We start from the raw sequence: 225,360 nt of genomic DNA on the forward strand, positions 1-225,360 counted from the left end.
CCGGATTTGCGTCAGAATAACCGCTCACGCCAGCTCGCGATGCTCGCGGCTCCGCGTGGGCGGCCTCCGGCCGGCGCGCACTTGCGCGCTGGCTGAGCAAATCCAGGAAAAGTGGGAACCGGTCTTCCGTCCGGATTTGCGTCAGAATAACCGCTCACGCCAGCTCGCGATGCTCGCGGCTCCGCGTGGGCGGCCTCCGGCCGGCGCGCACTTGCGCGCTGGCTGCGCAAATCTAGGAAGATCGGGTACCGGTTTTCCGTCCGGATTTGCGTCAGGACAACCGCTCACGACAGTCGCGCGACGCGCGGCGTCTCCGCGGGGGCGGCCTCCGGCCGGCGCGCACTTGCGCGCTGGCTGCGCAAATCCGGGAGGACAAGGCATTCTGTCCCCCTTAACTCCGCGCCCGGTCGCTTCGTCGGCCGGGCGCTTTGCGTTTCGGGGCCCGCCCTCAGAGCTTCATAAGCACGACGCCGGCGGCGATCAGGCCGACCGAGGCCCACCGGCTGCGTGAGACGGGCTCGCGCAACACGAACGCCGCGATCAGGGTCGCGAACAGGATGCTCGATTCCCGAAGCCCCGCGACCAGCGCGATCGGCACCTGTGTGAACGCCCAGACGATGATCCAGTAGGAGGCAACCGACATCGCCCCTGCGCCGAGACCGGGTTTCCAGGATGCGCGCAGGCCGGAGAAGGCCGCATCTCCGCGCGTTACCAGCGCATAGAGCACCATCAGCGCGGCATCGCCGACGAACATCCACAGAATGTAGCCCGAGGCGGTCTCCGCGACCCGGGCGCCGACACCGTCGACCAGGGTGTAGGCGGCGGTGAAGCAGGCCGTCCCCAGCGCGTAGGCGAGCGCCCTGCCCTGCATTCGGCCGAGCCCGGAGCGGTTGAGCGCAAGGGTCAGAATGCCGGCCGAGATCGCCAGCACAGCGGCAAGCGCCAGCGCATCGAACCGGGCCCCGAGAAAGAGCGCCGATACCACCGTGACAATCAACGGCGCGGTGCCTCTCGCCATCGGATAGGCCTGGCTCAGGTCGGCGTGGGTGTAGGCGCGCACGAGAAAGAGCTTGTAGCCGACATGGAGGACGGCAGAGGCAACGATCCAGGGCCAGGCGGCCAGGTCCGGCTGATCCACGAAGGGAAGAAGCGGCAGCGCGATCGCTGCCTGCCCGACCGTCAGGAGCAGCATCGTCGTTGCCCGGTCGAGCCCGACCTTGACCAGCGAATTCCAGCCCGCGTGCAAGAAGGCGGCAAGGAGCACCGCTGCGAAGACGTGGTTCTCCATCCCTCAGCCCCCGCCTCGCCGCTCGATGTCATGTGCCATGACGCCTTATCGCGGATGAAGGACCGTTGGAAAAACAACGATATTTCCGGAAATATGTGATAAAAAATCACATGAAGCGCGGCACCCTTCCCCTCACCGCCCTCAGGGCCTTCGAGGCGACCATGCGGCACGGCCAGATGCGGCTGGCCGCCGACGAGCTCGGCGTCACCCATGGCGCGATCAGTCGCCAGGTGCGCGGCCTGGAGGACATGCTCGGCGTCGTGTTGTTCGAAGGTCCGCGCAACAGGCTCGCCCCAAGCGAGGCGGCACTTGCGCTGCAACCGGCGCTCACCGAGGCCTTCGACGGGATCGAGACCGCGATCGAGCGGATCGTCGCCCGGGAACGCCGAGTGATCGACGTGTCCTGCACCAGCACGCTGGCGATGCGCTGGCTGATCCCACAGCTCGTCCATTTCCAGGCCGAGCATCCGGAGATCGAGATCCGCCTGACGGCCGACCACGGACCGGTCGACTTTTCCCGCCACAGCTTCGATGTCGCAATCCGGGTGGGCGCCGGCCCCTGGCCCGACGGCGCCGTGCTGGAGCTTTTTCCCGACCGGGTCGGCCCGGTGCTCAGCCCGAAACTGCTGCCCCTCGTCGAGGCCGGAACGGTGCTCGATGTCCCGCTGCTGCACACCAGCACCCGGCCGGACGCCTGGCCCGACTGGTGTCGGCAAACCGGCCTGCCCGACCCCGACGGCGGCCGCGTGTTCGAGCATTTCTATTTCATGCTGGAGGCCGCGACCGCCGGTCTGGGGGCAGCGATCGCCCCGGACGTGCTGATCCGCGACGACCTGGCCGCCGGCCGCCTCGTCGCCCCGTTCGGGTTCCACCCGTCCGGCCTTTCCTATGTCGCCCTATCACCGCCACGGGCGTGCCGCGACGCGGAGACGTTCGTCGCCTGGCTCGCCGTCCGCGCCGAGCTCCTCCCGCAGGCGTAACGCTCTCCGGGACAAGCAGGACTTGGGATCCGTGCTCCCTGGTAGCACCGGCGATGTCGTCGCTGGCGGCAGCTTCATCCGCATGCGCTCTTCCGCATTTCGCGCCGGGATCAAACCAAACGAGGTCCGGCGGCGGCGGGACGACCTAGCCTCCCTTTTCGCCGAGGGTGCGCATCGTCTCGAGCCACTTGGCGCGCCGCTCCGGCGAGGCTGCCTCGACCATGCCGAACAGGGTCTCGCGGATCGGACGGACGCCGACGACGGCGAGGATGCTGCGCTCGAACGACTTCGTGCCGTGGCCGCCGAACCAGATCCGGAACACCGGAGCCGGCATGCCCATGGTCGCCACGATGCGCGCCGACTTGCCCTTCAGCCGCCCCTTCGGCCACCCCGAGCCGTTGCCCGTGTCGAACCAGTCCTTGCGGTGAAGCGCCTGCTCGAAGAAGCCCTTGGTCAGCGCCGGCAGCGTGCCCAGCCACAGCGGAAACACGACGACGAGATGGTCGGCCGCCAGGATCGCCTTCTGCGCCGCAACCAGGCCGGGCGGCACCGGCGCTTCGTCGAACTCCGCCGGAGAGCGCAGCATCGGGAAGTCCAGTTGCGCCACGTCGATCACGGTGACGGCGTGGCCGGCGTCCCGCGCCGCTCCTTCATAGGCATCGGCCAGTCCCCGGCAGAGATGGCCTGGATCGGGGTCCGGGTGGCCCTGGATCAGGGCGATGGACTTCGGCTGGGCGGACACCATGGAGCGCCTCGCAAAACGGGCTGCGGGAAGCGCCAAGCTTCGCTCTTTTGACGACCCGTGTCCTTGCGCCAGATCACCCGGAGCGCACGCAAAACCGACACGAGCGGCCCCGGATGTCGTCGCAGACCGACATGGCTGTCGCATCCATGGGATCGGCGCCCGCGCGAGTTCCCCATAGTGGCAATCGGACAGCCTCGGATCGGGCCCTCCCAAGCAACCGACGGCGCTGCACAGCTTCGAACTGATCGAGACGGACGGGGATTATCCGCCGCCTAGCGGCGCGGGCCACGAGAGGAGTCGTTATCATGAGAACCCACGCGCGCGCAGTGGTCGTCGGTGGAGGCGTGGTCGGGGTCTCGACCCTCTACCATCTGGCCAAGAAAGGCTGGAGCGATTCCGTCCTCATCGAGCGCAAGGAGCTGACCTCCGGCTCGACCTGGCACGCGGCCGGGCTTCTGCCGCTGTTCAACGTCTCCTACTCGGTCGGCCAGATCCACAAATACTCCGTCGACTTCTACGAGAAGCTCCAGGAGGAGACCGGCCAGGACGTCGGCCTTCGCCGCGTTTCCAACATCCGCATCGCCCGCACCCGCGACCGCTGGGACGAGTTCATGTACTACGCCGGCATCGCGGAGACGATCGGCGTGGACGTGAAGATCCTGACGCCGGACCAGATCAAGGAGATCTGGCCGCTCTGCGAGACCGACGGCCTGCTCGGCGGCATCCAGCATCCCGACGACGGCTACGTGCAGCCAGCCGACCTGACCCAGGCGCTGGCCAAGGGCGCCCGCGCCTACGGCGCGGAGATCAATCGCTACACGACCGTGCTGGGCATCGAGCAGACCCGCACCGGCGAATGGCTGGTCAAGACCGACAAGGGCGACATCACCTGCGAGCACGTGATCTCGGCCACCGGCAACTTCGCCCGCAAGACCGGCGAGATGGTCGGTCTCGACATTCCCGTCATCCCGGTGGAGCACCAGTACATCGTCACCGAGGCGCATCCGGCCATCAAGGCGCGCAAGGCACAGGGCCTGCCGGAGATGGGCGTGCTGCGCGAGGCGGATTCCTCCTGGTACATGCGCGAGGAAGCAGGCGGCCTGCTGCTTGGGCCGTACGAGGTCGGCGCGCCGGTCTGCTATGTCGACGCTCCCTCCGACCAGTCCGAGTACGAGCTCTTCCAGGAGGATCTCGACCGGCTGATGCCCTATATCGAGACCGCGATCGCCCGGGTTCCCGCCTTCGGCGAGGTCGGCATCAAGAAGGTCTACAACGGCGCCATCGCCTACACCCCGGACGGCTCGCCGATCGTCGGCCCGGCCTGGGATCTGAAGAACTTCTGGCTGAACGAGGGCCACTCCTTCGGCGTGACCGCCGCCGGCGGCGCCGGCTGGCAGCTGGCCGAGTGGATCGTGGAAGGCGAGCCGACCATCGACATGATGGGCGTCGACCCGCGCCGGTTCGGCCCGCACGCGACCCGCGGCTATCTGCGCGAGAAGAACGAGGAAGCCTACGCCAACGTCTTCACCGTCCACTATCCGGACGAGGAACGCATGGCCGGCCGGCCGCTGAAGCGCGCGCCCTGCTACGACCGGATGAAGGAACTCGGTGCCGTGTTCGGCTCCGTCTACGGGTGGGAGCGGCCGAACTGGTTCGCGCCGGAAGGCTTCGGGATCGCCCCCGACGCCCTCGACAAGCCCGACGTGATCCTCAACCACAACCATCCCGAGCCCGCCGCCGACGGCAAGATCAAGGAGCTGTGGTCGTTCCGCCGGTCCAACTATTTCGAGCAGGTCGGCGCGGAAGCCCGCCACGTGCACGAGCAGGCCGGCCTCCTCGACATGTCCGCCTTCTCCAAGTTCGAGGTGTGGGGGCCGGGCGCGGAAGCGTGGCTCGACAGCCTCGTCGCCAACCGGCTGCCGAAGAAGATCGGCCGCATCGGCCTCGCCCATCTTCTGACGCCGTCCGGCGGCGTGCGCTCGGAGTTCACCATTTACCGGGAAGGGCCCCAGCGCTTCTATCTGGTCTCCGCCGGCGCCTATGAGCGGCACGACTTCGACACCCTGCAGAAGCTGCTGCCGGCCGACGGCTCGGTGATGCTGCAGAAGGTGACGACCCAGTACGGCGTGCTGGTCCTGGCCGGGCCGGAATCCCGCAATATCCTGCAGGCGCTCACCGACACCGACCTGTCGACGGCGGCGTTCCCCTGGCTCACCGGCAAGACCATCAATGTCGGCCATGCCACCGCCAAGGCGCTGCGCGTCAACTTCGTCGGCGAGCTGGGCTGGGAGCTGCATCATCCGATCGAGATGCAGAACACCATCTTCGATCTGATCATGGATGTGGGCAAGGCCCACGGCGTACGCCCGTTCGGCATCCGCGCCATGGACGCGCTGCGGATCGAGAAGTCCTACCGGCTGATCCCCCGGGAGCTGTCGGTGGAGTACGCGGCGCTGGAATCCGGGCTCGACCGGTTCGTGCACCTCAACAAGGCGAGCTTCATCGGCCGGGAAGCCCTGGTGGAGCGCCAGCAGCGCGGCTTCGACTGGGCCTTCGCCACCATGCAGGTCCACGACGTGTCCGAGGCCGACGCCCGCGGCAACGAGCCGATCTACGTAAACGGCGACCTGGTCGGCCGGGCGACCTCCGGCGGCTTCGGCTGGCGCACCGACCAGAGCCTCGCGCTGGGCATGGTCCGGCCGGATTACGCGGAGGTCGGCACCGAGCTGGAGATCTCCATCCTCGGCAAGCGCCACATGGCGACGGTCGTCGGCGAATCCCCGTTCGACCCGGACAATCAGCGCCTGCGCGCCTGAGACCTCCTCCGGGCAGACTGAAAAAGCGGCGGCCGGCTCCTATCCGGCCGCCGTTTCGCGTTGACGGCTCACTGAAGTCCCTTGCTCATGAAGTCCTCCACCACGTTCGACATGTCGAAGGACGTGCCGCCCTGGACCGGCGGATACTCCGCCAGCGACTGGAGATGCTGGGCCATGAGCGTCGACATCGGCTGGATCAGCCACGAGACCTTCTGCATCAGGTGCCCGTAGGCGTCGGTGCTGTCGTAGCTTTCGAATGGATCGGAGCGGATGTTGAAGACCAGCGGTGCGGTCCTGGGCTCCAGGTTCGCGTAGTAGTCTTCCTTGGTCGAGAAGTGGAACTTCCACGGCCCCATCCGGACGGCGGTCAGGATGCTCTCATAGTAGTGGAAGATGTGGTTGCGCTCCGACCGGTCACTCTGGCCGAGCCAGTAGGCGAGATTGTTGACGCCGTCGATGAACTGACCCTTCTCGGTCTCGACCCGCTCGGCGGGATCCTCGATGCCGGCGGCGGCTGCCAGGGTCGTGAACATGTCCTGGTGGGCCTGGATCCCCGTCCGAACCTCGCCGGCCGGCAGAGCGGCGGGCCACCGGATCACCGACGGGACGCGGACGCCGCCCTCGAAGGTCGTCATCTTCTCGCCGCGGAACGGCGTCGTTCCACCGTGGGGCCAGGAGGAGTGCTCGGGTCCGTTGTCGGTGGAGTACCAGACGATGGTGTTGTCGGTCAGACCGTTGTCGTCGAGCCACGCCAGAACCATACCGATATCGGTATCGTGCTCGATCATGCCGCTGCCGTAGTAGTCGTCCTCGAAGGTGTAGGTCTCGGCGAGATAGCGCGATTCCTCCCGAAGCCGGGTGTAGAGGTGCATCCGGCTGGTGTTGAGCCAGACGAAGAACGGCTCGTCCGCCTCCAGTGAGGCCTCCATGAACGCGATGGCTCTCGGAACGACTTCCTCGGTGTCGAAGGTCTTCATCCGCTCCTGGGTCAGCGGACCGGTGTCTTCGATGGTCTGGTTGCCGACCACGCCGAACCGCGGATCTTCGGTGTCGTCGAATTCCTCGGTGGCGAAGGTATGGAGCACGCCCCGGGTGCCGTAGCGGGCCTCGTAGGCTTCCAGCGATCCGGCGAACTCTTCGGCGAAGCGCTGGTAGTCGCGCTGTTCGGCCTCTTCCTGCGTGTTGAGGTGGTACAGGTTGCCGAAGAACTCGTCGAAGCCGTGATTGGTGGGCAGGTGGACGTTGCGGTCCCCGAGATGGTTCTTTCCGAACTGCCCGGTCCGGTAGCCTTCGGCCTTCAGGAGTTCGGCGAGCGAGGGGCTTTCCGGTTGCAGACCCAGCGGCGAGCCCGGCTGACCCACCGTCGTCATGCCCGAGCGGATCGGATACTGCCCGGTGATGAAGGCGGCCCGTCCGGCCGTGCACGAGGGCTGCGCGTAATGATCGGTGAAGAGGATGCCTTCCTCGGCGATCCGATCGATGTTCGGCGTCGCATAGCCCATGATCGGATGGCCGTACGCGGACACGTTGGACCAGCCGATGTCGTCTCCCCAGATCACCAGGATGTTGGGCGGCTGGCGCTCCGGGTCCTCCTGTGCGACGGCCGGCACCGCCAGCATGAGGACAAACGGCAATGCCGCCAGTTTCGGCATGATACCTTTCATGATCGCTCCTCCCTCGACCGATCTGCTGCTCCTGCATGAGAAAAGCTAGCACGGCGGCCCGCGGAAAACACGCAACACGGCGTGATCACAATGCCGGATTGTATGTCTCCCGCCCAAACCTGCGCCCCGACTGCACGCCCTTTCACCTCGCCATCGCCGTTCCCCCGCCCTACTCTTCTCGGGAGCCGGAGCGCATGGAGCGGACCGGCCTATGGTTCGGGGGTGGGATCGAGCGGAAGGAGCGTGCCGGTGCGAGCATTCGGACGGGCCATGGCCTTGCTTGCGGCGCTTGCCCCCGCCGCGCCGGCTGTGGCGCAGGTGGAGGACGTGGTCGATATCGAGCTGGTGCTTGCCGTCGATGTGTCCTGGTCCATGGACCACGACGAGCAGCTTCTCCAGCGCCAGGGCTATGTCGGCGCCTTCCTCCATCCCGACGTGCTCGCCGCCATCGAGGCCGGCGACTGGGGCCGGATCGCGGTGACCTATGTGGAATGGGCCGGCGCCGGACTGCAGCAGGTCGTGGTGCCGTGGACGCTGGTGGACGGTCCCGACAGCGCCGAAGCGTTTGCCGCCCGGCTGGCCGCCGCCCCGCTCGGGCGGCTCAGGCGGACCTCCATCTCCGGCGCGCTCGCGTTCACCGGCACACTGTTCGACGACAACGGCTACGAAGGCTTCCGCCGCGTCATCGACATGTCCGGCGACGGCCCGAACAACATGGGCCCCCCGGTCACCGAGGAGCGCGACAAGCTGATCGAGGCCGGCATCACCGTGAACGGCCTGCCGATCATGATCCGGCGGTCGTCCTACGATCCGTTCTTCCAGATCACCAATCTCGACGTCTACTACGAGGACTGCGTGATCGGCGGGTTCGGCGCGTTCATGGTCGTCGTTAAGAGCGCGGACGAGTTCGCCGACGCCATCCGGCGCAAGCTGATCCTGGAGATCGCGGGGGCAAAGCCACAGACGATTCCGGCCCAGCAGATCCTGGAGCAAGGACCGCGGATCGACTGCCTGATCGGCGAGAAGCTCTGGCAGCGCTGGCGCGGCGGGCCGTAAATCAACGCCAGCAGGCGGCACCTACGGCACGCCGCCGTTGACCGCCAGGTGATCGGAAAAGGCCTGCATCAGGCCCGGCAGGTCCTCCATCGAGGGGAACCTCTCGTAGCTGTGCCGCGCCGGCGTGCGCGCCCACGACAGCCGCTCGGCCGTCATCGTTTCCATGAAAGGCACGCACCAGGCGGGATCATCGATCATGGCCGGGCGCACGTTGACGAACTCCGGCACGCCGTCGATGCGCGTGAACATCCAGGACTTGCAGTGCGGACAGCAGAAATGGGCGAGCCCGTTGCCCTGCACGCCGGCCGGAACCGGTTCGCCCTCCAGCACCCGGAAGGTGGTCGCGGCCACCATCGCGGTCAGCGAGAAGGCGCTTGCGCTCATCCGCTGGCACCCGCGGCAGTGGCATGCGGCGGTGATCAGCGGCGGCGCGCTCACCTGAAAGCGCGTGCGCCCGCAGCGGCAGATGCCGACGAGAGGATCGAATTCGCGGGCCATCAGGCGCTTCCGTCTACTGGCGCGGAGGGGCTCGGTGCCTGGCTCTCAAAATCCGCCGGCTTCGGGCGAGATCCGGACTAATTCCGCGTCCGCGTCCAGTCCGGCTCGCAGATGACCCGGGAGCCGCCGGTCTCGTAACAGTTGGGGGCCTTCTTGGCCGGCTCCGGCGGCGCGCCGCAGGCCACACGCCTGAGCGTATAGTGGGCCTGTTCGACCACCTCGCGCGTCTCCACGTAGACGGCGGGCTGTGTCACAAGCTCCCATTGCTCGACGGCGCCGACCTTGCGCACCACCCACTGCTTCTTGGCGGGGCGGACCAGCCGACCCTCCGTGTTCACGCGCACCTTGGCGGGCACGAACGCCTTGACGTAGCACTTCTTTTCGACGCCGGGCGCGCTGTCCTCGACATAGAATTCCTTGGCACCCGCCTGGGTCGACGCCAGCCCGAGCCCGACGACGGCCGCAGCCGCCAGCATCCATCCGCGCCTCATCCCGTGCCTCCCTCGCAGCGACCCCGAAGCCATTGGTTAACATCATCTTAACGGGGAAAGGCCGGGAAAGGCGAGTCGGAGGTTGGTCGTAGTTACTCGGCCGCCATCTGGGCGGTGTCACGCTCCAGCCGGGTCTGGGCCGGCGACTGGCCGTACATCTCCCGGAAGCACTTGGAGAAGTGGGAGGCGGACACGAACCCGCAGGCTATCGCCACGTCCACGATCGGCATGTTGGACTGCAGGAGCAGGTGCCGCGCCCGGTCCAGCCGGACCTCCAGATAGTAGCGCGCCGGCGACATGCCGAGCCCGGTGCGGAAAAGCCGCTCGATCTGCCGGCGCGACAGGCCGACATAGCCGGCGATGTCGACGAGCGAGAGCGGCTCGTCGATGTTGGCTTCCATCAGCTCGATGATGAAGAGAAGCTTGGTGTTGTGAACGCCGAGACGGGCGCGCAGCGGCAGGCGCTGGCGGTCGTGCGGATTGCGCACCCGGTCCGCCAGGCACTGTTCGCAGATCCGGTTGACCACCCCCTCGCCGTGATCGGTGTTGATCAGCGAGAACATCATGTCCAGCGCGGCCGTCCCGCCGGCGCAGGTGTACATGTTGTCGGCGACCTCGAAGAGATCGGCGAACACGTTGGCTTCCGGGAACCGCTCGGAGAAGGCCGGCAGCGTCTCCCAGTGGATCGCGCAGCGCTTGCCGTCCAGAAGCCCCGCCTCGGCCAGCACCCAGGCGCCGGTGCACAGGCCGCCGACCGTCACGCCGGCGGTGCGCAGCTGCCGGAGCCAGGGCCGCACGTTGCGGGTGTCCAGCGTCTCCACGCCGATGCCGGAACAGACGAACACCATGTCCGGCCGCTCGGAGCCTGTGTGCTTGCGCTCCTCGGCGAGCGAGCTTTCCACGGCGATCGTGCAGCCGTTGCTGGCGGTCTCGGTGCCGCCGTGTTCGGAGATGATGCGCCAGCGATAGAAGGGATAGCCCAGATGCCGATTGGCCAGACGCAAGGGCTCGATCGCGGTCGCGAACGCGATCATCGAGAAGTTCGGCAGCAGTAAGAAGACAATCGTCCGTGACTGGCGCGCTCGGGTATCCATGGCCCACCGGCTCTCTGCTTCCGATGTCGCCCCACGAAAGCTGGCCAGAATCGCTAAATCTTATCAAATGTAGTTTGCGCGTATCGCCACTGCAACGCGAGAATCGACCATGCCGCGCTGGTCCGACCATCCCGGGCCCGGCGCAACCGGTGCGCTTCCGGGTGCCCGCGGGGTTGTGGCGGATTGCAGCCTCGTTCTAGACAGGTCCACCCGCCCCAGCGACCAGGCCAGTGATGACAGCGAAATCCGACCTCGAGATTGCCCGCGCCGCCGATTGCCGCCCGATCGCGGAGATCGCCGCCAAGCTCGATATCCCATTCGAGAACCTGGTCCCGTTCGGTCACGACAAGGCGAAGGTGTCGCTCGACTACGCGGCGTCGCTGAAGGATCGGCCGGACGGCAAGCTGGTGCTGGTGACCGCCATCAACCCGACGCCTGCCGGCGAGGGCAAGACGACGACCACGGTGGGGCTCGGCGATGCCCTCAACCGGATCGGCAAGCGGACGACGATCTGCCTGCGCGAACCGTCTCTCGGCCCCTGCTTCGGCATGAAGGGCGGGGCTGCGGGCGGCGGCTATGCCCAGGTCGTGCCGATGGAGGACATCAACCTCCACTTCACCGGCGACTTCCACGCCATCACCACGGCCCATAACCTGCTCGCCGCAATGGTCGACAATCATCTCCACTGGGGCAACGCGCTGGGCATCGATCCGCGCCGGATCGTCTGGCGCCGGGTAATGGACATGAACGACCGCGCGCTGCGCGACATCGCCATCGGTCTCGGCGGCACGGCCAACGGCGTCGTCCGCGAGAGCGGCTTCGACATCACCGTGGCGTCCGAGATCATGGCGATCTTCTGCCTTGCCGAGGATCTGGCCGATCTGGAGCGCCGGCTCGGCGAGATCGTGGTCGCCTACCGCACCGACGACACGCCCGTCACGGCGCGCGACCTCAAGGCCGATGGCGCCATGGCCGTGCTCCTGCGCCAGGCGCTGGCGCCCAATCTGGTGCAGACGCTGGAGAACAACCCGGCCCTCGTCCATGGCGGCCCGTTCGCCAACATCGCCCATGGCTGCAATTCCATGGTCGCCACCAAGACCGCCCTTAAGCTCGCCGATTACGTGGTGACCGAGGCCGGTTTCGGCGCCGATCTGGGCGCGGAAAAGTTCTTCGACATCAAGTGCCGCAAGGGCGGTCTGAAGCCGGACGCGGCCGTCGTGGTGGCCACCATCCGCGCCCTCAAGATGCACGGCGGCGTCGGCCGGGAGGCGCTTGGCCAGGAGGACGCGGAGGCCGTGTCGCGCGGCTGCGCCAACCTCGCCCGCCACGTGGAGAACGTGAAGAAGGGGTTCGGCGTCCCCGTCGTGGTCGCGGTGAACCGGTTTTCCGCCGACACCCAGGCGGAATTCGAGGCGGTGAAGACAGCCTGTGCCACGATGGAGGTGGAAGCCGTCCTGTGCGAGCACTGGGCGAAGGGGTCCGCCGGCACCGAGGCGCTGGCCCATGCCGTGGTCGGGCTGGTGGAGGCCGGAACCGCCGACTTTCAGCCGATCTATCCCGATGCCATGCCGCTATTGGACAAGATCCGGGCGGTCGCCCAGAAGGTCTACCGTGCCGACGACGTGGTCGCGGACAAGCGCGTGCGCGATCAGCTTGCCGCCTTCGAGGCGGCCGGCTACGGCGACCTGCCGGTGTGCATGGCCAAGACCCAGTATTCGTTCTCGACCGATCCGGCCGCCCGCGGGGCGCCGACGGGCTTCCGGATCCCGGTGCGCGAGGTCCGGCTTTCCGCCGGCGCCGGGTTCGTGGTCGCGCTCACCGGCGAGATCATGACGATGCCGGGCCTGCCCAGCCATCCGGCGGCGGAGAAGATCGGGATCAGCCGGGAAGGCTGGATCGACGGGCTGTTCTAGTCGGTCCGCCCGCGGAGGCAGCAGGTCAGGGCTTCCCGCGGGCCTGAACGGCCGGCACCACGTACTCTTCGATGATCTTCACCGGGAGCTGCCAGTCGCCGGGCTGGTTGTAGTTTCCCGCAAGGACGGCGACGACAACGCCCATGTCCGGCTGGACGGTCAGGCGCTGGCCGCCATTGCCGAAACCGGCGGCCCATGCCGGCGGGTTTCCGTAGGGAGCGAGCCACCAGAAATAGCCGTACCGGAGCCCGCTCGGCACCTCCGCGTGGGGCGTCATCGAAGCCTTCAGCCACACCGCGGGCACCACCTGGCGCCCGTCATAACGCCCCTCCTGAAGGATCATCTCGCCGAGCTTGGCAAGATCGGGCAGCGTCAGCCGCAGGCCTGAGGCTGCCGAGGGAATGCCATCGTCACCCCGCACCCATTCGAAGCTCGAAATCCCGAGGGGCGCGAACAGAACGCGCTCGGCATAAGTGTCGATCGGCTCGCCGACGCCATCGGAAATCAGCTTGCCCACGATCGCCGTCGCCCCGCCACTGTAGGTCCAGGCCTCGCCCGGCTTCGACACCATCGGGCGGTCGAGCACGAACCGGTAGCGATCGTCGGCCATTTCCATGGCGACCTCGCTGTTGCGCGGGTCGCTGTAGGGAAGGTCCTCGTTCCACTCCGTCCCCATCGTCATGGACAGCGCATCTTCAATCCGGATCGACGCGCGCTGCGGATCGTCGAGAAGATCGGCGTACTCGGGAAACTGGGCGATCAGGGGCGCATCGACCGGCGGCACTTTCCCTTCCGACAGGGCAATGCCGTACAGAATGCCCACGACCGATTTCGTCACGGACCGCAGATCGTGGAGTTCATCCGGCCCGAACGTGCGCATGCCGATCGGCTCGCCCCAGCGCTGGTCCTCACCCGAGAAATAGGCCTCGGCCAGAACCTCGCCGTCGTGCGCCACGAACGCGGCATGCAACCCCGACAATTCGCCTGCCTCGACCGCTCCTGTCAGAGCCCGGTCCAGATCCCGGACCTCCTGCGCCGCGGCCGGCAGGCTGGCGACGAGCAACACCGTGGTCGCCGCAGCGACCCTTGAAACCAAAGACGACATCTGAACAGACCCTGTACTCTTCCCCGTCAGCCGGGAGTCCGGTTGCTCATAGCCGAGTCGGACCGTGCTGTCGGCAAAGATCAGTGATCGGGGACCAGATCGGCCGGAATAAGGAGCCCCTTCTCCCGGTAGTAGCGGGCGGCTCCGGGATGCAGGGGCACGTTCATCCCGATCAGGGCGTTTTCGAGCTTCACCTGGTCGCGAAACGGGTTCTGGATGACCGTGCCGCCGAGATTTTCCCATTCTTCGCGTTCATAGAACTCGTCGATATTCTCCCAGAACGCCTTCGTCGCCGCATAGACGACATCGTCGGGCATCTCCTCGTGGGTCGCGATCCCGAGCCCGATCTGATGATAGCACTGCGGCTCGTCGTTGATCTGGTTCGGCCCGTAGAAATGCGTTGGGATGCAGCCCACCCTGAATCCGGGCCCTGAGAGTTTCCGAACCAGTTCGGGGTTGGAACGAAGATCCGATTGCGTAAAGCCGACAACGCGAACCTTGCGGGCGATCGAGGCGATCTTGACCTGATCTCGCGGAGCGGATCCGAAATAGAAGACCCCATCCAGCGACCCGTCCAGAAACTGATCGTACGCTTGCGTGAAGGTGAGTTCCGCAAGCTCGTAGTCGGTGCCGGCCTGCAGTCCCGCATATTCGAGGATCAGGTCTGTGAAGAACCGTGTGCCCGTCCCGTTGGCCGGTCCGACGAAGATCCGCTTGCCTCGAAGGTCCCTGAAGGACCGGATACCTTCGTCCTCCAAGGTCAGCAGATGCGGCACCCCGGTCGGAAAATAGAAAATGCCCCGGAGATTGGTCGACTTTTCCGCTGCATCCGGAAAGCGGTCGAACGGGTGGCTTCCTTTCGACATCGCATCGACCAGCGTCCACACCACTGCCGAATAATCGAGCTTCCCATCGGCCAGCCGGACCATCGCTTCGGGAAGCGCCTCGGTCGCTTCCAGGTCCACCTCAATACCGGGTGCATATTTGCTGACCAGACGGGCGAAGGCGTCTGTCACTTCGTAGTTGGTGCTGCCGGGCTCGAAGGTGCTCATCGTATGAACGGACTCGGCGCGCCCGGTCCCGCCCGCTTTGGCGGAGGTCAGCACCATCGCCACCGCCAGGGCGGCAGCAAGGAGAGCAATGAACTTCGCGGCTGTTCCAGTCACGACACGTTCCAGTTCGAGCGTACCGTTGCCTGGTGACATCAACCAGACCGGTTCGAAAACACGGAGATTGCGTAGACCCCACGCCCGGCGCCAACGCGGATCCTGCGGCAAGGCGCCAGGGTCGTTGAGACGGACGAAAAACCATGTCTTTCCGCCGTCGGTCTTTCATATTTCACAATCGGACTAGGCCTTGGCACTTTGCGACATCGCAAGACGCGGATGGAAGGTCATCCGCAGCAGCGTCCGGCGATAGTGAGCGATCACGATGCCGATCCGCTCGCAGGCGGTCACCGGTGATATGGCCCCCTCCCGGGCAAGGATATTTGGGCGATGCAGCGCTACTCCCTTCTCCGTCTCGTTCGCGAAGGCCTCAGGGGCCACACCGGCTGGCAACCGGCCTGGCGCAAGGCAGCGCTCAAAGACTCGTATGACGCCGTGATCATAGGTGGCGGCGGTCACGGCCTTGCGACGGCTTATTATCTCGCCAAGGTTCACGGCGTGACCAACATTGCCGTTATCGAAAAGGGATGGATCGGCGGCGGCAACGCCGGTCGCAACACCACGATCATCCGGTCCAACTACCTCTACGACGAATCCGCGGCGATATACAACCACGCGCTGAACCTGTGGAAGACGCTCGGCCGCGAGCTGAACTTCAACATCATGATGAGCCACCGCGGCGTGCTGAACCTGGCCCACGACGAGGGCGAGGCGCGCACGATCAAGCGGCGCGTCGAGGCGAACCGGCTGAACGGCGTCGAGGCCGAATGGCTCGAGGCGAAGGAGGTGGCGGAGTTCTGCCCGATCCTCAACATGTCGGCCTCCGCCCGCTACCCGATCGTCGGCGGCAGCCTGCAGCGCTCCGGTGGCGTCAACCGCCACGACGCGGTGGTCTGGGGCTTCGCCCGGGCGGCCAGCGCCCTCGGCGTCGACATCATCGAGAAGACGGAAGTCACCGACATCCGGGTCGAGGCCGGCCAGGTCACGGCGGTGGAGACCACCCGCGGCACGGTGAAGACCCCGAAGGTCGCCTCCGTGGTCGCCGCCCATACCAGCGTCATCGCCGACATGGTCGGGGTGCGGCTGCCGATCCAGAGCCATCCGCTGCAGGCGCTGGTCTCCGAGCCGATCAAGCCGGTCATCGACTGCGTGGTCATGTCCAACGCCGTCCACGCCTACTGCAGCCAGTCCGACAAGGGCGAGTTGGTCATCGGCGCCGGCATCGACCACCACAATTCCTACACCCAGCGCGGCCAGATCGGCCTGATCGAGCACCAGATCGCGGCGATCAAGGAGGTCTTCCCGATCTTCTCGCGGCTGCGGATGCTGCGCCAGTGGGGCGGCATCGTCGATGTCTGCCCGGACGCCAGCCCGATCCTGTCGAAGACCCCGGTGAAGGGCTTCTACATCAACGGCGGATGGGGCACCGGCGGCTGGAAGGCGACGCCCGGCTCCGGCCACGCCTTCGCCGACCTCGTCGCCAACGACGAGCCGAACGCCATCGCCGCCCCGTTCGCCATCGGCCGCTTCGTGACCGGGGCGCTCGTCGCCGAGCACGGCGCGGCCGCCGTCGCCCACTAACCTCAGGACCTGCCGCCATGTTCGTCATCTCCTGCCCCTATTGCGGCGACCACGATCAGTCCGAGTTCGCCTATGGCGGCCAGGCCCACATCGCGCGTCCGGCCGACCCGGCCGCGCTGAGCGACGCCGAATGGGCCGAGTTCGTGTTCTTCCGCGACAATCCCAAGGGGCTCTTCGCCGAGCGCTGGAACCATGCGACGGGTTGCCGGCGCTGGTTCAACGTGCTCCGCTCGACGGCCTCCGACCGTATCTACGCCGTCTACGAGATGGGCGCGCCGCGTCCGGACGTGGAAGGCGACCGGCCTGCCACGCCATCGGGCGAAGTGGTCGGGTCCGGAAACGACGCCGTGAAACTGGTGCCGGCCGAGGGTGCCGGCATGGCCGAGGCCGCCGTCGACGGCGGCAGGGGAGCGCGCTGATGAGCACGACCGAAGGCACAGCCCCGGGCTCCGCACTGGACTTCCGCACCGACGCCGCCACCGGCGCCGCCTCCGACCGCACGGCGATGCGCGCGGCCGCCCGCCAGCCGTTCCGGCGTGACGAGGGCGGCCGGATCGACCGGTCCAAGCCGATCCACTTCACCTTCGACGGCAAGCCGGTGTCCGGCTACGCCGGCGACACGGTGGCCTCCGCGCTGATGGCGAACGGCATCCACATGATCGCCCGCGGCTTCAAGTATCATCGGCCGCGCGGGGTGATGACGGCGGGCGCGGACGATCCGGCCGGCCTCGTCCAGATCGGCAGCGATCCGGCGATCACCGATCCCAACACCCGCGCCACCGAGCAGGAGATCTATTCCGGCCTGGAGGTGAAGAGCCAGAACGCCTGGCCCTCGCTTTCCTTCGATGTCGGCGCGATCAATGACATCTTCCATCGCTTCTTGCCGTCGGGCTTCTACTACAAGACCTTCATGGGCCCGCCCGGCTCGTGGATGGGCTTCGAGAAGATCATCCGGGCGGCGGCCGGTCTCGGAAAGGCGCCGTCCGCGCCCGATCCGGATCGCTACGAACACATCAACCATCACTGCGAGGTGCTGGTGGTCGGTGGCGGCCCCGCCGGCCTCGCCGCGGCGCTTGCCGCGGCGCGCTCCGGTGCGCGGGTGGTGCTGGCCGAGGAGACCGCCGAACTGGGCGGCTGGCTGCTTTCGGCCGACCGGGACACGCTGATCGACGGCATGGCGCCGGCGGAATGGATCGCCGCGGTCGAAGCCGAGCTCAGGACCTATCCCGACGTCCGCGTCCTCACCCGCACCTGCGCCTTCGGCTACTACGCCGAGAACCAGGTGAACCTCTGGGAAAAGATCGCCGACCACCAGATGCCGGCCGACCGGGATCCGCGCCTGCCGCGCCAGCGCAACTGGCGGATCCGTGCGCGCGAGGTGGTGCTGGCGACCGGGTCCACCGAGCGGCCGCTGCTGTTTCCCGGCAACGACCGGCCCGGCATCGTGCTCGCTTCCGCCGCCCTCACCTTCGCCGAGCGGTACGGCGTCCTTGTCGGCAAGAAGATCGCGGTCGTGACCAACAACGACACCGGCTACGACGCCGCGTGCCGCCTGAAGCAGGCCGGCGCGGACATCGTCGCGGTGATCGATTCGCGCGCGGCCGCCGGCGTCGGTGTCGCCGAGCGGGCAAGCGCAGCCGGCATCCAGGTGCGCCGCGGCACTGCCGTGGTGGCGACGTCCGGACGCAAGCGGGTCTCCGGTATCACCGTCCAGGCACTCGCAGCCGACGGATCCCCCACCGGCTCCTCGGAAAAGCTCGCCTGCGACTCGCTGGCCATGGCCGGCGGCTTCTCGCCCAACGTCGCCCTGTTTTCCCAGTCCCGCGGCCAGCTCAGCTACGACGAGACGATCGGCGCGTTCGTGCCGGGCCGCTCCGTCCAGCGCGAGCGCTCGGCCGGCGCCTGCGCCGGACGCTTCGATCTGGCGGGCTGCCTGGAAACGGGATTCGCGGCCGGTGCGGCCGCCTCCACGGCCGCCGGGTTCGAAGCGGATGCGCCGTCCGTGCCGCAGGTCGCCGACGCGGCGCTTGCGCCCGGCGCGCTCGACCCGCGCGTCGTGCTCCCCCATGCCCGCGCCGGCCGCACCTTCGTCGACACCCAGAACGACACGACGGTGAAGGACCTGCGTCTCGCCGTGCAGGAAGGCTATTCCTCGGTCGAGCACGCCAAGCGCTACACCACCACCGGCATGGGCACCGACCAGGGCAAGACGGTCAACATCAACGCCTTCGCCATCCTGGCCGACAAGCAGGCGGCCAAACTGCCTGAAATCGGCACCACCACGTTCCGCCAGCCCTACAAGCCGGTGACGTTCGGCGTCATGGCCGGCGCCCATTCCGGCGGCCACTTCGCGCCGCGCCGAACCACCGCCATGCACGACTGGCACGTGGCCAACGGCGCGATGTTCGAGACGGTCGGCGACTGGCTGCGCGCGTGGATCTATCCGATGCCGGGCGAGACCCCGGAGGCAGCCCTCCAGCGCGAATGCCTCGCCGCACGCAACGCGATCGGCGTGCTCGACGCCTCCACGCTCGGCAAGATCGACATACGCGGCAAGGACGCCCGCACCCTGCTCAACCGGGTCTACACCAACGCCTGGTCGAAGCTCGAGCCCGGCCGCTGCCGCTACGGCCTCATGCTCAACGAGGACGGCATGGTGTTCGACGACGGCGTGACGTCCTGCATCGCCGACGATCATTTCCACATGACCACCACCACCGGCGGCGCCGCCCGGGTGATGGCGTGGCTGGAAGACTACCTCCAGACCGAGTGGACCGATCTCGACGTCCGGCTGACCAGCGTCACCGAACAGTGGGCCGTCGCTTCGCTGACCGGTCCGCGCACGCCGGAGCTGATGGCGGAGCTGCTGGACGACCTCGATCCGAACCCGGACACCTTCCCGTTCATGTCGTGGCAGAACGCCCACATCGACGGGGTTCCGGTCCGGGTGTTCCGGATCTCCTTCACCGGCGGCGTCTCCTACGAGATCAACGTCAACGCCAGCTACGGCCTGTGGCTGTGGCAGACGATCATGGAAAAGGGCCAGCGCTACGGCATCACGCCCTACGGCACGGAAGGCATGCATCTGCTGCGCGCCGAGGCGGGCTTCATCATCGCCGGCCAGGACACCGACGGCACCATGACGCCGATCGATCTCAGGATGGACAAGCTCATCTCGAGCAAGAAGGGGGACTTCATCGGCAAGCGCTCCCTCACCCGCTCCGATACGGCGCGCGAGGACCGGCGGCAGCTGGTCGGGCTCCTGACCCAGGATCCGCAGACGGTGCTCGCCGAAGGCGCCCACGTCATCGAAACCGCGTCCGAACCGGCGCCGCCGGTGCCGATGCTCGGCCATGTCACCTCGAGCTACTTCTCGCCCAATCTCGGCCGGTCGATCGCCTTCGCGGCGATCAAGGCCGGCGGCCGGCGCATGGGCGAGACCTTGTATGTCACCCGGCTCGACGGCGGCGCACCGATCGCCGCAACCGTGACCGAGCTCGATTTCCTCGCCCAGAAGGAGGCCGGGAATGTTTGATCCGCGACGCCGTTCACCGCTCGCCCACCGGGCGCCGATCCGCGCCGAGAACGGGGCGGTCAGCCTCGCCGAGTGGCCGTTCCTGACCAAGATCGGGCTGCGCTGCCAGCCCGGCCGTGACGCGGAGGCCGTCGCCTCCGCCACCGGTGTGGCGCTGCCCACCGCCGCCTGCTCCAGCGCGGTCACCGGCGAGCGGTCGCTGCTGTGGCTCGGGCCGGACGAGTGGCTGCTTCTCGCCCCTGACGGCGAAGGAACGGAGCTGGGGAAAGCGCTCGAAGGGGCGCTCGCCGGCCAGCCGCTCACCCAGACCGTGGACGTGTCGGACTACTACACGCTGATCACCCTGACGGGACCGCGCGGGCGGGACGTTCTATCCAAGTTGATCACCATCGACATGCATCCCCGCGCCTTCCAGGCCGGCCGCGTCGTCGGCACCCATGTCGGCACGAGCACGGCGGTCACGATCTGGCTGCGCGACGAAAGCGAGGCCGCGGGGCCGGTGTTCGACATCCTCGTCCGCGCGTCGCTTGCCGACTATCTGTGGTGCCTGCTCGCCGACGCCGGCCGCGAGTTCGGCTGCCCGGAACAGGAGCCGAAGGCCGGAGAATCGATGCGCGGGGCGCTTCCGAGCGCCGCCTGATCGGCCTAGCCCTTGGATCTGGTCAGGCGGCGGGAATTGCCCCGCACGCGCTTGGCGTAGGGAGCGGCCGCCTTTCCCGACAGCCGCTTCATGCCCGCTGCCGACAGGGTCGGCCGCCGTCCCAGCGTCATCCCCCACCAGGCCGCCGTGGCCTGGCGCGCGATTTCGGTCTGAACGGCGAGGCCCGCTTCGGCCGTCGCCATCAGCTTTTCTTGGATCATCCGGCCGAGTTCCGCCGAATCCTGCGGTTTGCCCGCCGCGAAGGCGAGCGCCATTGCGTGGGTGCGCATGGCGATGACGAACGGCGCCGCGCCTCGACCATGAGGCTGTAGGCGTCGCGGTCCGGTTTCGACATGAGACGGAGTTCCGATGCTGTGGCGCCCGTCGGCTCGCGGCGCGGGCCGCGCCGGCCGCCTCGACAACACCGTGCATCGGAAAAGGGTTCCGCAGGCCCGGTCTGAGCCTACTGCCCGGCTTCGGCCGCGACCGTGCCGTCCTCGACCGCGCCGAAAGTCCAGGTGCCCCGCGCCGTCAGCCACTCCGCCGTGCGGCGCAGCCCTCCGAAGGGATAGATGTGGGCCTGTGCGATCGCGGCACCGGGCTCGGCGGCGCAATGGGCGTCGATCGGGGCAAGCGTGGCTTCCGGACTGTAGCTCGTGGCCAGAACCGACAGGCTCATGCCGCGCTGCCGCAGCACCGACAGCGAGGCCCCGACGCCGCACATCCCGGCATATTTGACCAGGGTCGAAATCTTAGCCGGCCCGGCCACGCCGACATGGATCGGCAGCCGGTTGCCGGACCGCGCGATCCGCCGCGACCAGGCGATGACCCGGCGCGGATCAAAGCAGAACTGGGTGACGATCCGCATGTCCGTCCCGGAGCGGGCGGCAAACGCGTTCTTCCAGACGATGGCGCGCTCCAGCTCGTCCTCGGACGCGTGCGGATTGCCTTCCGGATGGCCGGCAACCGCGATCGTGGTGATGCCGTGATCGGCGAACATGCCCGACCCCAGCGCGTCCATCGTCGAGGCGAACGGGCCGGCCGGACGGTCCGCGTCGCCGGCGATCACCAGCGCCTCGCGCACGCCCGCATCCTGCGACAGCCGGGCAAGACGGGTGGCCATCGCGCCGCGGCTTTCGATGCGCCGGACGGGAATATGGGGAACGGCAACATAGCCCGCGGCCGTCACGCGGCGAGCCGCCTCCACCTGAGCGGCGAGCGGGACGTTGCCGGTATCCGGCAGATAGACGCGGGTCCCCTGCGGGAACAGGCTGCCCAGATCGGCCAGCTCCAGCACCTGCTTGGGCGCCGCCTCGATCGACGCGGCGACGGTGGCGGGCCGGATGGAGTTACGAAGGTCGACCATGATGCATCCCCGGCGATCACGAGCCCAGACAAGACCCGCAAGCCACTGCGGCGGGCAGACGAGCAACCGCGCCCGTCGTCCCGACACAAGCAGTTGGCGCTTGCGCGAACCGTGCAACCAGAGGCGGCACGCTGGGATCCATCATGCAGGGATTCGAACGCCTCGGCTGACGCTCCTGCGACGCCGGGATGGCGCATTCTGACGCTTTTGCGACACCGGTTGGGGGCGCAACCCATGTCGTCTCCGGATACGACGCGACCCGCACGGGCACGATTGCCCAAAGCGTTGAACCGAAGTCCCTTTCCCGGGCGGACAGGTCTCGACCCTGACCGCAGGAAGCGTTCGGAGAGGCGCGCCGCGCCTGGAGCCATTTCCGCTCGGACGGCACCATCCGAGCGACAAGAAAGGGCTCCAGATTCAACAGGCTGAGCAGTTCTCCCTCGTTCAGACCGATGCGGCCTGAACCGGGAATGCTCCAAAGGCGCGGCTGCCGTCTCGCCGGGGCCGGTCGACGCCCGGTCAGAAGTAGTAGCTGACGCCGCCGCGCACGACGTTGGTGCGGGCTTCGACCGCCAGGTCGCCCACCGTCGGACCGAGCGCGTAAAGCTCGTTGGCGTAGCTCGTGTAGAGATATTCCGCCCGAACGGTCAGATTCTGGGTGACCGCAGCCTCGACGCCGCCGCCCACGGTCCAGCCGGTGTGGGTGTTGGTGTCGGAATAGCCCGGCGTCGCGGCGCGGAACTTCGCCAGCGCAAGACCGCCGGTCGCATAGGCCTGGACGTCGGCCACGCCCGGCATGTTCACGAACTGGCCGAAAGCCAGGCCGAACCGGCCGCGTGCGGAGGCCGTCCAGTCCATCTGGGCGTTGACCGGGCTGGTCCCGTAGACGCGGGTCTCGTCATAGGTCGAGCCGTCGAAATCGCCCTCGATGCCGACGATGAACATCGGCGCCAGCTCGGCCGACACGCCGACATGGGCACCGCCGATGAAGGCGTTCTCGTAGATCGACTTCTGGCCGACGATGCCGGGATCCACCGAGCCGGCAACGACACCGGCGTGTCCGCCGGCATAGAAACCGCTCCAGTTGAACCGGGCCGGTTCCGGCAGCGGCACCGGCTCTTCGAACACGATGTCGGGAAGGTCGGCGGCGAAAGCGGGAGTGGTCAGCATCGCGGCGAGGACCGCTGCCGACGCAAGGCGTGAAGGACTCATACTGATACACCCTTGATCGTAGTTGCTCCCCTCCCGGCGAGAGACCCCGAAAACCAAGAAAACCACTTGATATCCGACTCGATACTCACCGCGAGGCCAAGGATGTTTTCCCATAAAGTCTTAAAGAATACGTTTAACGCTTGTTTACCTTAACGCAATTAACCTTAACGGGCGTAAACCATAAATATGGCAAAGAAAAAGGCGCCCGAGGGCGCCTTTTTCAAGTCTCGACCGGTCGGAAATTCCGACCGGAATGAGCGTCCGATCAGAACTTGTAGGAAATACCGGCGCGGACGACGTTGGAGGACACGTCGATGTTGCTGGTCGTTCCGCCGAAGTTGTAGTCCTGGCTGCCGTAGTCGGCATAGAGGTACTCGACGCGGGCGGTCACGTTCGGGGTGATCATGCCTTCGAGACCGGCACCGACGGTCCAGCCGGTGTGGGTGTTGGACTCCGAGAAGCCGGCGTTGCTCACGTCGACGTCGGCGAACGCCACACCACCCGTGCCGTAGGCCAGGAAGCGGTCGAACGCGAAACCGGCACGACCGCGGATGCTCGACGTCCAGTTGATGTTCGCGTTGCCGGTCGTGGAGCCCGGGGTGAACGTGCCGTCCTTGTCGAACGAGGTTCCGTCGACGTCACCTTCGATACCGACCAGGAACTGCGGCGTCACCATGTAGTTGGCGCCGGCGTGGAAACCGCCGGTGAAGGCGCTGCCGTCGGCACCGCTGACACCGCTGAAGTCGGGATCGAAATCGCCACCGAGCCAGCCGGCGTGGAGACCGAGATAGATGCCGGTCCAGTCGTAGATCTGGACGGGCGCGGCCTGAACGGGCGCGCTGTAGGTTTCCTGGGGAAGATCGGCTGCCAGGGCCGGTGCGGCTGCCAGGCAGAGACCGGCACCCGCGATCGCAAATCGACGCATAACCATCATGTTCGTCACCTTACTAATACAGGAACGGGGCGCGTTGATGCCAAACCCCGGCCGGACCCTTTCTCAAAACGGGCTGTCGGCTTGCGTGCTAACTCAACGCCGCATTCGGGCATTCGTTTCGCAATCTGGTGACGATTTCGCGGCGGAGAAGAAGCGGGGGTGAGGCAGAGTCAACAAAGGGTTAGCAATCCGACCCGGCCGGACCGGTCCGCCGGTCCGTCGACGTCGGCGCAAGGCCGGCACCGGGGAAGATTCGGCAACGACAAGCAGCGCTTCACAGCCGATCCGCCTCGATGTCACGGTCCGCCCGCGAGGAAACGGAATTTCGTCCGATGAACAGAGCGGGCCCTATTCGGCCCCGATGCTCAGTTCGACCCACATGCGCTCCAGGAGACCTGCTCCGCGTTGCACAGCTGAAGGAACTCTTCCTGTGGCAGCGGGCGGGAAAACAGAAAACCCTGGCCGAGGGGGCAGCCCATGTCCCGCAGAATCTCCACCTGCTCTTCCGTCTCGACGCCTTCGGCCACGACGGCGCAGCCGAGTTCTCCGGCAAGGTCGATGCACAGTTGCACGATCTTGGCGCTGTAGCGCTCGGAGCCGAGTTTCTGCACGAAGCTCTTGTCGATCTTCAGTTCGTGAACCGAATAGTTGTGCAGATAGCTGAGCGAGGAGTAGCCGGTGCCGAAATCGTCGATCGCGATGCGGAAGCCGGCATTGCGGATCTCGTCGAGCTGCCGGACCAGCTTGGCCTCGTCGGTAAGCACCGATTCGGTCAGTTCGACCAGGAGCTGGGACGGGCTGATGCCGTTGCGGTCCACGGCGGCCAGGAGCTGGCTCAGCACCGGCGTCGTCGCGAACTGGGCGCCCGACACGTTCACCGCCACCGGGATCGCCCGGCCGGTCTCCCGGGCGAGCTGCGCGGCGAACCGGGCAGTCGTTTCGATGCCCCACTCCCCCAACGCCCCGATCAGCCCCGATTCCTCGGCCAGCGGAATGAACACGGCCGGCGACTGGGGGCCGTAGGTCGGATGCGTCCAGCGGATCAGCGCCTCCACCTGAACGATCCGCCGGGTGTTGAGATCGACGAGCGGCTGAAAGGCGAAACTGAGTTCGTCGCGGGCGATCGCCTCGCGCATCCCCGCGACGAGACGCGCCCTCTGGTGGGTCGCCTGGGCGATCGCCGGCTCGAACCGGCAGACCGTTCCGCCATTGCTCCGGCGCGCCTCGGCCAGCGCGATCTCCGCGTTGCGCAGGAGAGTGGGCCCTTCCACGCCATGGACCGTCGAGGCCCAACCGATGGAGAAGGGTAGCGTCATCTGCCCGCCGGCCACGGAATAGGGTTCGCCCATCAGCGCCTTGAGCTGCGAGACTCCGCGCTCGCAGTCCGCGAGTGTCGGCGCGGCGAACGCCATCGCGAACTCGTTGCCGCCGGTACGGGCCGCAAATCCCGGGGGGTTCTCGCAGGAGTCCAGCCTGCGGGCGATCGCCATCAGCACATGATCGCCGACGTCCATGCCGTAGCTCTCGTTGAAGGCGCCCATGCCGCGCACGTTCAAAAGCGCGACGGCCACCACCTGCTCGCCCCGCTCCTGGACCAGCGGATCCAGCACGCGCTCGAAGCCGAGCCGATTGCGGATGCCCGTCAGTCCATCGTGACCGGCGGCCTCGCGCATGCGTTCGAGGCGCTCCACGGCCTCCGTGATGTCGTGCATGGTTCCGGCATAGTGCGTGACGCGCCCGGTCTCGCTGAAGATCGGCGAGAGGGAAACGTCGTTCCAGAACATCTCGCCGGACTTGCGATAGTTGCGGAGCGTCACGCTGACCGGACGGCCGGCCGCGACCGCTTCGCGGAGCTGATCGACCTCCGACTGGTCCACATCGTCCGCCTGAAGAAAACGGCAGTTCTGTCCGAGCACCTCCGACAGCGTATAGCCGGTCAGACGCAGAAAGCCGCCGTTGGCGTAGGCGATCGGCTGATCGTCGCCGAGCATGTCCACGATCACGACGCCCTCGCGCACGGAGTTGAGCGCCTGGTCGCGCAGGCTCAGGCGGAACCCGGCGCCCTCTCCGTCACCGGGCAAGGCAGTTCCGAAAGCCCGGCTCGTGATATCGGTATGGAGGCCGTGAATGAAACGCGCGCGGCCCGCCTCGTCCCGCTCGACGAAGCCGCGACATTCCACGAGCAGAGGCTCGTCGCCGTCGCTCCTGAGACGGTAGATATTCCGGCAATAGAGCTCGCCGCTGCCGCTCATGGCCCGGACCGCCGCCCGGACCCGGGGCAGGTCGTCGGGGTGAACCATCTCCGAAATCCCGAGCCAGCGCGCGGCGCCGCCGGGATGCGAACGCCCCGCCACCAGGTCGCGTTCGAAGTCTTCGACGTCGACGGTCTCGCGAGCGGTGTCGAGCGTCCACGACCAGACCCGCACCGCATCGCTTTTGGCCACCAGGTTCGTGCTGGCGCCGGACGCACCGGCGCGTCCCGCGACGAGAAACAGCGCGCCCGCCAGAAACACGTCGCAGACAAGGCAGAGCCCCAGCGCCAGACGCGCGGCCGACAGATCGTCAGCCGTCCCCGAAAGCGCCCAGACGAGACCGCCGGCTATGTTGAGTGCCACGAGGCTCGTGGCGATAAGGACGACCGCCTGCGCCCGGCCTGCCCTCCTCATCGCAATCGGTCCAGGCCATCGGCGTTCTCGCCCGATGCCACGTGGCCCGCCCCCTCCAGGAAACTCGTAAGGAAGGACCGCAGCGCGTCCCGGTCGACGAGATCCCCGATCAGCCAGAGCCTTCGGTCGCCGTCTGCAGCCAGCAGCGACGGCGTCGCGATCGCGCCGGCCGCCACCGCGGTCTTGGCGTCTTCGAACACGTCGACCACCCGCGTTTCGATCGCGATGTTCTGCTCCTGAAGCGTCTCGGCGAGCACCTCCCGCGCCCGGAGGCTGGTCGGATGACTGCCGGCCACGAACAGATAGAGGACGGCCGGGCTCTCGGCGGCAGGAGGGTTGATGCTCATGACGGACGCTCCGACCCGGGGACGGGACCAGCCGGGGCGCCCTCGTGGACCAGACCCTCGGGAAGATCGGCCAGGGACAGGCCGCCGTCCGAAAGGACGAGTTCCCTGAGCTGATGCGAGTGAGCCGTGCCACGGGATTTCACCACCCGCAGCGTACGTACGTTCCTGCTGCCATGGCGCGCGTAGCCGAGTTCAAGCCAGGTGTCGGCCATCGTCGATATGCCGCTGATCGTCTGACCGGCCTGAGGGGACGAGGGTTCGATCAGCGAGGTTGTCAGAAGCGTCGCACCCGTCGACCGGATCAGATTGAACAGCTGCTCGATGATGCGTTCGGCTTCCGGGTCGTCGCGGCGCTTGTTGAGCGCGGAGATCGGATCGATGACGATCCGATCCGGATTGATCCGCTCCAGCGCGTCGAGCACCGCCAGATAGGTTTCCTCCGGCTCGGTCAGCCGGGAGAAGAGGCTCAGCCCCCCGAATGCCGGATCTTCGGCATAGGGGCCGAAATCCATGCCGACGGAGCGGACGTTGTCGAGGGTCTGCTCCACGGTCTCCTCGAAGGAGATCAGAAGTCCGGCCTCCCCCCGACGGAGCCCGTCGAGGAGAAAGGAGGCACCCAGCGTCGTCTTCGCCGTGCCCGGCGCTCCGGACACAAGAATGGTCGTTCCGCGCCGGAACCCGTTTCCGAGCATTGCATCGAGATCTGCCACTCCCGACGACAGCCGCGCGTCGCCGCCGCGGGTGTCGGGCAGCGCCGGAAGCCGAGGGACGACCCCGATCCCACGGGGACCGATCACGAACGGGTGGCGCCCCGCCTTGGCGTTCGCGCCCCGGTATTTCGTGATACAAACCACCCGCCGCGATCCGGTCGGCCCGTGTCCCGCCTGAAGGTGAATGACGCACTGGGCCGCATACTGCATGAATTCGATGCGCCGCATGCCGGAGGCCGACGACGCCTTGGCGGTCACGAGACTGACCAGATGGCGCTCTTCCAGCCAGTCGAGGACATGCAGCATCTGGGCCTTGCGCTCGACGCCCGACGGCAGAAGTTCGAGAATCTGATCGATGCCGTCCAGCACGACGACGCTGATTGCGTGCTCTTCGATATGGGCCCCGATCATGGCCAGGAGCCCGTCGAGGCTGAATCCGCCCGTGGCCACGGCGCGGGTCGCCTGTCTCGTGTTCAGAAAATGGATCCCGGCGGCCGCAAAATCATCGGGAGCCCAGTCGAAGGACTGCAGGGTCTGGACGATGGACGGCGGCGTTTCCTCGAAGGCCACGAACAGGACATGCTCGTCCTGCAGGGCCCGGTGAACCGCGATCTGGCTGGCGAGGACGGTTTTCCCCGCGCCGGGACCGCCGACGAGCACCGTCGTACCGCCCCGCGGCAGACCGCCGGCGAGAACGGCGTCCAGCCCGGCGATCCCGGTGGAGAGCTTGTCCGCTGCGTGCTGCACGGTCGACATGGATTCCCTGTGGCAGACGCGATGCCAACACTCCGTTAATCGGAGCAACAAGAGACCTGGTCGGCACGTCGCTTTCAGGAGATTGGAAAACCCTCCGTCGCAAAGTCAATTGCGTATGATTACGCGACGGCGCCCGGCGGCGCACCCTTGAAAATTCAGAAAACGGGGCCCGGCCGCGTCGGCGCGGCCGGGCTTCCCCGATCAGGGTTTGGAGACGGTGGAGCCGGTCGCGGGATCGGTCGCGAGATAGGGCAGACCGGCACTCTTCCACGCCCCGAAGCCGCCTTCCATGTGGGCGAGCTGCGTGATGCCGGCGGCCGCGCAGGCTTCGGCGACCCGCTTGGAGCGCACGCCGGACCCGCAGTGGAACACGATGGCCTTCTCGGACTGCCCCGGCAGCTTCGACGCATCGAACGAGGACAGCGGGAACAGCATCGCGCCCTTGATGTGCTCGAACGCGAACTCCGCCGGCGTGCGCACGTCGATGACGACCACTTCGTTGCGGTCGAACTTCTCCTTCACCTCCTGCGGGGTCAGCACCTCAAGCGTCGCACCGGCAATCGATTCGGTCTTGCTCATGGTCATCCTTCAGGTTTGCAGGCGCCCGCGGGCGCGTTTCAGACGGCCCCCAACATATGTGAGGAATCTCTAATATTAACCCCCCGCAGGATGTCAGTGACGCGACGTCCCGACCCTGAGATAATGTCGCGCCCCGCCCTTTTCTAAGCCTCTTCCGGACGGACTTCGATGCCATCATGCCCATCGCTCCGGCGGAAGTGCCAGACCGGCAGCCGCGCACGCAACCTCGCTGCCGCAGCAGCCGCAGCCGCGCTGCTGGCGCTCGCCGGCTGCGTGGCGACGCCCGGCGGCCCGGCCGCAACCGCGTGCCTCGCGCCCGGAGAGGTCACCGACCGGGACGGCGACTTCTCCCGTCACCCGGAGCTGTTCGGTCCGGATCGCTGCGTCAGCCAGCAGACCTTCGAGGAGAACGGACGCGCCTGGACGATCCAGACGGTGCGCAACGTCACCCGGCGTGGACCGCTGTGGGTGCTGCCCCACGACGACGAGCAGGCCGCCGTCGCCACCGCCGCCTATGCGCTGGATCGCTACGGCGGCACGGCAGTCCTGGTCGAGACCGGCGGCCGCCGCGCCAATGCCGGCGTCGACCCCAACCGCAACTTCGGCAGCGGCCGCGCCCGCTGCACGAAAGCCTCCTCGCCCCGCTTCGTGAACGCGATCCTTGCGGAGCGGTCCTGGGGGATGCCGGTGATCGCGCTCCACACCAACGCCCCGGGCATCGCCGGCCGGGGCGGTTCCGGGTCCGTCTCGATCCTGGCCCCGGGCCCGGGAGACCAGGCTTTTCGTAGCGCCTCCGCGTCCGGCGGTCTGGCGAGCCCGGATTCGCTGGTGATCACGGCCGTGACGGGCGCCCTTGAGACGAACCGCCGGGTGCAGGACCTGGTGCAACGGCTCACCGAGGCCGGCCTCAACGTGCTGGTGGAGACGACGTCCGCGGGCCGATCCGACTGCTCGCTGTCCCACTACGCGGCGCTTGCCGGCATCTCTCCCTATCTCAACCTCGAAGTCCGCGACGGCGACGATGCCACCCAGAAGCGGATGCTCGACATCGTGATGACCATTCTCGGATACCGCCCGGCAAGCGGTGCGTCCTGACGAATTCTGTTCGCCTGCTTTCCTGCCTCGGGAAGAATCTTCTCAATACGCGTCAAAACCGCGATCACAGGCCTCGCAGCGCTTGTCATTGCCGATCAAATTGAGTAACCCGCGCCGATCGTTCGAGGTGCATCCGGTGCGGCAACCCGTTTTCGAACAAGCCCGGCTGGACACCGCACCACAACTCCGACACCCTCTCAACGGCCCGCTCTCAACGAGGTGAACCGCGTGATCCGTATCGAGGACGTCTCGCTTTCCTTTGGCGGCATACGCGCGGTGGATGGCTGCTCGTTCGAGGTCGCGGAAGGGTCGATCACCGGTCTGATAGGTCCGAACGGCGCCGGAAAGTCCACCCTCTTCAACATCGTCGCCGGTCTTCTGAAGCCGGATGCGGGCCGCATCGTTTTCGACGGCGAGGACATCACCGGCCTCCCGCCGCACACCCTGTTTCACCGCGGACTGGTGCGGACTTTCCAGATTCCACACGAATTCTACCGCATGACGGTGCGCGAGAACCTGATGCTGGTTCCCCCCGAGCAGGCCGGCGAGAACCTGTTCGCTTCCTGGTTCAGCTGGGGCCGCGTCAAGCGGCAGGACGCCGACGTCCTCGACAAGGTCGACGAGGTCCTCGCCTTCCTGAACCTCACCCACGTGGCCGACGAACTGGCCGGCAACCTCTCCGGCGGCCAGAAGAAGCTCCTCGATCTCGGCCGCACGATGATGACCGACGCCCGGATGGTCCTCCTCGACGAGCCCGGCGCCGGCGTGAACCGCACACTGCTCGGCGCGATCACCACGGCCATCCGGCGCCTCAACGAGGAGCGCGGCTACACGTTCTGCCTGATCGAGCACGACATGGACGTGATCGCCGAGCTCTGCGACCCGGTGATCGTGATGGCGCAGGGCACCGTCCTGACCCAGGGGCCGATGAGCGAGGTCCGCTCGAACCCGGACGTGCGCGAAGCCTATCTGGGCCACGCCGAAACCGAAGACGCCGGCTGAGGGAGATCGGGGCGTGGCACTCCTGGAAGCAACCGACGTAACCGGCGGCTATGGCGGCGCGGACATCCTGTCCGGCCTGAACCTCAGCCTGACCGAGAAGGAAATCGTCGTGATCGTCGGCCCGAACGGGGCCGGCAAGTCCACCTTCATGAAGGCCGTGTTCGGTCTTGTGACCATCCGGGCCGGGTCCATCGTGTTCGCCGGCACCGACATCACCAACAAGAAGCCGGAAGACATCGTCAGCCGCGGCATCTGCTACGTGCCCCAGGAGCGCAACGTCTTTCCGTCCATGACCGTCCAGGAAAACCTGGAGATGGGCGCCTTCATCCGCACCGACGACTGGCGGCCGCAGATGGAGACGATCTACGAGCTGTTTCCCCGGCTCGCCGAACGCAAGCGCCAGCCGGTCGGGCAGATGTCCGGCGGCGAGCGGCAGATGGTGGCCATGGGCCGCGCGCTGATGCTGGAGCCGAAGCTGCTGCTCCTCGACGAGCCCACCGCCGGGCTGTCGCCCAAGTTCATCGACGAGACCTTCCGTCAGGTGAAGCGGGTCAACGACTTCGGGGTCGGCATTCTCATGGTCGAACAGAACGCCAAGCAGGCGCTCGCCATCGCCGACCGCGGCTACGTGTTCGCCAGCGGCCAGAACCGGTTCGAGGACACGGGCCAGGGCCTCCTCAACAATAAAGAGATCGCGGAGATGTTCCTTGGTGGGTGAGCGCGCGACGTTGATGACCATCGGGAGGTTCCGCCCGTGACCGACCTTCTGCAGCTCGTCGTCTACGGCATCGTCACCGGCTCGATCCTCGCGCTCGGCGCGATCGGCGTGTCTCTCGTCTTCTCCATTCTCCGCTTCGCCCACTTCGCCCACGGCGACCTGATGACCATCGGCGCCTATGGCGGGCTGATCGGGGTGGCGCTGGCCGGCGTGTCGCCGATCGTCGCCCTTCCCATCGCGATCGCGCTGGCCGTCGCGGTGGCGCTCGCAGCCGAGTTCATCCTCTACCGGCCGCTGCGTTCCAGCCACCCGATCATTCTTCTGATCTCCTCGTTCGGTCTCGCGCTGATCCTCAGAAGCGCGGTGCAGCTCGTCGCCGGCCCCTCCCCGATGGTCTACCGCTCCGGCATCCAGATGCCGATGCGCTTCGGCGACATCATCATCCGGCCCGACCATTTCTGGATCATCGGCGGTACGCTGGTCATCATCCTGGCGCTGCACCTGTTCCTGTCGCGCTCGAAGTTCGGCAAGGCCATGCGGGCCATGTCCGACAACATGGACCTCGCCCGGATCTCCGGCATTCCGGCCTACAAGATGATCCTGCTGACCTGGGTCATCGCCGCCTCGCTCGCCGCCGTCGCCGGCGTCTTCCTGGGCATGGACACGCGGCTGCATCCGGTCATGGGCTGGCGCCTGCTGCTGCCGGTGTTCGCCGCCGCGATCCTCGGCGGCATCGGACGGCCCTACGGCGCGATCGCCGGCGGCTTCATCATCGGCATCTCGATGGAGGTCTCCACGATGTTCATCGACCCCGGCTACAAGCACGCCGTGGCCTTCGCCCTCCTGGTGCTGATGCTGATCGTCCGCCCGACCGGCATCTTCAAGGGGAAATCGCTATGAGCGCCGGGGCGACCGACACCGCATCTTCCTGGGGAGGCGCAGCATGGAACTGAGCGGCCTCATCGGCTACGCCGTCTTCTTCCTGTCCACGGTGTCGATCTACGCGATCCTGGCGCTCGGCCTGAACGTCCAGTGGGGCATGACCGGCCAGATCAATATCGGCATCGCCGGCTTCTTCGCCGTCGGCGCCTACACGGCCGCGATCCTGACCAGCGCGCCCAACGCCGCCCATGTCGGCGGCTTCGAGCTGCCGTTCCTGGTCGGCATTGTCGCCGCAGTGATCACCTCCAGCATCGTGGCCCTGATCATCGGCGCGATCACCGTCAACCTCAGATCCGACTATCTGGCGATCGCCACCATCGGCATCGCCGAGATCATCCGCTTCACCTTCCAGAACGAGGAATGGCTGTCCCACGGCGTGCGCGGCATCGCCGACATTCCCCGCCCCTTCTACGAGGGCAAGGAATCCGGTCTCGTCTTCCTCGCGGTCGCGCTCGTCTCCGTGGCCATCGCCTATTTCCTGGTGGAGCGCGCCCGGGTGGCGCCCTGGGGCCGGGTCCTGCGCGCCATCCGCGACAACGAGATCGCGACGGAAGCCGCTGGCAAGGACGTGCGCCGCTTCCGCCTGCAGGCCTTCGTGTTCGGCTCCGCCCTGATGGGCTTCGCCGGCGCGCTCTATGCCCACTTCATCGGCTTCATCTCGCCGGACGCCTTCGAGCCGGTGTTCGCCACCTTCATCGTGTGGGCGATGCTGATCGCCGGCGGCAGCGGCAACAACAAGGGCGCGCTCCTCGGCGCGATCGTGGTCTGGCTGGTCTGGTCGGGCACGGAGACCCTGGTCGCCCGCCTGCCCGCCGACATGGCGACCCAGGCCAGTGCTGCCCGCGTGCTGCTGGTCGGCGTGCTTCTGGAGATCGTGCTTCTGACCCGTCCCCAGGGCATCCTGCCGGAAGAGCGGCCGAAGCTGATCGCCCGCAGGAAGAAGTAGGCGGGCGGCCGCCCCGCCAGGCTGGACCGCGTCAAAGGTACGCTTGACGCAGTCGCCCGGATTGGACAGACGGGGGCACGCCGCGCGGTCCGGACCGATCGCGCGGACCGTCGTTCCCGCTGCCGTCCAGGAGTTCTCCCATGTACACGATGTTCAACGAAGCCCACACGGGCCTGGCGCAGCTCGCCCTTCTGTTCACGGTCGCCTGGGCGGTCGTCGCCGCCACCGTTCCCGCCGGCATTTCCGAGATCCGCGGCTGGCGCAAGTCGATCTACATCGCCGCCATGGCGGTCACCGGCGTGGTCGGGCTGTCCGGCCTTGTCATCATGGTGATGGGGTCCTGGTACGCGTTCGGCTTCGTCTGGCTCGGGCTTCTCGCCATCGTCCTGCACGGGCTCGCCGGGACGCGCTCGCGCAAGGCCGCCGTTGCGGGCGCCAAGGGCCGGGCGGTCGGCATGGCCGCAGCCCAGATCGTTTTCCTCGTCGTCGCCTACGGTCTGATGACCGTCCGCCCGTTCTGATCGGCGCCCTCCGGCCCGGCGCGATGCGGATCTCGCCATGACCTCAGCGGACACCGCGCCCCCGTCCAGCAGCCGCAGGGACCGCTTCGTGAAGGCGCTCGCCGTCTTCCTGAAGCCGCGCGTCCTGATCATCCTGTTTCTGGGCTTCGCCTCGGGCCTGCCGCTGGCGCTCTCCGGCTCCACCCTCGCCCTGCGCATGGCGGACCAGGGCGTCGACCTGTCGACCATCGGCCTGTTCTCGCTGGCGGGCCTGCCCTACACGATCAAGTTCCTCTGGGCGCCGATCGTCGACGCGACCCGAGTGCCGGTCCTCTCGCGCCTGCTCGGCCGACGGCGCGGCTGGCTGATCCTCTCCCAGCTCCTTCTGATGGCGGCGATCCTCTATCTCGGCTGGCTCGACCCCACCCTCGTGCCCTGGGCCGTCGCCCTCGGCGCGGTGCTCGTAGCGATCGCATCGGCCACCCAGGACATCGTCATCGACGCCTTCCGGGTGGAAAGCCTGCCGGACGAGGAACAGGCCGCCGGCATGGCCTGGTTCGTCTCCGCCTACCGGGTCGGCATGCTCGCCTCCACCGCCGGCGCGGCCCTGCTCGTCTCCGCCCTTCAGCTGCGCGGCTTCGACCTCGCCGATGCCTGGGGCTGGGCCTATGCCGGCATGGCGGGCCTTGTCCTGATCGGCATGGTCACGACGCTGCTCGCAACCGAGCCCGACCGCGACACGGCGACCGGCGCGGAGCACGTGGGCGAGGTGCACGACCGCCGCGCCAACCCGGTGATGCGCGTCGCCGTCACCGCCTACGCGGCGTTCCACGAGTTCCTGACCCGCAAGGACGCCGTCGCGATCCTGCTGTTCGTGGTGCTCTACAAGTTCTGCGATGCATTCGCCGGCGTGATGACCGCCCCCTTCGTCCTCGACATCGGCTTTTCCAAGGCCGCCTATGCCGGCATCGTCAAAGGCGTCGGCTTCGCGGCCGTGCTGGTGGGCGGGTTCGCCGGCGGCGCCATGGCCAAGGCCATGCCGATGGTTCGGGCGCTGTGGATCGCAGGTCTCCTGCAGATGGCCTCCAACGTCGTCTTTTCCTGGCAGGCGATGGTCGGGCCGGAACTCTGGGCGCTCTCGGTCACCATCGCGGTGGAGAACTTCACCGGCGGGCTCGGGACGGTCGTGTTCGTCGCCTATATCTCCAGCCTGTGCACCGATGCGCGCCACACCGCGACCCAGTACGCGCTGCTGGCGGCGCTGGCCGCCGTCGGGCGCACGGTGCTCGCCGCCACCGCCGGCTATGCGGCGGAAGCCATCGGCTGGGTGTTCTTCTTCGGCCTCACCGCGCTGGCCGCGATACCCGGCCTCGCGCTCCTGTGGTGGCTCGCCCGGCGCGGCCATTTCCGGCCCGTGCCCGACACCGCCGCCATCCGGGACTAAACACTATCGGCCAGCCCGGATAACGCCAACCAGCGGACGACCGTCCGCCGGCCGGTCAAGAGGCGCGGAGCGAAGCGACCGGGACGAAAGAGCAGGCCGCCCCCCGGAGCCGGTGAGCGAAGCGAACTCGGCGTGAGGGGATAGTTCCTAACACTGATCCGTCTGAGGCAGCGTGACGACCCCGGTCCGCCCTTGCGGGAAGTTCGACAGCACCGCCCGCACCATCGGCTGGGCGACCGGCGCGAACAGACCGCACGGCCCGCGGCTCACCGCGCGCGACTGAAACACCTTCTGGCCCGTCTTGGTGTCGATCATGTCCAGCGAGGCGGAGCGGGTGTAGATCGTCTCCGTGCGGACCGCAGGCGTGTAGCCGACGACGCCGAACTGCGGCCCCCAGGCGCCGTAGTAAGGCCCCGGCCCGTACCAGCCGCCGCCATAGAAGCCGCCGCCGTAGAAGCCCGGCCCGCCCCAGCCAGGTCCGTACCAGCCCGGCCCGACGCCGACATAGCCCCATTGAGGGATCAGATATTCGGTGGTGACGCGCTGGCCCTTGTCGACCGCGAACCCGAAGAACGCCACCAGCCGCGCCTGCTTGCGGCTGGCGACCCGCGTGAAACCCTTCTCCGCGAGCACGCCGGCGAGTGTGGCCGCGTTCGTCTGCCAGGCGAGCGACGACGCGTCCATGCCCTTGTAGGGCGCGATATAGACGGTCTTCGGCGTGATGTCGGCGGGAATGACGGAGTAGGCGTCGACCTGGGTCTGCACCTGCATGCAGCCAGCAAGGGCGACCAGCGCCGCCGCCGCCAGCAAAACTCTCAGAGATTTCATGGACCGTCTTTCCGGGTTCCGCTCCGCGCCCCCACCCAATTGATAGACCGGGCGGGCCGGCGCCGTCATCCCGCAAATCCGGCTGGCCGCCCACGAAAAAGGGCGCGGACCCTTTCGGATCCGCGCCCCGTGACAGTCCGCGCCCGATGAGATCAGGCGTCAGCAGACCGGATCAGTTGACCTCGATGATGCTGCCGTCGACGATCTTGCCGTCCTCGAAGGACCACTGGCCGATGGTGCCGGGAACGTCGCCGTTCTCGTCGAAGTCCTGGGAGCCGGCCGCACCCTCGTAGTTGATGTCGGTGCCGGCCTTCAGGAGTTCCACGGCCTTGGCGTATTCGCCCGGGCCGACCTTCTCGCCGGGAGGATTGGCAACCTCGACAAGCGCATCGCGGATCGCGGTGCGGTCGTTGGAGCCGGCCTTCACCGCGGCGAGCGCGATCAGCATGGTCGCGTCATAGGCGGTGTCGATGTAGGGCAGCGGCGGAACCTCGCCGTATTTCTGCTCATAGGCCTCCTGGAAGGCCTTGAGACCGGCGCTCTCCGGCGACTGCGGCACGGTGCCGTAGGAGCCGTTCATGTACTGGGCGCCGATCTGCTCAATCACTTCCGGCGCCTTCATGCCATCGGTGAAGATGAACTTGTCGAAGTGGCCGCCCTCGAGCGCCTGGCGGAGAATGACGGTGCCGTTCTCCGGATAGGCGATCAGCAGAAGCGCCTCGGCGTCGCCGCTGTCGGCACGCTGGACTTCACCGCGATAGGACGCCTGGCCCTGCTCGAACGGGATCTTCTCGGAGACGGTGCCGCCCTGCTCGCCGGTGTAGGCCTTCTCGAACGCGTCGGCGAGACCCTGCCCGTAGGCGTTGTTCACGTAGATGATCGAGACGTTCTTCACGCCCTTCTCGTTGACCAGCTTGGCCAGCGCGATGCCCTGGAAGGCGTCGGACGGCACGGTCCGGAACAGGTAGCCGTTGTCGTTCAGCGTGGTGATCGTCGGCGAGGTGGACGCGCCGGAGATCTGCACGACGCCTTCGCGGCTGGTCACCGAGGTCGCGACCGGAATGGTCACGCCCGACGACAGCGCGCCGACGATGGCGTGAACGCCCTCCACGTTCACCAGCTTCTGGGCGGCGTCGACGCCGGCCTGCGGGTTGGTCTGGGTGTCGGCCACGATCACCTCGACGTTGCCGCCGCCGTTGTTGATCTCTTCGGCCGCGAGCTGGATGCCGCTGAGATCGGCTTCGCCGTAGGCGGACAGGTCACCCGTCATCGGCATCAAGGCGCCGATCTTGAGATCCTGGGCAAAGGCCGGCGACGCGAGCGCTACCGCGGTTGCGGCAACCACCGAAGCGGCCGTCATCCAACGATTGATAGCCATCAAACACTCCCTCCTGATGTGGCCGGGGCGTTTCCCGCAGGCTCGAACCAGCCCGTTTTCGGACACCCTCCGGCCGAGTGTGCAACCATTACTATCCGATCCCGTAAGGCTCGGAAAGAGTGGGCGAATTGTGCCGCTCGACAGACACCCGGCACGGTTCGGGGACTGCGACGGGTCGCTCATTCCTCCCAAGCCTCAGCCGCTCAGCGTCCGCCGTACGGCATCCCGCCATCCTTCGACCCGGCGAAGCCGCTCCTCCTCCGCCATGGCCGGCTCGAACCGGCGTTCCCGCGCCCACATGCGGGCGAAATCGTCCTCGTCGGGCCAGGCGCCGACTGCCGCGCCTGCGAGCCACGCCGCGCCCAGAGCGGTGGTCTCGGCAATCGCCGGCCGGTCGACCGGATGGGCGAGCAGGTCGGCAAGGCGCTGCATGGTCCAGTCGCTGACCGCCATGCCGCCGTCGGCCCTCAGCACCGTCGCCTCGCCGCCGGCAAAATCCTCGTGCATGGCGGCGTAGAGGTCGCCGGTCTGGAAGCAGACGGATTCCAGGGCGGCCCGCGCCAGCTCCGCCGGCCCGGTTCCGCGCGTCAGGCCGAAGATCGCGCCGCGCGCCTCCGCGTCCCAGTGGGGCGCGCCGAGCCCGGTGAAGGCCGGCACCAGATAGACGTCCTGGGCGGGGTCGGCGCGCTCCGCCAGCGGCCCGCTTTCCGCCGCATGCCCGACCACGCCGAGCCCGTCGCGCAGCCACTGGACCGCAGCACCCGCGACGAAGATCGCCCCTTCCAGCGCGTAGCGGGTGCGCCCGCCGCGGCGGACCGCGATCGTGGTCAGGAGCCGGTTGGAGGAGGCCACCGGCTCGTCCCCGGTGACCAGGAGCACGAAGGCGCCGGTGCCGTAGGTCGCCTTCATCATGCCGGGCCGAAAACAGGCCTGCCCCAGTGTGGCGGCCTGCTGGTCGCCGGCCACGCCCCGGATCGGGATCGCCGCGCCGATGACCGCCGGATCCGTCGTGCCGAAATCGCCGTCGCTGTCCCTCACCTCCGGCAGCATCGCCATCGGCACGCCGAACAGCGCGCACAGCTCCGGATCCCAGGCGTTGGCGCGGATGTCGAACAGCAGCGTGCGCGAGGCATTGGTCGCGTCGGTGGCGTGGACCCGGCCGCCGGTCAGCCGCCAGATCAGCCAGCTGTCGACCGTGCCGAAGGCAAGCTCCCCGCGCTCGGCCGCCGCCCGCGCGCCGTCCACGCTGTCCAGCATCCAGGCGATCTTGGTCGCCGAGAAATAAGGATCGAGCAGCAGCCCTGTGCGCGCGCTCACCATCGGCTCCGCGCCCTCCGCCCTCAGCCGCTCGCAGGCGGCATGGGTGCGCCGGTCCTGCCAGACGATGGCCGGGGCGATCGGCCGCCCCGTCGTCCGGTCCCAGATGAGCGTCGTCTCGCGCTGATTGGTGATGCCGATCGCGGCGATCTCCCCCGCCTCGCGCCGCGCCCGGGCCAGCACATCGCGCACCGTCCTGAGCATCGTCTCAATCAGGACTTCCGGGTCGTGCTCGACCCAGCCGGAGCGGGGATAGGACTGGGCGAACTCCTCCTGCGCCACCGCGACGACCCGGGTCGGATCGGAAAACAGCATCGCGCGGGTGGACGTGGTGCCCTGGTCGATGGCGAGGATCAGATCCCCCATGACGGTCTCCCTTTCTTGGTTTGGCCGGGACAATAAGGGATCATCGATCCCCGGTGCACCCGGACCGGTCGCCCGCTCGCGCACTTTCCGGTTGCACGCCGGCCGAACGTCGCGTATCGGCTAGATCCATGAGCAGGATCGTTTCCCTCCCCGCGCGCTGGTGGCGCGTCGCTTCCACGGCGGCGCGATAGGGAGACTCACCCGATTTTGTGCCGCCCGGGACGACCGGCGGCGCGCATGCTCTTTCGTCCGTGTTCGTTCCGATAGCCTGGAGCTTGGAGAATGCGGACCACTTCCGAAACGACCTATGAGACCGAAGGCGGCGTGATCGTGCGCCGCAGGGCCGGCGATGTCGCCTATGGCGATGCGACGGCGTCCTGGATCGCGCGCCTCGACGGCGAGCGCGGCGCCGTGTTCTCGTCCACCTACGAATATCCCGGCCGCTACACCCGCTGGGACTTCGCCCTCCTCAATCCGCCGGTCGCGATCGAGGCCAAGGGCTACGAGGTCACGATCTCCGCGCTGAACGCGCGCGGACGCGTGCTCCTGCCCGCCTTCGCGGCCGCCGTCTCCGGGCTCGACTTCGTGACCGTGACGGCCAACGACGCGGACCGGATCGCGCTCTCCGTCACGCCCGGCACGACGCGCTTTCCCGAAGAGGAGCGCAGCCGCCAACCCTCGGTGTTCGGCGTGGTCCGCGCCCTGATCGCCCACTTCGCCAGCCACGAGGACGACAAGCTCGGCCTCGCCGGCGCCTTCGGCTACGATCTGGTGCTGCAGTTCGAGCCGATCGAGCGGCAGATCGTCCGGCCGGACGACCAGCGCGATCTCCTCCTCTATTTGCCTGACGAGGTTCTGGTCGTCGACCACGACGGTCGCGCGGCCACGGTCTATTCCTACGAGTTCGAAGTCGCGGGACAAAGCACCGAAGGCCTGCCGAGGGACGGCGAGGTCCGGCCCTACCGCGCCCCGGCCGCGGCCGAGGCGACCGGCGACCACGCGCCGGGCGAATACGCTCAGACGGTGGAGAAGGCGTTCGGGCCGTTCGCCCGCGGCGAACTGTTCGAGGTGGTGCCGAGCCAGCTCTTCCGAGAGCCCTGCACCGCCTCGCCGGCTGCCGTCAGCCGCCGCCTCACCGCCATCAACCCGAGCCCCTACGGCTTCTTCATCAATCTCGGCGACAACGAATACCTGGTCGGCGCCTCGCCGGAGATGTTCGTCCGCGTCACCGGCAAGCGGGTGGAGACCTGCCCGATCTCCGGCACCATCGCCCGCGGCCGGGACGCGATCGAGGACGAGGCCCAGATCCGCCGGCTCCTGAACTCCGCCAAGGACGAGACCGAGCTGACCATGTGCTCGGACGTCGACCGCAACGACAAGAGCCGGGTCTGCGAGCCGGGCAGCGTGCGGATGCTGGCCCGCCGCCAGATCGAGCTTTATTCGCGCCTGATCCACACGGTCGACCATATCGAGGGCACCCTGCTTCCCGAGCGCGATTCCCTCGATGCCTTCCTGTCCCATGCCTGGGCGGTGACGGTGACCGGCGCGCCGAAGCCGTCCGCCATGCGCTTCATCGAGGCCCACGAGCGCACGCCCCGGGCCTGGTACGGCGGCGCGGTGGGCATGGCGCTGTTCAACGGCGACATGAACACCGGCCTCACGCTGCGCACCGTGCGCATCAAGGACGGCGTCGCCGAGGTCCGCGCCGGCGCCACGGTGCTGGCCGATTCCGAGGCGGACGCGGAGGAGCGCGAAACCGAGCTCAAGGCCTCGGCCATGATCGCGGCGATCCGCACCGCCGGCTCCAATTTCGCCTCCGCCCCCGAACCGAGCGCGCCCGCCACGCCCAGGGGCCGACGGGTTCTGCTGGTCGATCACGAGGATTCCTTCGTCCACACGCTGGCGAACTATCTGCGCCAGGCCGGCGCCGAGGTCACCACCCTGCGCGGGCCGATCGATGCCGACACCCTGTCGGCGCTCGAAACCGAACTGGTGGTGCTGTCGCCCGGTCCCGGACGGCCGGCCGACTTCCGGTGCGCGGAGACGATCGCCGCGGCCAGGGGGCTGAGACTTCCGATCTTCGGGGTCTGTCTCGGCCTGCAGGCGATCGTGGAGGCCTTCGGCGGGAAACTCGCTCAGCTCGACGTGCCCTATCACGGCAAGAGTTCCGACATCAGGCTCGACCCGGATGCGCGCCTGTTCGCCTATCTGCCGGACCATGTCACCGTCGGCCGCTACCACTCGCTGATCGCCGACCCGGCCGCCATGCCGAACGGGCTGCGGGTGACGGCCCAGACCGCCGACGGCGTCATCATGGCGGTGGAACACCGCGACGAGCCGATCGCGGCCGTCCAGTTCCATCCGGAATCCATCATGACGCTCGCCGACAATGTGGGTCTGCGCATCGTCGCCAACGCCATGCAGCTGTAGCGCCTTTGCCGCGCGGCCGATCCGTCCGGTCGGCGCACGCCCATCCAGCCCCGTGCGGCCGTGCCGCACGGGCCCGGTCGCCCCACCACAGGTGCACGGATGACGGCACCGGAGGCCGAAAGTTTAAGCTTAAAGCGTTCCGATATCTCGGCTAGGTTGGCGCATCGATTGGAAAGGTGTGACCCATGGCGACTTCTTCCGGCCCCGAGATCGGCTACGCGGACTATCTCCGTCTCGACAAGATCCTCGACGCCCAGGATCTGCAGAGCACCAAGTTCGGCCGCGAGGCCCACGATGAGATGCTGTTCATCGTGATCCACCAGGCCTATGAGCTGTGGTTCAAGCAGATCCTCCACGAGCTCGACCGGGTCCAGGCCAACTTCGCCAACACGCCGCTGGACGATTCCCGCCTCGGCCAGATCCTGCACTCGCTGCTGCGCGTGCACGAGATCCTGAAGCTGCTGGTCCACCAGATCGACATTCTGGAGACCATGACGCCCCAGGACTTCCTGGAATTCCGGGACCTGCTCACCTCCGGGTCCGGCTTCCAGTCGCTCCAGTTCCGCCTCGTCGAGACGCGCCTGGGCCTCAGCCCCGAGCACCGCCTTCTCTACGACGGCACCGGCGTGCACAGCCGGCTGAAGTCCGACGAGCGCGACGCGCTGGTGGCGGCCGAGCAGACCCAGTCCCTGGTGGAGCAGCTCGACGCCTGGCTGTCGCGCACCCCGTTCGTGAAGGCCGGCAGCTTCGCCTTCTCCGAGGCCTATCGCACCGCCGTGCTCGACTTCCTGACCAAGGACATCAAAACGCTCAGCGCCCACGAGGGGCTCGATGCCGAACAGCGCGAGGCGGAAACGCGCGCGCTGGAGAAGGCGAAGGAATCCTTCAAGGCGCTGTTCGAGCCGGAAGCCTACGAAGGCGCCTGGCGGATGTCGCCGGAGGCGGTGCAGGCTGCGCTCTTCATCACCGTCTATCGCGACCGGCCGGTGCTGCACATGCCGAGCCGCCTTCTCGCCACCCTGATGGACATCGACGAGGCGATGACGCTGTGGCGCTATCGCCATGCGCTGATGGTGGAGCGGATGATCGGGGTGAAGATCGGCACCGGCGGCTCGTCCGGCCACGAATATCTGCGCAAGACGGCGGAGAAGCACCGCATCTTCACCGACCTCTTCCACCTGTCGACCTATCTCATTCCCCGCTCGGCGCTGCCGGAGCTTCCGGCCCATGTCGAGCGCATGATGAAGTTCGTCTACGCCGAGGAGCCGGCCGAGTGAGTCTCGACCTGACCCCCCATTTCCGCCGCTTCTTCGAGGCCGCCCCCGACCGGATCCATCTCGCCGCCCACAGCCACCACTACTGGCCGGACGCGAGCGAGTTGGGCCAGCGCCACGCCTGGCAGGACGCCGCCGTGCTCGCCGACCGGAAATGGTCGCGGGTGTTCGGGGAGATCTGGCCGATCGTGCAGAAGGGGATCGCGGCCCGGCTGAACCTGCCGGACCCGGACACCCTCGCCTTCGCGCCCAACACCCACGAGTTCCTGAAGCGGATCCTGTCCTGCTTCCCGGCCGACCGGCCGACGCGGATCCTGGCGAGCGATGCGGAGTTCCACTCCTTTTCGCGCCAGATCGCCCGGCTGGAGGAGGACGGACTGGTCGAGGTTCAGCGCATCGCCGCCGAGCCGTTCGACACCTTCTCCGAGCGCCTGAACGAGGCGGCGGCCGCCGGCGGCCACGATCTCGTTTTCGTCAGCCAGGTGTTCTTTTCCTCCGCCGCCCTCGGGCCGGACGTCCAGAGCCTGGTCGCTTCGGTGCCGGATCCGGAGACCTTCATCGTCATCGACGGCTATCACGGCTTCATGGCGGTGCCGACGGACCTTTCGGCGGTGGCCGAGCGGGTTTTCTACATCTCCGGCGGCTACAAATACGCCATGAGCGGCGAAGGCTGCTGCTTCATGCACTGCCCGCCGGGCTTCGGTCCCCGCCCTCGCGACACCGGCTGGTATTCGGCCTTCTCCGCGCTGGAAAGGGCCGACGGCGGGGTGCCCTATTCCACCGACGGGATGCGGTTCGTCGGCTCGACCTTCGATCCGAGCGGGCTCTACCGGATGGCGGCGGTGTTCACCTGGGCCGACCAGATCGGCCTGACCGTGCCGGCCATCCACGCCCATGTGCTGGAGCTGCAGGACCGCTTCGTGTCCGGCATCGCGAAGGCGGGCATCACCGCGCTCACCGACGCCCGTCTGGTCACGCCGATCGGGCCCGGCGTCGACCGCGGCCACTTCCTGACCTTCGAGACGCCCGAGGCGCCCGCCCTCTACGAGCGGCTTCTGGCCGAATCGATCATCACCGACGTGCGCGGCGACCGGCTCCGATTCGGGCTGGCCTGCTATCACACGGAAGCGTCGATCGATCATGCGGTGGAGCGGATCGCCGAAATCCTCGGCGCCTCGTCCGGCCAGACCGCATCGGTCTGATCTGACCGAAACGGCGGAATTCCGGGACCAGCCGCCGGTTCACGGGCGGCGGGTGGCTCTCTCGGATCGCGAAAGGCCGGGGCCGTTAACCATGCGTTAAGGTTTCCAATCTATCAACGATCCCATCCAGCCCGCTGGATCCGAGTGGTTCGTCCACTCCGTTTGACGCCTCCTTACTGATACTTTCGAGCCGCCAGTGTTCTGGCGGCTCTTTTTTTTGCGCGCATCAGAGCCTTTTCCGATCAGGTGGAAACACCTGATCGATAGGAATGGCTCCAGATTCAAATAGGGTGGGCAGTTCCCTTTCGTTCAGACCGGTTCAATATGAACGGGAAATTCCCGAGGACCGGCGCCGAGCGGAGCGCAAACGCCAAAAGGCGCGGCCGGTGCTCCGGTCGCGCCCCTGGAAAGGTCTGGAGGATCCGCCTGCCCCGAAAGCCGGGGCGGCAGGGATCAGCTGCCGAGAAGGCCCTTGTACTTGCTCTTGAAGCGCGACACGCGGCCGCCGCGGTCGAGCAGGCGGGTCTCGCCGCCGGTCCAGGCCGGGTGGGTCGTCGGATCGATGTCGAGGCGGATGGTCTCGCCTTCCTCGCCGAACGTCGACTTGGTCATGAACTCGGTGCCGTCGGTCATGATGACCTTGACCTGGTGATAGTCGGGATGAATGTCTTTTTTCATTGCTCGCTGCGCCTGATCGCGTGTGTGTCCGAGACCGGTGTGCCTGCCGGGAAACCCCTCCCGTACGCAGACGTCCGATCACAATCCAAGAGCCGGAGCGCTTCGACCACCGCCTTGCGGCAAGCCTTCGGTTTCGGCCGCGCCGGTCCGCCGTCCGACAGGTTGCGCCTCGCCCGGAAACGATACGGCGGGCGCGACCAGACACTGTCCTGATGGAGCTGTGGCGGTTCGTCGTCGGCCGGCGGTCCGAAAGGCCTCGTCCACGCCAGCACGTAAGGGCGCGGATATAGCTTGACAGCGCGGCGGGCGCAAGAGCCGCAGGCCTCTCCCGCCCTCTTGCGTTGACAAGCGTCCGACCGCCGGGGCAACACGATCGGACACCTGTGAGGCAGTTGACGGCGGACACGACGTGGCACGGACGAGATCGACGGGCGCAGACGAGACGGCCGAAGCCGTCCTTTCGAGCCGCAAGGCCCCGAAACTCGGTCCGCTCAAGCTGCTGGCTCCCTATGTCCTGCACTATCGCTGGCACGTGACCGCCGCCCTGGTGGCGCTGGTCGTGGCCTCCGCGGCCACGCTGGCGCTGCCGCTCGCCGTCCGCCGCATGATCGACCACGGGTTCGACGGCGCCGGCGCCGAGCTGATCAATCAGTATTTCGCCATGCTGGTCCTGATCGTCGGCGTCCTCGCCGCTGCCAGCGGCCTGCGCTACTATTTCGTCACCTGGCTCGGCGAGCGGGTCATGGCCGACGTGCGCACCGCCGTGTTCGGCCATGTCTGCCGGCTGTCTCCCGCCTTTTTCGACCGCACGCTGTCCGGCGAGATCGTCTCCCGGCTGACGGCCGACACCACCCAGATCAAGGCCGCCGTCGGCGCGAGCGCCTCCATCGCGCTGCGCAACCTCTTTCTGTTCGTCGGCGCCGCCGCAATGATGGTGTTCACCAGCCCCGGCCTGTCGGCGCTGGTGCTGGTGGCGATCCCGTTCATCGTGCTGCCCCTCGTCGCCTTCGGCCGCTCCGTGCGGCGCCGCTCCCGCCGCGCCCAGGACACGCTCGCCGATGCCTCCGCCTTCGCCACAGAGGCGATCGGTGCGGTCCGGACGCTTCAGGCCTTCACCGCCGAGGCCGCCGCCTCGAACCGGTTCGGCGCCGAGGTGGAGACCGCCTTCCGCAACGCCCGCGCCGCGACCGCTGCCCGCAGCCTGCTGACCTCGGTCGGAATGTTCATGGTGTCCGCGAGCGTCGTCGTGGTCCTGTGGGTCGGCGCCCAGGACGTGCTCACCGGCGACCTTACCCCCGGGACCCTCGGCCAGTTCGTGCTCTATGCGGTTCTGGCGGCCAGCGCGCTCGGCCAGCTCAGCCAGGTCTGGGGCGAGGTCGCCCAGGCGGCCGGTGCCGCCGAGCGGCTCGCCGACCTTCTGGGCGAGCACTCCGAGATCACCGCGCCGGCCGCACCGGTCGCCCTGCCCACCCCCCATCAGGGCCGCGTCGCCTTCGAGAGCGTGCGCTTCGCCTATCCGAGCGGGCACGACCAGCCCGTTCTCGACGGCGTGGATTTCACCGTCGAGCCCGGCACCACTGTCGCCGTGGTCGGCCCCTCCGGTGCCGGCAAGTCGACCATCTTCCATCTGCTGCTGCGCTTCTACGATCCGAGCGCGGGACATATCCGGATCGATGGCGTCGACGTGCGCGACGCCGACCCCGACGCCGTGCGCGAGCGTATCGCCATCGTGCCGCAGGAATCGACGATCTTCGCGACGACGGTCCTGGAGAACATCCGCTTCGGCCGGCCGGACGCCACCGACGCGGAGGTCAGGGCTGCCGCCGAAGCGGCCCGCGTCGCCCCGTTCGTCGCCGAGCTTCCCGACGGTTACGACACCCGGATCGGCGAGCGTGGCATTACGCTGTCGGGCGGCCAGCGCCAGCGCATCGCGATCGCCCGCGCGATCCTCAAGGACGCACCGATCCTGCTGCTGGACGAGGCGACCAGCTCGCTCGACGCGGAAAGCGAAACCATCGTGCAGGCGGCCCTGGAACGGCTGATGGTCGGCCGCACAACCCTGGTCATCGCCCACCGGCTCGCCACCGTGCTCGCCGCAGACCGTATTCTGGTGCTCGACCACGGCGAGATCGTCGAGGACGGCGACCATCAGAGCCTCGTCGCCCGGGACGGGCTCTATGCCCGCCTCGCCCGGCTGCAGTTCGCCGCCGCCCGCGAAGCCGACGATCAGGCCCCGGCCGCCCTCGGCCCGGCGGCCGAGTAGGCGCTTGCCCGCCAGTCGGAATAACACCATATAGTGTTAAATCGACTGGGAAGGAGCGCGACATGAACCTGGCGGATTATGCGGAAGACGGCTTCTTCGCGCCGCGGAAGGTGGCCGTCGAATTGCGCACCACTTCCGACGAGGTCGCCCGAACGCTCGGCCTGAGCAAGGATGCACTGCAGCGGACCAGCCGGCTCCAGGCGCCGCGCACCCAGCAGCGGCTGCGCCAGATGCTGGAAATCCTGAACCGGGTCGAGCCGCGTTTCGGCTCCCCGCTCGTCGCCTACGCCTGGTACCGGTCGGAACCCATTCCGGGCTTCGGGGGCCTGACGCCGATGCAGCTGGTGCGGGATGGTCGCGCCGACGAGGTTATGACCTTCATCGATGCGGTCGATGCCGGCGTCCACGCCTAGGCCGTCCCCCTATAGCGGCGTCGTCTATCGCTGCCTGAATCCGATCTATGCCCGACAGCCGTTGTCCGGACGCGGCGCGGCCCTGTTCGGCGGACGCTTCAATGCGAAGGGCACGGAGGCGCTCTACACGTCGCTCTCCATTGAAGGCGCAATCCGCGAAGCCAATCAGGTCGGCACGCTGCAACCGACAACCATCGTGGCCTACCGTGCCGAATTCGATCCCGTCTTCGATACCCGATCCGGGGACGCACTTGGCGAGTGGGGCCTGTCACCGGAGGATCTCGCCGATCCGGACTGGCGAGGGCGGATGGCTCGAAGCGAACGGGTGCCGACCCAGGAATTTGCAATTGCCCTGGAGACGGCAGGCTATGCCGGTCTGCTGGTCCGGAGCTTCGCCCGGGGCGCCACCGCCGACGACCTCAACCTGGTTCTCTGGCGCTGGAACACCGGCAATGCCGACGCGCTCGCACTGATCGACGACGAGGGACGGCTCTCCCGGGCCGAAAGTTAGCGCTGGGTCAGCTTCAGCTCGATGCGGCGGTTCTGGGCATAGGCTTCCGGTGTCTCGCCGTCCACCAGCGGCTGATATTCTCCGAAGCCGGCGGCCACGAGCCGATCCGGCGGCACGCCCTGATCGATCAGGTGCTGCACGACCGAGATCGCGCGCGCGGCCGACAGGTCCCAGTTGGAGCGGAAGCGCCCGCCCGAGATCGGCCGGGAATCGGTGTGGCCGTCGACCCGCAGCACCCAGTCGATGTCGTCGGGGATCTCGTTGCCGAGGTCGATCAGCTCCGCCGCCAGGGTGTCGAGCTCGCCCTCGCCTTGAGGATTGAGTTCGTCGGAGCCGGACGGAAACAGAACCTCCGACTGGAACACGAACCGGTCGCCGACGACCTGGATGTTGGACCGGTCGGACAGGAGCTGGCGCAGGCGGCCGAAGAAGTCGGAGCGATAGCGCGACAGCTCCTGAACCCGCTGGGCGAGCGCCACGTTGAGCCGGCGGCCGAGATCGGCGATCCGGGCCTGGCTTTCCTCGTCCCGGGACTCCGAAGCCGCAAGTGCCGATTCCAGCGCGGCGATCTGCCGGCGCAGCGCGGTGAGCTGCTGATTGAGAAGCTCCACCCGGGCGAGCGCCCGCTGGCTCAGCGCCTGCTCCTCGTCGAGCTGATCCTGCAGGACGCCGACATTTGGCCCCTCGCCTTCCGCCTGCAGCGCGGAGAGCTGGCCCTGGAGCGAATCGCGCTCGCCCTCGACGTCCTGGATGGACGCCTGCAGCACCGCGATCTGGTCTTCCAGGCTGCCCGACTGGGCCCGCTCGAGCGCGAGAAGCTGGGTCAGCTCGGCGATCTGGGCGTTCAGCCGGGTGAGCGCAGTGTCCTTGCCGGAGATCTCCTGGCTCAGAAAGAACTGGGCCAGCATGAACACCGACAGCAGGAAGATGATGACGAGCAGCAAGGTCGCCATCGCGTCGACGAAACCCGGCCAGTAGTCAGCCCGGGGCTGGCGGCGGCGTGATGCGCTCAACGGCATTGGTCGTCCTCGTTGTCGGCGCGCGGGCGCCGCGGCGGCGCGAAGTCAGGCCCCCTGATTGCGGTCGGGCGGCCCCGCTTCATCGCCGCTACCGGCTGTCGTCCTGCTCCAGCGCCGCGTTGAGGCGCTCCAGGAGCTTTTCGATGCGCGCGTTCTGCTGGGTCTGGGTGTCGGCCCAGTCCCGCATCAGTTTCTGCTCGCTGCGCAGATGGTTGACCAGCCCCTGTATCCCCTCCGCCAGATTCGCGAGCGCCTGGTTCGGCGGCGGCGATCCCGACGCTCCGCCGCCCTCCTTGAGGGTGCGGTTGAGCCGCTCGATCGCCTGCTGCAGCCCGGGCGAGGCGGTCGCGACGGCTTCCCCGCCGGTGGCAATGGCGCGCTCCGCGTCGATCTCCGTGAGCGTCGACAGCCAGTCCTCCAGGTCCGTGTAGAACCGGTTCTGGGCCTGGCCGGCCTGGAGATCGAGGAAGCCGAGGATCAGCGAGCCGGTGAGACCGAACAGGGACGAGGAGAACGCCGTGCCCATGCCCGACAGCGGCGCTTCGAGCCCGGCTTTCAGGTCCTCGAAGACCACGGCCGCGTCGCCCGCGCCCACGTCGAGATTCTGGATCGTCGCGCCGACCGAGCTGACCGTCTGCAACAGGCCCCAGAACGTGCCGAGCAGTCCGAGAAACACCAGCAGGCCCGTCAGGTAGCGGCTGATGTCGCGCGCCTCGTCGAGACGGGTTCCGATCGTGTCGAGGATCGACCGCAGGGCCGGTGCGCTCAGGAAGGTCTCTTCCGCGCGCCCGCCGAGCAGGCTCGCCATCGGGCCGAGCAGCACCGGCTGCCGGCGCTCCGGCGCGTTGCCCTCGCGGTAGCGGTTGACCCAGTTGATCTCGGGATAGAGCCGGACGACCTGCCGGAACGTCAGCGCCACGCCGATCAGCCCGACACACACGATCAGGCCGTTGAGACCCGGATTGCTCATGAATGCGGTGATGATCGGCCGGTAGAGGATGAGACCGACGAACAGGGTGATCACCAGAAAGATCACCATCCGCACGACATAGACGTGCGGGCTCGACAGTCGATACGGGTCTCGATCTCGGGCCATGAATCAGCTGCCTTGCACTGCAGCGCTCACAAATAGTCGGTTTTCTTGTGAAAACGAACCTGTGATTTTCGCACCTGCGGTCGTTATTGCGGCATGGTTACCGGAGTGGCACGCTTCAGGAGCGCCAGCAGACCGCGCTGGACGAGTTCCGTGCCCGCTGCGATCTCCCCGGTTTCGAACATGTTGTCGTGGCCGGCCAGGTCCGACACGAACCCGCCCGCCTCGCGCACCATCAGGATTCCGGCCGCCGTGTCCCACGGCGACAGGTCGTGCTCCCAGAAGGCGTCGTAGCGGCCGGCCGCCACCCAGGCGAGATCGATCGCTGCCGCGCCCGCCCGGCGGATGCCGGACACCTCGTTCATCACCGCGCGCAGCTCGCTCAGATAGCGCGCGTGGTCGCCGCGGCCGAGATGCGGGACGCCGGTGGCGATCACCGCGTCGGTCAGTTCCCGGCGAGCCGAGACCCGCAGGCGCCGGTCGTTGAGGAACGCGCCGCGTCCGCGCTCGGCCACGTAGAGCTCGTCCAGCACCGGATTGAGGATAACGCCCGCCATCAGCTGGCCCTGCCGCTCCAGCGCGATGGAGATGGCGAAGATCGGGATGCCGTGCAGGAAGTTGGTGGTGCCGTCCAGCGGATCGATGATCCAGCGATGCTGCGGATCGCTGCCCTCGATCACGCCGGATTCCTCCATCAGGAAGCCGTAGCCCGGCCGCGCCTTCTCCAGCTCGATGCGCAGGATGTCCTCCGCCCGCCGGTCGGCCGCCGACACGAAGTCGCCGGGCCCTTTGCGCGAGACCTGGAGGTTCTCCACCTCGCCGAAGTCGCGGGCCAGCGTCCGGCCTGCCTTCATGGCCGCCTGCACCATGACGTTGATGATCGCTGAGCGCGCCATATCGCGGTGTACCTGTCGCTTGTGAACTGAAACCTGGTGGGGAAGGACGGCCTAGTCGGCGCGGCGGACGTAGGTGATTTCCTCGGTGTCGACGACGATCTTCTCACCGGATTCGATGAACGGGGGCACCATGACCTTGACGCCGTTCTCCAGCACCGCCGGCTTGTAGGAGGACGACGCCGTCTGCCCCTTCACCACCGCGTCGGCCTCGGCGATCTCAAGCGTCACGTGCTGGGGCAGCGTGATGCCGATCGGCTTTTCCTCGTAGAGTTCCACCGTCACCGTCATGCCGTCCTGCAGAAAGGAGGAGCGCTCGCCAACGAAGTCCTGGGACAGCTCGAGCTGCTCGAAGGTGTCGGTGTCCATGAACACCAGATTGTCGCCCTCGGCGTAGAGATACTGGAAGTCCTTCTGCTCCAGGCGCACCCGCTCGATCGTGTCGGCGGAGCGGAACCGCTCGTTGAGCTTGCGGCCGTCGAGAAGGTTCTTCAGCTCCACCTGGGCGAATGCGCCGCCCTTGCCCGGCTTCACGTGCTGGACCTTCACCGCGGCCCACAGCGAGTTCTGATGTTCGATAACGTTACCGGGTCGGATTTCGTTTCCGTTGATTTTCATTGTCGCCGCCTTGCCGGAGAAGGGTTGTGGTCATGCACGGGCGTCGGGTCACGTTCGTGCGGGATGCGTGCGGACACCGGCACCGCCGGGTCCGCGCCCCGCTCCCGTGTCGCCGAAGCCGGAGCAAGCAGAATGCGCGGCTTCTGGACCACAAAGCCCGGAAGGTTTCAAGGGGGCGTTGCCGATCAGCCGCCCCACCAGCGCACCGCGCGGGCCTGGGCCTCGTCGACGACCTCCTTCGGCTGGCTCTCCAGATAGGAGTCCAGCCAGACGTCCGAGCGGCCCCGCGAGCGGGCGATCAGGTGCCATTTGGAGGCCTCGACCGGATCCGGCGCGACGCCGCGGCCGACGGCCAGGAGACGGGCGAGCCGGTTCATCGCGATCGGGTTGCCGGCCCGGGCGGCGCGGTCGAACCATGCGGCCGCCGCCTCCTCGTTCTTGTCGATGCCGACGCCCTTGAACACCCGGATCGCATATTCGACCTGGGCCGCCACGCTGCCGCCGGCCGCGGCCTCGCCCATAAGCTTCGTGGCGCGGACGTCGTCGGGAACGACGCCGGTGCCCGACGTGTAGAGCAGCGCCAGCGCATAGGCGGCATCGGCGTTGCCGGCCTCAGTCGCCGCCTCCAGATGCCGTGCGGCGGCCTCGGTGTCGCGCTCTTCCAGTTCGATCAGCCCGAGATTGTAGGCCGCTGACGCATTGCCGGCCTCGGCCGCTTCGGCGAACAGCTCCGCCGCCCGCTCCCGGTCCTGGTCCACGCCGGTGCCGTCCAGATAGAGCAGCCCGAGCCGATAGCTGGCGTTGGTGTCGCCGCCCTCGGAGGCGATCGCATACCAGTCCGCCGCCGCCTCGAGGTCCTTCTCCACGGCGTTTCCGTCTTCGTAGATCAGCCCGAGCAGCGTCTGGGCGGCCGCATCGCCCTTTTCCGCGCGCTCCAGCGCGACCCGCATGGCGGTCAGGAAATAGCCGCGCTGATAGGCGCCATAAGCGACGTCCCGCTCGCTGGCCGGCGAAGCTGCCGGTTCCGTGTCGTCAGCGGCGGCGTCGGCGGCCTCCGCATCAGCCGGATCGGTCCCGGCGGCCTCGTCCGCGGACGCCTCGTCGTCAGCCGCCCCGGCCGGGGCCGGATCCTGATCGCCGGCCTCCCCGGACGCGGTGCCCGCTTCGGCTTCGGACTCGTCGGGCTCCATGAGGGTGGACGGATCGATATTGACCACGCCCGGGCGCTGGAAGAAGGGCGTCGTCGGCGGAAAGGCGATGGCGCTCGGCAGGGCCGGCCGATCGGGTCGGTCGGTCTCCTGCAGGGTCAGGTCGCGTCCCTCGATGGCTTCCGACGGCGCGCCGGACGGCGAGACCGATCCCTCCATCAGGCTGCGGATCGGCACCCCGTCGTCGCCGGGGCCCAGCGTCCGCGCGTCCTGGGCCTGCCCCGGCATCGCGGTTGCAGCCACGAGAAGCGCGGCGGCACCGAGGCGCGCCCTCATGCCGGCACCCAGCCCGCTTCGATGGCGGCGTTCGCCTGGGAGACGGCGGCGGCGGGCCCTTCCGGATGGCGCCACACGCCGTCGCGCAGGGCGACGAACTCGACGCCCGCCGCGGCGAGATCCTCCGCCTCGGCCAGGTCGAGGCCGAGAAGCGCCACCGCCGGCACCTCGAACAGCTCCGCCCACCACGTGGCGAGCGATATCGCGGTCGGTTCGGCGGTATCGGTGTCGGGCCGATCCAGCCGGCCGAAGAAAACGTAGTCGGGATCGAGTTCGCCGAGTTCCATGGCCGCGTGGCGGGTCACCGCGCCGCCGGCGCCGACGATGCCGTTCGGACGCAGCCGCTTGAGCGCGGAGGCGACCTCGTCGACATCCGTATCGACGTGCACGCCGTCGGCCCGGATCCGGCCGGCCGCCCGGCTGTCGCCGCGCAGAAGCGCCGCGGCTCCGGCCGCCTGGGCGACCTCCACCAGCGGCGCGGCAAGCGGCTGAACCGCCTCCGGTTCGCCGTCTCCGGCATCGATGATCACCGCGGCGACATCCCCACCGGCGAGCGCGGACTCCAGCCGGGCCGGGCTGACCGGCTCAGCTCCGAAGATCGGGGCAACGAGGACAAGGCGGGTGCGATCCATCGGCCGTTGCTTTTTCCGAGCATCATGGCAAAGCGATGACAAGAGCCGCTTCCGGCGGGGCGGGATCGCCCGATCAACAGGAAACGTCTGCCGAAAAGGCGATCGGACAGGCCCGTCCCGCCCGGTTAGGCCCCGTCGGAACGGGACCTGCTCCGGCAGGCCGCCTGCCCGGTCCGCTTACGCCGCCTTGCGCTCTTCGTCCGCCGACCAGGTGCCGAGGGCTGCGAGCGAGTTCATGCGGGCGCGGTGGGTGAACGCGCGCTGGGCCGCCGCCACGTTCTCCGGCTTGCCGCCCCACGCCTTGATCGCAGCCGCCTGAAGGGCGCGACCGTAGGAGAAGGTCAGCTTCCAGGGCAGACCACCCATGGCATTCATCAGCGACAGGTGCTTGGTCGCGTCCTCGTCCGACTGGCCGCCCGACAGGAACGCGATGCCCGGAACGGCCGAGGGCACGCAGGCCTTCAGGCACTTCACGGTCTTCTCGGCGACCTCTTCGGCCGACGCCTGGGTCGGGCACTTCTGGCCGGCGATCACCATGTTCGGCTTCAGGATCATGCCCTCGAGGGAGACGTTGGCGACGTAAAGCTCCTCGAACACCGTCTTCAGCGCCCATTCGGTCACGTCGTAGCAGCGGTCGATGGTATGGTCGGCGTCCGGGCCGTCCATGATCACTTCGGGCTCGACGATCGGAACGATGCCGGCCTCCTGGCACAGCGCCGCATAGCGCGCCAGCGCATGGGCGTTGGCCTTGAGCGCGTTGTAGGTCGGGGTTGTCGCGGAAATGTCGATCACCGCCCGCCACTTCGCAAAGCGCGCGCCGAGGCCGTAGTACTCGTTGAGGCGCTCGCGGAGACCGTCGAGGCCCTCGGTCACCTTCTCGCCGGGAGCAAGCGCCATCGGCTTGGCGCCCATGTCGACCTTGATGCCCGGGACGGATCCGGTGGCCTTCAGCAGGTCGACCAGCGGCGTGCCGTCGGCGGCCTTCTGGCGGATCGTCTCGTCATAGAGGATCACGCCGGAGATGTAGTCGGTCATCGCCTCGGTCGAGCGGAACAGAAGCTCGCGATAGTCGCGCCGGGCATCCTCGGTGGAGGTCAGGCCGATCGTGTCGAACCGCTTCTTGATCGTGCCCGAGCTCTCGTCGGCGGCCAGGATTCCCTGTCCGTCGCGCATCATCGCCGCTGCAATATCTTCCAGACGTTCGCTCATCGTTCCACCCTCCATCGGTCGACTGTTTCCGGCGGAACCCCCGCCGCCCGCTTCGCCGGCCCGTCCGTGCGAAGCGGAGATGCGATCTGCAGCCCCGTCGGGGCCGCGGCTATTTCTTGAGCACGGCGACGCCCGGCAAAGACTTGCCCTCGAGCCATTCGAGGAACGCGCCACCCGCCATCGATACATAGGTCATTTTTTCCGCCACGCCCGCGTGATGCATGGCGGCCAGCGTGTCGCCGCCACCGGCGACCGAGGTCAGCTTGCCGGCGGCCGTCAGCTCGGCCGCGTGCCGGGCCACCTCGACCGTCGCGCGGTCGAACGGCGGCACCTCGAACGCGCCCAGCGGGCCGTTCCACAGAAGCGTCTTGGCCGTTCCGATCTCCGCCTTCACCGTGTCGATCGAATGCGGGCCGAGATCGAGGATCATCGCGTCGTCGGGCATGGCGTCGAGGCCGACGTCCCAGCTCTCCGCGCCTTCCTTGAACTCCCGCGCCACGGTGGCGTCCTTGGGAAGCACGATCGTGCAGCCGGTCTCCTCGCCGCGCGCCACGATGCGCCGGGCGAGATCGGCCTGATCCGGCTCGTAAAGCGACTTGCCGACGTCGCCGCCATGGGCCGCGACGAAGGTGTTGGCCATGGCGCCGCCGATGACGATCGCATCCATCTTCTCGCAGAGATTTTCCAGCAACGCGATCTTGGTGGAGACCTTCGCGCCACCGACGATGGCGACCACCGGCCGCTCCGGCTGCTCGCACGCCTTGGTCAGCGCCTCGATCTCCGCTTCCATCGCGCGGCCGGCATAGGCCGGCAGCTTGTGGGCAAGGCCCTCGGTGGACGCGTGCGCGCGGTGGGCGGCGGAGAAGGCGTCGTTGACGAACACGTCGCCGTTGGCCGCAAGCTCCGCCACGAAGGCGGTGTCGTTCTTTTCCTCGCCCGGATGGAACCGGGTGTTTTCCAGAAGCAGGATTTCGCCAGGCACCATGTTGCCGATGGCGGCGGCCGCGACGTCGCCGATGCAGTCGTCCGCGAAGCCGACCGGCCGGCCGACGACCCGCGCGACCGTCTCGACGATCGGCGCGAGGGACTCACTGTCGACGCGCTTGCCCTTGGGGCGGCCGAAATGGGCCAGGAGGATGACCTTCGCGCCCTTGTCGGCGAGTTCGCGGATCGTGGGGGCCGCGCCCTCGATGCGGCTTGCGTCCGAAACGGCGCCATCCCTCACCGGCACGTTGAAATCGACGCGGACCAGAACCCGCTTGCCGTCCACCGCTGCGTCGTCGAGCGTTCGAATGCTGCTCATCGCTTCCGCCTGTTCTTCTTTTCGCGCCGCGATCCGGAGCCGGTTGCGATCGGGTTTGCGCCCCGACCGGCGCACCGTGGCTCCGGTTTCAGGTCCCTGAACGAACCCGTTTCTTCCAGACCCGATCAAGCCGGGCCGGGACATGATCCAGGTCATATCCGGAGCCGAACGATCGGCTCCGGAGCACGGTTCCGCCGGTCAGATGTGCTTGGCCATCGCGACGGCGGTGTCGCTCATGCGGGAGGAGAAGCCCCACTCGTTGTCGTACCAGCTCAGGATGCGGCAGAAATTGCCGTCCATCACCTTCGTCTCCGGCGTGGCGAAGACCGACGAGTGCGGATCGTGGTTGAAGTCGGAGGAGACCAGCTTCTCGTCGGTGTAGCCGAGGATGTTCTTCAGCTCGCCGTCGGCGGCGGCCCGGATGGCGTCGTTGATCTCGTCCACCGAGACGTCCCGGCCGGCTTCGAAGGTCAGGTCGACGACCGACACGTTCGGGGTCGGCACGCGGATCGCCACACCGTCCAGCTTGCCGTTCAGCTCCGGCAGCACCAGACCGACGGCCTTGGCGGCACCGGTGGAGGTCGGGATCTGGTTCGCGGCCGCAGCGCGGGCCCGGTAGAGATCCTTGTGCATCGTGTCCAGCGTCGGCTGGTCGCCGGTGTAGGAGTGGATCGTCGTCATGAAGCCGCGCTTGATGCCGAACGACTTGGACAGCACGTAGGCGACCGGCGCCAGGCAGTTCGTGGTGCACGACGCGTTGGAGACGACGAGGTCGTCCTTGGTGAGCGTGTCGTGGTTGACGCCGTAGACGATCGTCTTGTCGGCGCCGGAGGCCGGCGCGGAGACCAGAACGCGCTTGGAGCCGTTCTCCAGATGCGCGGCCGCCTTGTCGCGGGCGGTGAAGATGCCGGTGCACTCCATCGCGATGTCGACGCCGAGGTCGCCCCAGGGCAGCGCCTTCGGATCGCGCTCGGCGGTCACCTTGATCGGGCCGGTGCCCACATCGATGGTGTCCCCGTCGATCTTGACGGTCGCCGGGAACCGGCCGTGCACGGAATCGTAGCGCAGCAGATGGGCGTTCGTCTCGACCGGTCCGAGATCGTTGATGGCGACGACCTGGATGTCGCTACGGCCCGATTCGACGATGGCCCGCAGGATGTTGCGGCCGATGCGGCCGAACCCGTTGATGGCGACGCGTACGGTCATGGCGTCCTCTCACCTCGTTGTTTTGATGGTCGTTGTGGATTTCATCGCGATCTGATGCATCGGATTGGGCGAGAGGAAAAGCCTTAAGTTCACCTGACCCGCGGCCTCAGGCATCCGCCATCCGTGCTTTCACCAGGGCAACGACGGCTTCCGGCGTAATGCCGAAGTGCTCGTAGAGTTCCTCATAGGGCGCACTGGCACCGAACCCGGTCATGCCGACGAAGATGCCGTCGGTCCCGATCAGCCGGTCCCAGCCCATGCGCACCGCCGCCTCGATGCCCACCTTGATGGAGGCATCGCCGATCACTTCGCCCCGATAGTCGGCCGACTGCCGCTCGAACAGCTCGAACGACGGCACCGACACCACGCGGGTCGGAATGCCCTCCATGTCCAGGAGGCCCTTCGCCTTCACGGCAAGGCCGACCTCGGACCCGGTCGCGAACAGGCTGACCACCGCCGGCTCACCGGAGGCCGCCACCTCGTAGGCGCCCCGCTTGGAGCGGTTGCCGTGGCTCTCTTCGCCGCGCACGGCCGGGCAGTTCTGCCGGGTCAGCGCCAGAAGGGTCGGCCCCTCCTTGCGCTCCAGCGCGATCTCCCAGGCTTCCGCGGTTTCCAGCGCATCGGCCGGCCGCAGCACCACGAGGTTCGGCATCGCGCGCAGCGCGGCAAGGTGTTCGACCGGCTGATGGGTCGGCCCGTCCTCGCCGAGACCGATGGAATCGTGGGTCATCACATAGACCACGCGCACGCCCATCAGCGCGGCGAGACGGATCGCGGGACGGCAATAATCGGTGAACACCAGGAAGGTGCCGCCATAGGGGATCAGGCCGCCGTGCAGCGCCATGCCGTTCATGGCCGCGGCCATGCCTTGCTCGCGCACGCCCCAGTGGATGTAGCGGCCGCCATAGTTGTCGGCGGTGAGGACCTCCAGGTCCTTGGTCTTGGTGTTGTTGGAGCCGGTCAGGTCGGCCGAGCCGCCGACGGTCTCCGGAATCTCGGCGTTGACCGCCGCCAGCACGTTCTCCGAGGCCTTGCGGGTGGCCAGCGTGGGCCGCTCGCGGCCGATCTCGCCGCGCAGCTTCTCCATGGCGGCGGAGAAGGACGGCGGCAGGTCGCCCCGGATCTGCCGGTCGAACTCGGCGCGCTCGTCCGGGTGCAGCGACTGGTACTTCTTCTCCCAGGCCTTGCGGGCATGGCCGGAGCGGAGGCCGGCGATCCGCCAGGCGTCGCGGACGTCGGCGGGGATCTCGAACGGCTCGGCGTGCCAGTCGAGAGCGTCACGGGCGGCGGCGGCCTCGGCGGCGCCGAGCGGCGAGCCGTGCGAGGCGGACGTGCCGGCCTTGTTCGGCGAGCCGTAGCCGATCGTCGTGCGGCAGGCGATCAGGGTCGGCTTGTCGCTGGTCTTCGCCGCCTCGAGAGCGGCCAAGATGTCGGAGGCGTTGTGGCCGTCGATGCGGCTGGCGTTCCAGCCGGCGGCCTCGAAGCGCTTCAGCGCGTCGCCGGATTCCGACAGGTCCAGCGGACCGTCGATGGAGATCTGGTTGTCGTCGTAGAGCACGATCAGCCGGTTCAGCCGCAGATGGCCGGCGAGCGAGATCGCCTCGTGGCTGATGCCCTCCATCAGGTCGCCGTCGGAGGCGATCACGTAGGTGCGGTGGTCGACCAGGTCGTCGCCGTAGCGCGCGTTCATCATGCGCTCGGCCAGCGCCATGCCGACGGCCGTCGAGATGCCCTGCCCGAGCGGACCCGTGGTGGTCTCGATGCCGGCGCCGTGGCCGTATTCGGGATGGCCCGCCGTGCGCGCGCCGAGCTGGCGGAAGCGCTTCAGCTCCTCGGTGGAGAAATCCTCGTAGCCGAGCAGGTGCAGCACCGAATAAAGCAGCATCGAGCCGTGGCCGGCCGACAGCACGAACCGGTCGCGATCGGGCCAGTCGGGCAGGCTCGGATCGACCTTGATGACGGACGAGAACAGGACCGTCGCGATGTCCGCCGTGCCCATCGGCATGCCCGGGTGGCCGGACTTCGCGGCCTCGACCGCGTCGATCGCCAGCACGCGGATCGCGTTGGCCATGGCCTTGTGTTTGTCGAGATCGATCATTGGGAACTCCGCCGCTCACCGGATTGCATCACTGCGCCGGGCGGCTCGCCTGCATTGTCTGGGAACTTTCGCGGCCTCGACCGCCCCGCTGTCGGGGCCGCTGCGACCGTGCCGATATCGGCGCCGTTCAATACCAACTCGCCGACCCGAGTCAACGGAGGACGCCGCATGACGGGGCTTCCGGGACCGCGGGTCGCGGCCCTCGGGCGCGGTGCGCCCACCGCCGGATCAGGATCGGCAGTGGACAATCGTTCCATATTGCTGTCTGGAACTGGATCTACGGCTTCAACCGGTACTGGATGCACGAAACCAAACCGGCTGATATGCAATTGGAATCAGGATCGGGCAGGAAACAGAAGTCGCCATGGCGGATCGGCCGACAGTTGATCAAGCCTTCGATGCCTTGGAAACGGCGCTCGAACGTCTTGAGGCCGCGGTGAACCGTCGGGTGGAAGCCGACCGGCGCCGCGCGAATCTCGAGGACGAGGTCCAGCGCCTGACCGAGGACCGGTCGGAGCTCGCCGGCTCTCTGGACCGTTCGGAGGCCCGGGCCGGCCGGCTGGAAGACGCCAACCGCGAGGTCTCGCGGCGCCTGGTCACCGCCATGGAAACGATCCGCACCGTGCTCGACAAGCACGGCGGCTGACCCGCCGGCCGCAGATCCCGACCGCCCGCGCGCCGGCCCTGCCCCTGAAACACCATCGGAAAGCTGAGCCCATGTCCCACATCACCGTTCTGATCAATGGCCGCACCTATCGCATGGCCTGCGATGACGGCGAGGAGGAGCGGCTGGCTTCGCTCGCCGAGCGGTTCGATGCCGCGATCTCGGAACTCAGGGACGCCTTCGGCGAGATCGGCGACCAGCGGCTCACCGTGATGGCGGGGATCAAGGTCAGCGACGCGCTGGCGGAGGCCGAACGCCGCATCGTCGCGCTCAACGCCGAGGTGGAAAGCCTCAAGGAATCCCGCGACGCGCTGCTGCAGCACCAGCACGAGCGCGAAGGCGCGATCGCCGACCGCGTCGGCGGCGTGGCGCAGCAGATCGACGCCTTCGCCAAGAGCCTCAACACCAGCGTGCGCACCGATCACGACGAGTGAGACGCCGGTCCGCACCCCGGATCCGCGGCGCAAAAAATCTCGCCGCGATTCCCCTTCGCGCGGACCCCGAAGCACCCTATATTGGGCCCAGGCGACACTGCGCGGTTCGACGGAGACACGCATCCCCGGGGCCTTATCGATCCAAAAGGGAGCTGTCCCTGTCCCGGCCCGTGGGCTGGGGCAAAACGGCGCCCACCTACGCTGTAGGTTTCCCGGGATCGATACCTCCGACGGCCGAGGCGGTTCGCCCACCCTTTCCTGTCCGGCCATCCCGGCCGGCAAGCGCCTCCGGTCCCCTCACCGGCCCGATTCGCGCGCTGGCCATCTGCCGGAGCCGCGGTCCCGATGTCCGGCCTGACGGCATCCACTGCGCGCCGGCCTTGATGGAACGGCTGCCGGCTTCGTAGATTGCCCCCCGGACCATCCTTCACACCGAGCCGGAAGCAATCGATTTGTCCGACGCACCGTCCTCCCCCGACATCGCCGAGCGCAAGGCGAAGGTCCGCGCAGAGGTTCTGGACCGCCGCGCCGCCCTGACGGCCGCCGAGCGGGAAGCGGCCGCCCAGACCCTGGTCGACCAGATCCCGGCGCTCGACTTTCCCGAAAAGCCCGGCCTCGTCGCCGGCTTCTGGCCGATTCGCGACGAGATCGACATCCGGCCGCTGATGACCGCGCTCGCCGAAACCGGCCATCGCCTGGCGCTGCCGGTGATCGCTCCGCAGACCCGGCTCGTCTTCCGCGAATGGTCGCCCGGCGACACCCTGCGGCCGGCGCGGTTCGGCACCTTCGAGCCCGGCGAGGAAGCCCCGGAATGCGATCCGATGATCCTGCTCGTCCCCCTGGTCGCCTTCGACCGCGAGGGCGCTCGGCTCGGCTACGGCAAGGGCCACTATGACGGCGCCATCGCGCGCCTGTCCGCAATCGGGCCGCTCACCACGGTCGGGGTTGCGTTCGCGACCCAGGAAGTGGACATCGTGCCCATGGAGCCCCACGACCGGCACCTGGACGCCGTTCTCACCGAGGCGGGGCTGCTGCGTTTCGACACCGAACCCGGAGAACCCGATGCGCCTTCTGTTCCTGGGTGACGTGGTCGGCCGCACCGGCCGGGCCGTCGTCGCCGAGTATCTGCCTGCGATCGTGGCCTCGGGACATCTCGATTTCGTCGTCATCAACGGAGAGAACGCCGCCGGCGGTTTCGGCATCACCGAAACCATCTGCCAGGAGCTGCTGGATGCGGGCGCCGACGTGGTGACGCTCGGCAACCACGCCTGGGACCAGCGCGAAGCCCTCGTCTTCATCGAGCGGCAGCCTCGCCTGATCCGGCCGGCCAACTATCCCGCTGGCACCCCCGGCCGCGGCGCCAACATCTTCACCGCCACCAACGGCGCGCGGGTGTTCGTCGCCAACGCCATGGGCCGCATCTTCATGGACCCGCTGGACGATCCGTTCGCCGTCATCGACCGGAGCCTGGAAGGCCTGGAACTCGGCCGCGACGTCGACGCGGTGATCGTCGACTTCCACGCCGAGGCCACGTCCGAGAAGCAGGGCTTCGCCAACTATCTCGACGGGCGGGCGAGCCTCGTCGTCGGCACCCACACCCATGTGCCGACCGCCGACCACCGCATCCTTCCCGGCGGCACCGCCTTCATGACCGACATCGGCATGTGCGGCTCCTACGATTCCATCATCGGCATGGAAAAGGAGGAGCCGATCGGGCGCTTCACCCGCAAGATCCCCCAGGGCCGGTTCGGCCCGGCGACCGGTCCCGCCACGCTCTCCGGCGTCGCCGTGGAGCTCGACGACACCAGCGGGCTCGCCACCGCCATCGAGCCGCTGCGGATCGGCGGCGAGCTGGCCGAGACCTGGCCCAGCTTTCTGGGCGAAAAGACCGTTTAGTCCCGCCCCTACGCCTCCAGCGCCCGCGCGACCCGCGCCCTCAGCTCCGGCAGGAGATCCGTCTCGAACCACGGGTTCTTCCGGATCCAGGCGTTGTTGCGCCAGGAGGGATGCGGCAGCGGCACCACCACCGGCGCCGTCTGCCCGATGATCTCCCGGTAGCGCCCGACCCGCTCGGTGAGCGACAGCTTCTTCAGGCCCGGCAGATGGTAGGCCTGGGCGTAGAGCCCCACCGCCAGGATCAGCTCCAGGTTCGGTAGCGACGCGAAGACCCGGTCGTGCCAAGTTCTGGCGCATTCGCGCCGCGGCGGAAGGTCGCCGCCCTTGGCGTCCTGGCCCGGGAAGCAGAACCCCATGGGCACCACGGCGACCCGCTCGAAATCGTAGAACGTGTCCACGTCGACGCCCATCCAGTCGCGCAGCCGGTCTCCCGACGGGTCGGTGAAGGGCTGACCGCTGGCGTGGACCCGCGTGCCCGGCGCCTGACCGCAGACGGCGATCCGGGCGCTTTCGGTGGCGCGGATCACCGGACGGGGTTCGTGGGGCAGCGGCGCCCCGATCGGCCGCTCGACGCAGATGCGGCAGGCACGGATCTTGCCGGTCAGGCCTCCCAGCGCGCTGTCGGGAGGACCGGTCAGTCCGGTCCAGTCGGAACGGCTCATCTCAGCTCGATCATCATCCGGAAAGCTACAGCACGACGCACGGGCGGCTTGAGACCCGGTCGTACCAGGACTTCAGACGGGTGAGATCCTCGGGAATGCGGATCTTGGACAGCTTGAGGGAATCGATGGCGACCAGCGCGGTGATGTCGGCAATCGAGAAGGCATCTCCGACGACGTAGCCGTCCGCCGACATCTCCCGGTCCAGAAAGCCCAGGAACGACATGATCTTCGGCTTGTTGGCCTCGCCCCATTCCGGGATCTGAGGAACCTCCAGCTCCCGCATCGCCGGATGGGTGTGCCGGAAGGCGAACTGGGAGGGAAACAGGAGCCCGAACTCGACCCGGCGCTGCCACATCTCCACCAGCGCCTTTTCCTTCGGATCCCGACCGAACAGCGGCGGATCGGGATGCACCTCCTCGAAATAGCGGCAGATGGCGATCGACTCCGTGATCACGGTTCCGTCGTCCAGAACCAGGACCGGCAGCCGGCGCAGCGGATTGAGCCGGGCGAACGGCTCCTCCAGATGCTGCTTCGACATGATGTCCACCGGCTCGGTGTCGATCACCACGTCCTTCTCGGCGAGGAAGATCCGCACACGCCGGGGGTTCGCCGCGCGCGGCGCATCGTAGAGCTTCATCGGTGGTCGCCTCCCGCCTTCGAACCCCGCCACAATGCCGGATGACGCGCAGGAGATCACCCTTTTCCGACATGCGGATCACAAAAGCCGGACCTTCAACCCTCAGTGTCATAATTTATTGAGGTTGAACGTACAGGGTGCGCAGCTTGCGTAAGAAGAGACAACAATCCGGAGGAACCCCATGCTGAACGAACTCATCCTCGGGCGAGCGCTCTATTGCCGGCGCGCACGGGAAGACAAGCCGGCCCGTCCCGTCGCCCCGACCGGCGTGACGCGGCTGTGGGCCTGGAACCGTTCGCCGGGGCGCTGACCCGCAAATCCCAGGAAAAGTGGGAACCGGTTTTCCGTCCGGGATTTGCGTGGAAAAAAGCAAATCCCAAGAAAAGTGGGCACCGGTTTTCTGTCCGGTCCCCCAGATTCCGCTCACTCCCGCGAAAGCGGGAGTCCAGGGGGGCGGCCAAGTATGGCCGGCCGACAGTCGTCGGCTGCTGGGTGCCGTCCGGACAGGCGGCGCGTGCGACTTCGCGTCGTCGACCCCCCGAACTCCGCTCACGCCCGCGAAAGTGGAAGTCCAGGGCGACACGACGGGGTTGAGCCCCTGTTTCCTTTGCGCTCACGCGAGCTCACTTCGTTCGCCGCTCCGCGGGGGCGGCCTGACGGCCGGCGCGCGGTCGCGCGCTGGCTGGAGTGATGCGGAAAGGGCGGTCGAGGGAGTGTTGGCGCCAGCCCCAATCTCCGCTCACTCCCGCGAAAGCGGGAGTCCAGGGCGACACGACGGGCCTGAGCCCCTGTTTTCTTTCGCTCACGCCGAGTGCGCTCCGCGAGGGCGGCCTACTCTGCGCCTCAGAACAACCCTTTCGAGCGACCGGCAAGACAAGTTTTCCCTGCCTCGGCCGAGCAGATATGCAACGCATTGGCCAACAATTCCGGCACTGGGCACCCCACGCCCGGCACTTGGTGTTTCGCCCTGTTTTGGCCACCTGAGACAATGTAAATAGTTGCCATCAGTTTTTAAATCCGTCCCGCTTCATGCGGAGTGCAACGAGGTGGCACCATGAACTTCTCGCTCGGAAAAAAGCTGGAGGAGTATGTGGCTGAGCAGATTGCGCACGGCCCTTACAACAACGCCAGCGAGGTCGTGCGCGATGCGCTGCGGCTGCACGAGGAACACCATGTGAAGCTCGAAAGCCTGCGCCGTGACGTCCAGGCAGGGGCTCAGTCGGTACGAGCCGGTCGCATCAGTCGGGTCACCCCGGAGGACGTGGTGTCAAAGGCCAAGGCGAAAAAGCAGGCGTAGGGCTTCTCCGCTCGATTGGACCTATCTGAGCGATTGAAAATCGTTCCGGATTAAATTTTTGAGCAAGTCCTTTTCGTTCAAACTGACTCTGTCAGAACGGGACATGCTTCGATGTCTGGATATTTTCTCTCGATCGAAGCAGACGAGGATATCCAGGATATCTACGTCTATTCGAATGCGAAATGGGGCGAAGATCAGGCTCGCGCCTATGTGTTCAGCCTTTTCGACACATTTGAAGCCATTGCTCGAAACCCGCGCATCGGACGTCTTCGCAGCGAGCTCGGCGACGGCATTCGCAGCCTCCCGCACGCCTCACACCTCGTGTTTTTCATGGAGTGGCAAGACGAAGTTGCCGTTCTTCGCGCAGCGCCGGACCGTTTCCGCGCACGCTGACAAGCAACGCCGGGAAAAGTGCTCTTCCGGTATTCGCCCGGCGTTGCGCCGATAAAATCGCGCTCGCGCGAGTTCGCTTCGCTCACCGCTGCGCGGCGGCCTGACGGCCGGCGCGCGGTCGCACGCTGGCTGGAGTGATGCGGAAAGGGCGGTCGAGGGACTGTTGGCGCCAGCCCCAATTTCCGCTCACGCTCGCGAAAGCGGGAGTCCAGGGCGACACGACGGGTCTGCCCGCGAGGGCGGCCTACTCGCCGCCCGGCCCCGCCACGCCGGCGTCGGAGAAGGTTGACATGCCGCGATGGGTCTGGATGGCGGCGCGGATGAGACCGGCGGCCAGCGCCGCGCCCGTCCCCTCGCCCAGACGCATGCCGAGATCGAGCAGCGGGTCCGCGCCCAGCCGCTCCAGCGCCGCCCGGTGGGCCTTTTCCGCCGACACGTGACCGAACAGGCAGTGGGCGATGGCATCCGGTTCGATGGCATGGACCACCGCGGCGGCCGCCGTCGTCACGAAGCCGTCCACCACGACGGGAATGCGCTGCTGGCGGGCGGCCAGGATCGCGCCCACCATCGCCGCGATCTCGCGCCCGCCGACGCGCTGCAGCACCACCAGCGGATCGCGTTCGCCGTCCAGCCGGGCAACCGCGCGGCCCACCACGTCCGCCTTGTGGGCGAGGCCCTCGTCGCTCACGCCGGTGCCCCGGCCGACCCATTCGTCGGCCGTGCCGCCGTAAAGCGCATGGAGCACGGCAGCCGCGATCGCGGTGTTGGCGATCCCCATCTCGCCCAGGCAGAGCAGATCGACCTCGCCGGCGATCGCCTCCATGCCGTAGGCGATGGTCGCCGCGCACTCGCGTTCGGAGTCGAAGGCATCGGTCAGCAGGATGTCGCCGGTCGGCCGTTCGAGCGCGAGTTCGAACACCCTGAGCGCCAGATCGTTGGTCAGGCAGATCTGGTTGATCGCCGCCCCGCCCTTGCGGAAATTCTCCACCATCTGCTTGGTCACGCTGGCCGGAAACGCCGACACGCCCTGGTCCGCCACGCCATGGTTGGCGGCGAACACGGCGACCGTCGGCGACGACACTTCCGGCGGCGCCTTGCCCTGCCAGCCGGCGACGAAGGCGGCGATCTCTTCCAGGCGCCCGAGGGAGCCCGCGGGCTTTGTCAGGTCCTGCTCGCGGGCGCGGGTGGCCGCAATCGCGTCGGCATCCGGCGCGGGCCGGCTCGTCACCAGGGCGCGAATGTCGTCGAAGGGGCGCGGGGCGGTCGGATCGGACATGATGCCTCTGATACTGATGGACTGTGGAGCGGCGCCCGGCCGAATCCCGGACCGGGCGCAGGTGCCAGCGTCATACAGCCTGACCGCTGCCGCGTAAAATTGGTGAGCTTTGCCGAAGCCGGTTGCCTGATCGCCCGGATCGGTGCAACCGTCTGGGCATGATCAACCAGCCCCCGCACTCAGCATGAGCGATCGTCGATCGGACGGCCCCGTTGCGGCCTATCTCGCCGACAGCGTCGTCTGCCTGCGCTTCTTTTCGCGGCTGACACCGGCGCTGCCGGCCTCCGTCTCCGCCCTGGCCGGCCGCCGGCGCATGGTCGGCGCCGTTCGGGCTCTGCCGGTGGCAAGCCTCGCCATCGCGCTCCCTGCCGCGATCGCGCTGGTCGTGGTGCTGCTCGTCGGCCTGCCGCCGCTGGCCGCCAGCGGCATTGCGCTTGCCGTGCTGGCGGTCACGACCGGAGCGCTGCACGAGGACGGTCTGGCCGATGTGTGCGACGGCTTCTTCGGCGGCCGCGATGCGCCCCAGCGCCTGGAGATCATGCGCGACAGCCGCACCGGCGCCTTCGGCGCGCTCGGTCTTGCGCTGACCGTCCTGGTCCGGGCGAGCCTTCTGGCCGCCGTCGCGGAGCAGGCCGGGGCCCTTTCCGCCGGGCTCGCGCTCCTTGCCGCCGCCGTGGCCAGCCGCACCGCCCTCCTGTGGCCCTGGATCAAGACCCCGCCGGCCCGGCCGGACGGCCTCGCCCGGCTCGTCGGACGCCCCGACCCCTCGGCGGCCGCGCTCGCCGCCGCGACCGCGCTGGTGCTCGTCCTGGTCATGACTCCCGGCTTCGCTCCCGTCGCCGTGGTCCCGGGCGCGATCGGCGCGCTCGCCGTGGCCTGGGGGATGAGCCGGGCGGCGGAATGGCGGATCGGCGGACATACCGGCGACGTGCTCGGCGCGACCCAGCAGCTGGCGGAGATCGTCATGCTCGCCGCCATCGTCGTCACCCTGACCTGACCGCTCCGAAACCCTATATCCGGCATTCCTGAGCGAACGCTGCCACCGGCCCAGGGCCGCGGGCCGAACCCCGGAGGACATTCAGGCCGTGCGCCGGTTCGCCATCCTCGTCATCGCCGTCGCCTGCGCGGCGGCCGTCGGCCTCTGGCTCATCCAGGGCGCGCCGTCGGACCCGGCCGAGCTGGCCGCAAGCCTCGACACGACCTGGCCGCGGACCGTGGCGCTGGTGCTGCTCGCCGCCGTGCTTCTGGTATCGGTGGCCGCCGGGGGGCCGCGCCTGAAGGAGGTGGCGCGCGCGGTGCTCCTGTGGGGCGCGCTGGCGCTGATCCTGGTGGCCACCTACGCCTACCGGAGCGATCTGGAGCGCATCGGCCGCACCACCCTCTCCGCGGTGATCCCCGGCCTTGCGGTCGAAACCGGCGGCGGCGTCACCGTCTCGCGCGGCGCCGACGGCCATTTCCGCATCAACGGCTCGGTCAACGGCGCGCCGGTCACGTTCCTGCTCGACACCGGCGCGACCATGGTGCTGCTGACCGCCGAAGACGCCCGGGCGGCCGGCATCGATCCGCCGCGCTCGGCCTATTCGCTGCCGGTATCCACCGCCAACGGCATCGCCCGGGTCGCGCCTGCCTCGCTCGACAGCGTCACGGTCGGATCGATCGAGGAGAGCGACGTGGGCGCGGCGGTCGCGCCGCCGGGCCAGGTCTCGTCCAGCCTTCTGGGCATGAGTTTCCTGTCCCGGCTCTACCGCTTCGAGATCACCGGCGACCGGCTGATTCTGGAAAAGTGAGCGGCGCCGATCACGCCGCGGTAGCGGGCACGCTGCCGGCGACCAGTTCCATCCCCTGCCTGGCGACCAGCGCGCCGGGATGGCGCGAGCGCGCCTTCTCCAGGATCCGGTCGAGGTCGTCGTCGGTGCGGCGCGGATCGTGGTGGAAGATCACCGGGTGGGCGACGCCGGCCTTGTCGGCGAGCGCCACGCCCTTCTGCCATGTCGAATGCCCCCACCCGACATAGTTCTCGTATTCCTCGTCGGTGTAGGTGGAATCGTAGATCATGATGTCGGCGCCCTCGACGAACTTGGCGACCGCCGCGTCGATGGCCGGATCGCCGTGCTCGTGGTCGGTGATGACGGCGAGCACCCCGCCGCCCCACTCGATCCGGTAGCCGGTCGCCCCGCCGGGATGGTTGAGCGCGATGGTCTTCACCGTCAGCCCGGCGCGCAGGCCCACGGACTCGCCGGCGAAGAAGCGGCGGAACTGGCAGCCCCTGAGCGCCGAGGTCGGAACCGGGAAAAGCGGCGGCGACATCAGCCGGCCCAGCATCTCCTCGAGCGACCCGTCCCGGGGCACGTGCCCGCCCCACACCCGCACGTCGAATTCCGCGCTGTAGGCCGGGCAGAAGAACGGCAGGCCGCAGATATGGTCCAGATGGGTGTGGGTGAACAACAGATCGCTCGGCGCCACCGGCCGCTTGGTCATGTCGATGCCGAGCTGGCGCGCGCCGGACCCGCAATCGATCAGCACCAGATGCGGCCCCGCCTGGACCTCCAGGCACGTCGTCTCGCCGCCATAGCGCAGGGTGTGGGCGCCCGGCGTCGGGATCGTCCCGCGTGCACCCCAGATTTTCACACGAAGCGCCGTGTTCGGGTCTGCCGTCGTCATTCCGCCGATCCAGTCGACCCGGCCCGCAGCCGGCCGACCTCGCGAGTGGTCCGTTCCAGCCGATGCGCCAGCACGCGCATCACCTCAATAGCCATATCTGGGAAATTCTTGAGCAGCTTCAAGAAATTGTCCTTGGCGACGGCGAGCGCGAGCACCTCGCTGGTGGCGACCACGCTGGCGGTGCGCGGCACGTCGATCAGGATGGCGATCTCGCCGACCACGTCGTTCTGCTTGACGGTCGCCACCGTCTCCCGGCCGCCGTTGGTGCCGATCTGGATGTCCGCCTCGCCGCCCAGGATGATGTAGGCGACGTCGCCCCGCTCGCCCTGCTCGCACAGCGTCTCGCCGGGCCGGAAGCTGACACGTTCGCTGATGAAGGCCAGGAGCCGCAGCTTCGCGTCGTCGACGCCGCGAAACAGGGGCACCTTCTTCAGAGCCTCAACCTCGTTGTCCAGGCTCACGACGTCTCCTCCTTGGCTTCCTCGGCTTCGGCAGCGGCTTCGTTTCCGGCATCGGGCTCGGTGTCGCCATCGTCGTCGTCATCGTCATCGTCCGACATCGAGCTTCGCACGCTAGCGTACTCCCCGTCCGCCACCAAGCGTCCGTCTTTGAGGACGAGGACCCGGTCGAACCGGCGCGCCACCTGCTGCGATCCCGTCCCGACAAGAAGCATCCCTTCGCCCACCACACTGCGAACTTCGTCGGCGAGCCGAGGTTCCTCGTCGATCGTGCCGTCGAGCATGAGGATCTTCGGACGCTTGATGAGGGCGCGGACGAGACCGACCCGCCGGCGCTGGACCGGAGAGAGCCGCGAGCCGCCGACGCCGACCTGATAGTTGAGGCCGGCCCGGGCGATCGGGTCGCGCGCCTGCAGCTCCGTCAGCGTGTCGCGGATGAAGCCCTCGATCCGCTCGCGCGCCCCGCGGCGGTCGACCCGCGGCTTGCCGAACAGGATGTTCTCCTCGACCGTCAGCGGATCGATGTAGCGCTCCTCGTCGAAGATCGTGTAGCGGCCGTCGAGCTTGGCCAGCCGTTCGCACACCGTTTGCCGGCCCTTCACGAACCGCGCGGCCTGATCCTCGCCGATCTCGGTCAGTCGGTGGCGGGCCGGTATCAGGCGGAACGCCAGCCCGACGAGTTCGGCGCTCTGGTCGGCCGACAGCGCCGACACCCCGCCGTTGTGGAACGCCCGCACATAGGGCTCGAACGCGGGCAGCTGGTCGCTCGACAGGAGGCTGAAATCCCCCATCAGGCTGTCGTCGACCGCCATCTCCGAAAACAGCTCGATCATCGTCTCGGCGACCTTGGCGCCGATCTCGACGAGATCGTCGTGGACGTCGGCCTCCGTCAGGGCGGCGATGACGTCGGGGTCGTGCGCCGCCGCCTCGATCGGTTCCGCCGGATCGGTCGGCAGGGCGAACATCACGTTCTCCGCCAGCGTCCCGCTGGGATTGAACGCATCGATCCGCCACAGCTCGACCAGATCCTGCAGCTTCTCGTCGGAGCGGATGCGCTCGCGCACCGCCTTGCGGGCTTCCAGGACCCGATCGGCCAGATCCGGGACCTCGTTCGGGTCGACATTCGACTGCAGCCCCATCCGGACCAGATCGTTGCCGAGACCGGTGCGCTCGAACAGATCCAGCACGTGCTGATCCAGATCGCCGACGTCCTCCACCCCGGCTTCGGTCAGGTCCACCCACGGCGCGTCGAAGTCGTACTTGCTGTTGCCGGTCAAGCCGGCTTCTGAGATGCGGAACTTGTGCTCGTCGTCGTCGACCTCGGCATCGCCGATCGGCCGGTGACGCAGCGAATAGATGACGTTGCCGCGGATGGTGTCGTTGAACATGTAGGGCGCGGCGCCGACATAGCCGATCTCGCGTCCGAGCACGGATTCCGGCAGATCCGAGAGGTCCCGGCCGCCGATCTCGACGCGGCCGCTCTGCGGGTCCATCAGCCCGGCCGCCAGCAGGAGCACTTCCGTCCGTCCGCTCGACCCGGTCCCGAACACGGCGACCTGGCCCTCGATGGTGGCATCGAAATCGGCCACCTCCTGACCGCTGCCGAACACCGCGGACACGTTGGAGAACGCGATGGCGCCGTCCAGCTTCACGTCCGGCTCGCCGTCCGCCTCCAGCCGTCCCGCCGGGTACATGTTCGGCGGATCGAAGTTCTCCACCACCGTCTCGTACTTCACGTTCATGTTCGACAGGTTCTGGTAGTAGGTGATCAGTTCCTTCCAGGGCCCGGCGAGATCCTTGTAAGCCGCAAGCACCGCGACCAGCGCGCCGAACGACAGATCGCCGATGATAACCAGATATCCGCCGACCGAGTAGAAGAAAAACGGCGGGAGCTGATTCATGAAGTTGTTGATGAACTTGATCATGTACTTCCGCTTGTAGATCTCCAAGCGGATGCGATAGTTCGTCAGCAACTTGTCGGTGATGTCGGCAAGGTGCCACTGGGCGGTGTCGTTGGCGTGGATCTCGGTGACGCCGGCGACGCTCTCGCCGACCTTGTCGGAGATCTTGCGAACGTTCTTCACCCGTTCGCGCACCAGAATGACGACCTTCTGCTGCAGCTTCGGGATGATGTAGCCCTGGACCGGGTAAAGCAGCACCGCGGCCGCACCGAGGAGCGGGTCCTGGGCGAAGATGAAGACGATGTAGACGATCAGCGTGCCGCCCTGGAAGGCGGGCGTGGCGATGGCGTCACCGATGAAGACGCCGAGATCCTCCACCTCCGCGATCATCATGGAGATCAGCTCGCCGGCGCTCACCCCGCGGAACTGGGGCAGCCGGAAGCGCAGGATCTGGTTGTAGAGCTTGTAGCGCAGCCGGCGCAGCATCCGCTCGCCGACGATGCCCTTGTAGACGTTGAGGACGAACTTGACGACGTTGTTGAGAACGACCAGCCCGAGGAAGATCCCGCACAGCGCCATCAGATAGGGGATCTGGTCGAGCTGGTAGCCGGCGATGGTGCGGGGAAAATCGGAGCCGTCGATCGCGTCGTTGACGATCCACTTGGGCAACTCCAGCGTCATGTACAGGATCGGGAACGAGACGACCGTGATCGCCAGGATCGTCAGCTGCTGACGCTTGCTGTACGCCCAAATGAAACCGAACAGGCTCTTCTGCATTCATCAGCCCCTGGCCGCCGGCATGCGCCCGGCGTGGAAAGTGTGCGCGGCCCGACGCGCACCCGCAACCCATATCGCGAAAGCCCCGCCAGCGCATATCCCGCCTTTGCCGGGCGCTCAAGCGCTCCGTGCCGCTGGACGCAGCATTCCATTCCGGATTAGGGTTCAGCGCGGAAGACCTTCGATTTCGGCGACACGCCCCTTATCAAACCCGACCGCTTTTCGAGCCGCAACCGCAATTGAGCCGCGTCGGCGCAGACCCCTCCTGTATCGAACCAGGCAGCACTGGATGCGCACCCAGCAACCGAAGATTTTGATCTACAGCCACGATTCCTTCGGGCTGGGGCATCTGCGCCGCTGCCGGACGATCGCGCATTCGCTCGTGGGCACGTTCGACGATCTGTCCGTGATCATCCTGTCTGGATCGCCGATCATCGGGTCGTTCGATTTTCGCAGCCGCGTCGACTTCGTCCGCGTGCCCGGCGTCATCAAGCTCCGAAACGGCGAATACAGCGCCCATTCGCTGCCGCTGGGCATCGAGGAGATGCTGGAGCTGCGCGCGTCCATCATCGAGCACACGGCCGACGTGTTCGATCCCCAGGTCTTCATCGTCGACAAGGAACCGCTCGGCCTGCGCGGCGAGGTCCGCTCGACCCTGGAGCGGCTCGGCAAGCGCGGAACGCGGCTGGTCCTCGGCCTGCGTGACGTGATGGACGACCCGGACGTCCTCAAGGAAGAATGGGAGCGCAAGGGCGCCCAGGAGGCGCTCGACCATCTCTATGACGACGTCTGGGTCTACGGACGTCAGGAGATCCACGACCCGCTGGCGGGGATCGGGGTGAGCGACCGGGTTCACGACAAGGCGCTGTTCACCGGCTATCTCCGCCGCGAGGCGCCCGCGCTCACCGCCCAGACGCCGCGCTCCCCGTTCGGCGAAGAGCCCTACATCCTGGTCACGCCGGGCGGCGGCGGCGACGGCGTCGAACTGGTGGACTGGGTGCTGCGGGCCTATGAAGCCCATTCCCGCCCGCTCTTTCCCGCGATCATCGTGCTCGGCCCGTTCATGGGCACCGATCATCAGGAAGACTTCGTGGAGCGCTCGCAGCACCTGCGCGACGTCCACGTCATCCGCTTCACGCCCACCATCGAGAACCTGATGGACGACGCGATCGCGATCGTCGGCATGGGCGGCTACAACACCTTCTGCGAGATCCTCTCCTTCGACAAGCCGACGCTTCTGGTGCCGCGCATCGAGCCGCGCCGCGAGCAGGCGATCCGGGCGAGCAAGGCGGAGGCGGCCGGACTGGTCAGCGTCCTGCCGATCGAGCACTATCCCAAGGTCGAGCCGATGGTCGAACAGCTCGCCCGCCTGCCGCTCCAGAACCGGCCGTCGGTAGCCAGGCTGGACGGCCTCCTCGGCGGGCTCGACGTCATCGGTAACCGCGTCTCGGAGTTTTTCGCGGAAAGCGAAGCGCTTCCGGCCCGCGCGGCGGCCGGCCAGTAGGAGCGTCATGGGACGGGTTGCCATCGTCGTCAAAGGGTATCCGCGGCTGTCGGAGACCTTCATCGCCCAGGAGATTCTCGGGCTGGAGCAGCGCGGCATCGAAGCCCTCATCGTGTCGCTGCGCCATCCGACGGATCCGGCTCGCCACGACCTGCACGACCAGATCGCCGCCGACATCCTCTACCTGCCGGAATATCTGAAGGACAATCCGGCCCGGGTCCGGGCCGGCCGGCGGCATGCGGAGACGCTTGAGGGCTATTCCGACGCCCGCCGCGCCTTCGAGGCGGACCTGGCCCGCGACCGGTCCAACAGCCGCTATCGCCGCTTCGGACAGGCCTGCGTGCTCGCCAACGAACTGCCGGCCGACGTCACCCACCTCCACGTCCACTACCTGCACACTCCGGCCTCCGTGGTGCGCTACACGGCGCTGATGACCGGGATGGACTGGTCCTTCTCCGCCCACGCCAAGGACATCTGGACCACCCCGGAATGGGAGCTGCGCGAAAAGCTGGCGGAGGCCGACTGGGGCGTCACCTGCACGGCCGTCAACACCGACTATCTCAAGCGTCTGTCCAGCCGGCCCGACAGCGTCGAGCTCGTCTATCACGGCCTGCAGCTCGACCGGTTCCCCGCCGTGCCGTCGCGCACGCCGAGGGATGGGCGCACCGGGGAGCCCGTCCGCATCCTCTCGGTCTGCCGGGCCGTGGAGAAGAAGGGCCTGGACCAGCTGATCCGGGCGCTTGCGAAACTGCCGCGCGACATGAACTGGCGCTTCGAGCACATCGGCGCCGGACCGCTCACCGGGAAGCTCCAGGCCCTCGCCGACCGGCTCGGAATCGGCGCGCGGGTCGCCTTCCTCGGCGCCAAGTCCCGCGACGACGTGATCGCTGCCTACAAGGCCGCCGATCTGTTCGTGCTGAACAGCCGGATCGCGAAGTCCGGCGATCGGGACGGCCTCCCGAACGTGCTGATGGAGGCCGCCTCCACCGGGCTCGCGCTCCTGGCGACCGACGTCTCCGCGATCCCGGAACTGGTGCGCGACGGCGAGACCGGCCTGCTGGTGCCGCCGGAGGACGAGGCCGCCCTCAATACCGCCCTTGATCGCCTGATCTCCGATCCTCAGCTGCGCAAGCGTCTGGGCACGGCCGCCGCCGCCGATGTCCGGAAGCGCTTCTCCAGCGAGCCCGGCTTCGATCATCTGGCCGCCCGGCTCGGCGGCCGCGATCGGAAGGCGGCATGACCCCGAAGCCGGGAGCCGCTGGCCCGACGGCCCGGGTTCGATGACGACCGCCCTCTACTGTCCGATGAAGCCGCCGGATCATCCCGTCGCGTCGGGCGACCGGGAGATCGGACGCCTCGTCCTGCGCCTGCTGGAGGACCTCGGCGAAGCGCCGGTCCTCGCCTCCCGCCTCTCCACCTGGCAGGGATCGCCGGACCCGGACCGGTTCGCCGAGCTGGAGCGGGCCTCGGCTGCGGAAGCGGACCGGCTGATCGACGCCTGGCACTCGTCGGAGGATCGGCCCGACGCCTGGGTCACCTACCATCTCTATCACAAGGCGCCGGACCATCTCGGTCCCCGGGTCGCCGACGCCCTCGGGCTCGCCTACGTCGTGATCGAGGCGAGCCGGGCAAAGAAGCGTGCCGAAGGCCCCTGGGCCGAGGGGTTCCGGGCCGCCGACCGCGCGCTGGCCGAAGCCGACGCGGTCTGCGCCATGCACGAGACCGACCGCGCGGGACTGGCCGAAATCGTGCCCGCCGACCGGCTCACCACGCTGGCGCCCTTCATCGACACCACCCCGTTCGCGGCGATCGAGCGTGGCCCAAGGCCTCCGGACGCCCCGGTGCGGCTGCTCGCGGTCGGCATGATGCGGCACGGCAACAAGGAGGCATGCTACCGGGTCCTGGCCGACGCCGTCCGGCAGCTCGATGGCGGGAACTGGCACCTTTTCATCGCCGGCGACGGCGAGGCCGCCGACGACCTCAGGCCGCTGTTCGATGCCGAGCGGACCACCTTCCTCGGCCGGCTTGACCGTCCGGAGCTCATCGCCGCCTACTGCGACGCCGACATCTTCGTCTGGCCCGCCGTGAACGAGCCGTTCGGCCTGGTTTTCCTGGAGGCTCAGGCCGCCGGACTGCCGGTGGTGGGCGGGCGAAGCCGCGGGGTTCCGGAGATCGTCCGGGACGGCGAAACCGGCCTGCTGACCGATTCGACCGACGCCACCGCCTTCGCCCGGGCGATCACGAGCCTGATGGCCGATCCGGACCGGCGCGCCCGCTTCGCCGATGCGGCCCGCACCCATGCCATCACCCGTCACGACATTGCCCGGGCCCGGGCGGACCTCGGGGCGGTCCTGAAGGCGGCCCGGGCACGACGGGCGGCGAAGGGGACCGGATGAGGGCGCTGATCCACGTCCAGCATCTGCTCGGGTCGGGCCACGCGGTCCGGGCGGTGGCGATCGCCCGGGCGCTGGCGGACCGGGGCGCCGATGTCCTTCTGGTCACCGGCAACACGCTGCCCGCGACCCTCGACACCGGCGGCCTGACCGTCGCCGAGCTGCCGCCGGTCCGGGCCGCCGATGCCAGCTTCCGGGATCTGGTGACGCCCGACGGGGCGGCCGCCGACGATGCGGTCTGGTCGGAGCGGCTCGACCGGCTTCTCGACCTCGTCTCGCAGCACACTCCGGACGTACTCCTGACGGAAACCTTCCCGTTCGGCCGGCGTCCGTTCGCCCGCGAACTCCTGCCCGCCATCGACCGGGTGCACGAACGCAATGCGCGCGCGATCGCGGCGGTGTCCTTGCGCGATATTCTCGTGCGCAAGACGGACATCGAGAAGGAGCGGCGGATGGCGGACCTCGCCCGCCGCAACTACGATCTGGTGCTGGTCCACGCCGATCCCGACCTGGTGCGGCTGGACGACTCCTTTCCCTTTGCGGCGGAGATTTCCGACCTGATCCGTTACACCGGCTACGTCTACACCCCCTCCGACCGGTCTCCTCCGCAGGGGGACGGTGACGGCGAGGTGATCGTCGCCTGCGGCGGCGGCGCGGTCGGTGCGCGCCTGCTTGACGCGGCGGTGCGTGCCCGCGCTTTATCCGCGCGCGCGCAGGGGCGATGGCGCGTCTTGGCCAGTGCCGGCCACGGGGCCAACAAGCTCACCGAGCTGCAGGCGGCCGCCTGCGCCGGCACGATCGTGGAGCCCAACCGGAACGACTACCCCGGCCTTCTGAAGCGGGCGGCTGCATCGGTCAGCCAGGCCGGCTACAACACCGTGCTCGACGTGCTGGCCGCGGGCTGCCCGGCCGTGCTGGTCCCGTTCGCCGACGGCAACGAGACCGAACAGACCCAGCGCGCCGACATACTGGCCGCGCGCGGCGTGGCGGAGGTTCTGCCGGAGACGGACGTCACGCCGGAGAGCCTGGCCGCAGCCGTGGACAGCGCCCTCGCCCGCCCCACGCGCGACACAACAATCGGTATCGATGGCGCCCGCCGGAGCGCCGAGATCCTCGCCGACGCGGTTCGGCACAAGAAAGGCCGTCCGACATGACCGGTCCCCGAGAGGGCTTCGCCGACCGACTGACCGCCCTGCTCGACGCGGCCGCGGACCGATCCGCTCCGCTGTCGTTCTGGTGGCGCGACGACGACGCCGTTAAGCCGACGCTCGCCCTCGATCGGCTCCTGGCGCTCGCCGAGGCGTCCGGCGCACCCCTTTGCCTCGCCGTGATCCCGGCCCGGGCGGACCGGGCGCTCACCGATCGCCTCGCCGCCACCGACGCCACCGTGCTCCAGCACGGCTGGGCCCACGCCAACCATGCGGCAGCGGATGCGAAGTCGGCCGAACTCGGCCTCGACCGGCCGATCGACACCATCCTGGGAGAGCTGAGCCGGGGCCATCAGCGCCTGCAGCGGCTATTCGGCGAACGCTTCCTGCCGGTCCTGGTGCCGCCGTGGAACCGGATCCATCCGGACGTGGCCGACCATCGCGAAGAGGTCGGGCTCGCCGGGCTGTCCTGCTTCAAGAGCCTGTCGACCGAGGCGCACCGGCTCGACACCCATGTCGATCCGGTTGCCTGGCGGTCCGGTGGCGGGTTCATCGGATGGGAGGCGGCGGCAGCCGCGCTGGAGACGGAAGCCGGCCGGCGTACGGACGCGCCCGTCCCGATAGGCATCCTGACCCACCACCTGGTCCAGGACGCCGAAACCTGGTCATTTCTGGAAACGCTGCTGGAGGTCACCTCCGACCATCCCGGCGCCCGGTGGCCCCGGCCGGAGGAGGCCTTCGACCTCCCCCGCCGCTGAGGCATTCCCCCGGGCGGAAACCCGGTTCCGACTTTCCCTGGGATTGTTTGTTCCTTCGCAATCCCAGACGGAAAACCGGTGCCCACTTTTCCTGGGATTGCTCTTCCCTCCCGCAATCCCGGACGGAAAACCGGTGCCCACTTTTCCTGGGATTGCTCTTCCCTCCCGCAATCCCGGACGGAAAACCGGTGCCCACTTTTCCTGGGATTGCTCTTACGCCTCGAACGGTACCATCGGCTCCGGGACCTTCACCCGGCCGCTGTTCTGGCCCATCTCGCGCAGGAAGCCGTCGGCGCTCTGATCGATGATCGGGAAGGTCTTGTAATGGCACGGAATCACGGTCTTGAACCCGAAATAGCGGGTGCAGGCCAGCGCCGCCGTGCGCGCGCCCATGGTGAACCGGTCGCCGATCGGCACGATGCCGATATCCGGCTGGTAGAGCTCGTTGATGAGCGCCATGTCGGAGAAGATGTCGGTGTCGCCCATGTGATAGAGCGTCGGCTGACCTTCCGCCGTCAGGATCACGCCGAGGGGATTGCCGAAATAGACCGAGGCCCCGTCCCGGCGCACGCCGGAGGAATGGTCGGCGCGCACGAAGGTGACGTTGAAGGCGCCGCAGTCGACGGTTCCGCCGGTGTTGCCGGGATTGATGTTTTCGATGCCGTGGACTTCCGACAGCCACATGCAGATCTCGAAATTGGCAACCACCTGGGCGCCGGTCGCCTTGGCGATGTCGACGGTGTCGCCGAGGTGGTCGTCGTGGCCGTGGGTGAGAACGATGTGGGTGCAGCGTTCCTGGGCTGCCTCCACGGTGCCCGTGAACACCGAGTTTCCGGTGAGGAACGGATCGATCAGAATGACCGCTTCGCCGAGTTCGACGCGAAACGCGGAGTGTCCGAGCCAGGTGATCTGCATGAAAGGTGCTCCCGTTGTGATCTCTGTTCCGGCCGCCGCATGCCGTGCGGGTGGCGAGGACGACCGCCCGAAGCTACAACATCGGTCCTTGTCGTGACGCGACAGAGACCTCTGCGCAAGGGCCCGGGCGCGGCAGACCCACCGAACGCCCCGGAACCGGAGACCAACGCAATGACCGCCCGCCCGGATCCGCTGCTGTCGATCGAAGATTTCGTGGAGAGGTCCCCGACCGGCAGCGCCCTGTTCGGCCTCGACCTCGGCACCAAGACGATCGGCATCGCCGTTTCGGACGGAGGACGCCGGATCGCCAGCCCTCTGGTGACGCTCCGGCGCAAGGCCTTCAAGACCGATTCCGCCGAGCTGCTGCGGCTCGCGCGCGAGCGGTCGATCGGCGGCATCGTGCTGGGCATGCCCTTCAACATGGACGGCAGTGCCGGCCCCAGAGTCCAGGCCACGCGGGCCTTCGCCCGGAACCTGTCCGAGCTGACCGACCTGCCGATGCTGGCCTGGGACGAGCGCCTGTCGACGGCCGCCGTGACCCGGACGCTGATCGAAGCCGACGCCTCCCGGGCACGGCGCGCGGAACTCGTCGACAAGGTGGCGGCCGCCTACATCCTTCAGGGGCTGCTCGACCGGCTCGCAGGGCTCCGCCCGCTCTGACGGCAAGTCTGGCGCGGCTGGTGACTTCGGAAAATCCGTCTTCCAGCCTCAGGCGTCGGGCACGATGAAATCGATCAGGGCGGTGGCGTTGTAGCGCCCGTCGAGCATGCCGTAAGACGCCCGCCAGGACGCGTTCAGCCGCGCCGACACGAAGGCGTCGGCCACCACGCGCGGCGCGTTGCGGCGCAGCGCGGAGGCAGCCGCCAGAAGGGCCAGGCGTTCGATCAGCGGGCGCACCAGCCCTTCGTCGGTGTCCTCGTCGGTCAGCGCGGAGCGGAGCGCGACCACGTCCTCCTCGACGAGATCGCCGAGTTCGGCGCGGAAGCTTTCCAGCAGCGTTCCGACCACATCCGGCATCCGCACCCCGAGCCGCCTGAGATCGCGGGCGAGCACGTTGCCGGGCCCCTCGGCGAGCATGGCGGCCGGCGCTTCGCGATAGAGCCGCGGCAGCACATGCTCCTCGACATAGGCGTTGCCGCCGACGCACTCCATGGCCTCGGCGATCAGACCCGGCGCCGACTTGCAGATCCAGTATTTGGCGGCCGGCGCGACAAGGCGGGCGAAGACCTGCTCCTCTTCGTCGTCGGCCGCCTTGTCGAAGGCTTCGGCAAGCCGCAGCGCAAGGGCGGTGGCGGCTGCGGAATCGAGCGCCATGTCCGCCAGCACGCGCTGCATGAGCGGGGCCTCGATCAGGGTCTCCTCACCCACCGTCCGGTGGCGCGCATGATGGACCGCCTCGACGAGCGCCGCCCGCATCAGGCCCGCCGACGTCACGGCCCCATCCAGCCGGGTGAGCGTCACCATCTCCAGCACGGTGCGGATGCCGCGCCCTTCCTCGCCGACGAGGAATCCGGTCGCGCCGTAGAACTCCGCCTCCGCCGTCGCGTTGGACGAGTTGCCGAGCTTGTTCTTGAGCCGGTGGAACTGGATCGTGTTGAGGCTTCCGTCCGGACAGAAGCGCGGCATCAGGAAACAGCTCAGCCCCTGCTCGGCCTGGGCCAGGACCAGAAACGCATCGGACATCGGCGCTGAAAGGAACCATTTGTGGCCGATCAGCCGGTGGGCGCCGTCCATGTCGCTCCATTCCGCGACGGTGCGGCAGGCCCGGATGTCGGTTCCCGCCTGCTTTTCGGCGAAGCCGGTGCCGAGCGTCGCGCCGACCTTCTGCTCGATGGGCTGGAACCGGTGGTCGTAGCGGCGGGAGACGACCGCCGGCAGCCACTCCTCGAAAAGGGCGGGGGTCGTGGCAAGGGCCGCAAGCGCGGCGTTGGTATTGGACAGGGGGCCGGTGTGGCCCGGCTCCGTCTGGGCGGTGAGATAGAGACGCGCGGCGCGCAGCCGGTGCTGCTGCCGATCCGCGTCCGACGGGCCGTCCCAGATGGAGGCATGCAGACCAGCGGCGACCGAGCGGTTCATCAGCGCATGATAAGCCGGATGATACTCGACCATGTCGAGCCGCCGGCCGAAGCGGTCGTGGGTGCGCAGCACCGGCAGATCGGTGTTGGCCAGCCGCGCCACGTCCCGGGCGTCCCCCGACCCCCAGTAGGCGCCGGCCCGATAGAGTTCGTCCTCCGTCTCCGGCTCCAGCACCTCTTCCAGCAGGGCGACCAGGACCGGATCGCCGTCGAAGAGGTTTCGACCGTCCGAAGGCGGCACCTGATTGGTCACGCGATGTGTTTCGAACGGACCGAGCCAGTCCGCTTCGGCTTCGCCGCTGTATTCGGACGTCGACATGACCGCCGGCTCCTTCATGCGATGAGGCTTACTGGCCTATCATGACAAAACCGAATCCCACGTTAAGTTTAGCGGCGTCACGAAATCTTCGCATGATGCAAAGCGCCAGGCCGCAGATTGGCGTGGACAGGCCGCCCGGCGCGGCGCAAACCTGCGCCCCGTCTCGCCTCGGCGCGGTGATTCCACGGGATCGGAAAAGGCGCTTGAGCACCTGGCGTTCAGGCTGAACCCGTCAGAGCGAAAAGGAAGTGCTCAAGCTATTGAATCTGTAGCCATTTCTTGTCGATCAGGTGTGTTCCACCTGACCGGAAAAGGCTCTAAAGTCTGATCCCGACCCGGGATCTCCATGACATCACACGGATCCGCGACAAAGGAGCCCCATGCCCGATCCGATCAGCTGGTCCTATGCCCTGCCCTATTTTCTCGGCGCTTTGCTCGGCGGCTACCTGCTTGGCTCGATCCCGTTCGGACTGCTTCTGACACGCCTGACCGGCGCGGGAGACCTGCGCAAGATCGGGTCCGGCAACATCGGCGCCACCAACGTGCTGCGCACCGGGCGCAAGGGGATCGCCGCCCTGACCCTGCTGGGCGACGCCGGCAAGGGCGCGGTCGCCGTCCTGATCGCGGCGCACTGGGGTCCGGATATGGTGGTGTTCGCTGCCCTGGGCGCGTTCCTCGGTCATCTCTTCCCGGTCTGGCTCAAGTTCCGGGGCGGCAAGGGGGTCGCGACCTATCTGGGCATCCTGATCGCGGTGGCCTGGCCGGGGGCGCTCGTCTTCGCGGTCGTGTGGCTCGCCGTCGCCTTCCTCACCCGCTACTCCTCGCTGGCCGCGCTGACGGCGACGGTCGCGGCCGTCATCTTCCTGTTCTTTTTCGCGCGGCTGCAGTGGGCGGAACTCTTCCTGGTGCTGACGGCGCTCTCCTGGGCCAAGCACTGGCGCAACATCGCCCGGCTCGCCAGCGGCACCGAGAGCAAGATCGGCGCGGCCTCATGACCGAGGCGGGCCGCGGCATTCGTCTCAACGATCAGCAGCGGCTCGCCTGGCTCCGTCTCATCCGCTCCGACCGGGTCGGCCCGGCCACCTTCCGGGATCTGCTCAACCATTACGGCACCGCCGCCGCCGCCCTGGAGGCGCTTCCGGAGCTGTCGCGGCGCGGCGGCGCCATCCGCGGCCTGCGGATTGCCGCGCGCGAGGACGCGGAGGCCGAAATCGCCGCGCTTTCAAGGCTCGGCGGCCGGCTGGTGGCGATCGGCGAGCCCGGCTACCCGGCCCATCTGCGCACCATCGACGCGCCGCCCCCGCTCCTGTCGGTGTTCGGCCCGGAGGAGATCGCGGCCCGGCCCGCCGTTGCCATCGTCGGCGCGCGCAACGCCTCGCTCGCCGGCCGCAAGATGGCCCGGAAGATCGCCGAAGGCCTCGGCGAGGCCGGCCTGGTGGTGGTCTCCGGACTGGCGCGCGGGATCGACGCGGCCGCCCACGAGGCAGCCACCGAAACCGGCACCATCGCCGTTCTGGCCGGCGGCCTCGACCATATCTATCCGCCCGAGAACGAACCGCTGCTGCAGGCGATCGTGGCCTCCGGCGGCGCGGCGGTCACCGAGATGCCGCTGGGCTGGTCGCCCCGGGCCCGGGACTTTCCACGCCGCAACCGCCTGATCTCCGGGATCAGCCTGGCGGTCGTCGTCGTCGAGGCGGCCAAGCGATCCGGCTCGCTGCACACCGCACGGTTCGCGGCCGAGCAGGGGCGCGACGTGTTCGCCGTTCCGGGCTCGCCCCTCGACCCGCGGGCGGAAGGATGCAACCATCTGATCCGCGAGGGCGCGACGCTGACGGTCGGGGCCGACGACGTGATCGAGGGCATCGCGCCGCTCCTGGGTCGACCGCCGGCGCCCCCGCCGCAGCTGGAGGATGCCGACACGCCGATGGCCACCCGCCCGGAGGAACCCGACGACACCGCCCGCGCCCGGATCATCGAGGCACTCGGACCGACTCCCACCTCCGTGGACGAGATCATCCGCGAGACGGGGGTGGCGCCGGCCGCGGTCCAGCTTGTCCTGCTGGAGCTCGATCTCGCCGGGCGGCTGGAGCGGCATGGCGGCGGGGCCGTCTCCCTGGCGTGATCCCGCCGGCCGGCGGTTTCGTAGACGGGAAGGGAACGAACACCGCCGGTCTGCGCTGGTTCAGCGAACCACGCAGCGCCGGACGAGCGAAGGAGGACGGACCATGGCCTGTCGACCCAACAGCACCTACCAGCGCGCGCTGATCACGGGGGCGTCGCGCGGTCTCGGCCGCGCCTATGCGGAAGGGCTTCCGGAGACGACGGAACTGCTTCTGACGGGAAGGGACGCGGAGGCGCTCGAGGAGACCGCGGCTGCGCTGCGCGATGCCGGCCGGACGGTGGAGACGGTGGTTGCCGATCTGGCGACGGCGGACGGCCGCGACGCCGTGATCGCGGCGGCCAAGTCGAAGGGCATCGACCTTCTGATCAACAATGCCGGCCTCGGAGCGTTCGGCGAGTTCGCCGATGTGCCGATGGAGCGCCACGAGGCCGTCGTGTCGGTCAACGTCACCGCGCTCCTGACCCTCACCCACGCGCTGATCCCGACCCTGGTCGAGCAGGCGGATTTCGGGGGCTCGAAGGCCGCGATCGTCAACCTGGCGTCCAGCATCGCCTTCGTACCGGTGCCCGGATTCGCGACCTATGCGGCCAGCAAGGCGTTCGTGCTGTCGTTCGGCGAAGCGCTGGCGGCGGAGCTCGCGGATGACCCGATCGACGTGCTGACGGTCTGCCCGGGCCCGACGAAGACGGAGTTCGGGACCAATGCCGGATACGAGCGCGCCCATCTGCCCGGCGCGATCGAGCCGGAGCGCGTGGTCGATGCGACCCTCGCCGCGATCGGGCGCCAGCGCACCCTGGTGATCGATCCGCTCTCCAAGGTGGCGTTCACGCCGGCTGCCTTCGCCCGCAACGCCATCAGCGAGGTGGTCCGCCGCACCAGCCGGTTCGCGGCGCAGCGCGGCGAAGCCGGGTGAGAGCCCGGCCGGATGCGAGCGGCGAGACGCCCGCCGGACCAGCCGCGGCTGCGGGAGGATGGCGCGAATGTCGGAAAAGGGTGGTACCGCCTCCCCGGTTTGAACGGGGGACCTCTGGATCCACAATCCAGCGCTCTAACCAACTGAGCTAAGGCGGCGAAAACCGGCCGGCACCGTAGTTTCAATGCTCGGCAATGGCAAGACGTCTCTGGGGCGTCCGCGCCCCATATGCGCTCGAAATTCACAAAAGAAAAGGGGGACCCCGACGCGCCGGTCTGCCCGGCCCGTCAGTCCGCCGCCGCGAAATGCGCCATCTGATCGGCGTAGGCCCTGGCGAAGGCGGGCCGGTCGGTGGCGCGGGCGACATAGGCCCGGCAGGCCGGATAGTCGATCAGCCCGTCGAACCGGTCGACCAGGCGCAGCACGTCGGACATGGCGATATCGGCGACCGAGAAGCCGCTGCCCAACCACACGCGATTCGCCAGCACCGCTTCCATGTGCCCGAGCCGCGCACTCAGGAAGCCGTCCAGCGCCTTTCGGCCGGGCGTCTGCTCCTCGTCGTCGGAGAACTTGAAGATCGCGAAGGGCAGCGCGGCCATCTCGACGGAATTGAGTGCCGCGAAAAGCCACTGGACGATTTCGCTGCGCGCCTGCGGAGACTCCGGCATCAGCGTCTTCGATTGCGAGGCGACATGCAGCAGGATCGCGCCGCTCTCGAAAATGGAAACATCGCCATCGGTGAGCCAGGGCACCTGACCGAAGGGCTGGTGCGCAAAATGCGCGTCGGCCCGATCCCGGAACGGGACGCTGGCGACGCGGTATTCCCGCCCAGCCTCCTCCAGCGCCCACCGGATGCGAAGGTCGCGCACGAACCCGCGCGGCAACGGAGGCACCCAGTCGAAGGTGGTCAGGACAATGTCGCTCATTCCGGAGCCCTATCACAGGGCGTCGTCATGATCGACCGACGGCTCGCCTGGAAGGCGATACCGGAGGCGCCGGCAGCGCATTCAGGGACCGCAAAAGAAAAAGGGCGCCCCCGCACAGGGAGCGCCCCATTCTCAAGTCCTGCGTGCGAGCCGTGGCGCCGGTCTCATCGACAGCGCCGCCAGCTCAAGCCGAGGGCTTCGTGTCAGCCGCTTACGCGACCTTCATCTTCTCCTGGGTCTTCTCCCAGGCGTCCTTCATCGGAGCGGAGCTCTCGGAAGCGAGCTTCGTGGTCAGCTCCTGCATCTCCTTCATCTGCGAGGAGAACGACTCGAACTGCTCACGGGCAAACTTGGTCTGCAGCTCGACGGCTTCCGACACCGACTTCGCCGCGACGAACTCCTTGGCGAAGGAGAAGGCACGGTCGGTGTTCGACTTGGCGTTGTCGAGCGCCTTGAGGTTCAGGTCGACAAAGCCCTGGCGGGTGTTCTCGTAAGCGTCTTCCATCATGTCAGTGGCCTCCTCAGCCGCATTCTTGAGAGTTTCGTAGCTTTTACGCGCCCGTTCGACGTGCTGTTCCGCCATCTCGCGGACAGTGTCCGGAATCTCGAGGTTCTGAGTGGCGAAACCCGGGAACGGGGTCACGTTCTCCGCAGAAGGAGCCGCCTCGATCGCCGCATCAGCGGCCTTGGCCGTCTTCTTCACCGGATCCTTGGTCGCGGTAGACTGAGTCTTCTTCTCGGTCATCTCGACTTATCCTTTCGATCTGCGCTGCGCGCCCGGTTCCGGGTCGCGCGCGATTTGATCCATTGGCCAAGCCGGATCGAAAAGTTCCCAGAACCGCAATCCTAGGTGGTCCCGCTTGGCAGCCCTCTCGGGCGACAGACTTGATATAGGGAGACCTCTTTCGCGTTGCAACAACTTTTTTGCACTGCAGCAATTTTTAGGGTCAGCAAGCCGGGTCGATGCGCGAATAACTCGGCACACCAATCACTTAGCCCGAAAAATTTTTCGAATGAACCACGCCGGCGGGCCGGCGAAGCCCCTCTCCAATCGGAAATAAGTCACTGACCGTGGCGGCCCGAAGGAGACCGTTCCCCGTCGGGCGGTACGGTCCAGGCGACCCTGAAGTCCCGCCTGTCCGGGCCGGCCGGATGGAAAGCGCCCGGTTCCGAGACGCTTCCGGTCGCCAGACGGCCCTGCGATGATCAGGTCATTCGGACAGACAGCCACTTCCCATCGCCCAGACAGCTCATCCGAGCGGAACAGGCCTCAGCTGTTGGCGGCCTTGCCCACGTCACTCGCTGCCTTGGCGGCGCTGTCGCCGATTTCGCGGGTCTGCTCCCCGAAAGCGGACATGCGCGCGGTCATGAAGTCGGACTGGAGCTTCATGATCTCTTCCATGTCCTTCGCCCGCGCCATCTTCTCGGCGAAGTCGAAAGCCGCGGAGATGTTCTCCTCGGCATAGGACAGCATCTTCTTGTTCATGTCCGTCGCGCCAGCCTGCATCTGCTGGGTGGATCCCTCCACCGAGCTCACGGTCGTCTGCGCCACTTTCATGAAGTCTTCGATCGCCTTGCGCGCCTGCGTGACGCTCTGCTCGGCATAGGTCCGGAGCTGCTCCGGCACCTCGAATTGATTGTCACTCATGGGGAACACCTCCCTCGTGCACCAACACCACCGTCTGACTGACGCCCACCAACCCACAGAACTATGAAACTATCAAGAATAGCAGGGAAGGCAGAGGATAACCTCACCCTTGCATGAACCCCTTTGTGCCGCAACAAGCGCATCGCGGGTCATTAACTCTTGGAGCAATCGGCCGCACCCCCGGCCGCCGCATTGGTGGACCCGCCGCAAGCGCCCATGTATTAACGCCAAATTAGCGGGATACTGCGCCTTCTAGGCCCCGTGGACGCAGATCAAGACGGTCAAGACCCGCCTAATTGGAATGGACGACGCGTTCGAAACCTTTCTCACCTTGTGTGCGCATCCTGAAATCGGGAATGCGGCGGGCGACGCGCGTCCGGTCATCGTAGTATCGACGGCCCGACAGGAAGTGGTGTGGGCCAACGCTGCCGGCGGCGCCGTGTGCGGTCTGGAGAGTGCGCACGAGCTGGCCGGACCGCCTTCGCGCCGCACGGCGAGGCTCGCCCGCGACCTGAGCCGGCAGGTCCGCTTCATCGAGGCCGCGTCCGCCCGGCCCGCGCTCGTGCGGCTGCGCATGGGGCTGGAGACCGTCGTCCTGTCGTGCAGCATCGAGCCGATCGCCGACGGAAACCTCCGGCCGCTCGCCCGCTGTCTGATTCTCGCTCCGCCGTTCCCATCCGCCTCGCAGCCGAACCCCTGGTCCGCCTTCGCGATGTTCGCCGGAGGCGCGAGCGCAAGCATCGTCAACGCATCGGGCGCCGCGGTCGCGCGAGCCGTGCGGACACCGGCACCCGACGAGGAGATGCGACCGGTCCCACTCGGGGCCACCGGCCTGATGCTGCGCCTTCCCGCCGAGGAGACGGAGGCCGGCAGCCCCACGGCCTGGAGCCTCCAGGGGGATCTCGAACCGCTCGCCGCATCTGATCTCGGGGCCAAGGCGGTGCGCGCGCCGGCCCGGGAGACGGACGACCCGCAGCCCGCGCCGTCCGAACCGCCCGCGACGCCGATGCGGCCGATCCGCTTCACCTGGCAAAGCGACGAAACCGACCGGCTGACCTACCTGTCTCCGGAATTTTCCGCGGCGCTCGGACCGACCGACCGGGTTGTGGGTCGCGGCTGGCGCGATCTGACCCGATCCCTCGGTCTCGATCCCGACGGGTCGTTCCAGGCAGCGCTGGCGGCCCGTACGGCCTGGAGCGGAACGACGCTCATGTGGCCCCAGCCATCGCTCGGGGCTCGGGTTCCGGTCGACATCGCCGGTCTCGCGATCCAGGATCCGAACCGTTCGTTCAAGGGCTTCCGCGGCTTCGGCCTGGTCCGCCCGGGCGACCTGATCGAAGACCCGGCCCTCGGCCCTGCGGCGCCTCCCGAAGCGCCCCATCCGGCCGACGCGGTCTTTTCCGCTGCCGAAGAGCCGGCCCTCGAGGCCGTGATCGCGTCCGAGGACGACCAGCCGGGGGAGCCGCCCCATCCCAGCAACGTGGTCCGCCTGCACGGCCACGCGGAGCCGGCCCCCGGCGAACTGCACCATCTCTCGCGCCCAGAGCAGGAAGCCTTCCGCATGATTGCCGCCGCGCTCGGCGCGCGCTTCGAAGGCGACGAGGCCTCTCCTCTGGACGTGGACACCGCCGATCTGTCTGCACCACTGGCCGATACGCCCACCATCGTCGAACCGCCGCGATATATGGATGCCGACGAGCCGATGCCGTCGGCCTTCGCCACCGTCAGCCGCGCGCCGGACATGCGGGTGCTCGACCGCCTGCCGCTCGCCCTGATCGTCTCCCAGCGCGAGCGGATCGTGCATGTGAACCCGGCCGCGCTGAAGCTTCTGGGCTATGCCGACCGCAGAGCGCTGGAGCGCTCCGGCGGCCTGTCGGGCGTCTTCGCCGAAGTGCCGGCGCCGCCCGAGGCCCAGGACAACGCGATCCTTCTGCGCAAGGCGGGCGGCGCTCTCATCCCGGCGGAAGTCCGCCTTCACACCGTTCCATGGGGAGAGGAGCGCGCTCTGCTCGTGATCCTGCGGGCCCTTCCCGCCGACGCCCGAGGCGAGGAGGCGCGCATGAGCGTGGACGACGACGACGATCGCAACGCAGCACAGTCCGGCATTGCCGCGGATACCGATGGCGACGCGACCGCCGAAGCTCAGATTTCGGATCTCCTGAATGCCGTCCCCGACGCCGTGTTCGTGCTGGAGCCCGACGGCACCATCGCGCTCGCCAACGCCGGCGCTGCCTCCATCTTCCGCCGACCCGCCGAGGCTTTCGCCGGCATGCGGCTCGACGACCTGCTCGACGAGGACGGCGGCGCGGTCGTTCACGACCTGATCGAGGAGATCGCCTCCGGCGAGGAGCCCGCCCGTCCCCGGGTGGCCGACGACGTCATGGGCCTCTGCCGGGATCGCGGAAACGTGCCGCTGGCGCTCTCCGTCGGGCTCGTCGGCACCGGCCCGCGGCTGTGCGCCGTGCTGCGCGACGTGGCGCGCTGGAAGACGGCGGAAGCCCGCTATTCGGAAGCCACCCGCGCGGCGGAAACGGCGAACGCCCAGAAGTCGGAGATGCTGGCCCGGATCAGCCACGAGATCCGCACCCCGCTGAACGCCATTCTCGGGTTCGCGGACGTGATGCTGGCGGAGAAACTCGGCCCGCTCGGGAACCAGCGCTACCGCGATTATCTCCGCGACATCTCCATATCCGGCCACCACATCCTCAGCCTGGTGAACGATCTGCTGGACCTGTCGAAGATCGAGGCCGGCAAGCTGGACCTGTCGTTCGAGCCGGTCTCCGTCAACGAGATCGCCCGCGACTGCAGCAATCTGATGGAGCCCCAGGCCGAGGCCGACAAGGTGGAGATCCGCACGCGCCTGCAGGCCGATCTTCCGCGCATCCTGGCGGACACGCGCTCGCTGAGGCAGATCACGCTCAACCTTCTGTCGAACGCCATCAAGTTCAACCGGACCGGCGGCGTGGTGTCCCTGTCGACCTTCCAGAGCGACACCGGCGCAGTGGTGCTGCGGGTCAGCGACAACGGTGTCGGCATGTCCGAAAGCGACCTGACGGCGGCGCTGGAGCCGTTCCGCCGGGTGGGCGGCTCCGACAAGGCCGGCACCGGGCTCGGCCTGCCGCTGACCAAGGCGCTGGCCGAAGCCAACCGGGCCGATTTCAAGATCCGCTCCGAGCCGAACCGCGGCACCGTCGTGGACATCACCTTCCCCGCCCCGCGCGTGCTGGCGGCCTGAAACAATTTCCGGGAAAGTGGGAACCGGCTTTCCGTCAGAAATTGCGTCCGGACACATGTGCGCCACGCGGCGGGTGCATTCGGCTGGTCAGATGAAAACTGCCGCCATCGACGCGACCAGCAGGCAGGCGAACACGATGTTGACGACCCGCCCCCAGCGCGGCGACGACAGAACGCGGGTGAAGGCGGAACCGAGCAGCAGCCAGGCCGGGTTCACCACGAACACCAGGGCGACGACCACCGCGACGCGCAGCACGACGAAGGCGCCGGATCCGTCGCCCAGCGTGGCGGTGGACCCCAGGATCGCGCTGAAGGCGGCATAGGCCTTCGGGTTCGCGATCGCCAGAAGATACCCCGGCAGGAAGGACGGCGCCTTGGTGCCGGCATCGCGGGCCACGGTGACCGGCGCGGTCGCGATCTTCCAGGCGAGATAGAGAATGTAGATGGCGGCGGCGATCGTCAGCACCGGCAACAGGCCCGGCACGGCGAAGACGATGCCGGTCACCCCGGAGGCGACCACGAGCACGACGGTGGAGGTGCCAAGACAGATGCCGGCCACGTAGGCAAGGCCGGCGCGCACCCCGAACGCCGAGCCGACGGCCGCCGACGACAGGGTCGACGGGCCCGGGCTTCCCATCAACGGCACGGCGACCGACAGCACCACCAGAACCACTTCGAGCATTGCAGACCTCCTGTTTCGAAGGCCAGACTAGAAGCGGCTGCCAGCATCGTATTGAACGATCCTGGCGCAGATCAGAGGCCGCAGGAATGAAGGATCAGGTCCGCTACGGCGGTGGCGCGGCGGGCATCGAGCGCGCCGAGATCGTGCTGGTGCGCGAGGCCTACTCGCCGCATCGTCACGACACCTACGCGCTCGGGATGACGCTCGGCGGCGTCCAGGCCTTCGACTATCGCGGCGCCGCGCGGGCCTCGGTCGAAGGCAACGTGTTCGTGCTCCACCCCGACGAGGTGCACGACGGCCATCCGGGAACCGAAGCCGGCCTCGCCTACCGCGCCCTCTACGTGGCGCCGCACCTGATCGCCGACGCCCTCGGCGGCGGTGCCCTTCCCTTTCTCGCCGAGCCGGTCAGCGCGGATCCGCGGCTCGTTCGAGCGATGCGGACGGCGATGGCCGGCTTCGACGACGCGATCGGCGAGATCCAGGCGACGGAGATCGTCACCACCCTCGCCGACGCCCTCGCCGCGATCGCCCGTCCGGGCGCGCCTTCCGCCCCGGTTCGGACCAACCGCCCGGCGATGGAGCGGGTTGCCGCCCTGATCGACGGCGAACCGGCGGAGAATGTCGGCATCGCGGAGATGGAGGGGGTGAGCGGCCACGACCGCTGGACGCTGTTCCGGCAGTTCCCGGCCGTCTACGGCGTCAGCCCCTATCGCTATGCGGTGATGCGCCGCCTCGACCGGGCCCGTGGCCTGATCCGTGCCGGATCGAGCCTCGCGGACGCGGCCGCCGCGGCCGGGTTCTCCGACCAGAGCCACCTGACGCGGCAGTTCCGCGCCACCTACGGCTTCTCGCCCGGCCGCTGGCGGCGGATGGTGACGGGACAGTAGACGCGGAACGACCTGGCGTGAGCGGAAAAGACCCATCCTCTCCGCAAATCCCGGACGGAAAACCGGTTCCCACTTTTCCGGAGCCTTTTCCGCTCGGACGAAAACGTCCGAGCGACGACAAATGGCTCCAGAGTCACTATGTTGAGCAAGTCCTTATCGTTCAGACCAGTTCGGTCTGAACGGGACATGCTCGGGATTTGCTCTCTTCCCCTGCAAATCCCGGACGGAAAACCGGTTCCCACTTTTCCTGGGATTTGCTTTAGCCCGCCATGTCCTTTTTCTCGGCGACCGAGCCGTCTTTGTTGAGGCGGTAGATGATCGGGACGCCGGTGGCGAGTTCGCGCTTGATGATCTCCTCGCCGGACAGACCCTCGATCTCCATGATCAGGGCGCGCAGCGAATTGCCGTGGGCGGCCACAAGCACCTTCTCGCCGGCGAGCACCTTCGGCTTGATCTCCGTCTCGTAGTAGGGAAGCACCCGCGCCGCCGTATCCTTCAGGCTCTCGCCGCCGGGCGGGGGAACGTCGAAGGAGCGGCGCCAGATGTGGACCTGATCCTCGCCGAACTTTTCGCGGGCATCGTCCTTGTTGAGGCCGGTCAGGTCGCCGTAGTCGCGCTCGTTCAGGGCCTGGTCCTTGATGACCGGCAGGTTGTCCGCGCCGAGCTCGCCGAGGATGATCTTCAGCGTGTCCTGGGCGCGCTTCAGATCGGAGGTGAAGGCGACGTCGAATTTGTAGCCGTCGGCCTTGAGGAGTTCGCCCGCCTTCTTCGCTTCCGCCCGGCCCGTGTCCGTCAGACCCACGTCGTGCCAGCCGGTGAAGAGGTTCTTCAGGTTCCATTCGCTCTGGCCGTGACGGACGAGCACGAGAAGACGGTCCATTTATTCTGCTCCTGAGACTGACTGTTCGGGCGAAAAGCGCGGGCTAGTCATTGAGGCCCAGCACGTCCGCCATGGAATAGAGGCCCGGCTCCCGGCCATGGGCCCACAGGGCTGCATGAACGGCGCCGCGCGCGAAGATCGAGCGGTCTTCCGCGACGTGGCCGAGGACGACCCGCTCGCCCTCGCCGGCGAAGATCACCTCGTGCTCGCCGACCACCGTGCCGCCGCGCAGGGTGGCGAAGCCGATCGCGCCTTCCGGCCGGGCGCCGGTGTGTCCCTCGCGGGCATAGACGGCTTCGTCTTCGAGCGAGGCATCCCGCCCTCGCGCGGCCGCCTCGCCCAGAAGCAGCGCCGTCCCGGACGGGGCGTCGATCTTCTTGCGGTGGTGCATTTCCAGGATCTCGATGTCGAAGGCCGGCCCCAGCGCGCGGGCGGCCTTCTCCACGAGGCCTGCGACGAGATTGACGCCGAGGCTCATGTTGCCGGACTTCACGATCGCCGTGCGGGCGGCTGCATCCGCAACGGCCTGCTCGCCGGACGCGGCAAGGCCCGTCGTTCCGATCACGTGGGCGATGCCCGCCTGGGCGGCGAGTTCGGCAAAGACGACCGTCGCGGCCGGAACGGTGAAATCGAGCACGCCGTCGGCCGCGGCGAAGGCCGCCTCCGGGTCGTCGGTGACGGCCACATCCAGCGGCGCGAGGCCGGCAAGGGTGCCGGCGTCCTGGCCGATCTCGGCCGCCCCCGGACGCTCCACCGCGCCGGCAAGCACGGCACCCTCGGCTTCTGTGACGGCGCGGATCAGCACGCGGCCCATCCGGCCGGCCGCGCCGACGACGACGAGACGCATGGCTTCCATGGCTTCCTCATTCGGTTGTCAAAGCCGGCCGCACGAGGCGCGACGGCGAAACGGGGTCGCCGCCTTCTATCCCATGGCCGGCGGTTCCGGCAACGCGGTGCCGGCCGCAAATTCCACCCCGGACCGGAAACCTCAGCTCTCTTCAGGCTGAGGGCCTTCGTAGCCTTCGATGACCACGAGATCGGCCGCGCCCGCGTTCAGGCGGAACGAGCGCGCGTGCTGATAGGCGTCGGAATGCCAGCAGTCGATGGCGGCCTGATAGGACGGGAACTCGATCACCACGTTGCGCTCGCGGCCCTCTCCTTCCGGCACCTCGTAGGCGCCGCCGCGCACAAGGAAGCGCGCGCCATAGGCTTTGAACGCTTCGGCGTTGGCCTCGACATATGTCTTGTAGGCGTCGGGGTCGGTCACCGTCACCCGCCCGATCCAGTAACCCTTGGCCATCACTTCTCCTTGTCTTTGTTGTTAGCCGCTGCCTTCAGCCGGTAGAGCGCGTCGAGCGCCTCGCGCGGGCTCATGTCGTCGGGATGCAGTCCGGCCAGCGTCTCGCGCAGCAGGTCGTGAGCCGGCGCCGGATCGTGGCGGGCGAGGGTCGCGGAGAACAGCGGCAGGTCGTCGACCAGCTCGGCCCGCTCCGACTTGCGGTCGCTGGCCTCCAGCTGGGCCAGCACGTCGCGCGCCCGGCCCACCACCGCCTTCGGCAACCCGGCGAGCTTGGCGACCTGGATGCCGTAGGACCGGTCCGCTGCGCCTGCGACCACCTCGTGCAGGAAGACGACGTCGCCCTTCCACTCCTTCACCCGCATGGTGACGTTGAAGCAGCGGTCGAGCCGGTCGGCGAGCGCGGTCAGCTCGTGATAGTGGGTCGCGAACAGGGAGCGCGACCGGTTGACCTCGTGCAGGTGCTCGATGGCCGCCCAGGCGATGGAGAGCCCGTCATAGGTGGCGGTGCCGCGCCCGATCTCGTCGAGGATGACCAGCGCCCGCGGCCCGGCCTGGTTCAGGATCGCGGCGGTCTCCACCATCTCCACCATGAAGGTGGAGCGGCCCCGGGCGAGATCGTCGGCCGCGCCCACCCGGCTGAACAGCCGGTCGACGACGCCGATCTCGGCCCTCACCGCCGGGACGTAGGCGCCGGCCTGGGCGAGGATCGCGATCAGCGCGTTCTGGCGCAGGAAGGTCGACTTGCCGCCCATGTTCGGACCGGTGACGAGCACGATCCGGCCGGCATCGCTGCCCTCCGGCGGCCCGAGATCGCAGTCGTTCGCCACGAACGGATCGGAGGCGGCGGCGGCAAGCGCCTGCTCCACGACCGGATGGCGGCCGCCCTCGATCGAAAAGGTGAGCGAGCGATCCACATGGGGCCGTGCGTAGCGCTGGTCGGCGGCGAGTTCGGCGAAGGCGGCGGCGACGTCGAGCCGGGCAAGCCCTGCCGCCGCCTGCTTGATCGCGGGACCGGCTTCGACCACCCGGTCGCGCAGCCGACGGAACATCGCCGTTTCCAGAGCCAGGGCACGATCGGCGGCGCTCGCGATCTTGGCCTCCAGTTCGGCAAGCTCGACCGTGGTGAAGCGCATCGCGCCGGCCATTGTCTGGCGGTGGCGGAAGCGGGACTCGCCGGTCTGGACTTCGGCCATGAGTTTCTCGGCGTGAAGCGCCGTCACCTCGACGAACCAGCCCAGCACGGCGTTGTGCTTGATCTTGAGCGACTTGATGCCGGTCTCTTCGGCGTAGGTCGCCTGGAGCGAGGCGATCACGCGGCGGCTCTCGTCGCGGAGCGTGCGGGCCTCGTCGAGATCCGGCTCGACGCCCGGCCGGACGAATCCGCCGTCGCGCCCGGTGACCGGCAGCTCGTCCTCCAGGACCCGCTCCAACTCGTCGGCCACGTCCTCCGGCAGATCCGACAGCGCAGCCGCCACCGTCGCCAGTTCCGCCGGCAGGGGCGCGTCGGCGCGCTTCAGGCGCTCCGCCAGCATACAAGCCGTGCCGAGCCCCTCGCGCAGCGCGCCCAGATCCCGCGGACCGCCGCGATCCAGCGCCAGCCGGGACAGGGCCCGCGGCATGTCCGGCAGGCCGGCGAGAAGGCCCCGCACCTCGGCCCGCAGCGCATCGTCGTCCAGGAAGGCCGCAACCGCGTCGTGGCGTTCGGAAATGGCGTCCGGATCGGTAAGCGGGCTGGCGATGCGCTCGCTCAGAAGCCGGCTGCCCGCTCCGGTGATGGTCCGGTCGATGGCGGCGACCAGGGAGCCCTTGCGCTCGCCGGAGAGCGTGCGGACGAGTTCCAGATTGGCGCGGGTGGCGGGATCGATCGCCATCGCCGCGCCGACCCCGTCGTGGGCCGGCGGGTCCAGCGGCGGGCGCACCCCGATCTGGGTCTTCTCCACATAGGCGAGTGCGGCGGCCGCGGCCGACAGCTCGGCACGGGAGAAGGACCCGAAGGCCTCGACGGCTGCGACCTGGAAATAGCGGGCGATCCGCTCGGCGGCGGTGGCGCCATCGAAGAGCGCGCGGGCCACCGGCGTCACCGCCGCGTCGACATAGGAGACAGCGGCCGCGATCTCCGGCTCGTCGGCGGCCTGCTCAGACAGCACGACCTCCCGCGGATCGATGCGGGCGATCTCGCCCGAGAGCGCCGTGGCCGTCGTCTCGGCAAGGCGGAAGGCGCCGGTGGAGATATCGATCCAGGCGAGGCCGTAGACCGCCTCCTCGCCGCCCGGGCCGGCTTTCAGCCGCGCGACCGCGAGCAGGTTGTTGGCGCGCCCGGCATCGAGCAGCGTTTCCTCGGTCAGCGTGCCCGGCGTGACGAGACGGATCACGTCGCGCTTCACCACCGACTTGGAGCCGCGCTTCTTGGCCTCGGCCGGATCCTCCGTCTGCTCGCAGACGGCCACCCGATGGCCGAGCGCGATCAGCTTCTGCAGGTAATCGTCGGCGGCATGGACCGGCACGCCGCACATGGGGATGTCGTCGCCGAGGTGCTTGCCCCGCTTGGTGAGCGTGATGCCGAGCGAGCGCGAGGCTTCGACCGCATCGTCGAAGAAGAGCTCGTAGAAATCCCCCATGCGATAGAACAGCAGGCAGTCCGGATTGGCCGCCTTGATCTCGATATACTGCTCCATCATCGGCGTCGCCTTGGCGCCGCCGGCGTTCGCACTCGCGTCCATCATCCCTGCCGTTTCATGACCCGTCCCGGTCATAGAGCATTTCCCGGCGACTCTCACCGAGTCGCGCGTCCCTCTCCAGCGATTTTCACAGTCCTTTCCGGCATCGCTCCTATTTTCCGTTCCCGCTTGTGAGGCCCGGACCGCGCAAGTAAGGTCCCGGCTCCTTGCGGAGACGGCCCCGCCGACAAGAGGCCGCTTCGCAGCTTTCGACGGTTTTCAGGGAAACGCGACCCCATGAGCAGCGACGGCAAGAAGAGCCGGACCCGGCCCGCCTTCACGGACCAAGAAGCGCTTCAGTTCCATCAGCGCGGCCGGCCCGGCAAGCTGGAGATCACGCCGACCAAGCCGATGGCGACCCAGCGCGATCTTTCGCTTGCCTACTCGCCCGGCGTCGCCGTTCCCGTGCGCTCGATCGCGGAAGATCCCGACCGCGCCTTCGACTACACCGCCCGCGGCAATCTCGTCGCCGTCATCTCCAACGGCACCGCCATCCTTGGCCTCGGCAATCTCGGCGCGCTGGCCTCCAAGCCGGTGATGGAAGGCAAGGCGGTGCTGTTCAAGCGCTTCGCCGATATCGACGGCATCGACCTGGAAGTCGACACTGCCGACGTCGACGCCTTCATCAACAGCGTGCGCTATCTCGGTCCCTCGTTCGGCGGCATCAACCTCGAAGACATCAAGGCGCCGGACTGCTTCCTGATCGAAAGCCAGCTGCGCGAACTCCTCGACATCCCCGTCTTCCACGACGACCAGCACGGCACCGCCATCATCGCCGCCGCCGGGCTGATCAACGCGCTGCACCTGACCGACCGCAAGCTCGAAGACCTGAAGATCGTCTGCAACGGCGCGGGGGCGGCGGGCATCGCCTGCATCGAGCTCGTCAAGGCGATGGGCGTACCCCACAACAACGTCATCCTCTGCGACACCAAGGGCGTGATCTATCAGGGCCGCACCGAGGGCATGAACCAGTGGAAATCGGCCCATGCCGTGCCCACCGACGCCCGCACCCTGGCCGAGGCGCTGGACGGCGCCGACGTGTTCTTCGGCGTCTCGGTGAAGGGCGCGCTGACCCGCGAGATGGTCCGCTCCATGGCACCCAACCCGATCATCTTCGCCATGGCCAACCCGGACCCGGAAATCCTGCCGGAGGAAGTGGCGGAGATCCGCGACGACGTCATCATCGCCACCGGCCGCTCGGACTATCCCAACCAGGTCAACAACGTCCTGGGCTTCCCCTACATCTTCCGCGGCGCGCTCGACGTCAGGGCGACCGCCATCAACGAGCCGATGAAGATCGCCGCGGCGGAAGCGCTGGCCAAGCTGGCGCGCGAGGACGTGCCGGACGAGGTCGCCGCGGCCTATCAGGGCAACCGGCCCCGCTTCGGCCCGGAATACATCATCCCGGTTCCGTTCGATCCGCGTCTGATCTCCGTGGTGCCGCCGGCGGTGGCCAAGGCGGCGATGGAATCCGGGGTCGCCCGGCACCCGATCGTCGACATGAAGGACTATGCCGAGCGGCTGTCGGCCCGCCGCGATCCGGTGGCCGGCTCGCTGCAGCGCATCTTCACCAAGGTGCGCCAGTCGCCGAAGCGGGTCGTCTTCGCCGAGGGCGAGGAGGAAGCCGTCATCCGTGCCGCCGCCAGCTTCGTGAACCAGGAGCTGGGGACCGCGATCCTGATCGGCCGCGAGGAGCGCATCCAGGAAGAGGCGTTCGCCGCCGGCATCGAGATCCGGCCGGGCCTGGAGATCCTGAACGCGGCCATGTCGCGCCGCAACCGGGACTATGCCGACTATCTCTACGCCAAGCTGCAGCGCAAGGGCATGCTGTGGCGCGACTGCCAGCGGATGGTGAACCAGGACCGCAACTTCTTCGGCGCGCTGATGGTCGCTCTCGGGGACGCCGACGCCATGGTGACGGGCGTCACCCGCAACTATTCCGTGGCGCTGGAGGCCGTGCGCCGGGTCATCGATCCGAAGCCCGGCCACACCATGATCGGCCTGTCGATGGTTCTGTCGCGCGGACGCACCGTGCTGGTGGCCGACACCGCCGTCCACGACGACCCGAGTGCTGCGAACCTCGCCGACATCGCCGAGGAGGCCGCCCATGTCGCCCGCCGGCTCGGCTACGAGCCCCGCGTCGCCATGCTCACCTATGCTTCGTTCGGCCATCCGCCGGGCGAGCGCGCGAGCCGGGTCCAGGAGGCCGTCCGCATCCTCGATTCCCGCCGGCTCGACTTCGAGTACGACGGCGAGATGTCGGCCGACGTGGCGCTGAACCAGGAGATCATGCGGTCGGCCTATCCGTTCTGCCGCCTGTCCGGACCGGCGAACGTCCTGATCATGCCGACCTTCGACGCCGCCTCCATCGCCACCAAGACGTTGCAGGAACTCGGCGGATCGATGGTGCTGGGTCCGCTCCTGGTCGGCCTCGACAAGCCGGTGCAGATCGTCCCGTTCGGGGCGAAAGATTCCGACATCGTCAACCTGGCGGCGGTCGCGGCCTACGGGATTACTTGAGATTTCTTTTGTGTCCTCACGCGAAGCGGCGTCGCCGCTTCGCTCCGGACGGGGCGGCCTGACCGGCCGGCGCGCAGTCGCGCGCTGGTTGCTGATTTCAGGCGCGGGAGGACCTCACACCCGCTCGAAGGTAAGGTACGCTGGCACGCGGCCGGCCTCGATCGCCTTGGCCTCGTAGCGGGTGCCGGGCCAGCCGGGATAGGGCTTGCGCCAGTCGTCGGCGGTCTGCGCGGTCCAGCGGAACGCCGGGTGCACCCACAGATGGTTGAGCGTCCACTCGATATAGGACGGGATGTCGCTCGCGAACCGGAACGTGCCGCCGGGCGTAATCACGCAAGCCAGCCGGTCGAGATTCTCCGGCCCGACGAAGCGGCGCTTCCAGTGGCGCTTCTTCGGCCAGGGATCGGGATAGAGCAGATCGACGCGCTCGATCGAGGCCTCCGGCAGGAGGTCGAGCACTTCGGCGGCATCGCCGAAATGAAGCCGCACGTTGGTGAGGCCGCCGGCATCGACCGCGGCCAGCGCCTTGGCCATGCCGTTGACGAACGGCTCGCAGCCGATGAAGCCGACGTTCGGAGCACCTTTGGCTTCATGGATCAGATGCTCGCCGCCGCCGAAGCCGATCTCCATGCGCACGGCCCGGACAGGGTCCGGGAACAGGCGCGCGGGATCGGCGATCGGACCGTCGAGCGGCACGGCGAGCGGCGGCAGCACGGTGTCGAACAGCGCCGCCCGCGTGGCGGTCAGCGGATGGCCCTTGCGGCGGCCGAACAGCGTACGCTGCGACCCCTCCGGCCCATCCGCGGACCCGGGACCGGAGCGGTCTCCTTGGTGCTGGTCGTCCTTATCGGACGGCGTCGCGCAGGGCATGGACGAGATCGATGTTCTCCCAGGAGAAGCCGCCATCGGCTTCGGCGGCCCGGCCGAAATGGCCATAGGCGGCGGTGCGCGCATAGATCGGCCGGTTGAGGCGGAGATGCTCGCGGATGCCCCGCGGCGTCAGGTTCATGACCTCGCGGCAGCCCTTCTCCACGGCCGCTTCCGTCACGTTGCCGGTTCCGTGCAGGTCCACATAGACGGCCAGAGGCTCCGAAACGCCGATCGCGTAGGCTAGCTGGATGGTGCACTTGTCGGCGAGATCCGCGGCGACGACGTTCTTGGCCAGATAGCGCGCGGCATAGGCCGCCGACCGGTCGACCTTGGTCGGGTCCTTGCCGGAAAAGGCACCACCCCCGTGGGGCGCCGCACCGCCATAGGTGTCGACGATGATCTTGCGCCCGGTCAGGCCGCAGTCGCCGTCCGGCCCGCCGATGACGAACTTCCCGGTCGGGTTGACGTGCCAGACGGTGTCGCCGTCGATCCAGTCGTCCGGCAGCGTCGCCTTGATGTAAGGCTCGACGATGCCGCGCACGTCGGCGGACGTCAGCGACGGATCGAGATGCTGGGTGGACAGCACCACCTGGGTGCAGCGCACCGGCTTGCCGTTCTCGTACTGGATCGTCACCTGGCTCTTGGCGTCCGGGCCGAGCGCCGGCTCGCGGCCGGACTTGCGGGCATCGGCGAGAGACTTGAGGATCCGGTGGGAATAGTAGATCGGCGCCGGCATCAGCTCCGGCGTGTCGCGGCAGGCGAAGCCGAACATGATGCCCTGGTCGCCCGCGCCCTCGTCCTTGTTGTCGGACGAATCGACGCCCTGGGCGATGTCCGCCGACTGGGCGTGAAGCAGTACGTCCACGTCCGCCGTCTCCCAGTGGAAGCCGTCCTGCTCGTAGCCGATGTCGCGGATCGCCATGCGCGCGAGGTGAGCGATGTAGTCCGGCGTCAGGGTGTCGGGTCCGCGCGTCTCGCCGGCAATCACGACCTGGTTGGTCGTCGCCAGGGTCTCGCAGGCGACACGGGCCTCGGGCATTTCCGCCAGGAAGGCGTCGACGATGGTGTCGGAGATGCGGTCGCAGACCTTGTCGGGGTGTCCTTCGGAGACGGACTCGCTCGTGAAGAGATAGTTCTCGTGCGGCATGGCCTGATCCTTGGAGCGACGCGCCGACGCAAGACGGCGCCACTGGATGGAGCCTGGAGAGCTGATTTCGGCCGCGACGGGACGCTGAGCGGGTGCTGAAACGCCGCGCCTGGACGCGGATCCCGCCACCAAGCCGCGCTATCTGACAAGGTTGCCGATGCCAGTCAAGCAGGAGGCACCGAGCGCGCCTATCGGGCGGGCTTCCCGTCCTTGTCGGCAAGCGCCTCGACCAGTTCGATCACACGCCGTCGCACGGTGGCATCGCCGATGCGGACGAACGCCCTGTTCAGCGACAGGCCCTCCGAGGAGGTGAGGAAATCGGTCACGAATCCGGACGACTGGCTCTCGCCGAAACCGGAAGCCGTGTTGGTGTCTCCGGGTGCATCTTCGAAGAAGAACGCGACCGGCACCTGGAGCACGCGCGCGATCTCCTGGAGCCGGCTCGCCCCGATCCGGTTCGAGCCCTTTTCGTATTTCTGGACCTGCTGGAAAGTGACCCCGAGTTGCTCGCCAAGCCGCTCCTGGCTCATGGACAGCATCATCCGGCGCATCCGAACCCGGCTGCCGACGTGTACATCGACCGGGTTTGGCGTCTTCTTCGGTGCCATTTACGGGTCCTTTCAAGGCCGCAGGTTCGTCGGCGCGACGGCCGATTTATTCGTCAATTGCCTGCGCGTGCGGGATAGTGTGCGTTGTGAGCACTACTCGTCAATCATGACCAAAACGGCGCAAATTGACGCTTACGAGACCGACCGCCGCCAGAACCAGCACAACAAGGGCCGGTCCGTCGCCCAGGCGCGCGTAGACGGTCGCGGCGGTGGATGCCGGCAGCCGCGTGTCGATCGTTCCGGTCGCGCCCAGATCGAGACGCTCGAGAATCCGCCCGAACGGATCCACGACCACCGAAATGCCCGTATTCGCGGCGCGCACCAGAGGCAGTCCTTCCTCGACGGCCCTGATCCGGGCCTGGCGAAGGTGCTGGTAGGGTCCGGGGGTGCGCCCGAACCAGGCGTCGTTTGTGAGGTTCAGCAGCCAGTGTGGCCGCTGGCCGGGATCGATGACGGCGCCCGGAAAGATGATCTCGTAGCAGATCTGGGCGGAGAACGGCGGCACGCCCGGCAACCCCACGGGACCTTGATCGCGGCCCGGCGAAAACCCGCCCGGGAGCTGGGTCAGCTGCTCGAGACCGAGGCTTTCGAAGGTTTCCTGGAACGGCAGATACTCGCCGAAGGGAACCAGATGGACCTTGTCGTAGACGACACTGACCTCGCCGTCGGGGACCACCTGCAGGATGCTGTTGTAGAAGTCCGTGCGCGTGGCATCGGGGCCGGTGCGTTCGTAGCGGGCCGCGCCGGTCAAGAGCCGCCCACCGGTCGGCAGGCCGGCGCCGATGGCCTCGGCCGCCGCGGAAGCATCGGTCAGGAAGAACGGGATCGCCGATTCCGGCCAGATCACCAGAAGGCCTTCCGGGAGCTCTCCGCCCCCTCCCCACGGCCGCCTCGACAGATCCAGATAGCTGTCGAACACCTGATCGCGGAAATCCGGGTTCCATTTCAGGGCCTGGTCGATCGACGGCTGCACCACGCGGATCGCCTGCTCCGGCTCCGCGTAGGCGACGGGCCCGGCCCGGTCGAGACGCACGGCCCCGAAGATCGCGATCCCCGCCAGAAGCACCAGCGCCGCTGCGCTCGCCATCATCCCGGACCGCGGCGTGATGCCGGCGCGGCCGAAGAATGCAGCCGGAGCGGCAAAGATCAGAACGGCGAGAAAGGCGAGGCCGTAGACGCCGACGATCGCGGCCGACTGCATGGTCCAGGCGTGGGCGGCCAGGGCATAGCCGAGCCCGTTCCAGGGAAAGCCGGTGAGCACGTGGCCGCGCAGCCACTCGCAGGCCGCAAGCCCGACGGCAAGAGCGAGGATACGTGCGGCCCCCGGACGCCAGAGGAGAATCGCAATCGTCGTCCCCAGAGCCGGAAACAGCGCCAGACCGGCCGGCAGTCCGGCGACGGCGAAGGGCAGCATCCAGGCGAAGGTGTCCGCATCGACCAGAAAGGCACTGCCGATCCACCACAGCCCGGCCAGAAAATAGCCGAAGCCGAACCACCAGCCGACGGCAGCCGCCATCTGGATCCGACGTGATCGGGTCGGGGCGGCCGCAGCCCCATCCAGGAGCAGAACAAGCGCCGGCAGCGTCGCGAACAGGACCGGCACGGCATCGACGGGTGGCATCGCGCCCGCCGAGGCGAGCCCTGCAATCCACGCGGCAAGCCAGCGGCGCCAGCCGGACAGCCTGGAAAGCGCGGTCACCCTCGCCGGCAGCGACCGTCCCCGTTCCGGCCCGGAGGCGGACGCCGCGTCGCCACCGCTCACGAGATGGCGGATTCTGCGGCCGTCTGCCCGGCTTCGATGCGGCGGCGCGGAACGCGCGCGCTGGCGCGCCTGCGGTAAAGCCGGAGCCGCCGGATCCGACGGGGGTCGGCGTCGAGAACCTCGAACTCGAAGCCGGGAAGCTCGACCGACGAGATCAGCTCGCCCCTGACGGGGATCCGCCCGGTCAGCGAGAAGACCAGACCGCCGAGCGTGTCCACATCCTCGCCGAGATCACCGAGCGCGAAATCCTCGCCGATCGCCTCTTCCGCATCGTCGAGAGCGACCCGCGCGTCGGCGACCCAGACGTCTTCGCTGATCTTGACGATCATCGGATCGTCGGTCTCGTCGTGTTCGTCCTCGATGTCGCCGACCACGGTCTCGACCAGATCCTCGAGCGAGGCCAGTCCGTCGGTTCCGCCGTATTCGTCGATGATGAGCGCCATCTGGATGCGCGTGGCCTGCATCTTGGCCATCAGATCAGCGACGGGCATCGACGGCGGCACGAACAGGGCGGGCCGGACGATATCCATGTCGGACAGCGTCATGTCCAGATCGACCTTGCGCAGGTCGAGCCCCGGACCCTCGCCGTTCATGGTGATGGCATGCTCGGAGATGAACGCCATCACGTCCTTGATGTGGACGATGCCGATCGGGTCGTCGAGGGTTTCGCGGTAGACCGGCATGCGGGAGTGACCGGCCTTGCGGAAGGTTCCCAGAAGGTCGCCCAGGCCGATATTTTCGTCGACGGACTCGATATCGGCGCGCGGCACCATCACGTCATCCACGCGGATCTCCCGCAGATGGAGGATGTTGCGCAGCAGATGGCGTTCTTCGGGGGTGAAGGCCTCGGGATCGTCAGTTTCCTCCGCGAGCGCGGAGGCGAGACTGTCGCGCAGCGAGCCGTTCGCCTTGAAGCCCACGGCGGTGCGGAGCCTGTCCAGCCACCCTTCCTGGGCGCGTTCCGGCTCCGCGGTCTCTTCGTTCCTGGGCGGAACGGATTGGTCGGTGTCTTCGGGGCGCGGCTCGGCCGCGCCGGTACTTTGAGGCTCGTCGTTCATTCCCGCTTCGTCCGTCACTCCTTCGTCGGCGCCTTGCGCATCGATACGATCTTCGGAATCCATCTGTTTCCAGGACATCGTCATGGGGCGTAAGGGTCCGCAATACCAAGACTGGCTAGAGCCGAGCTTTCCACCTGCTCCATCTCCTCCGCTTCAGCCTCCTCCATATGATCATAGCCCATAATATGGAGAAAGCCGTGCATAACGAGATGGGCAATATGATGGTCCAGCGGCTTGCCTTCCGCATTCGCTTCCGCGGTGACCGTCTCCAGGGCGAGCACCACGTCCCCCAGATGGGGAGCGCCATCGTCCATTGCATCAGGCGGCGCCGGAAAGGACAGCACGTTGGTGGGCCTGTCCTTGTCGCGGAACCCGGCGTTCAGCGACTGGACGCGGGCATCGTCGGCGAACAGGACCGCGATCCCCGCCCCTTCCGGGACATCGAGGTCGGCGACGGCGCAGGCGGCAGCGACGGCCGCCTCCGATATGCGGACCAGATCCGGCTCGTCGGGCCAGCCGTCGGCTTCGCGGATCACGTCGACGAGAAGACCGGCCTTACCGGACATCCCGGCCTGCGCAGTCACGACCCTTCGCGCTCCGCCGCATTGGTCGGCGCGGCCGGGGCCGCCGGCGACAGCGTCTCCGCCCGACGGGCGATGGAATCCCGGCTGGTGCTGTCGTAGGCGCGCACGATCCGCGCCACCAGTTCGTGCCGGACCACGTCGGCATCGGTGAACCGCACCGTGGAGATGCCGGGCACGTTGTCCAGCACCGACACCGCTTCCTTCAGCCCGGACACCTGGCCCGGCGGAAGGTCGACCTGGCTCGGATCGCCGGTCACCACCATCTTGGAGTTCTCGCCGAGCCGGGTCAGGAACATCTTCATCTGCATGGACGTGGTGTTCTGGGCCTCGTCCAGGATCACCACGGCGTTCGACAGCGTGCGGCCGCGCATGAAGGCGAGCGGCGCGACCTCGATCATGCCGGACTGCAGTCCGCGCTCGACCTTCTCCGGCGGCATCATCTCGTAGAGCGCGTCGTAGAGCGGCCGGAGATAGGGGTCGATCTTCTCGCGCATGTCGCCGGGCAGGAAGCCGAGCCGTTCGCCGGCCTCCACGGCCGGACGCGACAGGATCAGCCGGGCGACGTCGCCGCGTTCCAGAAGCGTCGCGGCATAGGCCACGGCCAGGAACGTCTTGCCGGTGCCGGCCGGGCCGAGCCCGAACACGAGATCGACCCGATCCATCGCCCGGATATAGGCATCCTGGGCGGGCGAGCGGGCCACGACGGTGCGCTTGCGGGTCGACACCTGGGCAAAGGCGAGCCGCCCGTCCTTCTCCAGCGTCGGCAGGCTGAGCTGGCCTTCCGCCGCCTGCGCCATGCGCAGCGCCCCCTCGATGTCGCCCGGGTGGAGCTCGTGCCCCTTCTTCAGACGCTGATAGAGCGCTTCCAGCGCGGTGCGGGCGGTTTCGCAGGCGTCATGGGCGCCCTTGATGGTCACCTGGTTGCCGCGCGCCACGGCATCGATGCCGAGGCGCTGCTCGATCAGCGCCAGGTTCTGGTCGAACTGGCCGAACAAGTCGCCGACCAGTCGGTTGTCGTCGAAGGCGAGGACGATGTGGGTCGTATCCGAAGCCGGCACGCTGGGTCGCCCCTCCTGCGGGCGCTTGCCCGCGGTCAAGCGGGACCTCCGAGAACGAGTTCCGGGGTCGCGGCCGCGCGCGGCGGCTCGAGCGCTTCCGCGACCAGGCTGTGGCCACCGGCGTCGCGGATCACCGCCTGGACCAGATCGCCGACGGCGCCGGCCGATACGTCCAGATGAACCGGCTGGAGATAGGGCGAGCGCCCGGTGATCTGGTCGGAGCGGCGGCCGGGCTTCTCCAGAAGCACCTCCATGGTCCGGCCCACCATGGCCTTGTTGAAGTCGGCGGACTGGCTGTTCAGGAGCGCCTGCAGCCGCTGCAGCCGCTCGCTCTTGACGTCTTCGGGAACCTGCTCGTCGCGACCCGCCGCCGGCGTCCCCGGACGCTGCGAGTACTTGAACGAATAGGCGGACGCGTAGCCCACATCCTCGACCAGACGCATCGTGTCCTCGAAATCGCTGTCGCTCTCGCCGGGGAAGCCGACGATGAAGTCGCCCGACAGCGCGATGTCCGGCCGGGCGGCGCGGATACGGTCGATTACACGACGATAGTCGTCGGCCGTATGACGCCGGTTCATGGCGGCGAGCGTCCGGTCGGAGCCGGCCTGCACGGGCAGGTGCAGATAGGGCATCAGCGCCGGCAGGTCGCGATGGGCGGCGATCAGCCCGTCGGTCATGTCGAGGGGATGGCTCGTCGTGTAGCGCAGCCGGGCGAGGCCGTCGATTTCCGCCAGCCGCATCAGGAGACGGCCGAGATCCCAGTCGCGGCCGTCCTCGCCCTCGCCGTGATAGGCGTTGACGTTCTGGCCGAGGAGCGTGATCTCGCGCACCCCGGAGGCGGCGAGCTGTTCGGCTTCCGCGATCACCGCGGCGACCGGGCGGGAGACTTCCGCGCCGCGGGTATAGGGGACCACGCAGAACGCGCAGAACTTGTCGCAGCCTTCCTGCACGGTCAGGAAGGCCGTCGGTCCGCGCGCGATCAGCCCCGGCTTGGCGCGGCTGGGTAGCGCGTCGAACTTGTCCTCGGCGGGAAAGTCGATGTCGACCACGCCGGGTTTGTCCACCGCCTCGCGAGTGAGCTGCGGCAGCCGGTGATAGGATTGGGGTCCGACGACGAAATCGACGCTGGGCGCCCGGCGCACGATCTCCGCGCCCTCCGCCTGGGCCACGCATCCCGCCACGCCGACGGACAGACGGCCACCGCTGCGCGCCCGATCCTCCTTGAGCTGCCGGATCCGGCCGAGCTCGGAATAGACCTTCTCCGCCGCCTTCTCGCGGATATGGCAGGTGTTGAGCAGGATCAGGTCGGCCTCCTCCATGGAGTCCGTCGCCCGATACCCGTCGGCCGCGAGCGCCTCGCCCATGCGCTCTGCGTCATAGACGTTCATCTGGCACCCGTAACTCTTGATGAAGACCCGTTTCGTACCTGTCATTGCCACCGCTTCTGCTGCTTCTTCCGGGGTGCCGCAGATCGCCCGCGAACGCAAGGACGAAGCGTTGCTCGGCCGATCCGGATCGGTTGCCGCGCGCTCAGATGATCGCTCCGCGCCGCGGCGTCTTCGCACCCTTCAGGAGATCCGGCACGTCGGCTGCCGGCACCGGCTCGGAAAATAGGTATCCCTGACCGAGATCGCAGCCCCTTTCCTTCAGCCAGAGCGCGTCGTCGAGGGTTTCGATCCCCTCCGCGGTGACCGTCAGCCCCAGGCTGTGCCCCAAGACGATGACGAGATCGACCACGGTGGCGGCCGCCTGTCCGGTGCGGCGCTGGACGACGAAGGAGCGGTCGATCTTGATCTTGTCGATGGGGATCTCGTGCAGATGCCGCAGGCTGGAATAGCCGGTGCCGAAATCGTCGAGCGAGATGCGGATCCCGACCTCCTTGAGGGCCGAGACGATCTCCAGGGCCAGCGGAAAGTCCTGAACGAGGGCGTCCTCGGTGATCTCGATCTCCAGCCGCGAGGCGGGGAGCCCGGTCCGCTCGAGCGACTCCAGCACGATGCCGATCATGGCCCGCTCGCCGAGCTGGGTCGGGGACGCGTTGACCGCGATCTGCACCGGATCCGGCCACTCCATCGCCACCGTGCTGGCCTCTTCGAGGATATGGGCGAACAGGCGCCCAATCAGCCCGGCATCGTCAGCCACGGCGACCAGTTCCTCGCCCGCGATCAGGCCGTGCTCAGGGTGGTTCCACCGCGCCAGAACCTCGAACCCGACGACCTCGCCGCTGGCGAGCTCCACGAAGGGCTGAAAATAGGGGACGATCTCGCCGTCGCTCAGAGCCCGGGGCAGCTCCGCTTCCAGGGTCAGCCGGTGGCGGGCTTCCGTGTCGACCACGGCATCGAAGGCGGCGTAGCTGTTGCGCCCGCGTTTCTTGGCCCGGTCGATCGACAGGTCCGCCCGCTGCATGAGCACTTCCCGCTGGGTGCCGTCCTGCGGGGCGAGCGCCACGCCGATGCTTCCCGTCACCCGGATGTCGCCATCGCCGAGATCGATCGGCGCGCGCACCTCGCTCAGGAGGCGCCGGATGAGCCGCAGGAGCTGGGATTCATCGCCTCCGGCGATCAGGATGCCGAACTCGTCGGCGCCAAGGCGGGCCACGAACTGGGGCGGACGGACGACCTTGGTCAGGCGCCTGGCAACCACCTGCAGGACACGGTCGCCGCCCGAGTGGCCATGGAGGTCGTTGACCACCCGAAACCGGTCGACGTCGAAGACGACAAGGGCCAGCCGCGACCGCTCCTTCATCGCCACGTCCAGCCACTGATCGAAGGTCTGCACGAAATTGCGCCGGTTCGGCAGCCCGGTCAGCGGGTCGTAGAGGGCGAGTTGGACGGCGGTGCCTTCCGCTTCCCGGCGGCGGACGATCTCCCGATTCAGATCGCGCGAGTAGACCGCGAGCACCGCCACCAGCGCGACGGTCGCCACGATGAACAGATTGACGAAATGGGCGAGCGGCCCTGCCGGCGTGATGTAGTCGTGAAGCGACCCGATGAAGTCGAGCCAGGTGAGGACGGCGAAGCCTGCGACGGCCAGCGCGCCGATCACGGCATAGAGGCGCCGCCGGGCGCGACGCCACGTCAATTCCGGATCCTGTTTGGGTGTGGCGCGCGTCCAAGCCATGCCAGCGACGGTCCCCGCAAACGCGGTCAAAAGCAAGACGTCCGCAGCGACGGCCGACCCGCCCGCAGCCGTGCCGTCAGCCGCCGGTTGCCGCCACCTCGTCGGCGCGCCCGGTGAGCGCGCGAACCGTCGAGCGGCGGACGATTTCCTCCGCCTTGCGTGCGATCTCCTTGCGATCGGTACCGGGGCCGAAGGCCACCGCCTCGCCCCAGGTGATCTCGACGTCGATCGGCCCCTTCTTGAGGATACGCCAGAGATGCGGCGCCATGTCCATGTCCCCGTACCAGGCGACGAGCGGACGGCGGTACCGGCCGAGGGGAATGCCGTAGAGGCGGGTGTAGGCGATGGCGAGCGGCTGCACCCAGATCCGTTCGCCCTCCTCCGCAACCGCCTCCTTCGCAGCCCCCAGCAGCGCCGTGCGGAAAGGCAGAACGAAGGTTCCGCTGGAGGACGTACCCTCGGCGAACAGGACCATCACGTCGCCGTGCTTGAGCCGCTCGGCGATCTTGCCGGCGACGGCGCCGGTGGCATGCCGCCGGGTGCGGTCGACGAACACCGTGCGCTGGAGCTTGGCGAAAAGGCCGAACACCGGCCAGCCGGCGACCTCCGCCTTGGCAATGAAGGACAACGGCATCAGCGATCCCAGGACCGTGATGTCGAGCCAGGACACGTGGTTGGCGGCAACGAGCAGCGGCCGGTCCGGGGTCGGTGCCCCCCGCTCCAGCACCCGGATCCCGAGAAGCCGGGTGGTGATCCGGTGCCACAGGAGCGGGATGGTGGCGACCTTTTCCGACTTGAGCCACATCGCAAAGTACTGGGCCGGAATGAGGACCAGCGTCACGCAGGTCAGCGAAATGATGATCAGGACCGCCCGGATTACGCCCATGGTTGCTCAGCGCGCCTTTTCGGTATCATCGAGGGGCACGCCGTAGAGTTCCAGCCGATGGTCGACCAGGCGGTAGCCCAACTCGCGCGCGATGCGCTCCTGCAACTGTTCGATCTCCTCGCGGCGGAACTCGACGACCTGACCGGTGCGCAGGTCGATCAGGTGGTCGTGATGCTCGTCCGGAACGGTCTCGTAGCGGGCGCGGCCATCGCGAAAGTCGTGCCGCTCGATGATACCGGCATCCTCGAACAGCTTCACGGTCCGGTAGACGGTGGAGATGGAGATGCGCGAATCGACGGCGGCCGCGCGACGGTGCAGTTCCTCCACATCGGGATGATCGCTCGCCGCCTCGATCACGCGGGTGATGACCCGGCGCTGCTCCGTCATCCGCATCCCCTTGGCGACGCACTGCTCTTCCAGAGTGAGCGCATCATGGTTGTCCTGTCCGGCCACCGGCCAACCTCCCGGTTCTTTCATCCCATGACGCCGTGCCGCCCCGGCCCTCGCCGCTGGGTGACACCGATACGTAGCCCTTTCCGGCGCGATTATCCAAGATCGCAGCGCATGACAAGCGCGAGGCCTTTCCGCTTGCCCTCCCGGGCATAGTAGGACGGCCGCTCGCCCACCACTTTGAAGCCAAGCTTAGTATAGATCGCCAGGGCGGGCGCATTCTCCGAATCCACCTCCAGAAAGACCTGGGTGACCCTGGCCTTGTAGAGATGCCTGAGGGCAGCGGACACCAGGCTGTGTCCGGTGCCGCTCCGCCGATGGGTGGGTCTGACCGCGATGGTCAGGATCTCGCCTTCGTCCGCGGCGCTGCGCAGGATGACGAAGCCGACCGGCCGCGAACTCGACCACAGGCTTCCGCGCCGGGCGACCAGCGCCTCCACGCCGGGCTTGGACAGAAGGGCGGCGATCTCGTCGCTGGTCCACTCCTGGGAAAAGCAGGCAGCGTGGATCGCGGCGATTTCGGCCACGTCATCCGACGTCGCCATGTCGACGATCCGCGGCGGAGGTCCGAAGAAAAAATCGATCACGGTGCAGGTCCGACCAGCGACCGGGCGGGTTTGGCGTCCGGCACCTTGAGATAGGCCGGACGCGGCGGCGACGTGTCGACATCCGCTGCCAGCGCCAGGGCGACAAGCGCGTCCGGCTCGGCCGCCGCCAGCGGCATCACCGGTCCTGCCCGGCGGCCGGCGGCGGCGAAGATCTCCGCCGCAAGGGGGGCGCCGGAACCGATCAGCACGGCATCGTCCGGCACATCCCCGGCGAGCTCCGCGAGACGGACATGGCGGGCGTCGGAGAGCGGCTGAAGCGCTTCGTCGAAGATCCGGGCGAAGACCGCCTCATGGCGGGCGTCCACCATCGCGACGCGCACCCGTGCCGCTGCCTCGTCGGACGGGCAACTGGCGGCGAGTGCTTCGAGGCTCGACAGCCCGACGACCGGGCAGCCGGTGACGAGACCGATCCCACGCGCCGCGGCGACGCCGATCCGCACGCCGGTGAAACTGCCCGGGCCCACGACGACGGCAATGCGCTCGATGTCGCGGAAGCCCGCTCCGGCCCTGGCAAGCGCGGCCTCGGCCATCCCGACGATGGCTTCGGCCTGGCCGCGGGCCGGCTCGCGCCGCTCGCACGCGAGCACCGTCCCCGGCGTTCCCACCACGGCCTGGCAGGCGTCGAGCGCCGTATCGACAACGAGAGAAAGCATGCGCAACGATCCGACAGACGCGGTGAGAGGTCCGGGTGCCGGACCTCTCATATCCCAGACGCGACCGAGGTCAAACGTCTGCAGAGACGCGCCGGAGCGCGGCGATCATCGCGCCCCGTGCGTCACGCCTCGACGGCGCGAACCTCCTGCACTTCCGGTACGAAATGCCGCATCAGGTTCTCGATCCCCATGCGCAGCGTCGCCGTGGACGACGGGCAGCCGGCACAGGCGCCGCGCATCGACAGGAACACGACGCCGTCGCGGAAGCCTTTGAACGTGATGTCGCCACCGTCGTTGGCCACGGCCGGGCGGACACGCTCATCGAGGAGTTCCTTGATCATGGCCACGGTGCCTTCGTCCTCGGAGTTGTAAAACTCCTCGGAGCTTTCCTCGCCGGAATTCTCCAGGAGGACCGGCGCGTCGGACAGGTAGTGCTCCATGATCGCGCCGAGAACGGCCGGCTTCAGGTGCTGCCAGTCGTCGTCGTCCTTGGTCACCGACACGAAATCGGAGCCGAGGAAGACGCCGGTCACGCCGGGAACGGCGAACAGGCGCTGGGCCAGCGGCGACACGGACGCGTCGTCGGGCGAGCGGAAATCCCGCGTACCCTCGCCGAGCACGGGCTCGCCGGGCAGGAACTTCAGGGTCTGCGGATTGGGGGTGGCTTCGGTCTGGATAAACATGGTGCCTCCGTTGCGGTTCAAGGCCGCACTGATGGACCGGGTACAGTCTGGATCTGTTATCGGGTGCGTGTCGGCCGCATTCAAGAGCGCGCGGACAGGTCGGGCTATTTCGCGGCCGTCTTCGCCCCCGGCCGGCGCGGGACGAGCCCGGACGCGGCCAGCTTCTTCTCGAAGACTTCGACCCAGGCCCTGAGTTCCGCAAGCCCGGACGTGGCCTCCCAGATGTCGATGTCGTATTTCTCGACGAGGTCGTCCGGATCCCATTCCAGCGCCTCGGCGAGGGATTTCGACTGGATCTCCGTGAGGCGCCAGACCTCTGAATCGCAGAAGGGCAGCCGCACGAAGTCGATCTTCGGATGCTCCCGGAGCGCGAGCAGCTTCGCCCGCGCCGGCTCGGTGAGAACCTTTCCGTCGGCCTCGTTGATGACGATGACGATCTTGCCGACGGGCAGCAGGTCCCCGTTGAGAAGGGTATTGGCGAGACTGGCCGCCTGTTCCACGGAGTGCATCGTCGACTTGCACACGACGCACACATCGACCGGCGGCGCATTGCGGTTCTTCAGGACCGTGTTGGCGTGGCGCAGTTCCGCCCATTCCAGCATCCGGTCGATGACGTTTGCACCGAGATCGATCAGCGCGCTGCCGCGCACGAGGACGTCGCCGACACGATCCCAGTACCGGATCGACTGGTTCAGGTCGTCGCTGATCTTCAGTTCGCCATAGGTGGCTCCGATACCCAGTTCCGTGACCCGGTTCGGATAGAGCTTGCCGAGTTTGGAGCTCTCGCCACTGCCCATGAAGTCGGCCGAATAGAGCTGGCGGGGCGCGCCATTCTTCTGCGCGATCACGTGAATCATCTGGGCGACGGTGGTCTTTCCCTGACCGCCGCTGCGCGCCGCGCAAATGATCGAGCGAAGCTTCGCGTCCTCAGACCCGGCCCCTCCGTTCGACATAGGTACATCCCTCTGCTTGCGCGGCGGCACCCGGGCGAACGGCCCTGCGACGCCGCTGCGTCATGTCCACACCTCATGTGCGGCGAACGTCGAGAGAAGCCGCAGCGCGATCCGGGCATTGCCCGGCCCTGCGGCCCCCGTCAGATTTCAGGTCTCGGCAACCGGCGCCGGCCCGGCCCCTGCGGGCGCGACCCGGCGTCGTCCGCTTGGCACCCCTCCGATCCCCGGACTTCGAGAGCCCGGGTCCTGACCGATGCCATCGTCTTCTAGATGTCGTCCGTCTTCTTTGACGAGGAGTAAATGTCGTCGTCGCTGCGCTCGGAAGACGTCGTCCTGCCGGCCGGAGCGGACGTCCGCGAGGCGCCGCCGGACCGGCCGCTGGTCTGGGTCTCCTCGGTGGCGAGGTCGCCGATCAGCCGCGCGCCCGCATCGACCGCGAGCGAACCGTAATTGACCTTGCCCTTCAAAAGCCCCGTGGCGCGGATCGTGAGTTGCCCGGTCAGGGAGACGGTCCCCTCGACCCGGCCGAGGATCTCCGCGGTCTCGCCGGAGACCGTGCCGGACACGAACCCGTTCTCGCCGATGATCAGATGGGTCGCCTTCAACTCGCCGTGGAATTCTCCGTCGATCCGGGCCGTGCCGTCGACCTCGACGCCGGCGTTCTCGACCTTGGTGTTCGTGCCGACATAAAATTGCTGTTCGCTCAAATCAGCCATTGGAATATCCATTCCTTGGATCCTGCTGACACGACGGCTGACATCATGCGTCCCGCGGCAGGTCGTTCGGCCACAGCCTCGTCGCCCCCGCGTCGAGCACCGCTGTTAACCCGGTTTCACCTAGAGCCTTTTCCGCTCGGATGGAAACAGTCGAGCGATAAGAAACGGCTCCAGTTCCATTAGGTTGAGCAAGTCCCTTTCGTTCAAGCTGAATTCAGCCTGGACGGGACAAGCTCCAGAGCGAGGTAGCAACTCCCCGGCGGACAGGCAATGTACTCAGGGCCCGCAGAGTGGTGTCGGGCCCGAATATGCACCGCACCTTCGCGTGCCGTCGCGCCGGCGACGCACGCCGTGCGGTTCAGCGAGGCGGACGCGCGCTGATCGAGAATCAGGCGAGGCCGGCGATCTCCTCGTCGGACAGGTCGCCCGGCACGATGGTCACCGGGATGTGGAAGCCGCCGGAGGCCGAGGCGATCGAACTGACCAGCGGTCCGGGTCCGTCGGATCCGGTGCCGGCGGCAAGCACCAGAATGGCGATCTCGGCATCCTCGTCGATGAGCTGGCGGATCTCTTCGGAGCGGGTGCCCTCCCGGATCACGGTTTCCGGGTCCACCTTGGCCACCGCGCGCGCCCGATCCACGAAGCGCGAGAGCGTGGCCCGCGCCTCCTCTTCCTTCTCCGCACGCATGATGCTTTCCACGCCGAGCCAATGCTGGAACTCGGCGGGCGAGATCACGTAGAGAAGCACGACCATGCCGCCGGTGTGTTCGGCGCGCTGGGCGGCATAGAGCACGGCCCGTTCGCACTCGGGCGTCTCGTCGATAACCACCAGGAACTTGCGCTGGTGGCCCTGCTGGTGGCTCGTTCGAGGGCTAATCATGGAGCAACCTTGCCATCGGCCGCGGGTCGCGACAAGCAGACACTGAGCCGCCGCGCACAGGGTATCGCTGCCCCTGTACGGCCCCGCATATGGCTACGAAGACGCGCGCTACCCAACCCGGATCCGCAACGGGGCGCCGCCTATCTGCGATTGTTCACGCCTTCGCGGATGATCGTGTAGTCGATCTTGAACAGGTCCGGGTCGACCGGCCTGTCCAGGGCGACGTTGTAGATCGAGACTTCGGTCGTCTGGCCCTGGGCGTCGGTCACTTCCCACTTCTTCAGTTCGCTGGTGCCACGGTCGAAGATCAGCTTCAGGGTGCCGTCGCCGAAGGCGGTGTCTTCCTCGATCGTGATCTCGACCACGTCCGGCCGCATCTCCAGCCGCGACACCTTGGCGTCGGTGGTCAGATCGATGTCGTCGGACAGAAGGAAGCGCAGCGGCGTGCGCTTCAGCGGCCAGATGTCCTGGGAGGCGCGCTTACGATTGCGCACCGCGACAGAGGTGCCGTCGGCGATGATGTCGAGCTGGGAGGGCGGATTGTAGAAGAAGCGGACCTTGCCCGGACGCTTCAGGGCGAACTGGCCGTCGGTGCGCTGGCCGTTCGGTCCGACCTGCACGAACTCGCCGCGCATGGTCTCGATGTCGTTGAAGTAGGCGTTGATGTTGCGCAGCGCCTCGTCCGGGCTCGTCTCGGCGCGCGCGGCGGTTGCTGCGATGGTCAATCCGGCCAGGGCGGCGAGCATCGCCACTATGCGAATCCAGAAGCCGGGGCCGCCATGGGACGGGTGGCGGTTAACGGAGCCAGTCATGGGTGAGGATCTCCTCGTGCCGGGCCCGGAACATGCCTCGGGCCCGATCGGTCATGGCGCGAATCAACGCGCTCTCTTGACTGTGCTTTACGTGCCGCTTTTGACGAAGTTGCGGCAGGATCATGCCTCCGCGCCTTCGTGATCCGGCACCAGGATCTCGCGCTTGCCGGCGTGATTGGCCGGCCCGACAAGACCCTCGTTCTCCATCCGCTCGATGATGGAGGCGGCCCGGTTGTAGCCGATCGAAAGCCGCCGCTGGATGTAGCTGGTGGAGGCCTTGCGATCGCGGAGCACGATGGCCACGGCCTTGTCGTAGATGTCGTCGGATTCCGACAGGTTGTCGATACCACCCGAGCCGGAATCGGACGCGGTCTCGCCGTCCTCCTCCGTCACCTGGTCGAGATAGTCCGGCACGCCCTGGGCCTTCAGGTGGGCGACGATCTCCTCGACCTCCTCGTCGGAGACGAACGGGCCGTGGACGCGCTGGATGCGGCCGCCGCCGGCCATGTAGAGCATGTCGCCCTGGCCGAGGAGCTGTTCGGCCCCCATCTCGCCGAGGATCGTGCGGCTGTCGATCTTGGAGGTGACCTGGAAGGAGATCCGGGTCGGGAAGTTCGCCTTGATCGTGCCGGTGATGACGTCGACGGACGGACGCTGGGTCGCCATGATCAGGTGCAGGCCGGCGGCGCGGGCCATCTGGGCGAGACGCTGGATGGCGCCCTCGATGTCCTTGCCGGCGACCATCATCAGGTCGGCCATCTCGTCGACGATGATAACGATGTAGGGCATCGGATCGAACTCGAGGGTCTCCTCCTCGAAGATCGCCTCGCCGCTCTCGCGATCGAAGCCGGTCTGCACGACCCGGGTCAGGACCTCGCCCTTCTTCTGGGCCTCGGCCAGCCGGTTGTTGTAGCCGTCGATGTTGCGCACGCCAAGCTTGGCCATCTTGCGATAGCGCTCCTCCATCTCGCGCACGGCCCATTTCAGCGCCACGACCGCCTTCTTCGGATCGGTGACGACCGGGGTCAGCAGGTGCGGCACGCCGTCATAGACCGACAGTTCCAGCATCTTCGGATCGATCATGATCAGCCGGCACTGTTCCGGCGTCATCCGGTAGAGCAGCGACAGGATCATCGTGTTCACCGAGACCGACTTGCCCGAGCCGGTGGTGCCGGCGACGAGCAGATGCGGCATCCGCGACAGATCGGTGATGACCGACTCGCCGCCGATGGTCTTGCCGAGCGCCAGCGCCAGCCGGGCCTTGGAGCGCTCGTAGTCCGCCGACGCAAGGAGTTCGCGCAGGAACACCGTGTCCCGGCGTTCGTTCGGCAGTTCGATGCCGATGGCGTTCTTGCCGGAGATCACGGCCACGCGGGCCGAGACCGCGCTCATGGAGCGGGCGATGTCGTCGGCCAGACCGATCACGCGGGACGACTTGATGCCGGGCGCCGGCTCAAGTTCGTAGAGCGTGACCACCGGGCCGGGACGGACGTTGATGATCTCGCCGCGCACGCCGAAATCGTCGAGCACGCCTTCCAGGATCCGCGCGTTCTGCTCGAGCGCCTCCGGCGTCATGCTGGTGTCGCGACGCCCGGCCGGCGGGGCGGCCAGGAGATTGAGCGGCGGGTGTTCGTATTCGCCGGAATTGCTGAGCAGCGAGGGCTGCGCCTCGCGAATGATCCGCTTGCCCGCCTTGGCCGGCGCCGCCGGCGGCGTCACCCGGGTCGTGGTGGCCGGCGCGGACTGGGGCTCCGATTCGCTGCGGCGCTGCCGGGGCTCCGGCGCGGGCGCCCGTTTTGCCGAATAGGCGGCCACCCCCGCCTCACGCTCGTCCGCCGGGTCGGCGAAGGGATCGTCGTCAAAGGGGTCGCCGTCGAAGCCCGCGAACGGATCGTCGTCCCGCTCGTCGTCATCGTGGTCGTGACCCGCCCCCTCGCCGGCGGCAGCGCGGACGTCCTCCACGGCGCCCTCGACCTCGTCGCTCCAGGCGCCGAGATCGAAACGCGGCTCGACGCGGCTGCGGCGCCGGGGAGCCGGCTCCTCGGCTTCGTAATTTGCGACCTGGAGATCGTCCTCGTCAGACTCCGCCACGTTGAGGAGCGCGTCGCGCAGCCGCGACCCCGTGCGCAGCTTGGGGCCGGGTGCGGCGGGTGCCGCATCCGATCCGAACCGCCGCTTGAAGCGGGCCCGGGTGGAGAGCATCCAGTGGGCGAGCCAGCCTGCCAGGGCGGAGAAGAAGCTGCCGCCCTCGTCCTCCTCGACCTCCTCCGCTTCGTAGGTCTCGGGACGCGAAGGGGACTTGTGGCGGCGTCCGGAGGTGGTCGTCATGGCGTCCGGCTCGACGCGCCGGATCTGAAACCCCTCGTTGCCGACGGCGCGGGATGCCAGCCGGTGGCGCGGGCGCGGCAGCAGCGTCCGGAACACGCAGAAGGCCGACAGCGCGGCGAACAGGGCGAAGGATGCGAAGGCTAACAGACCGGACGCTGCCCCCAGCGGCGCCGCGGTCACGGCGACGAGCCCGTCGCCGAGCACGCCGCCCAGCCCGGTCGGCAGCGGCCAGTGCCCCGAGACGGGCAGGAGCGCCAGCGCGCCCGACGCGGCGACGATCGCAAGGATCGCATGGGCGAAGCGGGGCCAGTGCAGAAGCGGCGGGCGACGGCGCAGCAGGCGGACGGAAACAGCGAGTGGCAACGCGACGACAAGGGGGGCGGCCAGGCCGACCGTCTGCATCATCAGGTCGGCGACCACCGAGCCCGGCCAGCCCATCCAGTTCTCGATCGGGGATGCGGCCGCGTAGCTGAGGCTCGGATCGGAGACCGACCACGTCGCCAGTGCGACCAGAAGCGCAAGCGAGCCCGCGGCGAGCGCCGCGCCGACCAGCCGCGCCAGCGACCCGGCGATGGCTTCGGCGACCGGGCTGTCGGCGAAATCGTCGAGGGGGAGCGCGCGCAGCATCGTCATCACCAGGTTCCAAACATGTCTGCGAGACGGCGGACCGCCTCTTCCGTCGCGGTCTCGTCCTGCACCAGGGCAAGGCGGACCCGCCCTGCCCCGGGGTTCGATCCGTCGGGCATGGGGGCGCCCAGATAGGAGCCGGGGACCGACCGAACGCCGGCCTCGGTCCACATGCGGCGGGTGACCTCCGCATCGTCGCCATAGGCGGAGACATCGAGCCAGAGAAAGAAGCCCCCCGGCGGCGTCAGGCCGGAGAAGAGCGCGCCGAGCGCCAGCTCCGCCTTGGCGAACTTGGCGTCATAGAGACGGCGGTTTTCCGCCACGTGGGCCTCGTCGCGATAGGCTTCGGCGGCAACCGCCTGCATCGGGGCCGGCACCTGGGGCGCCGCGACGTTGCGCAGCCGCGCCCAGTGGGCGAGGAACGCCGGATCGCCGGCTGCGAACCCGCACCTGAGGCCGGGCAGCGACGAGCGCTTGGAGAGGGAGTTGAAGACGACCAGATTGTCGAGCGAGCCCGTCTTCGCGGCCGCGTCCAGCGCCCCGGCCGGCGGCCCGGCCGCCTCGCGGTAGATCTCCGAATAGCATTCGTCGGCAAAGACCATGAACCGGTGGGCGCGGGCGCGCTCGAGCAGATCCGCCCAGTCCTGCCGGGTGGCGCAGGCCCCCTGCGGGTTCGACGGCGACCCGACGAAGACGGCGACGGTCCGATCAAGGACGGCGGGATCGATGGCGCCCCAGTCGGGCATCACCCCGCCCGGTTCGGACGGCACGTAGGGGATCACTTCCGCGCCAATGCCGTAGGCGCCGACCGCGTAAGCCGGATAGCCGGGGTTCGGAACGAAGACCACCGGCTGCTGCCCGGCCTCCTTCCGGAGATAGCCTGCAGCCCCCAGGCTGGCGAAATAAAGCCCTTCCCGGCTGCCGTTGAGCGGCAGGATCGAAGTCATGGGATCGATGAGGGAGCCGGTTGCGAACCGACGGTCCAGCCAGCCGGCCACAGCGGCGCGGAACTCCTTCGTGCCCTTGATCGCCGGGTAGGGGCCGAAGCCGCTAGCCTGGGCCGCGATCGTCTCCGCCACGAACGGCGGGATCGCGTGGCGCGGTCCGCCGACGGCGAGGTCGATCGGCTGCGCGCCCGGCTGATGGTCTGCGATCAGCGCCGCCAGACGCTGGAAGGGGGAGTCGGCAACGTGCGCCGGAAACTCGAAACGGCTGGGTCCGGTCATCGTCGGTCTCATTAATGGTTCGAGACCGACGATGACCCAACAAGGTTAAATCCGCTTTAACCGGGCCGGCAGGCCGCCCAGGAAGCGGTCGCCACCCCTACCCTGAAGCCGCGGCGTCGGTTCCGGCGAACGCCTGCTCCATCATGGAGAGCAGACGCTTGTTGAAGTCGGCCGGATCGCTCGGCGCTTCGCCGTCGAGGATCTCCGCGCTCGCCAGGAGCAGGAACGCCGCCTCGGTGAGCTCGCTGGCCGCGCCGCCGGCACTGGCCTTTTCGGAGAGGCTGCGCACCAGCGGATGGCGCGGATTGAGCTCCAGCACCGGCGGCATCCGGCCGCGTCCGGAGGACTGGCGGGCCATCAGCCGCTCGAACTGGCGGTCCGGGCCGAGATCCGGCGCCACGAGACAGGCCGGGCTGGTCGCCAGCCGTTCCGACGGGCGCACATCGCTCACCCGGTCGCCGAGCTCCTGTTTGAAGAGCGCGGTCAGGGCCGCAAGGTCGCCTTCGCGCGCGGCTTCCGGTTTGTCCGTGTCGCTGTCGTCGAGCGGGATCGCGTCGAGATCCGCCTTGCCCTGGGTGACCGACTGGAGCGGCTTGCCCTCGAAATCGGTGGCCGCCTGGACCCAGAAGGAATCGACCGGATCGGTCAGGAGCAGAACCTCGATCCCGCGGGCCCGGAACCCTTCCAGATGCGGCGAGGCGGCGAGTTTTTCCGGATCGTCACCGATGGCGTAGTAGATCGCCGTCTGGTTCTCCTTCATCGCCCCGATGTAGTCAGACAGCGAACGCCACCCCTCCGGGTCCGTCGTGGTGTGGAACCGGGAGAGCTTGTAGAGGGTCTCGCGCCGTTCGCCGTCCTCGTAGATCCCCTCCTTCAGGACCGCGCCGAAGGCCTCCCAGAACTTCGCGTAGGCGTCCGCGTCGTTCTCAGCCATCTTCTCAAGCTCGGAGAGCACGCGGTTGGTCACCGCCTTGCGGATGGAGGCGAGCACCGGATTGGTCTGCAGCATCTCCCGCGACAGGTTCAGCGGCAGGTCCTGGCTGTCGATCACGCCGCGCACGAAGCGAAGCCACGAGGGCAGAACCTCGGCGTCGTCGGTGATGAACACCCGGCGGACATAAAGGCGGACGCGCCCCTTGCGCTCCGGATCGAACAGGTCGAACGGGCGCGTCTCCGGCACGAACAGCAGGACGGAATATTCCTGCCGGCCCTCCGCCCGGTAATGGATCGTCAGCGCCGGGGCGTCCCAGTTGCCGGAAACGAAGTGGTAGAACTCCTTGTACTCGTCGGCGGAGATCTCCTGCTTCGGCTTCACCCAGAGCGCCGTGCCGTCGACCACCTCCTTGCCGGCCTCCGCGTCCGCCGCATCGGGTGTGCGGACGACGACGGGGACCGGAACGTGGGCCGAATAGTGCCTGATGATACGCTCGACGGTGGCCTGTTCGCCGAACTCCTTCGATTCGTCACCGAGAATCAGCGTCACCCGGGTGCCGCGCGCCGGCGCCTCGTCGCCGGCGGGCTCGACCGTGAAGGAGCCCGTTCCGTCGGAGCGCCAGGTCCAGGCCTCGTCCGAACCGGCAGCCCGGCTGGTGACCACCACTTCGCTGGCGACCATGAAGGCGGAATAGAAGCCGACGCCGAACTGGCCGATCAGGCCGGACCCGTCGCCCTTGCCGGCGGTCGCGTCCAGAAAGGCGCGGGTCCCCGAGCGCGCGATGGTGCCGAGATTCTCGACCAGATCCTCCCGGCTCATCCCGATGCCGTTGTCGGCGATGGTCAGGCGGCCGGCCTCTTTGTCGGGCTCGACCACCACCTTGAGCGCGGAGTCGGAGCCCATCACGGACGGATCGGTCAGCGCGCGATAGCGCAGCTTCTCGCAGGCGTCGGCCGCATTCGAGATCAGTTCGCGGAGGAAGACGTCCTTGTTGGAATAGACCGAATGCACCATGAGGTGCAGCAGCCGCGCCACGTCCGCCTCGAAGGCACGGGTCTCGGTGGCTGGCGCGTTTTCTTGTTGGTCGCTCATAATCGTCACACCGTCGGGTCTGCGTCCGGCTCGCCCGCGCCCGCGGAACGGCGGTCCGCCCGCTGGGCAAGCCCATGGACTGGGGAAGACGTTCCCGAATGCCCTGGCGGCGGGATCGGAGGGATCAGCCGGCCGCCAGGCGGGTCGGGACCATTTAATTGCCGACGAGGCGGGCCCGGTGCAAGGGCTGGAGGCTGGGGAAATGAGACACGGAGCGGGTCCGCCGCATCGACCGACCCGGCTGATGTCCGGTCGGTTGCGCGCACGAAAAAGGGCCGGTCCCGGGGACCGACCCTTTAAGTTCCGTTGGGGGCGACCCGGCCGCGCAATCAGCTTCGGGGGGCTGGGGGGCTGACGATTGCCAAAGCTGCGCGCGGCCGGATCAACCGGGAAACGCTAGAATACGGTGCTGGTTCCCGATGGCATCGCAAAGTCTGAAATAAGGCGAAGGCGTGAATTTTCCAGATCAACCCGAAGTCGCGGAATTTCAGCCGACACCCTTCAACTCAGTGCCACGGAACCGAGGCTCCCGGCGGCCTGACAGGCCGCCTTCGCACCGGATCCCGAATTCGCATCGGACGTCGACAGATGCCCTGTCTACCGCCGATGGAGCGTCATATAAGTGCGATTGAATGCACTTCAATCCACCTTTATTCGGGGGAGCCGCTGGCCATGGTTCGCCGCGGCTCTGGCGCCGCCACGTCCCGGACTCAAGACCGGCTGGCAACGCGCGGCAGGCCGGTTTTCTTCGCTGCGGCCTCACCCACCCCTTGATGCGTCCCGCCTTTGGCTTGATCATGAAAGATCAGTGACGGCAGGAGGCGCTATGAGCGATACGGAAGAAAGCCGATCCCAGGCCGGTGTGGTGCCTTTCGCGCCATCGACCCCGTCGAAGTCCGCACACCGGCTGACGAGCTTCCATCGCGACGAATTGGGTATCATTCTGCGGGTTTACGGCCGCAAGGTCGCCGAAGGCGAATGGCGCGACTACGCCATCGACCATGGCCGCGACGAAGCGACCTTCTCCATTTTCCGGCGCACGGCGGAGGTGCCGCTCTACCGCATCACCAAGACGCCGGCCAACGCCCGCAAGCAGGGCGCCTATGCGGTGGTGAACGCCGGCAACGTGGTGCTGAAGCGCGGTCACGATCTCGCGAAGGTGCTGCGCGTCTTCGAAAAGAAGCGCGATCTGAGGCTGGTCGGAACCTGATCCGGCCAGTTCGGGACTTGGGTCAGGCTGCCTGCCGGATCGGCATGGCGGTCTCCGCCAGGCGAACCCAGTACGAGCAGCCGTAGGGGATGACCTCGTCGTTGAAGTCGTAGGCGGGGTGATGCAGGCCCGCGCTGTCGCCGTTGCCCACGAACAGGAACGCCCCCGGCCGCGCCTCGAGCATGAAGGCGAAATCCTCAGCCCCCATCATCGGCGTGGCATCGCCATCGACGTTGTCGGCGCCGGCCACGTCCGTCGCGACCGCAGTGGCAAACTCCGTCGCCGACGGATCGTTGACGACCACCGGGTAGCCGCGCCGGTAGGTGAACTTGGCCGTTGCGCCGTAGGCCGCCGCCGTGGCGGTCACCAGATCCCGCAGACGACCTTCCACGAGATCCCGGACGCCGGGATCGAGAGTGCGCACGGTGCCGCTCAGCTCGGCGCGGGGCGGAATCACGTTGTCGGTATCGCCGGCATGGAACTGGGTCACGGAGACGACCGCCGACTGCAGAGGATCGACCGAGCGCGCCGCGACCGACTGGATCGCCGTCACGATGGCGGAGCCGACCAGGATCGGATCGACGCCCTTGTGGGGCCAGGCCGCATGGCCCCCGACGCCTTCCACGACGATCCGGATTCCGTCCGCCGACGCCATGCACGCCCCCGGCCGCGCCCCGAACGCCCCCACCGGGACCCCGGGCAGGTTATGCAGGCCGTAGACCTCCTGGATGCCGAACCGGTCCATCAGCCCGTCCCTCACCATCGCCCGGCCGCCGGCGCCGCCTTCCTCCGCCGGCTGGAAAATCACGACGACGGTGCCGTCGAAATTGCGGGTTTCGGCCAGATAGCGCGCCGCCCCGAGCAGCATCGCCGAATGGCCGTCGTGGCCGCAGGCGTGCATCTTGCCGGGCACCGTCGAGGCATAAGGCTTTCCGGTGGTCTCCTTGATCGGCAGGGCGTCCATGTCGGCCCTGAGCCCGATCACACGGCCGGAGCCTGAGGCGCGTCCGCGGATCACGCCGACGACGCCCGTCCGGCCGATGCCGGTCGCCACCTCGTCGACCCCGAAGCTCTCGAGCAGCTCCGCGACACGGCCGGCGGTGCGGTTCACGTCGTACTGCAGTTCCGGGTGTCGGTGGAAATCGTGCCGCCAGGCGGTGATTTCGGGCAGCATTTCGGCAAAACGGTTCAGGATCGGCATGGATGAAGCCTCGGAGGAAGACCGGTCGATCTCGCCGCATTATCGCAGGGCGCAGGGTCGGCGTCGACCGGTGCGCGCGCCGCGTCAGGACGGATCGGGACGCCGGTCGGACAGCAGCAGCTGGCGGTGGTTGAGGGTCGAGGACGCCACCTGCCAGGCGAAGGAGAACGAGGTGAGCGACTTCTCCTCGATCCGGTCCGTGTCCAGGTCGACGATCACCTTCTGGAAGATGGCGAAGAGTTCGCGCCGCAGTTCCTCGAGTTCGTCGCTCGTCGTCGCCGCCTCGATCCTGTCCACCAGGGCGGCGATCTCGAGATTGTGGTGATCCGCGCGATTCTTGCGGGCGTTGGCCAGCCAGATCCGGGCCTGCCAGAGCAGCGACAGGAGCAGCGCCAGGAAGGAGAGCGCGAAGGCCATCGGCTCGGCATATTCCACCACGAACAGCGGATCGTCCTTGGAATAGTAGGCCTCGGCGCCGGGATGCACGCCGAACGCCAGCCGGTCCGTCTCCGTAGGCGGCGAGATGAACGCGACCTGGTCCAGGGAGCGCACCATCTCCTGGCGGCTTTCGAACAGGGTGCGCGTGAAGGTCTCGATCGTCTCGGCGGGAACGCTGCGCCCGGCCACGAGCAGACTGTCGACCGCAACCACGTTGATGGCTTCGGCCGGAACCGGCCCCTCGCCGGAATAGGTGCCCACGGGGACCACGGTTGCCCGCAGCGCCGGATCGAACAGGGCGAGCGCCTCCGCCTGATCGACGCCGACGAGCCGCACCGGCGAGGACCGGATGAGCTGCTCGATGGTCTTGTTGCCGAGCGCGATGACGACGAAGAGCGCGTCCACGTCGCCGTCTGCCAGGCGTTCGGTGCCCTCCAGAAGGCTGCCGGGAACCTGGTCGACCGCATCCGGTGCGACGAGATAGTGCTCCAGAAGATCGGCAAACAGCACGTTGGAGCCGGAGCCTTCCGGCATGACGGCGACCCGGCGCCCCTCGAGGTCTCCAACCGATTCGATCCCGGACCCGTCGCGCACGATCAGGTGGAAGATCTCCGGAAAGAGCCGGGCCACGAGGCTGACATTGTTGCCCCCCGACGTGTCGCTCTGAATGAGGCCCAGATCGATCTCGCCGGCCTGGACCCGCGCCGCATTCTCACGGGCCCCGGCCGAGGCGACCGGCACGATGGAAAGCCCGGCGTCCTCGCCGGCGAAAGCCTCCTCCACCACCCGCCCGAACGCGGAATAGGTGCCCCCCTCCGTTCCGGTGCCGAGCGTCAGGTCCGAGATGACGTCGCGGCTCCATAGCCAGTAGCTGCCGCCCGCCGCGACGACTGCGGCGATCAGCAGAGTGGCGGCGATGAAGACACGGAGGCGTGGCATGCGACGGGTCTCGGTGATCGACGGGACTTGTCACATGCTACAGGCAGCCGGCCAACACCAAAAACCAAGGACGGGCAGGCAATCGCGTCGACGCGCGCGATGGTTGCGTTTCCCCAGCCATTCCTGTTTGATCATTTCAGAACGACCTTAGGGACCGTCGATGCCGCAGGTCAAAAAGCAGGCGGTTGCGGACGCAATTCTGGCCGCCGCAACAGATCTGTTCCGAAAGCAAGGCTATACACAGACCTCGATGGCCGAGATCGCGCGCGCGGCCAACACATCGACTTCCAACCTTTACGTCTATTTCTTTTCCAAGCTCGACATCCTGCTGGCGATCTACGAGCCGTGGTTGCAGAACAGTCTGGACCGGCTGGAGCTGGAGCTGGCCGACATCGCCGACCCGCGCGCCCGTCTCGAGCACCTGCTTCTGACTCTGTGGCGCGACATGCCGCGCGCGAACGACGGCTTCGCCATCAATTTCATTCAGGCGCTGTCGACGTCCGCGGCCAATGAACGGTGCGACCCCGCCCTCTTGAGATGGGCCACCAAGCGGGTGGCCGGCATGCTGCGCGCCGCGCTGCCGCCGGAGCGGATGCACGCCGCGACGCCGGACCAGCTGGCGTCGTTCGTCATGATGGCGTTCGACGGGTTCAACCTGAACCACAACCTGCGCGGCGTGGCCGTCTCCGCCGAGATGTCGGTCAACACGATGGTGACGCTGCTCCTGGGCCAGACCGCACCGCCACGCGCGGCCGGCAGCTCCGTCTCCGCCTGACGCATTTTCTCATTCGGCTGTACCACCGGCCGCTTCAGCGCTTCGGCGGCTCGCCGCTCCCGGGCGCCTTTTCCCCTGCCGTGCGTTCGGTGGTGCCCAGCGCATCGGCGAGCCGCACCGAAGCCGAGCCCGGCTTGAGGGGCTTCTGCTGGCTTTCGTGGGGACGCCAGCCCGACAGGGCCACCAGATCGAACGTCGCCCTGAGGCGTCCGTCCGGATCGGCGAACCGCTCCCGGTAGATTTCTTCGGCACGGCGCAGGACACGCCGCGGCAGGGGCCGGCGGTCGCGTCCCCTCAGCACGTTGGTCGCCCCCATCGCCCTGAGGTCGGCGACCAGATCCGCGAGCGCCCCGTAGCGGACGGTGTAGCGATCGACGTCGGCCACCGGAATGGCGAAGCCGACGCGCTGCAGGAGAGCCGCCGCATCGCGCAGATCGACCAGTGGATGCACGCGCGGACTGGCGCCGCCGCTGATCTCCGCTTCGGCAGCCGTCAGGGCCGATCTCAGCTCGATGAGGGTCTCGCCGCCGCAGAAGGCCGCCAGAAAGAGCCCGTCGGGAACCAGAACACGGACCACCTGGGCGAAGAAGCCCGGCAGGTCGGTGACCGCGTGGGCCTGGAGAAGGGAGACGACCAGATCGGCCGAGGCGGGCGCGAACGGCAACGCCTCCTCGTCGACGACGAGATCGGGACGACCGCCGGCTCCGGCCACCAGGCTGTCGGCACGCACGACACGGTCGACGCGGCCGGTCTCGCGCAGGAGCCGGTCCAGCGCGCCACTGTGCCCCCCGAGATCGATGGCGACCGGAAAGGATCTCTGGACTGCGGCGATCCGGTCGATCGTGTCCTCCACGGCCACCTGCATCAGGAAGTCCGCCCCCTTGCGCGGCCGGTCGAGTGCGCGGCGGCGCCTTTGAGCCAGCAGCCCCCGGTCGAACAGTTCCTCGCTCCGCGCCATTATTCCTCCGGTTGCAGATCGCCCTGCCCGCAATCCGCTTCGAGAGCGGGTCGGTCTCCGCTACACTTAAGCCCATGAGCGACGTGCACAACGATGGAATGGACCCTGCCGGTGCCACCGCCGGGCTCATGCTCGCCGCAGTCGGGGGCCTCCTCCGCACCGGCGGACGCCGGCTGCTCGATCTGGCGGTTCCGCCGGCCTGCGCCGCCTGCCGCGCTCCGGTGGCGGATCAGGAGGGGCTTTGCGCCCGCTGCTGGGGCGAGATGGGGCTGATCGAGCGGCCCTACTGCGAGCGGCTCGGCATTCCGTTCGCCTACGATCTCGGCCCGGGCGCGCTGTCGGCCCAGGCGATCGCCGATCCCCCCGCCTTCGACAGGGCGCGGGCCGTGGCACGCTACGACGAGACGGCCGGACGTCTCGTGCGCGCCCTCAAATACCGGGACCGGCAGGACGTCGGCCGTGTCATGGGCCGGATGATGGCGCGCGCGGGATCGGAATTGCTGGAATACGCCGATCTGCTGGTTCCCATCCCGCTTCATCGCACCCGGCTCCTGATGCGGCGGTTCAACCAGTCGGCGCTGCTGGCGGCGGCGATCAGTCGGGCGAGCGGCGTTCCCGTCTCCATCGACAGCCTGGTCCGGGTGCGCTCCACCAAACATCAGGTCGGCCTCAGCGCCACCGAACGCGAGACCAACGTCCGCGGCGCCTTCCGGGTGCGGCCGCAGGCGCTGCCGGAGATCTCTGGCCGCAGGCTCGTCGTGGTCGACGACGTGCTGACGTCCGGGGCGACCGCCACTGCGGCGGTTCGCACCCTGAAGCGCGCCGGGGCGGCGCGGGTCGACGTGCTCGTGTTCGCCCGGGTTGTTGGTCCCGAGGCGGAGCCCATATAACAGGCTTCGCTTTTCAATCGGGATTGTTAGTCTGATCGTCATGACAAACGTGACAATCTATACGCGACAACTCTGCGGCTTCTGCGTCGCCGCCAAGCGCCTTCTCGACCAGAAGGGCGTCTCCTACGAGGAGATCGACGCCACGTTCGACAACGATCGGCGGACAGAAATGATGGAGCGCTCCAACGGCGGGCGCACCTTTCCGCAGATCTTCATCGGCGACGTGCATGTGGGCGGGTGTGACGAACTCTACGCCCTCGACCGCAAGGGCGGCCTCGATCCTCTCCTGAGCGGCGCAGCGCAATGAGCGATACATCCGGAGACACTGTCCGCGTCGCCGCGATCCAGATGCGCGGCACCAAGGACGCCGAGCAGAATGCCCGCGACGCCGAACGGCTCATTCGCGAGGCGGCGTCCGACGGCGCTGTCTATGTGCAGACGCCCGAAATCACCAATCTCGTCGACCGCGACGGCAAGCGGATGCGGGCGGCCATGCGCACGGAAGCCGACGATCCGGTGCTGGCGCGCCTGAGGGAGCTCGCCCGGGAGCTGGAAATCCATCTCCATGTGGGCTCCCTGGCGCTCGCCGACGGTGACGCCGCCGTCAATCGCGGCTTTCTCATTGGTCCCGACGGATCGATCCTGGCCCGCTACGACAAGATCCACATGTTCGACGTCGACCTTCCCGACGGCGAATCCTGGCGCGAATCGCGCACCTACCGGCCCGGCGAGCGTGCCGTCGCCGTGCAGCTTCCATTTGCCGGCCTCGGCATGACGATCTGCTATGACCTGCGCTTTCCGGCCCTCTACCGGGCCCTGGCCGAAGCCGGCGCGGACATCCTGACGGTGCCGGCCTGCTTCACCAAGCAGACCGGCGAGGCCCACTGGCACGTGCTCACCCGGGCGCGGGCGATCGAGACGGGCAGCTTCGTGATCGCCGCCACCCAGGGCGGCCACCACGAGGACGGCCGCGACACCTATGGCCACGCGATCATCATCGATCCATGGGGCAAGGTGATTGCGGAAGGCGGCACGGATCCCTGCGTGGTGGCGGCAGACATCGAGCTGGGCAAGGTCGCCTCAGCCCGCCGAAGGGTACCGGCGCTCGCCAACGCGCGGCCCTTCGCGGAGCCGGTGCCGCTTGCGGGCGAGGACGTCGGCGCGTGATCCGCTATCGCCTCGCCTGCCCGGATCGGCACGATTTCGAAGGGTGGTTCCGCTCCTACGACGACTGCACCGACCAGATCGAATCGGGCATCCTCACCTGCCCCGTCTGCGGATCGGACCGGATCGAGCGGGCCCTTATGGCGCCGGCGGTCGCCAAGTCGTCCGCCCTCGCGCAACAGGGCGAAGCTGAACGGCACGCGCCTCCGGATCAGGCCATGCTGGCATCCAATCCGAAGCTCGCCGAGATCGCCGCGGCCTTCCGGGAGCTGCGCGAAAAAGTGGTTGCGCACGCCGACGACGTGGGAGAGCGGTTCCCCGAAGAGGCGCGCCGCATTCATTACGGCGAAGCGGAAGCCCGGGGCATTTACGGGCAGGCCTCTGCCGAAGAGGCCTCCTCGCTTCTGGAGGAAGGCATCGCGGTCATGCCGCTCCCCCGCCTGCCCGAGGACCACAACTGACGGCACGCGCCCCCGTCGCTCCGACCCCGAACCGCCAGACCGTGCCGCGCTTGAGCAGGAAACAGCAGATCAGCGCCCGGCGAGCACCGCGCGAACCTGTTCGAAGAGCTGGGGATCGCCGACGGCCAGTGCGGTCCCGTCCTCGGCGGCGCGGCCGCCGTCCCAGGAGGTCAGTGCCCCGCCCGCCTCGGCCAGCATGGGAACGAACGGCGCCACGTCGTAGAGCTGGACGTCGGCTTCCACGACGATGTCGCCGTGGCCGGCTGCGACCATCGCGTAGCCGTAGCAATCGGTGCCATAGCGGACGGTCTTCACCTGCGCCGCAAGCCGCTCGAACGCCGCCTTGCGCGCACCGTTGAACATCGCCGGCGTGGTGGCGAACAGGGTGGCTTCGGCAAGCGAGGGGCACGGCCGGGCGGACAGCGCCTCGCGCTCTTCGCCCCGGGCCCAGAAGACGCCGTTTCCCTCGGTCCAGAACCGTTCGCCCACGAAGGGCTGCGACATCATCCCGGCGACAGGCTCGCCCCGCTCCATCAGGGCGATCAGAGTGCCCCAGCTCGGCAGGCCGGTGATGAAGGCCCGGGTGCCGTCGATCGGATCGAGCACCCAGACCCGCTCGGCTTCCGGCCGCATCATGCCGAATTCCTCGCCGATGATGCCGTCCTCGGGAAACACCTCCTCGATCAGCGACCGCATCACCTTTTCCGCACCGCGATCGGCAACCGTCACCGGATCGAAGCCGGCATCGTCCTTCGAATCGACCGTGTCGAGTTTGCGAAAATGCGGCAGCACCGCCGCAGCGGCGGCATCCGCCAGCCGATGCATGAGATTCACAGCCTGTTGCAGGTCTCGCATATCAGCCATGCGTTCCTTTGAATCCGGTCGGCCTGCAGTCAACCGACAACATTAGAGAACCCTTCAAGTCCCTCAAAAGCCCGACATTTCCAGGGCCGCACATCCGTCCAACGTTTCAGGAGGCGCGGTGACGGCGTCCTGGGAAGGCGCGTTCCGTTCGCCACCGAACGGTTCGGAAGCCCACCGACCCTTGACCTTTGTGCAGCGCAATGCCAGTTTATTGCAATGCGATATGACGTTGTCGTATCGCAGCCCTCCTTGGGCGTTTCCTCCCTAGACTTGGGCCGCTTCGCCAGAAGCGGCCCTTTTTTTTGGCACGCTCAATACCGCGTCACCGGGCGGCCCAAAGTCGGAGCCGGGCACGGTTCTGGTTCACTCTGCGGCGTCTGCCACAGCTCCGGAATAAAGGGCAAGCGCCATCAGGCGTTCGGCGAAGAGCGCGAGATCCTGGGCCAGCGCATCGAAGCCCGCCGTCTTGCGGAAGCGCTGCTCGTCCATGTAGAGGCCCCGGTTCACTTCGATCTGGAGCGCATGCAGGCCGCTCTGGGGGCGGCCATAGTGTTCGGTGATGTAGCCGCCGGCATAGGGACGGTTGCGGCCCACGTGGTAGCCGAGATCCGACAGCAGAGCGATGGCCGTATCGGCGAGCCCCGGCGCGCAGCTGGTTCCGAACCGGTCGCCGATGATCAGGTCCGGGCGGGGCCGGTTCTCCAGACCGCGCGCCGTCGACGGCATCGAATGGCAATCCACCAGAACCGCCACTCCGAAGTTGGCCATCGTTTCGGCGAGACGGTCCCTGAGCGCCGCGTGATAGGGCTTGTAGATCCGCTCGATCCGGTCCAGCCCCTCCGCCACCGGCAGACGGTCGCGGTAGATCTCCTCCGAATCCGCCACGACCCGCGCGATGGTTCCGAGCCCCCCCGCGACTCTGATCGAGCGGGCGTTCACGTAGGCCGGCAGCCGGCCGCTGAACATCGCAGGATCGAGTTCGTAGGGCTCCCGGTTCACGTCGAGAAAGGCGCGCGGGAAATGGGCCCGCATCAGCGGCGCGCCCAGCTCGACGACCCCTGCGAACAGCTCGTCGACGAAGGTATCCTCGGATCGCCGGATGCTTGAGGAATCAAGCCGCGAGCTGTTCAGGAAGCTTCGCGGATAGGCGGTGCCGGAATGCGGGGAATTGAAGACGAACGGCGAGCATTGCGCGGCAGGTTCGACAATCTCAAACGGGGAAGAACTCACAAAATCGTCGATTGTCCGCATACTGCTCGCCTTGAAGAGGAGACCCGGCTGCCCCGCGACAGCCGACACTTTGCCGTCCGTTGACCGGTTGTGTCCATCAGTCTTGCACACTTGGCGGCAACTTTCCGGAAACCTTGTTTTTTGACGCCGCTTTTACGCGCCCGGGGGCAAGAGGGAGAGCGAGACGGCGCGAAAAGACGTCGTGGGCGGCTCGAACGACACAAGGGGTTTTTCGTTGCGCATCCTTCTGGCCGAAGACGATCAAGACATGCGCACGTTCCTGACCAAGGCGCTGGAACGGGCGGGATATCATGTCCAGGCCTTCGACAACGGCCTGTCGGCATATGAGCGATTGCGGGAGGAGCCGTTCTCGCTGCTTCTGACCGACATCGTCATGCCCGAGATGGACGGCATCGAGCTCGCGCGGCGCGCCACCCGCCTCGATCCCGACCTCAAGGTCATGTTCATCACCGGCTTCGCCGCCGTCGCCCTCAATCATGAAAACGACGTGCCGCGCCCCGCAAAGGTGCTGTCCAAGCCGTTCCATCTGCGCGAACTGGTGCGCGAAGTGGGCCGTATGCTGGAAGCCGCCTGACCGCGGATCGCCGAACACACGCTCCGCGCGCCTCCGTCATCCCCAGCCGGCGCGGGATTTTTCCCGAACGTTCTTGCGAGCGCCGACGAACCTCGCTATACGCACGGGTCTCGATTGGCTGCGGGCGCCGGGCGCTCGACGGTCTCGGGTTTCTGCCACATTCCGATCTGCGGCATCTCCCCTCCGGAGGCCTGAAGTCAGATCCGGATGGGCACATCGGGCGGTTAGCTCAGCGGGAGAGCGCTACCTTGACACGGTAGAGGTCACTGGTTCAATCCCAGTACCGCCCACCATCTGCTCCACCGGAAAACGCGGTTTGCGGGCATCGGATCGGAGCACCGGTCCGGACAGTCCAGCCGATGACGAGAACCTGGTTTCTGCAGAACTGGATGAACACCGGCTTCATCGCGGGCCTGTTTCTCCTCGCCGTCATCCCGTTTCTCGACCAGGCGCGGGATCCCGCCTTCCTGCTGATCTATCTCCAGCTTCCGCTCTACATGCTGCATCAGCTCGAGGAGCACACCGGCGACCGCTTTCGCCGCTATCTCAACGCGACGATGGCCGGCGGCAAGCCCGCGCTGACCCCGACGGCCGTGGTCGTGATCAATGTGGGCGGCGTGTGGCTGGTCGACCTGGCCGCGATCTACCTTGCTGCGTTCGTCTCGCTCGGTCTCGGGCTGATCGCCATCTATCTCACCCTGGTCAACGCCCTGGTGCATGTCGCCGGCGCGGTCCGGGAGCGGCGCTACAATCCGGGGCTGGTGACCGCGATCGTCCTGTTTCTTCCCGCCAGCATCGTCGGCCTGGCGACGATCTCGGGACGCCCGGGCGTCACCCCGACCGAGCATGGGATCGGTCTCGCCGTGGCGATCCTGATCCATGTCGCGATCATCGTGCATGTGAAGCGGCGGGCAGCTTCTCTTCCGGCCTGACCGCGGACCATCCGGAGCCCGGATTCATCACATCCCGTTCAGAAGCGGCCCGCCGGGGTGTCAACGACGGGTGCGCGATCACACCTCTTGCCTTGGATCTTTTTGGCGGTCACCGCCATTACCCATCCATCGCAAAGGAGGTGTTCATGCGCCCGCTGACCCCGTCGCTTGCCCTGGTCGTTCTCATGGCCGCTGCCCCTGCCCTGGCCCAGTCCGGCCGCGCGCCTGCCGTCTCCGGCCCACCCAACGCGCCCGACCAGCAACCGGCGTTCGAGGCCCAGACGCGGGCGCCGCAGCCGCCGCGGGATGCAGCGGTCTCAGTGGAAACCGTCGCCCAGCGGCTGCCCCAGGTATGGGCGATGGAACTCCTGCCCGACGGGCGCATGCTGGTGACGGCCAAGAGCGGCGCCATGCACATCGTCGGCCAGAACGGGCGCGCCGGACCGCCGATCAGAGGCGTTCCGCAGGTGGACTCCCGGGGACAGGGCGGTCTTCTCGACGTGGCGCTCGCCCCGGACTTCGACACCAGCAACACCATCTTCTTCTCCTTCTCCGAACCCCGCGGCAACCGCACGAACGCCACCAGCGTCGCCCGTGCGCAGCTGTCCACGAACGACCAGGGCGGTGGACAGCTTTCCGATGTCGAGGTGATCTTCCAGCAGACGCCGGCCTATGCCGGAACCAAGCACTTCGGCTCCCGGCTCGCATTCGCCCCGGACGGGACGCTTTTCGTGACCGTCGGCGAGCGCTCGGACACGCCGATCCGGGACCAGGCCCAGGACCTGGATTCCGGCCTCGGCAAGGTGTTCCGGATCAATCCGGACGGATCGATCCCGTCCGACAATCCGTTCGTCGGCAATGACGCCGCTCAGCCGGCGATCTGGTCCTACGGCCACCGCAATCTTCAGTCCGCGACGATGGACGATGAGGGCCGGCTGTGGACCGTCGAGCACGGTCCGCGCGGCGGCGACGAACTCAACCAGCCGCAGCCGGGTCTGAACTACGGCTGGCCGGTCATCACCTACGGCATCAACTACGGCGGCTCGCCGGTCGGCCAGGGCATCACCGCCCAGGAAGGGATGGAGCAGCCAGTCTATTACTGGGATCCGGTCATCGCCCCGTCGGGTATGGACTACTACGCCGATGGGCCGATCGAGGCATGGCGCGGCGCCTTCCTCGTGGGCGGCCTCCAGAGCCGGGGCATCGTGATCCTGCACATGGAGGACGGCCAGGTCGCCTATGAGGAGCGCCTGCCGCTGCAGGCCCGCACCCGCGACGTCAAGGTCGGCCCGGACGGTGCGGTTTATGCGGTCACCGAAGGCGGCGGCGGCAGTTCCATCGTCCGCATCACCAGTTCCGCGCAAGCCGATTGAGCCAGACAAGGCGCACAAGATTGCAGGCGGGGCCGCATTCATCGGATGCGGCCCTTTTTCTCGCTCGCGCCAGACGGACTTCTTTTCATGCCGGACCCAAAACCGTCACAGGGCCCTGCCACGATCACAGTCACGGTGAGGCGAAACCGCCGATCTCTCGGTATCGGTTTCCTCACCTCGGCGGACGCGGATCCGCGACGGGCAGAGAGGATCTGACCGGTTGATTGAACTCGGGCTCGAGCTGTTCAGCAATCTAGGCCTGCTCGCGTTCATCGCAGTCGCCTACTCAATTCTACCGCGCGATCGGAGCCAGCGACCGCGTCCCGTCCCGCTCGGTCTGCTTTTCGGGATCGGAGCGATCCTGACGATGCTCGACCCGGTGCGCATCGGACCGGATCTGCACATCGATTCGCGAACCACGATCATCGTCCTGGCTGGCTATTTCGGGGGACCGGTGGCCGGCCTCCTTGCGGCGGTCATTGCAGCCATTTTCCGGGCGGGAATCGGTGGCATCGGAGCACAGCCGGGCATTCTCGCGATCGGAATTGCCGCCGGAATCGGCCTGTTCGGCTATTTCTTCATGCGGCGGCCCGGCCAGCCGCCCACCTACCGCGCCCTTATCCTGTTCTCCCTGTTGTCTCCCATTCCGACCGTCGCGGTGTTGCTCCTGCCCTGGGAGCTCGCCATGTCGACCCTCGCCGTGACCCTACTGCCGACCGCCATCCTGAGAGCCCTCGGCGTGGTCCTTCTCGGCACCATCATGATCCACGAAGAGCGGCGGATCGCGGCGGAGGCGCGGGTCCGGCAACTGGCCTCGACCGACGAACTCAGCGGCCTCGCCAACCGGCGGTGTTTCTATTCGGAACTCGGGCACGAACTGGAACGCCGGGAAATATCCGGAGGCAGCGTCTCGGTACTGCTGGTCGACATCGATCGCTTCAAGTCGATCAACGACAGCTATGGCCACCCCCGTGGCGATGACGTCATCCGCCGGCTGGCGGACGCGCTGCGGCGGACGTGCCGGGCATCGGATCTGTCGGCCCGGATCGGCGGCGAGGAATTCGCCGTCCTTCTTCCCGAGACCGGCGCGAAACCGGCGCAGGAGCTGGCCGAAAGGATACGCTCCACCGTCGAGCAGGAAACCGTAGCGACCCCGCAGGGCAACATCCACTTCACCGTGAGCATAGGCGTCGGAACCAGCACACCCGTCGCTCCGACCATCGAGACCCTTATGAATGCAGCCGACAGCGCCCTCTACGCTGCCAAGCAGGGCGGACGCAATCAGATCGCGTTCGGCTTCTGAAGTCGCTCTGCGCCGCTCCGAGGCTGCCGGCAGCGCAGGGTCGCACGCCGCCACTCAGGCCGGACGATTCCCGTAGGTCTCGATCCGGTCCCTGCCCCCGACCTTCGCCAGATAGAGGGCACGATCGGCGCGCTCGTAGACGTTCGTGAGATCTTCGCCGCCGAGCGCCTCGGTCAGCCCGGCTGAGAACGTGTAGCGGAAATCCGGAACATCGGGCAGCGGCGCCGACTCCCGGATGCGCTCGAGCATTCTGATCAGGATCTGCCGAGCCACCTCCAGCGGCGCTCCGGGAACGACCAGAGCGAACTCTTCGCCGCCGACGCGGCCCAGACAATCGCCGCGACGAACGAGCTCCTGGGTCTTCGTCGTGAAGTCCTTGAGGATCGCATCGCCGATGTGATGGCCGAACCGGTCGTTGATCGACTTGAAGCGGTCCAGGTCGAGGATCGCGAAACTGCCCACGACCTTCCCCTGCACCGATCCCTGCAGCATGTCGTTGGCGCGCGCCAGGGTGAAGCGCCGGTTCGCGAGCCCCGTCAGATCGTCGGTCTGGGCGGCCTTGAGGGCAAAATCGCGGTCCTGGCGCACCGAGCGTTCGTCGGCCTTCATGGAGGTCACGTCGCTGGCCACGCACAGCATCCATCCCTCCGCGTCGACGGTCTCCGTCATCCACAGCCACCGCCCGTCGACGACGTCGGTCTCGAACGCCCGGAACGGCACCTTTCCCCGCCGTGAAATCGTACTGTGGAGCCAGGCTTCGAAATCTTCGGTCTGGATGACGGTGCCGCGACCGGCGTGAAAGTTCCGGCGCATCAGCTCTGACCAGAGCGGTGTCTCGCCACGCTCAAGGAAGAAGGTGGTCCGGAACGCGCGGTTGGCCCAGCGCAGCCGGTCGGATCCGTCGAACAGCGCCATCAGGACGGCTGAGTTTTCAGCCAGTCGCGGCACCCGCATCAGGACGCTTTCGTCGAGGCCTTGGGGACCATGGCGCTGCGGAACTTCGTCAGAAGGCGGATCTACATGCCGCAAAGTCGGCCTCCACACTCCCCGGGAGCATCGCCTCTTCAGACCGTATCGCACCCAATCGGAATGAACCGCTCAAGCACCTCAATTGCAGGCCATGTCAGATTCGATTGCCCTCCCGGCTCCCTCGGGAAGACCTCCGGCGGCATCCGCAATGCAGCCCGCAGTCGAAATCTAGCAGACTCGGCTTGACTGGTGCACGCCTCATGTCATTGTCCATATATGAGCGAATTTCCCATTTCAGAGAATATCGATCGTCGCCTCGCCGTCCGGCTGCGCGCGCTCCGGCTGGAGCGGGGCTGGTCCCTCGACACGCTGGCGGGCCTGAGCGGGGTCAGCCGGGCGACACTGTCCCGGCTCGAGAACGCCGAAGTCAGCGGCACCGCAAGCGTTCTCGGCCGGTTGTGCGCCGCCTACGAGATCCCGCTTTCCCGGCTGATGCTCCTGGCCGAGGGCGATTTTGCCGCCCGGATCGAGCCGGATGCGCAACCGGTATGGACCGACCCGGAAACCGGATTTCGCCGTCGCTCCGTGTCGCCGCCCGCCCACCTGCTTGCCGGCGAGGTCCTGGAAGGAACGCTGCCGGCTGCGACGCGGATCTCCTATCCGGCCCCGCCCCGGCAGGGCCTGGAACATCATCTCGTGATGATCGAGGGCCGGCTCGACCTGACCGTCGACGACGAGCGGCACGGACTGACCGGCGGCGACTGCCTGCGCTACCGCCTGTTCGGCGCGAGCCATTTCGAAACGCCCGCCGATGCCGGCGCGCGCTACTTCCTGTTCATGGTGTGAGGACCCACCGATGGCACAAGCCGTTCACATCTCGATCCTGGCGCCCGCGGCCTTCGACGCGCGCATGGGCGACCTGGCGAGCCTTCTGCTGGCGTGCGTGGAGGACGGCGCCAGCGTGAATTTCATCCTGCCCTTCACCGAACCGCAAGCGCTGGCGTACTGGGAAGCGAAGGTGCGCGCGCCCGTGCAGTCCGGGGCCCGGATCGTCTGGATCGCGGAGACCGGGGGACGGATCGTCGGAACGGTCCAGCTCGACATCGACACGCCGCCCAACCAGCCGCACCGCGCCGAGGTGACCAAGCTGCTGGTTCACCCCGAGGCCCGCAGGCAGGGCATCGCCCGCCGGCTGATGCAGACCCTGGAGGCGCACGCCGCCGGTCTCGGGCGCACGCTGCTGACCCTCGACACGCGCACCGGCGACAAGGCTGAGCCGCTCTATTCCTCGCTCGGGTTCGTCACGGTCGGCACCATCCCCCGGTTCTGCCGTGACACGATCGAAGAGCGGTGGGACGCGACAACCCTGATGTACAAGCATCTGGACGCGGCCTGAGATCGTCGCCGTCCCCGCTGGGATCGCCCGTGCGGCGGAATGGTCGGCAAGGCTGAACGGAGGAACCGGTTGCGCGCAACGGTGTTTGCCGTTTGTCTGGCGACACCTGCGGGCGCCCCCGCGCGCTTGCGTGCCCTTCCCCCACCCGGTGTCGGAGTTCCTCCATGACCGACCTTTCCGCATTCCCGATCGCCAAGCGCTGGCCTGCCCAGCATCCCGACCGCCTGCAGCTCTATTCCTTCCCGACCCCGAACGGCGTGAAGGTGTCGATCGCGCTGGAGGAAACCGGCCTGCCCTACGAGGCGCACAAGGTCGACATCACCAACGACGAGACCTGGACGGACGACTTCCTGGCGCTCAACCCGAACGGAAAGATCCCCGCGATCATCGATCCCGACGGCCCGGGCGGACAACCGTTCGGCCTGTTCGAATCCGGCGCCATCCTCGTTTATCTCGCCGACAAGACGGGCAAGCTGGTGCCAACGGATCCGGCTCTGCGCTACGAAACCATCCAGTGGGTGTTCTTCCAGATGGGCCATATCGGCCCGATGTTCGGGCAGCTCGGCTTCTTCTACAAATTCGCCGGCAAGGACATCGAGGACAAGCGGCCGCTGGAGCGCTACGCCAACGAGACCAAGCGGCTGCTGGGCGTGCTGGAAACCCGGCTCGACGGACGCGAGTGGATCATGGGCGACACCTATTCGATCGCCGACATCTCGATGATGGGCTGGGTGCGCGGCCTCGTTCAGTTTTACGAGGCGGGCGACCTGGTCGGCTACGGCGACCTGAAGAACGTTCCGGCCTGGCTCGATCGCTGCCTCACCCGTCCTGCCGTCGAGCGCGGCCTGCAGATTCCGCCGCGCGGCTGATCGGAGACGCCATTGAGAAAGCGGCGCCAGGCTGGCGCCGCTTTCGTCATCTCGACCGCCGGCCCGACGGCCTCGGCCACACTGCCGGACGCAGGCCGTTTCAGCCTGAACCGGCGTGCCCTAGAGCCACTCGACCTTGCCGGTGGAGAGTTCGTAGACGCCGCCGACGACCATCACCTTGCCGCTGGCAACCGCCTCCGACACGATCGGGCTCTCGCTTTTCAGCTGTTCGACGTTGTAGCGAACGTTCTCGATGGTCGCCGCCTTCATCGGGTCCGCCGGCTTCTCCGCCAGCGCCCGCTCGACGCCCGGCTTCAGATGGTTGATCAGAGCGGGCAGGCTCCCGGGCAGTTCGGTCCCGTTCTCGATCACGTCGATGGTCGCAGAGATCGCACCGCAGCTCGAATGTCCGAGCACCAGCAGAAGCGGGATTCCAAGCACCGCCACGCCGAACTCGATGCTGGCGAGACCGTTCGTGTCCACGGCATTGCCTGCGTCGCGGACCACGAAGAGTTCACCCGGCCCCTGATCGAAGGCGAGTTCCGGAGCCACCCGGGAATCGGCGCACGACAGGATGCCCGCGAACGGGTGCTGGGACTGGGCACGGGCCGCCCGGCCGGCGGAGAAATCCCGCTCGTTCAGATTGTTCGCCGCATAACGGACGTTGCCGTCCTTGAGACGCTGCAGCGCCTCATCCGGGCTGATGTCGTTCGGCGCGGCGGGCGTATCCCCGCCCGACTGGGCATAGGCCGGTGCGATGAGCCCCGACATGAGGGCAGCCGATGCAACGCCGGCGCCAACTCCAAGAAGGTTTCTACGCGAAAAGACGAAACGGTGTTCCTCACACATTTTATTGCGTGCTCCCCTGACACGATATTCGGTCGCCGAAGATAGCCCGAAAATCGGGAAAAACGTGCGAAATTTCCGGACCGAGCGGACGCCCCGCACCGATCGTGTCCCAGAGATGGTCAAGCCGTCTCGTCAGCCCCCCGATCGCAGGCCGCAGTTTTGGGCCAATTGCGGTGGCAGGCGATGCAAATTGGCGTGAACGCCCTTGCGGACGCCAGGAACCTGCCCCCTGGGCTCGCCCGTCCCTCACGCCCGGTCGCGCCGAACCGCGGTCATCGGGGAACCGGCCCGTAGCCCCCGCGTTGCCTCTCTGTCCAATCTGGAGCGTGCCCCGTTCAAACCGGACGTCCTGAAAGACAACGGAACGCTCACGTCACCACTTGAAACCATTTCCTTTTCGCTCGGATGGAACAGCCTGAGCGAAACGGCTCGAAGCGGGGAAGCATGGGTGTCTCGACCGGACTGAATCGCGCCGCGCGGGGCGGCTACGCGGCACGCGGTGTCGTCTACGTCATCGTCGGTGCGCTGGCGGTTCTGGCCGCGATCGGCGCCGGTCAGGCGGAGAACACGCGGGGGGCCCTTCGCGAACTCTTGAACCAGCCTTTCGGAAGCGTGCTTCTGGTCGTGGTCGGGATCGGGCTGTTCGCCTTTGCGGGCTGGCGGTTCATCCAGGCGATCGGCGATCCGGACGGTGCCGGCACGGACGCAAAGGGCCTCCTGGTGCGGGTGGGCCACTTCGCCAGCGGGCTGATCCACGTCGGTCTGGCGGTTTTCGCCATCAGCGTCGTTTTCAGCCTCAGCGCCGGCTCCGGCGACGGAGGTGGGGGCGATCCGACCAGCGGCTGGCTTTCGTGGCTCTTCGGCCATGAATGGGGGCGCTATATCGCCCTGGCGCTCGCCTGCATTCCGATCGGGATCGGGGTCGCTCACATCTACAAGGCCTACAAGGCCGGATTCGAGAAGTATCTGAGACCCGGCTACAACAAGGCGGGCGTGGTCAAGCCCGTCTGCAGGTTCGCCCTCGTCGCCCGTGGCGTCGTGTTCATCGTGATCGGCATCCTCGCTCTGTATGGCGGCGGCATCTACGAGGCCAGCGACGCGCCGGGCATGGAGGATGCGCTGGCGTGGATCCAGGGCCTGCCCTTCGGCTGGCTGGCCCTGCTCGCGATCGGCCTCGGACTCATCGCCTTTGCCATCTATGCGTTCGTTGAGGCGATCTTCCGCCGGATCGGCATCGAGAAGGCCGGGGTGTGACGATACCGGCGGCAACCCGGCTCCTGCTGGCCGGGCCGCCTCCCGCTCCCGCCTACTGCGCCGTGTAGCCGCCGTCGATGACCAGTTCGGCGCCGGTCATGAACTTGGATTCGTCGGACGCCAGATACAGCACACCGTAGGCGATGTCGTCGGGCTCGCCCACGTGACCGATCGGATGCTTCTCGTCGAGCGCCTTGCGGCCGAGTTCGACACTGCCGGCCTCGCGCAGATAGTTCTCCACCATCGGCGTCCAGATGTAGCCGGGATGGACCGAGTTCACCCGGATGCCGAGCCGGTTGATCGCACAATGGAGCGCGACGGACTTGGTGTAGATCCGAACGCCGCCCTTCGACGCGTTGTAGGCGCCGAGGTTCGGGTCGCCGACCAGTCCCTCGATGGAGGACAGGTTGATGATCGATCCCATCGTCTGCGGCTTGTGGGCCTTCATCGCGCGGATGGCATGCTTGGTGCCAAGGAAAACCCCGTCGAGATTGATCGACATCAGCCGCCGCCAGTCCTCGAGCGTCTGGTCTTCCGGTGCGCAGCCAACCCCGATCCCGGCATTGTTCACGACCACGTCCAGCCGGCCGAACCGCTCGACCGCCCTGGCGACGACGCTCTCCCACTCGGGCTCGGAGGCCACGTCGTGGTGGAGAAAGATCGCCTCGCGCCCGGCGTCGGAAAGCTCCTTCGCCAGCGCTTCGCCCGGCCCGTCCTGAATGTCGGTGACGACCACTTTCGCGCCTTCCGACGACAGCATCCGGACCATCGCCTCGCCGAGCCCGACCGATCCTCCGGTCACCAGCGCCACCTTGTCCTGAACACGCCCCATCGAACTGCTCCTTTTACTGAAATCTGGCGCGCAGATCCTGCGCGACCCGGATTGGACAAAGGCAGACAAGCCGGCCCCGAGCCTTGAAATGGATCAAGCCCGCCCTCGATTCGTCCCAGTCCGCCACTAGCAAACCCTCATGGACCCCAATCTGGATTGCGTGCCACCGATATGACAAGGCGACGTTCTGCTCTGCTCCCCTCGTGCGTCCGCGGCCGTGCGGCGGCGATCATCTCGCTGGTGCTGATGGGGCCCGCGCTCGCCCTTCCCGCCTCCGCCGCCACCTTCAAGAGCCGGTTCGACATCTCGATCGCCGGCTACGTGATCGGAGAGGCGGACGTCACGGCGGAGGTCTCCGACACGGCCTATTCCCTGTCGGGCGAAGCCAGGGCCAAGGGCTTCAGCCGGATCGTCACCGACGCTCGCGGCACGGCGGAAGCGGACGGTCGCATCGCGGACACCCGCGTGGTCCCTGCCTCCTACGGCTATCGCTACCAGGAAGGCGACGACGACGAGCGCCTGTCCATGACCATTCGCGGCGGCGCGGTGTCCGGCCTGACCGTCGTGCCTGAACCGGAGGACAAGGAGCCCGAACCCGACCGGATCGTGCTGGAGCCGAAGCACAAGCGCGACATCATCGATCCCGTCTCGGCCCTCGTCTGGCAGGCGAAGGCGCCTGTGGACGGCTCGGTATGCAATCGCACGGTCCCCATCTTCGACGGCGAGCAGCGCTACGACATTGCGCTGTCCTACAAGCGCCGCGACCGCTTCGATGGCGGCGACGAGGCCTACCAGGGCCCGGTGATCGTCTGCCGGATCGACTATCGGCCGATCGCCGGCCACCGGACCGGAAAGCGGGAGATCCAGGAATTGAAGAAGACCACCGGCATGGAGGTCTGGCTCGCCCCGCTTCCGGGTCCGGAGGGCCGCACGGTGTTCCTTGTTCCGGTACGCACCATCATCCCGACCCGCTTCGGCACCCTCGAGGTGGCCATGGACCGGCTGTCCATCGATCCGTAGGGCCGGCAAGCCGGGCAGGTCGTCCTTACCGAAACAGAGCATTCCAGACGGGACATGCGCCAGCGCTCAGGCGATCCCGAGCCCGCGCATCGCCAGCACGAGGCCGACCGCCGCGAGCACCACGTTGATCAGCCGCCTGAGCGCGATCACCGACATGCGGTCCCGCACCCTGAGGCCGATCCTCTGGCCGAAGAAGCTCGGAACGCAACACAGGATCCCGACCACCAGCTCGGCCGGCCCGAAATGGCCGAGCAGCGTGAGCCCACCCCCCAGCATCGACATGGTGATGAAGAACATGATCGAAGTGACGAGCGCGAACAGGGCCCGGTCCAGCCGGTAGGCGATCAGGACCGGCAGGGACGGGAACCCGACGAACGAGGTCGTGCCGGCACACACTCCGGAGACGAGCCCGGTCACGGCGAGCACCCCGCGATGCGGCGGCGGCGTCAGCGGCGGCGACACTCCGAGAAGCTGCGTCAGGGCGAACACCACCAACAGGCAGCCGATCGCGGCGCGCAGGGCGTCCTGGTTCAGGAGCGCGAAGATGCTGAGACCGATCACTACCCCGACGACGAGCGCGAGATAGAAGATCGCGTAGGGCTTGAGCTGCGAGACGGCCCGCCAGCTGCCCCAGGCCTGGACGGCGTTCGACAGGAAGGCCGGCACGATGGCGATTGCGATGGCGGCGGGAACCGGGATGAACAGGACGCCGAGCGAAATCGTCACCATCGGCTGTCCGAAGGAAGCCGCTCCCTTCACGAAGCCGCCGGCCAGATACAGCAGCAGCAGAACGGCGATGACGAAGAGCGTATAGGGGGTGTCGGCGAACATCGGGTTCCTGCGGGCAAGCGGACCGTCCGGGCGATCGCCTGCCGGTGGCCATCCGTGTTGTCGCCTGCCGTCCGCACCGGATCAATGCCGTGCGCTCATCGCTGCAATGCGCCAGCCGCAGACCAGAGCGCCGACGGGCGGGTGCAGCAGACCCGGCCGGGCCCTCGCACGGCTTTCGTACCGTCCGGCCCGGATCGCCGGGTGACAGGCAAAACAAAAATGCTCTAGATCAGGCCGACGATTTCGGTTCCCGTTCAAAGGCCCAAGTGTCGCGCCCATGAAGTTCACCCTGTCCTGGCTCAAGGATCACCTTGAGACCGATGCCTCGCTCGACGACATCGCAACGACGTTGACCATGATCGGCCTGGAGGTCGAGGAGGTCACCGACGCGAGCCGGGCCCTGGCGCCGTTCGTGATCGCGAAGGTGATCTCCGCGGAGCAGCACCCGAACGCGGACCGGCTCCGGGTCTGCATGGTCGACACCGGCGCCGGCGACCCGGTGCAGGTCGTCTGCGGCGCGCCCAACGCCCGCGCCGGCATGACCGGCGTGTTCGCGGCACCCGGCACCCACGTGCCGGGCACCGGTGTGGACCTGAAGGTCGGCGAGATCCGCGGCGTGGAAAGCCGGGGCATGCTCCTGTCGGAACGCGAGCTCGGCCTGTCGGACGAGCATTCCGGCATCATCGACCTGCCGGACGACGCGCCGAAGGGAACGCCCTACGCCGCCTGGCTCGGCCTCGACGATCCGGTGATCGAGATCGCGATCACGCCGAACCGCGCCGACTGTCTGGGCGTGTCGGGCGTGGCCCGGGATCTCGCGGCCGCCGGTCTCGGCCGGCTCAAGGACGCGCCGGTGGCACCGGTCGCCGGCAACGGACCGTGCCCGGTTTCGGTGACGCTGTCCTTCCCCGAAGGCAATCCGATCTGCCCGGCGTTCGCGCTGCGCAAGGTCTCCGGCGTGAAGAACGGCCCGTCGCCGGAATGGCTCAAGCGTCGGCTGATGGCCATCGGCCTGCGCCCGATCAATGCGCTGGTCGACATCACCAACCTTCTGACCTTCGATCGCAACCGGCCGCTGCACGTCTTCGACGCCGCCAAGGTGAAGGGCGACCTCACGGTCCGCCGCGCGAAGCAGGGCGAAAGCCTGCTCGCCCTCGACGGCCGCACCTACACCCTCGACGACACCATGTGCGTGATCGCCGACGAGGCGGGCGTGGAATCGCTGGCCGGCATCATGGGCGGCGAGGAAACCGGCTGCTCGGAGGAGACGACCGACGTCCTGATCGAATCGGCGCTGTGGGATCCGCTGGCGATCGCCCGCACCGGCCGCAGCCTGAACATCGTCTCCGATGCCCGCTTCCGCTTCGAGCGCGGCATCGACCCGGCCTTCACCCTGCCCGGACTGGAGCTGGCGACGGCGCTGGTGCTGGAGCTGTGCGGCGGCACCGCGTCCGAGGTGGTGCTCGCCGGCGAGATCCCGGCGGACCGGCGGACCATCGCCTTCCCCGTGGCGGAGGTCGCGCGGCTCTCCGGCATCACGGTGCCGGACGCACGGATCGTCGAGATCCTGACGGCGCTCGGCTTCGAGGTGGCCGGTTCCGGCGACACCCTCGACGTGACGGTGCCGAGCTGGCGCGCCGATGTGGAAGGCAAGGCGGACCTGGTGGAGGAAGTTGTCCGGATCGTCGGTCTCGACGCCATCCCGGCGGAACCGATGCCGCGCCTGTCGTCGGTCGCCCACAAGGTGCTGACGCCGATGCAGGTGCGTACCCGGCTGGCAAGGCGGACGCTGGCCGCGCGGGGATTCGTCGAGGCGATCACCTGGTCGTTCCTCTCCGCGCCGGAGGCCGAGGCCTTTGGCGGCGGACAGGCGGAGCTGAAGCTCGCCAATCCGATCGCAAGCGACCTGTCCGACATGCGGCCGAGCCAGGTGCCCGGGCTGGTCCGGTCCCTGCAAAAGAACGCCGACCGCGGCATGACAGACCAGCCGCTGTTCGAGGTCGGGCAGGTCTTTCTCGGTGACAGGCCGGAGGATCAGAAGACCGCCGCGACAGGTGTCCGGCGCGGCACGGCGAAGCCGGGCGGAGCCGGCCGGCACTGGTCCGGCAACGCCGGGTCCGTCGACGTCTTTGATGCCAAGGCCGACGCCCTCGCCGTGCTGTCGGCGGCAGGCGCACCCGCCGAGCGGGTTCAGGTGACCCGCGACGCCCCGGCCTGGCTGCATCCCGGCCGGTCCGGCACGCTGCGCCTCGGCCCGATCGTGCTCGGCCACTTCGGCGAGCTTCACCCGAAGGCGCTGGAGGTCGTCGATGCGGACGGCCCGGTCGTCGCCTTCGAGCTGCACCTGGACGCGATCCCTGCGGCGAAATCCAAGCCCACCAAGGCGAAGCCGGCGCTCTCGGTCAGCGACCAGATGCCTGTCCGGCGCGATTTCGCCTTCGTGGTGGAGGACGCCGTGGAGGCGGTCGACATCCTGCGGTCCGCCCGGGGCGCGGAGAAGACGCTGATCTCCGACGTCGACGTGTTCGACGTCTATCGCGGCAAGGGGATCGAGGACGGCAAGAAGTCGGTGGCCATCGAGGTGACACTTCAGCCGCGTGACCGCACCCTGACCGACGAGGAGATCGACGCGGTCGCCGAGAAGGTCGTGGCGGCGGTCTCGAAGGCCACGGGCGGCGTCCTGCGGGGATAAGACGCCCGTCCCGACCTTGCGGCAAACGGGTGCGACCGCTATGTGACGGCAGGCGCGCCCGCCATGTCGGCGGGTGGCGTGCACCCGTTCACATCCGGCTGGGGAGCCTCAATGCTCTCGCTTATTCAGGTCCTTCTGCTCGCGATCAAGATCTACACGTGGATCATCATCGCTTCGGCCATCTTCTCGTGGCTGTATGCCTTCAATGTCGTCAATCCGCGCAACCAGTTCATTTCCATGATCGGCAACGCGCTCTACAGCCTGACCGAGCCAGCGCTGAGACCGATCCGGAGCATCCTGCCGGACCTGGGCGGGATCGACATCTCTCCGATCGTCCTGCTTCTGATCCTGTTCTTCGTGCAGCAGCTGATCGTGAACAACCTGGCGCCGCTCGCGCTCTAGGTCATGGATCATCCGGCCGTGGCAGCACGCGACGGCGGCGGTCTCGCCGTGCGCGTGCGGCTGACCCCGAAGTCCGGGCGCGACGGCGTGGACGGGCTGAAGACGCTGTCCGACGGCAGCGTGGTGATCGCGGCCCGGGTCCGGGCCGTTCCGGACAAGAACGCGGCCAACCGGGCTCTGGAAGCGGTACTCGCGAAGCATTTCGCTTTGCCCAAATCGGCCGTCGGGATCAGCTCGGGCCATACCGCCCGCCTGAAGACCGTCCGGCTGGACGGCGATCCCGCGACCCTCGAGGCCGCCCTGGCTGACCTGCCGAAGCTGTAGCCGTCCAGCAGACCGGCTGATGGCCGCCATCGGAAGCGCAAATGTCGCCTCCGGCGATTTCACCGGCCGTCGGCTTGATTTAGGAAGGGCGCGTCCCTTCCGCCTGAACGGAGTCTCCCATGACCGCCACGATCATCGACGGCAAGAGCCGCGCCGCCGCTCTCGACGAAAAGGTAGCCGCAGCCGTTGCCGGCCTGAAGTCCGCGCACGGCATGGTCCCGGGCCTGGCCGTGGTGCTCGTGGGCGACGATCCGGCAAGCGACATCTACGTCTCCAACAAGGTGAAGCGGACCGAGGCGGCGGGAATGCGCTCCATCGAGCACCGGCTTCCGGGCGACACCGCCGAAGACGACCTGATCGCTCTCGTGGAAGCGCTGAATGCGGATCCGGAGGTCGACGGGATCCTCGTCCAGATGCCGCTGCCCAAGCACATCGATTCCGACCGGGTGGTGATGACAATCGATCCCGCCAAGGACGTGGACGGCCTTCATCCGATGAACGCCGGACTTCTGGTCCTGGGCCGCTCGGCGCTGGTGGCCTGCACCCCGCAGGGCTGCGTCGATCTCGCGAAGCAGGCGCGCGGCGGCGATCTCACCGGCCTCGATGCGGTGGTGATCGGCCGGTCCATCCTGGTGGGCAAGCCGGTCTCGCTCCTGCTGCAGAATGAGAACTGCACCGTCACGATGGCCCACTCCCGCACCAAGGATCTGGCCGGTCTGTGCAGCCGGGCCGACATCGTCGTGGCCGCCGTCGGCCGCCCGGGCTACGTGAAGGCGGACTGGCTGAAGGCCGGCGCCACGGTGATCGACGTCGGCATCAACCGCATCCCGGCACCGGAGCGCGGCGAAGGCAAGACGCGGATCGTCGGCGACGTGGACACGGAAGCCGCCAAACAGGTGGCCGGCGCGATCACGCCGGTGCCCGGCGGCGTCGGCCCGATGACCATCGGCTTCCTGCTGGTCAACACGGTGATGGCCGCCTGCCGCCGCCGCGGCCTGCCCGAACCAACGATCGCGTGACGCCAAAGGCGGAGCCGTGAGGCTCCGCCATCCGGCGCAATTTGCCCGGCCGCGTCAGCCCGCCTTCAGGAGATGCAGGCTGAACAGGCCGTCGGAATCTTTCCAGTAGGTGTCCGGCCGCCAGCCGGCGCGGCCGGCAAGCACCTGGAACTCCTCGGGGCTGTATTTGTGGGAGCTTTCCGTGTGGATGCTCTCGCCTTGGGAAAAGCTGAACCTGCGGCCCCACACCTCGACGGTCTGGTCCCTGTCGGAGACCAGATGCATCTCCACCCGGCTCCGGTCCGGATTGAACCGCGCTTCGTGGTGGAAGGTGTCGAGATCGAAGGTGCCGTCGAGCTCCCGATTGATCCGGTTGAGGAGGTTCTTGTTGAACGCCGCGGTGACACCGACCGGATCGTCATAAGCGGCGACCAGCCGGTCCTCGTCCTTGCAGGTGTCGATCCCGATCAGGAGCGCGTCGGCGCGGCTCTCTTCCCGCAGCCGCTTCAGGAGCTCCGAAGCGACCTCCGGCTCGAAATTGCCGATGGTCGAGCCGGGAAAGAACAGCACCCGGCGGCCGGGGGGCAGATCGGCCGGGATCTCGAAGGTGCCGGTGAAGTCCGCCACCACCGGCGCGACCAGCATATCGGGATAGGCCGCACTGATCGTCTCGCCCAGATAGACCAGCTGCTCGGCGGCGATGTCCACGGGGACGTAGACCGTCACCTGCCCGCCGAGCGCGTCGAGCAGATAGCGCACCTTGATGCCCTCGCCGCTGCCGGGCTCGATCAGGATGATATCGTTGCCCAGATGACCGGCGATCTCACCGGCGCGGTCGGCCAGCACGGTCATCTCGTTGCGGGTCGGATAGTAGGTGTCGACCTCGCAGATCGCCTCGAACAGCTTCGCGCCCAGCGCGTCGTAGAGCCATTTCGGCTCGGCGGTCTTGGGCGAGGCGGACAGGCCCTCCAGAACCGACGATGCGAAATCGTCCTGAAACGGAAGCGGATCGTCTTGACTGTCTGCTGCGGTGCCTGCGAGCGCCATGGGCGCCTCCTCTCTATGGGATTGATTGGGCGACCCTGTCGTCGGCTGGGGCGATCCGCGGGTGCACTGCTTCGGGGAGAGCCGAACCGGACACGGGCATTGCGTGGCGCTGCCGCCCGAACCGCCGCCGGCGGGTGTTCAGGTCAAAAACCATGTCCATATGTCGGGAGGACGACCCTATGCGTCCCGGGCGAGCCTGAGGCCCGCGAACTGCCAGCGCTGGTGCGGGTGGAAGAAGTTGCGGTAGCTCGCCCGCGCATGGGCCCGCGGCGTGGCGCACGAGGCCCCGCGCAGAACCCACTGGTTCACCATGAACTTGCCGTTGTACTCGCCGATTGCGCCCTCGGGCGGCGTGAAGCCCGGATAGGGCGAATAGGCCGACTGAGTCCACTGCCAGACATCGCCGAACATCTGGGACAGCCCGGAAGCAAGCGCAGGCCGGGGCCGGAAATGGCCGCCTTCCAGGAAGTTGCCGTCGACTGCCACCGTTTCGGCCGCATGCTCCCATTCCGCCTCGCGGGGAAGCCGGGCGCCGGCCCAGCGCGCGAAAGCGTCGGCCTCGTAGTAGCTCACATGGGTCACCGGCGCGTCCGGATCGACCGGCTGAGCGCCCCTCAGCCCGAAGCTCCACCACTCCCCGTCCTGCTCGAACCAGTAGAGCGGCGCGGTCCAGCCCTGAGCTTCCCGTTCCGCCCAGCCGTCGGAAAGCCAGAGGGGGGCGCGCTCGTAGCCGCCATCCTCCATGAAGGCGCACCATTCCCGGTTGGTCACCAGGCGGCCGGCCAGGTCGAACGGCTCGAGATAGACCTTGTGGCGCGGGCCTTCGTTGTCGAAGGCGAAGCCCTCGCCGTCATGCCCGATTTCGACAAGGCCGCCCTCGAAGGCGCACCACTCGAGGGTTTCGGCGCGGCTCTGCACAGCCAGCGGCTCGGGGGCCCGGAAAGCCGGGCGGGTCGGATTGAAGGAGAAGGCGTGCAGGAGATCGGTCAGCAGCAGTTCCTGATGCTGCATCTCGTGATGACAGCCGAGCTCGATCAACTCGCAGATCTCGGGAAACGCCTCCTCTGAGGCGGACGCCAGGAGGTCGTCGATCGCGGCGTCGACCGCATGGCGGTAGTCGAGAACCTCGTTCACCGTGGGCCGGCTTACGAGCCCCCGGTGCGGCCTTGAAAACCGGGCACCCGCCTGCACGTAGTAGGAATTGAAAAGATAGAGATAGCGCTCGTCGACGAACCGGTAGTCCGGCACGAACCGATCGAGCACGAACTGTTCGAAGAACCAGCTCGTGTGGGCCAGGTGCCATTTGGCCGGACTGGCATCCTCCATGGACTGCAGGCCGAGATCTTCCGGCGCCAGCCCTTCGACCAGGTGGAGCGATCGGTCGCGCGTGCGCGAATAGAGCGTCGAGACATGGTCTCGCGCGTCGTCTGCGACCTCGAAACGGGCTTTGGATCCGGCCACGGTGTTGTCCCTCTCGGCTCTGCTTCCAGACCAACGCCCTAAGGCCTGGTCGGTTGCACTCGATTATCGAGAGGACCGCTGTCGAAACGTGTCAGCAGCGGACGCTCGGGATCTCGGCAAGGACGCGGCTGCGTCCGGCTCAGTCCTGGAGCGGGCGTGCCTCGTCCGGCAGCATGATCGGGATGCCGTCGCGGATCGGATAGGCCAGCTTTGCCGCCTGAGAGACCAGTTCCTGCCGCTCCGCGTCATATTCGAGCGTGGTCTTGGTCACCGGACACACCAGCATTTCCAGAAGCTTCGGATCGACTTTGTGCTTGGTCTCGGTCATCGGATCTTTCCCCGTGCGCTCCGCATCGGAGCCCGCTTCAACGGTCGTTCAATTGATCGTGGTCGTCTGGTCGGAGGCGGATCGCGCCAGCTCGATCTCGGTGATGGCGACCAGGGTCTCCGCCCGCTCCTTGAGGTTGGCGGCTTCCAGCAGGGCCTGCTTCTCCGCCGGCCCGTACGGGCTCATCATGGCGAGCGTGTTGACCAGCGCCTCATTGGACGCCTCGCGCACGCTCTTCCAGTCTGCCTCCAGATCGTTGGCGGCAAGATAGTCCCCGAACGCCTTGAGCACCGCATCCCGGTCCACGTCCGCGCCCTCGGTCTCCTCGTCCAGATCGCTCGCGAAAGGCTCGGTCGTGATCCGGCACATCCGGTAGGGCGTCGCCGTGTCCAACTCCTCCTCGATGCGGAACCGGGTGATGCCCGACAGGGTGATCAGATAGCGGCCGTCGCCGGATTCCTGCAGCGTCGTGACACGGCCGAGACAGCCCACCGCGCACAGCGCCGGATGGTCGCCCTCGTCGCCGTCGGGTTCATCGAACCGGGGCTGGACCATGCCGATCACGCGCTCGGTGCGCATGGCGGCGTCGATCATCGCCATGTAGCGCGGCTCGAAGATGTTCAGGGGGAGTTGGACCTTCGGCAGCAACAGGGCCCCCGAAAGCGGGAAGACGGGAATCGTGGCCGGGATGTCCCCGGCCCGCTCGTAAACCTGATTGCCTGCACGCATGCGCTTACCCTCCAGTTCCCCGACACCCGGACCATCCGGCCGCAGAAGCGGGGACTGCTACGATTTCAAACACCTGACCGGTGCATATAGGGCGCACTCAGGAGAACAGCAGCGACGACATCTTCCGCCGCCCGGCGATTGTGGCGGGATCCTTCGGACCCCAGGCCTCGAAGAACGCGATGAGACGGGCCTGGGCGGCCCCCTCGTTCCACTCCCGATCCGCCTTCATGATCTGCAGCAGATGGGCGACCGCGTCCTCGCGCCGTCCGGCCGCAGCCAGCGCGACAGCCAGGTCGAGACGGGCCTGATGATCGTCGGGATTGGCCTGAACCTGCGCTTCCAGGGTGGCCACGTCGCCCGCTTCGGCCGCCTCGTCGGCCAGCTCGAACGCGGCGTGCACCGGCGCCAAGGCGGGATCGCCCACCCGGTCCAGCGGGACCATGGACAGGGTCTCCTGAGCGCCGTTCATGTCCCCCGCGTCGATCTGGCACAGGGCGAGACCGGCCACGGCCGCGATGGAGTCCGGCTCGGCCTGGAGCGCGGCCATGTAGAGCTGGGCCGCCGCCTGGGGATCGCCGGCCGCCCGCGTCTCGTCCGCCTGGGCGAGCAGCTCGGCCGCGCCGCCGCCGACCGGTCCGGCGAGCTTCTCGATGAACTGCTTGATCTGGCTTTCCGGCAGCGCGCCCATGAAGCCGTCCACGGGCTGGCCGTCCTTGAAGGCGATGACCGCCGGGATCGACTGGATGCCGAGCTGCTGGGCGATCTGCGGCTCGTCGTCGATGTTCATCTTGGCGAGCTTGACGGCACCCTTGGCCGCCTTCACGACGCTTTCCAGCACCGGCGTCAGCTGCTTGCACGGCCCGCACCACGGCGCCCAGAAGTCGACGAGGACCGGAACTTGGCGCGAGGCATCCAGAACCTCGGCCTGGAAGTTGGCCATGGTGACGTCGCAGATCACGCTGTCGACGGTGCCGGTTTGCGCCCCCGTCGAAACCTGCTGTCCGTCGCTCCCGAGAATGATCGGCGTGTCGCTCATGGATCGATCCTATTCGTGTCGAGCGGTCTACGTCGCTTGGTCCGAAACCCAGCCGGCCCATGACCTAGATGATTTGAGCTCCGGCGTCATCCCAAGCGCAGGACGCCTGCACGTCGCCGCCCCCCAAGGGCGACGGCGCGCGGTCGCACAGAGATAAGCGTCGGCGACGACGTTTACAAACCGGCGGCGATCGCCTCGTCGGTGACCGCAAGGATCTTGGGGGGATGCCCCTCCTCGGTCAGGAAGCGCACCATATCCTGCGAAGCGATGCTGGTGGTCGCGGTGTTTTCCAGCGGATGGAAGTTGACCACGTCGTGGGCCATCAGGGCGGCGTCGAGGATGACGGACACCCTCCCTTCGCGGTCGTTGACGATCCCGAACGGCGTGACCGACCCCGGTTCCACGCCAAGAAGTTCCATCAGGAGATCCGGCTTGCCGAAGCTGACGCGGCCCTGGGCGCCGATCAGCGTGTGGATCTTCTTCAGATCGACGGTCGCGTCGGCGAGCACGGTGACCAGAAACACCCGGTCCTTCTTGTCCTTGAGAAAAAGGTTCTTGGAGTGCCCACCAGGGATCTGGTCGTGAAGCTCCTCCGATTCTCCGACCGTGAAGACGGCGGGATGATCGGTGGTCGTGGTGTCGATACCGAGTTGCGAAAGGCGGTCGAGGAGATCGGCGCGGGTGAGCGGCATGGAGACGGTCCGGAACGCTGGAAAGGAAGGTTCGGAGAAGACAGGCAGGTCTCTCCCCCTCTTTCTAGCCGCCCACGGACGGTGACCGCCAGCCCCGGCGCCCCAATCCCGAACGCAATCGGGCGCCCCCGGGATTTGCGGTCCCGGGGGGCGGCGTGACCGGATGGAACACGATCGTCAGTAGCCGCGGAAGCAGACCCGCTCACGGACCCAGACCCGGCGGCCGAGATAGGGATCGTAGACCTTGACCCGCTGGATGCGGCAGCGGCGCGGCGGATAGAAGCCGACATAGCCCGGTCCCCAGTGACCGTGAAAGGCGGGACCGCGGCCATGACCGTGGTACTTGTGGTGCTTGCCGGGATGCTTCCCCTTCTTGATGGCGATGGTGGTGGTTTCCACAGCCCTCTTCGCACCGGCCAGCGAGCCGGCGGTGGGCGCCGCATTGGCGGTCAGGGACCCACCCGCAACGGCGAGCGTGGTGGCGACGATGATCAGGCTCTTCTTGATAAGCATCTGTCTCTCCTCTGTGTGTCGGCGGAGATGTTTCCCTCGCCGATGTCCAGAGGATGGGGAGCAGCCGTCCGGATCCGAGTGACCGCCGTCACGAACCGGCCCCGGGCCGCTCCGAAACGCGCCGGAAGGTGACCGGGATCACGCTTTGGAAGGCGGATCAGACGATCAGATCAATCAAATGGGAGATCAGGGGTTCGTCGGCCGGCGGCATCTCGATGTCGCGCAGGGCCTTGGGCCGGACCCACCGCATCGCCTGGTTCTCAAGGCTCTGCGGAACGCCCTCCCAGCGCCGGCAGACATAAAGCGGCATCAGGAGGTGGAAATCATCGTAGGCGTGGCTGGCGAAGGTGAGCGGCGCCAGACAGGGCGGCGTGACCGTGATGCCGATTTCCTCGGCCAGTTCCCGCACGAGCGTGTCTTCCGGCCGCTCGCCGGCTTCGACCTTGCCGCCGGGGAATTCCCACATCCCGGCAAGCGCCTTGCCTTCGGGGCGCTGGGTGATCAGCACCCGCCCGTCCACATCGATCAGCGCGCAGGCGACCACGAGCACGAGGCGGACCGACGCACCCTCTCCGATGGCTGCCACCCGGATCTAGCTCCGATAATCGCCGTTGATGGCGACATATTCCTTGGTGAGATCGCAGGTCCACACCGTGGCGGTTCCGCGCCCGAGGCCGAGATCCACCCGGATCCGGATCTCCGGCTCCTTCATCACCTGCGATGCCGCAGCCTCGGAGTAGCCCGGATCGCGCTCGCCCTCGACCGCAACCCGCACGTCGCCGAACCAGATCGCCAGCCGGTCGCGCTCCGCCGGCTCGCCGGCCTTGCCCACCGCCATGACGATGCGGCCCCAGTTGGCGTCCTCTCCGGCGATCGCCGTCTTCACAAGCGGCGAATCCGCGATGGAGCGCGCGATGACGCGGGCGGACCCGTCGGAGTCCGCCCCCTCGACCGTGATCTCGACGAACTTGCGCGCTCCCTCACCGTCCTTGACCACCTGGTGAGCAAGATCGAGCAGCAGATCGTCGAGCGCCGCCCTAAAGCTCCGGGCGTCGTCGGACACGTCGGAGGCGATCTCCGGATTACCGGCCTCGCCAGTGGCGAAGAGAAGCACCGTGTCGGAGGTCGAGGTGTCGGAATCGATGGTGATGGCGTTGAAGCTGCCGTTCACTCCGGCCTTGAGGAACCGGGTCAGCACCTCCGGTGCGACCGCCGCGTCCGTCGCGATGAAGGACAGCATCGTGGCCATGTCCGGCGCGATCATGCCGGCGCCCTTGGCGATGCCGTTGAGGGTGACGGTTGTTCCGCCGACGGTCGCCGTGCGGGTTGCCACCTTCGGATAGGTGTCGGTGGTCATGATAGCCCGGGCGGCGTCGAGCCAGCCCGCGCCCTCAAGACGGGTTGCCGTCTCGCCCAGGACACCATCGAACTTGAAGGGATCGAGCGGTTCCCCGATCACGCCGGTCGACGCCAGGAAGACCTCGCCGGTCGGAACCGAGAGCGCATCGCCGACCAGATCGGCGGAGACGGAAACCGCCTCGCGCCCCTTCTTGCCGGTGAAGGCATTGGCATTGCCGGAATTGACCAGAAGCGCCTGGGCCTTGCCGCCGGAGAGGCGCTCGCGGCACCAGTCGACGGCCGCCGATGGACACTTCGAGCGGGTCAGCACGCCCGCGACCGAGGTACCCTCGGCAAACCGCATCAGGAGAACGTCGGTGCGGCCGGCATATTTGATGCCGGCCTGGGCCGTCGCCATGGTGACGCCGGCAATCGCCGGCATGGCCGGGTAGGAGTCCGGCGCGAACGGGGAGACGGCCTCGCTCATCCGCAGCCCCGCCGTTACTGCTGGCTCTCGCCGGACGCATCCGGCGTGTCGGTCGCAGCCTCGCCCACGATCTCGATGTCGGCGTCGGCCTTCAGGCTTTCCAGCGTCTCGGTGAAGCGCTCGCGCACCATCGCCTGGCGGAGCTGGTCCGCGACCTCCTCGAAGGCCGGCGGCGCCTGCTCGCGGCGATCCTCGACTTTGATGACATGGTAGCCGAACTCGGTCTGCACCGGCTCTTCGGTGTAGCTGCCGGCATCGAGGGCGAATGCGGCCTCCTCGAACGGCGGCACCATCTGCCCCTGGGTGAAGTAGCCGAGGTCGCCGCCCTGGCTGGCCGACGGTCCGGTCGAATGCTCGCTCGCGAGTTCGGCGAAATCCGCGCCCTCGTCGAGCTGCTCGATGAGCGCCTTCGCCTCGTCCTCAGTCTCCACGAGAATGTGGCGCGCGTGAATCTCCTCCTGGGGATCGAGCTTGGCCACTTCCTCGTCGTAGCGGGCGCGCACGTCGTCGTCGCTCACCGCGCCGGCGATGTTCTCCTGGAAATAGATGTCGCGCAGCGCCTGGGCGACCAGGAAGTCCCGCTCGGCCTGGAAGGCGGCGCTGTCTTCGAGGCCGGCTTCGCGCGCGGCGTCGGCAACGACCTGAAGATCGATGAGCGCCTGGATCAAAACGTCGCGACGCTGGTTCTGAGGCACCTGAGACAGACGCTCGCCGAGCATCTCGCCAGCGCGCTCGACATCGGTCTCGGTGATCTCGGTATCGCCGACCCGGGCGACCACGCCGTCCTGGGCCAAAGTTGCGGAAGCGGGAAGCGCGACCGCTGCCGCAAGGGCCAGAGCACGGACGAAAGAGCGTTGCAGCATCAAGATTGCCTTTCAGATTGGACGTCGGTCACCCGAAGCGCGGGCACACTGTCGGAAAGCAGTTACGTTGACAACCACCAGGCCCCCTCTTATGTCTCGCATGCCGCCTCGGAGCGCCGCGCAAGCCGCGCCCGGTCCGCTCCGTCCGGTGGGAGCCTTTCCCTCGATCGGTCGTGCAGGTCGGCCCCCGGACCCCGGCGAGGCACCCCGACCGGCAAAGTCAGACAGCGTCTCCATCGGAGGTTAGAGCGGCCATGATCGGGCTCGCCGGACTGACCCGAAAGATTTTCGGTACTGCGAACGACCGCAAACTCAAGAGCTTCACCAGCCGCGTTGAGCAGATCAACGCAGCGGAGGCTGAAGTTCAGGGCCTCGACGACGAGGCTTTGCGGGCACGGTCGCGCGAATTCCAGGAAAAGATCGCCGCCGGCACCTCCGTCGACGACCTTCTCGTTCCCGCCTTTGCGACGGTCCGCGAAGCGGCCAGGCGCGTCCTCGGCCAGCGTCATTTCGACGTGCAGCTGATCGGCGGCATGGTCCTTCACGAAGGCGGCATCGCCGAGATGAAGACCGGTGAAGGCAAGACGCTCGTTGCCACCCTTCCGGTCTATCTGAACGCGCTCGCCGGTAACGGCGCCCACGTGGTCACCGTCAACGACTACCTGGCCAGCCGCGACGCCGACTGGATGGGGCAAGTGTACCGGTTCCTGGGGCTCAGCGTCGGCAAGATCGTGCACGGCATGTCCGACGAGGATCGCCGCGCCGCCTATGCCGCCGACATCACCTACGGAACCAACAACGAGTTCGGCTTCGACTATCTGCGCGACAACCTGAAATACGACACCGCGACGATGACCCAGCGTGGCCATGCCTTCGCGATCGTCGACGAGGTGGACTCCATCCTGATCGACGAGGCGCGCACGCCGCTGATCATCTCCGGTCCGCTCGAGGACCGCTCGGAATTCTACACTTCGGTGGACGGGTTCATTCCCAAGCTCTCCGAAGGCGACTACGAGCTCGATGAGAAGCTGCGCTCGGCGAGCTTCACCGAAGACGGCAACGAGCGGCTCGAGCAGCTTCTCGGCGAAGCCGGCATGCTGAAGGGCGAGTCGCTCTACGACGTCGAGAACGTCTCGATCGTCCATCACCTGCAGCAGGCGCTTCGCGCGCACAAGCTGTTCCAGCGCGACCGCGACTACATCGTCAAGAACGGCGAAGTCATCATCATCGACGAGTTCACCGGCCGCATGATGCCGGGGCGTCGCTACGGTGACGGGCTGCACCAGGCCCTGGAGGCCAAGGAGCAGGTTCCGATCCAGCCGGAAAACCAGACGATCGCCTCGATCACGTTCCAGAACTATTTCCGCATGTACGACAAGCTGGCCGGCATGACCGGTACGGCCTCGACGGAAGCGGAAGAGTTCATGGACATCTACGGGCTCGAAGTGGTCGAGGTTCCGACCAATCTGCCCGTCTCGCGTGTCGACGAGGACGACGAGGTCTACCGCTCGACCGACGAGAAGTACCAGGCGATCATCGCCCTGGTGGACGACTGCCACGCCCGGGGCCAGCCGCTCCTTGTCGGCACCACCTCGATCGAGAAATCCGAGCTGCTCGCGGACAAGCTGAAGAAGGCCGGATTCAAGCAGCGCGACTTCTCCGCGCTCTACGATCCGGAGGCCAACAAGACCGCCAAGGTCTTCCAGGTCCTGAACGCCCGCTATCACGAGCAGGAAGCCCACATCATCGCCCAGGCCGGCATTCCCGGCGCTGTGACCATCGCCACCAACATGGCCGGCCGCGGCACCGACATCCAGCTCGGCGGCAACGCAGACATGCGGGTCGCCGAAGAGCTGTCGGAGATGCCGGAGGGCCCCGAGCGCGAGCAGCGCGAGGCGCAGATCCGCTCCGACGTGGCGACCCTCAAGGAGCGCGCCCTGGCCGCTGGCGGCCTCTACGTGGTCGGCACCGAACGCCATGAGAGCCGGCGCATCGACAACCAGCTTCGCGGCCGCTCGGGCCGCCAGGGCGATCCCGGCCGCTCCAAGTTCTTCCTGTCGCTCCAGGACGATCTGATGCGGATCTTCGGGTCCGACCGGATGGACGGGATGCTGCAGCGCCTCGGGCTGCAGGAGGGCGAGGCCATCGTCCATCCCTGGATCAACCGGGCCCTGGAGAAGGCCCAGTCGAAGGTCGAGGCGCGCAACTTCGACCAGCGCAAGAACGTGCTGAAATACGACGACGTCATGAACGACCAGCGCAAGGTCGTGTTCGAGCAGCGGCTCGAGCTGATGTCCGGCGAAACGGTTCAGGAAACCGTGGCCGACATGCGCTACGACGTGGTCGTCGGGCTCGTCGCCAAGCACATTCCCGAAAAGGCCTATCCGGAACAGTGGGATGCGGCGGGCCTCAAGGAGGCCGTCCGCAACATTCTCAATCTCGATGTGCCGGTCGACGAATGGGCCAACGAGGAAGGCATCGCCGATCAGGAGGTGCGCGAGCGCCTGCTGACGGCCGCCGACGAGGCCGCCGCCCGCAAGGTCGCCAAGTACGGCCCAGATGTCTGGCGGCAGGTCGAGAAGTCGGTGATCCTGCAGATCCTCGACCATCTCTGGCGCGAGCATCTGGCTACCCTCGACCAGCTCCGCTCGGTCATCGGCTTCCGCGGCTATGCCCAGCGCGATCCGCTCAACGAGTACAAGACCGAGGCGTTCGCACTGTTCGAGCAGATGCTGGCCAGCCTGCGCGAAATGACGACCGCGCAGCTTGCGCGCATCGAGCTTCAGCAGGCGCCCCCGCAGCCGACCAACGCCGACCTGCCGGAGATGGAAGCCCATCACGAGGATCCCTTCACCGGGCAGGACGAAATGGCGATGGCCGACGCGGAGGTCGCCCATTCCGCTGCGAACGGCAGCGGTCAGGCCACGGCGACGCGGCCCCGTCCGGCAGCCGCCGAAGCGCCGGCCCGCGATCCGAACGATCCCCGGACCTGGGGCAAGGTGGGCCGAAACGAGCCCTGCCCGTGCGGATCGGGCAAGAAATTCAAGCACTGCCACGGCAAGTTCGGTTGAGATCGACCGGGATGACGGCGGGACTCGGGTTCCCAATCCCCCTCATCCCGGCCGCACCTGACCCGGCGCAGGTGCGCGCCGGGCGTGGCTCTGGCACGACGTGCGGGGCTCGGATTCCGGCATGAGCTACCAGCTCACGGCGCTTTTCGCGCTTTTCGTCGCGGTCTTCGCATTCCTCATCTGGGGCCGGTTCCGTTACGATCTGGTTGCGTTCGCCGCACTCGTGATCGGCGTCATCATCGGCGCCGTTCCAACCGACGTCGCCTTCACCGGGTTCGGCCATCCGGCCACGCTGATCGTCGCCCTGGTCCTGGTGGTCTCGCGCGGTCTGGTGAACGCCGGCGCCATCGCCTACCTGGCGCGCCTGGTCCGGCGCAGCGGCGACAGCATTCCGCGGCACGTGGCCACGATCGGCGGGATCGGCGCACTCCTGTCCGCCTTCATCAACAACGTGGCCGCCCTCGCCCTGCTGATGCCAGTGGACCTGGAAGCCGCCAAGCGCGCTTCACGGCCGGCCAGCGACACCCTGATGGCCCTGTCGTTCGCCACCATCCTCGGCGGCCTGGTCACCATGATCGGCACGCCGCCCAACATCATCGTCGCCCAGTATCGCGCCACCGTCGAAGGCGCCCCCTTCTCCATGTTCGACTTCACGCCGGTCGGCCTCGTCTGCGCCGGCGTCGGCCTCGCCTTCATCGCGCTGATCGGCCGCCGGCTCGTGCCGCACCGCGAGGGGCTCTCGCCCGACCCGCTGTCCGCGATCAACGACTATTTCGGCGAGCTCGAGGTTCAGGAAGGCTCCAAGTCCATCGGCCGGCAGGTGAGCGAGCTGGACGCAAAGGCCCAGGAGAACGAGGCCCGGATCCTCGGCCTGGTCCGGAACGGCAAGAACCTGCCCGGCCGCGCTCTGGCCGCCGAGATCGAAGAAGGCGACCTGCTCCTGGTCGAAGGCTCTCCGGAGGCGCTCGACCGGCTGCGCAGCGAAGAGGAACTCTCCATCGTCGGCAGCAACGTCATCGAGGATATCGGCGGCGGCGACATGACCCTCGTGGAGGCCGTGGTTACGCGCGAAGGACGCGCCGAGGGCCGCTCCGTGGCCCAGATCGGCCTGCTCCACAATCACGGCGTCAGCCTGCTCGGCGTCTCGCGCCAGGGCAAGCGCATCTACGGCCGGGTGCCGGGGCTGCGGCTCAGGGCCGGCGACATCCTGCTGCTCTACGGACCGGCCGAACGGATGGACGACGTGGTCGCCTGGCTCGGGACCCTTCCCCTCGCCGAGCGCGGGCTGAACGTCACCCAGGGTCACCGCGCGTGGCTGGCGGCCGGTCTTTTCGGCATCGCGGTGGGCTGCGCCAGCTTCGGCATCATCGATCTGGCGATCGCGCTGGCGGCCGTCGCCGTCCTGTATGTGGTTCTCGACATCGTCCCGATCCGAGAGGTCTACGACCACATCGAGTGGCCCGTGATCGTCCTGCTCGGTTCGATGATCCCGCTGGGGGCCGCCCTGGAGGAGGCGGGAGGAACCGCGCTGATCGCCGAATGGATCGTGGCGGGAACACAGGGCCTGCCGGCCGCGGCCATCCTGGCCGTCGTCATGATCGTCACCATGACCCTGTCGGACGTCCTCAACAACACGGCAACGGCGGTGGTGGCGGCGCCCACCGGCTACGAGATCGCCACCCGGCTCGACGTCTCCCCCGATCCGTTCCTGATGGCCGTGGCGGTCGCCGCCTCGTGCGCCTTCCTGACCCCGATCGGGCACAAGAACAACACGCTGGTCCTTGGTCCCGGCGGATATCAGTTCGGCGACTACTGGCGGATGGGACTGCCGCTGGAAATCCTGATCGTCGCGGTCGGCGTCCCGGCGATCCTGACGTTCTGGCCGCTCTAGGAGCAGATCCCAGGAAAAGTGGGACCCGTTTTCTCTCGCCCGATACCGGGCTCAGGAAATCCCGAGATAGAGCACGCCGATATAGGCCGCGTAGGCGCCCAGAAGAACGCCGCCTTCGATCCGGGTCACCCGGGCGCCTGTGGCCACCATTGCCACCATGACCACCGACACCCCCACCATGATGGGAATGTCGAAGGTCAGCATGTCCAGGGACACCGGGACCGGGTGGACCAGCGCGGTGATGCCGCCGATCCCAAGCACGTTGTAGACGTTCGAGCCGAGCACGTTGCCGAGCGCGATCTCGGAGTGCTTGCGCACGGCCGCCACGATCGAGGTCGCCAGTTCCGGAAGCGAGGTGCCAAGCGCGACCAGCGACAGTCCGATCACGTCCTCGGAGATGTTGAACAGCCGCGCGATCGTCACCGACCCGTCCACCAGCTGGTTGGCACCGATCACGACGACGGCGCAGCCGACGACCACCAGGATCGCATCGAGGTACCAGGGCTTGGCCGTCACCTCGCCGGGATCGGGAACCTCCGCGGCCTCGGTGTCCACGAGATCGCCGGACTTGCGCTCGCTGAAATAGAGCCAGCCCAGATAGAGGACGAGCCCGGCCACGAAGAGACCGCCGATCCAGCGCCCCAGCTCGCCGGTCATCGCGGCAAGCCCGAACGCGATCGCCGTCACGATGACCAGCAATCCGTCGCGCGTCGCCGCCTTCCGCGAGCAGGCGAACGGCCTGAGGGCGGCGGCCACGCCGAGAATCAGAAGGATGTTGGCGATGTTGGACCCGACGATGTTGCCGACGGCGATGCCCGGCGCACCGCGCCATGCGGCTTCCAGGCAGGTGACGAGTTCGGGGACGGAGGTTCCGAAACCGACGATCGTCACGCCCACCACGAGGGGTGACATGCCGAGGCGGACGGCGAGGCGCGAAGCACCGCGCACAAGAAACTCACCGCCGATCAGGAGACCGGCCACACCGGCCAAGATCTGGAAAAGGATCATTCAATCGTCCGGGAAAGGGCGAAACGGGCCAGAGCATCGGGACATGCATGCGAGCGACCGACAGCCCCGAGGGGATCGGTCAGGTCCGTTGACTTAGATTGGGGCGGCGGACCCGATTCGCCAGTGCGAACCGTTGGAAAACCGACGCAGCCGACGATCTTCGTCCCTTATCCGCGCGGATCGCGGGGCACGGGCCGCCAGTCGGGCGGGGCAAGCTCGAACCCGTCGAAGGAGAACCCGGGCGAGACGGTGCACCCGACCAGCGTCCACTGGCCGAGGCTTTCGGCTGTCTGCCAGACGTGGGGCTGAATGATCACCTGAGGGCGTTCGCCGGCGAGGATATTGGGGCCGAGCCGGTGGGCCGCGGCGTCGTGGCCGTCGGGGGAGAGGGTCAGCGCGAGCGGGCCGCCCGCGTACCAGTGCCAGACCTCGGTGGCGTCGACACGGTGCCAGGCGGACACGTCGCCGGCGGCGAGAAGATAGTAGATGGTTGTGGAATGATCCCGGCCGCCCGCCGGATTGGGCTCGCGATGGGTTTCGCGGAAGAACCCGCCCTCCGGATGCGGCGCCAGCTGCAGCTCGCGGACGAGCGCCTCGGCCGATGTGTCATTCATTCAGGTGGTCCTTTTTCTGATTGATCAGGCAACGTCCCGGCGCCCGCGGAGCTCGGCAAACACGGCTTCCGGGCTTTCGCCCGCCAGTCCGACCGCTTCCGCCAGGGCCGGGTCGTCCGCCCGCAGGAACGGGTTGGTCGCCTTCTCGTCCGCCATGGTCGTCGGGATCGTTGGCTCGCCCCTCGCCCGGGCCGCGTTCACCGCAGCGACCCGCTCACGAAGCGTGGCGTTGTCCGGATCCACTCCGGAGGCGAACTCGGCGTTCTTCTGGGTGTACTCGTGACCGCAGTAGATCCGCGTCTCGTCGGGCAGGACGTCGCGCAGCGTCTTCAGGGACGCCCACATGGTTGCCGCGTCTCCCTCGAACAGCCGCCCACAGCCCATGGCGAACAGGGTGTCCCCGGTGAAGGCGACCCCGAGGTCGGGAAACCAGTAGGAGAGCGGCCCGGCCGTGTGGCCCGGCGTTGCGATCGCCCGTACCGCCCACGGCCCGAGCGTCGTGGACGCGCCGTCTTCGAGGAACTCGTCCAGCACCTCGATCCGGCTCGCCTCCTCCTTCGGGCCGGTAACCAGTGCGCCGTTCCGGGCCTTCAGGTCCGGAACGCCCGCCACATGATCGGCGTGGTGGTGCGTGATCAGGATGTGGTCGAGCGACCAGCCCGTCTCGTCGAGCACTGCCGCGATGGGCCCGGCTTCCGGCGCATCGACCAGAATTGTCGTCTTGCTGTCGGGATCGTGGATCAGAACGGCATAGTTGTCCGAGCGGCAGGGAATCAGTCGGATATCGGCGTCGGCCATCATGGTCTCCCCACTGTCCTGTTGCGGAATTGTCCTATCATTCCGACCTGCGCAGCGCCACAGTATCAGCGCAGTCGGAGATCGCCGATCATGCCGGGCCGGAACGGAACCCGGCGGGCACGCGAGAGGATGGAGCGACTTCGGAAATGCATCTCGACGCCATCGAGATCCGCAATTTCTATCTTTCCCCGCGCGGCCGGATCGTCCGGCAGCTGCTGTCACTCCGTATCCGGGAGATCTGGCCCGATGTCCGCGGCCAGCGTCTGGTCGGGCTCGGGCATGCGACGCCCTTCCTGCGTCCGTTCAAGGACGAAGCCGAGCGCGTTCTCGGCTTCATGCCGGCCCAGCAGGGCGTGATCGCCTGGCCGGCGGAAGGTCCGCTGGTCACCTCGCTCGTCCACGATGCCTGTCTGCCGCTTCCCGACGCTTCCGTGGAGCGGGTCCTGCTGATTCATGCCTTGGAGGGTGCCCACGCGCCCCAGGCCATGTTGCGGGATGTGTGGCGGATTCTCGCGCCCGGCGGCCGCGTGCTGGTGGTGGTGGCCAACCGGGCCGGGCTCTGGTCCCGCGTCGAATCGACCCCGTTCGGGGTGGGGCGGCCCTTCAGCCGCAGCCAGATCGCCCGGGCTCTGGAGGACCTCTCCTTCACGCCGGGACGCATCGAGACCGCGCTCCACGTACCGCCCTCCACCACCCGCTTCGTGCTGGGATCGGCGCGCGGCTGGGACCGGATGGGCAGCCGGGTGTGGCCCGGTCTAGCCGGCGTCGTCGTCGTGGAAGCGGAGAAGCGGCTCGTGCAGCCGATCAATCCGGGCAAGAAGCTGCGGGTGCCGGCGCTGGTTCCCGCGCTGCGGCCGAACCCGGCGCCGGCTCCGCGGTCTCAGACCCGTTTCAGCGGTGAAGAAGGAACACAGCCTGTTGGCCGAACATGTTCCAGAACCACCACGGTGCTCTGATCGGCATCCGCCCGCCGGTGGCGTTGAGGGCGATCGCCTCCTGCACGGTGGCGTCGAGCTCCTCGCAGAGGCTCACGAAATCCCGGATCGTACAGAAATGGATGTTGGGCGTGGCGTACCATGGCTCCGGCAGATGCGGCGTGATCGGCATCCGGCCCTGGAAAAGGAGCTGCATCCGCATGCGCCAGTGCCCGAAATTCGGAAACGACACGATCGCGTAGCTGCCGATGCGCAGAAGATTCTGAAGCACGGTCTTGGGATCGCGGGTCGCCTGCAGCGTCTGGCTCAGGATCACATAGTCGAAGGATTCGTCCAGATAGGCGTCCAGATCGGCGTCGGCGTCCCCCTGGATCACCGACAGACCGCGGGCCACGCACTCGTTCACACCGGTCTGGGAGAGTTCGATGCCGCGCGCGTCCACGCCCTTGTCGAGGGCGAGCCGCTCCATCAGTTCGCCGTCGCCGCATCCGACGTCGAGCACGCGCGAGCCGGGCGCGACCAGGCTCGCCACGACTTCCAGGTCGAAACGGGAACCGTTGTGGGTGATGATGGTCATTCGGCGTCCGGATCCGCTGCAGGCGGCTCGATCCCCCGCACATGGGCGGCGCCGGTCAGGAAGCCGCGCGTCACACGGAAAAGTTCCGGCTCGTTGAGCAGAAAGGAATCGTGGCCGCGGTCGGTCTCGATCTCGACGAAGGAGACGTTGGCGCCGGCAGCGTTCAGCGCGTGCACCACGTTGCGGCTTTCCTTGGTCGGGAACAGCCAGTCCGACGTGAACGAGATCACGCAGAAGCGTGTCGGCGACCGGCGGAAGGCGTTGGCCAGCACGCCGCGATGGTCGATGGCGAGGTCGAAATAGTCCATCGCCCGGGTGACGTAGAGATAGGAGTTCGCGTCGAACCGGTCGACGAAGGTCGAGCCCTGGTGGCGCAGATAGCTCTCGATCTGGAAATCGGCGTCGAACCCGAACGTGATCTGATCCCGGTCCTGCAGCGCACGGCCGAACTTGCTGTGCAAGGCCTCCTCCGAGACATAGGTGATGTGCGCGGCCATGCGCGCCACCGACAGTCCCTTCTTCGGGATCAGGCCCTCTTCCAGATAACGGCCGCCGCGCCAGTTCGGATCGGCCATGATCGCCTGCCGGCCGACTTCGTGAAACGCGATGTTCTGGGAGGAATGACGCGCGCCGGCGGCGATCGGCACCGCAGCGAACACCCGCTCCGGATAGCTCGCCGCCCATTCCAGGACCTGCATGCCGCCCATCGATCCGCCGACCACGGCGAACAGCGTGTCGATCCCGAGACGGTCGATCAGCATCGCCTGGGCCCGGACCATGTCGGCGATGGTGACAACCGGCAGCTTCAGTCCGTAGCGCCCGCCTTCCGGGTCGCGCGAGGCCGGGCCGGTCGTGCCGGCGCAGCCGCCGAGCACGTTGGCGCAGATGACGAAGAAACGGTCGGTATCGACCGGACGGCCCGGCCCGACCATCAGGCTCCACCAGCCCGGCTTGCCGGTGATCGGGTGCGTCGACGCAGCGTACTGGTCGCCGGTCAGCGCATGGCAGACAAGAATGGCGTTGGAGCGGTCGGCGTTCAGCTCGCCGTAGGTTTCGTAGGCGATCTGCCAGGGCGCCAGCGTCCGGCCCGCGTCGAGGACCAGCGGCTCATCGACACCGAAGCGCTCGACCGGGCTCGACGGGGAATCGACCTCCCTGAGCCGTGCCTGTGACACGGCGTCCTCATGGTCGGGGTGGTGGGTCATACGGGGTCCGGACAAGGGAAGGTCAGCTGCTCGCTGGGTCATGTAGCTAGGAAACGGGGTCGCCGGGTGTCAATGTTTTCTTTGATTTTGCGGCTCCACTCTTCTAAGGGTGTCGGCTCGCGTCAGGCTTGGTTCGCCGACGACTTATGGTACCCCTCATGTCTCTTACGACCTCACGGGGGTCATCGGATTCGGCCCCGGTGACGCTCGATGCTCTCCGGAACCGGATCGATACGATCGACGCCGAGGTTCACGCCCTGTTGATGGAGCGTGCCCGCATGGCGGCTGACATCGCCGCCACCAAGGGCGACCTGCGGTCGGCGACAATCATCCAGCCGGATCGCGAGGCGCGTGTCCTCAAGCGGCGCTTCGACGATCATGACGGCGTCCTGCCTCTCCCAATCATCGCGCATATCTGGCGCACCGTCATCTCGGGCGTGTCGGGTCTGCAAAGGCCGTTCCAGATTCACCTCTCCGATTCAGGCGACGGCGTGGCACGCGACGTCGCGCGCTTCTGGTTCGGCTTCCAGGCCGGGCTCGTTCCGGCCGACACGGCGGCATCGGCGCTCGCCTCACTGGCCTCCAACCCCGGGGACCTGGCGGTGGTGCCGCTTGCCGGGGGCGACGGCTGGTGGACCGGGCTCGGCGAGACCGCCCATGTGGTCGCCCGGCTGCATGCCCCCGGACGCGAATCCGATCACTGCTTCCTGATCGGCGGCGCGCTGATCGGACGGTCGACGGAAGGGGCGACCCTTTACCGGGCCGCGCTCGGGTCAACCGGCGACGTCCCGGACATCGACGGCGTGGACATCATCGACACCGTATCGGGCCCTGGCGGAGCGCATGCGCTGATCGCCTCGAGGCTCCCGGAAGAGACGGTGGACAAGGCGTGGCGAGAGGCCACGGGGATCGACAGCCGGCCGCTGGCCATCGGCGGCTTCGATCCGGATCTGATTTCGGTTGCCGGTGTCGCCGCGCAATCCAGTAGGAGTGAATGAGATGACTGATGGCAACACGGTGAATCGTCCCGTCGCCCGCCCCGGCGTCATGGCGATCGCGCCCTATGTCCCGGGCAAGTCCAAGGGCAGCCGTGTCCGCACCTATCACAAGCTCTCCTCCAACGAGACGCCGCTCGGGCCGAGCCCGAAGGCGGTCGAGGCCTACAAGACGGCGGCATCCCACCTCGAGCTTTATCCGGACGGCTCGACGGCGGAGCTGCGCGAAGCCATCGCCGGCGCGATGGGCATCAATCCGGCCCAGATCATCTGCGGCAACGGCTCCGACGACCTGCTCGGCATGATCACGCACGCCTATATCGGCGAGGGCGACGAGACGATCTTCACCGAGCACGGGTTCCTGATGTACCGCATCGTCACCCTGGCGGCGGGCGGCACCCCTGTCGTGATCCCGGAAACCGACAAGAAGGCCGATGTCGACGCGATCCTCGCCGCGGTGACGCCGCGCACCAAGATCGTGTTCCTCGCCAATCCCAACAATCCGACGGGCACCTACCTGCCCCAGTCGGAGGTGCGCCGCCTGCACGCGGGCCTGCCGAAGAACGTGGTGCTCGTGCTCGACGCGGCCTATGCGGAATATGTCCGGCGCAACGACTACGAGGCGGGCATCGAGCTCGTCGGCCAGAGCGAGAACGTGATCATGACCCGCACCTTCTCCAAGGTGCACGGACTGGCGGCGCTGCGCGTCGGCTGGGCCTACGGTCCGGAGCACATGATCGACGCGCTGAACCGGATCCGCGGCCCGTTCAACATCAACGCGCCGGGGCTTGCCGCCGCGACCGCCGCGATCAAGGACCGCGCCTTCCTGGAGGCTGCGGTGGACCACAATGCCAAATGGCTGCCGTGGCTCACCGAGGCGTTCACGGAGCTGGGCATCGAGGTGACGCCGAGCGTCGGAAACTTCCTGCTTCTCAATTTCCCGGAAGGTTCCGGCCTCACGGCGGAAGCCGCCGACCTGTTCCTGCTCGAGGAAGGGATCGTGCTGCGCCGGCTGGAGCCCTACAACCTGCCGAACGCGCTGCGCATGTCGATCGGGAGCGAAGAAGCCAACCGCGCCACCGTGGATGCGCTCGCCCGCTTCATGAAGGGCGGCGGGGAACAGGCCGCCCATGGCTGATCCCCTGTTTCGCCGTGTCGCCATCATCGGCATCGGCCTGATCGGTTCCTCCATCGCCCGCAAGGTGATGAAGGAAGGTCTGGCCGAGGAAATCGCGATCTGCGACCGGGGCGCCGCCGCGCTTGCGGAAGCCCGCGAGCTCGGCCTCGGGCACGTCTACGAGGAGAATCCGGGCGACGCCGTCAAGGGCGCCGGCCTGGTCGTCTCCTGCGTTCCGGTCGGGGCCGCCGGCGACGTGGCCGTGTCGATCGCGCCCTGGCTGGAGCCGGACGCGCTGGTCACCGACACCGGATCGGTCAAGGCAAGCGTGGTGCGGCAGATGCTGCCTCACCTGCCCGATGCCTCGCGCTTCGTGCCGGCTCATCCGGTTGCGGGAACGGAGAATTCCGGCCCCTCCGCCGGGTTTGCCGACCTGTTCGAGAACCGCTGGTGCATCCTGACGCCCACCCGCGAGACCGATCTGCGGGCGCTCGACCGGGTGTCGGAGTTCTGGCGGCGGCTGGGCGCGGACGTCGAGACGATGACACCGGAGCACCACGATCTGGTGCTGGCCATCACCAGCCATCTGCCGCATCTGATCGCCTACAACATCGTCGGCACCGCGGACGACCTCGAAGAGGTGACCCAGTCCGAGGTCATCAAGTTCTCCGCGGGCGGCTTTCGCGACTTCACGCGCCTGGCCGCCTCGGATCCGACCATGTGGCGCGACGTCTTCCTGCACAACCGCGAGGCAGTGCTGGAGGCGCTCGGCCGCTTCTCCGAGGATCTGGCCGCCCTGCAGCGGGCGATCCGGTGGAGCGACGGCACCACCCTGTTCGACACCTTTACCCGCACCCGTGCGATCCGCCGCGGCATCATCGATGCCGGCCAGGAAATCGCCGAGCCCGATTTCGGACGGCGCGCGGCGACGTCGAAATCAGCGGACGCGGATGGCGTCGACGGGGACCGGGGGGATGCGCCCGAGCGGAAACAGGCCGGCGCTCACCCGTCCCGCTGAGATCGCCAGCGGGAAGCTCCGCGCCTGAACGCCCTCGATTTCCGTCGGCCGGCCCAGCTTGAGGATGGTGTCGATCAGGCTGCGAAGATTGTCCGCGCGGCCGGCGGCCAGCGTATCGAGATAGGGCAGGCTCTGTCCGTCGGCGGCGACAGCCACGTCGACGGAACCGTCCAGATAGCCGTCCGGACGCACCGTGAGGTCGCCGGCGGCCGACAGCCGGGCCTCGCCCGCCTGCAGCGAGAACAGGGACAGTTCGATCGGCACGCCGCCGAGTTCGGCAAGAACCTGCTGCGCGGTCGCGTTCCCTGCGCCGGACAGACCGGCGAGACCCTCGATCGCGGTGACCAGCGTCGCGTCGATGGGCGGGCCGTCTACTGCGGGCTCCACGCCGCCGAGGCGCACGGCGACGTCGACCGTGTCGCTCACGTCCGGGTCCATGCGGACATGCAGTTCCGCCAGCCTTGCCGCGAAGACCTCGCTGCCGAGCGTGGCGATGCGCGGGTCCTCGACCGACAGGGAAAACCGCCCGAGCTGATCGCCTCGCACCGAGATGCTGGCGCGGGCGAGGCTCCAGTCGGCTGTCGTCTCGGGAAAGTCACCGTCGCTGATGACAGCCGGGCCGGCGAAGCCGACGATCACATGGCGGGGATTGTAGATCAGGCCGACGGCGCTGAGCCCATCGAGCGTGATGGTCGCGTCGGGGAGCGTGAGGCTGGTGGCTTCGCCGCAGCGCAGCTCGATGCGGAACGGGTAGCCGCTGATCGTCCGGTCCGTGCAGTCGAGAACGACACCCTGCTGCGACGCGTCGTCCAGAACCGTCAGGAACATGCGTTCGGCGTAGGCGGCGGCGACGAACCAGAACACGGACCATGCGACGGCCACGACGACCACCACCGCCGCAAGAATGGCGATCCGCCGTCCAAACCGGGGTCGTCTGGTTTGGGAGCCGGTTTCATAGTGCGCCACGCAGACATCCTTCCCTGTTCCCGCAGAGTTGCGGCCCGAAGATCCCCGAACCCGGTCTCTGGATAGCCTGAATCCGCGCCGCATCCCATCGCCCGATCCGCGACGAAAAGCCGTCCACCGGCCTGGCGGTTCCCGGCGCGCCAATCCGTGCTAGAGCATGTCGTGTTCGAATTGAATCGGTCTGAACGATAAAAATCTGCCCAAGTCATTGAATCTGGATCTGTTTGTTATCGCTCGGATGGTTCCGTCTGGGCGGAAAAGGCTCCAGGGCCTGACCGGGCCGGACGACGACCATCGGCACTCACGGACCGAAGCCGGCCAAACGGGCGACGTGAACGAAGCGCGGGGTATGACGGATTGACCGCACCGGAGGATCTCTGGGTATTCGGCTACGGCTCTCTGATGTGGAGGCCGGGCTTTCCCTATCTCGAGGCCGCACCCGCCCGGATCAAGGGCCGGCACCGGCGATTGTGCGTCTACTCCTGGGTCCACCGCGGGACCCAGGACCATCCCGGGCTGGTCCTCGGGCTCGACCGCGGCGGTTCGTGTCTCGGCCGCGCCTTCCGCGTGGCGGCGTCCGACCGGGAGGCGACGATCGACTATCTCCGGGCCCGCGAGCAGGTGACCATGGTCTATCTGGAGCGCACCGTGCAGGCCGCACTTCAGGATGACACGGGGCGGGTCGTGGGGGCACTGACCTACGTGGTCGACCGCAAGCACCCGCAATATGCCGGGCTCCTTCCGCTTGAGACCCAGCTCGATCTGGTGAGCCGGGCCACCGGCCAGTCGGGTCCCAATCCGGACTATGTGCTGGCGACCACCGATCATCTGGAAGAGATCGGCTTTCGCGACGACGGCCTGCACTGGATCAGCGAACGCCTGCGTCGGAACCGGGAGCGCGCTGCCCGCAGCGCCTGAGCCGCATTTCGGGCTGCGTCACGCGGAGGCGGCCTCCCGGTCCGCCCCGCCCGGCGGCGTCATGCCGAGTTCGGCAAGCCCTTCCCGGTAGAGCCGGTCGGAGGACGTCTCGATCTCGTCGACGAGCCGGTTGCGGAACGTCTTGAGCGGAAGCCCCGGCGGGATCGCCGGCTTGAACTCCACGACGATGGTGCCCGGACGCCGCAGGATCGAGCCGCGCACCCAGAACAGCCCGGAATTCAGCGCCACGGGAACCACGGGCCGCTCCAGCCGGTGATAGAGATGGGCGATGCCGTTCTTGTAGGCCGGCTCCGCGCCGGGCCGGGTCCGGGTGCCTTCCGGGAAGATGATCACCTGCCGCCCCTGATCGATCGCCGCCTGTCCCTTCTCGGAAATCTCGCTCAGCGCCTTGGAGCCGGCGCTGCGATCGACCCCGATCATGTCGAACTTCCGGGCGTACCAGCCGAACAGCGGCAGCAGGAACAGCTCCTTTTTCAGGATGAAGGCCGGATCGGGCAGGATCGGCATCAGCGCGAACGTCTCCCAGGCAGCCTGGTGCTTGGACGCGATCAGCGCTCCGTCGGTCGGAATGTTCTCCCGCCCGCGGATCTCCATCTTCACCCCGCAGATCACCCGCAGCAGGAAGAGATTGATCCGCGCCCAGATCTGCATCGGGCGGATGCCCGCCTTTCGCGGCAGCACGAACAGCGGCAGCGACACGATGCAGACGATCGCGACATTCAGGAAGAAGGCGACAAGGAAGACGATCGAGCGGATGCGGAGCATGCGGGAACCAGTCGGGTGGATCGGTCTGAAACGACGCGCCGTCCGGCGCGGGCTGCCCACACATGCCGAATTTGAAGGGGAAAGAGAAGACTGCAATCCCCATCCCGTCAGCCGGAAACGAGGAACGTCGGCGCAGCGCGGCCGGCTCAATCGTGCCGGTGCACCTGGGCCAGGCGGATCAGCTCGCGCGTCGGCGCGCTTTCCTCGAGGCTGAGGCGGAGCCGGGCGAGCGCGTATTTGACGTATTCGCGCACCATGACCTTCATGGCCGCCCCGTCGCTGTACCAGTTCGCAAGCTTGAGGTTCTCGTGCATCACCGGGAACGGGATCAGTTCCTGATCCGGCAGTTCCCGCTTCAGCTCCGCCAGCGTCCGGGGCATGTGATAGGCGCTGGTGACGATGATCAGCCTATGGAAGCCGCGATCTGAAGCCCAGTAGCGGGTCTGGCGGGCGTTCTCGATCGTGTCGAGCGCCTCGCGGTCGATATCGACGCAGCAGTCGAAGATGGTCTTCTGGGCGGAGACGGCCGTGGCGATCTGGCCTTCCGTGGTCGCCGGATTCACACCGGTGATCAGAAGCCGCTCGGCGCGGCCTTCTTCCAGAAGCGCAATGGCCCCGTTGATGCGCTGGGCGCCGCCGGTGAGCACCACGATCGCGTCGCCGTGGGGATCGGCCGGGGTCTGGGCCGAGGCGACCTGGTCGGCGAACCACAAAAACCCTGCGACGACGAAAGCGCTCAAGACGCCAAGGGTGAACAGGCACGCGCGCGGAAGCACCGCCGCCCGCGTTGCGGTCGTCGTTTCGAGATCAGCCGGATAATGTGATTCGAGCCTTCCGACATCTTCAGTCATTGCCCGACAGACTACCCCCGATTGCGGCAGCCAGAAGGCGTTTCTTGCGCGAAACTTGGCTGTTGTCCCAAGGTGCCCGGTGGCGGCCGCTCAATCAAGCCTGGTCAGATGGCGATAGACGGCAATGCGCGAGGACACCGCCGTCAGGATCGCCACCGCAAATACGATCCCGAGCGTGGCGACGTAGCCCTCGTACCCGATGGCCAGAGGGCCGAGAAGTGCCTGGGCCTGGGCCACGGCGACCGTCCCGCGCGCCGACCCGGCCACGATTTCCAGCGCCACGAACAGGACCAGCGCAACCCCGCCGCCGATCAGGCCCCCGACAAACCCTTTCAGCAGAAAATGCTTCTGGAATTCCCGGGCCACGAAGCTGTTCTCCGCGCCGACGAAATGCAGCACCTCGATCACCTGGATGTTGGATGCGATCGCCGCCCGGGTCGCGAACACGATCGAAAAGGCAAGCGCGGTCAGCATCAATGCCACCACCGCGCCCCCCGTGAAGATCACCGAGCGGGCGACACTGGCCAGCTGGCCGCTCCACATGGTGTGGTCGTCGAGGCTGGCCCCGGGCACTTCCGCTTCCAGCCGTGCCTTGAGGGCGGCCGTGTCCAATTGCCGCGGATCGGAGATGGTCACCACCACCAGTCGGGGCACGGGCAGCGCGTCGAGGGAGAGCCCTTCGCCGAGCCAGGGCTCCAAGAGCGCGTCGTTGTCGGACTTGGACAGCGCCCGGGCCGCCCTTACCCCCGGCGCCGCTTCGGCGATGCGCACAGCCTGCTCCAGCCGCGGCAGCATCTCCTGTCCGTCGATGGGCCGGATCTGGATGGAGAGTTCGCGCGCGATCTCCGACTGCCAGTCGCCGGCGGCGGAGGTCACCAGGCTGACGACGCCGATCGTCAGGCAGGACAGCAGCGTCATGATCGCCACGACCACGGTCAGGGCCCGTCCGGCGACGCTGCTCGCCGGGACAATCGACCCGGTGCGCCCGCTCGCTGCCGCGCCTCCGTCCGCGGCCTGGGCAGCGCGCTCCTCCTCGGCGAACGGATTGTCCTCCGTCTCGGCCTTCTTGCGACGGGGCAACCGCACCATGGCCTACTCCGAGATCTCGAGCCGGCCGTCGAACAGGATCAGCCGGCGCGCGTCGACCTGGTCCATCAGGCCGATGTCGTGGGTCGCGATCACGACGGAGGTGCCGAGGCGGTTGAGCTCGAGAAACAGGCGCAGGAGGCGGCGCGCCAGCGGCGGATCGACGTTGCCGGTCGGCTCGTCGGCCAGAAGCAGTTCCGGCTGGGTGATGAGGGCGCGCGCGATCGCCGCGCGCTGCTTCTCGCCGCCCGACAGGATCGGCGGATAGGCGTGCATCCGGTGCCCGAGGCCGACCCAGCGCAGAAGCTCGACCACGTCGGTGCGGTAGTCCGCCTCCTCCTTGCCGGTCACGCGCAACGGCAGGGCCACGTTGTCGAACGTCGTGAGATGGTCGAGCAGGCGGAAATCCTGGAAGACGACCCCGATCCGGCGGCGCAGGGCCGGCAGTTCGGCCGGGTTGATGCGGGAGACATCCTTGCCGAACGCGCTCATGAACCCGCGCGTGGGCTTCAGCGACAGGAACATCAGCCGGATCAGCGACGTCTTGCCGGCGCCCGACGGTCCGGTCAGGAACTGGAAGGAGCGCGGCGGAATGTGGAAGCTGACGTCCTTCAGGACCTCGGTTCCCATCCCGTAGCGAAGTCCGACATTCTCGAAGCGGATCACTTCGGCTCCCCGGCGAGATCTGGGCAGTTGGCGAGCCGGCTCCGGTCGGGTCGAGACACCGGATCGGGAACGGCTCCAGGGGCACACGCGGCAAGCGAATCGCCTGCGCGCGCCATCGCCCAATCCTGTGGATGCGCCCGGTTCAAATCAAGGTGCAGCAGACAGACGGATCGGGGCGCGCGGCATCCCGGCCTCGCGCCCCGTCGGACTCACCCGGCGGGTCAGTTTCCGGGAAGCAGCCGTTCCAGATAGTCGAGCTCCAGCGCCGGACGCTGCGGATCGCTCAGCCGGTTGCGCAATTCCTCCAGGATGCGGCGCGCGCGCTGCACGTCGATCTCGTCGGGAATCTGCACCCGGCTCGTCATGTCCGACCCTTCGTTGCGCCGGAAGCGCCCGAGCGGATCGCGTTCCTGGCCCTGGGCCGTCTGTCCGGGCTGGTTACCGCCGGGCTGGGTCCCGTCGCCGGCCATCTGCTGCGCCATCGACTGGGCGCCCTCACGCAGCTGTTCGAGCGCGTCCGCCTGATCGCCGATCGCCTCGCCCGGCTGGCCCTGGCCGAGTTCGCCTTCGGCGCGGCCCATGGACTGGCCGGCGTCGCCGAGCTGCTGGTTCGGTTCCAGACCCTGGTCAAGCAGGCGCTCCATGAGCTCCTGCAGGCTCTGCCCGAGCTGGCCCTGGCTCTCCTGCAGGCGGCGCAGCTCGTCGGCCAGTTCCTGGGGGCTGCGGCTCATGCCGTCCTGACCTTGCTGCCCCTCGCCCTGCTGACCTTGCTGGCCCTGCTGGCCACGCTGCCGGTCGAGCCGGTGGGTGTCGTTCATCAGCTCCTGCTGGCGCTGGATCATCTTGCCCAGCTCGTCGAGCATCTGCTCCATCTGCCCCATTCCGGACTGGGGCATCATCTGGGGCTGGCCGGCCTGCAGGTTCTCCATCATGCGCTGCATCTCCGACAGGAGCTGCTCGGCCTGATCGCGCGCGCCCGACTTCGCCAGTTCCTCGATCTGGGACAGCATGCGGTCGAGATCCTGCGAGGTCATGGTCTGCGCGTTCGGATCCATCTGCTGCATGGACTGGGGATTGCGCATCGCCTGCTGCGCCAGCTCGCGCATGTAGCGGTTCATCGCCTCGCGCAGTTCCCGGGTGAGCCGTGAGATCTCCTCGTCGGAGGCGCCGTTCTGCAATGCCTGCCGAAGCGCCTCCTGGGCTGCCTTGAGGGCGCGCTCGGCGTCGGACAGCTCGCCGTCCTCGATCAGGACCGCGACCTCCCAGAGCGAATCAAGGACGTTGCGCAACGCCTCATCGTCGCGGGCGGCCACGAGTTGGCGGTAGACGAAATCGACGGCCAGGAAATGCCCGTCGGTGGCGAAGACCGGATCGGGATAGAGCATCAGGGACGACAGCGCGTCGATCACCCGCGGCTGGCTGTTCGCATCGTAGGCCTGGATCCGGCGCTGCTCGATCAGAGCCTGAGCCAACGGCTGATAGAACGGCCGCATCGGCAGCACGAATTGGCGCGTTTCGCTTCGCCCTTCCTGGCCCTGCTCGTCGGTGGCAACCAGCGTCACCGCGACGCGCGCACCGGCCCAGGGATGGCCGGAGAGATCCTGGGTCGTGCGGGCGTCGCCCAGACCGTCCCGGCGTCCGGGAAGAGACAGCGCGAAATCAGGCGCCTCGATCAGCGGCCGGCGATCCTCTTCGGCGGAGATGCCCGACGGCGGCTCGACCAGCCGGAATTCGGCCCGGGCCTCGGTCACGCCGTAGTCATCCTCGGTCTGGTAGCGCAGCTCGAGCGCGCCGCGCGCCGTCGCCGTGGGGTCCTCGGTGAACCGGATCGCCGGGGCCCCATCGGCCTCCACCGCGAACGGCCAGCGCTGCAGGGACCGGCCGCCGCTGGCCACCTCCACCGTCGAATCGGAATCCAGAACGATGGTCGCTTCGCGCGGGCCGTCGGGCGCGGCATCGCCCGTCGTCCCCTCGCTGACGGCGACCGGCTCGATCGCCTCGGTGGCGTCTCCGGCCGCCCGCGAGACGGTCACATCGTCGACGCCCTGAATCCGCAGCACCAGTTCGCTGCCAACCGGGACCCGGATCGGGCCCGCATCGGCCGGCCGGTTCGCGCCGGTGAGGAAGATCGGAGCCATCCCCGTATAGGCCGGCGGCGAGACCCAGGCATCGAGACGCAGGGTGGGACCGGCCGAACTCGGCTCGGGCATGACGAAGGCGGCCCGCACGCGCTCCCAGTATTGTCCGGAACCGGCGGCCAGACCGATGAACAGAAGAATGCCGACGACCGAGCGCAGGGCATAGGGATCGCGGCGGAAGAGCTGCGGAGACGGCAGACGGGCAGAGACGCGATCGAGCGCTGCTGCCATGCGCGTGCGGTGCGCCGTCCACAGCGCGCGAGACGCCGGGTCGAGGTCGGCGGACGGCGCGTCGCGATAGGCGGTGAGCGGACGGTGGGGGACGTCGGACTGGTGCTCCAGCCTGCGCACCGCCTCATTGCGGGTCGGCATGTTGAAGCGGGCCAGCGGCACCAGCGAGGCCAGGAAGCCCAGCCCCAGAATGGCGAGCACGGCCATGTGCAACCAGACCGGGGCAACCAGCCAGAATCCAAGCCACGAGACGGACAGGAAGAGGATTGCCACCCCGAGTGGCAGAGCCAGGGCCGGCCACAGCCGCTCCCAGAGCAGCGACAGCCGGGCTTGCCGGATCAGGCGTTCGACGCGCTCCGCGACCGGATCGCGCGCATCGGCGCCGCTGTCCTCGTCCGCTGTGCCATTCAATCGGGCCATACCTGCTCCAAGCCTGTGCCCCGCCCCGTTGCCGCATGCCACACGCGACTGAACGGTAGCATGCGCCGTGCCAAAGGGTCATCCGCCCCGCGATCACGATCCGTTTGAACCGGGTCCGCACGCACGGGCCGGCTCCGCGCCGCATCGGGGGCGATCCGTCAGTCTGTCGGGTAATTGAGACTGGGACGTGATCGGTCAAGGCTTTCGGAGCGCTGCGGGCAGGCTCCGGTCAGTCGAGCCAGGGCGGCAGGCTGTCGAGCCCGATCAACTCTTCGTAAGATGGCCGCCGGCGGATGACGTGGAACTTGTCGCCGTTCACCAGCACCTCCGGCACCAGCCGGCGGGTGTTGTAGGTGCCCGCCTGGACCGCACCGTAGGCGCCGGCGGTCATCACCGCCAGGAAATCGCCCCGCTCGGCGGCCGGCAGCATCCGGTCGAGCGCCAGATAGTCGCCGGTTTCGCAGACCGGTCCGACCACGTCGGTGCGCACCGCCGAGCGCGCGGCGACCCGCTCGTCCACCGCGACGATGCGGTGATAGGCATCGTAGAGCGTGGGACGGACGAGATCGTTCATGGCCGCGTCGACGATCAGGAAATCCTTGTCCTCTCCGGTCTTCCGGAAGATGACCTGGGTGACCAGGATCCCCGCGTTTCCGGCGATCATCCGGCCCGGCTCCAGCAGGATCGAGCAGCCGAACCGGTTGCCGTGGCGGCGGATCACCTCGGCGTAGGCCTCCGGCCGCGGCGGATCGGCCTCGGTCTCGTCATAGGGGACGCCGAGCCCGCCGCCGAGATCGACGTGCTCGATCGTGTGGCCGTCGGCGCGCAGGTCCTCCACCAGGCCGCCGATCACCTGAAAGGCCTGGTCGAACGGCTCCAGATCGGTGATCTGCGAGCCGATGTGCATGTCGACGCCGATCACGCGGATCCCGGGCAGCCGAGCGGCACGGGCATAGACTTCGCGCGCCGCGTTGAAGGGAATGCCGAACTTCGTTTCGCGGTGTCCCGTGGCGATCTTCTTGTGGGTCTTGGGGTCGACGTCCGGGTTGATGCGCACGGAGACCGGCGCGACCCGCCCCATCTCGACGGCCACCGCGGACAGCCGGTCGAGTTCGGGTTCGGATTCCACGTTGAAGCAGAGGATGCCGGCGTCCAGCGCCGCCGCCATTTCGTGGTCGGTCTTGCCGACGCCCGAAAAGACGATGCGCTCGGCAGGCACGCCGGCCTTGAGCGCGCGGCGCAGTTCGCCCTCCGAGACCACGTCCATGCCCGCGCCATGCCGGGCGAGCGTGGCGATCACCGCCTGGTTCGAGTTCGCCTTCATGGCGTAGCACACCAGCGCCGGCAGGCCCGCCATCGCCTCGGTGAAGACCGTCAGGTGGCGGGTCAACGTCGCCGTCGAATAGACGTAGAACGGGGTGCCCACTGCCGCCGCGATCTCGGGAAGCGGCACGTCCTCGGCATGCAGAACGCCATTGCGATAGTCGAAATGATGCACCGGGAAACTCCGGAACCAGACCGTGACCGGCCGGGGCGTTTCCCCACGGCCGGCAAGCGGCTTGCGAATTGCGATGATGGACGACGGGCGGTCACGATCGGAACCGCGCCGCGGCCGGAGATGTCAGAGAAGCGGATCCGTGACGATCGGATCGAGGATGAATTTCCGGGTCGATCCCTGGCCCCAGGGCTCCTTGTAGGGCTGGTCGGGATTCTCCGCAGCCGTCGGAGGCGGGGGCGCATAGGGGCCGGCCTTGCGTCCGCAGGCCGAGAGCCCCACCGCGAGACACAGGGCGATCCCCACACCCACGACCGTCCGCCGCTTGAATTCAACCACCGCTCTTCTCCCGCTTTCCGGCGCCGACCGGTCTCACCGTCCGTCCGCCTTCCTTGATCGACCCGACGCGGCCTCCCGGTCAAGGCGCCGCCGCCAGCGTTTGACCTGGGCACGCACGTTTTTGGGCGCCGTGCCGCCGTAGCTGGTGCGGCTCGCGACCGACTTGGCCACCGAGAGCACGCCCTTGACGCGCTCGTCGATGCGGTCGTCGACCGCCTTCATCTCCTCCACCGAAAGCTGGTCGAGCGTGCGGCCGCTCTCCGATGCGATCGCCACGACGCGCCCCGTGACGTGGTGGGCTTCGCGGAACGGCAGCCCCGCCTCCCGCACGAGCCAGTCGGCAAGGTCGGTGGCCGTCGAATAGCCGCCGCCGGCGGCGCGCCGCATCGCCTTCTCGTTGGGAACGATGTCACGCACCATGCCGGTCATCGCGGCCACGCACAGGGTCAGCGTCGGGAGCGCGTCGAAGACCGGCTCCTTGTCCTCCTGCATGTCCTTGGAATAGGCCAGCGGCAGCCCCTTCATGACCGTGACCAGCGTGGTCAGCGCACCGAGAATCCGACCGGTCTTGGCCCGCACCAGCTCGGCCGCGTCCGGGTTGCGCTTCTGCGGCATGATCGAGGAGCCGGTGGTGAACTTGTCCGACAGCGTCACGAACGAGAACGGCGCCGAGCACCAGATCACGATCTCTTCGGCCAGCCGCGACAGGTGCAGCGCGGTGATCGTCGCCGCCGACATCGCCTCCAGCGCGAAATCCCGGTCGGAGACCGAATCGATGGAATTCGCCGTCGGACGGTCGAAGCCGAGTGCCGCCGCCGTCGCTTCCCGGTCGATCGGAAAGGCCGTGCCGGCAAGGGCGGCCGCACCGAGCGGACATTCGTTGAGCCGCGCGCGGGCATCGGCGAAGCGACCGCGGTCGCGCCCGATCATCTCCACATAGGCGAGAAGGTGATGCCCGAAGGTCACCGGCTGCGCGGTCTGGAGGTGGGTGAAGCCCGGCATGATGGTGGCCGAATGGGCCTCCGCCTGGTCGAGGAAGGCGGCCTGAAGCTCCTGCAGCCCGGTCTCGATCGCGTCGACGGCATCGCGCACCCAGAGGCGGAAATCGGTCGCGACCTGATCGTTTCGGGAGCGGCCGGTGTGCAGCCGGCCCGCCGCCGGTCCGATCAGTTCCGCCAGCCGCGATTCCACGTTCATGTGGATGTCCTCGAGCGCCCGGGAGAACTGGAACGATCCGTCGCGGATCTCCGCCTCGATCCGGTCTAGACCTTCGAGGATCGCCTCTCCATCTTTCTGGTCGACGATGGACTGCGCCATGAGCATTGAGGCATGGGCGCGGGAGCCGGCGATATCCTGGGCGAACAGTGTCCTGTCGAAGTCGATGGAGGCATTGATCTCCTCCATGATGGCGTCGGGAGCGCTCTCGAAGCGTCCGCCCCACATCCGGTTGCTCATGTCACCATCGCCTTAGCTGCGGTTTCGAACCTGTTTGACAGTCATCACGAGGGTCATGTCGGATTTCCCCCAGTCCCCTGCGCGCCGTCGCCGATTCCTGACCATCGGCCTGGCTACCGTCGCCGGCATCGCGCTCGGGGTGGGCGCGGTATACGTGAGCGGCGGCTTTTCTGGCAACGCCAGAGCGGGAGAATGTGAGTTGGCCGCGGAGAATGCCGCCGGCCTGTCGGAGGTCGCGACCGGCACGCTCGCCGGATTCACGCCGACCGACAAGGCCACCGACCTCAGCAGTCTGTCCTTCCGCAACGGCGCCGGCGAGCCCGTCACGCTCGCGGATTTCTCCGGAAAGACCGTCCTTCTCAATCTCTGGGCCACCTGGTGTGCGCCCTGCCGGGCGGAAATGCCGTCCCTCGACAACCTCGAGGACCAGCGCGGATCGGACGACTTCCAGGTCGTGGCGGTTTCGGTCGACACCAAGACCGACGGCCGGGCCGAAAAGTTCTACGAGGAAACCGGCATCGACGATCTCGTCTTCTTCATCGAACCGACCCTCACCCTGTTCAACACGCTGAAGGAAAACGGGCTCGCCTACGGCATGCCGACCACCCTTCTGATCGACGGGAACGGCTGTCATGTCGGCAGCCTGAACGGGCCCGCGGAATGGGATGCGCCGGAAGCGCTCGCGCTGGTCGATGCGGCGCTCGCGGAACGGGACGGCACCTCCGCCGAATAGGGTGTTTCCAGACGGGGCCGCCACCAATAGGGTGCCGAACCAGTCGAACCTTTCCCATCTCACCGATCTGGAGGAATTCGCGATGTGGGTCGTTACTGCGTTGGTCGTGCAGATGTTCGCGGCGCCGAATGCCTGGGTCGTCACCCAAGCCGGCAGCTTCGACACCCGCGAGGCCTGTGAGGCGGAGATCGCGAAGGCGGTTCCCGACCAGCTCGACGCCGACGACCGCAAGCGCTGGGAGGACGGTTTCCAGACCTATCAGTGCATCCGCGCGATCGGACCGGGCGACGACGAGCCCGCCGTCAACCAATAGCGGCCGGCCGGCCGGCCGCGCCGGCTCACCAGTCACCCTCGGTGGGAATGTTCAGCGTCTCGCCGCAATGCTTGCAGTGGACCGCGTCCGGGTCGTGTCGGCTCAGCCCGCACTCCGGGCACGGATAGCTGACCTTGGCGGGGCGGAAGATCGTCTGGACGAGACGCAGGAACAGTCCGACCCCGAACACCATGATCAGCACCGCCAGTACGCGGCCGGCGGTGTCGGTCAGGGTGATGTCGCCGAAGCCTGTGGTGGTGAGCGTGGCGACGGTGAAATAGAGCGCATCGAAATAGTTGTTGATCTGCGGATTGCGGCCGTCTTCCAGCACGAAGACCACAGCCGTGACGAGGAAGACGAAGACCGTCAGGTTGAGGGCCGACTGGATCACCTCCTCGTTGCGGATGAACCATTTCGAATAGCGCCGCATGTCGTTGACGACATGATAGGACCGCAAGAGCCTCAGCATGCGCACCACGCGCAGGAAGCCGAGATTGTCGATGAAGGCGCTCGCGAACAGGCTGACGATCACGATCAGATCCATGATCGCCGTGAAGCTCAGCATGAACCGCCATGGCCGGTTGGCGATGAGCATGCGGGCCAGATAGTCGAGGACGAGGGCAGCGCCGATCACGTAGTCGACGGCGTGCCAGACCGGGCTCAGCTCGAAGGTCGCCGTCGCCAGGAAGTAGATGATCAGTACGACGTCGAGCACCAGCAGCGCCATCCGGACGCGGCGCGCCCTGGGTGTATTGCCGTAGTAGAGTTCGCGCAGATTTTCGCGCAGACGATCGAGAGGTCCCGAAGCGGGCGCGCTTTCCGCGTTTTCGGGGCCCGCCTCGCCAGCCGCGTCATCGGCAGATTGCTGTGCCATCGGTCTCTCGTCGGTCGTGACCCGGGGATCTCGGTGCGCCGCCCCATATCGCGCATTTGCGGATGACACGGCAACACGTGTGCCACGTCACTGTTTCGAAACCGCAATAGGGTCATGAAAACGGTTGCCGCTCGGTGTATCGTGACCGGGTCAGACTGGCCCCGGTGCAAACGGCGAAGCGGCCCGGAATTAAAGAGAGGCTTCCATGGCTCGGCCCACCTTCCTCCGCATGATCCGACAGCTCGCGCTCGTCGCGGCAGCGACCCTCCTCGCCGCGCCCGCGGTCGCCCAGGATCGGGAGATCGTCACCTACCGGGACACCGACCTGCCGGGCTTCGACTACCAGACGCTGAAGGAAATCCCGCTGTCCGTCTGCGAATCCGCCTGCCTCGCGGACCAGACCTGCCAGGCCTTCACCTACAACGAGAGCGCGCGCTGGTGCTTCCTGAAGTCCGACGTGGGCGAGCGCAGCCGCTATGTCGGCGCGATCTCCGGCGAGGTCCGGGTGCGCAGCGGCACGCAGACGGCAACCGTGGATCCGCTGCCGCTGCCGGACGTGACCTTCCTGCCGGAGGACACCGTGCGCGACGCGACCCGGCTCCGCGCCCAGGCGCTCGCCGCCGTGCGCACCGGCCAGACCATCGGACGGTTCTCCCCGGCCTCCGCCCAGGCTCTCACCAACGGCACCGCCTGGACCTGGATCGACATGGCCCGCCAGCTGCTGGGGGTTCAGTCCGACGACTGGCGCGAGCAGCAGCAGCTTCCCCGGGACGCCGCCTCCGCCGCCTATCTGGGCCTGACCCGCTCGACCACGCCCGACGAACAGGCCAGTTCCCTCGACGTCCTGAGCCAGGCGCTCGAGGCCCAGGCCCTGTGGCGTCCGGCGATCGAGGCGCTCAAGGCGAGCCTCGCCATCGTCGACGACCCCGACGCCCGCAACCGCTACGAGGCGCTCCGGGAGGAGCACGGATTCCGGATCGTCGACTACACCGTGGACTCCGACGTCGCGAGCCCTCGGATCTGCGTCCAGTTTTCCGAACTCCTGCAGGGTGCGCCGGCCGATCTCGCGAAATATGTGAGCGTGGAGGAGATCCGCGACCCGATCGTCTCGGCCGATGACAAGCAGCTCTGCCTCGACGGCCTGACCCATGGCGAGCGCTACAACCTGACCATTCGCGCCGGCCTGCCCTCGACCGTCGGCGAGAGCCTGCAGCGGGCCGCATCGTTCTCCGTCTATGTCCGCGATCAGGCGCCGGCCGCGCGGTTCTCCGGCGGGTCCTACGTGCTGCCGGAGAGCGGCGCCGTCGGAATCCCCGTCACCACGGTGAACACCCGCAAGCTCGATATCCAGGTGCTCAGGATCGGCGACCGCGGACTGGTCGGCACCGTCCGCGACGGCGACTTCAAGCGCGGTCTCTCTTCCTGGGAGGTCGACCGGATCGCCGACGAAACCGGCGAACGGGTCTGGTCGGGCTCCATGGACGTGGAGATGGAGCTCAACCAGGAGATCACCACCGCCTTTCCGGTCGACGAGGCAATCGGGACCCTGGAGCCCGGCGTCTACGTGATGACGGCGGAGCCGGTCGAGGACGACGAGCCCTACGGCACCCTGGCAACCCAGTGGTTCGTGGTCTCCGATCTGGGCCTTGCCGCCATGTCCGGCAGCGACGGCGTCGACGTCTTCGTGCGCTCCATCGCCTCCGCCGATGCGCTCGCAGCCGTGTCGGTCCGGCTGATCGCGCGCAACGATCAGATCCTGGCCGAGGCGGAGACCGACGCCAGCGGCCATGCCTTCCTGCCCGGACGCGCCGCGTCCGATGCGGGCGATGGCCTCACCCCGGCGCTTCTGGTCGCCGAAACCGCGGCCGGCGACTACGCCTTCCTCGACCTGACGTCGGCCGGCTTCGAACTCACCGATCGCGGCGACGACGGCCGCCCCGCCCCCGGTCCGCTCGATGCGTTCGTGGTCGCCGAGCGTGGCATCTACCGCGGCGGGGAGACGGTCCATCTCACGGCCCTGCTGCGCCACGACACCGCGGAGGCCGCCGTCGACGTGCCGCTGACCCTGATCGTGCGGCGGCCGGACGGCGTGGAAGACCGCCGCATCGTCCTCACCGACGATAATGCCGGCGGCTCCACCGCCGAAATTGACCTTCTGTCGTCGGCTCAGACCGGCACCTGGCGGGTGGCGGCCTATGTCGACCCGAATGCGGCGCCGATCGGCGAGACCAGCTTCCTGGTCGAGGATTTTGTTCCCGAACGGATCGAGGCGACGCTCTCGGCCCCCGACGGCCCGGTCGACCAGGGCGGTGAACTGCCCATCGATGTCGATGCCCGATATCTCTACGGCGCCCCGGCCGCCGGACTGGCGTTGGAAGGCGAAACCGCGGTCCGGCCCGCCGAGACCGTCGCCGGGTTCGACGGCTACAGCTTCGGCCTCGACGACGACCCGGTCACGCCGATGCGCGCGCCGCTGGTCGAGCTGCCGCGCACCGATCCCGAGGGACGCGCGGCGATCGAGGCGCGCATCCCGACCCTGCCGGCGACGACCCGCCCGCTGGAAGCCGAGATCACCGTGCGCGTGCGCGAAGCCTCCGGCCGCGCTGTGGAGGAATCGCTGACCCGTGCGGTCACCCCATCCGCGCCGATGATCGGCATCCGGCCGCTGTTTTCGAACGGTCAGGTGAGCGAGGGGACCACCGCGTCCTTTGCGGTGATCGCGGTCGATCCCGCGCTCCGGCGCACCAATCTCGCCGGCGCCTCGTGGGAACTCCTGAAGGTCAACCGCCGGTTCCAGTGGTACCGGGAGGGCTCCAACTGGAGCTACGAGCCGATCACCTCGACCCAGCGGATCGACAGCGGCACCATCGACCTGGCCTCCGGCGATCCGGCGCGGATTTCCGTGCCCGTCGACTGGGGTACCTACCGCCTGGAAATCGTCGACCCCGACAGCGCAGCGACCGCCTCCAGCGTGACCTTCACCGCAGGGTGGGTGAGCCTGACGGGCCAGGCGGACACGCCCGACATGCTGGAAGTCGGTCTCGACAAGGCCGACTATTCGCCCGGCGAGACGGCGACCGTGCGGCTCGATCCGCGCTTCGCCGGCACGGCCGTGATCTCGGTCGTCTCCGACCAGCTGCTCCACATGCAGACCGTCGACGTGCCCGCCGGCGGCACCTCGGTCGATATCGAGGTGGAGGAAGCCTGGGGCCCCGGCGCCTACGTCACCGCGATGCTGTACCGCCCGATGGACGTGGAGGCCGGGCGCATGCCGTCGCGGGCGATCGGTCTGGAGTGGCTGTCTCTCGACAGGCAGGCCCGGACCCTGGACGTCTCCTTCGACCTGCCGGAGACGGTGGAACCGCGCGGCACGACGACCGTGCCGGTGTCCATCGACGGGATCGAGGCCGGCGAAGAGGCCTATCTCACGGTCGCGGCCGTGGATGTCGGCATCCTCAACATCACCGGCTACGAGCCGCCCGACCCGGTCGGCTGGTTCCTGGGGCAGCGCCAGCTCGGCATGGCGGTCCGCGACCTTTACGGCGACCTGATCGATTCGCTGGGTGCCATACGCGGGCGGATCCGCTCCGGCGGCGGGGCAGACGCCACCGCCATGGCCGCCGCCCCGCCGACCCAGCAACCGGTCTCGCTGTTCTCCGGCCTCGTCACGGTCGGCGCCGACGGAGCCGCCGAGATTCCGTTCGAGATCCCCGCCTTCAACGGCACGCTCAAGCTGATGGCGATCGCCTGGACCCGCGACAAAGTGGGGGATGCCGCCGCCGACCTGATCGTCCGCGATCCGGTGGTGGTGACCGGCAGCCTGCCGCGCTTCCTTGCGCCCGGCGACGCAACCCGGATGCGGTTCGATCTCGACAATGTCGACGGACCCGCCGGCGACTACACGCTCTCGCTGGAGCCGGACGGCCCCATCGTGCTCGACCAGTCGACCGCCGCCATCACCCTCGATGCAGACGAGACGGCCTCGATCGAGGTCGGGCTGTCGGCGGACGAGCCGGGCACCGGAACCATCACCGCCACCCTGTCCGGTCCGGACGGGGCCCGCTTCGAGCAGAGCTTCACGCTGCCGGTCCGCCCCGCCGCCCCGGCGGTGAGCGAGCGGCGCCTGCAGGCGCTCGCGGCTGGCTCCTCGACCACCATCGATGCCAGCATCGCCTCGGGCGTTCTGCCCGACGACGCCGTCGTCTCCCTCGCCGTCACCCGGGGAGCCCCCATCGACGTACCCGGCCTTCTGACGGCGCTGGACACCTATCCCTACGGCTGCGTCGAACAGACCACCAGCCGGGCGATGCCGCTCCTCTACCTCGCCGAGGTGGCCGAAAGCGTCGGGATCGCCTCCGATCCCGCGATCCGCGGCCGGGTCGACAAGGCGGTGCGCCGCGTCCTCGCCCATCAGGACTCCTCCGGCGCCTTCGGGCTCTGGTCTCCGATCGGCGGCGACCTCTGGCTCAACGCCTACGTGGTCGACTTTCTGACGCGAGCCCGGGAAGCTGGATATTCCGTCCCCGCCCTGCCGATGACGCTGGCCCTCGACAACATCCAGAACACGTTGTCGTACCAGTCGGATTTCCGCAGCGGACAGGGCGCCGACGTCGCCTACGGGCTCTATGTGCTGGCCCGCAACGGCCGCGCCTCGATCGGCGATCTGCGCTATTATATCGACGAGCGCCTGGACGACTTCGGATCACCGCTCGCCCGCGCCCAGGTGGGTGCCGCGGTCGCCTTCTCAGGGGACCGCAGCCGGGCGGACCGCGCCTTCGCAGCCGCCGCCCGGGCCCTGCCTCCGATATCGACGGACGATGATCCGAACCGGGACGACTTCGGCTCGGCGCTCCGCGACGCCGCCGCCAGCCTGACGCTGGCCGCGGAAGCGGCCGTCGACGTCAGCGGTCTGCCCGCCTTCACCGAGGCCGTGGCCGTCGCCAACGAGGCCCACGGAGACAGCCAGACCACCCAGGAAATGGCATGGCTCCTGATGGCGGCCCACGCCCTCAACGACGACGCCGACGGCCTCGACCTGCGCATCGACGGCACCGGGCAGTCCGGCGCGTTCTATCAGCGCCTGTCGGTTCCGGAGCTCAGGTCCCAGCCCACCTTCGTCGAAAATGCCGGAACCGAGACGGTGCAGATCGCCGTGACGGTGACGGGAACCCCGCGCCTGCCGCAGCCGGCCGCTGCCAACGGGCTCGCCATCGAGCGGACCTACTACAATCTCGACGGCGAGCGAGTGGATCCGCGCCAGGTGGCCCAGAACGACCGGCTGGTCGTCGTGCTGACGGCAAATGAGGTCGAGGCCCGTCCGGCGGAACTCCTGATCACCGACCTTCTGCCGGCCGGATTCGAGATCGAGAATCCCGCCCTCGTCACCAGTGCGGACCTCGCCGCATTCCCGTGGCTGCAGACAGACGCGAATCCGGCCCACCTCGGCTTCCGCGACGACCGGTTCGTGGCCGCCTTCTCGCGCTACGGCAACGACACCGACCCGATGATCGTGGCCTACATGGTGCGGGCGGTGTCTCCGGGCACGTTCGCCCATCCCGCCGCCCAGGTGGAGGACATGTACCGGGCCGGACGCTTCGCGCGCACCGCACCCGGGTCGGTGACGGTCCGCCCGGTCAGATGACGTCGCCGCCGCGGCCCACGGGACGGAGAAAGTGGCTGCGCCGGTTCGCGATCGCCGGCGCCGCTGCCTGTGTGATCGTTCTGGGCGCAGGGGCGGTCGGACTCTATGAGCTCGACCGGCGCCACCCGCCGACCCTTGAACCCGAGGGTCGGCCCTCGGTCATGGTGGTCGACCGCGACGGCGCTCTGCTCAGGCCGTTCACCACAGAAACCGGACGCTGGCGCCTTCCGGTCGCAGTCGACGAGGTCGACGACCGCTATCTCCAGCTTCTGATGGCCTACGAGGACGGCCGCTTCCGCCAGCATTTCGGCGTGGATCCACGCGCCATGGTGCGCGCCGCCTGGCAGGCCGTGACGTCCGGCGAGATCGTGTCCGGCGGCTCGACCTTGACCATGCAGACGGTGCGCCTGCTGGAGAACCGGCACGAGCGCACCTTGTCGCGCAAGCTCCTGGAGATGGCCCGGGCAGTCCAGCTGGAACGCCGTCTGACCAAGGACGAGATCCTGACGCGCTATCTGCAGCTGGCGCCGTTCGGCGGCAACCTGGAGGGTGTGCGGGCGGCGAGCCTGGCCTATTTCGGCCGCGAACCCTCACGGCTGACGCTCGGTCAGGCCGCCCTTCTGGTGGCACTGCCCCAGGCGCCGGAGAGCCGCCGGCCGGACCGCTATCCCGAACGCGCCCGCGCCGCCCGCGACCGCGTCCTCGACCGGGTCGCCGGCGAAGGGGCGATCAGCCAGGCCGAAGCCGATGCCGCCAAGCACGAGCGGGTGCCGACGGCGCGGCGACCGGTGCCCATGCACGCACCGCATCTGGCCAGGCGTCTGGTCACCGCCGATCCCGCCTCCGACATCCACCGCACGACGCTCGACGGCCGCCTTCAATCCGAACTCGAGACACTGGTGCGGGAGCGGGTGGAACAGCTCGGACCCTATCTGTCGACCGCGATCCTCGTGGTGGATCACCACAGCGGCGAGATCGTCGCGCACGTCGGATCGGCCGATTTCCTGTCGGTTCCGCGCCAGGGCCATATCGACATGACCCGGGCGATCCGTTCGCCCGGATCGACACTAAAACCGTTCATCTACGGACTGGCATTTGAAGCCGGCATCGCCCATCCGGAAACACTGGTCGAAGACCGGCCGACCCGGTTCGGCGACTACCGGCCGGAGAACTTCGACGACGAATTCCACGGGACCGTCACTGTCCGCGAGGCCCTGTCCCAGTCGCTGAACGTGCCGGCGGTGGCCGTGCTCGATGTGGTCGGCGCGAACCGGCTGGCGATCCGGCTGCGGGATGCGGGCGTGCCCCTGAAACTGCCGCGGATCGAGGCGCCGTCGCTGGCGATCGGCCTGGGCGGCGTCGGGCTGACCCTGGAGGGGCTCACCCATCTCTACACCGCGCTTGCCCGGGGCGGTGACCCGATCGCGCTCAGTGCGAGCCCGGAACCGGGCGGCGCCGGAGACGCCAAGCCGTTGCCCGGTGCGCGCCTGTTCGACCGGTCCTCCGCGTGGCAGGTCGCAAACGTGTTGAGCGATACGCCCCCGCCCCAGAACGCGCGGGGCGGTTCGATCGCCTACAAGACGGGAACGTCCTACGGATATCGCGACGCCTGGTCGGTCGGGTTCGACGGGCGTCATGTGGTGGCGGTCTGGGTCGGGCGGCCGGACTCTGCGCCGGTGCCGGGCCTGACCGGCCGGACCGCAGCGGCGCCACTTCTGTTCGATGCGTTTGCCAGGATCTCGCCGGCGCGCACGCCGCTGCCCGGCCCCCCGCGGGGCACCCTGCGGGCGTCGACCGGAGAGCTGCCCGAGCCGCTCCGGCGGTTCCGCAACCCCCGCGCGCCGGATGCCGAGCCCGGCCGTGCGCCGCTCTCGATCGCCTATCCGCCGGACGGAGCCACGATTTCGCTCGCCGCTCCCGACGGAAGCCGTCAGCCGTTGTCGGTGAAGGTGGACGGCGCGGTCAGCCGCCTGGTCTGGCTCGTCGACGGACGGCCGATCCGGGTCGCCCCGCATCGCCGCACGGCCTCCATTCCGGTCGAGCGGGCAGGCCCCGTCCGCATCACGGTGCTGGACACGGAAGGAAGCTCGGATTCCGTGTCCGTCCGTGTCGAATAAAGACCTCGAAGAGGACTGCCCCACCTGGAGCGCTTCCCGTTCAGATTGCATCAATCCGAACGAGAAGGAATTGCTCAACCTATTGAACCTGGAGCCATTTCCAATCGATTAGGTGTTTCCACCTGACCGGAAAAGGCTCTAACGGCGGGCGATCCCGAAGCCGACCGCAAAGGCCGTCACCAAGGCGCCGAACACGAGCGGCTTGCGCGGAACGTTGATCTTCTGCCGAAACGAGGCAGCGGGCGCTGCTGGAGGGGTACCCGGTCCGGGAGAAGACCGCGCCACCGGCTGGGCCGGTGGCGGTTCATCTAAAGGGCGCCGGACGACCACCCTCCTCCGTGGCCGGCTGAGCACGATCAGGAAGATCAGGAACAGGACGAGAAAGAACCCGGCAAGCGACAGGTCGGCGATGACCGGATCGGCCCGCTCCGCAATTATGCGGTGAGCGGCGTTCGCAAGGTAGATCAGCATCGCGAACGCCGTCATCAGCGCGGCGAGCGCGAAGACCACCGTTCGCATGATCGAGCGGACGGTGGTCAGCGCGGCGAGGCGCGCGGTGGCCGTGGCTTCGGTGAGAAGCGACGAGATCATCGGCGGCTGAGGAAGCCGAGGAACAGGCCGAGACCCAGCGCGACCAGAACCGCGGTGAACGGGTTGCGGTGGATCGCCGCTTCCGCCTCGTGCTCGTAGCTGCGGAACTCGTCGACCGCTGCATCCCGGTAGGCCTTGCCCTGCTGCGCCATGCGGTCGGCACGGTCGTTGAGCCGGGTGCGGACCGTGTCCGCTTCTTCGCCGAGCAGCGTGCGCACGGTGTCGGCCAGTTTGGACAGATCCCCCCTCAGCGCGTCCAGGTCGCGCGAGATGTCGTCCGTGGTCTTCTTAGCGCTCTGCTCCGCGGCTTTCGCCTGAGGTTCAGCCATCGTCGCCTCCGTCCATTGTCAGAATCCGGGCTGAGGGACCCAGCCCTATCGCTCTCCTCAACGAGAGCTGGGCCGGAAGGTTCCGTCTTCCGCACACTGACGTTCCTGTACGAATTGGTGACGACAGCACCGGCCCGGGGCAACACGGTTCTGAAAAAAGGGTTAATTGCCTCCGCTTTGGCGGCAGCGCAGACCAACCGCAAAAAGCCCCGGGTTCCTCACGATAGCCGGGACGGTGGCCGGGCGGTGACCTCGACGGCACGGGCGGCCGCCTCCTCGCGCGCCACGTCCAGCAGATAGGCCAGGACATCGAAGCCCGACCTGTGAGCGATCCTGGACAGTTCGGCGCTCATGCTCTCGATGTACCGAGCCGCGTCGTCGGCTGTGACCGCAAGCTGCGGATCGCTCTCGTGCTCTGCCATGTGTGCGCTTTCCTGATCGGAATCGGAAGAGGAACCCGGCCTCGCCGGCAACTCGAACGACACGGGCAACCTATATCATGACGTGCATTGATTGGTGAAGATGCTCTTATTGGTTGCTTTTGCGAAATTGCGGGTTGCCGCCCCCGCCAATTCCGACCATTTGACAGCCCGGCGCGGATTCCCGATTGTCCGCGGCTCGGTGACCTCCGGTTTTCGGGCGGGACGAGGCCAGCGGAGACCCGCTCCTCCGCCTGAATCCCGCTTCAGGACAGACAAGCCGACCGTGCTCCCTGGACCAGCCTGGTTCCGAGCCGGTCGCAATGTGGCGTTCGGATCGACCGGGACGGCTCCGCAGGAAATATGCGGTCGCCGAAGCGGGCCGACCGACCAACAAGTGGCGCGAAGGTAGAGATGCACGTCGTTGTCGTGGAGTCGCCGGCCAAGGCGAAAACGATCAACAAATATCTGGGCTCGGACTATCAGGTCCTGGCCTCGTACGGACATGTGCGCGACCTTCCTCCCAAGGACGGATCGGTGCGCCCGGACGAGGACTTCGCCATGTCCTGGGCCGTCGATGCCAAGTCGCAGAAGCGCATCAACGACATCGCGAAAGCGGTGAAAGGCGCCGACGCGCTGATCCTCGCCACCGACCCCGACCGCGAGGGCGAGGCGATTTCCTGGCACGTGCTGCAGGCTTTGCGGGACAAGAAGGCTCTGAAGGACCAGCGCATCGAGCGGGTGGTCTTCAACGCCATCACCAAGCAGGCCGTCACCGATGCGATGCGGAACCCGCGCGCCATCGACACGCCGCTGGTCGACGCCTACCTGGCCCGCCGCGCGCTCGACTATCTGGTCGGCTTCACCCTGTCGCCGGTGCTCTGGCGCAAGCTGCCGGGCGCCCGCTCGGCAGGCCGTGTCCAGTCGGTGGCCCTGCGTCTGGTCTGCGACCGCGAGGCCGAGATCGAAGCGTTCGTCTCCCAGGAATACTGGACCATCCTGGCCAAGCTCCTGACGGCGGGCGGCGAGGCGTTCGACGCCCGTCTGACCGGTCTCGATGGCAAGAAGCTCGACAAGCTGGGGATCAGGACCGGAGACGAAGCCGAGGCGATCCGCAAGTTCCTGGATGGCGCCGGCTACGCCGTCACCTCGGTCGAGGCCAGGCCCCAGAAGCGCAATCCGCAGCCGCCCTTCACCACCTCCACGCTGCAGCAGGAGGCCTCCCGCAAGCTCGGCTTCTCGTCCGCGCGCACCATGCAGATCGCCCAGCGGCTGTATGAAGGCATCGACATCGGCGGCGATACGGTCGGCCTGATCACCTATATGCGGACCGACGCCGTCCAGATGAGCCAGGAGGGCATCCAGTCCATCCGCCGCGAGATCGGCTCGTCCTACGGCGACCGCTATCTGCCGGAGAAGCAGCGCCACTACGCCACCAAGGCCAAGAACGCCCAGGAGGCGCACGAGGCGATCCGGCCGACCGACGTGTCGCGCCGGCCGAAGGATCTGGCGCGCAGCCTCGATGCCGACCAGGCCAAGCTCTACGAGCTGATCTGGAAGCGCGCCGTGGCCAGCCAGATGGAATCGGCCGAGATCGAGCGCACCACGGTCGAGATCGCCGCCACCGGCGGCGGCCGCAGCGCAGAGCTGCGCGCCACCGGCCAGGTGATCAAGTTCGACGGCTTCCTCACCCTCTACCAGGAGGGCCGGGACGACGAGGACGACGACGGCGATGGCCGTCTGCCGCCGATCGAGAGCGGGGAGAAGCCCAAAAAGACCGCGATCGAAACCAAGCAGCACTTCACCGAACCGCCGCCGCGCTACACCGAGGCCACCCTCATCAAGAAGATGGAGGAGCTCGGCATCGGCCGTCCGTCGACCTATGCCAGCACCATGGCCGTGCTGCGGGACCGGGGCTATGTGGTGCTCGACAAGCGCCGGCTGGTGCCGGAGGACAAGGGCCGCCTGGTCACCGCCTTCCTGGAGTCCTTCTTCGAGCGCTACGTGGAGTTCGACTTCACGGCGAGCCTGGAGGAGAAGCTCGACAAGATCTCCAACGGCGATCTCGCCTGGCAGGAGGTGCTGCGCGAGTTCTGGCAGGAATTCTCCGCTCACGTCGACGAGACCAAGGAGCTGCGCGTCGCCGACGTTCTGGATTCCCTGAACGAGATCCTCGGCGACCACATCTTCCCCAAGCGCGCCGATGGCGGCGATCCCCGCGCCTGCCCGTCCTGCGCCGAAGGCCGCCTCTCCCTGAAGCTCGGCCGCTACGGCGCGTTCATCGGCTGCTCGAACTATCCAGACTGCCGCTTCACCCGCCAGCTCGCCCAGTCGAACGACGAGGCGGAAGCCGAAAGTGACGGACCCAAGGTGCTCGGCACCGACCCGGAAACCGGGCTCGAAGTGTCGCTCCGCTCTGGCCGGTTCGGCACCTATCTCCAGCTCGGCGAGGCCGGCAGCGACGGCGAGAAGCCGAAGCGGGCGACCCTTCCCAAGGGCTGGAGCCCCGACCAGGTCGGCCTGGAAGACGCCTTGAAGCTGCTGGCGCTGCCGCGCGAAGTGGGCACCGATCCGGAGACCGGCAATCCGATCACGGCCGGCATCGGCCGCTACGGTCCGTTCGTGAAGCTCGACAAGACCTACGCCAACCTGGATTCGGTGGAGGAGGTCTTCTCCGTCGGCCTCAACCGTGCGGTCTCGCTGATCGCGGAAAAGCGCGAAAAGGGCGGCAAGGGCCGCAACGCCGCGGCCGAACTCAAGGCGCTGGGCGAGCATCCGACCGCCGGCGGACCGGTGAGCGTGAAGGACGGCAAGTACGGCCCCTACGTGAACCACGGCAAGGTCAACGCGACGCTGCCGAAGGACAAGGACCCCCAGTCGCTGACGATGGAGGAGGCGGTGGCCCTTCTGGAAGCCAAGGCCGGCCCGGCGAAGAAGGCCGGCGGAACGAAGTCGAAGGCCAAGGCCTCGACATCGGCGAAGAAAGGCACCACTTCAAGCAAGTCCCGGTCGACCAAATCGGCCGGAAAGACAGCGGGCAAGACCACACGCGCCCGCTCCGCCAAAACCTCCAACGACTGACGAGGCCTCTGTGGCCCCAAAACAGAAAACGAAAAAAGAAAATCGACTCCCCTCCCGCGAGGAGGTCCTCAAGTTCATTGCCGAAAATCCCGGCGCGACCGGCAAGCGTGAGATCGCGCGAGCCTTCAACGTGACGGGCGACCAGCGCATCGGGCTGAAGAAGCTTCTGCGCGAGCTCGATGACGAGGGGCTGGTCGAGCGCCGCGGTCGCCGCCTCGAGCGCCCGGGCGTTCTGCCGAGCGTCACCGTCCTCTACCTCTCCGGCCGCACCGACGACGGCGAGCTGGTCGGCGAGCCGGCCGAGTGGAACGAGGACGAGCACGGCCCCGCGCCGAAGGTCATCGTGGTGTCGGAGCGCAAGGGCCGTGGCCGTCCGGGTCCCGCTCCCGGCGTCGGCGACCGGGTTCTCGCCCGCATCCGCGAAGGCACCGACACCGACCCGCAGCAGACGGCGAAGGTGATCAAGGTGATCGCCAAGAAGCCGGCGCGGGTTCTCGGCGTGCTCCACGACACCGGTCGCGGCGCCCAGCTTGCGCCCATCGACAAGAAGCAGAAGGAGCTGGTGCTCGATCCCGACGACATCGGCGACGCCCAGGACGGCGAGCTGGTGGAGGTCGAGGTCAAGCGCGCCGGTCGCTACGGGCCGGCCAAGGCCAAGGTGGTTCAGCGCATCGGCTCCATGTCGTCTGAGCGCGCGGTCTCGATGATCGCGATCCACTCCCATGGCATCCCGCACGAATTTCCGAAGGCGGTGATCAAGGCGGCCGAGAAGGCCACCCCCGTGACCGCGCTCGACGGCCGCGAGGACTGGCGTGACATTCCGCTGATCACCATCGATCCGGCCGACGCCAAGGATCACGACGATGCCGTCCACGCCGAGCCGGACACCGACCCGAACAACAAGGACGGCGTGGTGGTGCGCGTGGCGATCGCCGACGTCGCCCATTACGTGACGGCCGGTTCGCAGATCGACCTGGAAGCGGAGAAACGCGGCAACTCCGTGTATTTCCCGGATTTCGTGGTGCCGATGCTGCCGGAGCGGCTGTCGAACGACCTGTGCTCGCTCCGCGAGGGCGAGGACCGGCCGGCCATGGCCGTCCGGATGGTGTTCGACAAGTCGGGACGCAAAAGCGGCCACAGCTTCCACCGGATCATGATGCGCTCCGCCGCCAAGCTCTCCTATCAGGAGGCCCAGGCGGCGATCGACGGCCGGCCGAACGAGAAGACCGAGCCGCTTCTGGAGCCGGTCCTGAAGCCGCTCTGGGCTGCCTATGGCTGCCTCATGAAGGGCCGCGACGCCCGCGAACCGCTCGACCTCGACCTGCCGGAACGCAAGATCCTGCTGAAGCCCGACGGCACCGTCGACCGGATCATCACGCCCGACCGCCTCGACGCTCACAAGCTGATCGAGGAGTTCATGATCCAGGCCAACGTCTGCGCGGCGGAGACCTGCGAGAAGGCCGACATCGATCTGCTCTATCGGATCCATGACAACCCGAGCCAGGAGAAGCTCGCCGCCCTGCGCGACTTCCTGTCCACCATCGACATGAAGTTCCCGAAGGTCGGCAACCTCCGCCCGTCCCAGTTCAACGGCATCCTGCACAAGGTCGCCGACACCGAGAATGCGCACCTGGTCAGCGAAGTGGTGCTGCGCAGCCAGGCCCAGGCGGAATATGCGCCGCAGAACATCGGCCATTTCGGTCTCAATCTGCGCCGCTACGCCCACTTCACCTCGCCGATCCGCCGCTATGCGGACCTGATCGTGCACCGCGCGCTGATCCGCGCCTGCCGGCTGGGCAAGGACGGCCTGACCGACGAGGAAGCGGCGAAGCTCGACGTGCTCGGCGGCGAGCTGTCCGCAGCCGAACGCCGCGCGATGGCGGCCGAGCGCGAAACCATCGACCGGCTGATCGCCCTGTGGCTCGTGGATCACGTCGGCGCGGAGTTTTCCGGCCGGATCGTCGGCGTGACCCGGGCCGGCCTGTTCGTCGCCCTGGACGACAGCGGCGCGGACGGCTTCATCCCGATTTCCACGCTCGGCCAGGAATATTTCCGATACGAGGAAAGCGCCCGCTCCCTCATCGGAGACCGGTCCAAGACGCGCTACCGGCTCGGCGACCGGGTCGACGTGCGGCTTGTCGAAGCAGCCCCGTTCGCCGGCGCGCTACGGTTTGAGCTTCTGGGCGAAGGCCGCTATCAAGGGTCGAAGTCTCGCACGAAGAAGCCGGCCGCAAGCGCTCGCAAGCGGACCGGCCCGCCCAAGGGACGACGAAAGGTTCGCGCATGACATCGCAGTCCCACTCCACGTTCGGCACGCTGCCCGAGGAACTTCCCGAGCGCCCGGTTCTTCCGGCCATGCTGCGGGGAGCCAAGTGCCGTTGCCCGGCCTGCGGCGTCGGATCGATGTTTCAGGGCTACCTGACCGTGCGCGACCACTGCCCGTCCTGCGGCGAGGAACTCTTCCACCACCGCGCCGACGACGCGCCGCCCTATTTCACCATCGTGATCGTGGGCCACGTCATCGTGAGCCTGGTGCTATCGGTCGAGGTCGCGTTCCAGCCTCCGATGTGGGCCCACGCGCTGCTCTGGGGTCCGCTCACCCTGATTTCCTGTCTTGCGCTTCTGCGCCCGATCAAGGGCGCGCTGGTCGCCTATCAGTGGGCGCTCCACATGCACGGCTTCGATCCCAACGCGCCACCGGAAGGCCCTATTCCGGATCCGGCCGCAGAGGCGCGCCAGTGACGGACTTCTCGGCGCGTCTGACGGCGACCGAGCGGGCGATGGACAATCCGAACCGGCGTCCCAAAGACGCCGCGACGCTGCTGATCCTGGACCGCTCCGGAAAAACCACCCGCGTCCTCATGGGCAAGCGCCACATGGGCCACGCCTTCATGCCGGGCAAGTTCGTGTTCCCCGGCGGGCGCGTCGATCCGGCCGATTCCCGCATTCCCGTGGCCAGCGACTATGACGACGCCACCCGGGATCAGGTGATGGCGAAGATGCGGTCACCGAAATCGGCGGCCCGTGCCCGTGCCCTCGCCGTCACCGCCATCCGGGAAACCTACGAGGAGGCGGGTCTCTTCATCGGCGCCAAGGCCGACCGCAAGCCCGCGGGCGACGACTGGGCGGCCTTCGCCGAACGGTCGCTGCTCCCCGACCTCGCCCCGTTCCGGCTCGTGGCGCGCGCGATCACCCCGCCGCGGCGTCCACGCCGGTTCGACACGCGCTTCTTCGCGATTTCGGCCGACCGGATCGTCGATCATCTGCCCGACAATGTCGGACCCTCCGGCGAGCTGGAGGAGGTCCAGTGGGTGCCGCTTGAGGATATCGCCGACCTGGACATGCCAACAGTCACCACCGTGGTCATCGACGAACTCCGGGAGCGGCTGAAGACCGATCCCGACCTGAAACAGGTCGTTCCGATCTCGTTCTATCGCTGGCGCGGCAAGGGCTTCATCCGAGAGGTCGTCTGACCGCCATGACACCGGAGACGGGCGCGACGGTTCCCGATGGCGGCTCGTGGCGGGCGGTGATCGCGGCCATCATCTCGATGACCGCCGTCGGCATGTCGATCAGTCTCGGCATGCCGCTCCTGTCGCTGGTGCTGGAAGACCGCGGCGTCAGCACGACCATGATCGGCGTGAATTCCGCGGTGGGCGGCATCGCCTCGCTGACGGTGCCGCTGCTTATCCCGGCCCTCGTCAGCTTCGCCGGCGCGTCGCGGGTGGCGCTCGTGGCCTTCGCCCTGATGGCGGTGCTGTTTCCGCTGTTCTATCTCCTCACCGAATTCTGGGCGTGGTTTCCGCTGCGCTTCGTCTTCTATGCCTGCGCCACGGCCGCCTTCGCCGTCTGCGAGTTCTGGATCAACGCGCTCGCGCCGGAGGGCAAGCGCGGCCTCGCCATCGGCATTTACGCGACGGTGCTCTCCATCGGATTCGCCGCCGGCCCGGCCGTGCTCGGACTGGTCGGATCGAGCGGTATCCTGCCGTTTCTGATCGGCTCGGGGGTCTTTCTGGCAGCCGTCGTCCCGATGGCGGTGGTTGCCGATCAGTCGCCGACGGGCCTGGACCGGCCGACCACCAACGTCCTCTCCTTCGTGCTCATCGCCCCGGCAGCCGTGTTCGCGGTCGCCGCCTTCGGCGCGGTGGAATCGGGCAGCATGTCGCTTCTGCCGCTCTACGGTCTTGCCCAGGGGTTTTCCGAGGGCCAGGCGGCCCTGCTCGTCTCCGCCCTCGCGCTGGGCAACGTGGTGACGCAGATCCCCATCGGCCTCCTGGCGGACCGGATGGACCGCCGGCTGATCCTGTTTCTCTGCGCCCTGATCGGCGTGGGCGGTGCCCTGCTCCTGCCGCTGGCGAGCGCGAACCTGCTCCTGCTGCTCGCCATCCTGTTCGTCTGGGGCGGCATCATCGGCGGTCTCTACACCGTCGGCCTCACCCATCTGGGCGCGCGCTTCACCGGCACCGAACTCGCCTCCGCCAATTCCGCCGTGGTGATGATGTACGCGGCCGGGATGCTGATCGGGCCCGCCCTGATCGGGCTGGGGCTGGACCTGTGGACGCCGCACGGCTTCAGCGTCGTCGTCGGCACCTTCTTCCTGGCCTACGCGGTGCTGGCCGGCAGCCGCTTGCGCAGGGCATCCACCGTCTCCGGGTGAGGCGCACTTGCGGCTTGACTTTGCCGCGGCGGCGACTAGGTTTCGCCCTTCACGAATTTCGCGCCCGTGGAGCCGACTGGCGGCCCGGGCCGCTTCGTCCCAGACCAGACCAGCGCCGAGGACTGCCGCACATGGCAAAGGCCACGACCATCAAGATTCGCCTCGTGTCGACCGCCGACACCGGCTTCTTCTACGTCACCAAGAAGAACTCGCGTACCATGACCGAGAAGATGGTGAAGAAGAAGTACGACCCGGTCGCGAAGAAGCACGTCGAGTTCCGCGAAGCGAAGATCAAATAGGGCCTGCGGCGGACGCTCCATCGTCCGCCTGCACCTGATCGATCTTCCGAATTCGCCCGAAGCGCCGCGCGGCATGTCCGTCCGGCGCTTTTTGCGTTTGCGTTGCAGCCCCGGCTCAGTCCGTCTTGATGAACGTGCTGACCGTTTCCAGGAACTTGTCCACCGAGATCGGCTTGGAGAGATAGGCTTCGCAGCCGCCCTGGCGGATGCGTTCCTCGTCCCCCTTCATGGCGAAGGCGGTGACCGCGATCACCGGGATCGCCTTCAGCTCGTCGTCCGCCTTGATCTGCCGGGTGACGTCCAGGCCGGAGACCTCGGGAAGCTGAATGTCCATGATGATGAGGTCCGGCCGTTCCGAGCGGGCAAGCTCGATCGCCGTGGTGCCGTTTCGGCTTTCCACGACCTCGTAGCCCGACGCCTCCAAAAGGTCGTGGAAGAGCTTCATATTGAGCTCGTTGTCTTCCACGATCAGAACGCGTTTGGCCATAAACCCCCCGGGACAAGGCTGGAACGGCTGCTATCGAATCGCATCCGAACCGGCGCATGATAGAGGCCGTGGGGCGGATGTGAACCGTAGCGGGCGCCGCGATGCGGGTTCGAAAGGGACGGAGCCGGTGTCGATACCCGGACTGTGTCGCGACTGTCATACCAGCTTTGCCGCGCAAAGCGCAGCCGCCCTTCGCTGCCCCTCCTGTCGCAGCCCGCGGGTGGTCGCCCACCGATCGCTCCAGGACCTCTCGATCGCCCATGTAGACTGCGACGCCTTCTATGCGGCCATCGAGAAGCGCGACGACCCGTCGCTGCGCGAAAAGCCGCTGATCATCGGCGGCGGGCGGCGCGGCGTCGTCTCCACCGCCTGCTATCTCGCGCGCATCTCCGGCGTGCGCTCGGCCATGCCGATGTTCAAGGCGCTGGAGGCCTGTCCGGATGCGGTGGTGATCCGTCCCGACATGACGAAGTACGCGGCCGTCGCCCGCGAGATCCGGGCCCTGATGACCGATCTGACGCCGCTGGTTCAGCCGATCTCCATCGACGAGGCCTTTCTCGACCTGACCGGGACAGAGCGGCTGCATCGCGCCCGCCCGGCGGAGGTGCTCGCCCGCTTCGCCAGCCGGGTTGAGAGCGAGATCGGGATCACCGTCTCGATCGGGCTCGCGCCCAACAAGTTCCTTGCCAAATACGCCTCCGATCTCGACAAGCCCCGCGGCTTCGTCGTGATCGATCAGGCGGAGGCCGTGGACCGGCTCGCCGACGATCCGGTGAACCGGCTGCCCGGCGTCGGCCCCGCCATGGACCGGACGCTGCGGGAGGCCGGCTTCCGCCTGATCCGGGATCTGCAGACCGCCTCCCAGGAAACCCTGCTGCGGCGCCTGGGCGCCCAGGGGCCGCGGCTCGGACGGCTCGCCCGGGGCATCGACGACCGCCCCGTCGATCCGGTGGACAATCGCAAGAGCGTGTCGTCCGAAACCACATTCGAGAGCGATATCTCCGCTTTCGAGACGCTGGCGCCGATCCTGCGCCGGCTCAGCGAAAAGGTCTCCGCCCGGCTGAAGGCCCAGGAGATCGCAGGCCGCACGGTGACGCTGAAGCTGAAGACGCGCGATTTCCGCACGGTCACCCGTAGCCGGCAGCTCTCCGACGCCACCCGGCTCGCCGACCGGATCTACCGGACCGGCGCCGACCTTCTGTCCAAAGAAACCGACGGACGCGCGTTCCGCCTGATCGGGATCGGCGTCTCGGAGCTGGAACCGGCGGTCAACGCCGACCCGGACGACCTGCTGGAGCCGGAGCGGGCGAAACGCGCCGCCGCGGAACTGGCTGTCGACCGCCTGCGCGGCCGCTACGGCGAGGCGTCGGTGGAGCTGGGCCTGACGTTTGGAAGCGACCGCCGCGGACGGGCGAAAGGGGAGGATCACACTTGAGCTCGGAGATCCACCCAATTCAATTTGCTTCGCGGAATCAGTTCTTTAACATCGCCCTGCTGGGGATGGACGGAAACTGATGGGGGCGGACGAATGGGCTATGGTGTTTTCATTCACCGCTCGGACTCGCGCTATGACGACACACCAGCCGAGCAATACCAATTCCCGCTTACTTATTTCCGACCAGCCCAAGACATTGCCGGCAATTGGGTCATCTACTACGAACCAACGAAGGTTCCGAATACGAAGGGATATTACGCTGTCGCTCAGGTGGAGCGAATAGAACCTGACCCAGAAACACGCGACATGTTCCTTGCGATCATTCGGCCGGGGTCATTCTTGGAGTTCCCTAATCCCGTTCCGTTTCGCGACCATCAGGGTGTCCCGCATGAACGAGGCGTTCTCAACGATGCTGGTCGAGCATCAGGACGAGCTCAGCGAGCTGTAAGACCGATTTCTGAAGCCGACTTCTTCCGAATCCTCGATCTCGCTGGATTTGAAGAAGAGCCTGTCCTTCCTCGCCTTGATGAACAGCTAGATGGGCTGGGCTTCGCGGAGGACCAGGCGCCATTTGTCTTCGAGCAGCCGCGAGACCGTCTGCTTCAGATCACATCACGCCCGGTGCGCGACCGCATCTTCAGGAAACTGATTTTGCGGGCCTATGACCAGAGGTGCGCCATCACCGGTCTGCGGTTCATCAATGGCGGCGGCCGCGCCGAGGTGGACGCGGCGCATATTCGACCCGTCGAGGCAGACGGCCCCGACAGCATCCAAAACGGGCTGGCGCTATCAGGAACCGCCCACTGGATGTTCGACCGCGGTTTGATCAGCCTAGATGATAACCTTCAGATCCTAATTTCGCGACAGTCTAACAACCGCGACGAGATCGAAAAATTCATCAACCCGACCGGACACGCGATTGTGCCCAAGAGACGTGCGGACCAGCCTCATCCGAAATTTCTCGAGTGGCATCGCGAAAATTGCTTCAAGCACTGAAGCGCGATCATTTTCCCAGCCTATCGGGCGGACTTAATTACAGCTCGTCTTCGGCAGACGGTCCAGCTCGACCAGCGTGCCGGTCAGGCTGAAATTGCCGTAATCGAGGGTCAGAGCGCGGCTCACCCCGTTCTCGTAGAGCTGGAACTGGAGCGTATAGACCGGCGTCAGTTCGCCTGCCTCGCCGGCCGACAGGTCGAAATAGGAGAGGCTCACCGGCCAGTGCCGGGTGGCTCCGACCGCTTCCGACAGCCGGTCGTCCGCCTCGCCCACCGGCGCGTCGCTCTCCCCGCCGATGACGGCGGTGGTCGTGTACATCTGCCGGCCGTCGTCGGAGCCGTCATAGAGATCGGCTTCCAGGATCCGCTGGTTGGCCCGGGCCGCCTCGATGACGCGGATCAGGTGCTGGGTCGGGAAGAGAACGTCGCCCCGCATCCGGAACGTCGCCTCTTCGGGCTGGGAGAGCTCGACGGAGATACCGTCGTCCTCCTGGCTGGCGGACCCCTTGGCCTCCTGCTGCAGCCGCTGGCCGACGAAGGTGCGGCTCAGGAACTGGAAGCGGTCGCCGTCGCCGGATTCGTGGGTGCTGGAGCGCAGGTCGGTGACCCGGCGGCCGCCGTCCTGGTCGTCAATCCTGGTGACGAAGCGGCTGTTGACCGTGAAGCCTTCGCACGGCGCACCGGTGACCTCGAACACCAGCCGCCCCGACACCGACGAGATGTCGGCGGACGAGCTCGCGTCGCCCAGCGCGATGTCGTAGACGGCCCGGTGCGCCAGAAGCCCGGCCGCGACATCGTCCGATCCGGCCTCGTCGGCCGCAACGGCCGCCGGTCCGACCGACATCACGAGGCACGCGGCGATCGCGGCAATCAGTGAACGCATGGTACTTCCCCAACTTGGTTCCCAGCACACGGTCCAGGAGCGTGCGGCCAGCATAGAGTGGCCGGTCCCGCGGGACCAATGCAAGCGCTCCGTCCACGCACAACCACCGGCGCGTCAACATGCCTTGCCGATCAGGCTCTTGCCGCGCCGCGCTGCATTCTTCAAGAAGGACGGATGGTCACAATGGCGGGAGCGGTCCGGACACCGCATTCTGCCGAGAACCCGGATCGCCCGTCGGCTTCGGCCCGCGATCCGCTCACCCTGGATCCTCATGTCCGAAGCAATGGAGACGCCGCCATGGCCGACAGCATCCAAAGCCGACTGGCCGAGCTTGGTATCGAGCTGCCCACCCCGTCGACCCCGTCGGCCAACTACATGCCCTATGTGCGCACCGGCTCGCTGCTGTTCATCTCCGGCCAGATCCCGATGGGACCGAACGGCCTGGAGCACGTGGGCAAGCTCGGTGCCGATTACGACGTCGAGAAGGGCCAGGCGGCGGCCAAGCTGTGCGCCATCAACGTGCTGGCCCAGGCCAAGGCCGGCATGGGCGACCTGGAGGCGATCGCGCGTCTGGTGAAGGTCGTCGGCTTCGTGAATTCCACGCCCGACTTCACCGAGCAGCCCAAGGTCATCAACGGCGCCTCCGACTTCTTTGTGGAAGCCATGGGCGACCGCGGCCGCCACTCCCGCTCGGCGGTGGGCGTTGCTGCCCTCCCCTTCGGCGTCGCCGTCGAGGTCGAGGCGATTTTCGAGATCGCGTGAGCGGACAGGCGGAGCGGCACCGGTGACGGCGCCCGACTGGCTCACGGCGCGACCGATCGCCCATCGGGGGCTGTACGGAAGTGACGCCCCGGAAAACTCGATCGCGGCCGCCGAGGCCGCGATCGCGCACGGCTATGCCATCGAGGTCGACCTGCAGCTCTCAGCCGACCGCACGCCCATGGTGTTTCACGATGCCACCCTGGAGCGGATGACCAGCGCCGACGGGCTGCTCGCCCGGCGCACCTCGGAGGAGCTTGCGGAGCTGACGCTGCGCGGTGGGAGCGAGCCGATCCCCGCCCTGGAGCGTCTCCTTGAAGCCGTTGCCGGCCGCGTTCCGCTGTTTCTCGAACTGAAATCGGGGTGGCGCCGCGAGGCGTTGCCGGCGCTGGCCGAGGAGACGGCGGCCGTTCTCAACGGGTATGACGGCCCGGTCGCCCTCATGTCGTTCGACCCGGAGCTGGTCGCCGCCAGCCGCCGCCTGCTGCCGGAACGCCCCCACGGCATCCTCGCCTGCGATTTCGCCAGTGCGCCCGGCGGACCGCCTCTGTCGGTGCTGGAGCGTTTCGCCCTCACCCATCTCCTGCACGCGCCGCGGACCCGCCCGAATTTCATCGCCTATGCGGTGAGCGACCTGCCGGCGGTGGTCCCGAGCCTTGCCCGCCGGATCTACGGGACACCGCTTCTCGCCTGGACCGTGCGGACCGGCGTCGAACGCGCCCACGCAGAAAAGACCGCCGACCAGATCATCTTCGAGGGCTTCCTGCCGTGACCCGGCACGCAATTCGCACGACCAAAGTCGGGCCCGGCCCTTGAGACCGGGCAGCCAGCGCTTACCCTATGACCATAAGCGACGATCGCCCGTTCCGATTATCCCGATCATCGAGCCGCCATGTCCGCTGACCCCTCCGCCCCATCCGACCTCGTTCTCAAGGCAGCCGGAGGCGTCTCCTCGGTCGACCGGGACGTCTGGAACGCACTGGCCAACCCCGGCTGGACGCGCAAGGGCGGCGCCCTGGTCCAGGACGGCACGCCGCCCCATGCCTACGATCCGTTCGTCGATCACGATTTCCTGTCCGCTCTGGAGGAGACCGGCTGCGTCGGGCCGGAGGCGGGCTGGTATCCGCGTCCGCTTCTGATCGAGGACGCGGACGGGGTCATCCGGGCGGCCGCCCCCAGCTATCTGAAGACCCATTCGCGCGGCGAGTACGTGTTCGACTATGGCTGGGCCGATGCCTTCGAGCGCGCCGGCGGCACCTACTATCCGAAGCTCCAGGTCTCCGTGCCCTTCACGCCGGTGACCGGTCCGCGGCTACTGGTCGGGCGCGGCGAGGATGCGGAGACGCTGAAGGCGCATCTGGGCGAAGGCCTCGCCGCCTTCGCCGCTCAGGCCGACGCGTCCTCCGTCCATGCCACCTTTCTGTTCGAGGAAGACTGGACCGACCTCCTCGACCGCGGCTATCTCGCCCGTACCGACGTCCAGTTCCACTGGATCGACCGCAACTATGGCGACTTCGACGGATTTCTGGCCGCCCTGTCCTCGCGCAAGCGCAAGCAGATCCGGCGGGAGCGGCGCGACGCGCTCGCAGCCGGCCTCGAAATCGAATGGGTGACGGGCGCCGACCTCACCGAAGCCCACTGGGACGACTTCTTCGCCTTCTATATGGACACCGGCGCCCGGAAATGGGGCCAACCCTATCTGAACCGCGCCTTCTTCTCCGCGCTCGGCGAGAAGATGGCCGACCGGGTGGCCCTGGTCTTCGCCCGGCACGAAGGCCATGCGATTGCCGGCGCGCTCAACCTGATCGGGTCCGAAACGCTCTATGGCCGCTACTGGGGCTGTCTGGAGGACCACCCGTTCCTGCACTTCGAAATCTGCTACTACCAGGCCATCGACTTTGCGCTCGCCCACGGTCTGACCCGCGTGGAAGCCGGCGCCCAGGGCGAGCACAAGCTCGCCCGCGGCTATGAGCCCCACATCACCCGGTCCGCCCACTTTATCCTGCACCCGGGGCTGCGCCGGGCGATCGCCGACTATCTGGAGCGCGAGCGCCAGGCGATTTCGGCGGAGCGGGAATTCCTGCTGGAGCACGCGCCCTACAAGCGCGGCGGCGACGACCGCTGACGGCGACTTGACCGGCCGGGCGGATCTTGTAGCGTCCTGCGGCTCGCAGATCGCGACCGGCCATCAACCGTTTGGAGAGGCGCCATGACCGCTTATGACGACAGCAACGTCTTCGCCAGGATCCTTCGTGGCGAACTCCCGGCGATCAAGATCTACGAGGACGACAGCACCTTCGCCTTCATGGACATCATGCCCCGGTCGGACGGCCATTGCCTCGTGATCCCGAAGGCGCCGTCACGCAACATCCTCGACATCGCGCCGGAGGATCTGGCGGCCACCATGGCGACCGCCCAGCGGCTGGCGCGGGCCGCGATGCAGGCCTTCTCCGCCGATGGCGTCACCATCCAGAATTTCTGCGAAAGCGCCGGCGGACAGGTGGTGTTCCACACCCATGTCCACGTGCTGCCGCGCTACGAGGGCGTCGCGCTACGCCCCCACACCGGCGACATGGCCGACCAGGACATGCTTCAGGAGCAGGCCGACAAGATGAAGGCGGCGCTCGCCGGCGCCTGAGGGAAAGACCCGGACCCGGTCCTCACTGGCTGGACCTCCGCGCTCAGCGCAGAAACCAGCCGGCGGCGATGATCGCCTCGCCGGCCAGAAGCCCGAGAACCAGCGTCCGCCGGGTGGCGAAATAGACCGCAAGGCCGATTGCTGCTCCCGCGACCCGAACGAGCATCGGAACGTCCGCCAGCGCGCCGTTCGGAAACAGGATCAACTGGGAGATCAGCGCCGCCAGCAGCGCGATCGCCACCGCCTTCACCCAGATGAAGATCTCCGACTCTTCCGTCAGCCGCCCGGCGAACAGCACCCCGAGCCACCGCCAGATGTGGGTCGGAAGCGCGGCGATGATCAGGATCGTCAGGAACGGACCCAGCCCGGCAAAATCGAGTTCGGTCGCCCCGCTCATGTCCGGGCCTTCCAGAAACGGCCGCCGAGATAGGCGAGCGTCCCTCCGACGAGGCCCGCGACGAGGATGTCGAAGTCGAACCCGGTCGCGTGCAGGACCGGTCCGATGACCAGGCCGAAGATCATCGCCAGATGATCCGCCTTCACCCGTCCGGCACCGGACATGGTGAGAAGGAAGTAGAGGGGGGTCATCATCAGAAGGACCGCCGAGACCCAGCCGCTGACCTGTCCAATGACGAGATAGCCGAAGCTCGCCGCGACGAGATTGACGGTCAGCAGGGCCGCTGCGAAGCCGGCGAAATAGGGCAGTCGCGCGTGGCGTGGCGTTTTCGGAAGCTCCGACATGCTGAAGACCCAGGACGTCACGGCCACATAGGTCGAGACCGCCAGCAGCGAGAGCTTCGAGGTGCGTTCGTCACGGACGACCGGGGTCCAGGCCATCAGCATCGGCAGGAACCGGATCGAGGAAAAGCTGATGGCAAGCGCTGTGGCCAGCCAGCCCGCACCGTTCAAGACCGAGCCGACGAACACGATCTGCGCCGGCAGCGCCCAGACCATCGTTGCCACCATCACCATCTCGACGAGGCTCAGCCCCGCATCCCGCGCCAGGGCCGCGAACCCGACCTGGGCGGCCATCAGGACCAGCGCCGGGATCGACACCATCTTGGCGGTTCCTTTCAGGAACCATTGCGCCGGTGACAAGGGGGGTGGGGTCTCGGACACGCGCTGATATCGATGTCGACGAAGGGACACCTGCCGGTAGCACAGTTGTGCCACCCGCCCCAGCCCCGGGGGCGCCCCACAGCCATGCAAAAAAGCGCCGGCCCAGGGGACCGGCGCTTTCTCACTTCCGATAGGATCAATGCCGGTCGCGCCGGCGAGCCCGTTACTGGGTCAGCGGCACCTTCGGCACGAAGCTGCCCTTGGACTGCTTGGCCGGAACACCGCCCGACCCGCCGGAGTTGGAGCCTCCGGAGTTCGAGCCGCCCGACTTGGAGCCGCCGCCCGACCCGGAGCCGCCCTTGCCCTTCTTGGGCGCGGCGGCCTTCTTCTTCGGCTTGGCCGGCGGCTTGGCCTTGGCGGCCTCGTCGGCGATCGCCTCGAGGGTGAGGCCGGTGGACCCGTCCTCCTTCTCGCCGACGTCGACCTTCACGGTGCCGCCCTTCATCAGCTTGCCGAACAGCACCTCGTCGGCCAGCGGCCGTTTGATGTGCTCCTGGATCACGCGGCCCAGGGGGCGGGCGCCCATCTGCTCGTCGTAGCCCTTCTCCGCCAGCCAGGAGACCGCGGCATCGGACAGCTCAAACGTCACGTTGCGGTCGGCGAGCTGGGCTTCCAGCTCGATGACGAACTTGGTGACGACCTGATGGACCACATCCGCCGGCAGGTTCCGGAACGGGATGATGGCGTCGAGACGGTTGCGGAACTCCGGCGTGAACAGCCGGTTGATCGCTTCCTGGTCGTCGCCTTCCCGCTTGCTCCGGTTGAAGCCGATCGGCGCCCGGGCGAGATCGGCTGCGCCCGCATTGGTCGTCATGATCAGGATGACGTTGCGGAAGTCGATCTGCTTGCCGTTGTGGTCGGTCAGCTTGCCGTGATCCATGACCTGCAGAAGGATGTTGAACAGGTCCGGATGCGCCTTCTCGATCTCGTCGAGGAGCAGCACGCAGTGCGGATGCTGGTCGATCCCGTCGGTCAGCAGGCCGCCCTGGTCGAAGCCGACATAGCCCGGAGGCGCACCGATCAGCCGCGACACGGTGTGACGCTCCATGTACTCCGACATGTCGAAGCGCAGGAGCTCCACCCCGAGTGTCGACGCCAGCTGGCGGGCGACCTCGGTCTTGCCGACGCCGGTCGGACCGGAGAACAGATAGTTGCCGATCGGCTTGTTCGCCTCGCGCAGGCCGGCCCGGGCCAGCTTGATCGCGGAGGAGAGCTTGTCGATCGCCTCGTCCTGGCCGTAGACCACGCGCTTCAGGTTCTCGTCGAGATTGCGCAGCGTCTCCGCATCGTCCTTCGACACCGACTTCGGCGGGATCCGCGCCATGGTGGCGATCGTCGCCTCGATCTCCTTGACGCCGACGGTCTTGCGCCGACGCGCCTCCGGCAGAAGCATCTGCGACGCCCCGGTCTCGTCGATCACGTCGATCGCCTTGTCCGGCAGCTTGCGGTCGTTGATGTACCGTGCCGACAGCTCCACCGCCGCCTTGATGGCGTCGTTGGTGAACCGGATCGAATGATAGTCCTCGAAATAGGGCTTCAGCCCCTTGAGGATCTCGATCGTGTCCGGCACGGACGGCTCGCTGACGTCGATCTTCTGGAAGCGGCGGACCAGCGCCCGGTCCTTCTCGAAGAACTGGCGATACTCCTTGTAGGTGGTCGAGCCGATGCACCGGATCGACCCGGAGGCCAGCGCCGGCTTGAGCAGGTTCGACGCATCCATGGCCCCGCCCGAGGTCGCACCCGCACCGATGACGGTGTGGATCTCGTCGATGAACATGATCGCGCCGGGATACTCCTCGACCTCCTTCACGACCTGCTTGAGCCGCTCCTCGAAGTCGCCGCGATAGCGGGTACCGGCGAGAAGCGCGCCCATGTCGAGGGCGAAGATGGTGGCGTCGGCGAGCACCGCCGGCACGTCGTCGTCGACGATCCGCTTGGCCAGACCTTCGGCGATCGCCGTCTTGCCGACGCCGGGGTCGCCCACCAGCAGCGGGTTGTTCTTCTGGCGGCGGCACAGGACCTGGATCGTGCGCCGGATCTCGCTGGCGCGCCCGATCAGCGGGTCGATCTTCCCCTTGCCGGCCTTCTCGTTGAGGTTCACGCAGTAGGCTTCGAGAGCATCGGTCTTGCGCTTGGCGCGCTCGCCGCCTTCCACGGTCGCCTGGTCCTCTTCGGACCCACGCGACGAGCGCGGCTCGGACATGCCGGCCCGCTTGGCAATGCCGTGGGAGATGTAGTTGACCGCGTCATACCGGGTCATGTCCTGCTCCTGCAGGAAGAACGCGGCATGGCTCTCGCGCTCGGCGAAGATCGCCACCAGCACGTTGGCGCCGGTCACCTCGTCCCGTCCGGAGGACTGGACGTGGATCACGGCCCGCTGGATGACGCGCTGGAACCCGGCGGTCGGCTTGGAATCGTCGCCAGTGTCGGTGACCAGATTGTCGAGTTCCGTATCAACGTACTCGACCAGGTCCCGCCTCAGCTTTTCCAGGTCGACGTTGCAGGCCCGCATCACGGCGGCGGCATCCTGGTCGTCGACGAGCGCCAAAAGAAGGTGCTCCAGTGTGGCGTATTCCTGATGGCGCTCGTTGGCATAAGCGAGCGCCTGATGCAGCGCCTTTTCGAGACTACGGGAGAATGATGGCACGAGGGTTCCTCACTTCTTCTCCATGACGCACTGCAAAGGATGCTGGTGCTTGCGCGCGAAATCCATGACCTGAGTCACTTTGGTCTCCGCGACTTCGTAGGTATACACGCCGCATTCGCCCACTCCGTGATGATGGACGTGGAGCATGATGTGGGTCGCCTCGTCGCGGGTCTTCTGGAAGAACCGCTCGAGCACGTGCACCACGAACTCCATCGGCGTGTAGTCGTCATTCAGCAGCAGCACCCGATACATGCTCGGCCGTTTGGTCTTCGGCCGCGTACGGGTAACGACGACGGTCCCGGATTGGTCGTCGTCGTCGGATGGTGTCGTCATCACAATCGGTTGAGTCCGCATGGCGCTCGGTCCGTCGTGATAGGTGGCGTATGGGTCCAGCAATCTCCGGCCCGTCAGGTTGGGATCGCGCGGCCCGAGCACTCCGCTCTCCCGCCGGCGACCATCGATCTCACACGCTCCGGCGGCTGGTGTCGCACTGCGCCCGCCGCCGCTTCTCTGTAACGACGCGGGATGGAGCCGCGCCGCCGCCGCACCGAAAGCGACGTTGTTGTCGCTAAATGTAAGCAGCGTTCTCCAACATTGTAAGGCGCTCACTGGCAGGCGCAATGGACCCGACCCGTCGCCCGGGAAATCTACCCACAAAACACAAAGCCCGGCGCGAGGGCGCCGGGCTTCAGGAAGATCCGCACTCCACCGGAGTGTCTGGCGACCGGTCCTAGGCGCCCGGCATCTTCACGGCGGCCTGGGCCGTCTTCTGCATGTCCCGTGCCATACCGGCGTAAAGCTCGCCGAGCTTGGTCATCTCCGCGACCATGCCCTCGTAGGCCGACTTCATGTAGGTCGCCTGCGCCTCGAAGGCCTTCTCCGCGCTGGGCGCGTTCATGACCTGGTCGAGCGCGGCGGTGCCGTCCTCGAAGCTCTTCTTGGAGTAGTCGGCGAGTTCGGTGGCGATGGCCTGGAAGCCCTCGCTCGCCGTGCCGAGCGACTTCATCGCATGGTCGAGATTCTGCTGATTCATTTTCTGGATGTCGTCGAAGCCGAGCGTCATCGGGCCCCCTGATGGACTGACGTGAATGAAATATCGGTGCCGTAGGGGCGGAGTGTCACGCAGTGCACAAACCCCGTCAAGGGATTTGCTGCATTGCAGCAGACCCGGTCCGCTCGAATGAAAGGCGATCTGTTTACGGCCCGATAACCGCTTCCACGTACCGTTCCCACAATCGATGCCGGACGTCCGCATTCAAGAACGGTCTCCGGTTGGGGCGACAGTAGAGTGTTCGAGTAAGGGTTCTTCATGAGTAGCGGGCACATCTCGACGAGCGGAGACTGGGCCAGGACGGCCCTCCGTTTCGCAGCAGCCATCCTCCTGACCCTGGCCTGCCTGACGGCGACCGCCCAGACGGCATCGGCCAATCCGAAATATGCGGCGATGGTCGTCGACGCAAACACCGGCGAGACGCTGTTCGCGCGCCACGCCGACGCCAAGCGCTATCCGGCGTCGCTGACCAAGATCATGACGCTTTACGTGGTCTTCGAGGAGCTGCGCGCCGGCCGCATGGCCCTCGACACCCCGATCAAGGTGTCGGCGCACGCCGCCAAGCAGGTTCCCTCCAAGATCGGCTTCAAGCCGGGCCAGACGATCGAGACGCGCGATGCGATCCGCGCCCTGGTCACCAAGTCGGCCAACGACGTCGCGGCGGCCGTGGCCGAGCACATCTCCGGCTCCGAGGGCGCCTTTGCCGAGCGGATGACCCGGACCGCCCGCCGGCTCGGCATGAGCTCCACCACCTACAAGAACGCCTCCGGCCTGCCCAACAGCGCGCAGGTCACAACGGCCCGCGACCAGATCCGGCTGGGCATCGCCATCCAGCGCAACTTCCCGGTCTATTACAGCTACTTCCAGACCCGGTCGTTCACCTATCGCGGCGTCGCCCACCGCAACCACAACCGGCTTCTCGGCCGCGTCGAGGGTGTGGACGGCATCAAGACCGGCTTCATCAACGCGTCGGGTTTCAACCTGGTGACTTCGGTCAAGCGCGACGGGCGCTACATCGTCGCGGCCGTCTTCGGCGGCCGCACCGGACGCTCCCGCGACGCCCACATGGAAGAGCTGATCGCGACTTACATCAAGAAGGCCAGGCCCGGCGCCGGCGGCGCCCTGATCGCCCGCAACGTGCCGGTTCCGGCCGCGCGTCCGGCGATGCCGGTGGCGCTCGCGCTCGCCGAGCCCGACACCGGTGCGACCCAGGCGGTCCAGAAGGCCACCACCATGGCCGTCGAAGAAGGCAAGCCGCTGGCGGCTCCGGCAACCGGAACGCCGCGCACGCTGACGCCGGAACTGATCGCCGCCTATGCGGCCTCGGTCCACGCCGATGCCATGGAAGCGGCCTCGGAAGCCCCGATGGAGCCGACCGACGCCGTCGGATCCTACGAGAGCCCCGAGGACGCCGAAGAGGCGACGGAGACGGTGATCGCCGCGGCGGCCGCTCCGAAACCGACATCGGCTGCGCCGAGTGGCTGGCACGTGCAGATCGCCGCGACCCAGAGCGAGAGCGAGGCCCGCTCGTTGCTGCGCGCGGCCCAGGAGAAGAACAGCAACGTCCTGGGCGGCCGCGACCTCTACACCGAAGCCGTCGACGTGAACGGGACCACGCTCTACCGCGCCCGCTTCACCGGTTTCTCCACCAAGTCGGAGGCCTGGTCGGCCTGCTCCCAGCTGAAGAAGCGGAAGCTCTCCTGCTGGGCACTCAATCCGGCTTCCTGACGGGAGAAGCGGTCGATGAGCAGCCTCACCGGATCAGCATCCGCACCCGAGAGCACCGCCGCCGGCGACGTGCGGGCCGAACCGCGGCCCGCGGCAGTCACCGGAAAGAAGACCGTACCGACGAGGGGGAAACCTACCGTGTCAGTGCCCGCCCAAAAGCCGCTGTTTGGCTTCGTTGATCTTCGACGCAAGGAACGTGCTGCCCCCGTGGTCGGGGTGGAGCCCCTTCATAAGCCGGCGATGCGCGGCGCGGATCTCCCCTTCGCTGGCGCCTGGCTGAAGACCAAGGATCTCGTAGGCCTCTTCTTCACCCATGACACCCGAGCCCGCCGCAGCGGACTGCCCCGCACCCGGGTCCTGGTCGAAGTGTTCACGCCAACCGGGGATCCGGCGGTCGAGATAAGCTTCGACTAGCACCACGCTGTCGGGATCGCCGGAGACCTCCGAAAGCAGATCCCCCAGCTCCGCGTCGTCGAGCCCGTCGAGGGAGCGGCCCGCGAACCGGCCCTTCAGGACCTCGCCGTGGATCGCCCCGGAATCGTGGTCCAGCGTCAGGTTCAGGAAATCCGTACGAACCGACGATGTCTGGCCCGAGGAGCGCTTGGCGCGACCGGCGCCGCCGCCCAACGGGAAAGCGCCGTAGCCCAGCAGGGAGAGGCCGAAAAGACCCAACGGACCGGCGATCGGCCACAGTCCCCTGAGCGCCAGCCCGCCCGCGATCAGAAGCACGACCACGCCGCCGGCCATGCGCAGACGCCGGGCGAGGACGGCCGGATCGGCGCGGGTGAAGCTCTGGCTGGCAACCGCCAGGGCGCCGAGCGCGATCACTCCCAGCAACAGCCAGAGCATCTCAGCTCATCTTCCCGATCAGCAATTGAGCCCCCTTCTCGCCGCGCGCGCTCATGTCGGCGAGGGCCTTGCGCCCGCCCGCGGCATAGACCGCGACCGCGCGCAACAGGCGCCGCAGTTCATCGGGCGCGGAGGCGCTGAAGCTCAGGTGGGCGCCGCCGGTCAGGCGCGCGATTTCTGAAAACGCGGCAGAGGCCGGGCCGTTATTCCCCTCCTGGAAGATGAAGACGGGCACCTTGAGAAGGCCGAGTTCGCCGGCCCGCGCGCACAGAGCATCGACGTCCTCCTCCATGCAGTCGCCCACATAGACCACCGCCTGGACCCGCTCGCGTCGCGTCTCGTCGATGGCCCGGCGCAGGACCTTGCGGATCTGGGTCAGCCCGCCCCGGCACTCGATGCCGGTCATGACGTCGCGCAGCCGCTCGGCGTTGGATATCCACTTGGACGCGCGGCACTCGTCGAAGCCGCGGAAATAGACGAGCTGAATGTCGAGCCCGCCGATCTCCCCGGCTTCCTCGAACATCTCCGCCTGAATCCGGCACGCCCGGTCCCACGTCGGCTGGCGGCTCATCGTCGCGTCGAGCGCGAACATCAGCCGGCCGCGCGGACCTTCGGGTGCCGGCGCCGTCGACTGCGCCCGCGCGACGAACGCCTCGATGTCCGCGCGGCTCGATCGTTCGGTCGGCGGTCCGTGGTCCCTGGACGCGGCGGGAGCCGCCGTGCCTGGACGAAGGGTCTGTCGATCTTTCTCGCTCACGTCCCTTAGATGGCGCATCCGGCCCGCATGGCAAAGCCCCCGATTGCAGCAAGCCTGCCCTTACCAGGCCGCGTCGGATCAGATCAGCCCGAGTTCGGCCAGTTCGCGCCGCATCTCGCTGGGAATATCGTCGCCGCCGGTGCCGAGATCCATGTCGGCCGGGGCGTCGTCGGCCGGCAGGTAGCGCCACCCCTGGAAAGGCCGGCGCGGAACCATGCGGGTGGTCACCAGCTCAGGCGCAAGCACGATGTCGCAGCGGCTGGTGCCTTCCGCGTCCACCACCGGATCGAGCCGGAGGACACGTTGTCGCGCCTGGATGGCGCCGCGGATGACCCAGTAGAGCGATCCGCCGTCCAGGATCTCGTCGCCGCGCTTGGGCGTCATCCGGGTGGTGTGGCGCAGCACCTCTTCCTCACCGGCCGCCCGGCGCAAGTCGAGCCGACGCTCGATGGAGCGGGCGAGATCGTCGACGCTCTCGACGCCGACGCAGAGCTTCACGAGGTTCAGCGACATGGTGGCGAACGTGGCGCGCGAACCGGGGCGCGGCAAGAGCGGTGTCGCGATCTCCTGGGGATAGCAGGTGCCGGTCAGGCCTCCGCGACCGCCGCCTCCAGCACCACGATCGGCGCGCCCTGGGCGACCTGGTCCCCCGGCGCCGCGGCCAGCGAGGCCACCCTGCCCTCCTCCGGCGCGACGACGGTGTGCTCCATCTTCATCGCCTCGACGGTGAACAGCCGGTCGCCCTTGGCCACCGCATCGCCTTCCGCCACATAGACCGCCGTCAGCTTGCCGTGCATGGGCGCGACGATCCGGTCGTCGCCGGAAAGGTCGGACAGGTCCATTTCCAGCGGATCCAGACGCTCCACCCGCACCGACCGGCCGCCCTGGAGCGCATAGATGCCGCCCTCGGTGACGGCCACGGTCACGTCGTCCGGCACCTCGTCGCCGGCGATCGTCGGTCCGTTTTCGGTCCAGCGGACCCGGACGTCCTGGGGCACGCCGTCGACGGTCACGCGGGCGCCGCGCTCCATCGACCCGGACAGTGCGAACCCGTCGGCCGCCGACCAGGGGTCCCGCCAGCCGTCAGAGCGCACAACCGGCTCCGGCGGGGCGAACAGCATCGCCGCGGCCGCCGCAATCGCGCCATCGGAGACGCCGCCCTCGGCGAACGCAGCTGCATTGGCATCGACGAAGCCGGTATCGTGGGCCGCTGCGCGCACAGTCGGCGCATCGACGAGCGCACGCAGGAAGGGCAGATTGGTTTTCGGCCCGGCCACCTCGGTCACCGCCAGGGCCGTAGCCATCCGGTCGAGGGCCTGGTCGCGGTCGGCGCCATGGGCGATGATCTTGGCGATCATCGGATCGTAGAAGGCCGTGACCGTGTCGCCCTCGCCGACGCCGCTGTCGACGCGGATGCCTTCACCCTCTGGCAGCCGCAAGCGGTCCAGACGCCCGATCGAGGGCAGGAAGTTCTGGTCGGGGTCCTCGGCATAAAGCCGGACCTCGATCGCATGGCCGTCGATGGGCGCGGCGTCGGCATCGGCCGGAAGGTGCTCGCCCGAGGCGACCCGAAGCTGCCACTCCACCAGATCCAGCCCGGTAACGGCTTCGGTGACCGGGTGCTCCACCTGCAGCCGCGTGTTCATCTCCATGAACCAGAACCGGTCCGCCTGCAGTCCGTCCGACCCGTCGGCGATGAACTCGACCGTTCCCGCCCCGACATAGCCGACCGCCTCGGCAGCGGCGACGGCGGCCTTGCCCATCGCCGCCCGCAGCTCCGGCGACATGCCGGGCGCCGGCGCCTCCTCCATCACCTTCTGGTGCCGCCGCTGGATGGAGCAGTCGCGCTCGTAGAGCGACACTGCCCGACCGTGGGCGTCGGCGAAGACCTGGATCTCCACGTGACGCGGGTTGAGAACGTATTTCTCAAGCAGCACGCGATCGTCGCCGAAGGCCGCCGACGCCTCCCGGCGCGCGGCGGCGAGCGCGTCGTCGAACTCGATGACCTTGTCGACCCGGCGCATCCCCTTGCCGCCGCCGCCGGCCACCGCCTTGATGAGGATCGGATAGCCGATCTCGTAGGCCTTCTGCTTCAGGAACTCCGGTTCCTGCCGCTCGCCGTGATAGCCCGGCACGACGGGCACGCCCGCCTTTTCCATCAGCGCCTTGGCGCCGTCCTTGAGGCCCATCGCCCGGATCGCCGCCGGCGGCGGACCGATGAAGACGACACCGGCTTCGGCGCAGGCCTCCGCGAACGCCGCATTCTCCGACAGGAAACCGTAGCCCGGATGGATCGCCTCGGCGCCGGACCGCTTGGCGGCCGCGAGCACGCGGGAGACGTCGAGATAAGAGTCCGATGCCGGCGCGGGCCCGATGAAGACGGCCTCGTCGGCGGCAGCCACATGGGGCGCGTCCCGATCGGCCTCGGAGAAGACCGCCACCGTGCGCAGACCCAGCCGTTTGGCGGTTTTGATCACACGAACGGCGATTTCACCGCGGTTCGCAACCAGGACGGACGACAGCACGCCGGAACCTCCCCGTTCCATTCATCGGCAGGTCCCCCCTTTCTTCGAGCGAACAGGGCGGACCCGTGCCGAAACTGTGGTGGCAGCGCCGGACGGGCGCAAGCGCAGCAATCGATCGAAACACGAAAAAGGCCGATGCGCTTGCGCGCACCGGCCCGGAAGTCTGACGGCGGCCCCGTACGGGACCTCGCGTCCGGGGGGATCAGGTGCCTTCGAAGACGCCCTCTTCCTTCATGGTCGCGTAGACGCGGTCGAACCAGATCCGGAGATCGGCGACGCCGGACGTGGCCTCCCAGATGTCGATATCGAACTTCTCGGCCGCCTCGTCCTCGGTGAGGTTCAGGGCCTCTTCCAGAGACACGAAGTTCAGCTCCATCAGGTGCCACAGCTCCGACGTGCAGCGCGGCAGCTTGATGTAGTGGAGCGAGCGGTTCTCGGCGATCTTGTTCAGCTCCTGCGAGATCTTCAGCGTGGAGAAGCTGCCGCCGGCCTCGTTGAGGACGATGTACATGCGCGAGATCGGCATGACGTCCTGATCGTTGAAGTTCCGGACCAGATCGGAAATGTCGTCAATGGCGTGCTTTTCGGCACGGCAGACCAGCATCACGTCGACAGGCGGGGCCTTACGCGACTGGAAGATCTGGCTCACCTTGCGGGTTCGCGCCCACTCGATGACCTGCGTCACCACGTTGGCGCCGAGATCCACGACGACGCCGCCGTCCAGGAAGCTGCGACCGAGCCGGTCCCAGTACTTCAGGGAGGCGTTCATGTCGTTCGCCTTCTTGGCGATCGACAGCTCTGCGCCCACACCGAACTCGGTCACGCGCTGCGGATACATCTTGCCGATTTTGGAATGCCCGGACTCGTCGACAAAATCAGCCGATGCGAGCTTGTAGTTCGCACCCGAACGCTGAAGCCCGAGATAGACGAGCTGGGCCAGCGTCGTCTTGCCCTGACCGCCGGCGTGAGCCGCACAGAGAATCGACCTCATTCCTGCACCCTTGTGGCAAATCCCGGCCGAGACTGACGCGCCGGTGTCTGAAAAAGGACTGTACGTGTCGACGTCCTCCAGGAGAACGCCAGACGCAAGCCGCGGAAAGTTCGGTTATCACTACGGATGAAGCAACTGAGGTGTCAACCGCCGATGCTCGGGGGGTTGCAGGATTCCGCGACCGCGACTCTGACGGCCTTGATATGGACTTGCTGCATGTGCGAGAGGAACGCCGTTGGTGTCCGACGGGCTTGAATTCGGCACGATTTCGCCGGTCCCACCCGCTTCTGCCCTCTTCATGTCATATGGTTGATATTCGAATCGCGTTGATGAGATATACGAGGCTCAAGCTGACGCAGTCGAATCGTGCCGACGCCAGTAGGATCTGACGACGTGGTCGATAGGACGCCTATGCCTGACCGGAACGAGCCGCGGCACTATCGCGCTCTGTTCATATCGGATGTCCACCTCGGAACCCGAGGGTGCCAGGCCGATCTCCTGCTCGATTTCCTGCGCTATCACGAAGCCGAGACCATCTATCTCGTCGGCGACATCATCGACGGATGGCGCCTGAAGCGGTCATGGTACTGGCCCCAGCCGCACAACGACGTGGTGCAGAAACTCCTGCGCAAGGCGCGCAAGGGCGCGCGCACGATCTATATCCCCGGCAACCACGACGAGTTCCTGCGCGACTATATCGGCACCCACTTCGGCGGCGTCGAAGTGATGGAAAGCACGATCCACGAAGGCGCCAACGGCAAGCGCTACCTCGTCATCCACGGCGACCAGTTCGACGTGGTGGTCCGCCACGCCAAGTGGCTCGCCTTCCTCGGCGACTGGGCCTACGTCACGGCACTGACCATCAACACGTGGGTCAACATCGTCCGCCGCCGGCTGGGACTGACCTACTGGTCGCTGTCGGCCTGGGCCAAGCTCAAGGTCAAGAACGCCGTCAATTTCATCGGCAAGTTCGAGCATACCCTTGCCGGAGAGGCCCAGCGTCGCGATGTACAGGGTGTGATCTGCGGCCACATCCACCATGCCGCGATGCATGAGGAGTTCGGCGTGCATTACATCAACACCGGAGACTGGGTCGAAAGCTGCACGGCGGTCGGCGAAACCTTCGACGGCGAATTCGAGCTCATCCGCTGGACCGAACTCGGCGAGCAGTCGACAACGAAGATCTTGGCCGCAGAGCAGGCCGCCGCATGAACAAGCTCCTGTTGGTGTCGGATGCCTGGCATCCGCAGGTGAACGGCGTCGTCACGACGCTGCAGATCACGAAAGAGAAGCTCGAGGATCTGGGGGTCGAGGTCTACCCGCTCACGCCGGACGGCTTTCGCACGGTGCCGCTTCCCACCTATCCGGAAATCCGGCTCAGCATCACCTCGCCATCGACGATCCGCCGCAAGATCGAGGCGTTCGGTCCCGACTACGTCCACATCGCCACCGAGGGGCCGCTCGGCATGCTGGCGCGCAAGTGGTGCCTGTCCGCGGGACATCCCTACACCACGAGCTACCACACCCGATTTCCCGAATATATCGCCGCCCGCGCACCGGTTCCGCTGAACTGGTCCTACTCGTTCGTCCGCCGCTTTCACAACGCCGGTGCGGGCTGCATGGTGTCCAACACCACCCTCGAAAAGGACCTCTCCGACCGCGGATTCACCAACCTCTACCGGTGGGTCCGGGGCGTCGATCAGACCCTGTTCAGGACCGAGGTGCCGCCCGCGCTCGACCTGCCCGGACCGGTCTTCATGTATGTCGGCCGCGTCTCGGTGGAGAAGAACATCGAGGCCTTCCTGAAGCTCGACCTTCCCGGCACCAAGGTGGTGGTCGGCACCGGGCCGTCGCTGGAGAGCATGAAGAGCCGCTATCCCGATACCGTCTTCACCGGTCCGAAGTTCGGCGACGATCTTGTCGCCCATTACCGGTCCGCCGACGTGTTCGTGTTCCCCAGCCTGACGGACACCTGGGGTCTGGTCCTTCTGGAAGCGATGGCCTGCGGCGTGCCGGTCGCCGCGTTCCCGATCATGGGGCCGATCGACGTCGTGGCTGACTCCGGGTGCGGCGCCCTCGACACCGACCTGAAGAAAGCGGCGCTGGCGGCCCTGGACATTCCCGGTGACCGGTGTCGCGCCTATGCCGAGACCTTCTCCTGGGAGGCCAGTGCCCAGCAGTTCTTGGAGAATGTGCAGGCGGCGAACGAGGCCGCCCTGTCCGGCCAGCTGAATTCCGCCAACGCCGCCTGATCGGGCGGCGCTCCGACGACGCAGTCGACGATCCGCGCCATGACCAAGACCCTGAAGCTGGGGGCGATCAGCATTGCGATCGCCATCGTCGTCTTCGCCCTCAAATACGCCGCCTATCGTCTGACCGGCAGCGTGGCGATCCTCTCCGACGCCCTGGAGAGCATCGTCAACATCGCGGCCGCCTTTGCCGCCTTTGTCGCGCTGCGGGTCAGTTCGCTGCCGGCCGACGACAACCATCCGTTCGGCCACAGCAAGGCGGAATATCTCTCCGCGGTGGTCGAGGGCGTGCTGATCGTCGTGGCCGCCATCGCCATCGCGCACGAATCCTACAAGGACCTGGTGGACCCGAGACCGATCACGACGCCCGTCATCGGACTGGCGGTCGTCGGAGTGGCCACCGCCATCAACGCCGTCTGGGCGGTCGTGCTCATCCGCGCGGGACGCCGGATGCGGTCCATGGCGCTCGTGGCCGACGGGCGGCATCTCTACACCGACGTCGTCACCTCCGGCGGCGTCATCGCGGGCATCGCCCTGGCCGCGGTGACCGGCTGGCAGATCCTCGATCCGCTGCTGGCCATCGTCGTCGCGATGAACATCCTCTGGTCGGGATGGCGCCTGATCCGGGAATCCGTCGCAGGCCTTATGGACGAAGCGGTCTCGCCGGCGCTCCTGGACGAGATCAAGGCCGTGATCACGGAGAACGGCGGCGGTGCGATCCAGATGCACGACCTCAGGACCCGCCATGCCGGCCACAGGACGTTCATCGAGTTCCACCTGGTCGTCGACGGCGGGATGACCGTTTCCGCCTCCCACGCGATCTGCGACCGCCTGGAAGCCGCCATCCGCAGCCACGTTCCAGGCGCGGTCGTGACCATCCACGTGGAACCGGAAACCAAGGCCAAGAGTTCTGGAGTACCGGTGTCCGAATAGGCCTCGCGGCACCGCCCGACCAGCAGCCGGGGCAGCCCGCGCGCGCTTGTGCCGGCAGCGCCGAGCCCCCATTTCGGATGCACAGTCAACAGTTCAGGACACCCGCCCCATGGCAATGTCGCGCCTTGCCGGACCGTTCGCCGTCGCGCTCGCGCTTTTTGCGTTCGCGCTCGCCCTGCCCGCCGCAGCCGACGAGCCGGACAAGATCTTCGACAAGTCGACCAAGTGGAACCTGCTGACGCCCGACCACAAACTGGCGGTCTACGGCATCGACGATCCGCTCATCGACGGGGTGGCGTGCCACTACACCCTGCCGGAAAAGGGCGGCGTCTCCGGCATGTTCGGCGTGGCCGAGGAGGTGTCCGACATTTCGCTGGCCTGCCGGCAGGTCGGGCCGGTCGCGTTCAAGGGCACCTTCGAACAGGGCGACGAGGTCTTTCGTCAGCGCCGGTCGCTGTTCTTCAAGCGGATGCAGATCGTGCGGGGCTGCGACGAGGAGCGCAACGTGCTCGTCTATCTCGTCTATTCCGACAAGCTGATCGAGGGCAGCCCGAAGAACTCCACGTCCACCGTGCCGATCATGCCCTGGGGCGACCAGCCCGCGCCGAGATGCGCCGACGCCCTGGAGGAGTGAGCGGGACGGAAAACCGGTCCCACCTTCGCGGATCCGCTCAGTCTACGAGTCGCCCGTCCTCGACGACCGCTTCGCCATCGAGCTTGATCGTCGTGTTCATCATCGGCAGGTCGAAGTGGCCGGCCGTGTAGCGGCCGGCGAATTCGTTGGCTCCGGTGGAGAACAGGAAGTTGCCGGCGACGGCCCTGAGCTCGGTGCCATTGGTGTCGCGCTTGTCGTACATGGTCAGTGCGTCATAGCGGGCGCCCCGGTTGAGCCCCCACCCGACATGCGAGACGGCGTAGGCGTCCCGGTCACCCCAGGCGGCGAAATAGTCGCGCATCAGGTCGGCATCGACGCCGCTGCCGCCGACCTCCACGACATAGTCGTCCTTGATCACCAGCTCGACCGGGCTTTCGTAGTAGCGCTTGAAGGTCAGGTTCATGTCGCCCGGCGCCAGCACCAGCCGGCCGTTGACCGTGCCCTTCGCCGGGAAGGAGACCACGATCCCGCCCGGCCAGTGGGCCAGCGTTCCCGGACGCGTGGTCCAGCCCCACACGCCGACGGTGGAGGCGTCGGTCATCGTCACCGACAGGTCGCTGCCGGCAGCAGACGTCACCGTCATGGTGGTGGCGCCGCGAAGCTTCTTCACGGCCGCCTTGACCCGGCTTTCCAGATCCGGATCGATGCGCATGCGCTCGAGCGCCTCGGGGTGCTCGTTGGAGATCACCAGGATGCGCGCGCCGCC

Annotated in this window: 206 protein-coding genes, 2 tRNA genes and 1 other RNA gene (1 of these 209 only partly in view); 91 read left to right on the plus strand and 118 right to left on the minus strand. The window is 67.6% G+C overall.

Going from position 1 to position 225,360, the window contains the following annotated elements; translation table 11 throughout:
- Nucleotides 1-448: 448 nt before the first annotated feature.
- The gene (locus tag J2S73_RS16950; RefSeq protein ID WP_306886827.1) at nt 449-1,288 is read right to left on the minus strand and encodes an EamA family transporter; all 840 of its coding nucleotides are present in this window, start codon (nt 1,286-1,288) and stop codon (nt 449-451) included.
- Nucleotides 1,289-1,398: 110 nt separating this feature from the next.
- Between J2S73_RS16950 and J2S73_RS16955 the strand changes: the two genes are divergently transcribed.
- The gene (locus J2S73_RS16955; RefSeq protein ID WP_306886828.1) at nt 1,399-2,268 is read left to right on the plus strand and encodes a LysR substrate-binding domain-containing protein; all 870 of its coding nucleotides are present in this window, start codon (nt 1,399-1,401) and stop codon (nt 2,266-2,268) included.
- Between the two features lie 145 nt (nt 2,269-2,413).
- Here J2S73_RS16955 and J2S73_RS16960 read toward each other — a convergent pair whose 3' ends face one another.
- Complete coding sequence (locus J2S73_RS16960; RefSeq protein WP_306886829.1) at nt 2,414-3,013, minus strand: NAD(P)H-dependent oxidoreductase; 600 nt, start codon at nt 3,011-3,013, stop codon at nt 2,414-2,416.
- A gap of 305 nt (nt 3,014-3,318) precedes the next feature.
- Here J2S73_RS16960 and J2S73_RS16965 point away from each other — a divergent pair, with 305 nt between their 5' ends.
- The gene (locus J2S73_RS16965; protein ID WP_306886830.1) at nt 3,319-5,829 is read left to right on the plus strand and encodes a GcvT family protein; all 2,511 of its coding nucleotides are present in this window, start codon (nt 3,319-3,321) and stop codon (nt 5,827-5,829) included.
- Nucleotides 5,830-5,897: 68 nt separating this feature from the next.
- Here the strand turns inward: J2S73_RS16965 and J2S73_RS16970 are convergent, their stop codons facing one another.
- The gene (locus tag J2S73_RS16970) at nt 5,898-7,493 is read right to left on the minus strand and encodes an arylsulfatase (RefSeq protein WP_306886831.1); all 1,596 of its coding nucleotides are present in this window, start codon (nt 7,491-7,493) and stop codon (nt 5,898-5,900) included.
- 270 nt (nt 7,494-7,763) lie between these two features.
- On the opposite strand from J2S73_RS16970, the gene J2S73_RS16975 reads away from it, so the two are divergent.
- The gene (locus tag J2S73_RS16975) at nt 7,764-8,549 is read left to right on the plus strand and encodes a DUF1194 domain-containing protein (protein ID WP_306886832.1); all 786 of its coding nucleotides are present in this window, start codon (nt 7,764-7,766) and stop codon (nt 8,547-8,549) included.
- Nucleotides 8,550-8,570: 21 nt separating this feature from the next.
- Here the strand turns inward: J2S73_RS16975 and J2S73_RS16980 are convergent, their stop codons facing one another.
- The 3 genes from J2S73_RS16980 to J2S73_RS16990 form a co-directional block, all read right to left on the minus strand.
- Complete coding sequence (locus tag J2S73_RS16980) at nt 8,571-9,047, minus strand: GFA family protein (protein WP_306886833.1); 477 nt, start codon at nt 9,045-9,047, stop codon at nt 8,571-8,573.
- A gap of 77 nt (nt 9,048-9,124) precedes the next feature.
- A complete protein-coding gene (locus tag J2S73_RS16985; protein ID WP_306886834.1) occupies nt 9,125-9,538 on the minus strand; it encodes a hypothetical protein in 414 nt (137 codons plus the stop codon).
- A gap of 92 nt (nt 9,539-9,630) precedes the next feature.
- Entirely contained in the window at nt 9,631-10,632 is a 1,002-nt protein-coding gene (locus J2S73_RS16990; protein WP_306886835.1) for a GlxA family transcriptional regulator, read from the minus strand.
- 230 nt (nt 10,633-10,862) lie between these two features.
- Between J2S73_RS16990 and J2S73_RS16995 the strand changes: the two genes are divergently transcribed.
- The gene (locus tag J2S73_RS16995; protein WP_306886837.1) at nt 10,863-12,545 is read left to right on the plus strand and encodes a formate--tetrahydrofolate ligase; all 1,683 of its coding nucleotides are present in this window, start codon (nt 10,863-10,865) and stop codon (nt 12,543-12,545) included.
- Nucleotides 12,546-12,570: 25 nt separating this feature from the next.
- Here J2S73_RS16995 and J2S73_RS17000 read toward each other — a convergent pair whose 3' ends face one another.
- Nucleotides 12,571-13,650 (minus strand): serine hydrolase domain-containing protein, encoded by a 1,080-nt coding sequence (locus J2S73_RS17000; RefSeq protein ID WP_306886838.1) that lies wholly within the window; start codon nt 13,648-13,650, stop codon nt 12,571-12,573.
- An 80-nt stretch (nt 13,651-13,730) separates the two neighbouring features.
- Nucleotides 13,731-14,816, minus strand: coding sequence for a TAXI family TRAP transporter solute-binding subunit (locus J2S73_RS17005; RefSeq protein WP_306886839.1), 1,086 nt, complete (start codon nt 14,814-14,816; stop codon nt 13,731-13,733).
- A 330-nt stretch (nt 14,817-15,146) separates the two neighbouring features.
- Here J2S73_RS17005 and J2S73_RS17010 point away from each other — a divergent pair, with 330 nt between their 5' ends.
- The 4 genes from J2S73_RS17010 to J2S73_RS17025 all read left to right on the plus strand — a co-directional run bounded on the left by J2S73_RS17010 (nt 15,147) and on the right by J2S73_RS17025 (nt 20,572).
- The gene (locus J2S73_RS17010) at nt 15,147-16,397 is read left to right on the plus strand and encodes a sarcosine oxidase subunit beta family protein (protein ID WP_306886841.1); all 1,251 of its coding nucleotides are present in this window, start codon (nt 15,147-15,149) and stop codon (nt 16,395-16,397) included.
- Nucleotides 16,398-16,414: 17 nt separating this feature from the next.
- A complete protein-coding gene (locus J2S73_RS17015) occupies nt 16,415-16,816 on the plus strand; it encodes a sarcosine oxidase subunit delta (RefSeq protein WP_306886842.1) in 402 nt (133 codons plus the stop codon).
- Nucleotides 16,817-16,902: 86 nt separating this feature from the next.
- Nucleotides 16,903-19,932, plus strand: coding sequence for a sarcosine oxidase subunit alpha family protein (locus tag J2S73_RS17020; RefSeq protein WP_370874460.1), 3,030 nt, complete (start codon nt 16,903-16,905; stop codon nt 19,930-19,932).
- Nucleotides 19,925-20,572, plus strand: coding sequence for a sarcosine oxidase subunit gamma (locus J2S73_RS17025; protein ID WP_306886844.1), 648 nt, complete (start codon nt 19,925-19,927; stop codon nt 20,570-20,572). The genes J2S73_RS17020 and J2S73_RS17025 overlap by 8 nt, the downstream gene beginning before the upstream one ends.
- 5 nt (nt 20,573-20,577) lie before the next feature.
- On the opposite strand, the gene J2S73_RS17030 is transcribed toward J2S73_RS17025, so the two are convergent.
- The 8 genes from J2S73_RS17030 to J2S73_RS17065 all read right to left on the minus strand — a co-directional run bounded on the left by J2S73_RS17030 (nt 20,578) and on the right by J2S73_RS17065 (nt 29,142).
- A complete protein-coding gene (locus J2S73_RS17030; RefSeq protein ID WP_306886845.1) occupies nt 20,578-20,862 on the minus strand; it encodes a hypothetical protein in 285 nt (94 codons plus the stop codon).
- A 173-nt stretch (nt 20,863-21,035) separates the two neighbouring features.
- Nucleotides 21,036-21,938: a methylenetetrahydrofolate reductase gene (locus J2S73_RS17035; RefSeq protein WP_306886846.1), complete on the minus strand. Its 903-nt coding sequence runs from the start codon at nt 21,936-21,938 to the stop codon at nt 21,036-21,038.
- A 519-nt stretch (nt 21,939-22,457) separates the two neighbouring features.
- The gene (locus J2S73_RS17040) at nt 22,458-23,150 is read right to left on the minus strand and encodes an outer membrane protein (RefSeq protein WP_306886847.1); all 693 of its coding nucleotides are present in this window, start codon (nt 23,148-23,150) and stop codon (nt 22,458-22,460) included.
- A gap of 265 nt (nt 23,151-23,415) precedes the next feature.
- Nucleotides 23,416-24,084: an outer membrane protein gene (locus J2S73_RS17045; protein WP_306886848.1), complete on the minus strand. Its 669-nt coding sequence runs from the start codon at nt 24,082-24,084 to the stop codon at nt 23,416-23,418.
- Nucleotides 24,085-24,449: 365 nt separating this feature from the next.
- The gene (locus J2S73_RS17050; protein WP_306886849.1) at nt 24,450-26,750 is read right to left on the minus strand and encodes a putative bifunctional diguanylate cyclase/phosphodiesterase; all 2,301 of its coding nucleotides are present in this window, start codon (nt 26,748-26,750) and stop codon (nt 24,450-24,452) included.
- Nucleotides 26,747-27,097, minus strand: a complete 351-nt coding sequence (locus J2S73_RS17055) for a hypothetical protein (RefSeq protein ID WP_306886850.1) — start codon at nt 27,095-27,097, stop codon at nt 26,747-26,749. Before J2S73_RS17055 ends, J2S73_RS17050 begins: the two co-directional genes overlap by 4 nt.
- Nucleotides 27,094-28,563, minus strand: coding sequence for a DUF7125 family protein (locus J2S73_RS17060; RefSeq protein WP_306886851.1), 1,470 nt, complete (start codon nt 28,561-28,563; stop codon nt 27,094-27,096). The genes J2S73_RS17055 and J2S73_RS17060 overlap by 4 nt, the downstream gene beginning before the upstream one ends.
- A 201-nt stretch (nt 28,564-28,764) precedes the next feature.
- Nucleotides 28,765-29,142 carry a rhodanese-like domain-containing protein gene (locus J2S73_RS17065; RefSeq protein WP_306886852.1) on the minus strand — a complete coding sequence of 126 codons (378 nt, stop codon included), beginning with the start codon at nt 29,140-29,142 and terminating at the stop codon, nt 28,765-28,767.
- Between the two features lie 168 nt (nt 29,143-29,310).
- Here J2S73_RS17065 and J2S73_RS17070 point away from each other — a divergent pair, with 168 nt between their 5' ends.
- From J2S73_RS17070 to J2S73_RS17100, 7 genes are all read left to right on the plus strand, one after another.
- Nucleotides 29,311-30,237 carry a hypothetical protein gene (locus tag J2S73_RS17070; protein WP_306886854.1) on the plus strand — a complete coding sequence of 309 codons (927 nt, stop codon included), beginning with the start codon at nt 29,311-29,313 and terminating at the stop codon, nt 30,235-30,237.
- 228 nt (nt 30,238-30,465) lie between these two features.
- Entirely contained in the window at nt 30,466-31,239 is a 774-nt protein-coding gene (locus J2S73_RS17075) for an ABC transporter ATP-binding protein (RefSeq protein ID WP_306886855.1), read from the plus strand.
- Nucleotides 31,240-31,252: 13 nt separating this feature from the next.
- Nucleotides 31,253-31,957, plus strand: a complete 705-nt coding sequence (locus J2S73_RS17080) for an ABC transporter ATP-binding protein (RefSeq protein WP_306886856.1) — start codon at nt 31,253-31,255, stop codon at nt 31,955-31,957.
- Nucleotides 31,958-31,993: 36 nt separating this feature from the next.
- On the plus strand, nt 31,994-32,857 hold the full coding sequence (locus tag J2S73_RS17085; protein WP_306886857.1) for a branched-chain amino acid ABC transporter permease: 864 nt from the start codon (nt 31,994-31,996) through the stop codon (nt 32,855-32,857).
- A gap of 43 nt (nt 32,858-32,900) precedes the next feature.
- Nucleotides 32,901-33,845, plus strand: a complete 945-nt coding sequence (locus tag J2S73_RS17090) for a branched-chain amino acid ABC transporter permease (RefSeq protein ID WP_306886859.1) — start codon at nt 32,901-32,903, stop codon at nt 33,843-33,845.
- Nucleotides 33,846-33,985: 140 nt separating this feature from the next.
- Nucleotides 33,986-34,366 (plus strand): hypothetical protein, encoded by a 381-nt coding sequence (locus J2S73_RS17095; RefSeq protein ID WP_306886860.1) that lies wholly within the window; start codon nt 33,986-33,988, stop codon nt 34,364-34,366.
- Nucleotides 34,367-34,403: 37 nt separating this feature from the next.
- Complete coding sequence (locus J2S73_RS17100; RefSeq protein ID WP_306886861.1) at nt 34,404-35,789, plus strand: AmpG family muropeptide MFS transporter; 1,386 nt, start codon at nt 34,404-34,406, stop codon at nt 35,787-35,789.
- 147 nt (nt 35,790-35,936) lie between these two features.
- On the opposite strand, the gene J2S73_RS17105 is transcribed toward J2S73_RS17100, so the two are convergent.
- From J2S73_RS17105 to glpK, 3 genes are all read right to left on the minus strand, one after another.
- Nucleotides 35,937-36,617 (minus strand): DUF4136 domain-containing protein, encoded by a 681-nt coding sequence (locus tag J2S73_RS17105; RefSeq protein WP_306886862.1) that lies wholly within the window; start codon nt 36,615-36,617, stop codon nt 35,937-35,939.
- A 172-nt stretch (nt 36,618-36,789) separates the two neighbouring features.
- A complete protein-coding gene (locus J2S73_RS17110; protein ID WP_306886863.1) occupies nt 36,790-37,995 on the minus strand; it encodes an ABC transporter substrate-binding protein in 1,206 nt (401 codons plus the stop codon).
- 195 nt (nt 37,996-38,190) lie between these two features.
- Nucleotides 38,191-39,678: a glycerol kinase GlpK gene (gene glpK / locus J2S73_RS17115; protein ID WP_306886864.1), complete on the minus strand. Its 1,488-nt coding sequence runs from the start codon at nt 39,676-39,678 to the stop codon at nt 38,191-38,193.
- 282 nt (nt 39,679-39,960) lie between these two features.
- Here glpK and J2S73_RS17120 point away from each other — a divergent pair, with 282 nt between their 5' ends.
- From J2S73_RS17120 to J2S73_RS17130, 3 genes are all read left to right on the plus strand, one after another.
- Nucleotides 39,961-42,108 carry an anthranilate synthase component I gene (locus J2S73_RS17120; protein WP_306886865.1) on the plus strand — a complete coding sequence of 716 codons (2,148 nt, stop codon included), beginning with the start codon at nt 39,961-39,963 and terminating at the stop codon, nt 42,106-42,108.
- A gap of 185 nt (nt 42,109-42,293) precedes the next feature.
- Entirely contained in the window at nt 42,294-43,385 is a 1,092-nt protein-coding gene (locus J2S73_RS17125) for a tryptophan 2,3-dioxygenase family protein (protein ID WP_306886866.1), read from the plus strand.
- On the plus strand, nt 43,382-44,584 hold the full coding sequence (locus J2S73_RS17130; protein WP_306886867.1) for a kynureninase/PvdN C-terminal domain-containing protein: 1,203 nt from the start codon (nt 43,382-43,384) through the stop codon (nt 44,582-44,584). The genes J2S73_RS17125 and J2S73_RS17130 overlap by 4 nt, the downstream gene beginning before the upstream one ends.
- Nucleotides 44,585-45,037: 453 nt before the next feature.
- Here the strand turns inward: J2S73_RS17130 and rpmE are convergent, their stop codons facing one another.
- The gene (gene rpmE, locus J2S73_RS17135) at nt 45,038-45,262 is read right to left on the minus strand and encodes a 50S ribosomal protein L31 (protein WP_306886868.1); all 225 of its coding nucleotides are present in this window, start codon (nt 45,260-45,262) and stop codon (nt 45,038-45,040) included.
- 409 nt (nt 45,263-45,671) lie between these two features.
- Here rpmE and J2S73_RS17140 point away from each other — a divergent pair, with 409 nt between their 5' ends.
- The 3 genes from J2S73_RS17140 (at nt 45,672) to J2S73_RS17150 (ending at nt 48,449) form a co-directional block, all read left to right on the plus strand.
- The gene (locus J2S73_RS17140; protein WP_306886869.1) at nt 45,672-47,525 is read left to right on the plus strand and encodes an ABC transporter transmembrane domain-containing protein; all 1,854 of its coding nucleotides are present in this window, start codon (nt 45,672-45,674) and stop codon (nt 47,523-47,525) included.
- Between the two features lie 62 nt (nt 47,526-47,587).
- Complete coding sequence (locus J2S73_RS17145) at nt 47,588-47,938, plus strand: MbcA/ParS/Xre antitoxin family protein (RefSeq protein WP_306886870.1); 351 nt, start codon at nt 47,588-47,590, stop codon at nt 47,936-47,938.
- Complete coding sequence (locus J2S73_RS17150; protein WP_306886871.1) at nt 47,919-48,449, plus strand: RES family NAD+ phosphorylase; 531 nt, start codon at nt 47,919-47,921, stop codon at nt 48,447-48,449. Before J2S73_RS17145 ends, J2S73_RS17150 begins: the two co-directional genes overlap by 20 nt.
- Here J2S73_RS17150 and J2S73_RS17155 read toward each other — a convergent pair.
- From J2S73_RS17155 to tkt, 10 genes are all read right to left on the minus strand, one after another.
- Entirely contained in the window at nt 48,446-49,468 is a 1,023-nt protein-coding gene (locus J2S73_RS17155) for a peptidoglycan -binding protein (RefSeq protein ID WP_306886872.1), read from the minus strand. The two genes, J2S73_RS17150 and J2S73_RS17155, sit on opposite strands and share 4 nt — an antisense overlap.
- An 88-nt stretch (nt 49,469-49,556) precedes the next feature.
- Entirely contained in the window at nt 49,557-50,564 is a 1,008-nt protein-coding gene (locus tag J2S73_RS17160; RefSeq protein ID WP_306886874.1) for a flagellar motor protein MotA, read from the minus strand.
- A gap of 83 nt (nt 50,565-50,647) precedes the next feature.
- A complete protein-coding gene (locus tag J2S73_RS17165; protein WP_306886875.1) occupies nt 50,648-51,457 on the minus strand; it encodes an inositol monophosphatase family protein in 810 nt (269 codons plus the stop codon).
- A gap of 51 nt (nt 51,458-51,508) precedes the next feature.
- Nucleotides 51,509-52,072 carry an elongation factor P gene (gene efp / locus J2S73_RS17170; protein ID WP_306886876.1) on the minus strand — a complete coding sequence of 188 codons (564 nt, stop codon included), beginning with the start codon at nt 52,070-52,072 and terminating at the stop codon, nt 51,509-51,511.
- 185 nt (nt 52,073-52,257) lie between these two features.
- On the minus strand, nt 52,258-53,556 hold the full coding sequence (locus J2S73_RS17175; RefSeq protein WP_306886877.1) for a tetratricopeptide repeat protein: 1,299 nt from the start codon (nt 53,554-53,556) through the stop codon (nt 52,258-52,260).
- The gene (locus J2S73_RS17180) at nt 53,553-54,188 is read right to left on the minus strand and encodes a thiamine phosphate synthase (RefSeq protein ID WP_306886878.1); all 636 of its coding nucleotides are present in this window, start codon (nt 54,186-54,188) and stop codon (nt 53,553-53,555) included. Before J2S73_RS17180 ends, J2S73_RS17175 begins: the two co-directional genes overlap by 4 nt.
- Before the next feature lie 177 nt (nt 54,189-54,365).
- Nucleotides 54,366-55,397: a class I fructose-bisphosphate aldolase gene (locus J2S73_RS17185; RefSeq protein WP_306886879.1), complete on the minus strand. Its 1,032-nt coding sequence runs from the start codon at nt 55,395-55,397 to the stop codon at nt 54,366-54,368.
- A gap of 109 nt (nt 55,398-55,506) precedes the next feature.
- Complete coding sequence (locus J2S73_RS17190; RefSeq protein ID WP_306886880.1) at nt 55,507-56,700, minus strand: phosphoglycerate kinase; 1,194 nt, start codon at nt 56,698-56,700, stop codon at nt 55,507-55,509.
- Between the two features lie 198 nt (nt 56,701-56,898).
- A complete protein-coding gene (gene gap / locus J2S73_RS17195) occupies nt 56,899-57,906 on the minus strand; it encodes a type I glyceraldehyde-3-phosphate dehydrogenase (RefSeq protein ID WP_306886881.1) in 1,008 nt (335 codons plus the stop codon).
- Between the two features lie 106 nt (nt 57,907-58,012).
- Nucleotides 58,013-60,004: a transketolase gene (tkt, locus tag J2S73_RS17200; protein ID WP_306886882.1), complete on the minus strand. Its 1,992-nt coding sequence runs from the start codon at nt 60,002-60,004 to the stop codon at nt 58,013-58,015.
- Nucleotides 60,005-60,368: 364 nt separating this feature from the next.
- On the opposite strand from tkt, the gene J2S73_RS17205 reads away from it, so the two are divergent.
- The 5 genes from J2S73_RS17205 (at nt 60,369) to J2S73_RS17225 (ending at nt 62,998) form a co-directional block, all read left to right on the plus strand.
- Nucleotides 60,369-60,650, plus strand: a complete 282-nt coding sequence (locus J2S73_RS17205) for a DUF4164 domain-containing protein (RefSeq protein ID WP_306886883.1) — start codon at nt 60,369-60,371, stop codon at nt 60,648-60,650.
- Nucleotides 60,651-60,721: 71 nt separating this feature from the next.
- A complete protein-coding gene (locus J2S73_RS17210) occupies nt 60,722-61,102 on the plus strand; it encodes a cell division protein ZapA (protein ID WP_306886885.1) in 381 nt (126 codons plus the stop codon).
- Nucleotides 61,103-61,193: 91 nt separating this feature from the next.
- Nucleotides 61,194-61,351, plus strand: a non-coding RNA gene (gene ssrS, locus J2S73_RS17215) — 6S RNA.
- A 203-nt stretch (nt 61,352-61,554) separates the two neighbouring features.
- Nucleotides 61,555-62,187, plus strand: a complete 633-nt coding sequence (locus J2S73_RS17220; protein ID WP_306886886.1) for a 5-formyltetrahydrofolate cyclo-ligase — start codon at nt 61,555-61,557, stop codon at nt 62,185-62,187.
- A complete protein-coding gene (locus tag J2S73_RS17225) occupies nt 62,165-62,998 on the plus strand; it encodes a TIGR00282 family metallophosphoesterase (protein ID WP_306886887.1) in 834 nt (277 codons plus the stop codon). The genes J2S73_RS17220 and J2S73_RS17225 overlap by 23 nt, the downstream gene beginning before the upstream one ends.
- A gap of 8 nt (nt 62,999-63,006) precedes the next feature.
- Here J2S73_RS17225 and J2S73_RS17230 read toward each other — a convergent pair whose 3' ends face one another.
- Both J2S73_RS17230 and J2S73_RS17235 read right to left on the minus strand, forming a co-directional pair.
- A complete protein-coding gene (locus tag J2S73_RS17230) occupies nt 63,007-63,660 on the minus strand; it encodes a uracil-DNA glycosylase family protein (protein WP_306886888.1) in 654 nt (217 codons plus the stop codon).
- A 25-nt stretch (nt 63,661-63,685) separates the two neighbouring features.
- On the minus strand, nt 63,686-64,297 hold the full coding sequence (locus tag J2S73_RS17235; protein ID WP_306886889.1) for a glutathione S-transferase family protein: 612 nt from the start codon (nt 64,295-64,297) through the stop codon (nt 63,686-63,688).
- A 181-nt stretch (nt 64,298-64,478) separates the two neighbouring features.
- On the opposite strand from J2S73_RS17235, the gene J2S73_RS17240 reads away from it, so the two are divergent.
- From J2S73_RS17240 to J2S73_RS17250, 3 genes are all read left to right on the plus strand, one after another.
- The gene (locus J2S73_RS17240; RefSeq protein WP_306886890.1) at nt 64,479-64,607 is read left to right on the plus strand and encodes a hypothetical protein; all 129 of its coding nucleotides are present in this window, start codon (nt 64,479-64,481) and stop codon (nt 64,605-64,607) included.
- Nucleotides 64,608-65,351: 744 nt separating this feature from the next.
- Complete coding sequence (locus tag J2S73_RS17245) at nt 65,352-65,594, plus strand: type II toxin-antitoxin system ParD family antitoxin (protein WP_306886891.1); 243 nt, start codon at nt 65,352-65,354, stop codon at nt 65,592-65,594.
- 111 nt (nt 65,595-65,705) lie between these two features.
- Nucleotides 65,706-65,987, plus strand: a complete 282-nt coding sequence (locus J2S73_RS17250; protein ID WP_306886892.1) for a type II toxin-antitoxin system RelE/ParE family toxin — start codon at nt 65,706-65,708, stop codon at nt 65,985-65,987.
- 244 nt (nt 65,988-66,231) lie between these two features.
- On the opposite strand, the gene cobT is transcribed toward J2S73_RS17250, so the two are convergent.
- The gene (cobT, locus tag J2S73_RS17255) at nt 66,232-67,263 is read right to left on the minus strand and encodes a nicotinate-nucleotide--dimethylbenzimidazole phosphoribosyltransferase (protein WP_306886893.1); all 1,032 of its coding nucleotides are present in this window, start codon (nt 67,261-67,263) and stop codon (nt 66,232-66,234) included.
- Nucleotides 67,264-67,447: 184 nt separating this feature from the next.
- Between cobT and J2S73_RS17260 the strand changes: the two genes are divergently transcribed.
- Complete coding sequence (locus J2S73_RS17260; RefSeq protein WP_306886894.1) at nt 67,448-68,260, plus strand: adenosylcobinamide-GDP ribazoletransferase; 813 nt, start codon at nt 67,448-67,450, stop codon at nt 68,258-68,260.
- 88 nt (nt 68,261-68,348) lie between these two features.
- A complete protein-coding gene (locus J2S73_RS17265; RefSeq protein WP_306886895.1) occupies nt 68,349-69,050 on the plus strand; it encodes a retropepsin-like aspartic protease family protein in 702 nt (233 codons plus the stop codon).
- Between the two features lie 10 nt (nt 69,051-69,060).
- Here J2S73_RS17265 and J2S73_RS17270 read toward each other — a convergent pair whose 3' ends face one another.
- The 3 genes from J2S73_RS17270 to J2S73_RS17280 are packed head-to-tail and all read right to left on the minus strand — an operon-like array spanning nt 69,061 to nt 73,060.
- Nucleotides 69,061-69,924, minus strand: a complete 864-nt coding sequence (locus tag J2S73_RS17270; RefSeq protein ID WP_306886896.1) for an MBL fold metallo-hydrolase — start codon at nt 69,922-69,924, stop codon at nt 69,061-69,063.
- Nucleotides 69,921-70,385, minus strand: coding sequence for a cyclic nucleotide-binding domain-containing protein (locus J2S73_RS17275; RefSeq protein ID WP_306886897.1), 465 nt, complete (start codon nt 70,383-70,385; stop codon nt 69,921-69,923). The genes J2S73_RS17270 and J2S73_RS17275 overlap by 4 nt, the downstream gene beginning before the upstream one ends.
- Nucleotides 70,382-73,060 carry an ABC transporter ATP-binding protein/permease gene (locus tag J2S73_RS17280; protein ID WP_306886898.1) on the minus strand — a complete coding sequence of 893 codons (2,679 nt, stop codon included), beginning with the start codon at nt 73,058-73,060 and terminating at the stop codon, nt 70,382-70,384. Before J2S73_RS17280 ends, J2S73_RS17275 begins: the two co-directional genes overlap by 4 nt.
- 289 nt (nt 73,061-73,349) lie before the next feature.
- Here J2S73_RS17280 and J2S73_RS17285 point away from each other — a divergent pair, with 289 nt between their 5' ends.
- The 5 genes from J2S73_RS17285 to J2S73_RS17305 are packed head-to-tail and all read left to right on the plus strand — an operon-like array spanning nt 73,350 to nt 78,863.
- Nucleotides 73,350-74,564, plus strand: a complete 1,215-nt coding sequence (locus tag J2S73_RS17285) for a glycosyltransferase family protein (RefSeq protein ID WP_306886899.1) — start codon at nt 73,350-73,352, stop codon at nt 74,562-74,564.
- 7 nt (nt 74,565-74,571) lie between these two features.
- Nucleotides 74,572-75,804 carry a glycosyltransferase family 4 protein gene (locus J2S73_RS17290; RefSeq protein WP_306886900.1) on the plus strand — a complete coding sequence of 411 codons (1,233 nt, stop codon included), beginning with the start codon at nt 74,572-74,574 and terminating at the stop codon, nt 75,802-75,804.
- A gap of 40 nt (nt 75,805-75,844) precedes the next feature.
- Entirely contained in the window at nt 75,845-76,960 is a 1,116-nt protein-coding gene (locus J2S73_RS17295) for a glycosyltransferase family 4 protein (RefSeq protein WP_306886901.1), read from the plus strand.
- Nucleotides 76,957-78,111 carry a glycosyltransferase family protein gene (locus J2S73_RS17300; protein WP_306886902.1) on the plus strand — a complete coding sequence of 385 codons (1,155 nt, stop codon included), beginning with the start codon at nt 76,957-76,959 and terminating at the stop codon, nt 78,109-78,111. Before J2S73_RS17295 ends, J2S73_RS17300 begins: the two co-directional genes overlap by 4 nt.
- Nucleotides 78,108-78,863, plus strand: a complete 756-nt coding sequence (locus J2S73_RS17305; RefSeq protein ID WP_306886903.1) for a polysaccharide deacetylase family protein — start codon at nt 78,108-78,110, stop codon at nt 78,861-78,863. Before J2S73_RS17300 ends, J2S73_RS17305 begins: the two co-directional genes overlap by 4 nt.
- A gap of 213 nt (nt 78,864-79,076) precedes the next feature.
- On the opposite strand, the gene J2S73_RS17310 is transcribed toward J2S73_RS17305, so the two are convergent.
- Nucleotides 79,077-79,778: a metal-dependent hydrolase gene (locus J2S73_RS17310; protein WP_306886904.1), complete on the minus strand. Its 702-nt coding sequence runs from the start codon at nt 79,776-79,778 to the stop codon at nt 79,077-79,079.
- A 171-nt stretch (nt 79,779-79,949) separates the two neighbouring features.
- Here J2S73_RS17310 and ruvX point away from each other — a divergent pair, with 171 nt between their 5' ends.
- Nucleotides 79,950-80,438: a Holliday junction resolvase RuvX gene (gene ruvX, locus J2S73_RS17315; protein WP_306886905.1), complete on the plus strand. Its 489-nt coding sequence runs from the start codon at nt 79,950-79,952 to the stop codon at nt 80,436-80,438.
- A gap of 48 nt (nt 80,439-80,486) precedes the next feature.
- Here the strand turns inward: ruvX and J2S73_RS17320 are convergent, their stop codons facing one another.
- Entirely contained in the window at nt 80,487-82,172 is a 1,686-nt protein-coding gene (locus J2S73_RS17320; RefSeq protein ID WP_306886906.1) for an acyl-CoA dehydrogenase family protein, read from the minus strand.
- A gap of 380 nt (nt 82,173-82,552) precedes the next feature.
- Between J2S73_RS17320 and plsY the strand changes: the two genes are divergently transcribed.
- The 3 genes from plsY to J2S73_RS17335 all read left to right on the plus strand — a co-directional run bounded on the left by plsY (nt 82,553) and on the right by J2S73_RS17335 (nt 85,207).
- On the plus strand, nt 82,553-83,167 hold the full coding sequence (gene plsY, locus J2S73_RS17325; RefSeq protein ID WP_306886907.1) for a glycerol-3-phosphate 1-O-acyltransferase PlsY: 615 nt from the start codon (nt 82,553-82,555) through the stop codon (nt 83,165-83,167).
- Nucleotides 83,164-84,294: a DNA-processing protein DprA gene (gene dprA / locus J2S73_RS17330; RefSeq protein WP_306886908.1), complete on the plus strand. Its 1,131-nt coding sequence runs from the start codon at nt 83,164-83,166 to the stop codon at nt 84,292-84,294. The genes plsY and dprA overlap by 4 nt, the downstream gene beginning before the upstream one ends.
- Before the next feature lie 103 nt (nt 84,295-84,397).
- Nucleotides 84,398-85,207: an SDR family NAD(P)-dependent oxidoreductase gene (locus tag J2S73_RS17335; RefSeq protein ID WP_306886909.1), complete on the plus strand. Its 810-nt coding sequence runs from the start codon at nt 84,398-84,400 to the stop codon at nt 85,205-85,207.
- A gap of 81 nt (nt 85,208-85,288) precedes the next feature.
- Here the strand turns inward: J2S73_RS17335 and J2S73_RS17340 are convergent.
- The 4 genes from J2S73_RS17340 to J2S73_RS17355 form a co-directional block, all read right to left on the minus strand.
- Nucleotides 85,289-85,365 (minus strand) — tRNA-His (locus tag J2S73_RS17340).
- A gap of 129 nt (nt 85,366-85,494) precedes the next feature.
- Nucleotides 85,495-86,133, minus strand: coding sequence for a glutathione S-transferase family protein (locus J2S73_RS17345; protein ID WP_306886910.1), 639 nt, complete (start codon nt 86,131-86,133; stop codon nt 85,495-85,497).
- A 211-nt stretch (nt 86,134-86,344) separates the two neighbouring features.
- A complete protein-coding gene (locus J2S73_RS17350; RefSeq protein ID WP_306886911.1) occupies nt 86,345-86,878 on the minus strand; it encodes a phasin in 534 nt (177 codons plus the stop codon).
- Nucleotides 86,879-87,403: 525 nt separating this feature from the next.
- Nucleotides 87,404-87,781 (minus strand): phasin, encoded by a 378-nt coding sequence (locus J2S73_RS17355; protein WP_306886912.1) that lies wholly within the window; start codon nt 87,779-87,781, stop codon nt 87,404-87,406.
- Nucleotides 87,782-88,082: 301 nt separating this feature from the next.
- Here J2S73_RS17355 and J2S73_RS17360 point away from each other — a divergent pair, with 301 nt between their 5' ends.
- Nucleotides 88,083-91,016, plus strand: coding sequence for an ATP-binding protein (locus J2S73_RS17360; protein ID WP_306886913.1), 2,934 nt, complete (start codon nt 88,083-88,085; stop codon nt 91,014-91,016).
- Between the two features lie 87 nt (nt 91,017-91,103).
- Here the strand turns inward: J2S73_RS17360 and J2S73_RS17365 are convergent, their stop codons facing one another.
- The gene (locus J2S73_RS17365) at nt 91,104-91,697 is read right to left on the minus strand and encodes a LysE family translocator (RefSeq protein WP_306886914.1); all 594 of its coding nucleotides are present in this window, start codon (nt 91,695-91,697) and stop codon (nt 91,104-91,106) included.
- An 86-nt stretch (nt 91,698-91,783) separates the two neighbouring features.
- Here J2S73_RS17365 and J2S73_RS17370 point away from each other — a divergent pair, with 86 nt between their 5' ends.
- Nucleotides 91,784-92,584, plus strand: coding sequence for an AraC family transcriptional regulator (locus tag J2S73_RS17370; protein ID WP_306886915.1), 801 nt, complete (start codon nt 91,784-91,786; stop codon nt 92,582-92,584).
- 259 nt (nt 92,585-92,843) lie between these two features.
- Here J2S73_RS17370 and J2S73_RS17375 read toward each other — a convergent pair whose 3' ends face one another.
- From J2S73_RS17375 to mutS, 4 genes are all read right to left on the minus strand, one after another.
- Entirely contained in the window at nt 92,844-93,464 is a 621-nt protein-coding gene (locus J2S73_RS17375) for a 2,3-bisphosphoglycerate-dependent phosphoglycerate mutase (protein ID WP_306886916.1), read from the minus strand.
- Between the two features lie 43 nt (nt 93,465-93,507).
- Nucleotides 93,508-94,311, minus strand: coding sequence for a 4-hydroxy-tetrahydrodipicolinate reductase (gene dapB / locus J2S73_RS17380; RefSeq protein WP_306887191.1), 804 nt, complete (start codon nt 94,309-94,311; stop codon nt 93,508-93,510).
- 141 nt (nt 94,312-94,452) lie between these two features.
- Nucleotides 94,453-94,764: a DUF1330 domain-containing protein gene (locus J2S73_RS17385; protein WP_306886917.1), complete on the minus strand. Its 312-nt coding sequence runs from the start codon at nt 94,762-94,764 to the stop codon at nt 94,453-94,455.
- Complete coding sequence (gene mutS / locus J2S73_RS17390) at nt 94,764-97,487, minus strand: DNA mismatch repair protein MutS (RefSeq protein WP_370874452.1); 2,724 nt, start codon at nt 97,485-97,487, stop codon at nt 94,764-94,766. The genes J2S73_RS17385 and mutS overlap by 1 nt, the downstream gene beginning before the upstream one ends.
- A 231-nt stretch (nt 97,488-97,718) precedes the next feature.
- Between mutS and J2S73_RS17395 the strand changes: the two genes are divergently transcribed.
- On the plus strand, nt 97,719-100,001 hold the full coding sequence (locus tag J2S73_RS17395) for an NADP-dependent malic enzyme (RefSeq protein ID WP_306886918.1): 2,283 nt from the start codon (nt 97,719-97,721) through the stop codon (nt 99,999-100,001).
- A 114-nt stretch (nt 100,002-100,115) separates the two neighbouring features.
- Here J2S73_RS17395 and trmB read toward each other — a convergent pair whose 3' ends face one another.
- From trmB to htpG, 21 genes are all read right to left on the minus strand, one after another.
- Nucleotides 100,116-100,871 carry a tRNA (guanosine(46)-N7)-methyltransferase TrmB gene (gene trmB / locus J2S73_RS17400; protein WP_306886919.1) on the minus strand — a complete coding sequence of 252 codons (756 nt, stop codon included), beginning with the start codon at nt 100,869-100,871 and terminating at the stop codon, nt 100,116-100,118.
- On the minus strand, nt 100,846-102,018 hold the full coding sequence (gene metK / locus J2S73_RS17405; protein ID WP_306886920.1) for a methionine adenosyltransferase: 1,173 nt from the start codon (nt 102,016-102,018) through the stop codon (nt 100,846-100,848). Before metK ends, trmB begins: the two co-directional genes overlap by 26 nt.
- A gap of 188 nt (nt 102,019-102,206) precedes the next feature.
- Nucleotides 102,207-102,626: a helix-turn-helix domain-containing protein gene (locus J2S73_RS17410; protein WP_306886921.1), complete on the minus strand. Its 420-nt coding sequence runs from the start codon at nt 102,624-102,626 to the stop codon at nt 102,207-102,209.
- Between the two features lie 100 nt (nt 102,627-102,726).
- Nucleotides 102,727-104,388 (minus strand): apolipoprotein N-acyltransferase, encoded by a 1,662-nt coding sequence (gene lnt / locus J2S73_RS17415; RefSeq protein ID WP_306886922.1) that lies wholly within the window; start codon nt 104,386-104,388, stop codon nt 102,727-102,729.
- Nucleotides 104,385-105,446, minus strand: coding sequence for a hemolysin family protein (locus J2S73_RS17420; protein ID WP_370874461.1), 1,062 nt, complete (start codon nt 105,444-105,446; stop codon nt 104,385-104,387). The genes lnt and J2S73_RS17420 overlap by 4 nt, the downstream gene beginning before the upstream one ends.
- An 80-nt stretch (nt 105,447-105,526) precedes the next feature.
- Nucleotides 105,527-106,012: an rRNA maturation RNase YbeY gene (gene ybeY / locus J2S73_RS17425; protein ID WP_306886924.1), complete on the minus strand. Its 486-nt coding sequence runs from the start codon at nt 106,010-106,012 to the stop codon at nt 105,527-105,529.
- Nucleotides 106,013-106,026: 14 nt separating this feature from the next.
- Complete coding sequence (locus J2S73_RS17430) at nt 106,027-107,127, minus strand: PhoH family protein (protein ID WP_306886925.1); 1,101 nt, start codon at nt 107,125-107,127, stop codon at nt 106,027-106,029.
- Complete coding sequence (gene miaB, locus J2S73_RS17435; protein ID WP_306886926.1) at nt 107,124-108,521, minus strand: tRNA (N6-isopentenyl adenosine(37)-C2)-methylthiotransferase MiaB; 1,398 nt, start codon at nt 108,519-108,521, stop codon at nt 107,124-107,126. Before miaB ends, J2S73_RS17430 begins: the two co-directional genes overlap by 4 nt.
- A 97-nt stretch (nt 108,522-108,618) precedes the next feature.
- Entirely contained in the window at nt 108,619-110,169 is a 1,551-nt protein-coding gene (locus tag J2S73_RS17440) for a putative bifunctional diguanylate cyclase/phosphodiesterase (RefSeq protein WP_306886927.1), read from the minus strand.
- Nucleotides 110,170-110,284: 115 nt separating this feature from the next.
- Complete coding sequence (olsA, locus tag J2S73_RS17445) at nt 110,285-111,094, minus strand: lyso-ornithine lipid O-acyltransferase (RefSeq protein WP_306886928.1); 810 nt, start codon at nt 111,092-111,094, stop codon at nt 110,285-110,287.
- Between the two features lie 6 nt (nt 111,095-111,100).
- The gene (locus J2S73_RS17450; protein ID WP_306887193.1) at nt 111,101-111,481 is read right to left on the minus strand and encodes a Fur family transcriptional regulator; all 381 of its coding nucleotides are present in this window, start codon (nt 111,479-111,481) and stop codon (nt 111,101-111,103) included.
- Nucleotides 111,482-111,639: 158 nt separating this feature from the next.
- On the minus strand, nt 111,640-112,089 hold the full coding sequence (locus J2S73_RS17455) for a GNAT family N-acetyltransferase (RefSeq protein ID WP_306886929.1): 450 nt from the start codon (nt 112,087-112,089) through the stop codon (nt 111,640-111,642).
- 38 nt (nt 112,090-112,127) lie between these two features.
- A complete protein-coding gene (gene tsaB, locus J2S73_RS17460) occupies nt 112,128-112,805 on the minus strand; it encodes a tRNA (adenosine(37)-N6)-threonylcarbamoyltransferase complex dimerization subunit type 1 TsaB (protein WP_306886930.1) in 678 nt (225 codons plus the stop codon).
- Between the two features lie 122 nt (nt 112,806-112,927).
- Nucleotides 112,928-113,488 (minus strand): NifU family protein, encoded by a 561-nt coding sequence (locus tag J2S73_RS17465; protein ID WP_306886931.1) that lies wholly within the window; start codon nt 113,486-113,488, stop codon nt 112,928-112,930.
- A gap of 104 nt (nt 113,489-113,592) precedes the next feature.
- Nucleotides 113,593-114,441 (minus strand): hypothetical protein, encoded by an 849-nt coding sequence (locus tag J2S73_RS17470; protein WP_306886932.1) that lies wholly within the window; start codon nt 114,439-114,441, stop codon nt 113,593-113,595.
- A 266-nt stretch (nt 114,442-114,707) separates the two neighbouring features.
- The gene (locus J2S73_RS17475) at nt 114,708-115,157 is read right to left on the minus strand and encodes a bactofilin family protein (protein ID WP_306886933.1); all 450 of its coding nucleotides are present in this window, start codon (nt 115,155-115,157) and stop codon (nt 114,708-114,710) included.
- A 388-nt stretch (nt 115,158-115,545) separates the two neighbouring features.
- Nucleotides 115,546-116,037, minus strand: a complete 492-nt coding sequence (locus J2S73_RS17480; RefSeq protein WP_306886934.1) for a universal stress protein — start codon at nt 116,035-116,037, stop codon at nt 115,546-115,548.
- Between the two features lie 140 nt (nt 116,038-116,177).
- Complete coding sequence (locus tag J2S73_RS17485) at nt 116,178-116,849, minus strand: LolA family protein (protein ID WP_306886935.1); 672 nt, start codon at nt 116,847-116,849, stop codon at nt 116,178-116,180.
- A 120-nt stretch (nt 116,850-116,969) separates the two neighbouring features.
- Entirely contained in the window at nt 116,970-119,810 is a 2,841-nt protein-coding gene (locus J2S73_RS17490; RefSeq protein ID WP_306886936.1) for an FtsK/SpoIIIE family DNA translocase, read from the minus strand.
- On the minus strand, nt 119,810-121,030 hold the full coding sequence (locus J2S73_RS17495; protein ID WP_306886937.1) for an aminotransferase class I/II-fold pyridoxal phosphate-dependent enzyme: 1,221 nt from the start codon (nt 121,028-121,030) through the stop codon (nt 119,810-119,812). Before J2S73_RS17495 ends, J2S73_RS17490 begins: the two co-directional genes overlap by 1 nt.
- Before the next feature lie 97 nt (nt 121,031-121,127).
- The gene (gene htpG / locus J2S73_RS17500; RefSeq protein WP_306886938.1) at nt 121,128-123,056 is read right to left on the minus strand and encodes a molecular chaperone HtpG; all 1,929 of its coding nucleotides are present in this window, start codon (nt 123,054-123,056) and stop codon (nt 121,128-121,130) included.
- 826 nt (nt 123,057-123,882) lie between these two features.
- On the opposite strand from htpG, the gene J2S73_RS17505 reads away from it, so the two are divergent.
- Nucleotides 123,883-124,266 carry a DUF2794 domain-containing protein gene (locus J2S73_RS17505; protein WP_306886939.1) on the plus strand — a complete coding sequence of 128 codons (384 nt, stop codon included), beginning with the start codon at nt 123,883-123,885 and terminating at the stop codon, nt 124,264-124,266.
- A gap of 22 nt (nt 124,267-124,288) precedes the next feature.
- On the opposite strand, the gene J2S73_RS17510 is transcribed toward J2S73_RS17505, so the two are convergent.
- A complete protein-coding gene (locus J2S73_RS17510; protein ID WP_306886940.1) occupies nt 124,289-125,467 on the minus strand; it encodes a M20 aminoacylase family protein in 1,179 nt (392 codons plus the stop codon).
- 84 nt (nt 125,468-125,551) lie between these two features.
- Nucleotides 125,552-126,844 carry a TAXI family TRAP transporter solute-binding subunit gene (locus tag J2S73_RS17515; RefSeq protein ID WP_306886941.1) on the minus strand — a complete coding sequence of 431 codons (1,293 nt, stop codon included), beginning with the start codon at nt 126,842-126,844 and terminating at the stop codon, nt 125,552-125,554.
- Between the two features lie 160 nt (nt 126,845-127,004).
- Between J2S73_RS17515 and J2S73_RS17520 the strand changes: the two genes are divergently transcribed.
- Entirely contained in the window at nt 127,005-127,619 is a 615-nt protein-coding gene (locus J2S73_RS17520) for a TetR/AcrR family transcriptional regulator (protein ID WP_306886942.1), read from the plus strand.
- Nucleotides 127,620-127,653: 34 nt separating this feature from the next.
- Here J2S73_RS17520 and J2S73_RS17525 read toward each other — a convergent pair whose 3' ends face one another.
- Nucleotides 127,654-128,577, minus strand: a complete 924-nt coding sequence (locus tag J2S73_RS17525; RefSeq protein WP_370874453.1) for a class I SAM-dependent methyltransferase — start codon at nt 128,575-128,577, stop codon at nt 127,654-127,656.
- A gap of 74 nt (nt 128,578-128,651) precedes the next feature.
- On the opposite strand from J2S73_RS17525, the gene J2S73_RS17530 reads away from it, so the two are divergent.
- From J2S73_RS17530 to J2S73_RS17545, 4 genes are read left to right on the plus strand one after another with little or no spacing between them, the layout of a single operon-like run.
- A complete protein-coding gene (locus J2S73_RS17530; RefSeq protein WP_370874454.1) occupies nt 128,652-129,467 on the plus strand; it encodes a ComF family protein in 816 nt (271 codons plus the stop codon).
- A 40-nt stretch (nt 129,468-129,507) separates the two neighbouring features.
- Nucleotides 129,508-129,774 carry a glutaredoxin 3 gene (grxC, locus tag J2S73_RS17535; RefSeq protein ID WP_306886944.1) on the plus strand — a complete coding sequence of 89 codons (267 nt, stop codon included), beginning with the start codon at nt 129,508-129,510 and terminating at the stop codon, nt 129,772-129,774.
- Nucleotides 129,771-130,634, plus strand: coding sequence for a carbon-nitrogen hydrolase family protein (locus tag J2S73_RS17540; RefSeq protein ID WP_306886945.1), 864 nt, complete (start codon nt 129,771-129,773; stop codon nt 130,632-130,634). The genes grxC and J2S73_RS17540 overlap by 4 nt, the downstream gene beginning before the upstream one ends.
- Nucleotides 130,631-131,092 (plus strand): DUF1178 family protein, encoded by a 462-nt coding sequence (locus tag J2S73_RS17545; RefSeq protein ID WP_306886946.1) that lies wholly within the window; start codon nt 130,631-130,633, stop codon nt 131,090-131,092. Before J2S73_RS17540 ends, J2S73_RS17545 begins: the two co-directional genes overlap by 4 nt.
- Nucleotides 131,093-131,161: 69 nt before the next feature.
- Here J2S73_RS17545 and hisN read toward each other — a convergent pair whose 3' ends face one another.
- Nucleotides 131,162-131,956 (minus strand): histidinol-phosphatase, encoded by a 795-nt coding sequence (gene hisN, locus J2S73_RS17550; protein WP_306886947.1) that lies wholly within the window; start codon nt 131,954-131,956, stop codon nt 131,162-131,164.
- A gap of 363 nt (nt 131,957-132,319) precedes the next feature.
- Nucleotides 132,320-133,207, minus strand: a complete 888-nt coding sequence (locus tag J2S73_RS17555; RefSeq protein WP_306886948.1) for an N-formylglutamate amidohydrolase — start codon at nt 133,205-133,207, stop codon at nt 132,320-132,322.
- 214 nt (nt 133,208-133,421) lie between these two features.
- On the opposite strand from J2S73_RS17555, the gene cpdR reads away from it, so the two are divergent.
- The 5 genes from cpdR (at nt 133,422) to J2S73_RS17580 (ending at nt 137,389) form a co-directional block, all read left to right on the plus strand.
- Complete coding sequence (gene cpdR / locus J2S73_RS17560; RefSeq protein WP_306886950.1) at nt 133,422-133,781, plus strand: cell cycle two-component system response regulator CpdR; 360 nt, start codon at nt 133,422-133,424, stop codon at nt 133,779-133,781.
- A gap of 218 nt (nt 133,782-133,999) precedes the next feature.
- Nucleotides 134,000-134,074 (plus strand) — tRNA-Val (locus J2S73_RS17565).
- Between the two features lie 66 nt (nt 134,075-134,140).
- Nucleotides 134,141-134,713 (plus strand): HXXEE domain-containing protein, encoded by a 573-nt coding sequence (locus tag J2S73_RS17570; protein WP_306886951.1) that lies wholly within the window; start codon nt 134,141-134,143, stop codon nt 134,711-134,713.
- 146 nt (nt 134,714-134,859) lie between these two features.
- Nucleotides 134,860-136,086: a PQQ-dependent sugar dehydrogenase gene (locus J2S73_RS17575; RefSeq protein ID WP_306886952.1), complete on the plus strand. Its 1,227-nt coding sequence runs from the start codon at nt 134,860-134,862 to the stop codon at nt 136,084-136,086.
- Nucleotides 136,087-136,306: 220 nt separating this feature from the next.
- Nucleotides 136,307-137,389: a GGDEF domain-containing protein gene (locus tag J2S73_RS17580; RefSeq protein ID WP_306886953.1), complete on the plus strand. Its 1,083-nt coding sequence runs from the start codon at nt 136,307-136,309 to the stop codon at nt 137,387-137,389.
- Between the two features lie 54 nt (nt 137,390-137,443).
- Here the strand turns inward: J2S73_RS17580 and J2S73_RS17585 are convergent, their stop codons facing one another.
- Complete coding sequence (locus J2S73_RS17585; protein ID WP_306886954.1) at nt 137,444-138,343, minus strand: sensor domain-containing diguanylate cyclase; 900 nt, start codon at nt 138,341-138,343, stop codon at nt 137,444-137,446.
- Between the two features lie 291 nt (nt 138,344-138,634).
- Here J2S73_RS17585 and J2S73_RS17590 point away from each other — a divergent pair, with 291 nt between their 5' ends.
- From J2S73_RS17590 to J2S73_RS17600, 3 genes are all read left to right on the plus strand, one after another.
- On the plus strand, nt 138,635-139,204 hold the full coding sequence (locus J2S73_RS17590; protein ID WP_306886955.1) for an XRE family transcriptional regulator: 570 nt from the start codon (nt 138,635-138,637) through the stop codon (nt 139,202-139,204).
- Between the two features lie 10 nt (nt 139,205-139,214).
- A complete protein-coding gene (locus tag J2S73_RS17595; RefSeq protein WP_306886956.1) occupies nt 139,215-139,754 on the plus strand; it encodes a GNAT family N-acetyltransferase in 540 nt (179 codons plus the stop codon).
- 164 nt (nt 139,755-139,918) lie between these two features.
- Nucleotides 139,919-140,623: a glutathione S-transferase N-terminal domain-containing protein gene (locus J2S73_RS17600; protein WP_306886958.1), complete on the plus strand. Its 705-nt coding sequence runs from the start codon at nt 139,919-139,921 to the stop codon at nt 140,621-140,623.
- 120 nt (nt 140,624-140,743) lie between these two features.
- On the opposite strand, the gene J2S73_RS17605 is transcribed toward J2S73_RS17600, so the two are convergent.
- Nucleotides 140,744-141,472, minus strand: coding sequence for a carbonic anhydrase (locus J2S73_RS17605; RefSeq protein WP_306886959.1), 729 nt, complete (start codon nt 141,470-141,472; stop codon nt 140,744-140,746).
- A 444-nt stretch (nt 141,473-141,916) separates the two neighbouring features.
- Here J2S73_RS17605 and J2S73_RS17610 point away from each other — a divergent pair, with 444 nt between their 5' ends.
- On the plus strand, nt 141,917-142,726 hold the full coding sequence (locus J2S73_RS17610) for a DUF1206 domain-containing protein (protein WP_306886960.1): 810 nt from the start codon (nt 141,917-141,919) through the stop codon (nt 142,724-142,726).
- Nucleotides 142,727-142,778: 52 nt separating this feature from the next.
- Here the strand turns inward: J2S73_RS17610 and J2S73_RS17615 are convergent, their stop codons facing one another.
- Nucleotides 142,779-143,558 carry an SDR family oxidoreductase gene (locus J2S73_RS17615; RefSeq protein ID WP_306886961.1) on the minus strand — a complete coding sequence of 260 codons (780 nt, stop codon included), beginning with the start codon at nt 143,556-143,558 and terminating at the stop codon, nt 142,779-142,781.
- A 171-nt stretch (nt 143,559-143,729) separates the two neighbouring features.
- Between J2S73_RS17615 and J2S73_RS17620 the strand changes: the two genes are divergently transcribed.
- A complete protein-coding gene (locus J2S73_RS17620) occupies nt 143,730-144,578 on the plus strand; it encodes a DUF3108 domain-containing protein (protein WP_306886962.1) in 849 nt (282 codons plus the stop codon).
- 66 nt (nt 144,579-144,644) lie between these two features.
- Here the strand turns inward: J2S73_RS17620 and J2S73_RS17625 are convergent, their stop codons facing one another.
- The gene (locus J2S73_RS17625) at nt 144,645-145,409 is read right to left on the minus strand and encodes a sulfite exporter TauE/SafE family protein (RefSeq protein WP_306886963.1); all 765 of its coding nucleotides are present in this window, start codon (nt 145,407-145,409) and stop codon (nt 144,645-144,647) included.
- 277 nt (nt 145,410-145,686) lie between these two features.
- Here J2S73_RS17625 and pheT point away from each other — a divergent pair, with 277 nt between their 5' ends.
- From pheT to folD, 4 genes are all read left to right on the plus strand, one after another.
- Nucleotides 145,687-148,101: a phenylalanine--tRNA ligase subunit beta gene (gene pheT, locus J2S73_RS17630; RefSeq protein ID WP_306886964.1), complete on the plus strand. Its 2,415-nt coding sequence runs from the start codon at nt 145,687-145,689 to the stop codon at nt 148,099-148,101.
- A gap of 111 nt (nt 148,102-148,212) precedes the next feature.
- Entirely contained in the window at nt 148,213-148,503 is a 291-nt protein-coding gene (locus J2S73_RS17635; protein WP_306886965.1) for a YggT family protein, read from the plus strand.
- Between the two features lie 18 nt (nt 148,504-148,521).
- Entirely contained in the window at nt 148,522-148,827 is a 306-nt protein-coding gene (locus J2S73_RS17640) for a DUF167 family protein (protein WP_306886966.1), read from the plus strand.
- Nucleotides 148,828-148,946: 119 nt separating this feature from the next.
- A complete protein-coding gene (folD, locus tag J2S73_RS17645; protein WP_306886967.1) occupies nt 148,947-149,846 on the plus strand; it encodes a bifunctional methylenetetrahydrofolate dehydrogenase/methenyltetrahydrofolate cyclohydrolase FolD in 900 nt (299 codons plus the stop codon).
- A 54-nt stretch (nt 149,847-149,900) separates the two neighbouring features.
- Here folD and egtD read toward each other — a convergent pair whose 3' ends face one another.
- From egtD to J2S73_RS17695, 10 genes are all read right to left on the minus strand, one after another.
- Nucleotides 149,901-150,872: an L-histidine N(alpha)-methyltransferase gene (gene egtD, locus J2S73_RS17650; protein ID WP_306886968.1), complete on the minus strand. Its 972-nt coding sequence runs from the start codon at nt 150,870-150,872 to the stop codon at nt 149,901-149,903.
- A gap of 177 nt (nt 150,873-151,049) precedes the next feature.
- The gene (gene egtB / locus J2S73_RS17655) at nt 151,050-152,333 is read right to left on the minus strand and encodes an ergothioneine biosynthesis protein EgtB (RefSeq protein WP_306886970.1); all 1,284 of its coding nucleotides are present in this window, start codon (nt 152,331-152,333) and stop codon (nt 151,050-151,052) included.
- Nucleotides 152,334-152,472: 139 nt separating this feature from the next.
- Nucleotides 152,473-152,661, minus strand: coding sequence for a Trm112 family protein (locus J2S73_RS17660; protein ID WP_306886971.1), 189 nt, complete (start codon nt 152,659-152,661; stop codon nt 152,473-152,475).
- A gap of 48 nt (nt 152,662-152,709) precedes the next feature.
- A complete protein-coding gene (locus tag J2S73_RS17665) occupies nt 152,710-153,390 on the minus strand; it encodes an LON peptidase substrate-binding domain-containing protein (RefSeq protein ID WP_306886972.1) in 681 nt (226 codons plus the stop codon).
- A gap of 97 nt (nt 153,391-153,487) precedes the next feature.
- The gene (gene trxA / locus J2S73_RS17670; RefSeq protein ID WP_370874455.1) at nt 153,488-154,426 is read right to left on the minus strand and encodes a thioredoxin; all 939 of its coding nucleotides are present in this window, start codon (nt 154,424-154,426) and stop codon (nt 153,488-153,490) included.
- A gap of 173 nt (nt 154,427-154,599) precedes the next feature.
- Nucleotides 154,600-155,118: a prolyl-tRNA synthetase associated domain-containing protein gene (locus tag J2S73_RS17675; protein WP_306886973.1), complete on the minus strand. Its 519-nt coding sequence runs from the start codon at nt 155,116-155,118 to the stop codon at nt 154,600-154,602.
- 177 nt (nt 155,119-155,295) lie between these two features.
- Nucleotides 155,296-155,631 (minus strand): hypothetical protein, encoded by a 336-nt coding sequence (locus tag J2S73_RS17680; protein WP_306886974.1) that lies wholly within the window; start codon nt 155,629-155,631, stop codon nt 155,296-155,298.
- A gap of 157 nt (nt 155,632-155,788) precedes the next feature.
- A complete protein-coding gene (locus J2S73_RS17685) occupies nt 155,789-156,217 on the minus strand; it encodes a (deoxy)nucleoside triphosphate pyrophosphohydrolase (protein ID WP_306886976.1) in 429 nt (142 codons plus the stop codon).
- A 6-nt stretch (nt 156,218-156,223) separates the two neighbouring features.
- Nucleotides 156,224-157,456 carry a bifunctional glutamate N-acetyltransferase/amino-acid acetyltransferase ArgJ gene (gene argJ, locus J2S73_RS17690; protein WP_306886977.1) on the minus strand — a complete coding sequence of 411 codons (1,233 nt, stop codon included), beginning with the start codon at nt 157,454-157,456 and terminating at the stop codon, nt 156,224-156,226.
- A 14-nt stretch (nt 157,457-157,470) separates the two neighbouring features.
- Nucleotides 157,471-158,319 (minus strand): peptidylprolyl isomerase, encoded by an 849-nt coding sequence (locus J2S73_RS17695; RefSeq protein ID WP_306886978.1) that lies wholly within the window; start codon nt 158,317-158,319, stop codon nt 157,471-157,473.
- Nucleotides 158,320-158,573: 254 nt separating this feature from the next.
- On the opposite strand from J2S73_RS17695, the gene secA reads away from it, so the two are divergent.
- Together secA and J2S73_RS17705 are read left to right on the plus strand one after the other, a co-directional pair.
- A complete protein-coding gene (secA, locus tag J2S73_RS17700) occupies nt 158,574-161,390 on the plus strand; it encodes a preprotein translocase subunit SecA (RefSeq protein WP_306886979.1) in 2,817 nt (938 codons plus the stop codon).
- Nucleotides 161,391-161,511: 121 nt separating this feature from the next.
- Nucleotides 161,512-163,281, plus strand: coding sequence for an SLC13 family permease (locus J2S73_RS17705; protein WP_306886980.1), 1,770 nt, complete (start codon nt 161,512-161,514; stop codon nt 163,279-163,281).
- Nucleotides 163,282-163,332: 51 nt separating this feature from the next.
- Here the strand turns inward: J2S73_RS17705 and J2S73_RS17710 are convergent, their stop codons facing one another.
- The 3 genes from J2S73_RS17710 to gloB form a co-directional block, all read right to left on the minus strand.
- A complete protein-coding gene (locus J2S73_RS17710; RefSeq protein WP_306886981.1) occupies nt 163,333-164,289 on the minus strand; it encodes a calcium/sodium antiporter in 957 nt (318 codons plus the stop codon).
- 167 nt (nt 164,290-164,456) lie between these two features.
- Entirely contained in the window at nt 164,457-164,903 is a 447-nt protein-coding gene (locus tag J2S73_RS17715; protein WP_306886982.1) for a cupin domain-containing protein, read from the minus strand.
- A 24-nt stretch (nt 164,904-164,927) separates the two neighbouring features.
- Entirely contained in the window at nt 164,928-165,701 is a 774-nt protein-coding gene (gloB, locus tag J2S73_RS17720; RefSeq protein ID WP_306886983.1) for a hydroxyacylglutathione hydrolase, read from the minus strand.
- Nucleotides 165,702-165,847: 146 nt separating this feature from the next.
- Between gloB and J2S73_RS17725 the strand changes: the two genes are divergently transcribed.
- Nucleotides 165,848-166,657 (plus strand): class I SAM-dependent methyltransferase, encoded by an 810-nt coding sequence (locus J2S73_RS17725; protein ID WP_306886984.1) that lies wholly within the window; start codon nt 165,848-165,850, stop codon nt 166,655-166,657.
- On the opposite strand, the gene metW is transcribed toward J2S73_RS17725, so the two are convergent.
- A complete protein-coding gene (gene metW / locus J2S73_RS17730) occupies nt 166,593-167,204 on the minus strand; it encodes a methionine biosynthesis protein MetW (RefSeq protein WP_306887198.1) in 612 nt (203 codons plus the stop codon). The two genes, J2S73_RS17725 and metW, sit on opposite strands and share 65 nt — an antisense overlap.
- 5 nt (nt 167,205-167,209) lie before the next feature.
- Nucleotides 167,210-168,418 (minus strand): homoserine O-acetyltransferase MetX, encoded by a 1,209-nt coding sequence (gene metX / locus J2S73_RS17735; protein ID WP_306886985.1) that lies wholly within the window; start codon nt 168,416-168,418, stop codon nt 167,210-167,212.
- Between the two features lie 200 nt (nt 168,419-168,618).
- On the opposite strand from metX, the gene J2S73_RS17740 reads away from it, so the two are divergent.
- Genes J2S73_RS17740 through J2S73_RS17750 form a run of 3 tightly spaced genes read left to right on the plus strand, consistent with a single transcriptional unit; the run spans nt 168,619 to nt 171,548 of the window.
- Nucleotides 168,619-169,416: a chorismate mutase gene (locus J2S73_RS17740; protein WP_306886986.1), complete on the plus strand. Its 798-nt coding sequence runs from the start codon at nt 168,619-168,621 to the stop codon at nt 169,414-169,416.
- A gap of 1 nt (nt 169,417) precedes the next feature.
- A complete protein-coding gene (hisC, locus tag J2S73_RS17745; RefSeq protein ID WP_306886987.1) occupies nt 169,418-170,551 on the plus strand; it encodes a histidinol-phosphate transaminase in 1,134 nt (377 codons plus the stop codon).
- Nucleotides 170,544-171,548, plus strand: a complete 1,005-nt coding sequence (locus tag J2S73_RS17750; RefSeq protein WP_306886988.1) for a prephenate/arogenate dehydrogenase family protein — start codon at nt 170,544-170,546, stop codon at nt 171,546-171,548. Before hisC ends, J2S73_RS17750 begins: the two co-directional genes overlap by 8 nt.
- Here J2S73_RS17750 and J2S73_RS17755 read toward each other — a convergent pair.
- Nucleotides 171,468-172,514, minus strand: a complete 1,047-nt coding sequence (locus tag J2S73_RS17755; RefSeq protein ID WP_306886989.1) for a DUF2125 domain-containing protein — start codon at nt 172,512-172,514, stop codon at nt 171,468-171,470. The genes J2S73_RS17750 and J2S73_RS17755 overlap by 81 nt on opposite strands.
- Nucleotides 172,515-172,871: 357 nt before the next feature.
- Here J2S73_RS17755 and J2S73_RS17760 point away from each other — a divergent pair, with 357 nt between their 5' ends.
- Nucleotides 172,872-173,432, plus strand: coding sequence for a gamma-glutamylcyclotransferase (locus J2S73_RS17760; protein ID WP_306886990.1), 561 nt, complete (start codon nt 172,872-172,874; stop codon nt 173,430-173,432).
- 18 nt (nt 173,433-173,450) lie between these two features.
- Here the strand turns inward: J2S73_RS17760 and J2S73_RS17765 are convergent, their stop codons facing one another.
- The 8 genes from J2S73_RS17765 to argH all read right to left on the minus strand — a co-directional run bounded on the left by J2S73_RS17765 (nt 173,451) and on the right by argH (nt 182,899).
- Nucleotides 173,451-174,218, minus strand: a complete 768-nt coding sequence (locus J2S73_RS17765) for a lysophospholipid acyltransferase family protein (protein ID WP_306886991.1) — start codon at nt 174,216-174,218, stop codon at nt 173,451-173,453.
- A 146-nt stretch (nt 174,219-174,364) separates the two neighbouring features.
- Nucleotides 174,365-174,994 (minus strand): YdcF family protein, encoded by a 630-nt coding sequence (locus tag J2S73_RS17770; RefSeq protein WP_306886992.1) that lies wholly within the window; start codon nt 174,992-174,994, stop codon nt 174,365-174,367.
- A gap of 165 nt (nt 174,995-175,159) precedes the next feature.
- Entirely contained in the window at nt 175,160-176,158 is a 999-nt protein-coding gene (locus J2S73_RS17775; protein WP_306886993.1) for a cell division protein FtsX, read from the minus strand.
- Nucleotides 176,159-176,161: 3 nt separating this feature from the next.
- Nucleotides 176,162-176,821, minus strand: a complete 660-nt coding sequence (gene ftsE, locus J2S73_RS17780) for a cell division ATP-binding protein FtsE (RefSeq protein WP_306886994.1) — start codon at nt 176,819-176,821, stop codon at nt 176,162-176,164.
- Nucleotides 176,822-177,042: 221 nt separating this feature from the next.
- Nucleotides 177,043-179,610: a TIGR02302 family protein gene (locus J2S73_RS17785; protein WP_306886995.1), complete on the minus strand. Its 2,568-nt coding sequence runs from the start codon at nt 179,608-179,610 to the stop codon at nt 177,043-177,045.
- Nucleotides 179,611-179,839: 229 nt separating this feature from the next.
- Complete coding sequence (gene lysA / locus J2S73_RS17790; protein ID WP_306886996.1) at nt 179,840-181,108, minus strand: diaminopimelate decarboxylase; 1,269 nt, start codon at nt 181,106-181,108, stop codon at nt 179,840-179,842.
- Between the two features lie 123 nt (nt 181,109-181,231).
- Nucleotides 181,232-181,444, minus strand: a complete 213-nt coding sequence (locus J2S73_RS17795) for a hypothetical protein (RefSeq protein ID WP_306886997.1) — start codon at nt 181,442-181,444, stop codon at nt 181,232-181,234.
- A 33-nt stretch (nt 181,445-181,477) separates the two neighbouring features.
- Nucleotides 181,478-182,899: an argininosuccinate lyase gene (gene argH / locus J2S73_RS17800; protein ID WP_306886999.1), complete on the minus strand. Its 1,422-nt coding sequence runs from the start codon at nt 182,897-182,899 to the stop codon at nt 181,478-181,480.
- Between the two features lie 55 nt (nt 182,900-182,954).
- On the opposite strand from argH, the gene tlpA reads away from it, so the two are divergent.
- Both tlpA and J2S73_RS17810 read left to right on the plus strand, forming a co-directional pair.
- Nucleotides 182,955-183,632, plus strand: coding sequence for a thiol:disulfide interchange protein TlpA (gene tlpA, locus J2S73_RS17805; protein WP_442320082.1), 678 nt, complete (start codon nt 182,955-182,957; stop codon nt 183,630-183,632).
- Nucleotide 183,633: 1 nt separating this feature from the next.
- Nucleotides 183,634-183,945, plus strand: coding sequence for a hypothetical protein (locus J2S73_RS17810; RefSeq protein WP_306887001.1), 312 nt, complete (start codon nt 183,634-183,636; stop codon nt 183,943-183,945).
- Nucleotides 183,946-183,970: 25 nt separating this feature from the next.
- Here J2S73_RS17810 and J2S73_RS17815 read toward each other — a convergent pair whose 3' ends face one another.
- Nucleotides 183,971-184,819, minus strand: coding sequence for a potassium channel family protein (locus J2S73_RS17815; protein ID WP_306887002.1), 849 nt, complete (start codon nt 184,817-184,819; stop codon nt 183,971-183,973).
- Nucleotides 184,820-185,024: 205 nt separating this feature from the next.
- Here J2S73_RS17815 and J2S73_RS17820 point away from each other — a divergent pair, with 205 nt between their 5' ends.
- Nucleotides 185,025-190,460: an alpha-2-macroglobulin family protein gene (locus J2S73_RS17820; protein WP_306887003.1), complete on the plus strand. Its 5,436-nt coding sequence runs from the start codon at nt 185,025-185,027 to the stop codon at nt 190,458-190,460.
- A complete protein-coding gene (pbpC, locus tag J2S73_RS17825) occupies nt 190,457-192,577 on the plus strand; it encodes a penicillin-binding protein 1C (RefSeq protein WP_306887004.1) in 2,121 nt (706 codons plus the stop codon). Before J2S73_RS17820 ends, pbpC begins: the two co-directional genes overlap by 4 nt.
- 138 nt (nt 192,578-192,715) lie before the next feature.
- Here the strand turns inward: pbpC and J2S73_RS17830 are convergent, their stop codons facing one another.
- From J2S73_RS17830 to J2S73_RS17840, 3 genes are all read right to left on the minus strand, one after another.
- Nucleotides 192,716-193,168 carry a hypothetical protein gene (locus tag J2S73_RS17830; protein WP_306887005.1) on the minus strand — a complete coding sequence of 151 codons (453 nt, stop codon included), beginning with the start codon at nt 193,166-193,168 and terminating at the stop codon, nt 192,716-192,718.
- A complete protein-coding gene (locus J2S73_RS17835; protein WP_306887006.1) occupies nt 193,165-193,497 on the minus strand; it encodes a hypothetical protein in 333 nt (110 codons plus the stop codon). The genes J2S73_RS17830 and J2S73_RS17835 overlap by 4 nt, the downstream gene beginning before the upstream one ends.
- Nucleotides 193,498-193,715: 218 nt before the next feature.
- A complete protein-coding gene (locus J2S73_RS17840) occupies nt 193,716-193,919 on the minus strand; it encodes a hypothetical protein (protein WP_306887007.1) in 204 nt (67 codons plus the stop codon).
- 411 nt (nt 193,920-194,330) lie between these two features.
- On the opposite strand from J2S73_RS17840, the gene topA reads away from it, so the two are divergent.
- The 6 genes from topA (at nt 194,331) to rpmG (ending at nt 201,953) form a co-directional block, all read left to right on the plus strand.
- Complete coding sequence (gene topA, locus J2S73_RS17845; protein ID WP_306887008.1) at nt 194,331-196,997, plus strand: type I DNA topoisomerase; 2,667 nt, start codon at nt 194,331-194,333, stop codon at nt 196,995-196,997.
- A 10-nt stretch (nt 196,998-197,007) separates the two neighbouring features.
- Nucleotides 197,008-199,284, plus strand: a complete 2,277-nt coding sequence (gene rnr, locus J2S73_RS17850; protein ID WP_306887009.1) for a ribonuclease R — start codon at nt 197,008-197,010, stop codon at nt 199,282-199,284.
- Complete coding sequence (locus J2S73_RS17855) at nt 199,281-199,739, plus strand: DUF983 domain-containing protein (RefSeq protein ID WP_306887010.1); 459 nt, start codon at nt 199,281-199,283, stop codon at nt 199,737-199,739. The genes rnr and J2S73_RS17855 overlap by 4 nt, the downstream gene beginning before the upstream one ends.
- Nucleotides 199,736-200,470: an NUDIX hydrolase gene (locus J2S73_RS17860; RefSeq protein ID WP_306887011.1), complete on the plus strand. Its 735-nt coding sequence runs from the start codon at nt 199,736-199,738 to the stop codon at nt 200,468-200,470. Before J2S73_RS17855 ends, J2S73_RS17860 begins: the two co-directional genes overlap by 4 nt.
- Before the next feature lie 5 nt (nt 200,471-200,475).
- A complete protein-coding gene (locus J2S73_RS17865; RefSeq protein ID WP_306887012.1) occupies nt 200,476-201,654 on the plus strand; it encodes an MFS transporter in 1,179 nt (392 codons plus the stop codon).
- Nucleotides 201,655-201,785: 131 nt separating this feature from the next.
- A complete protein-coding gene (gene rpmG / locus J2S73_RS17870; RefSeq protein WP_306887014.1) occupies nt 201,786-201,953 on the plus strand; it encodes a 50S ribosomal protein L33 in 168 nt (55 codons plus the stop codon).
- Between the two features lie 115 nt (nt 201,954-202,068).
- Here rpmG and J2S73_RS17875 read toward each other — a convergent pair whose 3' ends face one another.
- Nucleotides 202,069-202,440 (minus strand): response regulator, encoded by a 372-nt coding sequence (locus J2S73_RS17875; RefSeq protein WP_306887015.1) that lies wholly within the window; start codon nt 202,438-202,440, stop codon nt 202,069-202,071.
- A gap of 133 nt (nt 202,441-202,573) precedes the next feature.
- Here J2S73_RS17875 and J2S73_RS17880 point away from each other — a divergent pair, with 133 nt between their 5' ends.
- Complete coding sequence (locus tag J2S73_RS17880) at nt 202,574-203,875, plus strand: DNA polymerase IV (RefSeq protein WP_306887199.1); 1,302 nt, start codon at nt 202,574-202,576, stop codon at nt 203,873-203,875.
- A gap of 93 nt (nt 203,876-203,968) precedes the next feature.
- Nucleotides 203,969-204,871 (plus strand): HNH endonuclease, encoded by a 903-nt coding sequence (locus tag J2S73_RS17885; protein WP_306887016.1) that lies wholly within the window; start codon nt 203,969-203,971, stop codon nt 204,869-204,871.
- A gap of 33 nt (nt 204,872-204,904) precedes the next feature.
- Here J2S73_RS17885 and J2S73_RS17890 read toward each other — a convergent pair whose 3' ends face one another.
- Entirely contained in the window at nt 204,905-205,753 is an 849-nt protein-coding gene (locus J2S73_RS17890; protein ID WP_306887017.1) for a cell envelope integrity EipB family protein, read from the minus strand.
- A 297-nt stretch (nt 205,754-206,050) separates the two neighbouring features.
- On the opposite strand from J2S73_RS17890, the gene J2S73_RS17895 reads away from it, so the two are divergent.
- The 4 genes from J2S73_RS17895 (at nt 206,051) to J2S73_RS17910 (ending at nt 209,150) form a co-directional block, all read left to right on the plus strand.
- On the plus strand, nt 206,051-206,515 hold the full coding sequence (locus tag J2S73_RS17895; RefSeq protein WP_306887018.1) for a RidA family protein: 465 nt from the start codon (nt 206,051-206,053) through the stop codon (nt 206,513-206,515).
- A gap of 22 nt (nt 206,516-206,537) precedes the next feature.
- On the plus strand, nt 206,538-207,284 hold the full coding sequence (locus J2S73_RS17900) for a glycerophosphodiester phosphodiesterase family protein (protein ID WP_306887019.1): 747 nt from the start codon (nt 206,538-206,540) through the stop codon (nt 207,282-207,284).
- Between the two features lie 120 nt (nt 207,285-207,404).
- Nucleotides 207,405-208,637 carry a GNAT family N-acetyltransferase gene (locus J2S73_RS17905; RefSeq protein WP_306887020.1) on the plus strand — a complete coding sequence of 411 codons (1,233 nt, stop codon included), beginning with the start codon at nt 207,405-207,407 and terminating at the stop codon, nt 208,635-208,637.
- Nucleotides 208,638-208,721: 84 nt separating this feature from the next.
- A complete protein-coding gene (locus J2S73_RS17910) occupies nt 208,722-209,150 on the plus strand; it encodes an HIT family protein (protein WP_306887021.1) in 429 nt (142 codons plus the stop codon).
- A gap of 43 nt (nt 209,151-209,193) precedes the next feature.
- On the opposite strand, the gene J2S73_RS17915 is transcribed toward J2S73_RS17910, so the two are convergent.
- The 5 genes from J2S73_RS17915 to J2S73_RS17935 all read right to left on the minus strand — a co-directional run bounded on the left by J2S73_RS17915 (nt 209,194) and on the right by J2S73_RS17935 (nt 213,979).
- On the minus strand, nt 209,194-209,547 hold the full coding sequence (locus J2S73_RS17915; RefSeq protein ID WP_306887022.1) for an AzlD domain-containing protein: 354 nt from the start codon (nt 209,545-209,547) through the stop codon (nt 209,194-209,196).
- Nucleotides 209,544-210,209, minus strand: coding sequence for an AzlC family ABC transporter permease (locus J2S73_RS17920; protein WP_306887023.1), 666 nt, complete (start codon nt 210,207-210,209; stop codon nt 209,544-209,546). Before J2S73_RS17920 ends, J2S73_RS17915 begins: the two co-directional genes overlap by 4 nt.
- A 223-nt stretch (nt 210,210-210,432) precedes the next feature.
- Nucleotides 210,433-212,916 carry an ATP-dependent Clp protease ATP-binding subunit ClpA gene (clpA, locus tag J2S73_RS17925; RefSeq protein WP_306887024.1) on the minus strand — a complete coding sequence of 828 codons (2,484 nt, stop codon included), beginning with the start codon at nt 212,914-212,916 and terminating at the stop codon, nt 210,433-210,435.
- 9 nt (nt 212,917-212,925) lie between these two features.
- On the minus strand, nt 212,926-213,270 hold the full coding sequence (clpS, locus tag J2S73_RS17930; RefSeq protein WP_370874462.1) for an ATP-dependent Clp protease adapter ClpS: 345 nt from the start codon (nt 213,268-213,270) through the stop codon (nt 212,926-212,928).
- Between the two features lie 376 nt (nt 213,271-213,646).
- Nucleotides 213,647-213,979 carry a phasin family protein gene (locus J2S73_RS17935; RefSeq protein WP_306887027.1) on the minus strand — a complete coding sequence of 111 codons (333 nt, stop codon included), beginning with the start codon at nt 213,977-213,979 and terminating at the stop codon, nt 213,647-213,649.
- A 246-nt stretch (nt 213,980-214,225) separates the two neighbouring features.
- Between J2S73_RS17935 and J2S73_RS17940 the strand changes: the two genes are divergently transcribed.
- Nucleotides 214,226-215,695, plus strand: a complete 1,470-nt coding sequence (locus J2S73_RS17940) for a D-alanyl-D-alanine carboxypeptidase (protein ID WP_306887028.1) — start codon at nt 214,226-214,228, stop codon at nt 215,693-215,695.
- A 141-nt stretch (nt 215,696-215,836) separates the two neighbouring features.
- On the opposite strand, the gene J2S73_RS17945 is transcribed toward J2S73_RS17940, so the two are convergent.
- The 5 genes from J2S73_RS17945 to J2S73_RS17965 form a co-directional block, all read right to left on the minus strand.
- Nucleotides 215,837-216,544 carry a DnaJ domain-containing protein gene (locus tag J2S73_RS17945; RefSeq protein ID WP_306887029.1) on the minus strand — a complete coding sequence of 236 codons (708 nt, stop codon included), beginning with the start codon at nt 216,542-216,544 and terminating at the stop codon, nt 215,837-215,839.
- Between the two features lies 1 nt (nt 216,545).
- Nucleotides 216,546-217,319, minus strand: a complete 774-nt coding sequence (locus tag J2S73_RS17950) for a vWA domain-containing protein (RefSeq protein ID WP_370874456.1) — start codon at nt 217,317-217,319, stop codon at nt 216,546-216,548.
- Between the two features lie 60 nt (nt 217,320-217,379).
- Nucleotides 217,380-217,814 (minus strand): DUF1489 family protein, encoded by a 435-nt coding sequence (locus J2S73_RS17955; protein ID WP_370874463.1) that lies wholly within the window; start codon nt 217,812-217,814, stop codon nt 217,380-217,382.
- A gap of 74 nt (nt 217,815-217,888) precedes the next feature.
- Entirely contained in the window at nt 217,889-219,847 is a 1,959-nt protein-coding gene (locus J2S73_RS17960; RefSeq protein ID WP_370874457.1) for an acetyl/propionyl/methylcrotonyl-CoA carboxylase subunit alpha, read from the minus strand.
- A gap of 181 nt (nt 219,848-220,028) precedes the next feature.
- Complete coding sequence (locus J2S73_RS17965) at nt 220,029-220,817, minus strand: hypothetical protein (RefSeq protein ID WP_306887033.1); 789 nt, start codon at nt 220,815-220,817, stop codon at nt 220,029-220,031.
- A gap of 411 nt (nt 220,818-221,228) precedes the next feature.
- Here J2S73_RS17965 and J2S73_RS17970 point away from each other — a divergent pair, with 411 nt between their 5' ends.
- The 4 genes from J2S73_RS17970 to J2S73_RS17985 all read left to right on the plus strand — a co-directional run bounded on the left by J2S73_RS17970 (nt 221,229) and on the right by J2S73_RS17985 (nt 224,633).
- Nucleotides 221,229-222,029 (plus strand): UDP-2,3-diacylglucosamine diphosphatase, encoded by an 801-nt coding sequence (locus J2S73_RS17970; protein ID WP_306887035.1) that lies wholly within the window; start codon nt 221,229-221,231, stop codon nt 222,027-222,029.
- Entirely contained in the window at nt 222,026-223,069 is a 1,044-nt protein-coding gene (locus tag J2S73_RS17975) for a glycosyltransferase family 4 protein (RefSeq protein WP_306887037.1), read from the plus strand. The genes J2S73_RS17970 and J2S73_RS17975 overlap by 4 nt, the downstream gene beginning before the upstream one ends.
- Nucleotides 223,070-223,108: 39 nt before the next feature.
- Nucleotides 223,109-223,999 (plus strand): cation diffusion facilitator family transporter, encoded by an 891-nt coding sequence (locus J2S73_RS17980; protein WP_306887038.1) that lies wholly within the window; start codon nt 223,109-223,111, stop codon nt 223,997-223,999.
- A 115-nt stretch (nt 224,000-224,114) separates the two neighbouring features.
- On the plus strand, nt 224,115-224,633 hold the full coding sequence (locus tag J2S73_RS17985) for a CreA family protein (protein ID WP_306887201.1): 519 nt from the start codon (nt 224,115-224,117) through the stop codon (nt 224,631-224,633).
- A 37-nt stretch (nt 224,634-224,670) separates the two neighbouring features.
- On the opposite strand, the gene J2S73_RS17990 is transcribed toward J2S73_RS17985, so the two are convergent.
- Nucleotides 224,671-225,360, minus strand: the 3' portion of a protein-coding gene (locus tag J2S73_RS17990) for a 2,5-dihydroxypyridine 5,6-dioxygenase NicX family protein (RefSeq protein ID WP_306887039.1). Its footprint extends 348 nt past the window's final position; only the last 690 of its 1,038 coding nucleotides appear in the window; its start codon lies beyond the right edge, outside the window; the stop codon is at nt 224,671-224,673.

Source organism: Amorphus orientalis (assembly GCF_030814015.1).
Taxonomy (GTDB): domain Bacteria; phylum Pseudomonadota; class Alphaproteobacteria; order Rhizobiales; family Amorphaceae; genus Amorphus; species Amorphus orientalis.

What these genes read in the sequence shown, in the direction of transcription:
- J2S73_RS16950 (WP_306886827.1), bottom strand. Translation starts at nt 1,288, where the DNA reads ATGGAGAACCACGTCTTCGCAGCGGTGCTCCTTGCCGCCTTCTTGCAC.
- J2S73_RS16955 (WP_306886828.1), top strand. Translation starts at nt 1,399, where the DNA reads ATGAAGCGCGGCACCCTTCCCCTCACCGCCCTCAGGGCCTTCGAGGCG.
- J2S73_RS16960 (WP_306886829.1), bottom strand. Translation starts at nt 3,013, where the DNA reads ATGGTGTCCGCCCAGCCGAAGTCCATCGCCCTGATCCAGGGCCACCCG.
- J2S73_RS16965 (WP_306886830.1), top strand. Translation starts at nt 3,319, where the DNA reads ATGAGAACCCACGCGCGCGCAGTGGTCGTCGGTGGAGGCGTGGTCGGG.
- J2S73_RS16970 (WP_306886831.1), bottom strand. Translation starts at nt 7,493, where the DNA reads ATGAAAGGTATCATGCCGAAACTGGCGGCATTGCCGTTTGTCCTCATG.
- J2S73_RS16975 (WP_306886832.1), top strand. Translation starts at nt 7,764, where the DNA reads ATGGCCTTGCTTGCGGCGCTTGCCCCCGCCGCGCCGGCTGTGGCGCAG.
- J2S73_RS16980 (WP_306886833.1), bottom strand. Translation starts at nt 9,047, where the DNA reads ATGGCCCGCGAATTCGATCCTCTCGTCGGCATCTGCCGCTGCGGGCGC.
- J2S73_RS16985 (WP_306886834.1), bottom strand. Translation starts at nt 9,538, where the DNA reads ATGAGGCGCGGATGGATGCTGGCGGCTGCGGCCGTCGTCGGGCTCGGG.
- J2S73_RS16990 (WP_306886835.1), bottom strand. Translation starts at nt 10,632, where the DNA reads ATGGATACCCGAGCGCGCCAGTCACGGACGATTGTCTTCTTACTGCTG.
- J2S73_RS17000 (WP_306886838.1), bottom strand. Translation starts at nt 13,650, where the DNA reads ATGTCGTCTTTGGTTTCAAGGGTCGCTGCGGCGACCACGGTGTTGCTC.
- J2S73_RS17010 (WP_306886841.1), top strand. Translation starts at nt 15,147, where the DNA reads ATGCAGCGCTACTCCCTTCTCCGTCTCGTTCGCGAAGGCCTCAGGGGC.
- J2S73_RS17015 (WP_306886842.1), top strand. Translation starts at nt 16,415, where the DNA reads ATGTTCGTCATCTCCTGCCCCTATTGCGGCGACCACGATCAGTCCGAG.
- J2S73_RS17020 (WP_370874460.1), top strand. Translation starts at nt 16,903, where the DNA reads ATGCGCGCGGCCGCCCGCCAGCCGTTCCGGCGTGACGAGGGCGGCCGG.
- J2S73_RS17025 (WP_306886844.1), top strand. Translation starts at nt 19,925, where the DNA reads ATGTTTGATCCGCGACGCCGTTCACCGCTCGCCCACCGGGCGCCGATC.
- J2S73_RS17030 (WP_306886845.1), bottom strand. Translation starts at nt 20,862, where the DNA reads ATGCGCACCCACGCAATGGCGCTCGCCTTCGCGGCGGGCAAACCGCAG.
- J2S73_RS17035 (WP_306886846.1), bottom strand. Translation starts at nt 21,938, where the DNA reads ATGGTCGACCTTCGTAACTCCATCCGGCCCGCCACCGTCGCCGCGTCG.
- J2S73_RS17040 (WP_306886847.1), bottom strand. Translation starts at nt 23,150, where the DNA reads ATGAGTCCTTCACGCCTTGCGTCGGCAGCGGTCCTCGCCGCGATGCTG.
- J2S73_RS17045 (WP_306886848.1), bottom strand. Translation starts at nt 24,084, where the DNA reads ATGATGGTTATGCGTCGATTTGCGATCGCGGGTGCCGGTCTCTGCCTG.
- J2S73_RS17050 (WP_306886849.1), bottom strand. Translation starts at nt 26,750, where the DNA reads ATGAGGAGGGCAGGCCGGGCGCAGGCGGTCGTCCTTATCGCCACGAGC.
- J2S73_RS17055 (WP_306886850.1), bottom strand. Translation starts at nt 27,097, where the DNA reads ATGAGCATCAACCCTCCTGCCGCCGAGAGCCCGGCCGTCCTCTATCTG.
- J2S73_RS17060 (WP_306886851.1), bottom strand. Translation starts at nt 28,563, where the DNA reads ATGTCGACCGTGCAGCACGCAGCGGACAAGCTCTCCACCGGGATCGCC.
- J2S73_RS17065 (WP_306886852.1), bottom strand. Translation starts at nt 29,142, where the DNA reads ATGAGCAAGACCGAATCGATTGCCGGTGCGACGCTTGAGGTGCTGACC.
- J2S73_RS17070 (WP_306886854.1), top strand. Translation starts at nt 29,311, where the DNA reads ATGCCATCATGCCCATCGCTCCGGCGGAAGTGCCAGACCGGCAGCCGC.
- J2S73_RS17090 (WP_306886859.1), top strand. Translation starts at nt 32,901, where the DNA reads ATGGAACTGAGCGGCCTCATCGGCTACGCCGTCTTCTTCCTGTCCACG.
- J2S73_RS17095 (WP_306886860.1), top strand. Translation starts at nt 33,986, where the DNA reads ATGTACACGATGTTCAACGAAGCCCACACGGGCCTGGCGCAGCTCGCC.
- J2S73_RS17100 (WP_306886861.1), top strand. Translation starts at nt 34,404, where the DNA reads ATGACCTCAGCGGACACCGCGCCCCCGTCCAGCAGCCGCAGGGACCGC.
- J2S73_RS17105 (WP_306886862.1), bottom strand. Translation starts at nt 36,617, where the DNA reads ATGAAATCTCTGAGAGTTTTGCTGGCGGCGGCGGCGCTGGTCGCCCTT.
- J2S73_RS17110 (WP_306886863.1), bottom strand. Translation starts at nt 37,995, where the DNA reads ATGGCTATCAATCGTTGGATGACGGCCGCTTCGGTGGTTGCCGCAACC.
- glpK (WP_306886864.1), bottom strand. Translation starts at nt 39,678, where the DNA reads ATGGGGGATCTGATCCTCGCCATCGACCAGGGCACCACGTCCACCCGC.
- J2S73_RS17120 (WP_306886865.1), top strand. Translation starts at nt 39,961, where the DNA reads ATGCGGACCACTTCCGAAACGACCTATGAGACCGAAGGCGGCGTGATC.
- J2S73_RS17125 (WP_306886866.1), top strand. Translation starts at nt 42,294, where the DNA reads ATGGCGACTTCTTCCGGCCCCGAGATCGGCTACGCGGACTATCTCCGT.
- rpmE (WP_306886868.1), bottom strand. Translation starts at nt 45,262, where the DNA reads ATGAAAAAAGACATTCATCCCGACTATCACCAGGTCAAGGTCATCATG.
- J2S73_RS17145 (WP_306886870.1), top strand. Translation starts at nt 47,588, where the DNA reads ATGAACCTGGCGGATTATGCGGAAGACGGCTTCTTCGCGCCGCGGAAG.
- J2S73_RS17150 (WP_306886871.1), top strand. Translation starts at nt 47,919, where the DNA reads ATGCCGGCGTCCACGCCTAGGCCGTCCCCCTATAGCGGCGTCGTCTAT.
- J2S73_RS17155 (WP_306886872.1), bottom strand. Translation starts at nt 49,468, where the DNA reads ATGCCGTTGAGCGCATCACGCCGCCGCCAGCCCCGGGCTGACTACTGG.
- J2S73_RS17160 (WP_306886874.1), bottom strand. Translation starts at nt 50,564, where the DNA reads ATGGCCCGAGATCGAGACCCGTATCGACTGTCGAGCCCGCACGTCTAT.
- J2S73_RS17165 (WP_306886875.1), bottom strand. Translation starts at nt 51,457, where the DNA reads ATGGCGCGCTCAGCGATCATCAACGTCATGGTGCAGGCGGCCATGAAG.
- efp (WP_306886876.1), bottom strand. Translation starts at nt 52,072, where the DNA reads ATGAAAATCAACGGAAACGAAATCCGACCCGGTAACGTTATCGAACAT.
- J2S73_RS17175 (WP_306886877.1), bottom strand. Translation starts at nt 53,556, where the DNA reads ATGAGGGCGCGCCTCGGTGCCGCCGCGCTTCTCGTGGCTGCAACCGCG.
- J2S73_RS17180 (WP_306886878.1), bottom strand. Translation starts at nt 54,188, where the DNA reads ATGGATCGCACCCGCCTTGTCCTCGTTGCCCCGATCTTCGGAGCTGAG.
- J2S73_RS17185 (WP_306886879.1), bottom strand. Translation starts at nt 55,397, where the DNA reads ATGAGCGAACGTCTGGAAGATATTGCAGCGGCGATGATGCGCGACGGA.
- J2S73_RS17190 (WP_306886880.1), bottom strand. Translation starts at nt 56,700, where the DNA reads ATGAGCAGCATTCGAACGCTCGACGACGCAGCGGTGGACGGCAAGCGG.
- gap (WP_306886881.1), bottom strand. Translation starts at nt 57,906, where the DNA reads ATGACCGTACGCGTCGCCATCAACGGGTTCGGCCGCATCGGCCGCAAC.
- tkt (WP_306886882.1), bottom strand. Translation starts at nt 60,004, where the DNA reads ATGATCGATCTCGACAAACACAAGGCCATGGCCAACGCGATCCGCGTG.
- J2S73_RS17205 (WP_306886883.1), top strand. Translation starts at nt 60,369, where the DNA reads ATGGCGGATCGGCCGACAGTTGATCAAGCCTTCGATGCCTTGGAAACG.
- J2S73_RS17210 (WP_306886885.1), top strand. Translation starts at nt 60,722, where the DNA reads ATGTCCCACATCACCGTTCTGATCAATGGCCGCACCTATCGCATGGCC.
- J2S73_RS17225 (WP_306886887.1), top strand. Translation starts at nt 62,165, where the DNA reads ATGCGCCTTCTGTTCCTGGGTGACGTGGTCGGCCGCACCGGCCGGGCC.
- J2S73_RS17230 (WP_306886888.1), bottom strand. Translation starts at nt 63,660, where the DNA reads ATGAGCCGTTCCGACTGGACCGGACTGACCGGTCCTCCCGACAGCGCG.
- J2S73_RS17235 (WP_306886889.1), bottom strand. Translation starts at nt 64,297, where the DNA reads ATGAAGCTCTACGATGCGCCGCGCGCGGCGAACCCCCGGCGTGTGCGG.
- J2S73_RS17240 (WP_306886890.1), top strand. Translation starts at nt 64,479, where the DNA reads ATGCTGAACGAACTCATCCTCGGGCGAGCGCTCTATTGCCGGCGCGCA.
- J2S73_RS17245 (WP_306886891.1), top strand. Translation starts at nt 65,352, where the DNA reads ATGAACTTCTCGCTCGGAAAAAAGCTGGAGGAGTATGTGGCTGAGCAG.
- J2S73_RS17250 (WP_306886892.1), top strand. Translation starts at nt 65,706, where the DNA reads ATGTCTGGATATTTTCTCTCGATCGAAGCAGACGAGGATATCCAGGAT.
- cobT (WP_306886893.1), bottom strand. Translation starts at nt 67,263, where the DNA reads ATGTCCGATCCGACCGCCCCGCGCCCCTTCGACGACATTCGCGCCCTG.
- J2S73_RS17260 (WP_306886894.1), top strand. Translation starts at nt 67,448, where the DNA reads ATGAGCGATCGTCGATCGGACGGCCCCGTTGCGGCCTATCTCGCCGAC.
- J2S73_RS17270 (WP_306886896.1), bottom strand. Translation starts at nt 69,924, where the DNA reads ATGACGACGGCAGACCCGAACACGGCGCTTCGTGTGAAAATCTGGGGT.
- J2S73_RS17280 (WP_306886898.1), bottom strand. Translation starts at nt 73,060, where the DNA reads ATGCAGAAGAGCCTGTTCGGTTTCATTTGGGCGTACAGCAAGCGTCAG.
- J2S73_RS17285 (WP_306886899.1), top strand. Translation starts at nt 73,350, where the DNA reads ATGCGCACCCAGCAACCGAAGATTTTGATCTACAGCCACGATTCCTTC.
- J2S73_RS17290 (WP_306886900.1), top strand. Translation starts at nt 74,572, where the DNA reads ATGGGACGGGTTGCCATCGTCGTCAAAGGGTATCCGCGGCTGTCGGAG.
- J2S73_RS17295 (WP_306886901.1), top strand. Translation starts at nt 75,845, where the DNA reads ATGACGACCGCCCTCTACTGTCCGATGAAGCCGCCGGATCATCCCGTC.
- J2S73_RS17300 (WP_306886902.1), top strand. Translation starts at nt 76,957, where the DNA reads ATGAGGGCGCTGATCCACGTCCAGCATCTGCTCGGGTCGGGCCACGCG.
- J2S73_RS17305 (WP_306886903.1), top strand. Translation starts at nt 78,108, where the DNA reads ATGACCGGTCCCCGAGAGGGCTTCGCCGACCGACTGACCGCCCTGCTC.
- J2S73_RS17310 (WP_306886904.1), bottom strand. Translation starts at nt 79,778, where the DNA reads ATGCAGATCACCTGGCTCGGACACTCCGCGTTTCGCGTCGAACTCGGC.
- ruvX (WP_306886905.1), top strand. Translation starts at nt 79,950, where the DNA reads ATGACCGCCCGCCCGGATCCGCTGCTGTCGATCGAAGATTTCGTGGAG.
- J2S73_RS17320 (WP_306886906.1), bottom strand. Translation starts at nt 82,172, where the DNA reads ATGTCGACGTCCGAATACAGCGGCGAAGCCGAAGCGGACTGGCTCGGT.
- plsY (WP_306886907.1), top strand. Translation starts at nt 82,553, where the DNA reads ATGCCCGATCCGATCAGCTGGTCCTATGCCCTGCCCTATTTTCTCGGC.
- dprA (WP_306886908.1), top strand. Translation starts at nt 83,164, where the DNA reads ATGACCGAGGCGGGCCGCGGCATTCGTCTCAACGATCAGCAGCGGCTC.
- J2S73_RS17335 (WP_306886909.1), top strand. Translation starts at nt 84,398, where the DNA reads ATGGCCTGTCGACCCAACAGCACCTACCAGCGCGCGCTGATCACGGGG.
- J2S73_RS17345 (WP_306886910.1), bottom strand. Translation starts at nt 86,133, where the DNA reads ATGAGCGACATTGTCCTGACCACCTTCGACTGGGTGCCTCCGTTGCCG.
- J2S73_RS17350 (WP_306886911.1), bottom strand. Translation starts at nt 86,878, where the DNA reads ATGACCGAGAAGAAGACTCAGTCTACCGCGACCAAGGATCCGGTGAAG.
- J2S73_RS17355 (WP_306886912.1), bottom strand. Translation starts at nt 87,781, where the DNA reads ATGAGTGACAATCAATTCGAGGTGCCGGAGCAGCTCCGGACCTATGCC.
- J2S73_RS17360 (WP_306886913.1), top strand. Translation starts at nt 88,083, where the DNA reads ATGGACGACGCGTTCGAAACCTTTCTCACCTTGTGTGCGCATCCTGAA.
- J2S73_RS17365 (WP_306886914.1), bottom strand. Translation starts at nt 91,697, where the DNA reads ATGCTCGAAGTGGTTCTGGTGGTGCTGTCGGTCGCCGTGCCGTTGATG.
- J2S73_RS17370 (WP_306886915.1), top strand. Translation starts at nt 91,784, where the DNA reads ATGAAGGATCAGGTCCGCTACGGCGGTGGCGCGGCGGGCATCGAGCGC.
- J2S73_RS17375 (WP_306886916.1), bottom strand. Translation starts at nt 93,464, where the DNA reads ATGGACCGTCTTCTCGTGCTCGTCCGTCACGGCCAGAGCGAATGGAAC.
- dapB (WP_306887191.1), bottom strand. Translation starts at nt 94,311, where the DNA reads ATGCGTCTCGTCGTCGTCGGCGCGGCCGGCCGGATGGGCCGCGTGCTG.
- J2S73_RS17385 (WP_306886917.1), bottom strand. Translation starts at nt 94,764, where the DNA reads ATGGCCAAGGGTTACTGGATCGGGCGGGTGACGGTGACCGACCCCGAC.
- mutS (WP_370874452.1), bottom strand. Translation starts at nt 97,487, where the DNA reads ATGATGGACGCGAGTGCGAACGCCGGCGGCGCCAAGGCGACGCCGATG.
- J2S73_RS17395 (WP_306886918.1), top strand. Translation starts at nt 97,719, where the DNA reads ATGAGCAGCGACGGCAAGAAGAGCCGGACCCGGCCCGCCTTCACGGAC.
- trmB (WP_306886919.1), bottom strand. Translation starts at nt 100,871, where the DNA reads ATGCCCTGCGCGACGCCGTCCGATAAGGACGACCAGCACCAAGGAGAC.
- metK (WP_306886920.1), bottom strand. Translation starts at nt 102,018, where the DNA reads ATGCCGCACGAGAACTATCTCTTCACGAGCGAGTCCGTCTCCGAAGGA.
- J2S73_RS17410 (WP_306886921.1), bottom strand. Translation starts at nt 102,626, where the DNA reads ATGGCACCGAAGAAGACGCCAAACCCGGTCGATGTACACGTCGGCAGC.
- J2S73_RS17420 (WP_370874461.1), bottom strand. Translation starts at nt 105,446, where the DNA reads ATGAACGACGAGCCTCAAAGTACCGGCGCGGCCGAGCCGCGCCCCGAA.
- ybeY (WP_306886924.1), bottom strand. Translation starts at nt 106,012, where the DNA reads ATGTCCGGTAAGGCCGGTCTTCTCGTCGACGTGATCCGCGAAGCCGAC.
- miaB (WP_306886926.1), bottom strand. Translation starts at nt 108,521, where the DNA reads ATGACAGGTACGAAACGGGTCTTCATCAAGAGTTACGGGTGCCAGATG.
- olsA (WP_306886928.1), bottom strand. Translation starts at nt 111,094, where the DNA reads ATGGGCGTAATCCGGGCGGTCCTGATCATCATTTCGCTGACCTGCGTG.
- J2S73_RS17450 (WP_306887193.1), bottom strand. Translation starts at nt 111,481, where the DNA reads ATGACGGAGCAGCGCCGGGTCATCACCCGCGTGATCGAGGCGGCGAGC.
- J2S73_RS17455 (WP_306886929.1), bottom strand. Translation starts at nt 112,089, where the DNA reads ATGGCGACGTCGGATGACGTGGCCGAAATCGCCGCGATCCACGCTGCC.
- tsaB (WP_306886930.1), bottom strand. Translation starts at nt 112,805, where the DNA reads ATGCTTTCTCTCGTTGTCGATACGGCGCTCGACGCCTGCCAGGCCGTG.
- J2S73_RS17465 (WP_306886931.1), bottom strand. Translation starts at nt 113,488, where the DNA reads ATGTTTATCCAGACCGAAGCCACCCCCAATCCGCAGACCCTGAAGTTC.
- J2S73_RS17470 (WP_306886932.1), bottom strand. Translation starts at nt 114,441, where the DNA reads ATGTCGAACGGAGGGGCCGGGTCTGAGGACGCGAAGCTTCGCTCGATC.
- J2S73_RS17475 (WP_306886933.1), bottom strand. Translation starts at nt 115,157, where the DNA reads ATGGCTGATTTGAGCGAACAGCAATTTTATGTCGGCACGAACACCAAG.
- J2S73_RS17480 (WP_306886934.1), bottom strand. Translation starts at nt 116,037, where the DNA reads ATGATTAGCCCTCGAACGAGCCACCAGCAGGGCCACCAGCGCAAGTTC.
- J2S73_RS17485 (WP_306886935.1), bottom strand. Translation starts at nt 116,849, where the DNA reads ATGACTGGCTCCGTTAACCGCCACCCGTCCCATGGCGGCCCCGGCTTC.
- J2S73_RS17490 (WP_306886936.1), bottom strand. Translation starts at nt 119,810, where the DNA reads ATGACGATGCTGCGCGCGCTCCCCCTCGACGATTTCGCCGACAGCCCG.
- J2S73_RS17495 (WP_306886937.1), bottom strand. Translation starts at nt 121,030, where the DNA reads ATGACCGGACCCAGCCGTTTCGAGTTTCCGGCGCACGTTGCCGACTCC.
- htpG (WP_306886938.1), bottom strand. Translation starts at nt 123,056, where the DNA reads ATGAGCGACCAACAAGAAAACGCGCCAGCCACCGAGACCCGTGCCTTC.
- J2S73_RS17505 (WP_306886939.1), top strand. Translation starts at nt 123,883, where the DNA reads ATGAGCGATACGGAAGAAAGCCGATCCCAGGCCGGTGTGGTGCCTTTC.
- J2S73_RS17510 (WP_306886940.1), bottom strand. Translation starts at nt 125,467, where the DNA reads ATGCCGATCCTGAACCGTTTTGCCGAAATGCTGCCCGAAATCACCGCC.
- J2S73_RS17515 (WP_306886941.1), bottom strand. Translation starts at nt 126,844, where the DNA reads ATGCCACGCCTCCGTGTCTTCATCGCCGCCACTCTGCTGATCGCCGCA.
- J2S73_RS17520 (WP_306886942.1), top strand. Translation starts at nt 127,005, where the DNA reads ATGCCGCAGGTCAAAAAGCAGGCGGTTGCGGACGCAATTCTGGCCGCC.
- J2S73_RS17525 (WP_370874453.1), bottom strand. Translation starts at nt 128,577, where the DNA reads ATGGCGCGGAGCGAGGAACTGTTCGACCGGGGGCTGCTGGCTCAAAGG.
- J2S73_RS17530 (WP_370874454.1), top strand. Translation starts at nt 128,652, where the DNA reads ATGAGCGACGTGCACAACGATGGAATGGACCCTGCCGGTGCCACCGCC.
- grxC (WP_306886944.1), top strand. Translation starts at nt 129,508, where the DNA reads ATGACAAACGTGACAATCTATACGCGACAACTCTGCGGCTTCTGCGTC.
- J2S73_RS17540 (WP_306886945.1), top strand. Translation starts at nt 129,771, where the DNA reads ATGAGCGATACATCCGGAGACACTGTCCGCGTCGCCGCGATCCAGATG.
- hisN (WP_306886947.1), bottom strand. Translation starts at nt 131,956, where the DNA reads ATGGCTGATATGCGAGACCTGCAACAGGCTGTGAATCTCATGCATCGG.
- J2S73_RS17555 (WP_306886948.1), bottom strand. Translation starts at nt 133,207, where the DNA reads ATGCGGACAATCGACGATTTTGTGAGTTCTTCCCCGTTTGAGATTGTC.
- J2S73_RS17570 (WP_306886951.1), top strand. Translation starts at nt 134,141, where the DNA reads ATGACGAGAACCTGGTTTCTGCAGAACTGGATGAACACCGGCTTCATC.
- J2S73_RS17575 (WP_306886952.1), top strand. Translation starts at nt 134,860, where the DNA reads ATGCGCCCGCTGACCCCGTCGCTTGCCCTGGTCGTTCTCATGGCCGCT.
- J2S73_RS17585 (WP_306886954.1), bottom strand. Translation starts at nt 138,343, where the DNA reads ATGCGGGTGCCGCGACTGGCTGAAAACTCAGCCGTCCTGATGGCGCTG.
- J2S73_RS17590 (WP_306886955.1), top strand. Translation starts at nt 138,635, where the DNA reads ATGAGCGAATTTCCCATTTCAGAGAATATCGATCGTCGCCTCGCCGTC.
- J2S73_RS17595 (WP_306886956.1), top strand. Translation starts at nt 139,215, where the DNA reads ATGGCACAAGCCGTTCACATCTCGATCCTGGCGCCCGCGGCCTTCGAC.
- J2S73_RS17600 (WP_306886958.1), top strand. Translation starts at nt 139,919, where the DNA reads ATGACCGACCTTTCCGCATTCCCGATCGCCAAGCGCTGGCCTGCCCAG.
- J2S73_RS17605 (WP_306886959.1), bottom strand. Translation starts at nt 141,472, where the DNA reads ATGTGTGAGGAACACCGTTTCGTCTTTTCGCGTAGAAACCTTCTTGGA.
- J2S73_RS17610 (WP_306886960.1), top strand. Translation starts at nt 141,917, where the DNA reads ATGGGTGTCTCGACCGGACTGAATCGCGCCGCGCGGGGCGGCTACGCG.
- J2S73_RS17615 (WP_306886961.1), bottom strand. Translation starts at nt 143,558, where the DNA reads ATGGGGCGTGTTCAGGACAAGGTGGCGCTGGTGACCGGAGGATCGGTC.
- J2S73_RS17620 (WP_306886962.1), top strand. Translation starts at nt 143,730, where the DNA reads ATGACAAGGCGACGTTCTGCTCTGCTCCCCTCGTGCGTCCGCGGCCGT.
- J2S73_RS17625 (WP_306886963.1), bottom strand. Translation starts at nt 145,409, where the DNA reads ATGTTCGCCGACACCCCCTATACGCTCTTCGTCATCGCCGTTCTGCTG.
- pheT (WP_306886964.1), top strand. Translation starts at nt 145,687, where the DNA reads ATGAAGTTCACCCTGTCCTGGCTCAAGGATCACCTTGAGACCGATGCC.
- J2S73_RS17635 (WP_306886965.1), top strand. Translation starts at nt 148,213, where the DNA reads ATGCTCTCGCTTATTCAGGTCCTTCTGCTCGCGATCAAGATCTACACG.
- folD (WP_306886967.1), top strand. Translation starts at nt 148,947, where the DNA reads ATGACCGCCACGATCATCGACGGCAAGAGCCGCGCCGCCGCTCTCGAC.
- egtD (WP_306886968.1), bottom strand. Translation starts at nt 150,872, where the DNA reads ATGGCGCTCGCAGGCACCGCAGCAGACAGTCAAGACGATCCGCTTCCG.
- J2S73_RS17660 (WP_306886971.1), bottom strand. Translation starts at nt 152,661, where the DNA reads ATGACCGAGACCAAGCACAAAGTCGATCCGAAGCTTCTGGAAATGCTG.
- J2S73_RS17665 (WP_306886972.1), bottom strand. Translation starts at nt 153,390, where the DNA reads ATGCGTGCAGGCAATCAGGTTTACGAGCGGGCCGGGGACATCCCGGCC.
- trxA (WP_370874455.1), bottom strand. Translation starts at nt 154,426, where the DNA reads ATGAGCGACACGCCGATCATTCTCGGGAGCGACGGACAGCAGGTTTCG.
- J2S73_RS17675 (WP_306886973.1), bottom strand. Translation starts at nt 155,118, where the DNA reads ATGCCGCTCACCCGCGCCGATCTCCTCGACCGCCTTTCGCAACTCGGT.
- J2S73_RS17680 (WP_306886974.1), bottom strand. Translation starts at nt 155,631, where the DNA reads ATGCTTATCAAGAAGAGCCTGATCATCGTCGCCACCACGCTCGCCGTT.
- argJ (WP_306886977.1), bottom strand. Translation starts at nt 157,456, where the DNA reads ATGAGCGAGGCCGTCTCCCCGTTCGCGCCGGACTCCTACCCGGCCATG.
- J2S73_RS17695 (WP_306886978.1), bottom strand. Translation starts at nt 158,319, where the DNA reads ATGCTGCAACGCTCTTTCGTCCGTGCTCTGGCCCTTGCGGCAGCGGTC.
- secA (WP_306886979.1), top strand. Translation starts at nt 158,574, where the DNA reads ATGATCGGGCTCGCCGGACTGACCCGAAAGATTTTCGGTACTGCGAAC.
- J2S73_RS17705 (WP_306886980.1), top strand. Translation starts at nt 161,512, where the DNA reads ATGAGCTACCAGCTCACGGCGCTTTTCGCGCTTTTCGTCGCGGTCTTC.
- J2S73_RS17710 (WP_306886981.1), bottom strand. Translation starts at nt 164,289, where the DNA reads ATGATCCTTTTCCAGATCTTGGCCGGTGTGGCCGGTCTCCTGATCGGC.
- J2S73_RS17715 (WP_306886982.1), bottom strand. Translation starts at nt 164,903, where the DNA reads ATGAATGACACATCGGCCGAGGCGCTCGTCCGCGAGCTGCAGCTGGCG.
- gloB (WP_306886983.1), bottom strand. Translation starts at nt 165,701, where the DNA reads ATGGCCGACGCCGATATCCGACTGATTCCCTGCCGCTCGGACAACTAT.
- J2S73_RS17725 (WP_306886984.1), top strand. Translation starts at nt 165,848, where the DNA reads ATGCATCTCGACGCCATCGAGATCCGCAATTTCTATCTTTCCCCGCGC.
- metX (WP_306886985.1), bottom strand. Translation starts at nt 168,418, where the DNA reads ATGACCCACCACCCCGACCATGAGGACGCCGTGTCACAGGCACGGCTC.
- hisC (WP_306886987.1), top strand. Translation starts at nt 169,418, where the DNA reads ATGACTGATGGCAACACGGTGAATCGTCCCGTCGCCCGCCCCGGCGTC.
- J2S73_RS17750 (WP_306886988.1), top strand. Translation starts at nt 170,544, where the DNA reads ATGGCTGATCCCCTGTTTCGCCGTGTCGCCATCATCGGCATCGGCCTG.
- J2S73_RS17765 (WP_306886991.1), bottom strand. Translation starts at nt 174,218, where the DNA reads ATGCTCCGCATCCGCTCGATCGTCTTCCTTGTCGCCTTCTTCCTGAAT.
- J2S73_RS17775 (WP_306886993.1), bottom strand. Translation starts at nt 176,158, where the DNA reads ATGGTGCGGTTGCCCCGTCGCAAGAAGGCCGAGACGGAGGACAATCCG.
- J2S73_RS17785 (WP_306886995.1), bottom strand. Translation starts at nt 179,610, where the DNA reads ATGGCCCGATTGAATGGCACAGCGGACGAGGACAGCGGCGCCGATGCG.
- argH (WP_306886999.1), bottom strand. Translation starts at nt 182,899, where the DNA reads ATGAGCAACCGGATGTGGGGCGGACGCTTCGAGAGCGCTCCCGACGCC.
- tlpA (WP_442320082.1), top strand. Translation starts at nt 182,955, where the DNA reads ATGTCGGATTTCCCCCAGTCCCCTGCGCGCCGTCGCCGATTCCTGACC.
- J2S73_RS17815 (WP_306887002.1), bottom strand. Translation starts at nt 184,819, where the DNA reads ATGGCACAGCAATCTGCCGATGACGCGGCTGGCGAGGCGGGCCCCGAA.
- J2S73_RS17820 (WP_306887003.1), top strand. Translation starts at nt 185,025, where the DNA reads ATGGCTCGGCCCACCTTCCTCCGCATGATCCGACAGCTCGCGCTCGTC.
- pbpC (WP_306887004.1), top strand. Translation starts at nt 190,457, where the DNA reads ATGACGTCGCCGCCGCGGCCCACGGGACGGAGAAAGTGGCTGCGCCGG.
- J2S73_RS17830 (WP_306887005.1), bottom strand. Translation starts at nt 193,168, where the DNA reads ATGATCTCGTCGCTTCTCACCGAAGCCACGGCCACCGCGCGCCTCGCC.
- J2S73_RS17835 (WP_306887006.1), bottom strand. Translation starts at nt 193,497, where the DNA reads ATGGCTGAACCTCAGGCGAAAGCCGCGGAGCAGAGCGCTAAGAAGACC.
- J2S73_RS17840 (WP_306887007.1), bottom strand. Translation starts at nt 193,919, where the DNA reads ATGGCAGAGCACGAGAGCGATCCGCAGCTTGCGGTCACAGCCGACGAC.
- topA (WP_306887008.1), top strand. Translation starts at nt 194,331, where the DNA reads ATGCACGTCGTTGTCGTGGAGTCGCCGGCCAAGGCGAAAACGATCAAC.
- J2S73_RS17855 (WP_306887010.1), top strand. Translation starts at nt 199,281, where the DNA reads ATGACATCGCAGTCCCACTCCACGTTCGGCACGCTGCCCGAGGAACTT.
- J2S73_RS17865 (WP_306887012.1), top strand. Translation starts at nt 200,476, where the DNA reads ATGACACCGGAGACGGGCGCGACGGTTCCCGATGGCGGCTCGTGGCGG.
- rpmG (WP_306887014.1), top strand. Translation starts at nt 201,786, where the DNA reads ATGGCAAAGGCCACGACCATCAAGATTCGCCTCGTGTCGACCGCCGAC.
- J2S73_RS17875 (WP_306887015.1), bottom strand. Translation starts at nt 202,440, where the DNA reads ATGGCCAAACGCGTTCTGATCGTGGAAGACAACGAGCTCAATATGAAG.
- J2S73_RS17885 (WP_306887016.1), top strand. Translation starts at nt 203,969, where the DNA reads ATGGGCTATGGTGTTTTCATTCACCGCTCGGACTCGCGCTATGACGAC.
- J2S73_RS17890 (WP_306887017.1), bottom strand. Translation starts at nt 205,753, where the DNA reads ATGCGTTCACTGATTGCCGCGATCGCCGCGTGCCTCGTGATGTCGGTC.
- J2S73_RS17895 (WP_306887018.1), top strand. Translation starts at nt 206,051, where the DNA reads ATGGCCGACAGCATCCAAAGCCGACTGGCCGAGCTTGGTATCGAGCTG.
- J2S73_RS17905 (WP_306887020.1), top strand. Translation starts at nt 207,405, where the DNA reads ATGTCCGCTGACCCCTCCGCCCCATCCGACCTCGTTCTCAAGGCAGCC.
- J2S73_RS17910 (WP_306887021.1), top strand. Translation starts at nt 208,722, where the DNA reads ATGACCGCTTATGACGACAGCAACGTCTTCGCCAGGATCCTTCGTGGC.
- J2S73_RS17915 (WP_306887022.1), bottom strand. Translation starts at nt 209,547, where the DNA reads ATGAGCGGGGCGACCGAACTCGATTTTGCCGGGCTGGGTCCGTTCCTG.
- J2S73_RS17920 (WP_306887023.1), bottom strand. Translation starts at nt 210,209, where the DNA reads ATGGTGTCGATCCCGGCGCTGGTCCTGATGGCCGCCCAGGTCGGGTTC.
- clpS (WP_370874462.1), bottom strand. Translation starts at nt 213,270, where the DNA reads ATGCGGACTCAACCGATTGTGATGACGACACCATCCGACGACGACGAC.
- J2S73_RS17935 (WP_306887027.1), bottom strand. Translation starts at nt 213,979, where the DNA reads ATGACGCTCGGCTTCGACGACATCCAGAAAATGAATCAGCAGAATCTC.
- J2S73_RS17940 (WP_306887028.1), top strand. Translation starts at nt 214,226, where the DNA reads ATGAGTAGCGGGCACATCTCGACGAGCGGAGACTGGGCCAGGACGGCC.
- J2S73_RS17945 (WP_306887029.1), bottom strand. Translation starts at nt 216,544, where the DNA reads ATGCTCTGGCTGTTGCTGGGAGTGATCGCGCTCGGCGCCCTGGCGGTT.
- J2S73_RS17950 (WP_370874456.1), bottom strand. Translation starts at nt 217,319, where the DNA reads ATGCGCCATCTAAGGGACGTGAGCGAGAAAGATCGACAGACCCTTCGT.
- J2S73_RS17955 (WP_370874463.1), bottom strand. Translation starts at nt 217,814, where the DNA reads ATGTCGCTGAACCTCGTGAAGCTCTGCGTCGGCGTCGAGAGCGTCGAC.
- J2S73_RS17960 (WP_370874457.1), bottom strand. Translation starts at nt 219,847, where the DNA reads ATGGAACGGGGAGGTTCCGGCGTGCTGTCGTCCGTCCTGGTTGCGAAC.
- J2S73_RS17965 (WP_306887033.1), bottom strand. Translation starts at nt 220,817, where the DNA reads ATGAGGTCGATTCTCTGTGCGGCTCACGCCGGCGGTCAGGGCAAGACG.
- J2S73_RS17970 (WP_306887035.1), top strand. Translation starts at nt 221,229, where the DNA reads ATGCCTGACCGGAACGAGCCGCGGCACTATCGCGCTCTGTTCATATCG.
- J2S73_RS17975 (WP_306887037.1), top strand. Translation starts at nt 222,026, where the DNA reads ATGAACAAGCTCCTGTTGGTGTCGGATGCCTGGCATCCGCAGGTGAAC.
- J2S73_RS17980 (WP_306887038.1), top strand. Translation starts at nt 223,109, where the DNA reads ATGACCAAGACCCTGAAGCTGGGGGCGATCAGCATTGCGATCGCCATC.
- J2S73_RS17985 (WP_306887201.1), top strand. Translation starts at nt 224,115, where the DNA reads ATGTCGCGCCTTGCCGGACCGTTCGCCGTCGCGCTCGCGCTTTTTGCG.